Raw genomic sequence first — 230,686 nt, 5'->3', positions numbered from 1 at the left:
CCAAATTTGTTCTGCTGTTAGCTGACGAATATCGTTTTTAGCTGATCCATCCCATGTAAAAGCTGAATCACACCAGCTGCAGGAATAATCACAGCCTGCGGTACGAACAAACATCGTCTTACGTCCTACAACCATTCCTTCCCCTTGAATCGTTGGTCCGAATATTTCAAGTACTGGAATTGTATTAGCCACGTTTTTTCACCTTCTTTGGGCGGTAAACTACGTAACTTGTCGGCGTTTCCCGCACGAATACTTGTACGCAAGAAGGCTTATTTGGTAGTGTGTCTAGATATTCTTGAACCAACTCATAAATTTTACGAGCAACAACTTCAGTTGTAGGAAAATCATTTGGATTTTCTTCGTTAAAGATAGAATGATCGTTCAATAATGTATGATCAAATTGACCAGAAACAATTTTTTTCAATAGCGCAAAGTTTACTAAAAAGCCCGCTTCGTCTAATGTATCTCCGGCAACAGTTAGATTTACAAAATACGTATGTCCATGGACTTGACGGCATTTTCCTGCTTCTGTGTGAGGAACAAAATGTGCCGCAGCAAACTGCATATCTTTGTTCAGTTCATATTCATAGTCATGAAATACTTGAGGGTACATTTGTTGCAGCATTATTTCTCTCCTCCTTCTTTTGTTTGCAGGTATTGATCTAACCCACGTTTTCGCAATTGACATGCGGGACATTCGCCGCACCCGTCAGCAACAATACCGTTGTAGCACGTTAATGTTTTTTCACGCACATATTCAAGCGCTCCTAGCTCATCCGCTAACGCCCACGTTTCTGCTTTATCAATCCACATAAGCGGCGTATGAATCACAAACTCGAAGTTCATTGATAAATTAAGCGTGACGTTTAACGATTTCACAAATACGTCTCGACAGTCTGGATACCCTGAAAAATCAGTTTCACAAACGCCTGTTACGATATGACGGCCTCCGCTGTTTTTAGCCAGTACGGCTGCAAATGATAAAAATAACAGATTGCGGCCATCCACAAACGTTGTAGGCAACTCTCCTTCTTTTTGCTCGATCTCAATATCATCTCGCGTTAAGGCATTTGGTGCTAATTGATTTAAAAGTGACATATCTAGTACGGTATGCTTCACACCTAAATCAGCTGCGATAGCTTTTGCTACTTCTATCTCTTGACTATGACGCTGACCGTATTGAAAAGTAACCGTTTCTACCTCTTTAAAGTTTTTCAAAGCCCAAAATAGACATGTTGTACTATCTTGACCTCCGCTAAATACAACAATAGCTTTTTCATTTTTCATCATTACTGTTCGTCTCCTTTTTGATTGAAATCAAAAGAAGAAGAAACTTTATTGAACCGTTCGTTCCCTTTGTGGCTAATTTTATAACACAAAAAAGAGACTGCTCTTTTTCAGCAATCTCCCTAAAAAGCAACTAAGATACACGTCCTCTCCAGCATACACGTCAAAAAGACGTGTTGATAGAAAAGCACGTGAAAGAAGACACGCTAAAACCGTGTCTTTTGTCATCAACGATGATCTTAGTTTTTTATAGAGGGAGTTCTCGAACCTCTCCCGTACATATACAAACGTGTACGGCGTTTCTTCTTGAATTGTCATCGTATACTATACCACATGCGTATAAATAATGCTATGTTTGTTGGCTTCTATCGCCTTTAGCTGCCTTATTTTTCTTTATATAAGAAAGCGCAATAAATAATAACGGAAAACAGACGCTTAGTACAAATAGATAAAACGGCCAGTAATATTTTTCAAAATAATTGAAGTACGCTGTAGAGATTTTATTCGGCGCCGAATCAATGCGGTATTCGTTCGCAGTGTTTCTGTGAAACTGTCTCGAGGTCCTCTTACAACGGTCTGAGATTGGGGTTCAGAAACAGCCCTGTCTCTCCACCCTCTTGTACTTGCCACAATATACGTTTGATACCCTTCTAAAAACAGCACGGTATCTCCTGATAAAACATGAAGAAGAGTATCATCCAATGTCTTTGCTTCCATGATTTCACCCGCTGCCAAACTATAGCTTTTAATCAATTCGTACATATTAACGATGCCATCATCATGTGTTAAATGTTCATCGTGATAGTGCATAATGGAGTCCAGCGCATAGTGTTCAACTTCGTCTTTATTTACTAATCCGTCGATGTAAGCAACACCTAAAGTGAATTTTTCTTCAATCGAAATTCGAAACTCTCGCACAACTAAGTCCGTGCTCTGTCCCAGTGCTTTTTTCATGCGGGATAAATTATCTCCCACCCTCTCCGATAATTTCTGCTCTTCCTGTGTAGAAGAAGCACTAGTTTTCTTAGAGTCCTTCGCTTCATCAGCTTTTTCTTTCCGCTGTTTGGATTTATTCGTTAACTCAGATAGTTTTTTTATACGCATTGTTCATCCTCCACTACATTGAACGAAAAAAAACGGAATTTCTTCTTTTTAGTCTCTATAGTTTTTGTATGAAAAGGAAATTTATACTTGAAGCCTTTTTAATAATCTTTATTTTTGACATCATTTGTGCATTTCTATAGGATAGTAATGGATAATTCTTTGTTATTATGAAGAATGTTTATGCGGAACATTGAAAGGAGTCTATACATGGCACAATCACTTAAAGGCAAAGTAGCTCTTATTACAGGAGCAGGAAAAGGCATCGGTCGTTCAACTGCGATTGAATTAGCAAAAGAAGGCGTAAATATCGGTTTAATTGCTCGTACAGAGGCAGATTTAAAGGCTGTTGCTTCTGAACTAGAAGCATTTGATGTACAAGTTGCTTATGCAACAGCAGATGTTTCTTCTATGGAAGAAGTAAACGCAGCAGTCGAGCATCTACATATAAAATTAGGGGCAACGGATATCTTAATCAACAATGCGGGAATCGGTAAATTCGGAAGCTTTTTAGAGCTAGACCCAGCTGAGTGGAAACAAATTATCGATGTGAATTTAATGGGCGTTTACTACGTAACGCGCGCTGTTCTCCCTCAATTAATCGAAAAAAATGGTGGAGACATCATCAATATTTCATCCACTGCTGGTCAAAAAGGCGCTCCCGTTACAAGTGCTTACAGCGCTTCAAAATTTGGCGTGCTCGGCTTAACCGAATCTCTAGCGCTAGAAGTGCGAAAACACAATATTCGTGTAACAGCTCTCACACCAAGTACAGTAGCAACAGAATTAGCATATAAAGAAAACTTAACGGATGGCAATCCTGATAAAGTGATGCAGCCTGAAGACCTAGCTGAAATTATGGTAGCACAATTAAAACTGCATCCGCGGATTTTTATCAAATCTGCGGGCATGTGGTCCACAAATCCCTAAACAAACATAGAAAAAGGAGAGCTTCAGCTCTCCTTTTTTGTGTCTTCCTTTATATGATGGTTACCTTATTTACGTTTAGGCGTGATTTCTTCTGATAGTTCTTCAAAAGATTTTACTTTTCCATGCGATGGGTTTTGTGATTGTTTTCGTACATTCCACTGACGCTCTTTTTGACTTTTAGACTGAGTCATTTTGCTTCATCCCCTTTTTATATGCTTACATGTAGTAGGATAAAACAAGCTGCTCTTTTCCATTCATCAAAACTGCTTCCAATTTCTTTACTGCTTAGCTAAATGTATTTTAAACCATTTATCAATTTCCGCGTTATATTGATCATAATAAGCAGTTAGCGGATGATCTCCGTTTTTGTACAGTACGTATTTGTATTCTTTTCCCTGCTCATCTAGTTGTTTCACAAGCTTTTCAGCCTGAGTGTGGTGAACTTTACAGTCATGATCACCCTGTAAAATCAAAAGAGGTGAATTTACTTTATCGCTCCAATAGACAACAGAACGACTTTTATACCTCTCTGGATACTGCGCCGGATCTCCTACAATTTTCCGCAGCACTTGTTTCATTTCAGGCCCTCTTTGATCATAAAATTGAAACATGTCAGTAATACCTGATTGTACGACAACTGCATCAAATTTAACGCCGTTTTTCATCGTTAAATACGTCATCATGCCGCCGCGTGAATATCCTAGCGCTACCTTTTGCTGGTGATTTACATACGGAAGCTGTTCTCCCCATTTAATAAGATTTAATACGTCGTCAATATCTTTACCGCCGTACGTCTCTGTTCCTTCACTTCCGCCATTTCCCCTGTATTGAGTCGCAACAACGACGTAGCCTTTACTTGCCCAGTATGACAAATACTGAAGTGTTTTTGCGCGAATCATGCCATGTTCGCGATTTCCTCCGCGATTATATACTAAAAGCGGATAATGTTTGTCTGCAATGTCTTTAGGCTGTACTAAAAACCCTTTTATCTTTAAATTATCACTAGGATACGTAATGCTATATACATCTACTTTATTTGAATAAGGCGATAATAAATTCAATTTTTCTTTATTTACATCATCACTTTCAGCTCGGTTGAAAACCGCTGTCACACCGAGCACAGCTACAGTGATTAATGCAATGATGCCCCATTTTTTCAACAGAAACCCTCTCCTCAATAAATATCTTTTCTCTTTTATAATGAGTGTTTTCATTTGGCTTTACCCTTCTTAAATGTTTGCTAAAAAGGGCATTCATCCCATCGCCAATACAGCTTATTTATCATACCGCAAAACCCAAATTTCTTCATCTGTAAAGAAATAAGAATTCATACAAATACATTAACAAGAAAGACGTATAGTAAATTGTATTATTAAATTATAGATTTGAAAAGTGGAATGATACTTTTTTGTCGTTTTTTACCTGTCCTTTTTCAAAAAGAAAAAAGCCCAGTTAAGACTGAGCTTTTTTCTTGGCAATACCAATGCCTGTATATGCTAAAATAACTGAAAAGATCGGACAGAGAATGCTAAAGAATGTAAATGGAATATAGTCAGCCGCGGGAATATTTAATGCAGTTGAAATAAAAGCGCCGCTGACACCCCACGGAATAATAGCATTAATAACCGTTCCACCGTCTTCAAGCGTTCGTGATAAGTTTTTCGGGTCTAAGTTCCACTTTTCATACAGCGGCTTAAACGTCTGCCCAGGCAGAAGAATAGACAAATACTGTTCTCCTGTAATAACGTTCACTCCAATTGAAGATAGAAGCGTAGCAAAAATAACGTCTCCGCTGCGGCGGATTTGTTTTGCTAATCCTTCTAATAAAGCATCAATAATTCCAACCGCTCTCATCAAGCCACCTAGCGACAAGGCAATCATGATAAGAGAAATAGAAAACATCATGGACTGTAATCCGCCTTTGTTTACAATCGCATCGACTACTTTATTTCCTGACTCTACTGCCGGCCCGCTTTGAAGAACGCCTAGCAATTGACTCAGCGTAAATTCATGCTGTGTAATCATTCCTGTAATAATGGCCGTTACAATCCCTAAAACTAACGTTGGCAATACATCGACTCTTCTCATTGAAAAAATAAGAACTAAAAGCGGAGAAAGCAACGTTAACACGTGTAAATCAAAGGTGTGCTTTAATGCGTCTTGAATTCCTTGAATTTCCCCGTAATGGACGCTTTCATGATTTCCGTTCATCCCAATGACCAATGCAATAATTGCGGTAATAACAATACTTGGAACCGTCGTCCACGTAATGTGCTGAATATGTTTAGGAAGGGGCACTTCAACGATACCAGAAGCAAAATTTGTTGTATCAGACAATGGAGACATCTTATCTCCAAACACAGCTCCTGAAACAATCATCCCCGCTGCTAGACCTGGATGTACACCAATAGCAGTTCCTACGCCAAATAAAGCGACCCCTACCGTACTGACGGTTGTTAATGAACTTCCCGTGAATGTTGAAACTAATACGGTAATAACCAAAGCACTAATTAAAAAATACTGCGGTGAAATCCAGTGGAAGCCGTAGGATAAAATCGTCGGTATCGTTCCTCCTACCATCCAAATCGCAATAAGCATCCCGATCAGCATTAAAATAAGGATAGGCTTAATGCCGAGTCTAACACCGTCTAAAATCCCTTTCTCCATTTCTGTCCACTTATATTTCAACAAAAAGCCAATCACACTAATAAATGCTACACCAAATATCAGCGGAATATGAGGCGGCAGCTTTAACATAAATAATGAAACAAAAATAATAGCTAATAGCACCAAAACCACCGCTATTGATTGTATAAATGAAATTTCTTTTTTCATGAGGTATTCCCTTTCTATCTTTCTTTTTCACTTAAACGCTTTTATGCTTTTACGCAGTTAAGTGCAAACCTTCTTGAGTATAATTTTTATCCTTCTTGCTGTCAATAACTTATTTTATCCAACGGTAAGCTCTGCACTTATTTTTCCACTTTTCTTCTTATTAATATTAATTCCCTCTCCAAGCAGATCATTGTACAAAATGCATCATATGTTTTTACATGTATAGAACGGGTACACATAAAACACGTCTTTTTTTAATGTACTACCTTTTGTACATAAGCGAGGAACTTCCCTCAAAATTTTTTAAGCAAAAGACTTGAAAGTCAAAAAAGGTCAAAGTATAATAAAATTACGAAAGGTCAAGAAAGGTCAAACACCTGCTGATCTTCGATTAAAATCATTTAGGGAGGCTAATTAAATGATTTGTCAAAACTGTAATGAACGTGAAGCATCTATTCAATTAAATGTACAAACAAATAACCAAAAATCTCAATATCGTTTATGTCATACATGTTATCAAGCACTAATGAAAGAACATAAAATCCCATCAGGTTTTGGAGGTGGCGGCTTTATGAACATCGATGATTTATTCAAGCAAATGTCACAAGAACAAGCTGCACCGGAACAGCCACAGCAAGGAAATGGCGGCGGAGGCTTTTTAGATCAATTTGGTCGAAACTTAACTCAAATTGCGAAAACGGGATTGATTGACCCTGTTATTGGCCGCGAAGAAGAAGTAGAGCGCGTCATTGAAATTTTAAATAGAAGAAACAAAAACAACCCTGTACTAATCGGAGAACCCGGTGTTGGTAAAACAGCTGTTGTTGAAGGGTTAGCTTTAAAAATCGCGGAAGGAAAAGTTCCTGCCAAGCTGTTAAATAAAGATGTATATCTGTTAGATGTAGCATCTCTCGTAGCTAATACCGGCGTGCGCGGTCAATTTGAAGAGCGCATGAAGCAGTTAATTTCTGAGCTTCAGCAGCGAAAAAACGTGATTTTATTTATCGATGAAATTCACCTTCTTGTAGGAGCTGGTTCAGCGGAAGGTTCAATGGACGCAAGCAATATTTTAAAACCCGCTCTTGCACGAGGCGAACTTCAAGTAGTCGGAGCTACAACTTTAAAAGAGTACCGTTCCATTGAAAAAGATGCGGCTCTTGAACGACGCTTCCAGCCGGTTATGGTTCACGAACCGTCTGTAGAAGAAGCCGTTGAAATTCTAAAAGGAATTCAAAGTAAATATGAAGATTATCACGGCGTTAGCTATACAGATGAAGCGATCCGCGCTTGTGTAAATTTATCACACCGCTACATTCAAGATCGCTTCTTGCCTGATAAAGCAATTGACTTGCTAGACGAAGCAGGCTCAAAAATGAATTTACAGGCAGGCATTACAAATAAAGACGACGCGGCCGCTCGCTTAAAAGAAATTACAAAAGAAAAAGAGCAGGCGTTAAAGAATGAAAAATATGAAGTTGCGGCAAAACTGCGCGATGAAGAAGCTGCTCTTGAAAAACAATTGAACAAAGAACAGCAAAAAATGAATGTGGATATTGCTGACATTCAAGCAATTATTGAAAAGAAAACGGGTATCCCTGTTGGTAAGCTTCAAGAAAATGAATCAGCAAAAATGAAGCATTTAGCGGAGCACTTAGCTCAAAAAGTAATCGGACAGCAGGAAGCTGTAGAAAAAGTAGCAAAAGCGATTCGACGTTCTCGCGCTGGATTAAAAGCGAAGCATCGCCCAATTGGTTCATTCTTATTTGTCGGTCCAACTGGTGTCGGTAAAACAGAGTTAACCAAAACATTAGCTGAAGAACTGTTCGGCTCAAAAGATGCAATGGTTCGTCTAGATATGAGTGAATACATGGAAAAACACGCGGTGTCTAAATTGATTGGTTCACCTCCTGGCTACGTAGGTCACGAAGAGGCAGGACAATTAACAGAGAAAGTACGCCGTAATCCTTATTCCATCATCTTACTAGATGAAATTGAAAAAGCTCATCCAGACGTTCAGCATATGTTTCTGCAAATTCTAGAAGACGGACGCCTAACAGATAGTCAAGGTCGCACAGTAAGCTTTAAAGACACGGTTATCATTATGACAAGTAACGCTGGTGTAGGTGAAAAGAAAATTACGGTTGGGTTTGATGCAGAAAACGACGCACTTAAGCAGGCATCCGTTTTAGATTCACTTTCATCTTATTTCAAACCAGAGTTTTTAAATCGATTTGATACAATCATTGAATTTAATCATCTTGAAAAAGATAACTTAATTAAAATCGTGGACCTTATGCTTGCTGAATTGAAAGAAACATTACAAGAACAAAACATCACGCTGCACGTAGCAGATGAGGTAAAAGAAAAACTGGCTGAACTTGGCTATCACCCTGCATTTGGTGCTAGACCGCTCCGCCGAGCAATTCAAGAACAGCTTGAAGATCGAATTACAGATTTACTGTTAGATGACGGAGACGTATCTACAGTGAACGTAACATTAAATGAAGCAAGCGAAATCACCGTACAAAACTAATAGAAAAAGCGACTCTACTTGAGTCGCTTTTTTTTATAGAAATACTCATGTTTATTTGCTTTCGTCGTCCGTTTTTTTGTCAGCACTGTCTGCTGGTTCTTCTTGATCATCCGCCGCTTCATCTGGGTTCATTGTTTCCTGTGAATCATCTGTAGTTGTATCCTCCGCTTGAGTATCATCCGACTGTTCTGTTTGCTGTTCTGTGGCATCTTTTTCATCCGTTTGTGAGTTGCATGCTGTGATTAACATAATCGCTAGAAGTGATCCAAATAACTTGACTAATAAACTTTTGTTCATTTTACCGTCTCCTTTCGAATCATCTGAGCCGCTATGTAGTCACCATTCATATGGCTCTACTGGCAGTATAGCCTATCCAATTAGAAAAAAGTTCACTTTTACAAGGTTATCACAAAAGCTTTACATCCCCTTCATTTCGTTCATATTCCGCTCATATTTCCTTAATAGTTTATAACCTGCTGCATTCTAGATCTATCTTCCTTGGTCTAAGTGCTCAATTCGTCTATTCACACAGTTGTAACTATGCTAATATGAGTGATATATTACTATACCGTGCGACTAGATGACTATAAAGTTATTCTTCTATAAAATTATTCATCATTTAAGAAAGGGATTTTTTATGGAATCACACAACCTCATAAAAAAACGAAATTTTGTTCTTTTACTTATTTTTTGGCTGCTATATTTTATTCACATTGTTTTATACCACTTTATTGCAACTGATCCTCATATGATTGTTTTTATAAGCGGAGGAATTTTATTATTGGTAGTGACGGCTATGTATTACTTTCGTTTTCATCCTGCCATCATTATGTATTCTTTTTTCATATGCTATTATGCCTATATCGCGTACATGACATCTATTGAACCTGCTGTTATTAATTATTTGTTTTTGTTTCTTGGAATAATTGTTAGCTTTATTTATTATAGCTATATCGCTATTGTAATTTCTACATTAATGTCCATAATAATTGTTTTGTACTTTTATGTAAGCAACACTCTTTTTACATCTGTGACTTTCGTGAAATTAGATATCGTTTATTTCATTCTATTTACGCTGATTACAATGATTATTTTGTTGTACTGTGCTCATTTCTCTAAAAAGTTGATTGCCATCACGACGGTCAAAATGAATAAAACCGAAGATGAACTGTACTCAGCTCAAGAGTATTTACAATCTTTTTTTACATACAACCGCGACGCCATTGCCGTGTTCAGTCTAGACGGTAAAGTGATTAAAGTAAACGATGCTTTTGAGCAAATATATGGATGGAAAGCGGAAGAAATTGTCGGAAAAGCCATTCCATTTATTCCTGGTGGCTTAAAAAGCGACGCTGAAAGCCGATTAGAAAGGATTAAAAAAGGAGAAACACTGGTTGCCTTTGAAACCCAAGACAAGCGAAAAGACGGTAAAATAATTGATGTAGAAATCACTGTTTCACCTATTTTTAATCGTGATAAACAGGTCGTTGCGCTTTTTGGTATTTCACGCGACCTTACAGAAGAGAAGGAAACAGAAAAGTTTCTTCGCCAAACCGATAAATTATCTTTAGCCGGCGAAATGGCAGCGGGAATCGCTCATGAAATTCGAAATCCACTTACTTCTCTGAATGGATTTATTCAGCTTATTCATGAAGACAGCAGCCGCTATCATTCTTATACAACCATCATGCTGAGCGAACTGAATCGTATTAACTCAATCGTTGGAGAATTTTTATTGCTCGCTAAACCTCATGATACGGTTATGAAAAAGCATGCATTCTCTACTATTTTAAATGACGTTATTCTTCTGTATGAATCAGAATGTATATTAAAAAATGTCGTAGTTAAAACGCAGGTGGAAGCCCCGCATACATACATCTGCTGTGATGCCAATCAAATTAAGCAAGTACTCATTAATTTATTAAAAAATGCGCTCGAAGCTATGCCTAGCGGAGGAGAAATTCATTTAAACGTTACTCAGCATACTAAAGATCTTACTATTTTCATTAAAGATACAGGAGTCGGCATTCCTTCAAATTTGCTTACGCACATTCAAAAGCCTTTTTTTACCACCAAGCCCTCAGGTACCGGTCTTGGACTTGTTGTGATTAAAAACATTTTGTATCAGCATAAAGGAACATTTGAGATTAAAAGCACTGTTGGTGAAGGAACCAGCGTTACCCTTACAATTCCTCTATGGAAAGAAGGAACATGTCAATAAAAAAAGCCGCAAACGCGGCTTTTTTTATAGCTTTTTATCATCAATACTATTTAAATAGTTTTCAATTTCATCTACTACAGACTGCACGCAGCCCTCTTCGAATGGAGAGATCAAATTCGCTTCCTCTACTAATTCTAAAAACGACTTACTTCCGCCAAGCTTACACAAATGAACGTAATCTTGCCATGCTTGTTCATGATTTTCTCGATCTTTTTTCCAAAATTGAAATGCACAAATTTGAGCGAGCGTGTAATCAATATAATAAAACGGAGACGTGTAAATATGAAGCTGGCGCTGCCAGAAGCCCCCGCTTTCTAGATAGTGATGGCCGTCATAGTTTTTAGAAGGCATATATTTCTTTTCGATTTCTCGCCACATTTGTTTTCGTTCCGAAGGCGTCATCTCAGGGCGTTCGTATACAGCATGCTGAAATTCATCTACCGCTACCCCGTAAGGCAAGAAAGTTAAGCCTGAGCTTAAATGAGAAAACTGGTATTTATCTTTGTCTTCTTTAAAGAACAATTCCATCCAAGGCCATGTAAAATACTCCATGCTCATCGAATGAATTTCAGCTCCTTCATGCGTAGGCCAGTGATACTCATTGGTTTCCATATCTCGGCTGGAATACACTTGAAAAGCATGCCCTGCTTCATGCGTTAACACATCAATATCGCCTGATGTTCCATTAAAATTTGAAAAAATAAACGGCGCTTTGTATTCTTCAATAAACGTACAGTAGCCTCCGCCTGCTTTGCCCTTTTTAGCGACTAAATCCATCAAATTATTTTCAAGCATAAATGAAAAAAATTCGTCCGTCTCTTTAGAAAGCTCCTTATACATAACCCGTCCATTTTCAATAATCCACTTTTCATCACCTTTTGGCACTGCGTTTCCTGTTTCAAACTGAAACGGTTCATCATAATAAGTTAAGCTCTCTACTTGAATTCTTTCCTGCTGACGCTTTTTTAGTTTTTCAGTAAGGGGAACAATATACTCTTTTACTTGTTTGCGAAAAGCGGCAACCATTTCAGCATCGTAGCCTATTCTAGACATACGAGCATAGCCCACTTCTACGAAATTTTTATAGCCTAATTTTTCAGCAAGCTTGGTCCGCACTTTTACAAGCTTGTCGTAAATATCATCAAATTCCTCTTCATGATCGGTGAAAAATTGAAACTTCGCTTCTGCTGCTTTTTTTCTCATTTCTCGATCAGGTGACTCCATAAACGGATCGAGCTGAGCTAACGTTCTTTCTTCTCCTTCAAATAAAATTTTAGCTGACGCCACTAGTTTCGTATATTGAGACGATAGCTTATTTTCTTCCTGCAGCTCTTTTACTATTTCAGGAGAGAACGTTTTTAACTGCATTTCAGCAAGAGAAAACAGCTGCTTGCCCCACTTTTCTTCTAGTTTCTCTTTAAAAGGCGAAGAGATTAACGCTTTGTAAAATTTCTCTACATATCCTTCTAAAAGCGGCTGTGTTTCATCAAAATAGTCTTGTTCTTCTTTATAAAATTCATTCGCTGTGTCGATAGAATGACGAATATAGCAGATGTTCCCCATTGTGCTGTACTGAGAATACGCATCGTTTGCTAGACGAATTGCCTCGTTTTGCTGACTGACTGACGCTGCTTCTGTAAAATGTGTAATGGCCTTTTCAAACTGCTTTTCAATTTCATTCATATCAGGTCGCGTATATGTATAATTCTCAAATTTCATCATTTGTTCCCCTTTCTCTATTGTCTGTATGTAACCTAATTCGTTTTTATTCAGCTGTATTCCTGTTAATTTCAATTTTTTGTCACTTTTTATTTTTTATGTCGATTGGTTATGAAAGAAGTCATAGAAAAAACTCGTTTGTTCAACAGAAACAAACGAGCTTTCCTTAATTAATTAGTCGATTCCGGTAAAAATTCATCTGCATAGTGCCCCAGTTTCTTAAGCATCGAAATGGCAGCTTTCTTTTCTTCGCTAGACAGAACGGATAAAATATCATGAATTCTTTTTTCATGACTCGGAAACATGCTTTCAATCATTTCCTTGCCCTGCTTGGTGATAGCTGCATAGGTTACACGGCGATCGTTCGGACAAGCAACGCGCTCTAAGAAACCTTTTTTCTCAAGCTTGTCTACTACATACGTAATACTGCCGCTTGCGAGTAGAATTTTTCCGCCAATTTGCTGAAGAGGCTGCTGGCCTTTGTGGTACAATAACTCTAGGACAGCAAATTCGGTTGGATTCATTCCATGCTGTTGAATAAATTTATGCACATGATCATTAATTGAACGATTGGCACGAGATAGTACAATAAATAATTTAAGAGATTGGTCTAACTCTTCTCTAGTTACATCATTCGTCATTTTAATCAGTTCCTTTAATATTATCTTGATATCAAGATAATACTAAAATTTCCCTTCAAAGTCAATCAAAGCAGGCTTATTTCATCGGTTATTCTCTCCGCTTATACAATTTTTTTGATAAAAAATGTATATAAGTGGATTTATACATATGCTTTTAATACAATAAACATATGACCATTACATAAAAAGGTGAATGATTATGAAACCAACCCATTTATTATTTAATTCCGCGATTGGTGCGCAAAAGCCTGAAACAATCGTTAACCGGCAAAATCCCTGTCCCTTTTGCGACGTAGAATCTCTTACAGGTATTATTGAAAAACAAGGACCTATCATTTGGCTGAAAAATAAATTTCCCGTTCTGCAAGATGCTTATCAGACGGTTATTATTGAGACCGATGAATGTTCTTCAGAACTGTCTATTTATCCAAAGGAACATCTGTACACCTTGCTGAGCTTCGCTACTGAACGATGGATATCTATGATGAACAGCGGAGAATATGCTTCTGTTCTTTTCTTTAAAAACCACGGCCCCATGTCCGGAGGATCATTACGACATCCTCATATGCAAATTATTGGTTTAAATGAGATGGATGTAAATGAAAATGTGAAGCTAGAGCAGTTTGAAGGAGTCACAATTGCCCAAAATGAACACGTCACATTTAATTTATCTGTAAAACCTAGAATGGGCTTTTTTGAATTTAACGTGATAACCGATCGGCTTGACAAAGAGCTGCACGCGTTTGCAGATTATCTTCAAACGGCTGCCCACTATTTATTAAATCATTTTCATCGTAGCTGCACGAGCTACAACTTATTTTTTTATAATCTTAAAAACGGCAAAATTGCGGCGAAAATCATTCCTCGCTTTGCCACATCTCCTTTGTATGTAGGATATGGCATTCCTCAAGTTTCCAATAAGCTTGAGCACATTGCTAACCAAGTTCAGGAGCTGTACTTTACCTAAAAAGTTGAACCTTCACTGGTTCAACTTTTTTGTAAGGTTATTGCATAAAGCTATTCACTTTTAAAATAGTCATGCTCATAGAAAACAAAAAAACATACACTAAAAGAACGATGTGAATTGAGGATAAAAAGAAGAATACGTAAAAGGAGACGGTTTATGACTGAAGTACTAATTGGAAGCATTCTTTCTGCGCTATCGACTGGAGTAGGCGCTTTGCCTATTCTGTTTTTGAATCAAGAATTAACTCATCGCTGGAAAGATATACTTCTTGCGCTCACTGCAGGTATTATGACAGCAGCTTCTACTATGAGCTTGATTCCAGAATCTCTTCAAAGCGGCGGTTTTTTTTCCTTAGCCATTGGCTTACTGCTTGGAGTTGTAACATTAACACTCTTGGAGCAGAATATTCCTCACATTGATCTTGAGCATTCTAAAACCGGCATTCAGTTTGATGAAAAAGCACTTTTAATTGTTTCCGCTATTACTTTGCATAACCTTCCTGAAGGACTGTCCGTTGGTGTTAGCTACGCTTCAAATGTTGAAAATACAGGGAACTTAATCGCCCTTGCAATCGGTCTTCAAAATGCACCTGAAGGACTGTTGGTCGCTCTATTTTTAGCTCAGCAAAATATCAGTAAAATAAAAGCATTTTTAATTGCTACCCTTACAGGCTCCGTTGAGATTGTAACGTCTTTACTCGGGTTTTATTTAACTAATTTTGTTGATTCTCTCGTTTCTTATGGATTAGCTTTTGCTGCTGGAGCCATGCTTTTTATTATTTATAAAGAGTTGATTCCGGAAAGTCACGGCGATGGAAACGAAAGATTTGCTACTTATTCATTTATTTTTGGTATTTTGTTTATGATCTTTTTAATTAACATTTTTTAAAGGTGAAGAGAGGCCACGGGCAGCATAATTGTTTTACTGCCCGATCCCGAATGCTTGTCCTGCATTACAGCTTTGAAAAAGATAAAAAGCGGCTAATCAGTGTGGCAAACGATGTCTTTTCTTCCTCTTCTTTTAAACGCTGCTTTTGATAAACGAGTAAGAGCTGATCAAGCTCTTGACTACAGGTAACGGTTTCTTCATTAGTCAAACCTTTTTCTTCTCCGAGCTGCACCATCTTTTGTCTTTTTTGGACGATTTCTACTAATAATCTCTCTGATTTCGTTCTATTTCTCACTCCAAACACAAAATCCTCTCCTATGACAAAGAAATTAGCTTATAACGCATTATTACAAATTCTACTAAATATGTAAATAGAGTCGCAATAATAGACATTTTTTTCGCGAAAAAATTATTTTGTCGGAATTTACAAACGCTTACATTACTATAGGAATACCATTTATCTTTTTTTTACAACTTGTTTTTCGACAAAAGATGCTGCTTGTCGAATAGAAAAAAGATTGAGACATAACGAAATCAATACAATCTAAAAACGAACAAATGGAATACATGAGCTGAACCGCTTGTTCCACCGCTATTGATTTCCGTGCAAAGCTTCGCTTTCCGCGGGAGTCTTCGCCTTGCCCTCCAATCAACAGCTAGACGCAGCTAAATATATAAAACCTACGTTCACCCTCACCATAAAAAAATCCGAACAAAGTTGATTCTTAATCAAGAATCACTTCGTTCGGATCTTCCTTCAGCTAACATACTTTTGTCCCTATATCTTTTTTATTCAGCTTTCTGAGCAGCAATTTGTACAGCATCCCATACCGTAGCAAAAGGAGGGGCATACGAAAGATCTAACATTGTTACTTCATCTGTTGTGAGGCGGCAAGTAATAGCTGTTGCAAATACATCGATTCGTTTTGCTACTCCTTCTTTACCAATCATTTGAACCCCCAAAATCTCTTTTGTTTCAGGGTGATAAACAAGTTTTATCACAATCTTTTCAGCTCCTGGATAGTAAGAAGCATGACTCGGAGCCTCTGCTGTAATGGCTTTGTATAAAAGAGAATTTTCTCTTGCTTCTCTTTCTGAAATGCCGGTTTTTCCAATTTCATAGTCCATCACTTTGACAATACTTGTACCTACAACACCCGGAAATTCTCTATTTTCTCCCCCTAATCGGTAACCTAGAACTCTTCCTTGCTTATTAGCAATGGTTCCAAGAGCAATATGAACATCTTTTTTTAATACAAGGTGATAGCTCGTTGCACAATCTCCTGCTGCGTAGATATGAGGCACGTTGCTTTCCAACTTCTCGTTTACTAAAATAGCTCCATTTTCAAGCATCCTTAGTCCGTTTCTTTCTAAAAATTGCGTATTCGGACGAACTCCTACATTTACAATCACTAAATCTGTTTGATATGTTTGACGGTTTGTTTGAACGTGAGTGACGGAACCATCTGAATGCAGCAATGCTTCCACTTCTTCTTCGAAATGAAATAAAATATCGTCATCTAGCTGCTTTTGCAAATGCTCTGCGATTTCTTGATCTAAAATAGATAGAATCTGCTTTCCCTGTTCAATGACGCGTACTTCTTTTCCCAAAGCCTTCATTGCTTCAGCTACTTCCATTCCGACATATCCTCCGCCGATAATGGTGACTTTCTCTACGGAGTGAGCCTGTAGATATGTATAGATTCTTTCGCTGTCTTCTAATGACTTTAATGTGCATACATTCGGCATGTTATCACTCATAAAATTGGGTTTAACAGCCGATGTTCCAGTTGCAATGACCAGTTCATCATATGTTATCTCTTTTTCAGCGTGCGTTTTTAAATCCTGTGCTACTATGTATTTTTTTGTATGATTTACTTCTTTTACTTCATGAAAAAGGTGGACGGAGATGTTTCGCTCTTCAAACTCTTGTTTCGTCCGAGCAATCAAATCGTCTTTTTCTTTTACGACACCTGACAGATAGTAAGGCATGCCACATGCGCTGTAAGAGATATCTCCACCTTTTTCAAACACAAGGATTTCCACTTCTTCTTTTTCTTTCATCCGGCGAAGCTGTGAAGCTGCGCTCATTCCGGCGGCTACTCCTCCTATAATGACGACACGTTTCATCTATACTCCCTCTTTCTACATAAATAATAGGCTATACTATTGTTTTTCCTTATTCTTCTCGATTTCAAACGAAAAAAAACGGCTGTTCACACAGCCGTAGATGTTTGTTTCGAGCGGTAATACGTTAAAGCCAAGGCTCCTGCTAATACAGCTCCTTTAATAATGTCTTGCATATAATACGGAACATTTAGCATCGTTAACCCATTTAACAGCACACCAATTAAAATAGAGCCAATTAGCGTCCCGAATACATTCGGTTTCCCTGCTCCAAATACGGAAAAGCCAATGTATGTAGCAGCTACGGCATCCATTAAAAATGGTGAGCCGGCGTTCACTTCTCCTACTCCAATACGGGCAGCCAGAACGACTCCTCCAATTCCAGCAAGCAAACCTGAAAACATATAGGCATACATACGGTAACGGTTAACCGGTACACCCGAAAGTCTTGCAGCTTCTATGTTCCCTCCTGTTACGTAGAAAAAACGCCCAAACTTCGTATAGGAAAAAACGATATGAACAAGCAGCACAGTCAGCAGCATAATGATAACAGGGACAGGAATACCTAGAAAGTGACCTTGCCCTAGTGCAAGGAAAGATGGAATAAAAATTCCCGGAGCTCTGTCTCCGCTTGGTAAAGGCATATTGGTATAAATAGCGGAGCCTTTTGTATACGTTAATAAAATCCCTTGTACGATGAACATCATTGAAAGAGTAGCTAAAATATCAGGAATCTTTACTTTCACTACTAAAAAAGCATTTACTAACCCGATAAGAAGCGATGCAATAATCGGAACAATGATAGCGACTGCAATTTCTTGTCTGTGTAAAACAAGCATAGAGGCTGATAAAATAGTGGCTAACCCAGCCGTAGACCCTACAGATAAATCGAGTCCGTTGACGGTTAACGATATCGTTACACCAAGCGCGATTAAGGTAACAATGGAAATAGAGCGCAGGATATCACTAATGTTTTCTCCTGTTAAAAAGTTAGGTGTGGCAATGGAGAAAATAATCATAATAACAAAAATCATTAAGACTGTCCCATATTTATAAAAAAAGTCGAAAACGCTTATTTTTCTCTTTGGTTTCGCTACAGGTTCTGTTACATACTCCGCACTCATGCTTTTACTCCTCCTGCTGTATAATAAAATAATTTTTCACTAGTTGCTTCTTCTTTAGATAATTCTTTTACGATTTTTCCGCTGTACATAACATAAATTCGATCCGCTACCCCTAGCAGCTCCTCGAATTCACAGGTTGCATAAACAACGCCTTTTTGCTGTGACACAAGATTTGTAATTAAGTCGAATATTTCTCGTTTGGAGCCCACATCGACCCCTTTAGTTGGCTCATCGAACAATAGTACGTCAGAATCCGTAACAAGCCATTTTCCGATTGCTACTTTCTGCTGATTTCCACCGCTTAACGTTCCAACTGACTGCTCGATAGAATGAGACTTTACGCCAACTTGCCCAGTCGTTTTCTGCGCTTTTTCTTTGATCTTTCCTCGCTTTAGAAACGAATAATTTGTAAAGCGGGACAGACTTGGCAAAACTAAGTTATCGGCAATCGATTCATGAACAAAAATTCCTTCTTTTCTTCGTTCTTCAGGAACAAGAGAAAGACCTTGTGCAATATAATAATACGGCTGCTTATTCAACTTTAATTTCTTGTCTTTTAACCGAACGCTGCCGCTCACATATTGCTCTAAACCAAATAGACTTCGGCAAAGCTCCGTTTTCCCCGCTCCTACCAGCCCTGCAATACCGACTACTTCTCCTTCTTTTACATGAAAAGAGATATTAGAAAGGTGCCCTGGAAGAGATAATGCTTCTACATGTAAAAGTTCGTTTCCAATTTCTACTGACTTTTTGACCCACTGTTTTACAGAAGAAGTTCCTAACATGAGCGTAATCACGTCTTCAATTGATGTATGTGAAGTTTCTTTTGTAGCTACATAGCGTCCGTCCTTTAAAACCGTTAAGCGGTCGCAAATATCAACCACTTCTTGAAGGCGATGTGAAATGTAAATAATGCCTACCCCGCTTTTCTTCAGCTCTCTCATCACAGAAAACAATTGTTTCGTCTCTTCCACACTAAGAGGTGCGGTTGGTTCATCCAAAATTAAATAATCAACATTCTGTACAATTGCACGTGCAATAAGCACCTGCTGTTTTTCTGATAGAGTTAGGTCAACGACATTTTTTTTAACGGATAGAGAAGAACCAAGTAAAGAAAGAGCTTCTTCTGCTTTCTTATAAATAGATTTCCAGTTTACAAATGTCTTACTTTTATTAGAAGCCTGCACGTCTAACACAATGTTTTCAGCTACTGACAGCGAAGGAATTAGCGCTACATCTACTTCTTGATGTACAATGCCGATGCCGTAGCGCTTAGCTTCTTTAGGAGAAGAAATGGAGATTTCTCCTCCATTTTTGTAGATTTTCCCTTCGTACTCGTCGTAAGCTCCGCACAATATTTTCATCAGCGTACTTTTACCGGCACCATTGGCTCCCAATAAAGCATGGATTTCCCCTTTTTGAACAGTAAAATCAACTTTGTTCAGCGCTTGAAAAGAACCAAAGTTTTTTGTTATGTTCTTCATTGAAAGCTTGTTCGTCATATCTGTCCCTCCACTTCTATTCTTTTTTACCCCATTCTTCTACGTACTGACTAAGCTGATCCATATTAATCGTTTGATTAGGCAAGTCTGTTTGTTTGACTAAAACCGGATCGAAGGAATAATAACGAGGGATCTCTTGACCGGAAATCTTTTTAAGAAGCAGATCAACTTGCTTTTCTCCTACTGAAGCTGGATTTACGGCAGCTGACGCTTTCCACGGGCTGTTTTTTGCCTGCATCATTTGCAGATCTTCATCAGATAAGTCTACTCCGTATACTTTAATCTCGTCTCGTCCTGCTTCTTTAATCGCTCTTGTTACTCCTTTTGCAAATTCGTCCCAAGGTGCCCAAACAGCCGCAATGTCTCCTTTAGTTGGATACTGCTTCAACACAGCTGCCATTTTATTTTGTGTGTCTAATGAGGTGTTGTCCGTTGCGCTTCCAAACGTAGCAATTTGTTTTACATCTGGATAGCGATTCATCATAATTTTATAAATGCTGTCGCGCTTTTCCATCGGCGCAAAGCCTCCAACAAACGCATATACAATGTTTCCTTTTCCATTAATGTCCTGCATCATTTGTTTCAGCCCCTGGAGCGCAAGCATATAATCGTCTTGATCGATGGTTGTAACGCCTTCTACTTTTAATTCTACGTCTGTTGCAATAACGGGAATTCCTTTTGCAATCGCGCGCTTCACGCCAGGTTCAAGGGTTTCAGCCCGGCCGTGGTCAATCATAATACCGTCAACATTTTGGTTAATAGCCGTGTCTAAATAAGCAGCCATTTTAGATTGATCATTGTTTGAATCAGAAATGGATAGCTGTACTCCTGCTTTTTTAGCCGCTTTTGTCACACCTGTTATGTACTGAGCAGCGTGAGTGCCTGACGTAAATTCAGAAATAAGCGCAATTTTTGTATCTTTCGTAACCTTTTTTCCTTCTTGCTGTACAGGCTTAGCAGAAGCCGCTTGCTGCGCTGGAGCTGCCTGTGCTTTCTCATTTAGACTTGGCTGTTCTTTCGTGCAGGCAGCTAATGCAAAGACTAGAAGCACAAGCAAAGTAAGTGGCCACAGCATTTTTTTACTCTTTTTCATGGTGTTCCTCCCATTAAACTTATTATTCACATAAAAATAGTTAGTTTTATAATAATCCAAAGAATACCCCGCTTTTAGATGTAAAAGCGGGGTGATGATGACCTATGCTTTACAAGTAATTGTTATGCGTAAATAGGTACCCATCCTTCAGTTGTCACGAAAATTCGGACAGCGACTACTTTACGATCTTCCATTAGTGTAAAGTAATGAAGAATGTTTTCTGGTACTGAAATTAAATCACCCGGCTCTAATTCAACATCAAAAAATTCGCCGTCTTTTCCTTGAATAACAAAGATTCCATGACCGCTTACAATAAAGCGAACTTCGTCATCTGTGTGAATATGCTTGCGCTGAAAGTTTTTTAACAATTCATCAATGTTTGGTGTAGATTCCGATAACGAGATAACATCTTGAGCTTTATAGCCGCGGCGTTCCGAAATATCTTTAATATCTTCACCAAAAGCGTTTAAAATTTCTGTTTTTTCTTCATCAGTTAAATCATATTTTTCACGAAGAGTTTCTGGAAGTTTTGTAATATCCCAGTTTTCATAAATAACTTCATTGTTTGCCAGAAAAGCTGATACTTCCTCTTGAGTTTCAATTCTTTTATTGTTTACATGTAAGCGAATGTGCGCCATTGTTGTTTCCTCCTTTTATAAATGCACCTTTGGCTTAATGCCTTTAAGTGACAGTAATTTGACATGGTAGCTAAATAGAAATTCATAGGCTTCTAGCGCTTTTTTTGTTTCAAATGCATTTTTCCCCCATACCGTAATCCCGTGGTTACGAATCAAAATTGCGCCTTGATCGCCTTTTATATGGTGAGAAAACTCTTCTGCTAGTGTCGGAATATCTGCGTAATTCGGAATAATCGGAACAGTAATTTCCGCATCTTCTTCCCAAATACCTAGCGCCTTAATAATTTCTTGACCTTTGAATGAAATAACGCCTTCATCTCCGTACAGTTCAGAGATCACGTTGTTGTCGATTGTATGTACATGAAGACTGCACCCAGCATTCGTTAAATCGTAAATCTTAACGTGTAAAAGCGTTTCAGCAGAAGGCTTTAAATGCGTGTCTTCTGCAGGCTTTCCGTATCGATCAACTAATAAAAAATCTTCATTTGTACGTTTTCTTTTGTCTTTTCCACTTGCTGATACAAAGAAAGTTGTCGGGTTTTGGTCCACTTTAATTGCTAAGTTTCCGCTTGTACCAAAGAACCAATCGCGCTCTGCCAACTCATCTTTTATATCCGCAAGCTCATGCAATCGTTGCTGAGCCATGATACTCATGCTTTCACCTCTTCTGTTAATTCTTGTAAATGATGAATCACATCATAAAAAGTAGAAAAAGGACGATACGGTAGAGATAGCTCTTCGCATTTTTTAATTAAAAAGTCACGTGCAATGACCGTATCAGCTAATTTGGCAGCCTGCAAATCCGTAATTGAATCGCCAATAACAACCGTATGATCTCTTTCATCTGCAAGATGGCGAATAATCGTTGGCTTACAGCAGCCGCAGTCATTTGTACACTGTTTATCACATGTATGAGGCCACGTAATGGAAATATGCTCACCGGAAAAATCAGATCCGTTGCAGTAGAGCATTTCCTCTGCAACTCGATTTCCCAAAAGTGGTTTTACAAAAAAGTCAATTCCTCCGCTTACAATATAAAGCGGAATATGGTGCTCTTTTGTATAGGCAATAAAATCATCAAATCCATCTCGAATAGCAGACGTCTCTAAAATATAAGAAATAATATCTTCCTTTAATTCCACGGGGAGCAAGGCAAACATTTGCCCTACTCCTTCTTGAATGGAAACGCGCTGTGCCAACACGTCGTCTTTAATACTTTCCCACTCCGGAGGAGCAAATTGTTTCATAATAGCAATAATGTTATCGCTATTTGTAATTGTTCCATCAAAGTCACAAAAGATTTTTAACGATGTCATGCTTTCACCTCTACTGTTCCCCATAGTTGCAAAGCTTTTTGCAACTCTTTTGATTCTTCAGCTTTTTCGGCTAATGTTTGATGAGAGAGTACTGCATCTATCGCCGCACGGAATGCTTTTCCTCCTCCGATAGCTCCGTCTGGATGACCGTGAACTCCGCCTCCTGCATTAATAATGCTGTCGATTCCAAAGTCCTTCACAAGCTGCGGTACCATTCCAGGATGAATTCCTGCTGAAGGAACCGGGAAAGATTGCTTATACTTGTATACAGGACGCGTTAATTCGTAGGCAATGCCTGTCGTATCTTCAAGAGAAAGCGCTACGCTTCCGTATGGTGATGGAAACAGTGAGAAATCTGCTCCGGCTAAACGCAATAGCTTTCCAAGCAGTAATGAATTTGAAAAACCGTAAAACTCTGATGGCGTAAGCGCTCCGCTAACAGCTGGGTGTGCCATAATCGGCAAGTTAATTTCATCATCTTCTCGAAGTCCCTGCAGTACGTCTAACCCGTAAGCAAATACGTTGAATAAAAGAGCATCGGCTCCTAGCTCAGCTGCTTTTCTCGCTTTTTCTTTTAATTCAAACGTTCGTCCCGTTAAATTAACAGCATACAGCGTGCGGTGTCCCGTTTTTTCGTATACTTCATTCAGTACTTTTTTTCCTTCTGTAACGCGAGCTTCAAAAGGTGTTCGTTCACTATCAAACAAAATCTCGTCGTCTTTAACCAAATCCACTCCGCCAAGCGCTTGCTCACGCAGCTGAGTTGTTAAGTACGTCATATCTCTTCCAATCACGCCTTTAAAAATACTCATCACAAGCGGACGGTCATAAACGCCTAGTTTCTCTCGGATACCTTCTATTCCAAAGCGCGGTCCTGGGAATTCAGCTAATAATTCATCAGGAAAATCCAAGTCTAATAATTTCACTTTTCCATCAAGCGATAGTTTTCCAAAAACCGTAACTAAAATAGCCGGTAAATCTCTTGAAAAGTTGGCAGTTGGATAAGCAATTTTGACAATAGCCTGCTTAATTTCTCCGCCTAAATAGCCGTTTACACGTTCGCAATCTTGAAGCTCAGTTACGGACACGACGCGCCCTTTATGCTTTTGAAGCTGCTGTTGATCTAAAAGCGGCAGATCTGTCCATGAGCCGACGGTTAGTCCTAAAGCGATTCCTTCCGCTTTTTTATGAAAATTTCCTTTATTATCATGTAGTAAGTAGCTTGCAACGATTTCGCTCATTATGCTAAAAACTCCCTTGCTGTTTAATATCGTTAATAAAAAAACCTCTTCTGTAATTAAGAAGAGGCTTTCGTTGCTCTTCTTATCTCTCAGCTGCTGCTGCAAGAATTAGCACCGTGCTTAACATGCGTTAAGTCGGTTGCCGGGCTTCATCGGGCTAGTCCCTCCACCTACTCTTAATAAGAAAGTTGCTATTTATTTAAATTGAATTCGTAGATTATATACTAAATAAAAAATACCGCTAGGATTTATCGGTTATTAATCTCGTTAACTTCTTACATATTAAGCCAACTCAAAAAGGATTGTCAATGCGTTTTTAAAATAAATTTAATTTTTTTATTCGAGATACAGCTTCTCTCATGCGCTCTTCATCCGTCAGCAGTCCTACGCGCACATAGCCTTCACCATATGTTCCAAAGCCTACTCCAGGCGCCACTACAACGTGGGCTTTTTCAAGAAGTAAATCTGAAAACTGTTCAGAAGTATATCCTTCAGGAACTTTTAGCCATGCAAAAAAGGAACCCGCTGGAGATGTAACATCCCAACCAATTTCTCGAAGCCCTTGAATAAAGGTATTGCGTCTAGATTCATAGCGCTTAACTAAATCATTCACACATTGTTGAGGTTCCAACAGAGCTGCGGCTGCTGCCTCTTGAACCGCCCCAAAGAGACTGACATACATATGATCTTGAAGAAGATTAATAGCTTCTACTACACTTTCATTTCCTACAGCAAATCCAACTCGCCATCCCGCCATGTTATACGTTTTAGAAAGAGTATAAATTTCAATTCCCGTCTCTTTTGCACCAGGAGTCTGTAAAAAGCTGATTGGCTTTTTACCATCAAATCCAATTGCTCCGTATGCAAAGTCGTGTACCACACAAATATCGTGCTTGGCAGCAAATGCCACGGTGTCTTCAAAAAATTCTGCCGTTGCCACTGCACCAGTAGGATTATTCGGATAGTTTAAAAACATGAGCTTTGCCTGTTCTTTAGCACTTTCACTTATCTCTTCGTATACGGGTAGAAAATGATTTTCAGCCGTGAGCGGCATCACTTCCATCTTGGCTTTTGCAAGCTCTACTCCAGACCAGTAATCAGGATATCCAGGATCCGGAACCAGCACCGTATCTCCAGGGTTTAATAAGCACTGCGGAATTTCAACAAGTCCACCCTTTCCGCCAAACAAAATAGCTACTTCTTTTTCAGGATCCACATCAACACCATATTCTCGCTTATAAAAAGTCGCAACGGCCTCTTTTAAAAACTTGTGCCCCCGAAATGGAGAATATTTATGATGCATAGGATTAGCACTTGCTTTTTGCAGTGTTTCTACAATATGTGAAGGAGTAGGCTGATCAGGATTTCCCTGCCCTAAGTTAATAACGTCGTGCCCTTGGGCCATTACTTTTCCTACCTTGCCTACAAGTGATGCAAAAAATTGTTTTGGTAAACTTTTTAATAGTTCCGATTGCTCAAATTGTTTCATCATCGCACACCTTCTCAAAAAATTCTTGAAATTCTAGTCACAAATAATATATTGTAATACTCAACTTGTAAAGTCATTTTTTTCAACTACTAAAAAAAGGACGGATGATAAAGTGAGTGTAAAAATTACGTGTTTGCAGCTTGATATTGCGTTTGGAAACCCAACTAAAAACCGAAAATATATCGAACAAAAAATGACGGAAGCCCTGAAAGAAAACCCTGATATCCTTGTACTTCCTGAGCTATGGGATACAGCTTATGATTTGACCCGGCTAGACGAAATTGCAGATGATGAAGGGCAGCAAGCCAAGCAATTAATCTCTCAGTTTGCTAAAACGAACGAAGTAAATATTGTGGCAGGTTCGATCGCGAAAAAAACAGAGCAAGGCGTCACAAATACGATGTATATTTTTGACCGAAAAGGTCGTGAAGTATCACAATACAGTAAACTGCACTTATTTAAATTAATGGATGAACACCTGTATTTAGAAGCAGGAACAGCAAAAAATCTTTTTACACTTGAACAGTCACTGTGCGCAGGAGTTATTTGTTACGATATTCGTTTCCCAGAATGGATTCGGGTTCATACTAGCAGCGGAGCAGAAGTCTTGTTTGTTGTCGCTCAGTGGCCGGCTCCAAGACTTGCTCACTGGAAAGCCCTGCTCATTAGCCGTGCAATCGAAAATCAATGCTATGTAATCGCGTGTAATCGTGTAGGCCAAGATCCTAATAACACATTTGCCGGACATTCCTTAGTCATCGATCCGTGGGGAGAAATAATCGCTGAAGCTGGCGATAGCGAAGAACTTTTAAGTGCTGACGTTAACCTGGAACTTGTAAAAGAAATTCGCAAACAAATTCCTGTCTTTACAGATCGCCGTACAGAATTTTATTAATTATGTATTGACAGCCGTTTTTTTGCATGATACGATTTTCACCAGATATCATAAAATATTCAAACAAATCAAAATTGAATAAGTAATCGTACTCTTATCAAGAGTTGGCTGAGGGATTTGGCCCTGTGAAGCCCAGCAACCGACCGTCATTCCATCCTAAGATGGATCACACCCGTAAAACATGTTTTACAAAGGCACGGTGCTAATTCCAACAGAAAGTAATTCTTTCTGGCAGATAAGAGGTTTGAACACTACAATCAAGCCTCTTTCCAACGAAAGAGGCTTTTATATTTTCTAAAATTATAAAAGCCTCCATATATTCTTAAACCTATTAACTTAGTAAACAAATCAGTTTAATAAACTATGGAGGGATTCCGATGTCAATAACAAAAACAGAGAAGTATCAGCCTTTAACAGAAATTTCAGCAATCAAACTTGTGAAAAAGCTAGGTCTTTTTGATGCCACAGAAGCATTGACTGCCCGTGAAATTGGTGACGGAAACTTAAACCTCGTCTTTCACATCATAAATGATCAAACGAATAAATCCATTATCGTCAAACAAGCACTTCCCTATGCAAAAGTTGTAGGCGAAAGCTGGCCTCTATCCTTGAACCGTGCCACAATTGAAAGCAATGCACTTAAGCAATTCGGTGCATTTACGCCAGAACTTGTGCCCGCTGTTTATTACCACGATGAAACGCTTGCTGTTACGGTCATGGAAGATCTGTCTCATTTAACGATTTCTCGCGCCGGACTTATTCAAGGTGAAAGTTATCCTCTGCTCTCACAGCATATCGGTTCTTTTTTAGGACATATTGCGTTCAAAACGTCTGATTTCGCCTTAAAGCCTCAGGATAAAAAAGAAGAAGTTGTTAAGTACAGCAACCCGGACTTATGCAATATTACGGAAGATTTAGTTTTTACAGATCCTTTTTTTGATATTGATACAAATGAATTTGAAAAAGCGCTGCGTCCTGATGTAGAAGAATTGTGGAATGATGGTGAGGTAAAGCTACAAGCAGCAAAATTAAAATATAAATTTTTAACAAATGCGCAAACGTTAATCCACGGTGATTTACATACAGGCAGCATCTTTGCTAGCAGTCAAGAAACGAAAGTGATTGATCCTGAGTTTGCTTTTTACGGTCCGTTTGGATTCGATTTAGGGCAATTTGTTGCGAATTTATTTTTAAATGCTCTTTCTCGAGAAACAAATCGCGAACCGTTATTTGCACACATTACGAACACATGGAACGTATTCAAAGATACCTTTACTGCGCTTTGGCATTCTGAAAACACTGAACCTTTCGCTAAAGATGAGCGCTTATTACATGAAATTTTAACGCTAACGTGGCAAGATGCTGTTGGATATGCAGGATGTGAAATCATTCGACGTACGATTGGCTTAGCTCACGTGGCGGACTTAGACGAAATTTCTTCAGAGGAAAGAAAAATTAACGCTAAACGTACTGCGTTAAAAATTGGACGCTATTTGCTTCTGCACCAACAAGACGTTTCACCAAATGAATTTGAACATTTACTTCGATAACGAATAATGCACACAATGAAAGGATCGGTATCAGCATGACAAATACACTATCACTTCCGCGCTCAGTGGAATGGAATGAATCATATATTACTTTATTAGATCAGCAGCAGCTTCCTGGCAAAGTTGAATATATTAAGCTGCAAACCATTAAAGACGTATGGGACGCTATCACTACCTTGAAAGTACGCGGAGCCCCTGCAATTGGCATTACGGCGGCTTTTGGTCTTGCTCTTTCTGCACTTAGCTATGACACAGATTCAGTCAAAGAATTTAACAAAAAGCTAGCTCTTGATCAACAGTATTTAGCTAGTTCACGCCCTACTGCCGTCAATTTATTTTGGGCATTGGAGCGCGTAGCGAAAAGCGCTGAGTCCGCTTCGTCCGTTAATGAAGCTAAAACAAAAGTTGTTCATGAAGCTATTCAAATTCAAGTAGAAGATGAAGAAACGTGCTACCGAATTGGAGATCATGCTCTTTCTTTATTTAAAAAGAAAGATAAAATTATGACAATATGTAATGCTGGTTCAATTGCTACAGCTTATTATGGAACAGCCTTAGCACCTTTTCACTTGTCTAAGCAGCGCGATATTCCGCTTGAAGTATTTGCCTGTGAAACAAGACCCGTTCTTCAAGGTTCTCGCTTAACAGCATGGGAACTTCAGCAGTCGGGAGTGGACGTTACGCTGATTACGGATAATATGGCCGCTCATACAATTAAAACAAAAGGAATTAATGGGATTATTGTAGGTGCTGACCGCATTGCAGCAAATGGCGATACGGCTAACAAAATTGGAACATATGGACTTGCTCTTTTAGCGAAAGCGTTCGGTATTCCATTTTACGTAGCAGCGCCGCAGTCCACATTTGATTTATCTATTCAAGATGGAAGCAGCATCCCTATTGAAGAACGTTCACCTAAAGAAGTAACGCACATTGGAGATACACAAATTGCTCCAGACGGAATCTCTGTGTACAATCCAGCTTTTGATGTGACGCCAAGCGAACTGATTACGGCCATTATTACAGAGCATGGAATTATCCATTCCCCGTCTTTTGAATCCATTCAAAAAGTTTTGCTGCAATCTGCTCAATAAAAAAAGCCGCTGCTATGCGGCTTTTTTTGTTGAGCACTGGTTTTCAACTGCATTTGTAACACAATTGTAACAGTACTCTCTTCTTTTTCTACATATATTATAGGGGATTCTTTTTGAATAAGGGGGAGTAAATATGAGTTCAGAGCAAAAAACGGATAAAAACAAAGCGCTGAATCGTAAGCAGCAATATCAGCTATTCGATTTATCCAAAGATGAAGAACTAAATTCCCTCCCTTCTCCTCAGCAAATTGACGGTGTTTTTGTGCAAGGAGAAGGCTGGAAATTAGACGGTGAATAGTTATTTTAACTACAGAGCGCCTTTTGCTACATTTCTTTCAAGCATTAATAGTTTCTCTTTTACATGAGTTTGGGAGCCTGCATAACCTGTTAAAGCTCCATTTTTTCCAATCACACGGTGACAAGGTAAAATAATAGGCAGTGGATTTCGACGATTCGCTTGTCCCACAGCCCTTACGGCTTTAGAGCGATTAACAGACTCCGCTACATCACTATAAGACCACGTTTGTCCATAAGGTATACCTTTAAGGGTTAACCACACTTCTTTTTGGAAGTCTGTTCCTTTTATATCCAAAGGCAAATCAAATGTTAGCGTGCGCCCTTCAGCATAATCCTGCAGCTGTCGCTTCGCTTCTTTCACATGGTGATAATTCTCGTCATGGACAAGTTCTTTAAGCTGCTCATTATGATCATCGCTATCAAACCAAATATGTTGAACCCCTTTTTCCGAGGCTACAATATAAATTTTCAAATCAGAAAATAAGTTCATTTCTCCATAGTACATACTTGCATATCCTTTCTTTTTAGGCTGGAAGAATAATACGAAAAGCTGTGCCTTCTCCTATTTTGCTTTCCACTTCAATGCGTCCTTTATGTTCTTCGATAATTTTATATGAAACCATCAAGCCGAGTCCCGTTCCTTTTTCTTTTGTCGTATAAAATGGTTCTCCTAAGCGCTTGATTCGCTCTTCGGGCATTCCGTCTCCTTGATCTCGGATGGAAACCGTCACGTAGCGCGGCTCTGTCGAGTAGACTTCAACAAAAATTCTTCCTCCGTTTGACGTGACTTCAATGGCATTTTTAATTACATTTATTAGTACTTGCTTAATCTGGTTCGGCTCGCAGTACACCATTGGCAGCTGAGGAGACACACTTAGTTCAAACTGAATATTTTCTAAAAGCGCTTGAGCATTTAATAAATCAATCGTTTCTTTAACAACCGCAGCTAGATTTTTCTTTTCAAACTTTACGGCCTGTGGCTTAGCGAGTACTAGAAACTCTGTAATAATGGTTTCAATTCTTTTTAATTCGGATTTAATAATATCAAAATAAAGAGAGTGATCTTCTTGAATGCTACTTTCTAACAGCTGAACAAACCCTTTTAAAGCTGTCATCGGGTTGCGGATTTCATGCGCAATCCCAGCTGCTAACTGTCCGACTACTTGAAGCGTATCCGATTTCCGAATCTGCTCTTGCATTTGATTTCGTTCCGTTACGTCTCTTAAAAGCGTCATATATAGACCTGGCAAGATATCTTTTTTCGTAGAAAATTCGATATTTTTAACTTTTTCGTTCCCCGTAACATACGTAATCTCTCCTTCAGCTTCCCCTTTTTGCTCAATCGTTTCTTTATGCTCAATGACCGCATCTAAATTCGCTGAAGAAATAAAATCCTCCATGGAGTGCGCACAAATTTCCTCTTTGCTGAGTTCTAGAATATCACAAAGAGAAGAATTTACATCAATAATATTTCGCTTGCCGTCCCATAAAACTAACCCATCGATCGAACCATTAAAAATCTGTCTGAATTTCTCTTCGTTATTCCGAAGCTCCTGTTCGATTTTTGTACGTTCACTGATGTTTCGAAAAATCGTTAAATGGTCTCCTTCTATAATGCCTTTTTTCCCTGTGAATTCCAACTGTTTGATTTCTCCATTTGGCATGTAAAAAGGAAGCTGATTGCGAATTTCTCCTTTTGTTTGAAACGTTTGGAGCACCTTTAACGCACTAAAGCTTTTTGTATCGATAAACGTATACAAATTGCTTCCAATTAGTTTGTTTAACGGCAGCTCAAATGTACGCGAAGAAGCAAGATTAGCGTTCAAGATTTCACCATCGTCTCTCCAAATCAAGATCGCTTCAATCGCATTTTCAAAAATAGCCCTGAAATTTTTTTCGCTTCTCAACAGCTGCTGCTCCATCAGCCGTTTTTCCGTCACGTCTCTCATAATGGACATATAGTATTGACTGTATATATTAGCCGTTGTGGTAAATTCAAAGAAAGTCACGTCTCCATTTTCGAGCCTGATAGGTAGCTCTCCGCTTGTCTTTCCTTCTTGATGCAGAGTTCTCCATAATTTTTTCACCTTATAATGATAAGTAGGTTCTACAAGCTCTTCTAATGTTTTGGTTAGAAGCTGTGCTCTTGTATAATTTAATCGTTCGCAAAATGAAGGGTTCGCGTCGATAAGCTGACCAGTTCGATCAAAAATGACAATTCCATCTACCGCTTCATTAAATACATCCATAAACATATGATGACTAATAAACCGTTCATTTTCCATCATCTTGTGCTGCGTAATATCTCGAAATGTACACACAATAATGCCCGACATGTGACTATGTTTGTGTGAAGTAAATTCAACATGTTTCATCATGCCGCTTCGAAGCGTCATCGCGCCTTCATATTTGAAATAGCTTTCTTCTAAGAGTGCTGGATAATAATCTTCAATCATGTCATACGGAAAATACATCAGAAAATCTTTCATTTGATACGTTAATAGCTCATCCTTTGTTTTTTCAAACAGCCCGCAGGCTGATTCATTTGCATTTATAACTTGAAAATACTCATCAAATACGACAATGGCATCTAATACGTCATTAAAAATAGCTCGTAGCTGCTGTAATTCACCTTGCTGCTTTTGGCCAGCTTCAGATGTTAATTCTCTGTGTGGTGACATGCTCATTGCTCCTTTCTTTTGCACTTCCCATTTCCCCACCTTTTATCTATAGACTTAGTATTCTACAAGATTTGCTTTTTACCTTTTTAAAATTAGGCACGTTTATTCAAAATGCGACATTTCTTCACATTATCCCGCTATTTAGAAAGAAAGCATGAATAAAAGAGGTTGAGAGATAACGAAATCAATCAGATCCCTTGTTACACCGCTAGAAGCAACTATATACATGAAATCTACTTTCACCATACCAATGAAAAAATCCGAACGATTCATCGTTCGGATTTTCCTTCAACTAAACTACTTTTTCCCCAGCCTCATCGATCATTCACTACAATATAAGTTGCTTGAATAGGTCCATGCACACCAACTACTAAATTCATTTCAATATCAGCTGAATTGCTCGGTCCCGTAATAAAGTTAATGCAAGAAGCAATCGTTTCTCCTCGCTCTACTTTTTCATGAATCATTTCAGCGGCTTGTGTCATGCGAGGGACAATTGAGCTTTGGGGTATGATTGCAATATAAGTGGCGGGCAGCAAGCTTACCGCTCGTCCTTTTACAGCACTGCTAAACAAAACAACTGTTCCAGATTCCGCTAGCGTCAAATCACTGAACGTGATGCCGACGTTTGCTTGTTCAGCTAGTTTAACATTCTCATCGCCTTTTACTGAATTCCATACGTGAAGGTTACGGTTTGTTTCCCATTTCTCCATCAGCGGATTCAATCCATATTCGGAAAACCTAGGATCATTCCACGTGCAGACAAGACCATTTCCATAGTTCGCTACGGCTTCCTCAAGAGCAGCTGGTAAGTGTTGTGATGAGGTTTCTACATAGCGAGTATGAATACGTTCGCAATGGTTTTCAAGCTCTTTCTTTAATTGATCCGGCGAATAGTTGCGGTAGACCTCATGCTGAGGAGCATGCTTCCATTGTGGCTTTACTACGCCGCTTGTTCGCCTGCTTCGCTTAAGATTAGCAGCAATATTGTCCAAAAAACTGTCTCTATTTTGAATGCTTCCGTTCATCATCATCACTCCTTTTATCAAACCAATCTCGTAAGCGCTCTTTTGTAGGCGCTGGAAACTCTCTGCTTTCCGTCCACGCTTTTAATGGACCAGGCCCTTTGGAAATACTGCTTCCTGACATAAAAGGAGTAAGAGCTGCCGGTGCTACTTTAGCGCCCACGGTATATAGAGAAGAAGAAGCTGCTCCCAAGCCAAATGCTTTCATCGCCAGCTTTTCCGAAATAGGTGCTTTTCCTTCTTTTTCAACAATTCGCTGACGATGCTTGTGCAATAGCTCATGCAGCGGAATTTTGACTGGACAGGCATCTGTACAGGCTGCGCATAGCGTTGAGGCATATGGAAGCTCTTTGTAGTCTTCATAGCCTCCAAGCAAAGGAGATAATACAGCTCCAATCGGACCTGAATAAATAGATCCATATGAATGTCCTCCAATATGGCGATACACGGGACATACATTCACACATGCCGCACAGCGAATACACTGTAAAACAGATTGAAACTCAGTTCCTAAAATCGCAGATCGTCCGTTATCTACAATCACTAGGTGAAATTCTTCCGGTCCGTCTACTTCCCCTGGAAGTCTAGGTCCCGTAAGTGCTGTTACGTAGCTTGTAAGGCGCTGACCTACTGCACTTCTAGTTAACAGGCTTACCAACACTTCAAACTCTTCAAATGTGGGCACAATCCGTTCCATTCCCATAACCGTAATTTGCGTTTTAGGAAGGGCGGTTGTTAGCCTTGCATTTCCTTCATTGGTAACAAGTGAAATAGATCCAGATTCTGCAATCGCAAAATTACATCCTGTGATGCCAATATCTGCTGATAAAAATTCTTTTCTCAGCATTTCCCGGGCATGAAGCGCTAGCTCCTCAGGCTTTTCTGTTTTTTTATAAGAAAGCTTTTGCTGAAATACATCTCTAATTTGTTCTTTATTTTTATGAAGCGCAGGAGCTACGATATGAGAAGGCGGATCGTGATCATCTACTTGCAGGATATATTCTCCTAAGTCCGTTTCAATAACTTCACAGCCCAGTTCTTCTAAAGCAGCGTTCATATGAATTTCTTCTGTAACCATTGACTTGGACTTAACCACTTTCTTTGCCTGTTTTTGCTTCGCTACATTTTTTATGTACTCATTCGCTTCTTCAGCTGTTTGAGCGAAAAAAACGTGGCCTCCGCGTTTTGCTACATTATCTGTCAGCTGTTCTAAATAGTAATCTAGATTTTCAAGCGTATGCTGACGAATTTCTTCGCCAAGCGCTCTCCATTCTTCCCAATTCCCTAACTCTTCTGCTGCATCTAATCTACGGCTTCTTAAGCGCTCTTGAGCACCTGAAACCGCAAAGCGCATAAACGCATTATTGACTCCATCATCCACGCGTTTTTTAAACTGATCGTTTCCTATTTTCATAGACATTCGGCATTCTCCTTTCTTTACATTCTGCTATTTAATACTTCAGCGATATGCATCACTTTTACAGGCTGTCCTTTTCGTTCAATTCTTCCTCCAATATTCATAAGACAGCCGCAGTCAGCTCCAATTAAGTACTCTGCGTTTGTCTTAGCTATACAGCCTACTTTTTCATCGACCATTTGTTCAGAGATTTGCCCCATCTTAACCGAAAACGTCCCGCCAAATCCGCAGCAGTTATGACTGTTTTCAAGGTTCTCCATTTCAAGACCCTTTACGTTGTTTAATAGTGTAAAAGGTTCTTTTTTTACATTTAGCAAACGCGTCATGTGACAGGAAGAGTGATAAGTGGCTTTGCCATTTAAGCTGGCTCCTACATCTTCAACTTTTAAAACGTTTACAATAAAGTCCGTTAGCTCATACGTTTTATCAGCCAGCTTCACGGCAGGTTCATACCATGCAGCATCACCTTCAAAAAGATGAGGATACTCTTTGAACATTGTCACACACGAGCCCGATGGAGATACAACGTACTCTGCATGCTCAAACGCTTTTATCATGTTTTTCATCGCTTCTTTTGATTCTTTTACGTAACCGCTGTTATACGCAGGCTGCCCGCAGCATACCTGACTCTTTGGAAAATCCACTTCGCAGCCTAATCGTTCTAACAATTCTACCGTCGCTTTTCCTACATTTGTTTGAAACATATCAATCAAACATGTCGCAAATAAAGATACTTTCATCATTTGCTCCCTCCAAGCTGATCATTTTACTTCTTTTAGTTAACAGGTCATCAGATGACTTAATGCTATTATACTCCTATGTTTTTCTAATTTCACTAGTTTTTCAAAAATACCTTTCTTTGTTTGCTATCTTTTTTTCATAAAAAATAGGAAATTGAGACATAACTAAATCATTTCAATCTAAAGATGAACAAATTGGATAAATGACTTAATGTGGATTACTTGTTACACTGGGGTTGATTTCCATGCAAGACTTCGCTTTCCTCGTGCCGTCGATGAGCCTCCTCGTCGCTTCCGCTCCTGCGGGGTCTCATCTATTCCGCTTTTCCCGCAGGAGTCTTCGTCTTGCTCTCCAATCAACCGCTAGAAGAAACGAAACACGTGAAACCTACGTTTGCCATAACATTAAAAAAATCCGAACGATGAAGATTCTCTATCAAGAATCTTCATCGTTCGGATCTTCCTTCAACTAAACTGCTTTTGTCTTAGCTTCTTACTTATTTATTTCCAAAAATCATCAAATACTGTGATTGGCAATTGGCGTTTATGCTGTGTTTTTAAGAAGTGACCTTCAATGACGTTACTTGCATGTTCACCTACATCTTTGCCTTCTAAATAATCGTCGATTTGCTCATACGTTACGCCGAGCGCTTCTTCATCCGGAAGCTGTGGACGATCTTCCTCCAAATCAGCCGTTGGTTTTTTCATATATAGATGCTCGGGACAGCCTAATTCTTTTAGCATTTGTTTTCCTTGTCGCTTGTTCAGACGGAAGATAGGCACTAAGTCAGCTCCTCCGTCACCGAATTTTGTATAAAATCCTGTAACAGCTTCAGCAGAGTGATCCGTTCCGAGTACGACTCCACTGTACATGCCCGCTACCGTATATTGCGCAATCATTCGTTCACGTGCTTTTACATTTCCTTTGTTGAAGTCGGAAACTTTATCATCTGCCGCTTCTTCAACAGCAGAAAGCATAGCATCTACTGCTGGTTTTACGTTAATAGAAATAGATTTTGTTGGTTGAATAAAAGCAAGTGCATCTTGACAGTCTGCTTCATCTGCTTGCACACCGTATGGAAGACGAACAGCAATAAACTGATAGCGCTCTTCTCCAGCTTCTTCATTCAACTCATTAACCGCTAGCTGCGCTAGCTTTCCAGTTAACGTAGAATCTTGGCCACCGGAAATACCTAGTACAAACGAACGTAAAAAAGGATATTTGTTCATGTAGGATTTCAGAAAATCAACGCTGCGGCGAATTTCTTCCACGGGATTAATTTCTTTTTGTACATTCATTTCTCCAATAATTTGCTTTTGTAGCTCTTTCATAAAAAAAACTCTCCTCTCATTACTAGCTGATGGAATCTACACAAGCACTGTATCAGATAGTAACTTGCTTCTAGTCTCTTCAATATTTTGCATTTTGTTATCCCAGCAGTTTGTACTCAAGTCTACTGGGTACTCTGTAGGACGGAATACATCTTCGTTCGATTTTGTAATGACTTTGTAGTCATCCCATAGATGCTTTAAGTTTTGTAAGCAGTAGGCTCTCATTTCTTCAATTGTAGGCTGCTCATACACAAGCTTTCCCTGTGCAAAGATTGGCTGGTGAATTTTACGTGCGTTAAAGTTCGTGACAAACTTGCTGACGTGCGTATGAATAGGATGAAACATTTTTAAATGCTGCTCTTCGTTCGGCACTTCGTCTTGCATCGTAATATAATCGCCTTCCCATTTGTGGTTCACTTGATTTACAATTCGATATACTTCTTTTAAGCCGGGAGTTGAAATTTTCTCCGGGTTTTCTGACAGCTTAATTGTATCCACCATGTTTCCATGATCATCTTCAATAGAAACCAGCTTGTACACAGCTCCTAGCGCAGGCTGATCAAAAGACGTCATGAGCTTTGTTCCAACTCCCCATCCATCAATTTTGGCACCTTGCGCTTTCAAATCTAGAATGCTGTACTCATCAAGGTCATTCGAAGCGAAAATTTTCACATCATGATAGCCAGCTTCATCCAGCATTCTTCTTGCTTCTTGAGAAAGATATGGAAGTCTTCCGCTATCTAACCGAATACCGATAAAATTAATGCGTTCTCCCATTTCTTTTGCTACTTTAATAGCATTTGGAATACCTGATTTTAACGTATTATATGTGTCTACTAAAAAGATACAGTTACGGTGTGATTCCGCATACTTTTTAAACGCACTATATTCGTCACGATAGACTTGAACGAGCGCGTGAGCGTGAGTGCCGGACACAGGAATTCCAAACACTTTTCCCGCTCTGACGTTACTGGTCGCGTCAAAGCCTCCGATATAAGCAGCCCTTGCTCCGTAAAAAGCAGCGTCCAGCTCATGTGCTCTTCTTGAACCAAATTCCATAAGCTGATTTGTACCCGTATGCTCGTATAAATTATCTTCTCCCGCCGCCAAGCGAATACGCGAGGCTTTTGTCGCAATCAGCGGATGGAAATTTAAAATATTTAAAAGCGGCGTTTCGATAAGCTGCGCTTCTGCTAAAGGAGCGTCAATTTGCAGCATCGGTTCGTTAGCAAAAATCATTTCGCCTTCTACGACCGAACGAATATTACCGCTGAAGCGAACTTGTTTTAAATAGTCGATAAACTCCGCTTCATAATGCAATTCTTCATATAAATAATCTAAATCTGTTTCGCTAAATCTAAAATTAGCAATAAAATCAATTACTCTTTCCAGCCCGGCAAACACCGCATAACCGCTTTCAAACGGCATCCGACGAAAGTAAGCTTCAAATACAGAACGACGGTTATGAATGTGGTCTTTAAAATACGTATGCGCCATATTCAGTTCGTATAGATCTGTATGCAAAGCCAAACTATCATCTCTATATTGCTTTTTCATACTTTATAACCCTCCATTTGACAATCCTAGTTTCTATTATGTAAATCTTTTCACAATAGAGCAAGCATAAATTATCGGAAGGTACTTGAATTTTAGTTTTTATGTTGTTTAGGGCGCACTTTTCTACCTGAAATGGCGTTATTTTTCTTCCGGTATGTATTTCATTAATACGTGTTCAACATTGTCAAGATGACTCATCATAAAATGCTGAGCATCTTCTGCATGCTGAGAGAGAATAGCCTCATAAATTTGCTGATGCTCTTTATAAATCCGTTCAGCCGTTTTTTCTTCTGCGTAAAGCCAGATGCGTCTTGTCTCTTTCATTGTTTCAATCATCATTTCTGATACGTTATTCATCAGCTTCACTAAAAGAGGGTTTTGCGAGGCTTTGGCAATGGTTAAATGAAAAGCAAAATCTGATTTCTCTCCCAGTTCTTCATTGCCAAACGCTCCTTTCATTTGTTCTAGGCTATCGGACAGCTGTTTAAGATCCGCATCTGTTCTCTTTTGAGCTGCCGCCCGAACAGCTCCAATTTCTAATACTTTTCTCACTTCAAGCAAATGCTCAATATCGTTTTTATTCATTAATACAGCGCTAGTTACAGGCAAAGACAGCATATCTGAGTTAAATTCGCGTACAAATGTGCCTTCTCCTTGCTTCATCTCCAGCAGCCCCATCGCTCGCAAAGCACTAAGAGCTTCACGAATAGCTGAGCGCCCTACCTGAAAGTTTTCCGCCAGCTGCTGCACTGAATCCAAACGGTCTCCAGGTTTCAAGCTGCCTTCTTTTATATTCTCAAGAAGCGTTTCGGCTACTTCTTCGTATATTTTTTTTGGCTTAATTCGCTTATATTCCACGTTTTCCACCTCATTTTTTTCGTTCACCAAGGTTCACATTAACCGAGACTCTTTCTTCTTTTACGTTTCTGTTACATTTTACCGAAATCTTTTCCCCTCCACAACAAAAGCGCAAAGGTATTTATACTTTATTTCTCAAATGTGCTAAAATAGTAAATTGATTTCATATTACGAGTTAAAAGGAGCTTTTTGAATGAACATTGTTGTCAGTACATTGAATGCCAAGTATATTCATACTTCTTTAGCCCTTCGATGTTTAAAAGCCTATGCCGAACCTGACTATAAAGTGGATATGGCCGAATATACGATTAAAGATCCTGCTATGAACATTGTCACTGATTTATATAAACGCAACCCAGATATTATTGGTTTCAGCTGTTACATTTGGAATATTGAAGAAACGATTAAAGTCGCACAAATGCTTAAAAAGATCAATCCCGAGCTCATCATTATATTCGGTGGACCAGAAGTAACCTATGATGTAACTCACTGGCTAGAGCGTATTCCTGAAGCTGACTTTATCGCTATTGGTGAAGGAGAAGAAACATTTAAGCAGCTGTTAGACGAACTTCACGGAGAGCGTCAGTTTGAAAACGTAAGCGGCGTGGCATTCCGAAAAGAAGGAAAGCCAGTTGTTAACCCACAGCGCAATAAAATTGACCTGCGCGAAATGCCTTCTCCTTTCCGTTTTGAAGAAGACCGCCAAGAACTTTCAAAACGCGTTGTATATATTGAAACAAGCCGCGGCTGTCCGTTTAGCTGTCAGTTCTGTCTCTCTTCTATTGAAGTAGGCGTTCGCTATTTCGATAGAGAAAAGGTAAAAGAAGATATTCGCTATTTGATGGATAACGGAGCGCGCACGATTAAGTTCGTAGACCGCACGTTCAACATCAGCCGCAGCTACGCCATGGAAATGTTCCAATTTTTAATTGATGAACATCGTGAAGGTACCGTATTTCAATTTGAAATTACTGCCGATATTATGCGCCCAGAAGTTATTCAATTCTTAAATGATAATGCGCCCAAAGGATTATTCCGCTTTGAAATTGGCGTTCAATCTACAAATGATGCTGTCAATGAACTAGTCAAACGCAAACAAAACTTTAAAAAATTAACGCGTACCGTAACAATGGTAAAAGAAGGCGGAAAGATCGACCAGCATTTAGATTTAATCGCGGGACTGCCAGACGAAGATTATAACTCATTTAAAAATACGTTTAATGATGTATTTGCACTTCGCCCTGAAGAGCTTCAGCTAGGCTTTTTAAAAATGCTTCGCGGCACCGGCTTACGCTTAAGTGCGCCTCGCTATAATTATCAATATATGGATCAATCGCCTTATGAAATTTTAAGCAATAACGTCTTGCCATTTTCAGATGTCGTACGTATCAAACATGTAGAAGATATTTTAGAAAAGTTTTGGAATGACCATCGAATGGACGAAACAATAGAGTTTTTAGTAGAGCACTGCTATGATACACCTTTTGATTTCTTCCAAAACTTCGGAACGTATTGGGATGAAATGGGCTGGGTTCGAATCGGCCACCAGCTTGAAGATTTATTCAGACGCCTTAGACAGTATATTGAAACAGAGAATTTTTCAAATGAAGAAATGATTGAAGGGTTTATGAAAATTGATTATTTACAAAACCAAAAGCATAAGCCTCGTAAACCTTGGTGGGACGATAAAGTAGAAAAACAAGTCCGCTCTCATTACTATCAGCAAATGCTTGCTAATCCTTCTATTATGGGACAGGCTTTTGAAGCTGAACAGCTTGCTGAAAAAGAATTATACAAGCACACTGTTTTAGAGATTCTGCCATTTGACTATATGTATTATAAACAAACAGGAAAAATAAATGAACAACCATCTGTTCTTCTTGCTTATTATGATCAAAAAGCAAATGATACAAAACTTTATTCAGCACCTGTAGAGGCATTTGGCCTTCCAGTTGTAAGCTAAAACCTCGGATATCCGAGGTTTTTTTCTTTAACATTCTTTTTTCTTTTCATACTCTTTATCAGACTTTGTCTTTCCTAGGGATTCATATATTTTAGCTGCGTTGGGATCGCCCATTTCCGCTCCGAACTCTTCTTGCAGTAATTGCTTTTGCTTTGCTTCGGTGCTTGCGATGTGCTTATTTTGCTGTTTATGTTTGCTCATCGTTGCTTACCTTGCTTTCCTTTTTTTGAATTACGATTCGCGCCTTTAGCCGGCTCCTCGCCGCCAGCATATTCAGCAGCAAATTCTGCATCTGAAAGGCTCTCTTTTGGTGTATTATTGTTAGTCAGTGCTGATTTGTACCCTACTTTACGCTTTGCCATCATATATCCCTCCTATGCTTGGAAGTCCATTGAACTTCCTTTTCTTAGAATGCACTTTCTGATGCGCAATATAAGCAGAAAAAGCTGTAAAAAAGCGATTGTAACATAACGAAATCACTTTACTCTAAATACGAACAAATGAGATAAATGAGTTGAACCGCTTGTTACACCGCTGTTGATAAGCCTCCTCGTCGCTTACGCCGGGGTCTCATCTGTTCCGTTTCCCCCGCAGGAGTCTTCGCCTCAGCCTCCAATCAGCAACTGGAAGCAGCTACATGAAACCTGCGTTCACCATCATAATAAAAAAATCCGAACGAGTTTGATTCTTAATCAAGAAACAAACTCGTTCGGATCTTCCTTCAACTAAAATATTTTTGTCCCAGCCTCTTTTATCCAATAATAATACGTTCTTTCGGATAGTGATAATCCGGTCCAGAAGTTGGACGGCGAAGCATTAAAATAAATGAAAACATGCCGATTCGGCCAATGAACATTAAAATCATAATAACGCATTTACCGATATCAGAAAGCCCTCCTGTAATTCCCATTGATAAACCTGTTGTCCCAAAAGCTGAACACACTTCAAAAATAAGCTCAATGAGAGAAAAATGTTCTGTAATACTTAAAATAAGAAGAGAAATCGAGCAAATGATTACGGCTAACATCGATACCGCTACTGATTTAATAATGTCATCTTCATGAATTTCGCGGCGAAAGATTTTAATCGTCTTATTTCCTCTTACGTAATAAAACAGGAAAAGAATATTTAATGCAAACGTCGTCGTACGAATTCCTCCCCCTACTGAGCTCGGTGAAGCTCCGATAAACATCATCGCGCTCATCATAATTAACGTAGGAAGCGAAAACTCATTAATATTCATGGTCGCCACTCCTCCGCTCCTTGTGGCAGCGGATTGGAAAAACGCATAAAAAAACGATTCATCCCAAGACTTATCTGCTAAAAACCCTGAATGCTCTAGCACAAGAATCAAGATTGTTCCCCCTGCTAACAGCAGAAAAAACATAATGGTCGTTAGCTTCGTAAATAGCGAAAATTGAAATTTACGCTTATCTTTAAATGTTAAAAAATAGTGCTTAATTTCAATTAATACAGGGAATCCAATCGCTCCAAGCGTAATTAAAATAACGGTTACCACTTGTACAAAATAATCATGGGCATACGGAATAAATGAAGATCCTGTAATATCGAAGCCAGCATTTGTTGTAGCGCTGACAGAAGCAAAGAAACCATGCAGAAACGCATCTGTCCAGCTCGAATAATAACGGAGAAAATGTAATCCTAAAATAATGGCGCCAACTAATTCAATTGCAAAAATAATAAATAAAATATTTCTCATCAAGTCAACTAATCCTGATAAGCGGGATTGGTTATGGTCTGTCATAATGAGCTGACGTTCCTTTAAACCTATTTTTTTACCCAAAATCATCCAAATAAATGTGCTGAGTGTCATTACACCAATACCACCGATTTGAAAGATAAAAGCGAGCAAAAAATAGCCCGTCGTACTAAATGTATCCGGAGTAGAGACAGGTGTCAGCCCTGTTACACTTACCGCACTAACGGCAATAAATAAGCGATCAATAAATGCTAACTTTACTCCTGGCCTTAAAGCTTCTGGAATACTAAGTAATAGAAACCCAAGCGTAACAGCCACTATGTAAAATGTAACAATAATTTGAGCTGAAGACATCTGCCTCACTCGTCGTTTCCATGGTTGCGGCATAATCTGACATTCCTTTTTCATTATAATACTAATAGTTTTCTTCTTTCTTCCCAAAGCATACTCATTGGTACATGAATAGCTATATCCATGTAAAAAATCCCATGTTTAAGAAGGTGACTACATTAGTATAAAAGAAGTCACCTCACTTGTCATTAGATATCATAAATCCCATCAGTCCAGATAAAGAATCATCACTCGCTATTGTCTGTTTATACAAAAAACGAGGTTGAGACATAATTAAATGAATCCAATCTAAAGACGAACAAATGGGATACATGAGCTGAACCGCTTGTGACACCGCTGTTGATTTCCGTGCAAGCCTTTGCTTTCCGCGGGAGTCTTCGCCTTGCCCTCCAATCAACAGCTAGAAGCAACTACATATTTGAAACCTACGTTCACCATCACAAAAAAACGAACCACTAATATCAGTGGTTCGTTTTTCACTTCGGCTAAAATACTTTTGTCTCAGCCTCGTCTTTATTTTATTTAGAGCGTTTTTCTAGCCAATCGCCGATTGAAGGATATGTTTCCTTCACTGCTTTTGGACCAAATACAACAGATACGTGACCTGTTTGCAACAATTTATACTCTTTATCTTCACTTGAAACAGCGTCCATTAAAGCTGCCACTTGATGCGGCATCGCAATATGATCACGGCTAGCAGCAATGTTTAAAATATTAGCTTTAATATTTTTTAAATCTACTTTGCGTCCGCGAACTTCAAGTTCACCATTGATTAGTTTGTTTTGTTGATAGAAGTCACGAATCCACTGACGATAAGCTTCGCCAGCAAATGGGATTCCGTCAGCAACCCACTTTTGCATTAGCTTCCAGCTTTCAACAAAACGCTGATTTTCCGAGCGGTCCACCAACGTTACATACGGGCCGTAGAAATTCGTGATTGGCTTTAACATCTTGTTTCCAAAGTCAATCATCTCTGGAGGGATGTTTCCGAATGTATCTACTGCTTTATCTAAATTAAAGTAGCGATCATCTAGGAATGCTCCGTATAAACCTGTATCCGAAAAATCAAATGGACTTGTCATAAAAATTAAGTTTTTAATCGGCAAGTCTTCATTTAATGCAGCAAAAATAGATGTCATAGTTCCGCCCATGCAGTAACCAAGAACAGACAAATCAGGAGATTTAGAAGTGCGCAGCACCTTTTTCGCCGCTTTTGGAATATAATCTACAATATAATCATCTAGCTTCATATTGCTGTCTTCAAGCCCAGGAGTTCCCCAGTCAAGCAAATACACGTCAAAACCGCGGTTTAATAAGTATTCAACAAGGCTGTTTCCAGGTGTTAAATCCAAAATATACGGTTTATTGATCAATGCATATACGAGTAAGATTGGTGTTTTATGCAGGTTATCTTTTACTGGCGTATAGCGATATAATTTCGCTTTGTTCTTTTTCCAAATAACCTCTTTTGGTGTTAATCCAACTTCCGGTTCCGCTTCTGTTGTCATAATTTCATATGCACGCTTAAAACGTCTTGCAGAACTTTTATATTCACTTGGCATTGATTTGATTAATTTTTCCCACTCTTGCACGTAAGGAATTGCCACGAATATACACACCCTTTCATTCCATTAGTAGTTAGTTAACAAGCACAGCCCCGACAAAAGTCAGGGCCAGCATTTATTACATGTATAAGCCGCCGTTAATGTTTAACTGTTGTCCTGTAATGTACGCGCCGTCTTTTGCTAAGTAAACAACTCCACGTGCAATTTCTTCAGCGTGGCCTAAGCGACGAGTTGGAATTTTTGCAACAATTTTTGCACGAACATCTTCAGGAATTGCCATCACCATTTCCGTTTCAATAAATCCTGGGCAAATTGCATTAACCGTTACGCCTGTCTTAGCTAGTTCAAGAGCTAATGATTTAGTGAATCCTAGCATACCTGCTTTAGCAGCTGAGTAGTTTGTTTGACCAAATCCGCCCGCTTGACCAATAATTGATGAAATATTGATAACACGACCACCTTCAGATTCTAAAAGGTGCGTTAGCGCAGCTGATGTTGTGTTGTATACGCTATGTAAGTTTACATCAATTACTTTTTTCCAATCTTCTTCACCTAACTTCTTGAATGAACGGTCGCGCGTAATTCCAGCATTGTTTACTAGAATGTCTAATTGACCAAACGCAGCTTTTGTTTCTTCGATTAGGTGTTTTGCTTGATCTACATAAGACACGTCAGCTTGAACCGCAATAGCTTCTCCGCCGTTGTCTTTAATTTCTTTGACAATTGCTTCTGCAGATTCTTTACTGCTGTTATAGTTTACTGCTACTTTTACTCCATTAGAAGCAAGCTCACGTGTAATTGCTGCCCCGATACCTTTAGATCCGCCTGTTACGATTGCTACTTTACCTTGTAATGTTGTCATGAAAAATTTCCCCCTTGCTTCTTCAGCGATGATTTTTACTGTAAATACAGCAGTTAATGTTGTTATAAAATCCCCTATACCTTACTTGCGAGCCGGCTGCTCAGTTTTTTGAGCGTTTGATGGTTTTGCTTCAGATTTAGCTTCTGCCTTTGGCTTTTCAGCTAATTTTTCTTGTTTTTCTAACAGCTGAGCCTGAAGCTGCTCACCTTGAGTTTTAATTTGTTTTTGAATAGTTTCTTTTAACTCGTCTTGGTTTTTTTGCTGCCCTTCAAGAAGAGACAAAACTTTGTCGAGTTTTTTGTCTAACGATTTGACATCAGATTTCAGCTTAGTGACATCTTTTTTCAAAGCAGATGCACTTTCTTGCTGTGCTTCTAATTCATCAAAACGATCGTCAAATTGTTCTTCTAATAATTCTACTTTTTCTTCCACATTGATGACTAATGACGCAACGTTTGCTACATCTTCTTTTGTTGGTACATTTACTTGGTGCAGATAGCGCCCCGTTACTTCATTTACTGCTTGTTGATATTGAAGGTTCATATTTAGCACATTTCCCATGAGCTGGGAAAATTCTTCACGATTCATATTGTCCCCAATAACTTTACCCCAGTAAGATTCGGTTTTGTCATATACGTCTTTCCATGCTTGAAACGGATCAAATACTTTTTGCTGTTCCAAAACTCCATCTCCTTTCTTGTGTACGTTAAAAGTGATGGCTTTCAATATGGACACTTAATGTGACAAGCGACATATTAGAAGCTCTAAGTAAACGCAACCAATTTTGCGTTTATTTATTGGATAATGTAAATCTTTTCACAATTCACTTACCAACAAATTATAAATGTTATAAAAATTACCTACATGTACTATTATAAATTCGTTTCCCAAAATAAACAATTCTAAATCTTTGTTTATTTTTGAATTTTTTTGACGCTTTTTGTCGAAATCCAAAAAATCGTTCTTTTTTCCTGTATTTGAAAGACATGTTTTAAAGTGTTGACAATTTTTTCATCTAGGTGTAAATTACACATATAGAAAACAAATTCTCTTTTTTCGAAGGGGTGATTACCTTGGGATCAAGTGAAAAAGATAACACCTCTAATTCAAACAACTTAGAAAAATCGATTAGCGGTGCACCAAAAAACTTGATGGTTCCTTTTCTTCTTTTAAGTTTGAGAGGTTGGAATCTACATGGTTACAAACTCATTCAGCAACTAATGAGCTTTGGATTCACATCAGTTGATCAGGGAAATGTCTACCGCACGCTGAGACAGCTTGAAAAAGACAACTTGATTACATCGCAATGGGATACGTCAGCTGAAGGACCTGCACGCCGGATTTATTCATTAACAGATGCCGGTGAACAATATTTAAGCATGTGGGCTAATTCACTTGAACAGTATCAAAACATGTTAGATTCATTTTTTCACATGTATACCGACATGTTGTTCCCTTTTAGCTCTTCTTCTTCTAAAAAGTCAAAAGAATCAAAAGAGGAAGAAAACGATTAAAGGGATTCACGCAGTACATCTGCGTTTCCTAATATAATGTTAAATTTCACGGTCAACCAGCGAGCGCGGAATGTTAGGTTTATTACACAACTACGAATTTCTTCTTTAACGTTTTGTTCATTACGATAACTGTTCGCCAGACCAAATTATTCAAGGAGGAATTTGATTATGTCAACAGTAAAGTATGATACAGTAATTGATGCAATGTGGGAACAATGGACAAAGGGGTTACAAAACATTGCAGACGGAAACAAACAAATTGAGCAATGGACGTTAAAAGCACTTGAGCAACAGCAAGAATTTGTAACAAAAGCAGTTGAACAACTTCAAGCAACAGACAAACAATGGAAAGCTGAATTAGAAGATCTTCAACAAAAAACAGTTGAAAACTTACGTAAAACAGCTGGAAACGCTGTTGCCGATTCTTATGAAGAATGGACAAACCGCACGCATGAAGCATTAAATAAATTACAAGAGCTTTCTCTTAACCAAAGCAAATCAAGCTATTCTTTAGTAAAGCAAGCTCAAGAACAATATCATCAAGTAGTAACACAATTAGTAGAAGAGCAAAAGAAAACGCGCCAAGAATTCCAACACGTATCTGATGCATACGTAGAACAAGTAAAATCTCTTCAAAAGTCATTTGCTCAGTCTCTTGAGCAATATGCAGTTGTAAAATAATATATAAAAAAGCCCAGCTTCTTTGAAAGCTGGGCTTTTTTATACTTTCTTGCAAACCATTACCAGTATGCAAAATAGGAAACAACAAATAATACAGGTACAGCAGTAAACTGCTGTACCACTAAAAAGGAGATGACTAATCATGGCTAGAACAAATAAACTATTAACACCAGGTGTAGAACAATTTTTAGATCAATATAAGTATGAAATCGCTCAAGAATTTGGGGTAACTCTAGGTTCTGACACTGCTGCACGCAGCAACGGTTCAGTAGGCGGAGAAATCACAAAACGCTTGGTGCAACAAGCTCAAGCTCACTTAAGCGGCAGCACACAAAAATAAAACATAATTTCATAACATGGCTAAAAAAAGGCACCTGCGTGTGCCTTTTTCTTACATAATATAGTCTTTTAAATACACGTAGTCCCCCGCTAATATAATAACCATCGCGATAATATATTTACGGTTTCTTTCAATTGTTTTCCGGCTTACTTTGACATGTTTTTCAATCAAGCGAATAGGAAGCTGCCGCTTTAAAAACAGCTTATCTTTTAATTCTTTTTCATTGACGATAAAAGATGCAACTTCCACTGCATTTCCCCTTGCATCCTTATGTTTAGGAGACGTGTTAATAATGTCTTCAAGAGTTAATTTAAACAATTTTAGCGTCTGACAAAAATAAGTCATTTCCTCTTGAATATATGAAGTTTCACTTTGCCTTTTATAGTTAGAAAGCGATATATCCCTTTCTACCTTATCTTGAATAAAACCTTCATTTTCAATTCGGTTATAGAGCAGCGTTTGATTTCGCTTTTCTTTTCGAATATAGTCGATTACTCTTCTTTTAATAATAAGTTCCGCAAATGCAAGAAGAGATCGTCCTTTTTGGATTGTGTAATTTTCAATGGCTTCATTAAATGCAATCAGACCAATGCTAAATTCATCGTCAGCTTCACTTATATAACGTTTACATACAGCTGAAACAACTTTAGCAATAAACGGTTTATATTGTTGAATCATTTCATTATGTAATTGTTTATCCCCTTGCTGAATCGTCAGTACAAGCGTTTCAAGCGATGGAGGCGTTTGAACTTTTGTGAGCATTGGCTTCACCTCTTTTACTATACTCAGTTGCTTTATACCATGTTAATATCCATTCTTTTGATGACGAACAGGGTTGAGAAGCGCTCTGCTCCTTTTAATTTCCCTTTATTATAACCCATAATAGCTCAATTTTACCAATTAACATACATTTGAAATATATGTTTATAAACTGAAATAAACTTCATTGAACTGAAGTACTCACGGCTCTGTTCTCTACAGAATATGAACGAAAAAGCAAAACATTCGGATATACAGTAATTAAACAGCAGTTAGTTCTTTTACCCTTTATTTAAACAATCTAAACTAGGTATTTTATCCCCATATAAAAAACGCGCCTTCAATTAACATTGAAGGCGCGTTTTTTTGTATTATTGATTTTCAATTTTTTTTAACGATTCTTTTTCTTTCTCTGAGCCTTCAAGATCAGTTTGTTCTTTATTTTTAGATAGAAACCAGCCTGAAGCAGCTATGCCAAGTAACACAATCCAAAACGTAATTTTCCACACTTTTGATTCAGGGAAATGTTCATTAATAATACCTAACTCCGGATGAGCAAGGGTATAGACCGCTAACTTAACCCCTACCCAGCCTACAATAGCAAAAGCCGCCGTTTCTAGGCCTGGGCGCGTATTTAATAGCTTGACGAACCAAGTTGCAGCAAAACGCATAATAATTAATCCCATAATTCCTCCGGCGAAGATCACCAAGAATTGTCCGCCGTCGAGTCCGCCAATTTGAGGAAGATTTGTTGTGGGCAACGTAACGGCGAGAGCCACAGCGGCCAAAATTGAATCAACGGCAAAAGCAATGTCTGCTATTTCTACTTTTAAAACCGTCATCCAGAAACTTGAGCCCTTTTCCTCGTCTGCTTCTTTCACTTTTTCATGATCGTCTTTTTTCACATATCGCTTCACAATATGATTAATGGAAATGAACAATAAGTAAATGGCTCCTATAGCTTGAAGCTGCCATACGTCGACTAAAAAGGAAATCAAGAACAACGAACCAAATCTAAAAATAAAGGCACCGGCTAATCCGTAAAATAATGCCTTCTTGCGTTTTTCTTCCGGTAAATGTTTGACCATAATAGCCATCACAAGAGCATTATCCGCCGCCAAAATTCCTTCTAATGCAACCAGCACTAGCAATACCCATCCATACTCTAACAAAAGTGATGCATCCATAAAAATCCCCTCTCGTTTCTTTGTATAAGTTTATTTATCCTCATTACCGGAATAAAACACAAAAAGACCTTTGCCAAATATGGCAAAGGTCTTGCTAAGCATAATCATTATGCCAACAAAGCCGATGGAATACTCCATGTAATGACGACTTTGTTTCAGGTTTCCCTGACGCTACTCCCCTTTACTCCGTAAGAAGTAAATGTATTAAGTTATTTTTATTTTATAAAAGGTTCATTAATAAGTCAATTAAAAGCCCCCTAACCTTTTGTTAAGCTTTTGTTAAGCGTTTTAATACGTTCAAAAACGTTGAAATATGAATAGGCTTTGTTACGTATTCACTAAAACCTACTAAAAAAGCTTGATCGATATCGCTTTGCATCGCGCTTGCACTTAGAGCGACTCGCGGAATATGCTTCAACTCTTTTTCCAGCTGAAGCTGTGTGCATACCTCAAAACCATTCATATCAGGCAGGTCAATATCAATTAAGATCATATCCGGTGAAATGGACCTGATTAGCCCGATGCCGTTTTCTCCTGTTTTGGAAACTAAGAGCTTAACGTTTTTATATGGAGAAAGAATCGATTGCATAAGCTCAATATTTGTATCGTTATCCTCAATATACACAATTGAGATCGGCATAGAAAAACCTAAAAATAACTCAGCTTCCCCTCCAACTGATAATCGTTTAGGAACAGGTGGATGTACTAAGGGAAAACGCACCCAAAATGTACTGCCTTTTCCTTCTTCACTTTGCACTCCGCACGTTCCATTCATTAATACAACAAGCTGTTTTACAAGCGCCAACCCAATTCCTGTTCCGTCTTTTTCTAGTCTATTCACACGGTAGAAAGGCTCAAAAATCCGATTTAATTCTGAAGCTGGAATTCCAAAGCCCTTATCTTCAATCGATATAGTTACGTGATGCTGAGTGATGTCAGTATAGATAGTGATATCGCGATAAGCGGGCGAATATTTAATGGCATTGGTAAGCAGATTTAATAAGATCTGCTGAAACCGAAGTTCATCTACTTCAACAAAGACTTCTTGGTATGCATGAAAGTGAGTATAAAGTATACTATGCTTATCCTTTGCTAATGGTTTCATAATTTTAAACGCGTCTTCAATCGCCTCTTTTACCGACACCGGTTCAAGATTAATGGCTAAGTGACCTGATTCAATTTTCGATAAATCAAGCGTTTCATTTATCAAATAAAGAAGATGATTACCTGCTTTTAAAATTTTTCGTATACGATTCAATTGTTTTTCTGTTAAATCTTTTTCCCCTTGCTCTTCCAATATCTGTGCATAACCTAAAATACTGTTTAAAGGCGTACGAAGCTCATGGCTTACTTTTGATAAAAATTCAGACTTGGCTTGATTTGCCTTTTCGGCTTCTTCTTTTGCTATAATCATTTGCTGATTGGAATGAAGCAAATCTTGTTCTTGTTCCTGCTGTTTTGTAATATCATAAAATGTGACAACTACGCCTTTATAATATTTGCTTTCTTGAAGAGGTTCAGCATTCACTGAAAGCCAAGTCAACTTTTTCTCATTTAAATAAATGCCCATAACCGTGTTTCGTACGGGCTCTTTTGTATGAAGACAGCGGACAGATGGAATGTCTTCCAGTGCAAAAGCTGTGCCATCAGGATGAATAATTTCCCAGTCTAAACCAAACGGGTTAACCGATAACATTTGGTCGTAAGGCACGTTTAGAATTTTAGCAGCGTAGGCATTGGCAGCAATTAGATTTCCTTCAAGGTCATGAAACACCACACCTTCTGACATTGTAGAAAGAACGGAGCGATACATGCTTTCACTTTTAGCGAGCTTTTCTCTTGCTTCGTGAAGATCGGTAATATCTACTATAGAACCAATAACTTCTTTTACTTCTCCTTTGTAAATATGAGGTATTAACTTCGTATAGTAAGCAAAATTGTTCAAAAGTACTTCATAAGACACCTTCTCTCCCGCCCATGCTTTCTCATAGTACCTTTTATTTTCTTCGGCGTAGGATTCAGGCAAAAATTCTTCAAGTGTTTTACCGACAACATCTATTTCCTCATATCCCATTTCACGAACCATTTTGCCTTCGCACATGGTATGAATATATCCTTTATCGTTTTTCACAAATTTAAAAATAGCCCCCTCCTGCTGTGAAAGCGTGCGTTTTAAATCTTCTTGTAAATCCAGAAGCTGCTGTTGAGCCTTTTTTCGATCTGTCACATCTTTGGCAATAACGTAACTGCCTTTAATTTGACCATGAACAATAATAGGCATTTGCGTTACTTCAACATATACAGGCTGATCATCTTTGCGAATGAGCGTTGCCTCATAATAAACAGAGTCTCCGCTCAGGGATTTCCACATATATTCTTCAGCTTTCTCAGCTTCTCTAAACATATAAGGAAACGGAATTTTCTCCATTTGATGCAACGTGTATCCTGTTAGTTCTGTTCCTTTTGGATTAATCGTTTGAATATTGCCGTACAAATCAACCGCACACACAATATTGGGATTGTAGTTAAAAAGAGATTGATAATACTCTTCTTTTAATTGACTTTCTCTCACTTCTTCCTGACGCTTAAAAGCAGCAACGAGCAGGAAGACAATGAGCAGCGTAATTGTGATACTTGCAATAATATTGGAAAATGGCGCTTGATATGGCAACCACTGGCCCCATTTTCTAGCAACGGAGTGTGCAATATGCAGCTTCATTCCATACATACTGATGAAATGCATAACTGAAATTCCAATGCCTAATAAAATAGAGCTAACAAGTTTAAGAAACGGATTAGCTTTCACACTTTTCGAACGAAAAAACAAGTGCATCGCATAAAATGCAACGATCAGGGCGATGATAATGGAAAGCAAAACAGATAGCACGGCATAATGAATGCGTGCTTCTGTTTCGATTGCTGCCATTGCAGTATAATGCGTACCCAGAATACTGCTTCCTAAAATAAGCCCTGACCATACCGACGTGCGCCATTTCCAGAATGTCCAAAACGCACCTAGTGACCCGCTAATCGCTATTATTAAAGCAAGGACAGAAAGTACAACATCAAAATGAAAGCTAACAGGAACGTAATAAGCAAGCATAGCAATATAATGCATCGCCCCCACTCCAAGCCCCATTGAAGCCGCTGACAGTGTAAGCCACAAATAATTGTTCCGGTGTTTTTTCATCATTTTGCTCATAATATCAAGTGCTGTATAAGAGGCAAGAATCCCTACAATGACAGCAAGAAATACGGTAAATTCATTATAGTGACCAGTAATTGAAATCATTTTCTTTCCTTTCAATTCAACGTTACTTCTTCTATCTAACTCTCCTCATAAGAACTATATTACTATCATTTGTTCCGAAAGCAGACACATGAAATAGACGAAACTTACATAAGCTTCGTCCTTTCATCAACATAACTATTTTAGAAGCAGCAGCATTTCTTAATTCGTCATTAACTGATGCAGCTGTTTTTGAACGTCTTGGATTTTTAATTTTGAGATATGAGCATATTCATCAATTTCTAAGAAATAAACAAGATATGTTTCGTTTTTTGGTGTGATGTGCGAAACTTTCTGTAAATTCACGATATAAGACCGGTGTGTTTGACTAAATACAGAAGGGTTCAAATACATATAGATATCACTAATATTTTCATATGTCTCATAGACACGTGATTGAGTATAGATCAAGCATTTTTTTCCAGATTTTTCGATAAAAATAATTTGATCAATTGGAATGTAGTAAGTAGATCCATTAAATTTTACAGGCAGTCTTTTTAATTGCTGACCTGGCTTTTTTGACTGATTTTTATCAATTCCAATGGAGTTTTTTGCCCGCTCTAACGCCATATAAAGCCTGGTTTTTTCAATCGGTTTTACAATGTAATCCAATGCTGACAGCTCAAATGCCTTCACAGCAAATTCATCATAACCGGTGATAAAAATGAAGTTTAAATTCGGCTTAATGCGCAGGCACTTTTTTATGGCATCTACACCGTTAATCGTAGGCATATTAATGTCTACGAGCAAAAGGTCTGGACTCTTAGCCATCACTTCCTGTACAAGCTGCTCCCCGTCTTTGCAAATGCTAATCACTTCAAATTCCGGAAGCTGTTCTATAAAATAATCTAAAATTTCAACCGAATCTTCGTTATCATCGGCAATAATTAAGTTAATTTTGTTCATCCTGACTCCCCCTAGGATACAATGTTAAAGTATAGTACGAACTATTGCCCATTCTGCTTTATGCATGTCTACACATCGTTATAGTGTTTTTATGTTGAGATGAATAATCTACACGGAAGCTAATCGTTAATGGAACGCATAACGATTGTTCATGGGGAATATTGCAATAATTGTAGGTTTTCTAGAAGAAGAAATAAAAACCGTTTAGCTATTATCATTTATTTTCCTAACAATGATTTAATACCCTTTTTATACTCTGTAAATCAGCATGTCAAAATCTTTATTTAACATTTTCAATAAAGGCGGCACGCTTTTTTCAATCATTTTGTTTTCTCTTACTATTAAAACATGTTCTACGCTCTTTCACCCGTACTTTTATTATTTTTTTACTTTTTATTCAAGGTAATTACTTACATATCATCCTTAATAACCATGACTTTGTGATTTCATCCAAAAAAATTTATGTATTTTTTATTCATTTTATTATAAAAATTCTAGCATACAAAGTTATGAACTTACATATGTATTCCGAACTAGTTCCTCTTAAAACTATGATTATTATACCATTTCATAGTATAAATTACATATAGTTAAACGTGAAGACTCTCCATTCCTTTAAGTTTTCAAAGCTATTTATTTGTAAAATAAATCAATTCATTCTTCTATAAAGGCTACATACACCTAATTAACCGTCTATTATTTGTAAAAAAACAGGCCTAAAGTTATAACCCGGCCTGTTTTGCATTCATTTCTTATTTTTCATTTTTCACAATTTGCTGTGCTTGTTTCGGTACAAAGAAGCGATTCTTTTTATCCTGTACCACCACACTGTCCATTTGAATTTCTTTTCCATTTACAATCGCAATATTTTTGTTTACTGGAAAACGTACCGTTCGCTTATTGTTTGTAACAACCAGCACAGGGTTGTTTTTGTCTTTTGAGTCAACCGCTACCTTTGAGCCTTTAAAAGCTTTATTTGCTTCAATAAATAATTCATTTGTTAACTCGTTTAAGTTAATATTCATTGATTTAGCCATATGTTTGGCAATCTCCGTATTATCAAAGTGCCCCGTTGGTCGATTTAAGCCGTACGAATACAGAAATACATCCTCACCCGTATGACCACCCGTTGTGAATCCAAGGTTTGCTCGGTTGGCTAATAACTTCGATAGTGTAGCACCGATTTCTTTTTTATCTCTTGCTTTAGTCAGCTGCGCTTTTTCCTCTGAAGTTAGATTTGATAAACCATACAACGCAGCTACTTCTTCTTTATTTAATAAATCTTCTTTTAATTTAGACGTAGCACCTTCTAACGTCATTTTTGCTTTTTTTAATGGATCAATATAAGCAGAAACAGGTGTGGTGTCGTATCCTTTTGTTGTATTTGCATTACCGATTGAAAGACCGCTGTTTCCGTGATCGGCAATTGCAATAACCATCGTATTTCCATCTTTTTTAGCGAACTCTACTGCTTTACCCACTGCCTCATCAAACGCTAATACATCGCTAATCATTCCTACTGGATCATTCGCATGAGCTGCCCAATCCGTTTTGCTTCCTTCAACAAATAAGAAAAAACCGTCCTTATCTTTGGATAGTGTTGTTATTGCTTTATTTGTCATCTGGGACAACTTTGGCTGTTCTGCTTTTGTCTGCGGTCGGTCCATATCATACGCTAAGTCTCGGTCGGCGAAGCTCCCCCAGATTTTTTTGGCGCGTGACTGTTCTAATTCCTTTTTATTTTCTACAAAGTCATATCCTCTTTTATTCAATACATTGACTAAGTTTTCACCGTCTTTCCGGCTTTTTTCTTCTTTTCCCGGAAGAAGAGATTGCTTACCTCCTCCAAGCACTACATCAATGTTTTGATACACTTGCTGCTCCGCTAGCGTTTGAAAATCATCACGGTTATAGTTATGGGCTGAAAAACCAGCTGGTGTGGCGTGCTGGATTTCAGAAGTAGCCACAATTCCTGTTGCGCGCCCTGAAAGCTTTGCTCCTTCTAGAACGTTTGCTACGGGACGAAATTGATCTTCTTTTTCTACGGATTTAACCCCAGGTGTATTCACTACTGAAGGAAGCACACCTACATAACCTGAATTTGATTTATTTCCTGTTGCTAAAGCAGTAGCTGCCGGAGCGGAATCTGTAATAGCAGATTCTGCCGAATACGCACGTACTCCCCCGGCCATCAGCTGATCCATATGTAACGGTTTTCCCTTGTACCATCTTGCGAGTGTAGTAGCATTTGAACTCGTCCCGTCCATTACCATCATAATGACATTTTGAGGTTTCTTAGCTGACTTATGCTCCACTTTTGCTTCCGTTTGAATAAGTGAGTTTCCTACACCAAACGAGGCCAGTGCTACTGCTCCTGCCAGTGTAATACCTGCTAATTTTTTCTTCATATAAATGTACCCGCTCCTTTATTTTATTGTCTTCGACATGTCTAAAGTTACCATTCAAACGTAAATCCACTGTTTATCCACTGTAAAAGAGTGTAAAGTTTGTCTTTATATCCTTCCTTTCTTCGTGAGAAAAAATAGTCGAATAAAAAGGAAGTACATGAACAAACTACCAGTAATAGAAAGTCATGCGAGGGGCACGGTTATGTTTAAACATTTATTTAAAAAAAAGAATGCAGAGGATCAGCCCAAAAAAACATTGGATGAACTGATTAAACAATTTAAAAAATCAAGTGATTTCACAACATTAGCCATTGGTTCGCAGCATCGAAAATACATTATTACTTATTTTAAGCAGCTCGTAAACATGCAAAGTGTTGAAGATAAAATACTTGAGCCTTTTCAAAAATTAGACTTCACCTTAAGCAGTGTATATGAAGTCGAAAATGTTCTGCCGATTGAAGATATTTCCGTTACAAAAGATACAAAAGAAATTTTAGAAAAGCTGCTGCGCGGCTATGTGATGTTTCAATTTCATAAAGACGATAAGCTAGTAGCTCTTATTAAAGTTCAAAGCTTTGATACAGGGTTTCGAAAAGAAAATGAAACGGAAAATGAGTTCAGCGTCGTTGGACCTAAAATTGGTTTTGTAGAGGATTTAGATGTCAACCTCTACTTAATGAGAAAAACGGTCATTTCCGAAAATCTTATTTTTAAAGAACTCACCGTAGGAAATAAATCCAAAACGCGCGTCGTTCTTGTTTATTTGGAAGGCGTAACGAACCCTCAGCACGTAGACACTATGACGCAGCGCCTGGAAGATATAGATTTCGACGTCATTTTTGATAGTACGATGCTTGATCAGATGATCTCAGATAATTCGTCTACGGCGTTTCCACTCTTTTTAACAACAGAGCGGATCGACCGAGTCCTGTTTAGTCTGTTAAACGGGCAAGCTGCCTTCTTTTCGAGCGGTTCACCCTACGCAGTTACAGGTCCGTCAACGCTGCTTGACTTTTTTATTTCACCTGAAGATTACTATTTACCGTGGGTTCTAGGATCATTTTTCCGAGTTATTCGTATTTTTGGCGTCTTTTTCTCTATTTTTGCTACGCCTCTTTATGTAGCAATTGTTACATATCATTATGAGATGCTTCCAAAAGACCTGCTGGGGCCTATTATCTTTTCAAGGACAAACGTTCCTTTTCCACCGGTCATCGAAGTACTTTTTTTAGAAATCACCATTGAACTGCTTCGTGAGGCCGGAGCCAGACTTCCAACAAAAGTAGGTCAAACACTGGGAATCGTAGGCGGAATTGTTATTGGGCAAGCAACAGTAGAAGCTGCGTTAACAAGCAATATTTTGCTTATTATTGTTTCATTGACAGCTTTAGCCTCTTTTACAACGCCTATTTTTAAAATGTCTAACACGATCCGGCTGCTACGTTTTCCGTTTATTTTGTTTGCCACTGCGTTCGGTTTAGTCGGCATCACCTTTGGTTTTTGTTTCTTGCTGGTTCATTTGCTTCGTTTAAAATCTTTGGGCATGCCTTATCTTGTTCCGCTTTTTCCGTTTCGGCCCACAGAGTATAGGGATACCTTTCTGCGATTGCCCTATAGTCATACGGCCAAGCGGCCAAGCTACTTGCGTCCTTTAGAGCGCTTCCGCTATAACCCCAATAAAGCGAATAAGGCTAAAAGAAAAAGTAATTTAGATAATGAGTAAAGCGGGGAAACGTCATGAAGAGAATACTTATTTTATGCACTTGTCTTACTTTTTTAACGAGCTGTGCAGACCGTGAAACGATTGACGAAATTCAAGTAGTCAACTCCATAGGATATGATTATATTCCTCAAAGCAATAAAGTCAGAGGAACCATTTTATACCCTATCTATAAATATGGACCAACGGAAGAACCAAGTATTATTGCGGCTACTGCTAATTCATCATTTGATATTCCACTTCGCTTAAACAATAAATCATCTCTTCCCGTTGCTTTCGGGCAGCTGAGGAGCATCGTTATTGGAGAAAAATTTGCAACACATGGAGTAGATGAATTAGTAAATACCATTGCTAGAAATCCAGACCTTGGACGTAATATTAAATTAAGCATTGTAGATGGCAACGCACACGAATTATTGAGCTCCGTTACAAAAAAGAAAATTAAAGACTATCAGTTTATTTCGAATTTAATCGAACAAAATATCCGCACAGAAAATTTGCCTAACACCAATTTACAAATTTTTTTATTCAGTTTTTTTAGCGACGACCGTGATCCGTATCTTCCTGTTTTAGCCCAAGAAAAAGATGCTATTAAATTAAAAGGACTGGCGCTTTTCAAACAGCAAAAAGTCGTTACAACCATCGGGATGAAAGAAACGTTTTTATTTAAGCTGCTAACAAGCGGAACAAAGCACGGCCGCTACTCAGTAAAAATTAAAGAAAGTGACCGCAAAGGCGAAATTATACTGCAAAACTTGCGCACCAAAACAAAGTATGAAATTAAAGGAAATCATCAACGTCCAAGTATCGTTGCACATTTAACGATCGATGGCCTTGTAAAAGAGTTTCCTGGATGGATAGATTTAACAGACCCCGATCATATTAAAATGGTTGAAAGAACGCTTCAAAAAGACATTGAAAAAGATGGAGATGCTTTTATTAAAAAGCTTCAGCAACACAAAATCGACCCCATTTGTTTTACAGATTATGTGCGAAGTAAAACACGAGGGTTTAACAGTGAAGAATTCAAAGCGCAATATCCGGATATGAATATTGAAGTAAAAGCTCATGTTCATCTTATTCAAACCGGTATTAGCAACTAGGAGGAAGAAAAGGTGCATAATACAATTAAAGAAGAAAATCAAGTTTCCCCTTCTTTTCTTTTTTTCTTAGTTCACTCTACTCAGATTGGCGTTGGAATACTAGGATTTCAGCGTTATATTATTAAAGGAGCTGGATATGAAGCATGGATATCCATCTTTCTTGCTGCGATCAGCGTTTGTATTTTATTAGCCATGATCTTTAATATCTTAACCCGTGAAAACAGCGATATTGTTGATATTCACCGGCTATATTTCGGGAAATACCTTGGAGGGGCTTTAACCCTTGCCGCTTCGATTTATTATTTTATCTTTGCATTAACGATTTACCGAACGTACGTAGAGATTTTACAAATATGGATGTTTCCACAGCTGGAAACATGGATCGTATCACTTGTATACCTGCCTATTATTTACTACACGGTTTCCGGTGGGTTTCGTGTGATTACTGGAATTGCCTTTTTTGGGGTCATGCTTCCTTTGCCGCTCGTGTTTGCCTTGGTTTATACATTAAAATATGGGCACCTTAATAACTTATTTCCTTTGTTTGACCATACGATATGGGAATTTTTAATTTCAACTAAACTGATGACCTTTGAGAATTTAGGATTTGAATCCGTGCTTTTTTTCTATCCATTTATAAAAAATGGCGCTACTAGCCAAAAGTGGGGGCAATATGGCGTTTTGTTCAGTACTTTTTTATATTTTTGCACAGCATTAGTGTCATTTGCTTACTTTAGCCAAGGACAGTTAGGCCATACCATCTGGCCAACTTTAACGATGGCTAAAATTATTGAAATCCCATTTTTACAGCGTTTTGAATATATTTTAATTTCTCTGTGGCTTTTAGTTGTTCTTCCTACTATTGCTGTCAGCGTATGGTGTACAATTCGTGGATTTAGTAAAACATTTAATAAGCCGCCTACGATTTTTCTTATATTAGTTCTTATTGCCCTTCTTGGTTTTTCTATTTTCTTTGATGATCGGGAAACCATTGATCAGCTTAATACACGATTATCCATGACCGGCTTTTACTTTATTTATGGCTACATTCCTTTCCTTTTTCTCTATAGCCTCATTCGAGCCAAAATAAAACAAAAGAAAGCACAAAAAGAAGAGCGTGAGCCAACTTTAAGTTGAATCACGCTCTTTTTCTCATATTTTTTTATTTGTTAAATAAAACAGCGTATTCCCCGTATCCTTCTTTTTCTAAATCTTCCTTCGGAACAAAGCGAAGAGCTGCTGAGTTGATACAGTAGCGCAAGCCGCCTGCATCTTGCGGACCATCATCAAATAAATGACCTAAATGAGAATTAGCCGTTTTGCTTCGTACTTCTGTACGAACCATATTATGACTAACGTCCATGTTTTCTTTTACTTCATCTTTATTAATCGCTTTTGTGAAAGACGGCCATCCGCATCCGGCATCATACTTATCAGTTGAACTAAACAATGGCTCTCCTGATACGATATCTACATAAATACCATCTTCTGTATGATCCCAAAATTCATTGCGAAATGGAGGTTCCGTTGCGTCGTTTTGAGTAACTTCATACTGAATAGGCGTTAATGTCGTTTTCAGCTGGTCGTCGCGTCCAAAGTCTTTCCAGTTTTCTTTAATAAAACGATCACGTCCAGACCCGCGTCGATACATAGCATAGCGGAATTTATTTTTCTTATAGTAACCTTGATGGTATTCTTCCGCTTCATAAAACGGTTTTGCCGGTAAAATTTGTGTAGCAATCGGCTCAGAAAAACGACCGCTTGCTTCTAATTGTTGCTTCGATTCTTCAGCTAGTGCCTTTTGGTGTTCATTGTGATAAAAGATAGCTGTTCGATATGAATCGCCTCGATCCGCAAATTGTCCGCCTGCATCCGTTGGATCAATTTGAGGCCAGTATAGTTCTAAAAGCTTTTCATACGGAAAAACTTCTGGGTCAAATGTAATTTGGACCGCTTCATAGTGGCCCGTTGTTTCTGAGCATACTTCTTTGTACGTCGGGTTCTCTTTGTGACCGCCTGTATAGCCAGATACAACTTTTATAATGCCTGGCTGTTCATCAAAGGGCTTCACCATACACCAAAAACATCCGCCGGCAAAAGTTGCTACTTCATATTGTTCTGTCAAAAAGATGACCTCCTTCATGTGTTCTTTCTATTATTATACGCTGATTTTATGTTCTCACCAACTAACTTGCCTTTGATACTCTTTGCATTTTAAAACAAAAAAATAATCAGTGAAGCTCATATTCACTGATTACTCTTCCGCATTTAAAGCGCTTTATTTTGATCGCCTTTAATTTTGTGAAACAGTTTATTCATCGTTTCAATTTCTTTATCTGTAAAGTGCTCAAAACGCTCAAGGAAATAGGCTCGTTTCTTCTCTTGAATAGCATTAAAAATATCCTGTCCTTCCTTGGTCAGTTCGATATCAATAATACGCCGATCGTTTTCAGACCGTTTGCGTGCAATGTAGCCTTTTGATAAAAGCAAGTCGGTTACCGCCGTAATGTGGCTTGCTGACACTTGAAGATACTTTGATAAATCAGTTGATCGCTGCCTGCCGGAATCCATCAGCATACGAAGCACCATAAATTCATTTGTTGATAGCTCTGAATTGTATACTTCATTAATTTCTTGGCGAAGCTGTCTGAACACAAAGCGAAACAGCGTCTCCATTTCTTGAACGAGCTCTTCTCTTTTTTTCACTTGTCACTCTCCTTATCGCTATCACATGATAACGAATATGTATTTACGAAAGTATTTCACTTTCTTAACTTAATTAGTTTTATCAAATTACTAAGCGTTTCGTCAACTATTATTGAGATTTTTTTCCACAAATCTGTACGAATTGATGTATTTTTCATAAAATTCCATAAAAAAAGCGATTTACCATTATGGTAAATCGCTGCTAGTAGCTAAAAATACCGGTTAAAAAGCTTCTCCATCTCGGAACAGGCTTTTTGGCTTTTAAGCTATCTTCACTTTTTAACTGACTTTCAAGTTCCACTACTCGATTTTCTAATTTCGTAATAACTTTATTTAATCGATCGATTTCTGAACGATGCTCTAAAATTTGAAAGGTCACTACTTCTCCCGCTTTTTCTTCTGTACGCTTTTCATTTTCAATCAGCCTTAAAAAAAGCTGATCAAGCTGCTTTTGCATGTCTTGCGCACGTTCATCAGATATAACGACTTCCTCTTTTTCTACTACTTTTTCTACCACTTTGACGACGGCTTGACGATTGCGGTTTTTTTGAAAGTTTCTAAGTGCTTCAATATTTTCTTCTGTAAACTCACAGTGTCCCGATTCATTTCTCTCTAGCTCGATATCCGCCATTTTGACCCACTTTAATACCGTACTTGGATGTATTCCTAGCGCCTTTGCCACATCTGCTGTTTTCATCGTCATGTTCCATCCCTCCATTTTTTCATTTACTAGCCATTTCGAGAGAAATTTTTAAATCCCTTCATACGTGACAAAACTAGTATGAATTCGTCAAAGAAAGTGGACGTTCAACAAATGAAGAAAATGATGTCATTATTCCTTAAAAAAACTCGTATAAACCTTCTGCAAAATAACAAAATTCGCTCTGTGAAATCTGCTTGCCGTATCCCTTAAAAAAAGCAGCGCGCTCTTTACCTGTAAAAATTCCGTCTTCAAAGCGAACAGCAAGGGCCATATCATAACGAGCATCTCCGCAGGCTCCTCCGCTCCAGTCAATAACAGCTGCTATCTGACCGTCATGTACAAGCACATTATCAATCGTGTAATCTCCATGAATCAGCACCTCTTTCCTGCATATCACGTGTTGGTCCTGTAATTGTTTTAACAGCTGTTGGTTTCCTTCTACCTGATAGTGAGTTAAATTATACTGTGCTTCTTGCATCGTTCGATGGATCCAGGGATGTTCGCTCACTAATTGTTCTGGACACTTTGCATTGTGAATACAAGCCAACAGGCGTCCCATTTCGCAGACAATGTGCTCACGCTTTTTCTCATTATCTTCTTTCTCTAAATACTCTCTTACCGTCTTTCCTTCAAAAAATTCTAGCAGCAGCCAGCTTTGTTCTGCTGATTGAACGAATTTGTAAGCGATCGGACTTTGACATTCTGCCAGTGCTCGTATATTTTTTAATACATAATATTCCTTATATAACCATTTTATGTATTTTTCCCCTTTTGCTCGCTTTAAAACATACCTCCTTTTAGCGGTATGAAGGATCCCAACATCCGATGTACACCCTTGCTTTGGAAACGTCACTTTTTCGATTTGCTTTACATACTTTTTTATAGAATGAGGAATTTCTTCTACTATAATAGGCTGCAGCTGTCTCACTCTCCTTTCTTTCTACATTCTCCTTTAAGCTCCATTTCCCTACAAAAAGACTGAGACATAATTAAATCAATTCAATCTAGAGACCGATAAATGGGATATTATGAATCGCTTGTTACGCTGCTGTTGATTTCCGGGCAACAGCTAGGAGCAGCTAACTACATACGTAAAACCTACGCTCACCATACCATTGAAAAAATCCGAACGATTACTCGTTCGGATCTTCCTTCAACTAAAATACTTTTGTCACAGCCTCTTACCCTTTACCAAGTACCCAACGGCTGTTGCTAAACATCGTATAACCAATCGTAAATAAAACAACTGTACAAACCGACAAGCTTCCTATTGTATAGGCAAGACTCTGCATGTCATAGACACCGTAGAGAAGCTGTTTCATAAGTGCAAATACGTTATAAATAGGAATTAAAAATCCGCTTGGCTGCAGTTCGTGTACGGATTTTCCCATCAGTAAAAAGTATGGAAGTATCGCTACCATCATAATTTGGGATGTGTAGCTTTGCGCTTCTTTAACCGAACTTGCTAAAAGGCTAAGAATACATAATACCATAGCTCCTAGAAGCGCTAGCAGGGTAAGGGTGACTAAAAACGAGAAGATAAAGGTTGTAAAATGACCGTTGAGCTGCAGTGCATCATTTAATACGGTTGTTAAATAACGTACAGACAAAACAAATGTAAATGTGGACAAAAGACCGCTCAATATACCAAATGTAGAGATAGTAAGCCATTTCCCAATCAATAATTGCGTTCGTTTTACAGGAGACATCAATAAAGCTTCCATTGTTTTCCGTTCTTTTTCACCTGCAAAAATATCATTTGCTGAAGGAAGAATCCCCCCAAAAACGCCCATAATGATAATCATTGGCGCAAACATCGCAATCATTGTTAAAGAGCCGTCATCTTCCTTAGACACTCCTTTTTCAATTACATTAAACGGAGCAATCGTTTGACTATTTACATTTAGTTGATCTAAGCGTTCGCTGACTATAGATTCTCGATGCTTACTCAGTATATTTTGTATATACTCCGCGGTAGCACCTGAGTTCATGCTCGCTGAATCCGTGTAAACAGTAACTTCTGGCGATTTCATCTTACGCACTTCTGAAGAAAAATCGTCTGGTATCTTTAACGCCGCTAACGCTTTCCCTTGTTCTACAGCACTAAGTGGATTTTTACTTTCAATTACTTTAATATTTTCATCGTTTTTTAACCAGTCGATCACACTGGCATCAGAATTCTTTGTAACAGCTACAGACATGGAATCTGTTTGATCCCTAGCCATCATTTTGTCGGCAAAAAAGATAATCCCTACATTTAATAAAATCGGAATCAACACGCTAAAGATAATCGTTTTGCGATCTCGCAAACAATCAATTAACTCTTTTTTATAAATATGCCAAATCATATTAAGCGCCCCTCACGATACGCGACATAAAGATGTAGTTTAAGTCTGTACTTTCCTCTTCTTTATACAGCTGTTCATTTGTTCCTTGATAAATCATTTTTCCTTTATGAATCATGATGATAGACTGACACAGCATCTCCACTTCTTCCATAATATGACTGGAAAAAATAATCGTTTTTCCTTCTCTTTGCAGACTTTTAATAAGCTCGCGAAACATGTTTGCGGATGTAATATCTAATCCTGTAGTCGGCTCATCAAATAGGATAACGCCCGGGTTATGAAGAATAGTGCGTGCAATGGCTACTTTTTGACGCATGCCTTTTGAAAAGCCTCCGACGCGGCGATCCAAGTAGTCTTTCATTCCAAAACGTTTGGCCAATTCCTCAATCCTTATCTTTGTTTCCTGTTTGCTCATGCCATAAAACTTAGCAAAATAAGCTAAGTTTTCACGAGCGGTCAAACGGTCGTATAAACCTGTTTCACCGCCAAAAAGCACGCCAATTCTTTGTTTTATTTTATCGGGCTGTTTATGAATGTTAATTCCGTGAATGAATATATTACCTTCCGATGGTTCAAGTACAGTCGACAGCATACGTAAAAGAGTTGTTTTCCCCGCTCCTTTATCACGAGAGCGTCAAGATCACTTGTTTACTTCTTTTCATGTTACAGAAAAGAAAGAACGCCACGAAGGCCTTGGCACGTGGATCATTTCTGAACTTGTTTCCCACTACCACGGACGCTTGGAATATACGTATCACGATTTAACTCTTTCCATTAAAATAAAATTTCCAATAGTCGTTGCCTTAAAACAAGCAACATAGCCGCTGTAGCCCAAGCGGCTTTTTTTCGTATGAGCCTCTTCTATACGCACACACTATAAAAAGCACCGAAAAAAAGAAATATTTCACACTTGTTTTAGCTCTTTTATCGTCACTTTTTTAGTTTTTGATTTTTTATATGCAAATCTATTGCATTTCAAGTAAAAAACGAATATTATATATCATGTTGCTTTTAATGTTCGTTATTTTTGGAGGTTACTCATGTTTAAGTTAAAAGAATATAACACGGATGCTAAAACGGAGATTTTAGCTGGTATTACAACGTTTTTAACCATGATTTATATCGTCATTGTGAACCCAGTTATTTTGTCCAGCGCCGGCGTTCCTTTTGATCAAGTATTTACAGCTACTATTATTTCAGCAGTCGTAGCTACGCTATGGATGGCTCTTGCAGCTAACTATCCAATCGCTATTGCTCCCGGTATGGGAATGAATGCATACTTTGCTGCTCTAGTTGTTGGTTCAAATGGAAGTATCGACTATGCTACTGCTTTTTCAGCTGTATTCGTAGCGGGTATTATCTTTATCATCCTATCGTTAACATCGTTTCGTGAAAAATTAATTGAAGCTATTCCAAACAATTTAAAGCACGCGATTAGTGCTGGTATCGGTTTATTTATTGCTTTTATCGGGCTTCGTTCAGCCGGTATTATTGTTGCAAATAAATCAAATTTAATTGGACTTGGTGATTTGCAGTCTGAAAAAGTAGTTTTAACACTGATTGGACTTGCGATTACAATCATTTTATATACGCTAAATGTAAACGGAGCTTTATTCTTCGGTATGATTATTACGGGATTAATTGCTTTCTTTAGAGGACAGCTTTCATTTGATAAAGGTTTGTTTGCTTCTCCTCACCTTCCAGACGGCTTAATGATTTCAAATCCTTTTGCTGCTTTTGGAGATGTTATTCATCATGATTTGTACACAGTTGTTTTTTCTTTCTTACTTGTTACAATTTTTGATACAACAGGTACAATGGTAGGAGTAGCTCAACAGGCCGGTCTTATGAAAGGTAATAAGATGCCTCGCGTACGTCAAGCATTGCTTGCTGACTCATTTGGTACAACGATTGGAGCTTTATTTGGTACAAGCCCAACAACGGCTTACGTTGAATCTTCATCTGGTGTAGCAGCAGGCGGACGTACAGGTCTAACAGGTGTGACGGTAGCCATTTTATTTATTGTTGCAGCGTTCTTTAGTCCGGTTGTAAGCTCGGTTTCTGGCGTAGCAGCTATTACTTCACCTGCATTAATTATTGTCGGAAGCTTAATGATGGGTGCTGTAGCTAAAATTAATTGGAATGACTTTGATGAAGCGTTCCCTGCCTTTTTAGTTGTTCTAGCGATGCCTCTTACATCAAGTATTGCAACAGGAATTGCGCTTGGCTTCATTTCTTATCCGTTAATGAAGCTGGTAAAAGGAAAAGGAAAACAAGTCCATCCGCTTGTGTATGTCTTTGCTGTTTTATTTCTCTATCAGCTCATCTTTTTACCGCATTAAAAAAGCTTGGAGATTCGTCTCCAAGCTTTTTTTATTGAAAGTGATTGTTATTTTCTTTTGTTTGATAAAGATAATTTTCCACATAGATTTGTTCTGCATCAGAAGCATTCTTTATCCCTTCTTCTGGATCTAACTCGATACTTCTCTTTTTAGCTATATAATCCGCTAGCGCCCCAAATCCTAAAAGACCCCCTATGATCCGAGCAAATACAATCCATATCGGCAATCGCTTCACGTCCCTTTTCTTTTGATTGTATCATCCCCAGTATAAAAGGAAAATATTAACATAGTTATCCATTTGTAAATAAAACGCTTTTTACCAAATATACGTAAAAAACTTCTTTGTATTTGGTATACTAAACTCACGGCATGTTCTACAGAGAAAGGGGCTTAATTGCATATGAACAAACAGCTTGGAACGTTAATGTTTGTTATTTTTATGGTATTTGTCGGCTTTGGAGTGATCATCCCCATCGTACCTGAAGTTATTCGTGCCACGGGTGCAAGCACGGTCAATTTAGGAATACTAATGGCTAGCTATTCGATCGCATCTTTTATTACTGCACCTTTTTGGGGGAAGCTTTCCGATATAAAAGGTCGGCGTCCCATCTTACTTTGGGGCTTACTTGGATTTAGCGCAAGCTTTTTTCTTTTTTCGGTGGCAGAAAACTCTCTGACTTTAATGTATACGTCGCGCATCATCGGAGGTTTGTTCGCAGGCGCGGTTATTCCTTGTGCTTTTGCATATGCTTCTGATAGTACAGATGAAGAAAACCGCACGAAAGCAATGGGACTGTTAGGAATGTCGATTGGCTTAGGCTTTATTTTTGGACCGGCATTAGGCGGCGTCCTTTCATCTTTCGGCTTGTTTGTTCCCTTCGTTATCTCTGGTATCTTGTCACTGATTATGACAGCGTTCTCATTCTTTACGTTAAAAGAATCTTTACAAAAAGAATCTGTTGCCAAAGTACAGACATCGAGATGGCATGACTTCACGTCAGATTTTCAAGGAGCTATGAAGTATTTATATGTTCTTTCATTTTTAGCGACTTTTACGCTCGCTGGTTTAGAAGCTACTTTTCAATTTTTTCAAATAGCAAAAATTAATGCTACTCCTACGACAATCGGATGGATGTTTATGGCGAGCGGTTTAACTCAAGCGCTGATTCAAGGCGGTGTGCTGCAGCGATTTAAAAAAGGAAATGAAAAAAAGCTGATGGCCATTGGCTTATTGGTTTCAGCAATAGGATTTACGTCTATTTTGTTATCTTCTAGTGCCGCTAATGCTACCTTATTTTTGTGCATATTTACAGCGGGAAATGCCCTTATTCGTCCTTGTGTCCTCTCATTAATTACGATGAGAACCAAAGTAGGATATGGCTCTGCTTCGGGGCTAACTGCCTCAATGGATAGCTTAGGGCGTATTTTTGGCCCTCTGCTTGGTGCATTTGCCTTTAAACTCAATATGACGCTGCCTTTTATTATCGGAGCGGTTGTCACTTTAGCTGCTTTACTGCTGATTCAGCGTCATACAGCTCTAGATTATTCTGAACAAACACTCTCATCGTAGAGGCTGGAACAACATTATTTTAGTTAAAAGAAGATCCGAACGATGAATCGAGATTCTTGATGGAGAATCCAACGCGTTCGGATTTTTTTATTGTTATGAGTATTCTAGCTGTGTTGATTGAAGAGCAAAGCGGAGACTCCTGAGGGATAAGCGGAATAGATGAGACCCCGCAGGAGCGGAAGCGACGAGAAGGCTCAGCGCCGCCCGCGGAAAGCGAAGTCTTGCACGGAAATCAACAGCCAATTCCTACTAGCTCATGTAGCTCATTTGTTGTTCTTTGGATTAATTTAGCTATGTCTCAATCTCTTCTCATCGTTACTAACACAAGGTTATCAGCAGCTGCAGTACGTTTTATAATGGAAAACCGATGAGCTTCGTATAGCTTAATCGCAGGTGTATTTTTTTCGGCTGTAGACACCATACATTCACATTCCGAATATCTTTGAAGTACATGTGTTAAAAGACGGCTTCCGATTCCTTTTCGAAAGTACGGAGGACTCACAACGAGGCGGCAAATCGTTAATCGCTCATTTTCTTTTTCAAACGACAGCACTCCTGCTAGCTTACCTTCAATCATTTCTCCGATAAACACTTCCTTGCTTTTCATAATATCTTCTTTGCTTTCTGTAAGCTGAGGAATGTCTGAAAAACCAATGAGCCTTGCTTCTTCTTGATAAGCTTCTACTTGCACAGCTACTATTTGAAGAGCGATATCCACTCTTTGATGTTCGAGGATTTGAAGCATGAAAACCACTCCATTTCTTTCACAAATTTAGACAAATTCCATGTTTTCACTATATCCAAACGCCTTCCTTGTACATATTGTATTATGTACCGAATTAGCCAGGAGGTGTTTATATGCATATCACTGCTGAAAGAATTAGAGAAGCAACAGAAGCGATTGCTTCTACTGAGCTTGAAACATTTATGTACCAAGAGCCAACTGCTCTTCACAGACGCTCTCGTCGTCGTTCTACTCGCCGTTCTACTCGTCGCACTACTCGTCGCACTACTCGCCGCACTACTCGCCGCACTACTCGTCGCACTACTCGCCGCACTACTCGTCGCACTACTCGCCGCACTACTCGCCGCACTACTCGTCGCACTACTCGCCGTTCTACTCGTCGCACTACTCGTCGTTCTAGCCGTCGCCGCTGTCGCTGCGGTTCACCTTGCTGCTCATATCCATGGTTTAATAAATCATTTGGCTGCTGCTTTAAAGGGCATGGCTGTCGTCGCTAAATAAATCTAAAGCAAGTCGAGTTTAAAACATACGCGGCTTGCTTTTTTTAAGATTTTTATTTTACATAATCATTCGTTTTACTCTTCTTGAAAAAGAAAACAACGTATAATAATGGGAAAGAATCTCTCTTAAAAGGAGGCCTAGCCATGCGCTTATCTTTTGATCATCTTGTTCATTTTTCACCTGATCCTATTAAAGCTCAGAAAGAACTAAACGAATACGGAATAAATGTCATTAAAGGCGGCATCCATGAAAAATGGGGCACTTTTAACACGTTGGCTTATTTTAACCTCAGCTATATTGAATGGCTTGGGCTTAGAGATATCGCGTTAGCTCAAAGCGTTACAGATAATAACCTTATTCAGCAGCTTGTTAACGAACATACACCGGTTGGTCATTTTGGTCGATTTGCACTCCGTACAGATGATATGGATTTGCTAATAAAAGAGCTGGAAAGCAAGAATGTCACTGTAAAAGGTCCTGTAGCGGGTTCTCGTCAAACCAATGATGGAGAAAGACTTCAATGGAAAATGTGTTTTATTGAAGCTGACCACGATTCCCTGCCTCTTCCTTTTTTTATTGAATGGGGTGAACCAGAAGAAAAACGCAAGCCAAAGCTAGCGGCTCTTTCTTCCCACCAAGCTGGTCAGCTGCAGCTAAAAAATATTTACTGTGCTGTACATAACCTCGAAGAATCCATCAGCAAGTGGACGAAACTGCTGGACGTTCAGTCTGGCGAAAGCTACAAAGACTCTTTACTTGATGCACGTTGTCAAAAACTATATGTCAATGGAGGAAACCTTATTTTTTGCAGCGGAACACAAGGTGTTGTCCATGATACATTAAAAAAAGTTGGAGAACGTCCATTTTTGGTTGAATTGGATCACGCTCTAACACCGCAACAAATTACCGTACAAGGAGCTTCTTTTAAATTCAACAAATAAACATCCGCCGACGGATGTTTATTTCTGTGCTTCTTTTATAGCTTGATAAATGAAATGAGGCAAAATTTCAAAGGAATACTGAACATCTAATCTTTCGGTCCATTGATGCGCATCTCTTCCCAGCGGTCCAATGTTCAGCACCGGCATCTTCAGCTCCTCTAGCTCTTCTAGCGGGATATGATACCCTTTATTCCATAGCGGCATATTTGCTACTAACGTGTTAAATGTATGAAGCGGATGCTGCAGGCTGGCATAGCTTAAATCCGAAATTCCGCCAAAATAACTTTGTTCAACTAGCTCCACTTGGAATTGCTCTTTGGCAGTTGCCTGTACGTTTGACAAAATCTCTTGTACAAACGGATCATCATGTGAACAAACGGCCGGATAAAAAGGCGGCGTAAAAAATAAGACCATCATCGGAGCTGCTTCTTTACATAAACCAGCTAAAGAGTTTACTAATTTAATGGTTTTATTTCTGTCATCATCCTCTTGTGCTAAAAGTGCTGCTTCCATTTCTTGCACATATTTTTCACCGTGCTGTTTGACTGCATGAGTATAAAGTTCTTCATACGTCCATACGTTCACGTCAAGAGATGAACCCTCCATTCCCGCAGCGTAATGCCTAGCGGCTTTATTATAATGTTTTTTTACATTCAAAGCCGCTTTGTCAGCCGATTTCAACAGCAGATCTGTTACTTCTTTAAGAGAGCGGTTTAACATAAATAAATTAAATAATACAACGGCAGAGTGCGGAACTTGAACTGAATACTCTTCTTTTAAATCTTTTTGTATCAGCACCGTAGGAGGTGGACTCGTTTCATCTCTTACTTTTTCGCAAAAATCAACGTTTAATTCTATTTCTTTTGTTAAATAAGAAGCTAGTAAATTAGCATTTAAACCAGCTAGCGGTTCCCCTACATGAGTTTCTTTTCCATAACACAAAAAGCTTGGCATGATCTTCCCAATCGATCCTGAGTACACATAGTTCGTTTGATCTCCAGGATAACGGCTGAACACTGGTTCTGCATTTAGCATGAGAGAAAAATCCAGCTGATGTTTGCGGGCAAGTTCTAAAAGAACAGGCACTGCTTTTCTCATCCCAAGCGAATTTACTTCTTCATCCGGTACCGACAGCAGCAGGATGTTTCCGTCAAACTCTCCGTTGCATGCTCGTTCAACCATACTGATATGCAGGGCAATGCCTGCTTTCATGTCCATCGTTCCTCGGCCAAAAAGCCAGTCTCCTTTTACCATATCTTTTTGTACATGCGCCGGAACTTGTTCCATATGATTATAAAAAGTACTCGTTAATGTATCAGCGTGAAAAGCATCCTTTTTCCACTGTCCATAATCTTGTACATCCACTACATCGTAATGACTTACTAGTACAACTGTTTTATTGGTATTTTTCCCTTGAACAAAAGCTGTGACAATCGATCGCCCGTCTCCTGTTGAATGAAGCTCGACTTGCTCGTTTTTTTGAAAGTAAGGCAGCTTCAATAAACACGACGCTATCGATTCAGCCATTTCCACTTCTGCCATCGTTCCTGTCACGCTAGGTATAGAAACCAATTCGCTTACAAGTTTTTTTAACTGTTCTTTTGTTTGATACAAAGATGTTTTGTTCGACATACCCTTCATCTCTTTCCTTTTTCTAAATTTTCTATCAAACAAAACCATTCGTCAATCCCTTTGACAGAGACCCTTTCATTCTATCCTTATGTATCATAGTATGGCGCTGCCTTTACGCACATGATAAAAAAAGAGTGCGCGGCTAGGGATAGCACCGCACACTCTTTTTTTACTTTTCGTCATCTTCTAAAAAGTCTAGGATACGATCAATAAGCTGTTCGCTTCCTGCATCGTTTCCGTGTTCAAGAGACATTTCCATTTCAATGCTCCTTTCATAAAATATTCTTGTTTTATAACATACCACAATTCATTTCGAATGTAACCTTTAATTTGTGTAAAAATTTCGACAATTTATGATTAATTTTAAAACCTAGTGAGTATTGATTATACCCACCAGATTCTTTGCTTGTCAAAAACCATGCTTTCTATTTAAAAACACTTAAAAAATAGAGGCGCGAGTAGACTTCTTCTATAAAAGACAGCCTACTCGCTCAAGCTTGGAACAGCATGATGAATAAATTTCTAGTTCATTTGCTTTTTGTACATCTTTAATATCTATGCCTACAGCATATGTACGAACATGGTTTTCGACCACAATTTCATAAAATGTTTCCAATTCGCGATAAGCTACTTGATAATGCTTTCCTAATAATTTCACTGCTTCCTTTAATGCTTTCTCTCCTGTATGTGCTGCAACTGCTGTATGACTCATAAAACCCTCTCCTTTTAGAAAAATAAAAAAACTCATTTTGCTTTGATGCAAAATGAGTTTTTCACCCGTTTTATCACCCAAAGCACATGCTTTGCTGGTAGGAGCACCTTACATTCGTAGGTTGCTGTGGAGTCAAAGAGCCAGATCTCTCGTCCACTCGTGATAACTTTTTTAATTTGAAATTTATTTTATCAAATAATTCCATCCGCGTAAATAGAAAAATAAAAATATTTTAATTTTTCGGGTAATGGAATGAATTCAAAAAATGAAAGCTTAGATTAGCAAAATAAGAAGCTGCTACAAGTAATGCCTCTTCATTTAATGAAAAAGAAGGATGATGCCATTCATATTCTCCAGCTGTACCCATCCATACAAAAAATCCTGATACATGCTGCTGATATACGGCAAAATCTTCTCCTCCAGGCGATTGTTCAGCTTCTACGACTTGATAACTAAGATCCTCTGCCGCTTTGATAGCCAGTTTTTCCAGCGTATCATCATTGTTTACTACAGGAAGGTATGGATACCATTTAACGTCTACTGAAGCCCCGAAAGCTGCACCAATCCCTTCAGCAGTTCGTTTCATAAGAGCCGGTATTTTTTCTCTCGCTTCTTCTTGAAAGGTACGCACCGTTCCTTCAAGCGTTACTTTGTCAGGAATGACGTTCCACGAGCTCCCTCCGTGGATTTGAGTTATGCTGACAACAACATTTTGAAATGGGCTGAGATTACGGCTGACAATGGTTTGTAAACTAGTAACAATTTGACCAGCAGCAGCAATCGGATCTATTGTTTTTTCAGGAATACCCGCGTGACCTCCTACTCCTTTGACGTCAATTTCAAAACGATCAACACTTGCCATTAAAGGTCCTGGTTTGATACCAATGGTTCCTACAGGAAGATCCGGTTTGTTATGCATCCCAAATATCGCTGCCACTCCTTCGAGCACACCTTTTTCAACTAGCATTTTTGCCCCAGAAGCTGTTTCTTCGGCTGGTTGAAAGATAAATCGAACCGTACCGCAAAGCTCCTGCTGACGCTCTTTAAGAAGAATGGCTGCTCCGATTATAGAAGCCGTATGAAAATCATGGCCGCATGCGTGCATAACACCGTTCACTTCAGAAGCAAATGGCAGATTGGTTTTTTCTTCAATTGGCAGCGCATCAATATCAGCTCGAATAGCGATAGTAGGTCCCGGCTTTCCTCCCACAATTTCTGCTACTGCTCCTACGTCTAATGGGAATGCATCCGCTATAGAAATTTCATAGTGTTTTAACCACTTTTTAATACGTTTAGTTGTCTCATATTCTTTCATTGAAAGCTCTGGAAACCGGTGCAGCTCACGGCGTATGTCTATTAACTCATTTAGTAGTAATTGATCTGTCATATTTATCACTCTTTCACATTTCTTAATTTGTATCACTTCTCTATCTTTTACGACGAAGAGTGTACCTCATTGAATTTTTTATAAAGAAACACGGTCTTATAACCTTCTGCAAGGTGCTTTTCTTTAGCTTGAACATATCCTTTTCGTTCATACATCTCAACTAACCAAGGATGTTCTTTTGCTGTTCCTAAAGACACACCTGGTGATTTAAACGTATTTTTTATTACCTCTTCCTCTACTAGATGCAGCAGCTTAGATCCAACGCCTTTCCTGGCAAACGACGGGTATACTGCAAACCACCAAAGGTGCGGAACAGCAAACGGACCTGGATGTTCTCCCCAAGGCATTCGTATAGACACAGTTGCAGCGATTCTTTTATCTTCTTCATATACATAGCAAAGGTTTTGAGAAATATTTTTCTTAACGAGGGCAAGATCAGCAGTAGCTGCTAAGAAAGGAATGCCTAGCTCTCGAATAGGCTTATATGCTTGTAGAGTTAAGTTCAATAAGTTATCTGCGTCGTCATTTGTTGCTAAACGGAATTCATTTTTCATCTCTTCGTCTCCTTATGTAGTGCTTAAATATTTATTTAACTTATAAGTTTACTAAGAATTAAAAAAGACAGACTGCCGCCTTGCGTACTCACTATACAACTGCTTTTATAACGTGTCAATTTTCATTATCTCTTTCTATGAAAGCTATCATAAAAACCAATACTTACAGTTTATTATACTGAACAAATATCAATAAATCCCCTTACGAAACCCCTTTCATTACTTTCGTTAAATTTTCAACCGCAATTATAGTGCGACGTATGATAAAATAGAACACGGTAGTTGTAAGAAAAGCAAACAGAAATGTAATCACTAGCATAATCGAGGCTGCTTGCTCTTGTTTCATAATAAGATAATAATTTGTCACTTCAATTACAGTAAGTGTTATGACCATCCTATATAGCATTTCACATGTAAACTTTTAAACGCTTTTTTTATTTTTCATTCCCTATACCATCTAAAGACATAGAATGTCTAATCTATATTAGTAGTATCGGCATATTTTTATATGTTTTTGTAAAAACTAAAGAAAAATTGAAGCAATTATTATTGGCGCTTTTCCACTAAATATTGGAATACATATCATTCTGCAAGGCGCTGCAACAGCAGTTGATAACTGTCTGATTATTCTTTCATTTGACCAAACTCTACCTTTGCTTATAAAATGAAGATTTGTAGAAAGGAGTACGAAAAATTTTATGTATACGTATCAAACAGGCAATCAAACAATTGACTACAAAATTGAAGTCGTTCCAAATAGAACCGATATCACGGTGCAAATTTGTGACAAAGAAGGGGTAAAAGTTATTATCCCAAGAGGTCTTAATGAAAACAATGTGCGTTCAATCATCGCACGCAAAGCAACATGGATTTTAAAACAACTAAACGGTTCACAGCCAGCTGAGGAAAAGCCAGCTGCTCCAAAGAAAGAAGCAGTAAAAAAAGAAACAGCTAAAAAAGAGGCTCCTAAAGCAGCAGCTTCTGCAGCTAAAACTGGTTCTTTTGAAGAGGGAGACAAATTCCCTTACCTAGGACGTCAATACCGCTTAAACATCGTTCGTGGAGATGTAGCAAAGGCTGAAATGACATTCCGTGCAAAATTCATTGCTACAGTACCTGAAATCTGGAACGAGCAGCAAACAAATGAAGGTATTGGACAACTATTAACAGAATGGTACCAAGGCCGCGCAGGTGAAAAATTCCAAGAAGCTTTGAAATCTGTTAAAAAAGCAGCAGACAATGCTCCTGAATCTGTTAAATGGGACGAGTTAGGTGAAGAATACGCTACAACTCAAGATAATACAATCGTATTAAACTGGCGTTTGCTAACAGCTCCTCTTGCAACAATTGAATATGTCATTGCTTCTCAATTTACAAATGCAGATGAGTTATTCGAAGATGCAGCTGAACGCAAACAGTGGTTAAGCGATAATACCCTCAACGCATTTTAAGTTTATACATAAAAAAGCACGCGGCGAACGCGTGCTTTTTTTATTTGGATAGAAGTACTCGAATAATCTCACTGCTCAAAAATTAGTTAACCTGATAGGTTCATTCAAGTGCAGTTTATAAACAAATATATAATATACATGTTTAAAGTTTTATTAATCTAATTTTAAAAGCAGTAAGTAAGACTAAACTGATTCTATAAAAAACTGCTTTCTATCCTTTTAATACTCTAAACGCTTCTCTTATTTTTCGTGCAAAATCTAACGGTGGCTCTACGGATTCAAAATGCATATACATTGCTCTCGGCTCTTCAAATAGCCAATGGTTGTGAACGGCCGTAACCTTAATATCTCTTTTTCTAAGCTCCGTTAATAATGGATTTACTTCTTCTTGCAAAAGCACGGTTTCACCTAGATTTAGCGCTCTTCCTTTGCTGTCTAAATCTTCAAAAGTGAAAAATTGAGGGGTAACTAATGGAGAGCGTGTTGGACGCCCTAAAATTTTAAAACGAATCGTACGAAACTTTTGTACCAAACAAACGCCATTTTCATCTAAACTGCCTTGTCCACCTAGAATTCTCGCAAACTCCTGACACAGACTCTTTTTATTTTCCCAACTCATTATGCTGACTTCCTCTCTTATAATAACTTGTCCTTCCTTAATAAATATATGTGAAAGTTATCAAGTAGGAACGGCAAATACACAGGAAAACTACCCATTTTATAAATCCTGATTATCAAAAGTCATATTTATTTTTCTTTGTTCATATCAATAGCATGTATTTTTGAATTTAATTAAAAAGAGAAATTCAGATGCTCATTTAAAGTATTTATTTAAACAGTTTTTTTAAATTGAATTTGTAGGGGGAAGTAAAATGAAAAAAATAGGCAAGGATGATTTTATTTCAGGGTTTGTTCCTCATCATAATCATGGCTCAGTGGACTACACTTCTGTTGCGTCAGGACATGTCCATCAGTGCCTCGATGTAACGTCTCCTCCAATTCAAAGCGAGGATGGAAGCCACATTCACTATACAGAAGGCTATGTTGTTTTTGAAGACGGACATACACATCATTACAAAGCCTACTCTGGTCCCGCTATTCCCATTGGCAACGGTATGCATGTTCACTATTATGACTTTTACACCAGCGAAGACAACCAGCATCGGCATCATGTCAAAGGTGTAGACCATCCTGCGCCGGGCGATAGATAATGAAATAATTTAATGCACTTAAGCCAAAGTCTCAGCTTCTGTACTGATTTTTACCTTACATTTATATACCCCTTTATTAAAAGTGAGGCCTTTAATAGATAAAGGTCTCTTTATACATATATGATTTAAATGAAAGTCTCTCCCCCTGCTTAAGCAAAAAAGGATAAGCGAGCTCTTTATTCCAAAAATTCGACATACCAGGTCTTCGGACATGTCAAAGTTTCTACACCAATCGATATATTGTGTTTTAAAAGAAAGATATATAATCAAGAAAATGTTTGATTTTGTTTAAATGTGGATACGTATACCTATAAGCAAGATAGCAAACACTTAAGATGAGTGGTTACGCTATAAAAGTTGTAATGACCATGTAAAGAAAGGAAGTGCAGCTTATGAAAGGACAGAGCTTTTTTATTTTAGGACTTATATTTGCTCTTATCATTGCTGTTTTAGCTGTAATTAACAATGATCCGGTACAATTCAACTATGTATTTGGTTCACAAAAATGGCCTCTTATTTTAATTATCTTAACAACGGCTGTGTTTGGAGGAGTAGTTGCTGCTTCATTGAGCTTTGTAAAAATTGTTCAACTAAGAGGACAAGTGAAACAGAAAAACAAGCGAATTGCTGAGCTGGAAGAAGAAATCAAGCAGCATAAGCCTGTTGAGCCTGTTGTGGAAGAAGAGCCAAATCAACCAGCTACTCGAACTGAGCGCGCTCAGTTATAATAAAGAAGAGCCGTTATTCTCTAGAATAGCGGCTCTTTTCATTTTTTGTTCCGCCAAGCATATTTTTGGCATACACGCATAAACAGATAGATATGGAAAACTTTAGTTCTGAATGGTACAATCAACACTGTTATATCTCTATGAAAAACTTAAATTGACAGTCTTATCGTTAAGAAGGTGTTCATCCATTATGGTCAATAAAAAAATAAAGCGTGAAATTCTTACATACACAAGCGTCATCCTCGGCACCGTTTTGCTTTCTGTTGTCGTTCAGCACTATTGGTTTCAGCCCTACACTGTAAAAGGCGATTCTATGAAGCCTATTTTGCACGAAGGCAATCGAATTATTATTAACAAACACAGCAAGCTGGAGCGCTTTGACATTGTCGTTTTGCAAGCTCCCTATAGCAGTGATTTTCTAGTAAAGCGTATCGTGGGCTTACCAGGAGAAACGGTCGAATACAAAGATGATGTTCTGTATATAAATAACAAAGTCAAAAAAGAGCCGCATCTTCATAAATATTTATCCAAAGTGCCCGCTTACGAGCGATTTACTGAAAATTTTTCCACGTATGAACTGTCTCCAGACGGCACGATACCGGATGGATACGTATTAGTGTTAGGTGACAACAGACGCATTAGCCGAGATGGCAGGCATTTTGGCCTCACTCCGATTTCTTCGATCATGGGAGAAGTCAATATGAAATACTGGCCTTTAAAGGAAATGACTTTTATGCATTAACACATAAAAAAGAAAGCTCAAAAGCGAGCTTTCTTTTTATTTTGGATTTTCCTTGTTTTCTACAGGCTGTTCTTCTGCAAATTCTGTGTCATACGCTAGTTTTCGCTTAAAAGCCGGACGCGTTCTCGCTGTATGTTTCGTTTCAATATGGTTGAATAAGTAGCGGTGAACAAAAACCTCGGCAAATGTAATAATAGCTGCAGAAATAATGCTTCCCCAAGCAATTTGAACGTAGCTGTCTAATAACAATGTGCCAAAAATCCATACGCTCATATAGCTTAGAACAAATTCAACAATAATGGCGTCGCGATTGCCCACTCGAGGCAGTACAATTCGATCCACTACTAGATATGTCACAACTGTCGTTAGCAAGCTAAAAGAAATAATGTCTCCAATGGTTGCATCAAAAAACAAATCAAGGCCTATACCAAACGCAATAAGTGCCGCTGCAAATTTAATAAGCAATAATGTTGCATGATTCATATTTGAACCCTCCTTTTTCTATATTAATTTGAACAAAAATAGGGAAATTAATACCTTTTTTGCCAAGAAGGGTATAATATAGGCAAAGCCAGTACGTTTGAGGCTGCTCGATCGTACAAGAATGATTTGGGAGATGTTGTAATGATTGTACTAGAAAATAGCCAAATGAAAGTCAGCATTCAAGAAAAAGGAGCGGAAGTTGTAGAAGTATTTCATAAAGAAAAAGACCTGCAGTTCATGTGGAGCGGAAACCCCGCTTATTGGGGACGAGTATCGCCCGTATTGTTTCCAATCGTAGGCAGATTAAAAAATGATCATTATACCGTTGATCAGCGCGAATACTCTTTGCCACAGCACGGTTTTTTACGTGATTCTGCTTTCAGCGTGATCGAACAAACAAACGAAACAGCACGGCTGCAATTTGCTACAAACGGCCGCTTTAAAGACGTATATCCGTTTGAATGTTCAGTTGAAATTAGCTACCATCTGGAAAACAACAGATTAACGTTTCAGTGGAAAGTAGTGAATGAGAATAAAGGCGATATGTATTTTTCAATTGGAGCCCACCCTGCTTTTCGTATTCCATTACGTGAAAACGAGCAGATTTCTGATTACTTTTTAGAAATAGAGCCTTCTGAAACTACGCCGAAGGAATTTGTGTTAAAAGACGCTCTTATTCATGAAAAAGGAGCTGCAGAAAATCTGCACCAACTGCCGCTAAGCGCAGATTTATTTGCAAATGATGCGTTAATTTTTAGCCATATTGATGGAATTACGATTAAATCGCCGGTTAATGAAAATCAAATTAACGTTCAGTTTAATGATTTCCCTTATGTCGGTATTTGGTCAAAGTATGATGCAGAAAATCATACAATCGCTCCATTTCTTTGCATCGAACCTTGGTTTGGAATTGCAGATACGCATGACCACAACGGAAATTTCAAAGAAAAATTAGGCATCAACCGTTTATCAAAAGACGGTGTATTTCAAACAGAGTTCTCTGTTTCCTTTAGCTAATTCAACACATAACAAAATCAATCCAATCTTGAGACGAACAAATGGGGTCAATGATCTGGACCGTGTGTTACACCGCTGTTGATTTACGTGCAAGACTTCGCTTTCCGCTCCTGCGGGGTCTCGGCTATTCCGCTTTTCCCGCAGGAGTCTTCGCCTTGCCTTCCAATCAACAGCTAGAAGCAGTTAAATAAATTAAGCTGCGTTCACCATAACAATAAAAAGCTCCGAACAATTACTCGTTCGGAGCTTTCTTCAACTAAATTACTTTTGTCCCTGCTTCTTTTTATATTAGTTATTTACAACATCACTATTTTTTAGCGCATGGACTTGCTCTATTAGCTTCTGAACGTATTCTTCGCTGAGTACACCTGTTGCTCCTCGAATAATTTCAGTCGAATAGTGATCCGGAGGTGCGACCTCTTTTTCTTTATTTAACACAAAAAAAGTAAGAACGTGATCCACCATCTTACCTTCATGCTCGACAGAAATAATAGCAGGACGATAGCCGTTATTATCTACGCCTTCTCTGCCATACAGGTACGTAATGGCTTCAGGCGGCACGCGGTATAGTTTGCCTTCAACGACTCCGCCTTCTTCAACCATGTCTGCACGTCCTCCGTCATGAATAACGTGGTTATATCGAAGCGTATAGCCTTTGAAAGCAGCTCTGCCGAGACAGTCTTGGAAATGCTGATCCACCCCGTGCTTAATAAAACGATCGTTATCCATACATGAACCGTAAGCGAAATACAGCATACCTTCTAATAGATCTTCTTTCCACACGCGCCAGTTTCCGCCCGGTATAAATTCCTGCAGCAGGGAGCGGTCTCTTGCTACATACACAACGACTTCAAATTCACCTTGGTCCGTTTCAACCGTTTGCACAACTTTATCATATTCATTGTCTTTATGACCTTCATGAATGTATCCTTCTAATTCATCAAGCGCCTTCCACATAAGCTGATCGGTCACTTCATATACTTCTCCGTACACAACATGTTCACTGTCGATATCGAGCATAGGATAGCCTTGCTTTGTGTCATATAATTTCCCTTTCGTTTTTGCCTGCTTGGCAATAGGGCGCGCATGATGCAGCAATCCGTGATTACCTTCTCCTTCAAGAAGCGTTCCGTATACAAATAAATAATTGCACATACTCCTTATTCCCCCTCTTTCTCTTCATAAAGCTCTAGTGGTAACCCGTCCGGATCAGCAAAAAAAGTGAATTTTTTTCCCGTTAGTTCATCTACCCTAATAGGTTCCACATCAATCCCTTGCAGCTCTAGTTCACGCTTGGAATCCTCTACGCTTTCAACCGCAAAAGCTAAATGGCGTAAGCCGCACGCTTCAGGTCTTGAAGGACGCTGTGGCGGATTTGGAAACGAGAACAACTCAATTTGATAGCCAGGAGCTACTTCTAAATCTAGCTTATATGAATCTCTTTCTTTTCTATATGTTTCTTCTATAATCTTGCATCCTAACACATTTACATAAAAAGCTTTTGAACGTTCATAATTACTTCCTATAATGGCTACGTGGTGCATTCGTTTTAAATTCATTTCATTCTCCCATAAAAACCCTTTTCTAATCATCCTACACAAAATGCCGGCAAACATCAAATAATTACGTTATGACCTTTGACGAGAGTGATAAAAGTCACGGACATAGCGCCTCATAACAAGTAACATAACAACGAGGTGAATAACATGATTTCGTTAACATTTAAAGCAAGAATTGACCGAACTCAAAATTTAGATTCGTTAAAAGAAGAAGCTGCTATTATGCACCGTATTGCTGATCAGCTATCTCCAATGAGCCTTGAGTTCATAGAATATACCGAACGTATTCAATATGTGTATGAACGCATGCACACTATTGTACGTCATCCTACTAAAAAACTCGCTTAATATAAGCGAGTTTTTTTTATAAAATCTTTGTCAAACTACCTTATTTTGAGATATACTGAATGCTAATAAAAAAACGAAACTTTTTGATCTTACGCGCGTATACTTAATTACGATAGGATAAAAGATAAATAGTTACGCAGATAAAAACCATCACGTGATGGTTGACATAGTTAAAGGAGGTGGTATTCTGATGGGGTTGCGACATACAAAATTGGCGAACTTGCAGAGATGGCACATGTAACGAAACGCACGGTTGACTATTATACCAACATTGGGTTGTTAAAAGCAGAACGCTCTGCTTCTAACTATCGCTTTTATAACGAAGAAGCGCTGAAACGTCTTTACTTAATTGAAAAATTAAAAAGCGAAGGCCGTTCTCTTGAAGAGATTTCTTCTCTATTTTCTATAGAGCAATCCGAGAATAGCCACTCCAAAGACGAATTAGCATCCAAATTTTACGTACTAAACGATAGTTTAAAAGAAGTTGCACCGCTGATGGAAAAGCTGAATGAAGAAGATCGAAAAGTAATGTTGAATCGGCTTTCACCAGAGAGCGTCACTCTTTTGCACTCTTTACTGCTGCTGCTGTCGTAAATTTACTATTTACAGGAGGTGTTTACTTACTTTATAGCACTATAAAGTAAGTATATTCATTGATAACCATTAACTTAATTATTTTTGCGATTTTAATTGTACTCACTGCTTTTTTCGTTGCTTCAGAGTTTGCAATTGTGAAGCTTCGTAGTTCACGGGTAGATCAACTTGTTGCTGAAGGAAAAAAAGGAGCGAATGCGGTTAAAACCGTGACGACACACTTAGATGAGTATTTATCTGCGTGTCAGCTTGGTATTACGATTACTGCTTTAGGACTCGGTTGGTTAGGAGAACCGACTGTTGCGAAGATTTTAGAACCTCTGTTTGAAGAACTGGGTGTTGCTGCATCCTTAACACATATTCTTTCATTCATTATCGCATTTGCCCTTGTAACGTTTGTTCACGTAGTTGTTGGTGAATTGGCGCCAAAAACATTTGCGATTCAAAAAGCTGAAACAGTGACGTTATTGTTTGCTCGTCCGTTAATTTTATTCTATAAAATTATGTTCCCCTTCATTTGGTTACTAAATGGTTCTGCCCGTTTATTAACTGGCATGTTTGGATTAAAGCCAGCTTCAGAGCATGAACTTGCGCACAGTGAAGAAGAGCTGCGCATTATTTTATCAGAAAGTTTTAAAGGCGGGGAAATTAACCAGTCTGAATATAAGTATGTGAACAACATTTTCGAATTCGATAACCGTGTTGCTCGTGAAATCATGGTACCAAGAACAGAAATTTCAGCTGTTTCTGAAGACGACAGCATTGAAGATTTCTTAAAGCTTGCTGTAGAAGATCGCTACACTCGCTACCCTGTTACTGTTGACGGAGACAAAGATAACATTATCGGCTTAGTCAACGTCAAAGAGATTCTAAACGATGTCGTAATTAACGATGCGTTAAAAAAGCAAAGCGTGAAGCTTTATATGAATCCTATTATTCAAGTAATTGAAACTGTAGCCATTCAAGACCTATTGCGCTCGATGCAAAAGAAACGTACGCATATGGCTGTGTTGATTGACGAGTACGGCGGTACGGCAGGTATCGTTACCGTTGAAGATATTTTAGAAGAAATCGTTGGAGAAATTCGAGATGAGTTTGATACTGATGAAAAGCCGCTTGTTCAAAAAATCAGCGACCAGCATTTTGTCTTTAACTCAAAAGTACTGCTTGAAGAAGTCAACGAAGTGCTTCATATCGAAATTGAAAATGATGATATCGATACTATTGGCGGCTGGATGCTGATGCAAAATATCGATATCCAGGAAGGCGAATCGTTCAAACTTTTTGGATACGAGTTTATTGCAAAAGAAATGGACGGTCACCAAATGAAAGAAGTGGAAGTACGTGCCCTTCCTGAGGAAGAACGCGTGCAGCCTGAAAGTCATTCACCAGAACAAGAAGTTACACAAGCATAATAGAAAGAGCCGCTTCTTCATGAAGCGGCTCTTTTTTTATTATTGCTTACTCTTAATCATGCAGCAGCTTATACACAACGTTCTCTTCTGCATCTTCCCCAGTCTTTTCCTTCGCTTGGTCCATCGTGCCGACAAACTCCAGCTTTCCTTCTTTTAAGACCGCAAACCGATCACACACGCCTAAGATTTCATTCAAATCATGGGTAATATAGATGATCGTCTTTCCTTTTGCCGCCAGCTGTTTAATATAACGAATGATTTCAAGCTTGGACTGCAAATCAATTCCGACCGTTGGCTCATCCATTAACAAAACGGACGGTTCATGAATAAGTGAAACGGCTATATTTAGCTTTCGCTTCATGCCTCCTGATAAATTTTTCACTTTTTCTTTCCATCTTCCTTCGAGCTGTACAGCTGAGCAAAGAGACTGAAGCTGTTCATTCGACAGAGAGCGTGAAGTCATTTTGCTCCACATTTTCATGTTTTCTTTTACGCTAAGCTCTTCCCACAGCGCTATATCTTGTGGAACGTAGCCAATGACTTCTCGAATCGCTTTTTGATTTTTCTTAAGCGATAAGCCTCCAATCGTGACATTCCCGCTTGAAGGAGCCGTAATGGTAGACAAAATAGACAGAAGCGTCGACTTACCAGCGCCGTTTGGTCCTAAAAGACCAATGACTTCTCCACTTTCTACGGTCAGTGTAACATTTGCTAACGACCGTTTTTTTCCGTATGTTTTGCTAACATTGTTAATTTCAATCATTTGATGCTCCTCACATTCCACACTATTTTAAACGCGCACAAACATATACATGCAATGGAAACAGCTATCTCTTTCCAAATGAATGTAAGCGGCAGTGCATGCTGATACAGAAGCAGATGCTGCGGAAGCCACTGACTTATTCTTTCAATCGTTGCAGAAAGCTCTCCTACCGGGAAAAAGCTTCCTCCTATTATACTGAGTCCTGTGACCATGACAACGCTGATCATATAATAAGATCCAACTCGCTGACTTTCACTTGCAAGCCACGTACTAAAAACAACGCACACAATCACATAGATACACATATACAGCAGCACACCGTAAGACTCTACTCCATAAAGCCATTTAAATAGAGCAAAGCTTATGAGAGCTTGAAGCACGTATAGCACAGCATAAGCAGTGCTGACGCTTCGAATATAACCGTAAAGTCCTTTTTGCATCGTTTTCATTCGTTTGAAAAGATGTTTCCGCTCTTTAATCATCCAATCTGATGTGATACAGCAAATCAAAAGCGTAAAAAATCCCCATAGCGGCACGTATCCGGTCATTTGAACGCTCCCTTGCTTCGTATGCTTCTTCGTTCCTTGCGCCTCGTAATCAATTGTCATCAGCGGCTTTGGCTTCCACTGGTTATCGGTATAGTGATACGCTTTTTTCCATAAATCCGGTCCTGCCTGAATGTGATAAACTTTATATAAAAAACGCACTTCATTTGCCGCTTTAACATTTGTCGTTAACCTTGTCACTTCACTCGCCACGACTTCTCGAACCGCTTCTGCCGCAACGGAAGAAGGCAGCGTGAGCAAATCAATGACTCCTTGATAATTTCCCGCTTCTACTTCTTCCTGAAATCCGTTAGGAAACATAAAAATGCTGTCAATTTTATTTTTGGCCAGCTGCTTTCTCGCTTGTTCTTCGCTCAGAGAAAGAAACTGAATTTCTGTTGTTTTCTGCAGTCGATTCATCACTTGTTTAGACATGTTGCTGTGATCTTGATCGACAAGAGCAACAGGGATTTTTGAATCACTTTGTACTTTTGCTAAAAATGAGCTGCTGATGACCGTTCCTATTAAAGGTAAAAAGAAGATCATGACAATAAGCATAGGACGCTTCAGCAGCTGCTTTATTTTTTCACTGATCATTTTCTCCACCGCCTTTGCATAATCATCACGTAGCCAACAGCAAGAACAAAACTTCCTGCTGCCGTAATGAGAATAGGCTTAAGGTAAAGAAAAGCTTCGTTTGTGTTATATCCATCAAATTCATAAAATAACAGCTCCAAGATGCGGGTGTTGAGTGACCATTTCTGAAAACTACTCGCCCAGTCCGGTAAATAGACGACCGGCACAACATGTCCACTTAGAATCGCACTCAGCAAAATAAACAGCAAACCGGTTATTTGATAAGTTTTTTGTGATAAAAAAAGAACCCGAAGCAGTAAAAACAAACATAAAAAAGCAACCAAACTTCCGCTTACCCCTAAAAAAAGCTCTCCGTACGTACCGGTTACAGGCAGTTTCAGTCCTTTAATGAGGCTGCCAAACAAAACGACAGAGACCGGCAGCAAAAGAACAAACAGAGCCGTCAGCTGCGCTAAATAAATGTGGACAAACGATACACCTCTTGTTTTCATTCGAGCCAGCACGGGAGAAGTCTGCGTTTCACTAGCAAGCAGCCATCCGCCGTAGCTCCAAATCATAAGCAGCAAAGCAGCAAAAGACAAGACATAATATTGCTTCATATCCTGCTGAAAGAAACTCGTTTCTACTTGTTCATCAAATAAACTTCCTCTATCTAATACATGAAGCCCAAACGTTACTAAGCTCTTCTTAAACTCTGCGCGTCTATTTTCATCGGAAACATTTTCTTTTTCTAAAAAGGTATCAACCGTATTAATACCGCTTTGAGCGGCTGACGTGTAGTCGGCTGCACTTTCCATCACGTAGCGAAACAGCTGTGACTGAAGCGGCTTATTGCTGTTTCCAATGACGTGTAAAGGCTGATTTTTTCCATGAGCAATATCGTGACTAAAACCTTTTGGCAGCGTTACAATGGCTGCCACTTTATTTTCCTGCAGCAGCTGTTTAGCTTTCTGCTCATTCGTGTAAAGAGGCTTCATGATCTTGCGAAGCTTACCTTCAGTCAGCTGTTCGATGACGTACTTCGTTTGTGCAGTATCATCTTTATCCACAATTGCCACGGGGAACCGATTTACTCTCTCCTCACCTTGCATGATCTGGCTAATAATGATCCCTGCTCCAAGTAAAAACAGAGCAGGGATCATTATTAGCAGTATGAGAGATTTTATATTTTTCAATAGAGCTTTACATGTAAAAAGAGTCAAAGAGAAATATATCTTCATCTGCTTTGCACCTTTTAGTAGCCAGCGGTTCCCATATTCATCATGAGACCTTGAACATTTTTAGCGAAATTTTCTTGAATCGACAGCATATCTTCAGGCGTTACATCTTTTACGTTTGTCGCATTAGATGCGTCAAGCTCTGGAATAGCTGCTGATTTTTTCAATTGAGAAGCAGAGTCAATTTTTAACGTAACGTTTGCCGGATCTGCTTTTGGTCCTATCTTTGTACGAATATCAAACGAATAATCTGCTTTTCCTTTTGAAGCACTTATTGCTTGATTTTGCTTTACTTCTCCGTTTACTACTAGATCTTCTTGCTTACCTAAGTCTAAAGAGAAAGTACGGTCAGCCGTTTGTTTCGCATCGGTTTTACCATTGATTACTGAATTCATTTTAAACGTCATATTTGTGTCTTCATCTTTTGAATCTTTTGTTAACAAATGAATAGACATGTTTTCTTTGCGTTTTTCACTTTCCGTTGTTACGTCATTTTTCATATCAAACGTAAGCACATCATCCGTACTGTTCTCCGTGAGTACTGTTTTGAACTGCTTCGCCGTTTTGTTATCTTCGTACGGAACATTTTTAGTCACGACGTTAATCTTTCCTTTTTCGTTAGAAGCATTTTTTACGCCCATGTTCATATCGCGAGCTACCACAACATCATCTTGAACGTACACAGTTGATTTAACACCGCCAGGGTAAGTCGTATCTTTTGCCTCTTTTTGGAAGTCTTGAAGACTTTCTTTTACTGATTTTTTCAATTCTTTTGGATCTGCCATATCTTTTAATTCTGGATTTGTCGCTGCTGAAGATCTAAACAGCTTAGACACGTGATTTGCATAGATAGTATGAAGCTTGTCATCTTTTGCTACCTTCGCAATAAGCTTATCCATAAATTGTTTTGTTTCTTTGTCAGACATGTTAAGCGTCACGCTTGTTAACTGAAGCGTTTTGCCATTTGTTTTATAATCCACATTTTTTTCTTTTGTAAAATAATCGCTGTCTAACTCATCATAAATGAACGTTCCGTACTCTTTTGCAATGTAGGTCTTTTCTTTTTCCGTTAACTTTAAATCTTCTAAACTTACGTTGCTCGTGTTAATATCAAGCGTTTCAGGACCTGAATACGAAGGATCGAACTTACGCGCTACCTGTCCATATTCGTCTAAGTTTAAATAGAAATATTCATTTGCTAGAATCGGGGCTTTAAAGCCTATTCTTTCTTTCGTTTGAAAACCTTCTAGGTCAAGCGCTTTTGAACCGCCGATATTAAGAGCCAGTGAACCATATCCTTCACTTTTTTTCGGATCTTGTTCCGCTTTAATTTTAATTTCAGCTTTACTGATAAGATCTTGAATCATTTTAAAGCTTGGATCATACGAAAGTGAATCCATGTTAAAGCCGCCTTTGATAGTAGCATTTGTAGTAGAAGGCTGTTTCATCGCTTTTTCCTGATAAGCCATCGTTTCACTGTACTTCGTTTCCAATTCATCTGCTGCTTTTTGGTACGTATTTACTTCAGAGATTAAGTATAATTGCTTAGGAGATTTTTTAAATACCGTAGCAAATGTAATTGCTCCTCCAATAATCACAATTAAAGCTGCTAAAATGATAATCCATTTAGCCGGCGCTTTTTTGGGAGCGGGCGCTGTTTCTAGCGAAGCCGCTGTTTCGTCTGTTGTTCTGTTTTGATCTTTCTCACTCATCTACACCAGAACCTCCTATGTATTTTGTTATTCACTTTGTACATGATAAGGAAAGGTTTCCATAAATTCTACTACTTCGACAAAATAAGACAATAATTAGTCCGATAAACCGATGTCTTTCGGTGCAATATCGTGTGCAAAGTACTCTACTTAAGTACCCATTATATTGAAAATAAAACCAATTATTCAAAACTATCTCAATAACTATTAAAATAAGTAAATGACTTAACTTCTTATATTTTTACAATATGTTCCTATCTTTAAGTATTTACACCTAAGAATTACGAAGCACCGTTTTTCTATAGTCGATCTCTTTTTCCTTTAATCACACACAGGTGATATCTATGTATGCATTTATAAAAAGATGATAAAAAAGCAGCGTTTTGTTCCATTTCGAAAGGGAAATAATATAAGAAAGCTTTTTTCTTGCCGGTGATATAAAAATCGAGTAAAGTATTTCTAAATACATTTCACACAATTTAATTTGAGGATAGAAAAAGGAGGATATCATGATGAATATACGCGTCACTCCTTCTGCAAAAGAAGCGTTGCAGAACGTAGAACAAAATCAAATGATTCAGCTTTCTTTTGATCGAGGAAGCTGCGATATTGTGAATACGATTTATGAAATGAAGATCATCTCAAAGCGCAGCCTTCAACCCTATGAAAAAGTTGTAACGGTTGAAGACTTAGAATTTATTGTTGATGATGACATGGAAGAAGTATACGACAATGAGCTGGTGATTGATCACGCAGCAGGTGCTTTTGTCTTTAAAAATCATAACCAAATTTTTAATAACCGCGTAGGATTGCACTATATTAATTCATAGAAAAAAAGCAGGGAACTCCCTGCTTTTTTTCTTGCATATGTTAGGAAACTCGCTTCTATCGATTGACCTTTAACCGCTCTTGGATAAATAACAAAACGTTCACAAGGCTATTTTCTTCATATACATTCACCTGCTGACGCTTAAATTCTCCTTGTTCATGGTAGTAAATAATATCTCCCGTCCCTTTGTCTTCATTCATATGTAAATGAAAACTAAGCGGTGTTGCCAAAATAGATCCGTCTTCATCTCGCTGAAGAATTTGACAAAGCGTTTGATTCTCTTGTTTTTCAGATAAAAAGTCATAGCCAAATTGACGTGCTAACTTCTCCACTTGTGCAGTAATAAGAGCTGTAATCTGTTGATTGTCTTTCATAAGCAGTATTTCTCCTTACTTCATTTCATTAGGGTTTTATTATTAGTATACTATACCTTAAACTTCTGGAGCTAACGACTTAACCTGCGCAAATCATGACCACATGTCCATCCGGATCTTTTATAGTAAAAAACGAAAAATCCTCAAAAGAAGTAATCGGAGAATCAATCGTATAGTGCAGACCTTTAACAAATTCATACACTTCTTTAATATCTTCCGTATGAAAATTAAAAATTGGATGGAGACTAACCGCTATTTGTTTTTCTTTTCCTTCAAGGCCTGCGTCTAGCGTTAATCCTGTTTCTCCATCAATTTTAAGATTATATACTGGGTTCTTAACCTCGCTCATCTTGTATTCTTGATTTAATAACTCGCTATACCATTTTACCGAAGTTTTTAAATGAGATACGTGGATAAATACCGTATTCATTTTATTGAAAACAGGACTTGGCATTTTTAGTCCTCCTTTTTGTTTTTGGTTCGTTCTATACCATTATTATCCACGTATCACTTTATACCTGCTATTCCCTTAACTTTTGCTCATATATACAAAAAAGCTTGCGAATACTATTCACAAGCTTTTTCTTCATAAAAAATATGTATGCTGGACAACTACAATCACAACCGCAATTAAAATTGAAGGCAGTAAATTCGCAACTTTAATTTTAATAATTTCTAATAAATTAATCCCAATTGCTAAAATTAACACGCCGCCTACTCCGGTGACTTCGGCAATGATACTATTCATTAAATCTTGCGGCACAACCGCATTAATTTGGGTGGCAAACAACGCAATGATGCCTTCGTACAGAAACACCGGCACCGCTGAGAAAATGACGCCTATTCCAAGCGTAGTCGTTAATAATAATGAGATAAATCCATCCATCACCGCTTTTGTAAACAATACGCTGTGATCGCCGCGTATTCCGCTGTCTAATGCCCCGACGATCGCCATCGCTCCAATAACAAAGATCAACGTTCCTGTCACAAAGCCCTGTGACATACTAAATGTTTGCTTGTCGTTTTGCTGAGATTGAAATTTTCGTTCAATCATATTGCCTAAAAGGTTTAGCTTTTCATCTAAATCAATGAACTCACCAATAACCGCTCCAATGGCTAAACTCAAAATTACAATTAAAAACTGATGACTGTTAAAGCCCATTTGCAAACCGAGGGTGATAACGGATAAACCCATCACTTGCATCACCGTCACGCTTACTTTTTCAGGAATGCGGTGAGCAAGCTTGCCCATTAATGTTCCTACAACAATTGCTAATCCATTGACTAATGCTCCTATAATAAACATGCTGTCACCTTTACTGTGAATAATGCCGTTTCTTTTTTCACTTGTTCTACTTCCTCTCTGCTCCGCACTAGCTGTATCAAACACACTAAATTTTAACACAAAATTCTCGCAATTATTAAAAAAAGAAAAAAGAGATTAAGATATAACGAAATCAATCGAATCTATAGACGAACAAATGGAATAAATGAGCTGATGGTTTGTTACGACGCTGTTGATTCCCGTCCAAGGCTTCGCTTTCCACGGGCGACCGGTAAGCCTCCTCGTCGCTTGCGCTCCTGCGGGGTCTCACCTGTTCCCCTTTTCCCGCAGGAGTCTTCGCCTTGCCCTCCAATCAACAGCTAGAAGCAACTAAATAAATTAAATCTACGTTCACTATCAAAAGAAAAAGATCCGAACGATGAATCATTCGGATCTTTAACTAAAACAAATTTGTTTCAGTCTCTTTTGATTAAAATGTAATAACGTCTTTTGTACCTTGCTTTTGGTAGCCTGTTTTTAACAGCTTCACTTCTTTATCCGCTGGCAAGTTGGTAAATACAACTGGTGTCACAATAGACGGTGCATGCTTTTTAACATACTCTAAATCTACTTGTAAAAGAGGTGTTTCTTGTTGAACGCTGTCACCTTCTTGAACAAGCGCTTCGAATCCTTCTCCTTTTAAATTCACAGTATCTAATCCAACGTGAATGAGGATTTCAATTCCTTCTACTGTTTTTAAGCCAATCGCATGTTTTGTTGGGAATACGGTCATGACTTCACCGTTAATCGGTGATACGAGCGTTCCTTCAATCGGTTCAATCGCAAAGCCGTCACCCATCATTTTTTGTGAAAACACTTGATCTTCTACTTCACTAAGCGGCTTTACAATGCCTTCAAACGGTAACACAAACTCTGTGTGTGCATCTGTTTGAACAGATGCTTGTTCAACAGGTGCAGCGGTTGACGCTGTACCGTATTTAACTAATTGATTCATTGCGTCCGCAACAAACTCTACTTCTGTTCCCACAATGACTTGAACATTTGTTTTGCTGAGCTTCATGATTCCTCTCGCTCCGTGACGCTTTAAGGCAGCTTCGTTAATGTTGCCGGCATCAGCTACTTGTAAACGAAGACGAGTCGCACAGTTATCAATTACGGTTAAGTTTTCTTTTCCGCCTAAATCTTCAATAAAATAAGAAGCCATATCCACATATTTATCACCTGTTGCCACAACCGTTTCGTTTGATGTGTCTACTTCTTCATCATCTTCACGTCCCGGTGTTTTTAAATTTAATGCTTTGATCAGCGTGTAGAAAATGACAAAGTAAATGACTGCATATACAATTCCAATTCCCGCTAACAGTAGCGGTTTTTGTGAAATTCCATAGTTTAAGAAGAAATCAATGGCCCCTGCTGAAAATCCAAATCCAGCGTGAATACCAAGAGCAACGGCTAAAGCCATCGATATTCCCGTTAAAACGGCATGAATAACGTATAATAACGGTGCTACGAACATAAATAGAAATTCAATTGGTTCCGTAATTCCCGTTAAAAAAGAAGTAACAGCAAGTCCGATCAACATACCGCTGACTTGTTTGCGCTTTTCTTTTTTAGCTGCTGCAATCATCGCAAGCGCAGCTGCCGGTAAACCAAACATCATAACCGGGAAGAATCCAGACATAAATGTTCCTGCCGTTGGATCGCCTTTAAAGAAGCGATTCAAATCTCCCGTTACGCCGTGATAGTCTCCAAATACAAACCATACTAAGCTGTTTAACACGTGATGCAGTCCAATTGGAATCAATAGACGGTTTAAAAATCCGTATATACCTGCACCAAGCGCTCCTGCTCCTGTAATCCACGTTCCTAAGTTGTTAATTTGATCTTGAATCGGTGGCCAAATAACCCCAAAGATTCCTGCAAGCGCGAGCATAACGACTGACGTAATAATCGGTACAAACCGCTTTCCTGCAAAGAAGCCGAGCCACTCTGGCAGCTTAATGGCTGAGAAACGATTGTATAGTAAACCAGCCGTGACCCCCGAGACAATCCCGCCGAGTACACCCATGTTAATATCTTTATCAATAGCTACAGTTCCTTTTGTTAACACAAAATAACCGACCACTCCGGCAAGTGCTGCTGCGCCGCTTCCATCTTTTGAAAGCCCTACAGCAATACCAAGTGCAAACAGTAGTGCTAAATTCGCAAAAATTGCATCTCCGGCTTGAGCCATAAATGGAATATCCAATAAGTCCTTTTGACCCAAACGAAGAAGCAATGCCGCAGCAGGTAATACTGCGATTGGCAGCATAAGCGATTTACCAATACGTTGTAAAAAATTCAGCATATTTCTATCCCCTTTGTATAACGTATTTAACCCGATGTTACGAGCAAGGATTTTCGCAACAATATTTATCGGATGACAAGTTACCGCATTTATCCCGGCATATGATTACATCATCAGCTGAAATAACGGCGGTTTTACTGCATGGACTCATACTAGCACAGAAAATATATAGTTGTCTATACCAATTTTATTTTTAAAAACCTCTCTATATCAATGTTAAAAGCCCTTACAAAACTTTCTAGTTCACAAAAAAGAATCAACTGGTCTAGACAACTATTCCAAAAAGCGTTACACTTAAATCAATACAACGAGCAAAGGAGTGTATGTATGGATACACATTCATCCATCATTATTTATAATGTAACCGTTTATGGTGAAAATCAGACATTAAAAAACGGGTATATTAAACTAACGAACAAGAAAATTACTGAAATCGGAGAGATACATCAATACGTACGTCAGCCGAATGATCATGTGATTGAGCTTTCTCCTTCCTATAAAGTGATTCCTGGTGCCATTGATGTGCATATTCATGGCGTTAACAATGCCGATGCGATGGACGGTACAGCAGAAGCATTAAAAACAATGGCGCGCACGCTCCCAAAAGAAGGTACAACAAGCTTTTTAGCAACCACTATGACGCAATCGAATGAAGCGGTTGAAAAAGCGCTTCGCAACGCGGGCGCTTATATCGAAGAGCAAACAAGCACGGATGCTGAAGTAGTTGGTATTCACTTAGAAGGTCCGTTTATTTCACCGAAACGTGCGGGTGCACAGCCGCCTACTCACATTCAAGATCCGAATGTGACACTGTTTCAAGAGTGGCAAAAAGCAGCCGGAGGACATATTAAACTTGTTACATTAGCTCCGGAGCAGCCAAACGGCTTAGCGCTTACTTCTTATTTAAAAGAAACAAACGTCGTCGCTTCTATTGGCCATTCTGACAGCACATATGATCAAGTTGGTGAAGCCATCGAAGCAGGAGCATCTCATATTACGCACTTATATAACGGCATGCGGGGTCTTCACCATAGAGAGCCGGGCGTATTAGGCGCCGCTTATTTGAGAGGTGAATTATTTGTAGAGCTGATTACAGACGGCATCCACTGCCGACCTGAAATGGTCAAGCTTGCGTACGATCAAATCACAAGTGAACGCATGATTCTTATCACGGATTCTCTTCGTGCCAAATGGCTAAAAAACGGTACGTATGATTTAGGAGGACAGCCTGTTCACGTAAACGACACAACGGCTACCCTTGCAGATGGAACGTTAGCAGGAAGCATCTTAAAGATGAACGATGCGATTAAAAACACGATGAGCTTTACGAATTGTTCATTAGAAGACATCGTAAAAATGACTGCTGAAAACCCAGCAAAACAGCTTAATCTGTTCGATACAAAAGGAAGCCTCAAAATTGGAAAAGATGCGGATATCGTGGTGTTAAATGAAAATTTAGATGTTGAAATGACATTTTGCCGAGGCACATTGAGCTTTCAAAAGGAGGACTAACAATGAATATCATCCAAGTGAAAAATTACAGTGAAATGAGCGCAAAAGCAGCTGATATGCTGGTTAGCAAACTTCATGAAAAACCAAATATGAATCTGGGACTTGCAACGGGAGGCACGCCGAAAGGATTGTATGATCGTTTAATTCAAGATCATAAGGAGCACGGCACGTCTTACAAACACGTTACTTCCTTTAACTTAGATGAATATGTCGGAATGAAGCCGCAAGATCCAAACAGCTATCACTTCTATATGGCAGATGCGTTATTTAATCACATTGATATTGACGTAAGCAACACGCACGTTCCTAACGGCCTAGCTGATACGCCTGAAGAAGAATGCCGCCGCTACGATGAATTGATCCAAAATCACGGAGGCATTGACCTTCAGGTTCTTGGAATCGGTCAAAACGGACATATTGGCTTTAACGAACCTGGTACGCCATTCAACTCTCCTACTCATATTGTGACGTTAGAAGAGTCAACGCGAAAAGCCAATGCGCGCTACTTTAATTCTCTTGACGAAGTGCCTACTCAGGCTATTACAATGGGAATTGAATCGATTATGAAAAGTAAAGAAATTTTACTGCTTATCTCCGGGGAAGCCAAAGCAGAAGCGATGTATCAGCTGCTTAACGGAGAAATCACAGAGAACTTCCCTGCTTCTATTTTAAAGAAGCATCACTGTGTTACAATTATTGCGGACCAAGAAGCTTTAGCTAAAGTGAACCTTTGAAAGAATAGTCAAGTAGGCTGTCCCGGCTATAATCAATCCGTCTTTATGAAAGAAAGGTGTCTGGCTATTAGTGAGAGTATATATAGATAACATACCTCCTCGTCTTTTTTAGATGAGGAGGTTTACATAAAGGAGAGAACTTAAGTGATTGATAAAAGCTCACCTCTTCCGATTTATTATCAAATTGAAGAACAGTTGAAAAAACAAATTGAAAACGGAGAGTTAAAACCGAATGATTCGCTTCCTTCTGAACGAGAGTTTGCAGAACGATTTGAAATCAGCAGAATGACCGTTCGCCAAGCGATTAACAATTTAGTAAACGACGGTTATTTATACCGTCAAAAAGGCCGCGGCACCTTTGTGTCTGAAAAAAAACTGGAGCAGCAGCTCGTTGGATTAACGAGTTTTACAGAAGATATGAAAGCGCGCGGAATGGTGCCAAGCAGTAAGCTGCTGAGCTTTGAAATTATTGCGGCTTCAGAAAAAATTGCCGAGCAGCTGCAAATTTCTCTTCATGCACCTGTTTATGAAATCAAGCGTATTCGTTTAGCTGACGACGTGCCAATGGCGCTTGAAAGCGTATATGTATCCGCTAACTTAGTCAAAGGCTTAACAGAATCCATTGTTAATGACTCTCTCTACCGCTATATTGAAGAAGAGCTCGGGCTGAAAATTGGCGAAGCCAATCAAACGTTAGAATCTATTTTAGCTTCTGAAACCGAAGTGAAGCATCTTGGAATCAGCTCATATTCACCCGTTCTATTAATTCAAAGAAATACGTATTTGCAAGACGGCACGCCGCTTGAAGTGGTGAAGTCTTCGTACCGAGCAGACCGCTATAAGTTTACGATTAACATGACACGATCTTAACTAAGGAGTTTTTTTATGTCTAGTTTATATCTACAGGAACTAACAAAACTGCTTGCTAAAGTGGAGGCGCATGAACAGCAGGCAATAGAATCCGCAGCCGAGAAAATTTCACAGCAATTAGCTTCTCATCACCTCATTCATTTATTTGGGTGCGGTCATTCTCATATTTTAACGGAAGAAGTGTTTTACCGTTCCGGAGGGCTTGCGCCGATTCATCCTATTTTTGTAGAAGAACTGATGCTTCATAAAGGAGCTTCGCGTTCTTCACAGCTAGAGCGTAAAAACGACTACGCCTCCACCTTTATGGAAAAAGAAGATATCGTACCAGGCGATATCATGATTGTGATTTCTACGTCAGGCGTAAATCCCGTTCCGATTGATGTGGCCTTAATTGCAAAAGAAAAAGGCGCCTTTGTTATCGGGCTTACCTCTCCTTCTTATGCCACGAGCCGGGCTTCGCGACATAAAAGCGGAAAATACCTTCATGATGTCGTGGATCTTGTTATTAATAATCACATTCCAAAAGGAGACGTTCTTCTTCATCAGCAAGACATTTCTTTCGCTTCTGGCTCCACTGTAATTGGAGGCGCTATCTTAAACGATATCTTATCTAGAACCATTCAAAAACTGCTCAGCCGCGGCATCACGCCTCCTGTCTTTTTAAGCGGAAACATGGAAGGTTCAGATCAACACAACCAGCGGTTGATTGATGCTTACAAAGGAAGAATTACTGCCCTATAACAGCCCCTGCGGCTGTTTTTTTGCACAAAAAAAAGATGCTTGAAAGCATCTCATCAAAGTCGGACTGTACGATTTGGACTAGATCTCCTCTTTATCAGTAGAAGTCTTGTTCACAGCACCATAACCTACTTATCCGACATAATTACTATGTTTAACATAAGTATACTCTTTTATACCTTAGGTGTCAAATAAGTTATAAGAAATTTCGCAGTGCATTCATTTGAAGATTTTTTTACGGTAATGTTCCAGCTGACTTTTAGCTTCTTTCATAATTGTTGTATGTATGATTTCATCCGTGATGTTAAAATAATTGTCTCCGTACTGATAGTCATCTATCATATTACTAATTTCAAGCCAACCTACTAACTCCGTCGGACAGTCGAGTTCAATGAACATGCTGTATAAGTGGTTTGCTTCTGTTAGCGCCCTCTCTTCATGCTGTACAATTGTTTGAAGCCGCGTATAGATCAGGTAATCTGTACATTCCTGTTCACTCGGTTCCGATAAGGAAAGCTCTTTTAAAGTACGCTGAAAATAATCTTCTATTTCAAAGAGATTATAAGGTGGGCGGAGAGAAGCTAAAATAGAAAGAGATAAAGAATTCTGTTCATGTTCCAGCATAGAAAGTGCCCATGGTAAATAATGTTTTTCCGCTGTGACACTCTTTTGATAAACGTAATAACAGAGCTCACGTGTATCCATAGAACTCCTCCTTCCTTTTTCGTGCCAATACAATTTCAAATAGTTTACCATATCTATAAATTTTATCTATAAATTTCTGCCAAAGTGTTGTATAAGATTTCCTGACGCATCTTACAAAAAAGAAGCTGCATCAAAACTGATGCAGCTTCTTCCCTTCATATCATGCTAATTATTTCATGTTCATTTGCCCTTGTGAGGCCCTTTCGCTACGTATATCGGTTCATAACGAGAGTGCCAATTGTCAGATCAGAATATCTGCTTTTCATGTGAGGTAATACGTTTGATGAAGTTGCTGTTAAGTATTCCAAAACTAAACCAGTCCCTTCATGAAGCTAAGTATTTACCTTTCACAGTAGCCTTAGAAAAATTTCTATCGGCTCTGTACTATTTGTATACCACGTTTCAATTGAACTAAACGAAAAAATTCATTTTAATCAAAAAATTTTTATCACAGGGATACAACCATTAACAGCGAATTACAAATGGAGCTTTAATCCTTCATGAGAAGCTGTGAATCCAAGCTTTTTATAAAAACGCAAAGCCTCTGACCGTTCTTTGTCAGTTGTTAATTGTACTAACTGACAATTACGTTCTTTCGCTCGTTCAATCGCCCATGTAATCAGCTGATATCCAACCCCTTTCCCGCGCTCTGACGAAGCGGTTCGAACTCCTTCAATCGTTGCTCTCCACCCGCCTTGTCGTGTAATGTGGGGCGTAAAGGTTATTTGTTGAACACCTATTACTTCACTATCTTTACATGCGACAATCAGTTCATTGTTTAGGTCCGCATCAATTGCCTGAAATGCTTGAACATAACAGTCTGGAAGCGGTAATTCGTAGCGCTCTCGTTTGCTTCCGAGCATATCATCAGCAAGCATTTCAACAATTTGATCTAAATCTTCCCGCACTGCTTCTCTAAAGGTTATTTCTCCCATTTCACACAGCACCTTTCCCGTGTCTATTTATGATATTAAAAAAAACAGTGATGAACAAGCTCAGAACCGACGCCAAGAACAAAGCAGCCGCTAAAGCACCAAGACCCATTCCTTCAAAGCCGCCAACTCCAAATATGCTATATAGAAATAGAAATATGCTTATTAGCATGCTGCTAAGTGAAATTCCGTACTGCACGGGCGAGTTCCTTCTATAGAAGAAATGCGACGCACCAGCAAGCAGCACAAAGAAAGCACCCATTAATCCAAATAAAGAAATTATTTACACCTTCCTCCTTCTCTAAAAAAAGGAATTTGTATCCATTATATACTATCATTTTTATTTACTCCATCTATATTAATTGCCCTGCAGCCACAACTAAATAGACATGACCAAAACGGCCATGTCTATTTTCCTACTATATTAAAAAGAAAGTTCTTTGGACCAAAAAGAATAAGGGGCTAAGCAAGCTTCATCAATTTCATTCATACGTTTTTTGCATCGCTGCAGCACCTCAGCAGGAATGTGTCTCTCTAAGTATGCAGATTCTCCGTTAGCTTGAATCGTTTCTTCTACTAGCTCTTCAAACACATCTAAGCATGCTAAAAACTGCGGAAAAGTTGTATTCACGAAACGCTCGCAGTCATCGTTGGACGTATCGAGCAGCACAACCGAACCGTTTTTTTGATGAAGACAAATTGGATCTCCAGCGCCTGTTGTTCCTAAAAACCAATAGTGCTGGTAGCGAGATGATAACTCAAATGTTTCACATAGCGTTGTTAGCTTTCCTTTGGATGAAACGAACTCTAGAAATGGTGAAGCTTCTTTGGGCAATCCTTTTTCTGTTAGCAACTTCTTTGTCTCTTTATCAATATCAAGGGGTGCAAGCTGTTCGGCATCAAACTTCATTCGTTTTTCCTGTCGTTGCATCACATTTGACAACTTCTTTCACTCCTTTTCACCATTTGCTCTTTCTTTGCTTTTGTTTATTATAAAAGAAATCCAGCTCGTATTATATGCTACAAATGAACTTAATTAGACTGAAAATTTTTCCAATCTTTATTTATATAGCCCGATTTTCTTTTTATAAACACAGGTAAAAAGAAACCGATCAGATTTTCTCCAGTGAATTCTGTTTTGAAAAATAATTCTCATTCCTTTCTTCCCTTTTCAGCGTAATCTCGCCTCTTATAAACAGGCTCAATCTTTATTATTCCAATTTTTTCTACTTTTTGCAACTAGGACTTATCTCACCATTTCTTATGCGAGATTAGTAACTTGACAAAATAATAAAATAAGCAACAGTAATTATTTACAAATTTTTTAACTTTATGGTTTAATAGGTATGTAATTCCTGTTTTTTACTATATTTTTTTGGAGGTTTAACATGAAAAAAGGGTCAATTTATCGTTTTATTGCTTTTGCTTTAATGTTCACCTTGTGTTTTAGCCAATTAGGCTTACTGAAAACACAAGCGGCAGGCAATCCTCCTGCTAATGAAAAAACATTAAGCATCGGTAAAGCAGCAAAAGGAACATTTACAGAACCAGCACAAGCACAGTGGTACAAAATTAATCCTTCTAAGCAAGAGGTAGCAAAGTTTTCACACTACCGAATTAAGCTTCAAAGTGATGATGAAGTAAACATCACGGTTTACTCTAGTCTTGAAAATGCCAAAAACAACGTGGCATTTGACCGTTATATGGGATACTCCTACAAAGATGAGCCTGCTCAGCTTGATTTTCCAATCGCTTGGACTGGCCCTTATTATGTGAAAGTTGAGTATTATGGAAGCGAAGACGACATGATTGAAGAGGATGCGGAAGATGGTTCGACTTCTCCAGAACCACAGCCAGAAGAAAAAACAGAAGTTCCTTACACAATCAGCTATGAAGGCGCTTCACTTCTCCCTTCTCAAATGGAGGCAGAAGAATGCCCGGCTGAATTAAGTACAAGCCAAAAAGAAAACGGAAAAGGTATTTTAAAAGATTTGCGTACGATTCGCGACGCTGTGCTTTCAAAAACAGCAAGCGGAAAAGACCTTTCTTCTCTTTATTACAAAGCCGCTCCGTTTATCAGCTCTAAAATGATTATTGATAAATCGATGCGTGAACAAGTATACAAAGATCTAGTTCAGTTAAAGAGTTTATTTACAGATGTGGCGAAAAACGGCGCATCAAGCACATATATGATTACAAGTGCTGATCAAAAAGCAATCAATGATTTATACAGCATCGCTTATAAATCCGTTCCAGCTGCCTTAAAGAAAGACTTAGAAAAAGTAGCAGCGCAGACAAAATTAAAAGACGTAACGGACTTAAACGTATCGTCTGTATTAGTAAGAGCTAAATTAGTCAGCGCAAACAGCGTGTCAACAAAAGCTGAAACTCGCTATATTGTTAAACTAAAAGATGGTGCAAATGCTAAATCATTCAAAATAAAAGCACAGTCAAAATCAGCAAGCATTGAATCTATTAATCCATTAAAACAATCAGCTGCTTCTTTTGATAATATGTTTGTTATTCAATTAGATGACAGCAATGCAAAAAGCTTCAGCACGTCATCTGCTCAAGGTAAAATGACGGCAAAACAAATTCAGGCACTTCCTGAAACTGAATTTATCGAGCCGGTTCAAGAGTACCACGCTCTTTCGATGGATTCACAATATCCGTATCAATGGTCATTAAACAATACGGGTAAAAATGACGGTACTCAACATGCCGATATTCAATACGAATCGCTTGAAAAATTACTAAACGGCCAAAAATTAAAAGATACGGTTATTGCCGTTGCGGATACGGGCGTCGATTCATCACTAGCTGATTTAAAAGGCGTGGTGGATACAAAAACAGGCTATAACTACGTGGATCGTTCGTCAAATGCAACTGATGACAACGGACACGGAACTCACGTAGCAGGTATTATCGCAGCCTCTGCAAACAATAACTATTCAATGGCCGGCATTAATTCTCACGCTAAAATTTTACCGGTTAAAATTCTAGACGCCTCTGGAAGCGGAGATACAGAACAAATTGCGTACGGTATTAAATACGCGGTTGATCACGGTGCAAAAGTCATTAACTTAAGCCTTGGCGGATCTTACAGCCGCGTGCTTGAATATTCGTTAAAATACGCATACGATCATAACGTAACGGTTGTAGCTGCAAGTGGAAACGACGGTATGGAAGAGCTCTCTTACCCTGCTTCATCTGCCTATGCAATTTCAGTAGGCGCATCAAACCGTTTAGATATCGTATCTGACTACTCAAACTACGGAAAAGGATTAGATATCACAGCTCCTGGCTCTGATATTCCAAGTCTTGTTCCAGACGGGAACGTCACTTATTTAAGCGGAACATCAATGGCAACACCTCACGTGGCAGCCGTTGCAGGATTATTACTATCACAAAACCCAGGCTTAAAGCCAAAAGACGTTGAAAAACGCCTAACGGATACAGCTAAAGATATTAAATTTGATGAAAAAGATGCTCCTGTATACGATGATGAAGAAAGTCCGTTAGAACCCCCTGCTCCAGGCTACGATTACGTATCAGGATGGGGACGTTTAAATGCGTACAGCGCAGTAAGTGCACAGCAGCTGCAAGCGCAGGTAAATACATTTGTCAGCACGCAAAAAATTGTTACAGGTAAAGCTCAAAGCGGTTCAACTGTTAAAGTAATGAACGGCTCAAAAACACTTGGCACAGTTAAAGCTGATGCAAAAAATACGTTCTCTGTGAACATTCCAGCTCAAAAAGCTGATACCGTTTTACAAGTGGTTGTCACAAACGGAAAAGCAAGTACGAGCATTCGTGCAGTTGTTCAAAAAGCACCTGCCAAACCAGCGGTAAAAGCCGTAACGAACAAAGATGAGTATGTAACAGGAACGTCTAAAGCGAATTTTACGGTAAATGTTAAAAACAGCGCTAAGAAAGTAATTGCTTCAGCAAAAGCTGATGCCAAAGGCGCGTTCAAAGTGAAAATTCCAAAACAAAAAGAAAATACAGTTTTGTATATCACGGCTACAAACAGCCAACAACAAGAAAGTGAAGAAGTAAAAGTAACGGTGCGTGACGTTATTGCTCCAAATGCACCTAAAGTGAATCCAGTCAGCGATGCGGATACGGCTATTAAAGGAACAACGGAAGCAAATGCATCTGTTGTAGCGAAAGTGAACAACAAAGAAATCGGCAAAGCAAAAGCCAATGCAAAAGGTCAGTACAGCATAACAATTAAAAAACAAAAAGCAGGTACAGCAATCAGCGTAACAGCAGCAGACGCAGCCAACAACACAAGTAAAGCTACGACTGTAAAAGTGAGCGATAAAACTCCCCCTGCTGCACCAAGCGTAAATGCTGTCACAACAAAAAGCACGGCTGTAACAGGTAAAGCAGAAGCAAATGCTGCCGTAACGGTAACAGTAAACAAAAAAAGCATTGGCTCTGCTGCTGCTAACAGCAAAGGGCAATACTCAGTAAAAATTAAAAAGCAAAAAGAAAAAACAGTCTTAAGCGTAACCGCAAAAGACAAAGCGAACAATACGAGTAAAGCAACAACAAAAACGGTGACAAAATAAAGAAAAAAGGCGCTTGGCTTATGGCCAAGTGCCTTTTTGTTATAAAAGCTGTTTGTTTTTAAAGTACTTCCACATTCCCCACGTTAACACAATTAACATAACAATAATAATAGCAGTAGCCCAGTGGGAATTTTGATATGGAATCGGTACGTTCATTCCAAAAAATCCGGTTACGAACGTCAGCGGAAGCATAATCGTTGAAATCAGCGTTAAGACGTTCAGCTTTTCAGATGAAGTTGCATTGGTAATAGAATAATACGTATCAAGTGCACTGTTTACGAGGTCTCTAAACGTTTCAGCAGAGTCTACAATACGCTCCAAGTGGTCAAGCAAGTCAATGTAGAAAGGAACATTTTCTTCTCGTATGTCGAATTTCCACTTTCCGTTCACCGTTAAGAAAATTCGGCGCTGCGGCAGAATAACACGCCGGATTAAGATAATCGTTCTTTTTAAGGCCAAGAACTCTTCCGTCACTCCGCGCACTTCTTTGTTGTAGATTTCATCTTCTAATTCATCAATACGCATGTCAATTCGATCTAAAATCGGAAAGTATTCGTCCGTGATGCCATCAATTAAAGCATACAGTAAAAAGTCGGCGCCGCGGTTCATAAACTTTGGATAGCGTGAGCACACAGCATCCATTTTGCGAAGCCAGCCCATTTTATGTTTATGAATCGTCACTACGTAATTTGATCCGACAAAGGCATTTAACTCAAGCGTCGTAATCTCGTCATCACTTTCTTCGTTATAGCGAAGCGCGTGAAAAACAAAAAATTTATAGTCTTCGTAATCATCCATTTTAGCGCGAGGACTGTCGTGTAAGCAGTCTTCAATTGCCAATGGGTGAAAATCGAATAATTTAGCAATTTGAGCAAGCTCTTGTCCGTGGACATCATACAAATCAATCCACAGCAAATTATCAGGATTGCGCAATTTCTCATGCACGTCTCCTAAATCAAGATTCGTTACCATTTCTTTTGTTTCATCATCATATAAGTATGTTTTAATCATTGATTTTTCACCTCACATCATTGAGGCATTAAGGAGTATTTTCCTTCGTTGAAATGAGAGGAACATATACACCTTTGTTGCCCCTATCTTGTTTTGCAGTAACCTTCATCGAAATGGGGTCATCAGTGCCCATTCATCTCACCTCCTAATTAGTTGAAGGAACGCTGACTTGTAATACAGCTACTTCACAAAGTTTAATTTTAACATACAATCTAACTCTAGCGTAGCGCTTTTTTCAAAACCTTTCCCTCACTATTTAAAGTTTCAAACAAAACTTCCGATACTATAAAAGCAGTTATAATCAGCAATCGATAACTAAGACCGCTTGAATCCTCCCGCAAAGGTCCACCTAATCGTAGACGATCAACCCCGCAAGGGGGATTGTCTACGATTAGGTCTAGAATATCTATCATGACCGGTCTTTGGTCATGATAGATATTCTACATCGATAAACATTATATGGGTGATGGGGAAAAACGTGTAGGAATTTTTAGACTTTCATCGAATACTTACTTAACAAACTTAGATTACGAAAAGGACTGATGATACATGCATTTTAAACGTGAAGAACCGTTTCGCTTTTTATTTGAGCCCCCCATTGTTGGAACGTTTTCCATTGCTAAATACGACAACAAAGAAATCGATTCTAAGCCAGGTCCTTTGTCCGTTATCGACCTTTCACCGAAAGGAATCAAAATAATCACGCCGCTTGATTTACCTATTTTCAACCATCAAATTCAGCTAAAAATCAGCTTTTATTTAAATGAAAACCCCATCCATATTACCGGACTTTGCGTGTGGAAAGAAAAATGGCACACCGAATACCTTTATGGCATTGAAGCGTTTAACGATGTGGAAGAACAAGCGATTTTAATTACAGAGCTCAAAACCTACGCCAAGAAAAAGCAAGATAAGCAATAAAAATAGCGCTCATTTGTTTTACTCCCCTTTTAAGATGGCAATACTACGAACGACTTCGATAGAAAAAGGTGAGACGATGAGCAGCAAAGCAAAAAAAGAGTGGATTGGCGGTCTTGTACTATTTTTACTCGTCAGTTTTGTCAGCATCACATTTGCAGGCTATCATACGGTGAAAGCTGCCGTTGATCAAACGTATGTACCGCTTGAGCATGGTAACAAAACACACGTCAATTTAAAAAAAGGGCAACCGTTTTCCCTGCTTTTAATTCAAGAAAACCATCAAAATACTTCATTTGTATATATGACTGTTAATAAACAGCATGAATCAATAAAAATGACCCACTTGCCAGGGTCAACTCAGCTCGGCAATGAAACACTGCGAACTATTTATCACCAAGGAAATATGAATGCTGTCGTAAAGAACGTCGAAACGTATGCAAAGCTTCCTGTTGATTATTATGTCAAAATGGATCAGCAGTCAGTCGTCGATGCTGTAAATAAATTAGGCGGCATTATCGTCACAAACAAACGTGCTTTTGAACATAGCAACATTGTTTTTCCAAAAGGATCGATTCGCCTAAACGGAAAAGAAGCGCTTGTTTTTTTAAAGGAGCGCAATGAACAAGACGTCTTTACTGCGCATGAAAGACAGCTGACCGTAGCGAAAGCCATTTTCAGCCAAGCAGCTACGATTCCGAATGTTGCAAAGCTGCACTCTCTTGTATTTACGCTCGCTGATCACATTGAAACCAACGCAACCTTTAATGATATCAAACGGATTCAAAAAACCTACAAACCGGCCGTTTCTCACGTAGACAAGCAGCAGTTTCCGCAAAACGAATGGAACCAAAGACAAGTCACAACGCGGCTGTACAAGCACTTAGAACGCAACGAGCTCTTTTTATAAAAGACGCCTCACGAAAAAACCATTGACCGCAGGCTCAATGGTTTTTTATGCTACTTATCTTCAGCACGCACAACTTTCTCATTTATTTTAATAACAACTTTTTCATCACGTTCATAGCCCTTCTTATAAGAAGAATGTTCATTAGGCGGTCCAATCACAACCGTATCTGTAATCGGAGCGACGGCTTCTGCTACTTCACTTGCGCTTACTCCGTATGCTTTTTGAAATACGATCGGAGGCGTTAAGCGCAGCACATTGAATCCTTCTGTAGATTCGAATTGATCATTGTTAAAAAAGAGATGAAGATGCGCTTCTTCCGATAAGGGCTCAATCCAATGCCACCAGCCCATCGGTATAAAAACAACTTCCCCTTCTTTTATCCGGTAATTGTGCATGCTGCTTGTATCAGGGTCCAAGACAGACACCTGCACTTCACCTGAAACAACGACATCTAATTCCCACGCGTTTGGGTGCCAATGCGGTTCTCTCATATGCCCTTTTGTCATATATAAATCAACAAAAGCACCTCCGAGCATTGCAGGCAGCTGAGTTGAGGTTAGTTGATACGCTATATTTTGGTCGTTTCGTTTGAACAGGACATTTTGCTTATAGTTCACTGACAGATTAGGCGTTCCTTAGCTTTTTTTAATATTTGAATTATCCGGCACAAATCCAGATTTACTCATAGTGTCATACCCTCTTTTCATCAAAAAGTTATATGCACTATCCTATTAAAACTCTTAGCTAAGGGTATTTTAATTAGGGAAAATAAAAACCGAGCGTTTCCGCTCGGTTTTTATCCGACAAGGCGTTCAATTTTCTTTTTCTTCCATACAAATTGATAATAGCTGTACTGCAGGACTAAGCTGACCACAAACGCCGCTGGATAACCAATCCAAATCCCTTTGATTTCAAGAGGTGTAAACTGCGATAACACGTAGGCTACGGGCACTTCCACACACCAAATAGCCATAATACTAAATACCGTAGGCCAAAGCACCGTACCGCTTGCTCGCATCGTAGCGGTAATAATTTGCGCATGACCGAAAATCAAATAGCTCCAAAGTGTTATCACTAACAGCTCTTCGGCAATATGGAGCGTGTGCTGACTTGTTAAAAATAGAGCTAAAATTTGATTGGAAAAGAGATAAATAAGTAAAATCAATACGCTGCCAATAACGTAATTCAGCATAATTCCAGAGCGGATAACTTCTTTTAAACGCTCAAATTTATTGGCGCCAATCGACTGCGCCGCAAAAATAGAAACCGAAATTCCTAAGCTGATTGCCGGCATTTGTACATAGCTTGCCACTTGGTTTACCGCTCCGTACGCTGCTGTAGCGTCTGAGCCAAATCCGTTTACAAATGTAATGACCGCAATTTCAGAAAGAGAAACTAAAATCATATTGATACTGGCTGGAATCCCTAAACGCATAAGCAGCTTTAAAAGCGTTCCGTCCATTTTTAATGAAATAGATGAGTCAAACTTTAACGGGTGATTTTTCTTGCGTAAATAGATAATCATAATAATGAACGTTAATACGGTTGAAAACACCGTTGCGTACGCAGCGCCGTACACTCCAAGCTTTGGCACTCCGATCCATCCAAAAATTAAAATCGGAAGGAAAATGATGTTTAAGACCGTACTCACAACTAAAAAGTAAAAAGGCGTTTTAGAGTCTCCGGTTCCGCGCATAAACGTCGTATAAACAAAGTATAAAAACAAAACAGGAATTGCCACAAACAAAATGCGCGCATAGTGAACCGTTACGTCAATAATATTAGCCGGTGTTCCCATAACCCGAAGAATATCCGGAGCAAATATGCTTCCCAAAACAGCAAGCACAATTCCAACTAAAAATGTAAACGTGAGCGTGGTACCGATAATTTCTTTGACTCGTTTTTCATTTTGTGCCCCGTACGCTTGCCCGATTAAAATGGAACTTCCTGAACCAATTCCAATCGAAAACGACACGAGCAGAAAAAACAGAGGAAAAAACGCGGAAATAGCGGCTAACGCATCAACTCCAAGCGCTCTTCCGACAATAATACTCCCCGCCAGCTGCCCAACTGACTGCATGGCATTACTTAACATGAGCGGAATCAAAAACACAAGCATCAGCTTACTGACGGATTTTTCTGATTCCACTACTTCACTTTTCACATCTTGATTCTTCACACCTATTTCTCCTTTGTATCAGCTTTCGGCGAATGATAGCCTTTTTCGCCGTAAGGCTGCAGCTTCTCTAACCATTTCGCTTCCAGTTTCAGCAAATCCTTTTTTGAAAGTGCTTTTTCTTCTTCTCTTTTAATCGTTTCCAGCATCTCAATTGAAAAAGCATCCGCCCCGTACGTATTCCACTCGTTTTGAAGCTCTTTATTTTGATGAGTGTTCGTCTTTAACGTGAACTTTACGCCGTTTAACGTTTTGATGTTAGGCGTAGAGCCAATGTAAATCTTATCGTTGTGAAGGTTTTTAATTTGATACACGCCGCCTTCTGTTTTTACTTCTTTCGCTAGCTGCTTCATTTGTTTTTTATAGTCTTTTGAGTCCATACTCATCCCTGTCTCTCCTTTTCTCCAGTAGCTGCTTCCGTCTGCGCTGCGCTCTAAGAAACCGTACTCAATTAAATAGCGTCGCAGCACGGCGTAGTCATCATAAAAAGGTGTTAACCTATCGTTCACTTCTTTTTCTGTATACGTTGTTCCAAAATCAAAATGCCCGCTTAATTCTTCAAGAACAACAAGACGGTGTTTTTCTTGTAAGTGAAAGGTGCGAAGAGGTCCACTCAAGCCTTGCGGAAAATTCTTCGCTAAAATTTTTTCACGTTCTTCATCGCTGACTCTGTAGCGCTGACTTCTTCTAGGCGCCGTATTGGTTACGGGTACCGCCTTCTCTTCTTCCCCGTCGTTCAACAGTTCCATCAGCGTTAAAAACACTTTTGCCTGACGCTCTTTTTTCTTTAACGTAAAGCGGTGGTTCCGAATGGTCGATGAACTGCCGATTCCCATTTCCTTTTGAATATCACTATCGCTTTTTCCTTCTTTAAAAAACTTCACTAAATTTTTTTGATGATCAGAAAGACCGGTTATCTCTTTATCTAGCCCTATTAAATGATGAAATACAGATCCGTGCTGCTGTTCCACATGAAGCTTCATATAACGTTTTGCTTCATAAAAAACACCTTCCACCGGATAAATAATGCCTTTTTCAATACTTTCACCGCACAGTAAGCAGTGATAGTGCTCTTCGCTTTCCCCGTACCCTTTCTTCATCTCTTCAATAGATGATTCCCAAAACAAATCGTTCACCATATAAATAGACACCTTTCTGTTTCGTTTATTAATTTATAAACAAATATATTATATGTTTATAAATATGTCAATTATACGTTTATGATACACAAAAAAACAGCAGTTTTCACTGCTGTTTCTTGTTCCATTCACTTAAATACGGAAAACCCTTAGATACGACAGGCTCATCATTCAAAAACGTAATTAACTCCAAGCGGTTACCGTCTGGGTCATTAAAATACACGCACGCTGCCGGCATCCACGTATGAACAATCGGCTCTGTCTGCGGCTTTCCAAACGACGTCTCTTCCGGTTCAATACCTTTTGAACGAAGCCACGTTAAAGCTTCCTGAATATCTGCTGCTTCAATTCCAAAAGCAAAATGACTTCTTTTCAACTCTTTTTCGTCTGTTTCCCAAAGTCCAAGCATCTGCTTTTGTTCCCCAACAAAGAAAAAAGCACAGCGCCTCTCTTCAACTCGATGAACAAACGTCAGCCCAAGACGTCTATAAAACTCAATCGAATCCTCCAAACTCCGCACCTGTACATGAGTCTCATAAATACTCTTAATCATAGCCTTCCCTCCATCCTTTTCTACTACTATAAGCCATCTCACACCAAACAGCTTCCTAACAAAGAATGAAAAATCATCAGTCTTAAGAACGAGAAACCCTCACACAAACGTACAGCTTGGAAATTCCGAAGAGCACTATAGGTTTGGTTTTGACCTTAACTACGGTTTTGACCTTAACTACGGTTTTGACCTTAACTACGGTTTTGACCTTAACTACGGTTTTGACCTTAACTACGGTTTTGACCTTAACTACGGTTTTGAGGCCACCCCGCAAGGGGTGCCCTCAAAACCGTAGGTCTAGAAAAAACCTCATGGCTGCACTTTAGCCATGAGGTTTTTTCTACATCAATAAATCAAGTATGGGCTTTTGCGAGGCCGATACAGATACCGCCTGAAATAATCAGTACACTCGCAAGAGATACATAGAATAATTGACGCTTTGTTTTCTTTTCTCCCAAGAAGACAATACCGCCAAAAATTGAAATAACGATACCCATTTGCGATAATGAAAAGCTTGTTGCTACGCCTAGTCTTGATTGAGATAAGAATAAGAACATGTTTCCAGATGCCCAGATTAGACCTGGTAAGATATTACGAATCGTATATTTGTTAAATGGCTTATGTTTGTATGTAATGATTAAACCACCAATTAACATACCGATTGCTTGCGGGAATAAAGCTGCCCATGCGTCTACGTTGAAGATACGTGCGATAACTACGTAAACTAAGAATCCAAGACTTGAAATGATAAGAGTGATAACTCCTTTTTTCGTTTGTCCCGGAGCCCCTTGTGCCCCTTCTTTTTTGCCGTCTAATGAAGAAAGCACAACGCCTGCTAGTATTAAAAGAATCGCAATAGATCCAAGTACAATCGTTTGAAGCGTTGACCATTCTTTAAATACAATAACACCAAAAAGAGCTGTTGATACTAATTGCATACCTGTTGAAATCGGCATTGACTTTGAAACTCCAAGGTATGGAACACTTTTAAACTGATTGCTTTGACCTACTGACCAGAACAAACCTGAAACAATTCCGACAATAACGAGCGTTGGCGTTAACACCGGCTGCACAATCATAAACTGAACAAATGAAAGAATCAAAGCTCCAATAATTGTTCCCAGCGTTTGACTGTAAGGTCCACCGCCCATCTTCATACTAACTAAAATCATGCTTCCCCACGCAACGGAAGGAAGAACACCTAGCAAAATATCCATCTTTCTCTTAACCTACTTTCCTATTTCTAATCTATGTACATCGTATGTAACGACCTGCTGCTTTTCTTTTACCAAGGGCTACACGCTTGTTCCCCCTTGAATATTCCCCCAAAGGTTCACCTATGCGTCTGCTGCCTACCCCGCAAGGGGGGCAACAGACGCATAGGTCTAGAAAATTTAATAGGATCGCTCTTTGATCCTATTAAATTTTCTACATCGATAAATATATAACGTTTTCATAAATGGTGGTAAAACTGCTATTTCTTGCTGCTCGTATTATACTAACACGAACATTTATCGTTTAGCTAGAAATTTTTTTGATTATTTTTTAAAAACAGAAAAAAATTTTTTCTTCTTGCTCCGCAGCTCGCTTCTCCCTCTTATGTAATCTTCAATCAGCAGAAACTATTGCCTCTGCTGATTGAAAATAAGAAGAGATAAAGCCTTTTCATTTTAGTTAGCTACAGGCTTACAAAATTGCTCTACTACTTCTTTGGCTGGAATTGAACTGATCGCACCTTTTCCAGTTGTCGTTAAGGCACCGCTTGCATTTGCAAAACGCAAAATAGCATCGTGGTCGCGGTCAAGAATAGCCGTTAAGTTTTCTTGTGACACCTCGCGGCTTAATAGCTGATAAAGGAATCCGCCAATAAATGCATCTCCTGCACCTGTTGTATCAACGACTGCTACTTTGTAACCGTTTGATTCATAGACAGCTTGTTTTGTATAAAGCGTTGCGCCTTCTGCACCTTTTGTGAACACAACTACTTGAACGTCACCTGTAAATAGAGACTGAATCGCTTGCTGTTCATCTTCAATGCCTGTGATAAACGATAGCTCGTCGTCTGAAATTTTGACAATGTGCGCTTGTGGAATAAATTCTAAAATCGTTTGACGGCATAGCTCATGGTCTTTCCACAGCGGAAGACGTACATTTGGATCAAAGCTGATAACGCCGCCTTTTTCTTTCATGCTTTTAATCGCTTTCATATGAGCGTATTTCATAGGACTTTCAACTAAATCAACCGAACAGAAGTGAAGAACATCGTTGCTTGCAAACCAATCAGGGTTAATTTCGTCTTCTGTTAGTAATAAATCTGCTGAAGGATTACGATAGAAGCTGAAATCTCTTTCTCCGTCTTCACGCAGGGAAACAAAAGCTAAAGCTGTGTTTGCTTCTTCTGTACGATAGACCATATCAGTACCTACTCCTACTTCACGCAGCGTATCTACTAGAAAGTCTCCAAACGCATCTTCTCCAACTTTTGTAATAAGCGCTGACTCATTACCGTATGTAGCAACAACTGCTGCAACGTTTGCCGGCGCTCCGCCTGGCACACGCGTAAACGATTCCACTTCTTTCAATTGAAGACCTTTTTGAGCTGGAATCATATCAATTAATACTTCACCGATACTAAATAACTTACCCATTCTATTCACCTTACTTTTCTTTTTTGTCATATTGTCATACCATGTTCCAGAAAATCCTTAAATCAAATTATACGTCCCAACCATCTTTTTCGTAAAGAGAAATTTCCAATTTATTTTAAAAAAATCACAAATTATCGTTTTTTTCTCACAATCTTTTATTGGTTAATTCCGTTCCATCCCTTATCAAACCTGAGATTGAAATGACTCTCTTACACAAAGGTCGCGGAATAAAAAAGTTAATTTCCAGTTTAAACTGTTTATCTATTGATTTTTCGTTCGACATCTCCTTCCTTATTTCCTGTTTATTCGCCGCGAATATGCAAATAATGATAAAAATTCGTGTTTTTACCCCTATTTAAGAAGGAATAGATTAAAATGTGTCGAATAGACTTAGGTAGGTATATGACATTATGTATGTTACACTAAATACAAGGCAAGGAAGGGAGAATCAGTCATGAAAATCAATGTTTTTCTAGACGACTATCGCAAATGCCCTGACGGTCATGTTTTAGCCGAAACGATTGATGAATGTATTGATCTGCTAAGATCATTCGATGTTGAACATTTATCACTCGATCACGATTTACTGAGTAAGACACGGAATGGATTAATGCTCGTGCATTTTATGGTAAAGCATCATTTATATGCCGATCGAATTACGATTCACTCCGCTAATCATTCAGGCAGCAAAGCAATGTACAACTGCTTTAAAGACGCTCAAAAAGAGCATAAAATGCCAAACAACATTAAAATTTTAAGATGCCCTCTGCCTCTTCGATGATACCTGCACCCTCACACATTCATTTCAACAGAATCTGTCCGATTCAATTCTCACAGACATCCTGTTTCTATAAAATGAAGAACGATACTGCTTGTTCGATACGTATAGATGTGAATACGCTTTAAGCAGTTTATATTATATAGAAGAAACCGCTCTAAAATACCGTGATGATAGCTTTAAAAAGCAGACTATATGGTACAAAGAGCGGTTTTTTGCTATTTAGACAGTTTAGCAGAATCCAAATCAGCTGAGAGAGCAGCCGGCTGTTTTGCGTTTTCTTTGAGCTGCCTAGCATTCACGAACCAGTAAATGCTTCCCACAAACAGTCCTCCCCCTACGATGTTTCCGAGTGTAACAGGAATCAAGTTATGAAATAGTCCAGCAGCCGAAATCGCATCAGGATGCGGAAGCAAGAAAGCTAGACCAAGAAACGTCATATTTGCCACGCTGTGCTCGTATCCTGAAGCAACAAATGCAAAAAGCATCCAAAAAATGAGCATGATCTTTGCCGCATCGCTTTTAGTACGCGCAGCCGTCCAAATTGCCAGGCAAACAAGCCAGTTGCAAAGGATGCCGCGAAAAAATAATTCACTGACCGGCAAATTCATTTTTTTAGCTGCCAGCGTCATGAGTAAATGATTCGGTTCAATTCCTTTAAACAAACCGGTTCCGGTAATTAACAAACAAAGCCCAAACGCACCTATCGCATTTCCGATAAAACACCACGTCCAGTTTTTAAACGTATCTTTCCATGTGGTGACTCCCGATAGCGTACTGACTGTATAAACCATATGATTCCCCGTAAACAATTCAGCTCCTGCAAATACGACAAGCAGGAGAGCAACAGCAAAAGATAATCCCATCACAAGAGAAACGACCGGTAAAGAAGCAGAAGCTAAAGGCGCTCCTACCGATAGAGCTAATATAACACCAAGTCCTACGTAAGCACCCGCTAGCACAGCTAACAGCAAATAACTCGGCAAATGCTCATTCACAAGCTTCGTTTTTTCGCGGGCTAACTCATTCATTGACTGCAGTGAATTCTTAAGCAAAAGTGTTTCCTCCTTTTATTCATCTTAGACGCATACTTTTTCTTCTGTTTTTTCCAAAAACCAAGAAAGAGCAGAAGCTTGCTTCACCACTTCACCAATCACAATCATCGCGGGATTACTCACTTGCTGTTCAGCAGCCGTGTCTACAATAGTGCCAAGCGTACCTGTAACCGTGCGCTGATAAATCGACGTGCCTTGTTCAATAAGAGCGACCGGCGTATCCGCGCTTTTTCCCGCGGCTAAAAGCTGACGGCAAATATAAGGCAAGTTTTTAACGCCCATATAAATCGCAAGCGTATCAACTCCTTTTGCTAAATGCTCCCATCGAATACTTTCCGGCTTGCCGCTCAAACAGTGTCCCGTCACAACGGCAAACGAACGGCTCAGCTCACGGTGCGTCACAGGAATTCCAGCATAAGCCGGCGCCGCAATGCCCGCTGTAATACCCGGAACGATTTCAAATGGAATTCTATGCTGAGCGAGCACTTCTGCTTCTTCACCGCCTCTTCCGAAAACAAACGGATCTCCGCCTTTTAACCGCACGACGGTGTTTCCTTTTCTTGCGTAGAATACAAGCAAATCATGAATATCCTCTTGAGAAACGCAGTGATCACCAGGCTTTTTCCCGCAGTAGACGAGTTCGGCTCCTTCTTTTGCATACTGAAGAAGAACAGGGTTCACTAATCGGTCGTATAAAATAACATCTGCTTTTTCTAAACATTTGGCTGCTTTTATCGTTAGTAAATCTGGATCTCCTGGTCCGGCTCCTACAATGTACACTTTTCCTGTTCTCATTTTTGCTTCGCTCCTTTTAATGTGTCCCCTTGAATTTTTGTGGCGCGTTGAAAATCAACGCGCCACGGTACTTATTCTTCAATTAAAAGATACAGTAAATCTCCTTCAACAGACGCTTCGTACGTGTCTACACATCCGCTGTCAGGCTCTTGCACGTTGCCGTCATGCAAGCAAATTTTCCAGTCATGCATCGGACAGAACACCGAGTCGCCGCTCACGATTCCTTCACTTAGCACCCCGCCTTTATGCGGACAGCGATTTTCAATTGCCCGTATTTTTCCGCTTGATAGCTTAAACACCGCAATTTCTTTTCCGTTTACTTTCACTGTTTTACCTAGGCTTACCGGAAAATCATGAATCGACCCTACGCATACTTTTGTAATGTTTTTATTCACCATCTTTATTTCCCCCCAGCTTTATGATGTGACAACTGTTTCGAACAGCTCTTTTTTCGTCTTTTTGCTTTCGACGATTTCTTTCCAAGGATCACGGTACGTAGATAACGCTTCGTCCATACGCATATTCAGCTCTCTTCTCGTTTCGGCGTCATCAAGCACTGACTGAATGTGCGAAAGTCCCATGCGCTCAATCCATGCAGACGTACGCTCTAAGTAATTAGCCGTTTCTCGGTAATACTGTAAATAAGCTCCTGTAATGTCCATCAATTCTTCGTCTGTTTTTACTTTATACAATAAATCTCCGCCGCGAAGATGCGTACCTCCATTTCCGCCCACGTAAATTTCCCAGCCGCCGTCAATTCCAATAAAGCCAATATCTTTAATACCTGACTCAGCACAGCTTCTCGGACAAGCAGATACAGCCATTTTCACTTTATGAGGCGTCCATAGTCCTTCAAATTTTTTCTCAAGCGCAATTCCAACGCCCATTGAATCCTGCGTGCCAAAACGGCAAAACTGTTCGCCGACGCATGTTTTCACCGTCCGCAGCGACTTACCGTACGCGTAGCCAGAAGGCATATCTAACTCTTCCCATACGCTAGGCAAATCTTCTTTTTTAACACCAAACAAATCAAGACGCTGACCCCCCGTCACTTTTACGAGCGGAATTTCATATTTATCAACGACATCTGCAATTTTTCGTAAATCTTCGGCATTTGTGACGCCTCCGTACATGCGAGGAACAACAGAATACGTGCCGTCTTTTTGAATATTTGCGTGCATGCGTTCATTCACAAATCGTGATTCGCGTTCATCAACGTATCCGGTTGGATTCACCATACCTAAATAATAATTTAGCGCCGGACGGCATTTCGAACAGCCTTCTTCATTATTCCAGCCAAGTACATTCATAACTTCACGCGTATGTGAAAGGCCTTTTGCTTTAATCTCTTCGACAACTTCATCTCGTGACAGAGTCGTACAGCCGCAAATCGCTTCTTTTTGAACCGCCGCGTCAAAGTCAGCGCCAAGAGTATGCTGAAGCACTTCCGCTACAAGCGGTTTACATCCTCCGCAGGAGCGAGAGGCACTTGTACAAGCTTTGATTTCATCAACCGATGAGCATCCTTGGTTTTGTATAGCTTCCACAATCGTACCTTTTGTTACGCCGTTACAGCCGCAAATAATATCATCGGCGCTCATGCTTGCTACTAAGCTTTCACCCGTATTACCGCCAGATGGCTGTAAAATCGACACTTTTGCGACATCGGATACATCTTCTTGCTTTTGAATCATTGAAAACAGTCGATTTCCGTCGCTGCTGTCTCCAAAAAGAACGGCTCCTACGATTTGATTCCCTCGCAAAACAAGCTTTTTATAAATGCCGTCTTGTTCATCGAACACTTTGATCGCTTTTTTCTCTTCGTCTTCCGTGAAGTCTCCTGCGGAGAACACTTCAACACCTGATACTTTTAGCTGTGTTGATAAAACCGACCCTTCATAAGGCACCTTTTCTGCACCGCAAATCGCTTTTGCTAATGCTTTTCCTTGTTCATACAGAGGTGCCACCAGTCCGTATACCATTCCTCTATGCTCTGCACATTCTCCAACTGCGTAGATGTTTGGGATATCCGTTTGCATATAGTCATTTACAACAATTCCTCGATTTACGTTAAGTCCCGCTTCTTTTGCAAGCTGAACGTTTGGTTTAATTCCAACCGCCATCACGACTAAATCAGCTTCTAAAAACGTACCGTCTTTAAAAGATAATCCTTCAACTCGCTCATCGCCGACGATTTCCGCCGTTTGTTTTTCAAGCAAAAACTTCATGCCTTGTTTTTCTAATTCGTTTTGAAGCAATTTGCCGGCTGTTGGATCAAGCTGGCGTTCCATTAAATACGGAGCTAAATGAATCACAGATACGTCCATTCCCAAATTTAACAGTCCGCGCGCTGCTTCTAATCCAAGCAGTCCGCCTCCAATAACCGCTGCTTTTTTATACTGCTGAGAAGCCTGCAGCATTTCATCCGTATCTTTTATATCTCGAAAAGCCGTAACTCCTTTTTTATCAGAGCCTGGAATCGGAAGAATAAAAGGAAGAGAGCCCGTTGCTAAAATTAACTCATCATACGATTCTATTCTGCCGCTGTTTGTCGCTACTTCTTTTTTTATCGAATCGATACTAGTAACCGTTTCGCCCGTATATAATGTAATATTGTTTTCTTGATACCAGTTCCAATCGTTTAACGTAATGTCTTCAACATTCGTATCTCCTTGCAGCACTTTTGATAGTAAAATACGATTATAGTTCGGATGCGGCTCGCTTCCGAAAATCGTAATCTCAAACGCTTCGCTTGAAACCTTCAATACTTCTTCAATCGCTCGAACTCCAGCCATTCCATTTCCAATCAATACGAGTTTCTTTTTTTGCATCTTCCATTCCTCCCCTGGCGTCTATACCTGCTTGTTTCAAAGATATATTTTCTATGCATCTTTAAAGATACATTTAAGATATATGAATTTTCTGAATCGTTCAACTTATGTGTTAGATTATCTAACACAGTTATGGTATGTATGCGATTCCATTGCTTTAACAGCAAGCAAAAAAAATAAGTGATCTAATTACGTTTTAATTTGGATCATCCTTTGCATTTTATTTTGTGATGTTTTTCACAACATTAATTTAGCAAGAATAAATAACCTGAGCTATGATAAAAATCACTCCTAAATGTTGATAAGCCAAAAATAAAAATCTCGAAAGTTCTTTATAAAGAACTTTTTAAACAAACCGTTCTTTATAGTATTTACTATCACTCTCATATTCTTTATAATGAATATATAGACCTTTATAAAGAACAGAACAGAGAATTAAAATGCCACTCGTAAACATAAAAAAATTTTGGACTCCTTTAGAAATCTTTGGCTTTAAGCTTTATAAGGGTAGAGATACAAAAAACTACTACTATAAAACGAGGAAAAGTCATAATCTAATAAAATTATAAAAAACAAGCCCTATTTCTTTTGAAATAGGGCTTGTCTTTTTATTTTCCCGTAAACCAATTCACAACGTACTCTCCCCACACTTCATTTCCTTTTTTCGTTAAATTACCGCTGTCTTTATTTATATACTCTCCTAAATGAAACGGCCAAATGAGCGAGTGATTCATATAATATACCCAGTTTGCTTCAGAAACTCCCCTGATCGCTTCTACCCCTTCTTCATAGGACTCGGTTTGTGAAATATATGGCTGTGAGGGCTGAATCATAAGGGTTTTTTTCAAATCTTTGAGCTGATGAATCAGCTTGTCTGTATTTTCAAGCGTATCATCTAGCGTAAGATGCTGATAATTATTTTTAAGAGGTGCCTCAAACAGAATAATGTTTGGCTGAAGTTGATCAATTTGATCGGCAATATGTGAGGATAAAAGCTCATCCGTTGTTTGGCTGCCGTATGAAAGTGTTTTAACCGTAAATACATCACTTCCATATGTAGCTGCTAGCTCTTTTTTTAACTGCTGAGGCCACCCTGCTTCCTTTGCGGATGTGGCAACCACAAGAGTCAGAGGCTTTTTATTTGCGATAGATGACTGGATTTGCTTTGTGATAAAGTCTGGAAGATTTTTTGTATAAGCAGATACATCGGAAAACTGTTTTTCTTTATGTACAACAGCAGTTTTTACTTCACTTGCCTGCGCTTCCGTTTGCTCCTGCCAGTGCTGCGTCCCCGCATACATCACTGCCCCGCACAAAACAGCCGCCGCCACATTTACCCCAACAATCGCCTTCATTCAATCTCCCCTTTACCCATTTTTAAAAACCAACTATATTCTCTCCACCAAACTCACATTCAATAGAATAAACAAAAGGACAAACACAAAAATACTTCACTGAACCTGCCCTAAAAGGTCCACCTATCCGGATGAGACCAGCCCGCAAGGGAGGGTCTCATCCGGATAGGTCTAGCAACTCTACCATCACCGCTCTTCCGTGATGGTAGAGTTGCTACATCGATAATAGATATAAAAATAATTATAGATTAGTAGAATTTGGAATGGGGGACCTTTCGTACGTAAAATCTCTACAAATAAACGTATACTTCGCATATTTCCTAGCGAAACGTGAAGTTTCCGGGGAAATTACGTCACGTTTCTTAAAAAGAAAACATAATGTACGTTCATTCGCACATATAATCTTCCCCTTGTACAGTAGAGATACCGGCGGAATACAGCAAAAACGCGTTTTTGAAAAAGGAATGCTACATGCAAAAAAGCTCGTTTGATCAAATCGCTTCATCTTTTCATCCATTAATTGTGTCGATGATTAAAAAATTTCATATTTACAAAGACTACGACGAATATTATCAAATTGCGTTGATTGGTTTATGGAGAGCGTATCAAAAATTTGACGAAAGCAAAGGATCTTTTTCTGCTTATGCCTATACAACCGTGCGGGGTACGATCCTTTCTCATTTAAAAGGCACCATTTTATACGAAGAACGTGAAACACCGGCTGAGCAGAACCTGCTTTCACTAAACGAAGATCCCGCTCTTCCCGTTCCGCTAGAAAGTGACATCATCAAGCAGCATATCGAACACTTAACGGGAAGAGAAAAAATCTATGTAATCGAACATCTGCTAGAAGGATACTCGTATAAAGATATTGCCTGCAAATACGGAGTCTCTACGGGAGCCGTTAAAAACTGGGGAAAAGCAGCTCGCAAAAAGCTAAAGGCCTCACTTCTTAGGGAGTAAGAAAAAGAGGAAGCTTATGATAAGCTTCCTCCTTCCGTTCATATGTGTAGTCCAAACGATTGTTCATATGTAGGACAAATTTGTTTGATAAATCGAACGCATTATGCAAAGACAAGCGGACTTTCTAAACAATAATTGCGAATAACAGCCGCTCTGGCCAGCTTTTTTTCTAAACTATAATAAGAGAGCTTCACTGGAATGAACGTTCCGTCTTTGAAGTGAATCAGCATGGAGGTTGGATTAACTGTAGCAAGCGTATGTGTAGTATGAACGTGAGAGGAGAAAATCCAGGCGCAGCTGTAGTCATTGGGCGAAGATGTGGGAAACGCAATAATCGCTTGTGAACGACTAATGACAAGAGGTGTAAGCTGTTTATAGGGAAATAGTTTTCGAACGGCGGCGATGGACCCTTTAAACGTACTTAATTCTCGAATGCACGCTTCTTCTAATAATTGCTTACACGTCTTGCTTAGCATGTATTCTCCTGCTGCATCTAGCACCTTTGTGCGGTGAATAGGATCATTCACTGGAATTAAGGCTTTTGTCGTCAAACCAATTTGATAATTTTCAACATTTGTCATACATCTACCCCCTTTTGCTACTTTATAACTATTCTATACTATCGAAAAGGGGAAAATCTAGTCTTTTTTTCTTATTATTTTAAATATTTTGAATATATTTCATATCCAAAGAAAAAAGCGCTGGTTTCAGCGCTTTTTGTCTTAGATAAAAATGTCTAAAATAAGAACCATCGCAAACGCTGCAAATGATAGAATCGTTTCCATCACTGTCCACGTTTTTAACGTTTGAGCCACTGACATGTTGAAAAATTCTTTGATTAACCAGAAGCCAGAATCATTTACGTGCGATAGCATCACAGAACCTGCGCCTGTTGCTAGCACCAATAGCTCTGGGCTTACGTTTGGCATGGTTGCTGCAATTGGTGCTACAATACCTGCTGCTGTTGTCATTGCTACTGTTGCTGAACCAACTGCTGCACGAATTAACCCTGCAATCACAAACGCTAGCACGATAGGAGAAAGATGTGCATCTTGAGCAAAGCCTGCAATCGCGTCACCTACACCGCTTGCTGTTAAAATTTTATTAAAACCGCCGCCTGCACCGATGATTAAAATGATCGAAGCAACGGGTCCAAGACATTCGTTTGTGAATTTTAATAAATCATCTTTGTTGTACCCTCTTGCAAAACCGAACGAATAAAAAGCAAACACTAGCGAAATTAACAGCGCAACGATCGGACTTCCGATAAAGTTTGTTACGTAGCGAATCGTACTTGTTTCTGGATAAACAAACCCGGTAATTGTTGCTAAAAGCATTAATAGTACCGGTAGTAAAATCGTAAATAACGTGATTCCGAAGCCAGGAAGGTCTTTATGCTTTGACTCTGTGAACTGCTCCATAATTTCACCCGTTGGCTCTACCTGAACACGGCGTGAAATGAACGATCCGTAAATCGGACCCGCCACGGCTGCAGCTGGAAATGCCACAACTAATGAATACAAAATCGTTTTACCTAAATCTGCTTTAAAGATATCCACCGCTAGCATCGCTGCCGGATGCGGAGGTACTAAACTGTGAACAACTGCTAAACCGGCAATTAATGATAAACCGATTTTAATAAGTGACGTACCCGTATGCTTGGCAATTACAAACACAAGCGGAATTAATAACACAACACCAACTTGGAAAAAGACAGGGATACCGCAAATAACGGCTACAACCATCATTGCCCAGTGTACGTTCTTTTCACCGAATACTTTAATTAACGTGCGGGCAATACGCTCGGCTCCGCCTGACTCTGCCATCATTTTACCTAACATCGTTCCAAGACCAAGAACAATCGCGATAAATCCTAAGACGCTCGCTACTCCTTCTTGGAAAGCCGTTACGATATCAGGCAGCTTCATTCCTGAAATAAGACCCATAAACAAAGCCGCAACAATTAGCGCTACGAACGGATTTGTTTTAAACTTAGCAATTAAAAAGATAAGTCCGACAATCGATACAATCGCATACAGCAAAAGACTTGCTTCATGACTTAATCCGAATACTGAATTCATATGTTCATCCCCTTAGTGTGACCATTTTTCACGTACGTACATCCAAATAATGTATACGCTTTCAAATATTTTCTAAAGTGAACGCACCTCGTACGTTCACTTCTGCTTATTTACTTAATAATTCAACCGTTTCACGAAGCGTTGTTTTGGCTCCAACGTTTCCAGGGAAAATGATGTACGCAATGCCCGGAAACTTGCTTTCCTCTCCCGTTACCCATACCGGAATGCCCGGCTTGATTTGTCCAGCAACCGTCGCGCGCTTTACAGATAAGCCGTTTACGCCGATATCACTTGAGGTAATGCCGCCTTTTGCGACGATAAAGTTTGGACGAACGTTTAAGCGGCGAACAATGCTTGTAACCGCATCTGAAATTTTTACCGATAATTTAAGCTCTTCTTCTTTTTTGCCTTCGCCAAGATCTAAGCGCTCGCGTCTTGTATACACAGCTACCGTTTGACCTTTAGAAATAAGCTTCTCTGCTTCATTGATAATACGGTTCACTTCTTCTTCAAACTTTTCAGGTTCTAAGACAAGATGACAATCAAATTCAATAAATTCAATGAAGCTGCATTTCTTTAATTCTTCTAACTGCTCTGTTGTTTTTTTAACATGCGAACCAACCATAATTAATCCGCCGTTTGACGACTTTTCTTTGATAAGCTCTTCTTTTGTTAAAAGGTCTTTGTCGCTCACGCCGCCCATTACTTTTGTTAGAGCCGCAGCGCTTCGATACATAAAATGCTTTCCAAGCTTCATCGCGCGAAGAAGCGCAATCGTCACAACTTTTACGTCCACATAGTCCACTGCGTTCACGATTACTTTGTTAAAGTCTTTCACTTCCATTAATTGATTTGTAATCGTCACTAAATCAAGTGCACGAATGCTCTCGAGTGAAATATACGTCGTATGACTTGCTTTGAATTTCCCTTCGGACTTTTCTTCTACCCATTCGCCTAAATGGGATTTACTGTAGCCAAACGTACGGTCTTTTGCAAATTCCGTTTCTCCTGCCGGCACTAAGTAGTCTTCATCTTGCACGTAGTGAATGTTATCAATAGTGAATCGTCCGCCTTCTTTAAAGAAAGGAAAGATAACTTCACCGTCAAGCACTTGATTGGAGTGCTGTTCAACCGTTTTCTTTAACACTTCTGTTTCTAATGGGTAGTGACCGCGAAGAGTCGAATCACCTCTGCTGATAATTAAAAACTCTTTATTTACTTCAGCCGCTGCCTCTGTAATAACAGCAGCAATGTCCGCGTGGGCTTTTTCCGTTTCAGAAGCGGTAAATCCGCGTGAATTTGTTAGAATAAAAAACATTGAATTTTCTTCTAAAAACCCTTGTTTGATGCTGTCTTTGCTCCAGTCTGTATAGACGGAAATGCCGTTAACCGTTTGAACACCCGTTGGATCATCGTCTAGCACAATGATTTTTTGATTGAACGTCAGAAGCTCTTTATCAAGCATTTTTTGCACAAGTGCTTCATCAACCGCTGGAATGTTTTTAAACACATCGCTTACAAGACGTTTTTCCTGTTGTTTAATCATGCTTCCACCTTCTTTTTCACTTCAACGTTTGCTAATTTTTCATAGTACTGCACAATTCCGCCGTGATCATCGCTTGCTTTTCCGTCTACTTTTAACGCGTGGAAAATTTCCACAAGCTGACTTGAAAGCGGAAGCGGTACGCCAGTGTCATGAGCCGTTTCCATCACGTTTGTCATATCTTTTAAGTTAATATCAATGCGTCCGCCTGCTACGAAGTTGCGGTCTAAAATAAGCGGTACTTTTGCATCTAATACAGCGCTTCCTGCTAATCCGCCGCGAATCGCTTGATACATTTTTTCAACGTCAATGCCTGCTTTGGCTGCTAGTACAAGCGCTTCAGACATCGCTGCAATGTTTAAGTTCACAATCACTTGGTTTGCAAGCTTAGCCGTTACGCCGCTTCCGTTGTCTCCAACAAGCGTTACTTCTGCTCCCATCGCATGAAGAATAGATGAAACGCTTTCAAAGATGTGCTCATTTCCTCCGACCATAATTGCAAGCGTGCCGTCAATTGCTTTTGGCTCTCCTCCGCTAACAGGAGCATCTAGCATGTGAATTCCTTTTTGTGCAAGCTCCGCCGCAATTTCTTTTGATGCTACCGGCGAAATTGAACTCATATCGATGATAACGCTTTCTTCTTTTGCGCTATGAATTAACCCTTCTTCTCCAAGAACTACGCTTTTTACATGATGTGAAGCCGGAAGCATCGTGATCATCACGTCGCTGTTCACTGCAACTTCAGCAAGGCTTTCTGCTCCAAATCCTCCTGCTGCTTTCACTTCTTCCACTGCTGCTTTATTAATATCGTAAACCGTTACCTCAAAGCCTGCTTTTAATAAATTGAGTGTCATCGGTTTTCCCATAATTCCAAGTCCAATAAATCCAACGCGTTTTGTCATTTTCGTTTCCTCCCCTTGTTGTATACGTTTTCAAATACGTTTTAAAAAATAATGTATACGTTAAAATATTTTTTGTATACATTTCTGATAATTTTGTATACACTCATCATATTCGCATTTTATTTATTTGTCTAGACTTTTTTCAAATGAAATTTATTTCTAAAAGCGAAACTTTCCGTCCCACCTTTTCACAAGTTATAGTATGATTTGGGTATACGCGTACAAAATGATAAAAAATAAAGAGAGAAAGAGACGAGATTTCCTCGTGTCGAATGCTAGAGGTGAAGTAGAGTATGTTAAGAAATCAAGGTTCTCGTTCGTCACATCACCCTTCTTATGAGATGATTCGAGATAAAATTTTAAACGGTGAGCTTGAAGGCGGTACAAAAATCGTCGAAGAAAAATTAGCGAGCGAGCTTGGATTCAGCCGAACGCCGATTCGTGATTCCATCAGACGCTTAGAATATGAAGGACTGATTGTTCGAAAAAAAGTGGTGTCGCCGACAGAAAAAGACTTACGCAACTTGTTTGAAGTGCGAATGCTGCTAGAAGGCTCAGCATCTAAAGCTGCCGCGACTTTTTTGTCTGACAACGAATTAGAAGAATTAAAGGAATGCGTAGACATCGGAAGAAACGGATCGTTTGAAGAAATTATGAGCGCAAATGAACGTTTTCACGCTATTATTGTGAACGCAAGCAACAATGACGTAATGATTAATATCATCGACCGCATGCAGTCAATCATTTACTTATTCCGTCACACCGTGGTCTTTTACAACCGCCCGTTTTTAATTGACGAACACGAAGACATTTATAAAGCTATTAAAGAACGCAATGCCGAAAAAGCCGAAGCGTTAATGCAAGAGCACCTTCAAAAAGACTTAGAGTTTTGCCTGCACTTGCTTCAGCGAAGACAATAAAAAAGCTGCCGATTGGCAGCTTTTTATACGTACATCTTTTCCTTTGTAGAAATATCAGCTAACTGTCCGCTGCTGTTTTTGAACACCACGTGTTTTTTTGAAAACTTCGTCGGCGAATCAATACCGGCTGCTGCGGCTAAATTAAACAATCCTTCACGTAATGACAGCACGTAGTTGCACACGCGGTATGACTTTTCTTCAATAATAAGCGCTTTTTGCAGCTTTGGATCCGTTGTGGCTACGCCTACTGGACAACGGTTATTGTGACAAACCTGCGCTTGAATACAGCCAACAGAAAACATAAAGCCTCTGGCAATATTAACGCAGTCGGCACCCAGCGATAAAGCCGTCGCAATTTTATCAGCCGTTAACAGCTTGCCCGATGCAAAAAGCTTCACTTCATCGCGAACCCCATATTTTCTAAGCAAATCATCCACAAAAGGCAGTCCTGAAAAAAGAGGTACGCCGGCTCCGTCTGCTAATTCTTGAAACGATGCCCCTGTTCCGCCTTCTGCTCCGTCGATCGTAATAAAATCAGGTCCGCTTCCCGTCTCTTTCATATACGCCGCCATTTCTTCAAGATCATTTGTGTTTCCGACAACCATTTTAATGCCTACTGGCTTGCCGCCTACATCTCGAAGTTTTTCAATAAACTGGAACATTTCAGGATACGATGCGAACTCTTTGAAACGGTTTGGGCTGTCTACCGATTCTCCTGGCTTCAAGTTGCGGATTTCAGCGATTTCTTCTGTTACTTTTGAACCATCCACGTGACCGCCTCGCGTTTTCGCTCCTTGCGCCAGCTTAATTTCAAACGCTTTGATTTGCTTCATTTCACTTTTCTTTTTAAACTCTTCCCATGAAAATTCGCCTTCTTTTGTCCGAACGCCAAAAAGCCCTGGCCCAATTTGAAAAATAATATCAACGTTTCCTTTTAAATGATACGGTGACAGTCCGCCTTCTCCCGTGTTCATCCACGTGCCGCCTGCTCGTCCTAATCCTAGTGATAAAGCGGTAATCGCGTGGTCACCAAGCGCTCCAAAGCTCATGCCGGATTGACCGATTAATCCTTTTACAACAAACGGATTTTTGCATGAAGGACCTATAACAACCGCCTCTTCATCCCTCAAATAAAACGGATCCGCTTCTTTTTCTTCACGGTGCTCTCTTCGGCTGAATAAGTTATCGGCGTCCATTTTATATACTTTCGTTTTAATCTTTTGCGTATTATCCGCTTTCATTTCATCACGCTGCTTTGGAAACACCGCATTACGAATATAGTATCCCGGTTCGCTAAAATCACGCTCTGAGCCAAATCCCATCATTCGGTTGAGGTACTTACCTGACTTAACGGTTTGTTCATATTGATTTCTAGAAAACGGCTTGCCTTCGTTATTATTTAAAAATAAATACTGACGCAGTTCAGGCCCCATTTTCTCAAAAATATAGCGCATTTTCCCGAGCAGCGGATAGTTTCTCAAAACCGAATGCTCTTCTTGTTTTTCATCTTTCATCCAAAGAATAATAGCAATAATAACCGGCACTACAATCACAAGCATCATTACCGCGCCAAAAATAAGTAAAATGATTTCAAACACTCCCATGATATCCCTCCTAAAAAGACTCTCCTATACGGAGAGTCACTGATTAAAGCATTCTGCTTAGTCCTTTACGAAGCGGCGGCATTTCAAGCTCATGTTCTTTGAAGAACTTTTTCATGATGTGCTTCGAATAATTGGCTGCTTGTCCGAATGAAATTTTGCCTGGAAGCGGCGGTTCATCCGCAACAACGACATCAATTACCACAGGGACGGTCGCAAGCGCTGCTTTTTCAAATGCTGTTTCGAGCTCCTCGTACTTTTCAACGCGGTAGCCAATTCCTCCGCATGATTCAGCGAACTTCGCAAAGTTCATTTCACCAAGCTGCGTTTGGTAATCCAAGTGGCCTTGAATTGCTTGTTCATATTTAATCATCCCGATTTCACTGTTATTAAGGACGACTACAACAATCGGCAGCTTGTACTTCACAGCCGTCACAAAGTCTTGCATGACCATCGTAAAGCCTCCGTCACCGCAAACGGCTACCGATTGTTTTTCAGGATGGGCAAGCTTTCCTGCGATCGCAGCCGGAAGTCCGCAGCCCATCGTTGCCAGCCAGCTGGAAATCACAAATTTTTGATTTGTCATGCGGAAATGTCTCGCCATCCATACCGTCACGTTCCCGACATCAACAGATACAATCGCGTCATCATCGACGATTTTTTGCAGCTTAGGAATGACTTGCTGCGGCTTAATTGGCGTACTCACTTCGTTTTCTTCTTTTTCTACGTGCTTCCACCAGTTTTCCATATTAACTTGACACTCTTCTAGGAAACGGCGGTTTTCTTGGTAATCTAAATTATGCGCAAGCTGCGACAGCGTCGTTTTAGAGTCTCCGACTAATCCGATGGATACGGGATAGCGTCTACCGATTTGTGTGGCATCAGAGTCCAGCTGAATCGCTTCAACGCCGTCTGGTAAAAATTCACGGTACGGAAACGATGTGCCCACCATAATTAACAAATCAGTTTCTTCCATCGCTTCATACGCCGGCTTCGTCCCAATTTGCCCGAGCTGCCCCAGGTTGTAAGGATGATGATCAGGCAGTATTCCTTTGCCCGGAAGCGTAAAGATAATCGGCGCCGCAATTTTTTCCGCAAACTGTGCTAACTCAAGCTTGGCGTGCTTGGCGCCTGTTCCTGCTAAAATAACCGGTTTTTTCGCATATTTAATCGCTAGAAGTGCCTTGGCTACATCTTCCGGGTCACTGTGAGAAATTGATTTTGATACATTGGCAATTGGCGTTTTTTCATCAATTTTAATCGTTGAAGACGGAATATCATCTGGAATGACTAATACCGCGACGCCTTTTTTGGCGTAAGCCGTTCGAATGGCTTGCTGAAGCAGATGCGGAAATGATTCAGGCGAATCTACTCGGTGATTAAACACCGACACATCGTCAAAAACACGTTCTAAGTTCACTTCTTGAAACGATTCATTGCCAAGCTTCGCACGAGGCACCTGTCCCGCTAGCACTAACACCGGTGCACCGTCTGCCTTGGCATCATACAAACCGTTTAACAAATGAATCGCACCCGGTCCCCCAATCGACAGACATACGCCGATTTTGCCCGTGATTTTAGCGTAAGAAGATGCCGCAAGTGCGCCTACTTCCTCGTGACGGACTTGAATGAATTCAATTTCATCTTTTTCACTGCGCAAGTTGTCCATAAAATGATTGATTGAATCTCCCGGCATACCGAAAATGTGATCAATCTTCCATTCTTTTAACACCGACATGGCTGCTTTTCCAGCCGTAGTTTTTATCATATTCAGTCTTCCTTTCTTTAACTTTCTTTCTATTCCATACCACAACGGGAGAAAGACAAAACAAAGGACTTTCCCATTTTTATGGAAAAGTCCCTTTTTTAGCTGAATAACTTGAATAAACTAAATTTTTTCATGGGCTCAGGTTCTAATTGATGAACCGGACGACCGTCGATAATAGCTTCTGCATTTTCAATAAAAAAATAAAGTTCTGAAGCACCGTACATATCGGAAATGTAATCATACGCTTTTGAAAGTGAATAGTCGTGGTAATTGCGAGCATGAACGCCAGAGGCAATCACGTGGGCTAAGCCGTATTTAATAAACGTAAACGCTGCTTTTCTTTCTTTTTTTCCGTTTAAACCAAGAATACTAGCGGCGCTCAGCTGAACGAGTACGCCTTTTTTAACAAGCTCATACAAACGCTCAGGATGATCTCGGAACATCGGGTGACATTCTGGAGAACGAAGAATAGGCACAACGCCTTTTGCTAGAAGATCATACAGTATTTTTTCAAAATAAGGTGAGATATCATATTCAGGCAGTGAAAGAAACAAATATTTATCGGTGTGATTAAGTGTGAGTAGCTGATTTCGTTCATAGTTTCGCAGAAGTTGAGGCGATAAAGGGACAAGCTGACCTGGCAATACTTGAAGGGGAATACATGAATTGGTGAGCCATTCATTAGCTGCGTTCACATAGAGAAATAAATGGTGTTTCATAAACTCTTGATCGCTATCATAAAGCGGCGTAGCCACAACGGACTGAACGCCTTGATCTGCTAAAGAACGTGCCATCTTCAAAAAGCCGTCTACTTCCTCAGGTCCGCTATCGATATTAGGCAATATGTACGTATGAATATCAATCACTTTATTTCCCTCCCTGCGTTTTGTATAGCTCTATTCTACGACGATTCGGCGTTCTACACTATGTATTCTTCTCGACATTTACCACCACGAACCCCGGAAAACCGCGCACTTTCCTGTCATCTACTTAACTAACAATATTTTACTATTACTCTACGTGAAAACGCAAACAAAATTTGTAAAATAACTCCAAATAATGATGATAAAAGAAGGGTGTGAAATAGGTCTTTGTATGCAAATACCCTGATTAAATGAATGTTAATCAGGGTACAAAGAGAAAGTTTAAAAGATTCTAGGAATTTTTTTTTGATGCGTTCAAGCGGTAAAATTTGAATGCCTTGACCATTAAATGTAGCTTCAGCATTTTGCATCAGCAGCCGAGCCGTCTCAGCTCCTTTTTCTTTTGTGATTACATCATAAGCCTCACGCAATGAATGCTGCTTGTAGTTATCCAAACTTGCACCAGAAGCAATCACGTGAGCAAGGTTACGTTCAATAAACTGCATCGCAGCTTTTTTTGCAGGCTTGCCATTTTTACCAATAATACTATCTGAAGATAATTGTACAATAGCTTCTTTTTTAACGAATTTATACAATGCGTTTTTATGTTCTAAAAAGTATGGGTGACATTCAGGTTCGCTAATAATCGGGATAATTTTATTTAGCTGAATTTCATATACCATCTGTTTAAGATAATCCGCCTCTTCCTGTTTAGGAATGGTTAACACGATATATTTTTCATTTGAAGCAAGCATAGCATTACGGCGTTGATAAGATTTTGCAAACGTACGGTTCGCCACCACTTCCGTTCCTTCAACAATTGTAAGAGAAATATTGTTATCTTTTAATGTTTGGTTTGCTTCTTTTACATAGAGAGAAAGAGAAGTATTCGTTTCCTTATCTAAAGTTATCTAAAGTTGTCGATACTCCCTTTACACCTTGACTAACTAAATATTTAGCGGCATCTAAAAACTGTTGCTTGCTACTTACTGTCCATGGTAACATGTGGGTATAAATATCTATCACAAAACCTTCTCCTTATCTCCAGATATTTATCTGAAAATTCTAATATTATATTCATTATTTTAGCATACTTGTCTTGCCAGAATAATAACCTTTAGGAGCATAACAAAAAGCCTATTTATAACAAATAGGCTTTTGTAAATTAAAATATACCTAAAAATTTCCCTTTCTTTACCCGCTCTGGTTGTTCTTTAAAGATAGCCTTACCCTCGACTATATAATCTGCATTCTCCATGAACTTATAAAGTATCTGTGTTCCAAACTGTCTGGATACCATATCATAGGCTTTAGGTAAAGTATAGCTCTCATAAGTATCCGCACATACACCTGAAGCAATTATATGTGCCAAGCCTTTATCAATAAAAGTTAAAGCGGCTTTCTTCTCTTTTCGACCATTTTTACCAACTATACTATCTGATGATAGCTGAACAATAGCACCTCTTTTTACGATTTCATAAAGCTGATCAGGGTCCTCAAGAAATGTTGGATGGCGTTCTGGCTCATTAATAATGGGAACAATACCTTTTAACTGAAGCTCATAGAGAATTTGTTCATTTAAAACGTTGGTGTTTTCATTTGGAAGCTGTAAAAACATGTATTTTGTAGAGTGGTTAACGGAAGATGTACATTCTGTTCAAATGCTTGAATAAGTCGATAATGAATCGTTATCTTCTGTCCAGGAAGAATAGTGAGAGGAATAAAAGCATGCTGCAAGTGTTTATTTGCCGCCTCAACGTATAGCATAATATTTTGCTTGCCTAAATCTTGTCCGTTATAAGTGGGGGAAGCTACCACATTCTTTACACCTTGATCAACTAAAGATTTTGCCATTGTTAAAAAAGCATTCACATCACGCGGACCTTTTTCTACGTTAGGCAAGATATGAGTATACAAATCTACCACAGCGATTCCTCCTTTAGTAACTATGCTAAGGATTAATATGTATTATCTTAATACTTTCTTCAATTACTTTCAATAAATTCCAATTATTATTACATAACTTTTACACGTAATTTATTTACAAACTATATATATTAGTTATGCACTTTACCTTTTACTCCCTTATATACAATATATACAATAAAAAAACCTGTCGTTCGACAGGTTTAAGAAGCTGTAAAATATTCTTTTAAATAGCTAGCCCGTGCTTTATTACCTTTTTTAGCTGGAACATGCTGTTTTTGAACCAAATAATCTAGTATTTTGTCTGACCTGTAATCAGGCCACGCACTCCAGTGGTTTAAGTACTCATAGCCCTTCTCTTCGGCAAAATCTTTTAAGGCATCTGCTTCTTTTGGATAATTACTGGCATTATATATCGGCTGTGAAGGCTGAAGAATCGTCACAAGATTTGAATTGGAATTTGTCAGGTGAGACATAATAACATTTAAGTTATCGAGCGTATTTGTAATACCTACTATACCATTGTCATTTAACAGAAATGGCTCAAATAATAATACATCTGGTTTCTCTTTTATAATATCTTCATATTCTTTATTTCGAACAAAATCTAATGTTGTAGTATCTTTATATTCTAATACTTTCACATTAATAAGTGAACCATATGTATTTTTTAATGTTTCTTTTAGCATAGCAGGCCATCCTGTTGAATCTGTTGATGTTGCCTGTGAACCCACAATTAATAAATTCATAGGTTTTCCTGATTTTTCTGCTTCTTTAAGTTTAGCAACAACAGATTTTGGAAGATTTTTAGTGTACTCTTCCCAACTTCTATTCTTTGTTTTACTTGACATTTCGTTTGATGCAACTGCAGTTTCTACTAATTTTGACATTCCAGCAGATGTTTGTTTATTCCAATACAACTTACCTATGATAATAGTCCCGATAAGCACAATAATTGCTATAATGTTTACCATTACTTTCATAAACTAACTCCCTTATTTTTTACTTGTCTTTCCATTATAATATATTTTTTACTTATTTTTTATGAAAAATGATTAAAACTGACAATTTTTTGATAGAATATAAGAATGGTTGTGTACTTTGTCACATAATGAAAGACACGAACTATATACCCGAAAAAATTGTAAAGGATGAAAAAAATGGAAGCAGAACAAGACCTGCAGCGCAAGCGTAGAAAACGCAAATCCAAAAAGAAAAAAGGCTTTAAAATTGCTTTAGCAATTATTTTACTTCTTATTCTTGGCGTAGGGATTTATGGTTATTCAGTTTACAGTTCAGTAGCAAATACACTAAATCGAACACATGATCCACTAAGCCGAGAAAAATCAGAAAAGCGTGCTGAAAAAGTAAGTCTTGCAAAACACGATCCAATTTCAATTCTATTACTCGGTGTTGATCAGCGCGGAGCTGATCGAGGGCGCTCAGACTCACTCATGCTGTTAACAGTAAACCCAGACAAACAGTCGGTCAAAATGGTGAGTATCCCTCGTGATACACGAACTGAAATTGTTGGCAAAGGCACGCAAGACAAAATAAATCATGCGTATGCTTATGGCGGCGTTGATATGTCAATTAACACGGTTGAAAATTTTTTAGATGTGCCAATTGATTACTATGTACAAGTAAATATGGAAAGCTTTAAAGACATTGTGGATGCAGTTGGAGGCGTCACGGTAAATAACACGCTAGATTTCACATATGAAGGCCATCACTTCGAAAAAGGAACGCTCGAATTAAACGGAGAAAACGCCCTGAAGTACTCTCGCATGCGCTATGACGATCCACGTGGTGACTTTGGTCGCCAATCTCGTCAGCAACAAATCATTCAAGCCGTTATTGACGAAGGAGCAAGTATCAAATCTCTGACGAATTATGGTACAATTCTAGATGCGATTGGGGATAATGTTAAAACCAACCTTACGTTTAATGATATGAAAGAAATTCAATCAAACTATAAAGAAGCCCGTAATAATGTGGAGCATATCCAAATTAACGGTACAGGTAAAAAAATCAATGGTATTTACTACTATGAAGTACCGGATGCAGAGCGTACTAAGATTTCACAAACTTTAAAAGAGAATTTAAATTTAAAATAAATTAATTTAAAAAAGCTTCTTATACCATATCTAAATTATTAGTGTGGTATAAGAAGCTTTTGTTATAAATGAACATATTATTAGCATGTATTCATAGTTGCATTATAATTTATTACTTTATAACACTAAACTGATAATTATCAGTTTAAACGAACTTAAAATAGCGTGAACCTTTACCAAGTCCGGTAAAGGTCCACGCTATTTGTAAATTCAATTACTGCCGTAATAATAGTAATAATCTCCTGACTCAATTTTGCGGTTATTCAAAATAACACCTAATAACTTAGCCTTCGCATTAGTTAATAATTCTTTAGCTTTTTGAGCAGCATTTCTATCTGTTGTACCACTGCTGACGACTAAAATTGTAGCTTCAGCCTTGTTAGACAAAACTTGAGCATCCGTTACAGCCAAAGTAGGTGGCGTATCAAATACGATAAAATCAAAGTTGTCATACATTGTTTGCAACAATTCATCCATATTTTTAGAGCCCAAAAGCTCCGAAGGATTTGGAGGAATTGGACCACTTGTTAAAACTAATAGGTTAGGAATATCAGTTTGGTGAACAGCATCTAATAATTTCGTTTTTTTAGTTAAGACATTTGTAAACCCAATGTGATTCTCTAATCTAAATGAGAAGTGCGCTGTAGGCTTACGCAGGTCGGCATCAACCAACAAGACTCTCTTACCTTGCTGTGCATATACAATAGCTAAGTTAGCAGCGGTTGTTGATTTTCCTTCTCCTGGACCAGGAGACGTCATTACCAAAGAGCGAATGTCTTCGTCTAGACTAGAAAACTGAATGTTGGAACGTATTGTACGATATTGTTCAGCTACTGGTAACTTAGGATTAGTATGAGCAACTAATCGGCGCTTTACTGTTAATGTTTTATCGTTGACTTGATTCTTTTTACGAGCCAATTGATTCCCCCCTTACTCTACTACTAGCTTGATTAGAAACTCGTGATGATCTAGAGGAAGAGACCGGAATGTCCTCAATATTTGCTATAACACCCATAACTGGGAGGTCTAAATACTTCTCAATATCTACTTCTGTTTTAATTGATTTATCAGAGAATTCTAATACAAATGCAGTCGCAATGCTTATAATTAAACCAATTACAATACCAATTAAAATATTTAAAGCTGGTATTGGTTTCACCGGATTAATATTTTCTTTTACTACAGCTTTAGATAATATATTTACATTATCTACGTTCATGACCTTAGAGACTTCTGCTTTAAAAACTTTGGCTGTTTCATTAGCAATTTTGGCAGCCATTTCTGGTGACTTGTCCTCTACTACTATTTCAACAATCTGAGATTCTTCAGCACTTGTCACTGAAATTTGTTTATTGAGCTCGTCTGCATTTCTTTCTAGATTTAAGTTTTTACGTACTTTATCCAAAACAGTCGGGCTTTTGATGATTACATTATAAGTATTAATTAATTGAACGTTTGCCTGCAGTTCAGTAGTATTATAGATTTGTTGCTCAGACTTGGTTTGATTTACAAGTAATTGTGTTTTCACATCGTACATTGGCGTTAAAACGAAAAAAGTAAGTACGGCACTAACTGTTGCAGTAATAACCGTAATTAATGCAATAAGCCAAAGACGCTTTTTTAAAGCCTGAAACAACTCCTTTAAAGTAAGTGTTTCTTCCATGATGACCTCCAATAAAAAAGATAAATTCACATAGCTTCTATTATAATAGAGTTTTTATACAACATCTATGATTTTTTATAAATTTTAGATAAAAATAGAAAAAAACGTCAAGATATTAAAGTTAAAATGAATCTTTTTACACTAAAAAAGCTATTCAAAATTAAAAACAGTACTTTTTTAGTTCTTTAAACCCACTATATCATCGACCATTCCCATGACATAAGACTCTAATAGATTAATTGCTTTATCACTATCCTGTGTAGAATTTCCCTTAACTGCAAAATAAAATTTAGCTTTAGGCTCTGTTCCTGATGGACGAATTGTAAACCAAGAACCATTTTCTAGATAGAACTTTAATACGTTTGATTTTGGTAAATGAATTGTTTCAGTAATATTAGTCTCTAAAATTGTCTTTTGACTAATTTGATAATCCTCAATTGCTACTACTTTAACACTAGCCACTTCTTGTGGCGGGTTTGTTCGGAATGATGTCAAAATATTGCCTATTTGTTCTGCTCCATCTTTTCCTTTTAAAGTTATTGATTGAAGTGATTCTTTATAAAAGCCATACTGTTCAAAGATTTCTAGCAAGCCTTCGTATAAAGACTTACCTTGCATTTTATAGTAAGCAGCTACCTCCGCAGCAAAAATTGCTGACTGAACTGCATCTTTGTCACGTACAAACTCACCTATTAAATACCCATAACTTTCTTCATAACCAAATTCAAATGTATATTCTTTTGTTTGTTCAAATTCATTAATTTTTTCACCAATAAATTTGAAACCAGTTAACGTATCAATTGTATTTAGACCAAAACTTTTGGCAATTGCACGTCCAATTTCAGAGGTAACTATAGTTTTAACCACAACGCCATTTTCAGGTAGCATCCCTTTTTCTTTCTTTTGAGACAGTAAATAGTGAAGCATAAGTGCACCCATTTGATTTCCTGTTAGTACAATATAATTGTCATTGTTATCTTTCACAGCAATACCTAAACGGTCTGCATCTGGATCTGTTCCCATTAAAATATCAGCTTCAATTTCTTTACCATATTTAATCGCCAGTTCAAATGCTGCATGTTCTTCGGGATTAGGTGATTTAACTGTTGAAAAATCTGGATCAGGTAGTTCTTGCTCTTTAACAACTGTTACATTGCTAAAGCCGAAAGCTTCTAATCCTGCACGAACTAGTTTGTTAGCTGTGCCATGCAATGGCGTAAACACAATCTTTAAGTCCTTTCCTAACTTTTCAACCATTTCTCGGTTAAGTTGAATCGTTTTTAACTGTTCAATATAAGCAGAATCTATCTGTTCACCAATATATGTTAACAATTCCTTTTCGAGCAGTTGACTTTCTTCCATTACTGGAATTGTTAATTCGTTTTTTACTGCATTAACATAACTAATAATTGTATCTGCAACTTCTGGAGGAATTTGCCCTCCATCTTCTCCATAGACTTTATACCCGTTATATTCCGGTGGATTGTGACTTGCTGTAATAACAATACCAGCAAATGCACCTAAATGACGAACTGCAAATGATAACTCAGGTGTAGGTCGCAATTCTTCAAATATATATGTCTTAATATCATGTTGTCCTAGTACTTTTGCAACCTCTAGGGCAAATTCAGGGGATTTATGGCGTGAATCATAAGCAACAACTACACCTCGTTTTTTCGCCTTTTTACCATTTTCTTCAATATAATTAGCCAATCCCTCTGTTGCTTTACGAATCATATATAAGTTTAAACGATTCGTACCTGGTCCTAGTTCTCCTCGCATACCACCTGTTCCAAATTCAAGATTTTTATAGAATGCATCTTCTACTTCTTTCTGGTTTTCTTTCATTAATAAAAGCTCTTCTTTTAATTCACTGTCTAAATGATCAAATGTTAGCCATTTCTCTAGTTGTGTTTGCCATGTCATAGTTATGTCCTCCTTTGTTGTTAGGGTGTGAAGCAATTAGTTCTACATTTCCTTTAATAGCAAAAGTATCTATTGCATTCGGCAAGATAAAATGATCACCCTTCTTCAAAGGAAACTCGCCTTCTTCTGTAATAAGCATTCCATCTCCCTTAATAACACTTGCTAATATAAAATGTACACCATGCGTTAGTTCCAAGGAATTTTGAACATCCCACTTATAAACAGTAAAATAATCTTCCTCTACAAATGTTGTAATTGTTCCTCCATTTATTTTTGCAGTTGCAGATTCTACTTTCTCTGCTACATGTGGGACCGTGGTCACTTTAATTGCTTTATTTAGATGAAGTTCACGTAATTTCCCATCTTGGCCAGGGCGATCATAATCATATACACGATATGTGGTATCAGAACTTTGTTGAGTTTCTAATACTAATGTTCCTTTACATAAAGCATGTATAGTACCACTTGGAACATAGAAAAAGTCTCCTGGTTTAATCTTTACTCTTTGTAAAAGCTTATTCCAGTTTCCTTCTTCAATTAATTTAACAAGTTCTTCCTGTGATTTTGCATGATGACCAAAAATCATCTCTGCATCTTCATCACAATCAATAATGTACCAGCATTCTGTTTTACCTAGCTCGCCATTTTCATACTCATCTGCATATTCATCGTCTGGATGAACTTGTACTGATAAATCATCATTTGCATCTAAAATTTTAATTAATAGTGGAAACCGGTCACTTTCAAAATGGCCAAAAATTTCTGGGTTTTCTTCCCATAACCGCCCTAATGTTTTCCCCTGTAATTCTCCGTTCTTAACAATGTTTTCACCATTTGGATGAGCTGAAATAGCCCAGCATTCACCTGTTTGGTTTGAAGGAATTTCATAGCCATAAAGCTCATTTAATTTCGTTCCACCCCAAATCCTTTCTTGAAATAAGGGCTTTAAAAATAATGGTTGTTTCAATGCTTACACATCTCCTCTAATACTGTTTGCTAAAATGTATGTATAATCTTATTAAAATTCATAACTGAATTTTTAACTTTATAAGTTATAGAACATGCTGGAGTTAAATGATAAACCAAAGAAAGAGTAGGATTAACAATACCTACTCTTTCTCGAGGATAATTAGGCCTTCTTCAAACTCAATACATGTTCAGTTATTTCCTCCCAAGTCATGAATAAGCGGACAATATCTTCTTCAATTAATTGTGACCCCGTTTGAACTTCAATGATTTCCAAATCAGTATTGGCTTTTATAGCATGCTTGTCTCCTGATTGAATTCGAAGAACATCACCAGGTTTCACAGTGCTAAGCTTATCATTTAAGATAAACTCTCCTTCACCTTTGATAATAGTCCATACTTCATCACGATAATCATGTAATTGATAACTTAAGTTTTTACCGGCATCTACACCAATGCGCTTTGTTAAGACTTCTTTTCCTTGTTCAAACTTCGTATAATCTAATACTCGATACCATCCCCAACGACGCTCTTCATACATAGGACGATTATCAAATTCTCCCACTAGTTCTTTAATTCTTGGACTAGCTTCTTTATCAGAGACTAAGATGCCATCTGGACTAGATGCTACAACTAAATTAGAAGCCCCCAACACGGTAACTGGAATATCTAATTCATTAATTAAATGAATATTTGTACTGTCTTCACTAATAACACCTTTACCAATTTGGCTTGTTGCCATTTCTTCTGTTAATGTATTCCAAGTACCTAAGTCTTTCCAGTATCCATCGTATGGAAGAACAACGATTTTTTCTGCTTTCTCTACTACCTCATAGTCAAAACTGATTTTAGGAAGCCCTTCATACTGTTTTAACAACTCATCGTATTGAATTGGCAAGCCTTTTTCTTCTAAGATTGAAATGACATAACCTAATTTAAAAGCAAATACACCGCAATTCCACAGTGCACCTTGTTCGATAAGGGTTGCTGCTTTATCTTCGGATGGTTTTTCTGTAAAACGACTTACTGGCAAATACTCGTTATTACCTTCGCTATTTGCCGGTACAATATAGCCATATTTAGCTGAAGGATAAGTCGGTTTTACTCCTATCAATGCAAGTTGAGCATCGCTATCATGTACAGCTTTTTCTAAGTCTTTTACACGGTTAAAAAAGCGATTCTCCACATAAGGATCTACAGGTAACACAGCTACTACTTCTTCTAGCCCCGTGTCTTGTACACTATATAAATATGTAGCAGCTAACGCGATAGCTGGAAAAGTATCTCGACGACAAGGTTCTACGATTAAATCAGCTTTGTTATCTAATTGACTATGAATCATGTCCACTTGTGATTTACTAGTAGCTAATACTGCCGAATCAGCTAACTCCACATTCTCTAATTGTTTCCAAACACGTTGTACCATAGATTGTAATTCTTGATTATCATCTTCTAACACTTTTAAAAATTGTTTAGATCTAGCATCATTTGATAAAGGCCATAGTCTTTTTCCTGAACCACCTGATAAAAGTATCGTTTTCATTTAATTCCCTCTTTTCTTCGCAACATATTCTTGAATAAAAATCTTAAAAAATAAACTATCATTTATAAAGTATCTTCTAAACATGCGTTTAGGTTCTTTGACAAAACGATAAAACCATTCTAGACTGGACTTTTGCATCCATACAGGTGCTCTTTTTACTGTACCGGCAATAAAATCAATTGACGCACCTATCTGTAAAGAAACAGGTACCTTTAGTTCCGATAAATGGTTATAAATAAAAAATTCTCCTTTTGGAGAACCTAAAGATACTAGTAACATATCAGGTTGGTAATCTACGATTTTCTGTATACATTCTTGAAGCACAATAGGATCTTTTTCGAATCCAAAAGGAGGTGAAAAACCTTTAATTGGAAAATCATAATTAAAATCTTTTTGAATTTTCTGTATAGCTAAATCTGCTACACCTTCTCTAGAACCAAAAATAAAAACTTTATACTGTTTTTTTTGAGCTAATTTAAATAACTCTGGAGTTAGATCTGAGCCGGATACTTTTTCTTTCAATTCAGACTTTAGCACTCTAGACGCTTGTACGATAGGCATCCCATCTACTAAAATTAAGTCTGCATTATCGTACACCTGTTTGAATTTTTCATTTTTATAAGTATTTACAATATGATCAACATTTGGAGTAACAACATAACTACATTGGTTATTTTTTTTATTAATTTCAACCGTGTCTTCAATTCTATTAATAGCTTCTAGCATGGTTAAATTATCAAAATTAATGTCAAATAATTTAACTTGATTAGTTGTCAATACACTCATCCTTTTAGATCCATTCTTTGTATAATTTTCTCTATTTTTCTCGGTAGCTTATCAGATGAATAATATGTTTCAAATGTATTCATGGCATTTACTGATAAATCTTTTAACATATTTGGATTAGACTTTATGGTATTTAATTTATTTATAAACTCATTACTATCATCTGCTATTAATATTTCTTTTCCATTCTCCCAGATAAGTCCCTCAGCACCAATTGACGTAGAGATTACAGGTATACCTTTTGCGAAAGATTCAATAATTTTCACACGCTGCCCGCTTCCTACAAAAAGAGGGACAATGCTGATATCACATAACTCGATATATTCATCTACATCATCCACATAGCCAGTTACAAAGACATTTTCTCCATTGTGATATGACTGAATAAAAGCAGGTGGTTTACTTCCTACAATGTAAAGTTCGTACTCAGAATGATTTAACTTTGGCCATACATTTTCCATAAACCATTTCAAGCCATTTTGATTGGGATACCATGACATTGAACCCAAAAATAATAATTTGAATTTTCCACCTTCATGCTTTTTAGGTTCATACTTTTTATTTAATTTTATATGAATTGGCAAAACTGATAGCTTTTCTGTTGAAACTCCAAATTCATGAAACTCCTGCTGATCGTTTTTACTTAAGCAAATAATCTGAGATGATTCATGCATAGATTGAATTTCGAATTTTTTTAATTTTTCGTATTCATAGGTCCCTAGAATCTTTTTTACACGGCTACTTTCTGTTTCTATAAAACGCTTAAAGATTAAACTTTCTACATTGTGCTGATCTAATAATATAGGGATATCATTAAAATGTTTGTTGTATACCATCATCGGCAAATGATCGACATAAATAAAATCATAGGTGTTTTTCTTTATGTAAGTTAGCAAATGCTCTTTAAAGCGGTTATCATAAAATTTATTAATACTATAAGGCCACGCGCTAAAAAGACTGCTTGCATAATCTTTTATGAAAGCTGATTTAGAAGCGCTTCTAACTAAAGTTTTAACAACAACATTCACGTTATCGGTAATATCTTTCAAAGCATCTACATGTTTTAACTCATCCTGTGAGTTAGCAAAGCAAAGTAAATCAATATTGTAAATTTTTGATAAAGCTACGATTGTATTGTAGCTTTTTATTTTCCCACCATTATCTAACGGGTAAGGAATGAGGTTTGTGATGAAAAGAATCTTTTTCATAAGTCTCACTTCTCTCTAAATCTTTTCTTTGACAATAAAACTTCTACTTTAAATTTAAAGTAGAAGTTTTTTAACTGAAACAATTAAATCATTTTTTATTAATTTAACTAATGAATAGATTAAAACTAAACCAATTACTAAAATCGGTATAAAAAACTCAAAAGCAGTTACATTATTAGACAAAACGTAGAAATAATAGACAACTAATAATGTTGTAACTAGCAACAGGTTGGTGAATTTCTTAGTATTTTTCCATTTGTGATTTTTAATCGCTGGCACATAAGAATTTACACCTATTATAAATAACAACATAACAATAAATTCTGTAATAATTGTCGCTAAAGCTGCTCCATAAATCCCCCATATGTTGATGAAAACAACATTTAAAACAATACTTACTATTGCACCTGTCATTTGATAATATGCTTTTTTCACCACATGTTTTTCTGTTACTAAGATACTGCCCAGATTGTTGCAAAGTAATCTAAATGGAATAGTTATCGATAAAAGCATTAATATTAAACTTGCTTCTGCATAACGTTCTCCAAATAATAATGGAACGACAAATGAAGCACAGCCTGCAACTGCAAGCATAATAATAATTCCAATTGTCAAAACGATCTTACTTCCCTGTTTAAATAAGAGAGACATTTTTTCTTCATTGTTCTCTCCCCATCTATGAACTTTAGGAATTAGATAACTTTGATAAAAAGTGGTAGGGAACAGATAAATGACGTTGAGTATTGTAAAAGCCACATTATATAGTGCAACACTTTCTTCTCCGCTCATTAGACCTATAATAAAGATATTGCTTTGAAAGTAAATAGAATAAAAGACAATTGTTGAACCATAGGGTAATAAATACTTAAAAGCTGTTTTAGTACTAGGTATATCATTTAAGGTCCGATTTTTATATGGTGCATGTCCTTTCAATTCTACTTTTTGTTTATATAATCTTCTTATTATTCTAAAGTAAACATAAATTAATATAAACGCTCCTACTGCATAACCTATTCCAATGAATAACAGATTTGCACCAATAAATGAAGCAATCAGTACTACTAAAAACCGCAAACCTTGTACAGAAAACTTTAGAAATGAAAGTTTTTGGTATTTTTCTTCTAGTTGATACACAGCCTCAGCGGCAGTTGAAAAAGTTAAAGACAATAAAATTGAAATAAAAATAATTGTAAGGATTTTCGTTGAATCCGATACAGACATATAGTAAGTAGAAACTAATAGTCCGACAATAACTATGCTTGCAATTATTAGGTTAATTTTAATTGTAGGTCTTACCCATCTATGTGCCTTCCATCCCTCAACTCCAAAGGCCCGCAACCAATTCGATCCAGCCCCAAAGGCAGCTGCTCCCCCTAGAATAGTTACGATATTAATAGCTGAAGTGAACGAACCGTAATCTTCTACTTTTAATATACGTGCTAACAATAATTGGGTGAAAAAGGCTATGCCCACAGCACCGAATTGCGATATCCATAGAACAGAAATATCCAGGATATTTTTATTTTTACTACTAGCTAACTTTTTCTTTAATGACATCTAAAAAACTCCAATTAAGCCGATTTGATAGTTAAGTCCTTATCAATTAGCTGAATTTTATTATTGCCTTCCTCTTGAACAAAATAACTAATCTTAGGAGAATAATTATATACAAAACATTCTTTATTTAAATACTTAGCTGCTACAGCTACGTGCAATCTAGAAGTAAAAATCACTTTACTTTCATTAATTACTGCAAGCTTTTCTTCATAATTCTTACAGTCATTATACTCAACAGAAATAGTACCATTAAGTCTTTCAATGCTTTCTTTTAAAGAAATGCTCAGCTCTCTATCTCTTACAGAATCTGTGTCTATAATTATAATTCTATTTGCTTTGTACTCTTGACATAATCTAATCGCCATTTCTGATACAGGCAATAATTCAGAGCCTATAGTAGTATTCGAATAATCGCTTAAATCACGCCATGCTAACACAAGACTATTATTATTTGTTTGCACCGGCAAAGAACTCGCCAATACTTTTAGTGTTTGATTTGCAGGATCTTCTACTAGCTCAATTGATGCTTTTGATGATTTCTTTTTCCAATTTAAAGCTTTCTTTAACGATGTTTTATCCCGAAACGTTAAAATGCTTGAAATATTAATTAGCTTTTTAGTCTTAAATAATCTTGAAGTCTTGCTAAGATTACCAATTCCTACTCCTAGATAGCCAACTTTCTTGCTTAATAGTTTTGCATAAATCATATACTTGAAATATCCGTCTCCATCTTCATCTGTAAAGCAGGTGCCCCCGCCCCAAAAGACTGCTTTGCTGTTTTGCGAAGCTTTTTTAAAGATCTGAAATTTCCCTATCTTGGAGTCCGGCCAAATCCATACTTTCACATTAGGGTAGGCTTCTTTTAATAACCAGCTAACCTCTCGATAAGCTAAAATATTAACTCTTAAATCATGCTTTCTAAATTCATCTAATAAACTCTTTAACATAAGGTCATCCCCGAAATTATCCATCCCATAATAACCTACAAGAGTAATTTCACTGCCTATATCCACAACACTTGAAAAATTAGTTCCTAATGTCATAACTGTCCCAACCTTGTTTGTTTATGTTCTTCATAAATTTTTATAGAGAATATACAAATTATCACAAATAAAATAAAAGTTTGATTGTTGTTATTTGCCCAGCCAGTAAAGTTATATAGAAAGATGTTAATTACACTTATGATTATTGCTAACGCATAGTATGAGTGTGTACCTTTCTGAATAATTACTGTTATCATTTTAAATAACACAGTCCCCAAAAGACCTACATAACACAACGCGAAAAAGATGCCGCCTTCAGCAAATAATAATAAATACATATTGTGAACGGGTTGAGTATACGCAAATCCGCTGCCCATTGTCGCTACTGTATCTGTATAGTTATTAGGGCCAACTCCTATAAAGAAGTTTTTGAAATTAGCTGTGATAATATCCCAGCTAATAACACTTAAATTCCCTCTATAACTTGCTTGATATAATAAATCTGAATCTCCAAATCTCTCCATCAAAGCATCTGAAAATACAAAAATAAATGTTAAAATAGCCAGCGTAAAAATAGATAGGTACCACAGCAACTTATTTGCAGGTTCATCCGTTCTGTATCGAATAATACAGGTTCCTAAAAACCCCAGAAAGAAAGTTGCTAACATAATTACAATTGATGTTCTTGCATTTGTTAGTATGATTAACGATGCACAAAGCAAAATTGATAAAAATACTAAACAACTTCTGATTTTTGTTTTCTTTTCTGAATTCAAATAATATAAAAGAAGAAAAGGCATTACAAGCGTTAAAAAAGCACCTAATATACCCGGATGCCCAAGCGTACCACTTAACCCTTTTTCTGCTGCACCAAATACAGTTTCTGCTCGAAATGGATTTTTGCTTTCTCCAAGTATACGGAAGCCTACATATTGACCAGTAATATATTGTGTAATTCCAATTCCAAATTGCACTGGTAAAAGTAAAATAACTCCCTTTAAAAAGAAATCCCATATAGAAGAAAAAGTTAATTTGAGCATCATAAATACAAAAAGCATCATAAATATTAACCTTACAACAGTATAAGATGCTGCTGGTTTATTATCTGCAAAGAAAAATGAAATAATTGAAATCAATGTAAAGAAAACAAATAATATAATTTCTAAAGATTTTAATTGTCTCTTTGAAGCTAAATGTTTATCTGTAATTTCTTTTAAAAAGACCGGACTCAAAGCAAGAAGTATTAGAAAAAACTGATTGACGACTAAAGCTCCTCTTAATCCCCCCGGATGACTTGCAGAAAATCCTCCATTGAATGGATACAAAGGAAATTCGATATTAAAAGCTAAAGTAAAAAAGAATAAAATAATTAATGTCTTTTTGATACCTGAAAAATTGAGTAAAAGGAGCATGATTGAGCCTAACAATATAACAGCAAACATACCTACTCCAATTAAAAAACTTTTATAAGCAACAAATGATAAAAAAGCACCAAGAAAAATGCTTATCAAAACACTAAATAGAATAAGTACTGTTTTATTACGTTCTTTTATATACATAGTTAAAGAATTCATCTATTTTCACCTTATATACTCATTAACATTTAAAAAGCATCGTTGGAACCAAAAAGTACTTTAAATGTTTTTAATATTATTTTACAATCTAACAAATTACTTTGATTTGTTATGTAATACAAATCTAATTCCACCATTTCTTCAAATCCAATATTACTTCTGCCTCCCACTTGCCACATGCCCGTACAACCCGGTGTTACAAGTAAGCGCTGTTTATGATATTCATTATATTCTGCAACTTCCCTAGGTAAAGGTGGTCTTGGCCCTACTAAGCTCATATCGCCTTTCAACACATTAAACAATTGAGGCAATTCATCAATACTGGTCTTTCTTATAAATCTGCCTACTTTCGTTACACGAGGATCATTTTTCATTTTAAACATAGCACCGCTTGTTTCATTATGTTTCAATAGTTCGTGGAGCTTCGCTTCAGCATCTGTAACCATTGAACGAAACTTATACATATTAAATTCTTTGCCGTCTTTGCCGATCCTTTTTTGTGAAAACAAAACAGGTCCCTTAGGATCTTCAATCTTTATTGCTATAGAAATTATTAGAAAAACTATCGAAAGTAGTATCAACCCCACACTAGTAAGCACTATATCTAGGGTTCTTTTTGCAAATTGAAACGACATACTATTATTTACTGTTACATTTGGATATTGTTTAGCAACAGATGTATCTGAAACAGCTTTATTTCCTACCATTTCTGACAATGTTTAATCCCCTTTCCCCTGTAATATGATTAATTAATATTCACTTTTTTCTTACTTTCTCGTTCAATAATAGAAGTCATCACTTCCAGTAATTCATCTCGCATTTCTTCATGTTGCAATGCAAATTCCAGCGTTGTTTGAATGAAGCCCAATTTCTCTCCAACATCGTAACGCGTACCTTCGAAATCATAAGCAAAAACACGCTGAATTTCATTTAACTTTTGAATAGCATCCGTTAATTGAATTTCGCCACCTGCACCTACTTCTTGCTGTTCTAAGAACATGAAAATTTCCGGTGTAAATACATAACGCCCCATAATTGCTAAATTAGAAGGCGCAGTACCTGCTGCTGGCTTTTCAACAAATGTATTTACTTGATAACGTCTTCCTTCTTTCGAAATTGGGTCTACAATTCCATAACGGTGAGTTTGTTCATCTGCAACGGTTTGAACGCCAATTACAGAAGATAATGTGTTTTCATATTCATCCATTAACTGCCTTAAGCAAGGTGTTTCAGCTTGGACAATATCATCACCTAATAACACAGCAAATGGTTCATTTCCAATAAACTTCCGAGCGCACCATACAGCATGACCTAAACCTTTTGGTTCTTTCTGTCGAATATAATGTATTTCTACGTTTGAAGATTGACGAACTTTTTCTAACAATTCAAACTTCTCTTTTTCTACTAAATTATTCTCCAGCTCCGGTGCATAATCAAAATGATCTTCAATCGCTCGTTTTCCTTTGCCTGTTACAATAATAATATCTTCAATACCAGACTCGATAGCTTCTTCTACTATATATTGAATAGTAGGTTGATCAACGATTGGCAGCATTTCCTTTGGCATTGCTTTTGTAGCTGGTAAAAAGCGGGTTCCTAAACCAGCTGCTGGTATTATAGCTTTACGGATTTTCTTCATACATTCTATACCTCTTTCTTCTTTATTATTTAATTATGTAATAATAGAATAAATACTTACGAAAGAGTTACTGCTAGTAACTCTTTCGTAAGTATTTATTCAATAAAGTCGGGCATCTAACCCACCCTCACACCGTACTTTTGACGACAAGCGTCTAAGGTGTCAATCACCCACAGTACAATCGAGTATCTCCATTGATAAAGGTGAGGAGACATTACCTTACTATTTCATTTCTAATATTGAATAATAAACTATATAATCTAAAGAATTAACAAATTTGTAAGAACCTTTAACATACCCTAACTAAAATATACCTAAAAATTTCTTGCGCTGTATTCGTTCTGGCGGCTCTATAAAGCAAGTTTTCCCTTCTACCACACATATTGCATTTTCATTAAATTGATAAACTAAGTCAATGCCATACTCTCTTTCTACTATGTTTAATGCTTCTTTCATTCTAAAAGATCTCCCAGCTACATTATGAGCATCTGAAGCAATAAAATGAGTTAGATTGGCTTCAATCAATTGATGAGAAAATTTCTTAATTTTTTTCCCGAAATCACCAGCTAGACTAGAAGCAGTTAATTGTGTTAATGCCCCTCGGCTAACAAAATTATATAGAAGATCAGGTTCTTCAATTAAACGGCTATTTCGCTCCGGATGTACAATAATGGGTGTAAGCCCTTCTGACTGAAGATTGAATAAAAGTTGTTCTGTATATCGTGGCACTTGGCTAGATGGAAACTCTACGAATATATATTTACCTGTATTGTTTAACGTAAGAACTCGGCTAGCACGATATTCCTCGACCATTTCCCCAAAGATACGCGACTCTTGCCCGGGTAAAATGGTTAAAGGCAATTCCTGTTCTTGCAACACTTGATTTAATAAACGTACCTGCTTTTCAATACTTGCTTTTTCATTTATGTATTTTCCATTCTGGTGATGAGGTGTAGCGACAATAATATGAATCCCTTGTGAGATTGCTTGTTTTGCCATTTCAACACTCGATGCTATATCTTTTGCACCATCATCAACACCAGGTAATATATGACAATGTAAATCTATCACCTTCACCTTCACCACCCTTCAAAAGTCCTACAAAAACATTATAAATACTAGCATAGCTTTTTTATAGGTTCAATGTCTGTTTTTGTCGAAATACCCGGAATATCAGTTTTATGTACTTTTTATATTATTTAATCAGGTCTTATTACCCGTTAAAATTATCGTGAATATATTTCAAAATTATAACAGTGTAATATTAATGTTACGAAAAAATGTAAATGTATAGGTCATTGCCCAAAATTATCTATTTAGAATTTTACCAATAAAACCTTATATTTTCTTGAGCCAACAGACTTGTTTATATGAAAAATTTTAAATTTTCTCGAATTTACTAAATGATTTTTTGATACCGTTTCCATCGTTGCTAAAATAAAGTTATTAGTATTTTTAAACTTTGTGAAAATCAACTTAAGTAGTCTATTATACTCATAAAAATAAGGAACTAAATACCTATTTTTTAAAAATGTCCTTTTAAATTATATGTCGTTTATTGCGTAAAAGATCATATGAATAATAAACAGGTACGCTACCTTTTGCAAATAAGAATTTCTTTTTAGATTTTAACAATTTACTATTAATAAATCTGCGGATAAGAAGATAATCCATTTAAATGTGTATAAATACTAGTCACTTTTGTTTCCTATAATAAAAACTCTACCATTAAAAAATGATAGAGCTGCATGTTAATCAGTTTATAGCATAAGAGGTATCCATTCTAGCTTCATAATAACTATTTGCTCCTGAATTACTCTTGTCTTTCGCATGTACGATTAAGGTATACGTCCCTTTGCTTTGAGGAATCCACGTTACTTTATTACTTGATCCATACTCTTGCAGCATTGTAAGAATTCCTTTCTCGTCTCTCACATAAAACCGATATTCCGGTTCGATGCTTCCTTCGGATGTTGCTGTGAGTGTTATAGATGTTCCTTCTGTTTGAGGGCTTGCCTTGTCTGTACTCATACTCACATTCGTAACTTTTCCTAGTGTATAACTTTTCATAAGGTAGGCTGATGAAATATATCCCGCTGATTGCTGATCTAGCGTACTGACAGGATACCATACAAATTGCCAGTTTCACTTCCTGAATCTTGATCATATTTAAAGTATCCATTAACAACCAAGGTTGTATCTTTAGCTAACGTACTAATAGTTGAAGAAGTGCCTGGCTGCGGCCTTAAATTCACGCCATCACCTGTTACCGTTACTTTATTACCCAATTTAAAAGAGTAGGCTGATGAATGCAACTGATCAGTTAAAGTATACTCTTTTTTTAAAAATTTGATATTTTCATCTTGGGATATATCGTAATCAAAGTCTTCTGTAGTAAAAGGAAACTGTCCTAGCTTAAGTTTAGAATCATTTACAAAGCTGTAGTATTCTATTAAAGCAAAAACTTTTTCTTGATATGCTTCCGTATTTTTTTCACTAGTAGATTGATAAATAGGACTATTTACTGGCTTGGTTCCATTGGAAGCCATCACCGGAAAATACCAATTTTCAATAATTTCTCTTCCCGCTCCTTTTATTTTAGGAAGATCAATCCGATTGTACATATTACCAAGTATTTGAACGCCTACCTGAATATTGTAATAAATATCATATTTTAATCTCTCTTGATCGTAGGTTGACTGATTTGTAATTTGCATAAGCCCAATTCCACCATCTTGAGAAACTCTAGGTTTACCTTCGTTGTCGAATTGACTCCAAATACGATTATCTTCTGTTGCCCCGCTTTCTTTTGTAGCTATCGCTTTTACAACCTCAGGTGGGATATCTGCTTCTAGAGCTGCATTCGTCAATAAACAATTTACATGCTGCAGTGAGGGATTCTGTTTTTGCTTAATTTCACCGTATGAGGCACATTTAGAGGGTTGTTCAACTTCTGCCTATGCCTCTCCATGAAACCAACCTAGTGCTAAGCAGGTTAATAAACCCACTCTCATTAAAATTACTTTCATTACTTCATTCTCCAATCTAGTTAATGAAGTATATTTTACCATAGAAGGATTTCATTTTAATATAATCAAAGATTTTTTAAAACTTAAATAGTTTAGTATAAAAACCAATTTTTTCCTCGCATATAATTCTTTTAAGCAAAATTCTTTGTTTTATTAGATCAGCATTTATCTTTAGTTAAATGATTTATCTACCAACCAATTGATATACTCTCAAAAAGAATCATCACTACTCCATGCTTTTGAATGTGCGACTATTAAAATCATCATATCCTTCAACAATTTCACCTAATAAGTCTGTATATATAATTCTTATGGTCCTCAATATTAGGATGTTTATCTTCTTGCTCTTCCACTATGGGTGCCTGACATTTCTTACTTAATAATAACGAGTGCGCATAAAAAAGCCCCTCCAATCTTGGAAGGACTTTTCTCTCAATCAGACATTACTTATCGATTTCTTTTCCACATCGAATACATCTACCAGAAGAAATTTCTACTTTATGTTGCGCCTTAATCTTACACTTTAAAATCTTTTAAAAAAACTCTATCACTTTAAGTTCCCCTTTTACCAGACATTCCAGCTGTCATAGTCATTTGACTTAGACTGTTAGCTTTCCATCCTAATCTTTTGATTTTTGTATAGGAATTTTCACGTGAGTTATTATAGCGATAAAAAATGAAAAAACCATGAAAATATACTAAAAATACACTGAAACTTACAAATAAAGTTAAGGATGCTAAATTAATAGAACATATCTAAGGAATAATTTTATTTCAATTAAGGAACAAAAAATATATTTTAAATTATTTATTTTTGCAAACAAAAGAGCGCAGGAATCAGCGCTCTTTTGTTTCTATATTTTGTTTAAATTCATAAAGTTACCCTCATAGAAACCGCATCTTTTGTCTAATAAAGATAGAACTGGTATACACTCTCTTGCTTGTATATTTCTATGCTGTTTTCGAAATATTTTTTAATAATTTAGATAAGCTGTAACCGATCCCCGTTCCTAAAGTATTTAAAATAACGTCATCTATATCAGTCCACCTATTAGGCATGGACAATTGAACAATTTCAATTAGCAACGAAAATGCCATTCCTATTAAACACACTTTTGAAAAACTACTTATACTATTGAATTTAAAGGGTAACAAGGTACCAAAAGGGACAAACAAAATAATATTCCCCATATTATTTATTATAAAATCGCCAAAAGAGCGATGAAGTAATAAATCTCCAATTGTATAAAAGGGCACAAGATTAATGCCCCCTTGGTCTACACCGATACCCAATGAAGCTTCTGGAAACATCGTTAAACCAATAATAAATAGAATTGAACCTAAAAATAAGACATTAATTACATTACGCTTAAACATTCCTTGCAATCTCCTATAGCTTTTTTTATGCAGTATTTCTTTGTACTATTTCCCTCTTTCGAGAGGATTAAAGTTAGTCTTTTGATACTCTCTCATTTTCTGCTTATGATAGTTAATTTTGCTCTTTAATTTATTTTTTATTTTCTGGTCCACACAGCCTTCTATTAATAGTTCCAAAAATGCTAATCTAATACGATGCCAGTGATAAAATATTTTAGACGTAAAAAACACGTTATTTCTCCTATAAATTATATTTTAGTTCTTGCCCTTTATGTATATACCCTATGTCTTTTTAGTGAAAATTGAATGAAAGGTAATTTACTTTAATATTATCGGCACTTAGAAGTCATTTTTTATCTCAAGACGAAAAAAGAATAATTTTAAGCCACCATTAATTGCTTACTGTTTGTAATTTCTACTGCAATTAATTCCTTTCATCTATCCCAATTGAAAAGATATCGGTTTTGAAAAAACATGAATGTTACAAAATATAATTATACCTGTAAAAGTGACACAAAGGATTATTATTTGCTTCTATTTAACAGGGACCGTCAATAATTTTGTGTAAATACGAATTTCCTCTTCTTATAGATGTTATCCACTAGTTTGTTTTAAACCTCATTTGTAGCTCTGCTCGAGCTTAATCAAAACCAATATGACATCTTGTGGCAAAGCGCTGATTATACTGATCAAACTGTGAAACGAGGAAGCATTCAAGTGACTCTTCGTTAGGGAATTGTTCCTTACGTTTACTATATTTCTTGATTTGTTTATTAAACGACTCAATGAGATTGGTAGAATAAATACTACGCCAAATAGACTTAGGAAAGCTATAAAATGTGAACAAATAAGGGTTATTGAGCAATGGCTTTGTCACTTTCGGATACTTAGACTTCCACTTTTCAACAAACGAATGCAGGGCCTGTTGGCCCATTTCTAGGCTTTCTGCACGGTACACAGATTTGAAGTCTTCACAGATTTCAGCTCGGTCGGATACACGAACTTTATGAGCAATCGTACGTGAAAGATGGACGCAGCATGTTTGATAAGAAGAAGCTGGATAGACAGCGAAAACACTGTCTGAGATACCTTTTAACCCGTCGGAAATAAACAACAGAATCTCTTCTACGCCACGAGATTTGATGTCTTCTAAAAGTTCTTTCCAGACAAAGGCGGATTCGTTAGGGGCGATTGTATAACCAAGTACTTCTTTTGAACCGTCTTCGCGAATGCCAACGGCAATGTAGACAGCCTCTTTTGACACCGTATCTCGTTTCAAGGCAATGTATGTAGCGTCCAAATAAACGCACGCATAGCGTGCGCACAAGTTTCGATTTCGAAAGGCTTCTACCTGTTCAGACATCACTTTGGTCATATTTGAAATGGTTTGAGGCGTGTAGTGATGACCATACATGCGCTCAATTAAATGCGCAATTTCAGCTGTCGTTACACCCTTTTGGAACATATGAATGACAAACGCTTCAAGCGTATCATTGGCTCGTTTATAAGGAGCCACCGTCTGTTGCTTAAAGTCGCCATTCCGATCACGAGGAATAACGAGATGAAGTTCTCCAAACTCTGTAAGCAGCGTTCGTTCGTAAGAACCATTTCGTGAATTCCCCGTATTAAATCCAATACGATCATATTTTTCGTAGTCCAAAAAAGCTGTCAATTCGCTCGCTAAGAGCGTATTAACCGCACGTTCTAAGTGAGAACGGAAAATTTCCGTCACATCTTCTTTTTGGACTAGAGCTTGAACAAGATCTGTTGTAAACTGATTCATAGGAAGACCTTCTTTCTTTGAATTGGTTGTGGTGACTTAATTCTACAAGAAAAGGTCTTCCTTTTTGTATTTATTCATTTACACAAGATATTTTACGCTCTCATCTATTTTCAAATAAAAAAGAACTATACAAAAGTAAAGGTCTTTCTAATATGTTTTAATTGTAAAAGTTATATTAATATGTGTACTTTCTATTTATAGCTGTCCCAAACCCTGTAATAAAAATCGTTCTTTTTTTCTGTATTACTGTATTAATGATTACTATGCTCCATGCCTCAGTAGTCATTAACGTGTTTCTTTGTGGACCTCTGTCTGTCCTAGCTAAAGCATGTAAAAAAGTTATATAATTAATTCTGTTTATTACTTGACTCTTTTCAGCATGGGTATTACCTGCAAATTAACCAATTACGTTCATTTTGCCTTGCTTTTCATAATTCAAATGTATAAAGTTATATCTAAATTTATCTGATCTTTCAAGAATATCGATACTATTTCCATTTTTAAAAGCTTGGATAATAGCATCCATTACACTAGAATTAACAATCAGAGGATCATTAGGCAAGCTCATTGAAGCATATAATGGAACATGTGAAATGAATAGTATTTGCCATTGTGAAGGATTTTTATTACTAGAGAAGTTTAATGCTTTATTGGCTACCCACTTTAGCTGCTGGTTGGAAAAAGCATATTTATTAATTCCATAATATTTAGGCTTTCCTGAATTCATATAGAATTTTTGTTGGATATAGGTTTTTTTATCAAATGTTGTCATATATATTCTTAGAAGCATAAAATGACTTAAAAAGCTCTTCAAAAGATATTTTTTGGACTTTAGTTATTTTAGCCTATCAACATTCTAAATAGTAAATTAGTATTATCTAAATGAACACCAGCTCTACACAAAGGTATCTAAAACTTTTTAAGTTTTTATTTATATAAAAGAGAAAAGCTTATAAAAATTTCTTTCGTGAAATATGAACTAGAAAAAGGCTTGCATTTTAGGCCTTTTTCTCTTACTATATGTGAATAGTCTAATGAAGAAGGAATTTTTTGTATGATAAAAAAAATAGTAGTTTTATTAATGATGTTAGGCATTGCACATTTCTCTCACACTCCCCACTTGCTAATCACAGATCCCACCACGTGGCAAAACTCATCTGTATGGAATCATGATGCAACGTTATGGAGTATTTTGAAACCTGGCAGTGATTTTTATGACACTTATTCCTATGGGTTTGATTTAGAGTTTATTTTGCGTAAACTGGCTCATATTTCATTTTTCGGTATACTAGCTCTATTATTTTATTGGAATTTAAAAGAAATACGGGGACGTTTTTTGAAAGCGTGGCTTCTGCTAGCCGCTTTTGCTTTTTTAGATGAGATTCATCAAGCATTTATTATTGGCCGTGATGGACGTATTGCTGATGTAATGATTGATTCATTTGGAGGAGCCCTTTTTTTATTTTTCTTGTATAACTTTAGAAATAAAAAACGAGTAAAGTCTCTAATTTAAATTGAAGCTATTCCTCTTAAAACCCCTTGAGTGAAAGACATGTTCAAGGGGTTTTAAATTTAACTTTATCTTGGTCTTGCTTACTAACTAATCAGCAATAGATGAATATGAACGTTCATTTCCGATAAGATTTCTCAATTATCATGGATTATCCGCACTAAAACTTCACACTAAATTAATTTTATAAAGTTGATGATCCATTTCCATTTTATGATAATATTACTGTATCTATTTTAGTAGATACTGAATTCATACATACATTTATCGTTGTTTTATAATTAATAAATCAATTGTAAGGAGATGAAACTTTGAAAAAGAAGCTTGCACTTTATCTGTCGCTCACTCTTTTATTAATCGGGATTATCTATGTAGTTACTAATAAACCTAATAAATCCCCTACCATAAAAAAAATTTACTCCAGTCAGATTTATGAAGCTGAAAAATCTATATTAAACGGAGCAAAAACAAGCAAAGAAGTTAGCGGTTATTCCGGAGATGGATACGTAACTAATTTTCATAAAAAAGATGATTCTGCTATTTTTATTATCGATGCACCTCGAGAAGGTTTGTATAAATTAGCTATACGCTATAGAGTTTCAAGCGGAAATGGAGAAAAACACGCTGCGGTAAATTTAAATAGTGAACCCTCTGTGCAAATAATATTAAAAGAATCTGATAAATTTAAAGAATTGAATGTGGGGAAAGTACTGTTACATGAAGGAAAAAACACTATAAAAATAAGATCCGGATGGGGTTATTACGATTTAGATTACATTAAACTTACTCCTGGTTCTGCATCGAATACTTCCACATATAAAAATGACAAAGCTTCGATTAATAAGGAACCTGTAAATCAACATGCAACAAAAGAGACTAAATCATTAATGAATTTTCTTATAGATCAATACGGAAAGAAAATTTTATCTGGCCAACAGGATATGTCTGGTGTTCAATGGCTAAATAATAATATCGGCAAGAAGCCTGCCGTTGCAGGGTTTGATTTTACTGATTATTCTCCGTCTAAAGTTGCTTACGGACGTCAATCAAATCAAGTAGAAGAAGCAATTAAATGGCATGAGCAAGGAGGAATCGTTACATTTTCATGGCATTGGAACGCTCCTAAAGATCTTATTAAACAACCTGGAAAAGAATGGTACAAAGGATCCTATAAAAGTGCAACGACCTTTGACCTTCAATATGCTATGAATCATAAAGACTCTGAAGATTACCACTTGCTTTTACGGGATATCGATGCAATTGCTGTACAGTTAAAAAGACTGCAAGATGCTAAAGTTCCAATCCTATTTAGACCGTTGCACGAAGCCGAAGGAGGATGGTTTTGGTGGGGCGCCAAAGGTCCTGAACCAGCAAAACAGCTATACAAACTGATGTATAACCGCTTAACTTACTATCACAAAATTAATAATATTATTTGGGTATGGAATTCTGTATCTGAAGATTGGTATCCAGGTGATAAATATGTAGATATTGTCAGTTATGACTCCTATCCTAAAGCTGGGAACTACAATGCTATAAGTTTACAATATGACCGACTGAATTCACTTGTAAACAACAAAAAGCTTGTAAGCTTATCAGAAAATGGACCGATTCCTGAACCAACTGATTTGAAGGATTATCATATCTCATGGAGTTGGTTTCTTACGTGGAAAGATGAATACTTGAAAGATGGTATTATAAATAGCCGAGAGCATTTATTGAGGGTTTATAATAGCCCTTATGTCATTACACTTGAAGAACTTCCTGACCTTCAAATTTATAAATAGCTATATAAGAACATCCCCATTAATAGTTTAATGGGGATGTTTTATGTAACCTTCACTATAATTTTCTATTCTCTGATCCATCCGTCTTTTATTTCTAAATTTTTAACCATTTTTGCTGGAGAACCGGCTACTAGGACATTAGGTGGTACATCCTTATTTACTACACTTCCAGCTGCAACAACAGAATTTTCACCTATTGTTACACCGCTCAAAATTGAACAGCCTCGTCCAATCCAGACATTATTTTCAATCACTACTTGCTCACTCTTTAAAGAATCATTAGAATCTACAAGATGATAGTTACTGTCGATTATATTTGTCAACGGACCTATCTTTACATTATCCCCGATTCTAACTAATCTAGCACAACCTATATCTACCCCGTAATTAATAAATACATTATTTCCAAATACTATTTTCGATTCTTTGTTCTCTGTATTCAAGCTTACTTTTATGGGACGCCCAGTAATTGATAAGTTGTCTCCTGCTACAATCTGGCCTTGAGATTTTACTGAACAGCCCCCTCTTAATCGTGGTAACTTACCTGATTTTGAAAGTTTAAATTTTAACAAACTTCCCTTAGTTACTGCAAATGCTTTGTCTACAACTGACATTCAACATAACTTCCTTCCCATTATTATCAAATATCTTCAAAATACTACATTATTGGTTACAAAGGAAGTACTTTAGGATAAATAGGTATATATTTACTAAGAAACCTTATTTAAGAAGAGACTTTTCTATTTGTAATTTCGTTTCATGTTCTCGTTAAATATATTTTTATTACTCGCTTGATTAATAAACAGATTATCATACAAATTTTCCTAGTATAAATTAATGAATTTATTGTATATTGTCTAAAAATTGTGCTACCCGCTTAAAGCATTCTAATGATTATAAATAATTCCTTTAGAGGTAGGAATTATTTATCTTAATGACAAACTCTCTTTTCCTTTATCTTTTAAGGAATGCTGTAGATATTCATGCGATTCGGTCCCGCGCCAAGCTCGCCTCTCATGCCTCCTGTTCCAAATTCCAGCTGTTTATAAAACGCATCTTCTCGTTCACGTTCCGTCATGTCATTCATTTGTTTTTTTAATTCACTTTGTAATTCATTATGATTGATCCATTTATTCCATTCGTTGTTCCACGTCACGTTCATCTCTCCTGTCTTGTGTTTATCTATTAGTATTGTGAACGATTCATATGAACTAGATATGAATTTTACCAGAGACCTTTGTATCAAAATGATTTTAAAGTTAAAAATATTTTTCTTTATAAAGAACATTTTTTAGGATAAACACGTACTGAATAAGTGTATATGCATTATAATGAACAAAAGACATAAAAAAAGGACGGGCTGAATGTGGTAGGAGCCAAAATTAAAAGTTTGCGATTAAAAAAAGGATATTCAATTACACGACTAGCTGAAAATGCCAAAATTTCAAAATCATATTTATCTCATTTAGAAAAAGGGCTAAACAATAACCCTTCTCTTCACATGCTTAATAAAATTGCGTCTTCCCTTAATACAACGATTGATGAATTAATTGAAGCTGAGATTAGTCATCCTGTATCATCTTCAAAACCACTCATTAACAAAGACTGGCTTTACTTAATTGAGCAAGCAATTAAAGACGGCATGACCAAAGAAGAGTTTGTGGAATTTCAATGTTATTTAAAGTTCAGAAAAAAAATGAACTCACCAATTGATTGATTTTTATTTTTATAACAATCGACCTATTTCGACACATTTTATGAAATTTTTGCTATAAAATAGCCTGAGTTACCAATGTAAGAACTATTACAAATTCTCCAGACAAAGGCAAAACTATTGAAAAAAAGTGACGCAAAGCTTCAGGTCTAAGGCCGCTTTTGGCTATGATGGCTGGGTTCCCTGGCAAAGGGTGGATGAATGGTAATGAAAGAAGAAAATGTATTGTCAATCGATCAAGAGTGGGTAAGTCTTATCCAAATAGCTCGCACACTCGGACTTACCGCAGAAGAGGTCCGGAAATTTTTATCGGAGTTTAAGCGGAAGTGAATTTTAAAAGCACACTCTTGTTTGAGCGTGCTTTTTCCAGTTCTCCTTATTCTTCTAATGGATAAAATTTATGTTTTTCGTTATGAAGAAAATGAAATACGCTTATATTAAATGCGAATTCCTTTTCCCTGACGCTGATCAAACGTATAAATCTCCGTAAATCCGCATTGCTTTGCCATTTCAACCGCTTCTTTCATATGTGCTCCTGCGGTTTCTGCAAAGTGCGAATCAGATCCAATCGTTAAGATTTCTCCGCCTAAATCACGGTACAGCCCAACAACTTCAAGTGCCGGCAGCGCCTCACCCAGCTTCCCTCTTATACCTGAAGTATTAATTTCAATTCCGATATTGCGCTCGATTGCTTTTTTCAAAATATCTGCAAGAATATCTTTAAATTGGTGAAAGTCGTAAATGCCATATTGATCAAACGTATAGCGCTTCATTAAATCTAAATGAGCCAGCACATCAATATCCGCTTCGCTTACGAGCTTATACATTTCGTTAAAATAAGCACGGTAAATTGCTTCTTTATCATTAAGCTCCAAATGTTTACGAAGCTTGATGTTATTAATGTTGTGAACAGATCCTAAAATAAAATCAAAGTTCTCCTGCTGCATTGTTTTTTGATATTTTTCTTTCAGATAGTGCGGCTCACAAATTTCAATTCCTTTTTTAATCACTAGCTGATCTTGAAACTGATCTCTGCATTCCGCTAGTTCTCGTTCATATTTATCAAAATCCATATGACCATACGTTGGCGCTAATGGATTTAATGAAAAGTGCTCGGTAAAACAAATTTCGTTTATGCCGTTTTTTACAGCCTGTTCGCACACTTCTTTCATGACTGCCTGTGAGTCAAATGAATTGTTCGTGTGATGATGGTAGTCTACTAGATACATAATTTAGTCACCTCTAGGTATATTATACATTTCTCCTGCTCTTACTGCACATAGAGACCCTTTTCTCCCTTATCCCGCCTTTTTTCGTTCATCAAAAGTATTTCCAATAAAAAAAGATATTTTTCCTCTTCCAGTAATCCTTCTTTTCTTATAAACTAACTTAATATAGCAGATGTTCTGACATACAACTTGACAAACAACTTTTACTTACAAAAGAGAAAGGAAAGAAGAAATGCAAATTGAAAAAAGTTTCTCTCAAACAAAAAGCCCCTTTCTATCTTACTTAAGCTCTTATGCTAAAAAGATGAAAGGAGAACTAAAAGAAGAACCGAAAATTAATTATAGAGATGCGGTCGTTTCTTCAATCGGAGGCTTAATTGCGATTATTATCAGCAGCGCGATTGCACTAGCGCTTGGTTATCCAATGGCGCTTGCTCCGATTGGCGCGAGCTGCGTACTTGTTTTCGGGGCACACAAAGGCCCTTTATCACAGCCTCGCCACGTGCTTGGAGGGCATTTGCTCGCAACCGTTTCTGCACTTATTATCTGGAGTTTATTTCATCGAAGTCTCATCACCATAGCGATTGTGCTTGCCTTCGTTCTTATTTTAATGATTCTTACAAAAACCGTTCATCCTCCCGCTGCAGCTAGCGCGATTGTCGCAATTAATACTCAGGCAGGCTGGGGATACTTAGGTATTATTATGATTTGTGCATGTGTAGTTGTACTGATTTCTACCGTGTATAATAATTTATTTCAAGACCGGCAGTATCCCAGGTATTGGGTTTGATATATAAAAAAGACGTCTTCTCATGGAAGACGTCTTTTTTATTTGTTTTTACCTACTAAGTTGTTTGCTTTTTCAAAGTCTATTTATCAGCTCTTACTTTACTTCCGTTGAACGAATAAGCTGATAAACTCCCAAACTTCCATCAGATAATTCTTTTACTTTATGAATACTGTTGAATTTTTTGTACTTAACAGATCCATCTCCGTACGAAATATCATACTCTTCTGTTGTATATACTTTATACATAGAGTCATCAATTTTCGTTACTCTATTTACGTTAAAGCTTAATAAATCTTCTGTTATTCCTTTTTTGATTAGGTAAGCTGTATAGTCTTTTTGTTCCTTGTATTTTGGTCCGTTAGAATCGATATAAGGCTCTGCAATAGAGAAGTCTCCACTGTTAATTGAGGAAATTGTAGCGTACATATATTGTTCAATAAAATTAGACACTTCGCTAGTAGATACTCCAGAATCAGCTTTTGAACCTTGGTCATCCGATTGTTCTTCCTCAGAAGGAGCTGATGCTTTTGCCGTAGCTTCTGTCGTATTTTTTTCATCAAAATTAAGCGCCACATCTTCCATGCCTTTTTTAATTGATACTTCTTCCGTTTTCTTTTCTCCGCGTTTTGCATATAGTTTTACTGAACCGTCCATTGGCAGCGGACCTAAATAATCAATATCGCCAATCTCTGTTTTTGTATCTTTGCCATTAACGAACAGGGTCGCGTCATCATAATCTGAAGAAACGTATACCGCATGATCTGACCAATCAAATTCCACGTTCACATCTTCTCCGTTGGTGGCTTCAATCTCTTGTTCGTTTTCAACTTTTCCATAATCATTTTGCACTTCACCTTTTACGGTATGCGTACCAGGTAAAAATGGACCAATCTTTTTAGAGGAGTCACTGCTTACTGTTCCAGCTTTTTTTCCGTCAATATATACCGCTGTCGCATCTTCTGTAGACTGAACTTTTGCATATACAGGGTTTACTTGTACCGTGTAGTGATCAAAGATTCCCCATTTCTTTCCGTCTTGTTCTAGCTTTGCGTATGAAGAGTGATCTTCGCTTGGGACTCCCGCTTCAAGCGCTCTGCTATCTGCCGCTAACCCTTCAGAAATTGATTTCATGACATCCGGATTTTCATGCAAATATGTAATAAATGATTTTGTTTGCTCATCGTTGGCTTCTAGTTGAATTTGACCATCATTTACATATTTTTTTACTTTATCAACATCATTGCCCTTTACTGAAGCAATAAATTTTTCTGACACGGCTTTAGGCGCCATCATTGTTTTATCTATTCCGTAATAAGCGCCGCCAAATATAGCAGCTGCTGCTATAACTGAAATCGTTATAATCTTTGGTTTTTTATTCGGAGGTTTTACCGATTCTCTCTCTTCCTCTACTGAAGCTGATGCGGGTTCTACGTAACGCTGTGTTTTTGCTCCTTGGCTAGAAGTCTCTTTTCTTTCGACGGGATGTCCACACTCTGGACAAAATTCATACTCATTTGTTAACTGATGGCCACACTCTCTGCAATATCCCAATTTCTACACTCCTTTTTTATAATGGTATGAAAAAGCACCGCTGTACACGATGCTTTCTGTCGACTTAAAATAGATCATTCAATTCACTGCTGTTTCCCATTCTTGTAATAATGGTTTTGACTTCTTCTCCTAAGCCATTCGCAATGAACGTCAGCACAATCGTAATGACTACATATACAATAAGAGTGCTATAGATACGATCAAGCCCATTTGTTCCGCTTTGCTTAAAGCTAGCAATCGTAAATGGAACCACAAGGAAAATACTCAGCAAACCAAAATTCATAAAATAAGAGAAGTATTCAACATGGAGAAATGCCAGTACAAGCCCCATTAAAAGAAGAGCTGTTGGAATAATCAAAAACGTGCCAAAGCGTGAGAAAAATTCTTTAAAGGAAACGTCTACTTTTCCAAACTTTGCTGCAATATATGTAGCTCCAATAATAACTGCGAGTCCAATAAAAATGAGAATTCCTTGCTTAAAGACAAAATCGGTAAAATTGAAATGAATAATGCTATTGATATCTGTAGCTTTTATCAAATCAGCGCCCGTATTAAAATCCTCCAGGTCAGATGGAGCCATCTCTTCACTGATAATAGGCAGTTTGAACATGCTTCGAACAAATTGAATCAACAATAGCTTCCAGCCCACATACAGCATAATAGGTATACTAAGAGCATAAAGAATGACTGTGATAAGAGCATTAACGAATTGGCTTTCGCCTGCTGCTTGTGCTGTAGCTGTTGGATTTTTAATTCCTTCTGCAAAATAACTAAAAAATGATTTTGACACTTTTTTCGCCTGACGGACACGCTGATTAGGCTGTTGAGGCGCATACGCTGGTTGCGGCTGAGACTGATATTCAGATGTTGCTGCCGCCTGGCTGACAGCTGCCTCTTCTTGTAATTTATGACCGCATTTCACGCAAAACTTCCCGCCATCATTAAAATGGCCGCAATTTGAACAATTCAAATGCTCCTTCCTCCTTCAATATATTGTTTAAAATATAGTTATATAGATTTACCTATATGTAATCTATATAATTCTATATTCATACCTTTTAGCATTATACACCATTTTTGGTATTTCAGGAGAGGTGTTTTCAGCAAATCAGCTTAAAAAGTTTCTGCCCAAACTTCTTCGCAAAATTCTCTCTTTTATTTCTACATGCATGTTGTATATAAACCTTCTTTTTATGCTTTTAGTTCACCAATATAACTATTTTATGCTTTAACTATCTTGTTTTAATTTTCAGAATTGTTTATACTCAAAACATCTTTGTTTTTTTAGAAAAGCAATGGAGGTGAATTTACAGCACAATTTATACATAATCAAGGGGGATTTTTTTATGTTGAAATTAATTGGGGTTTTGTTAGTGGCAGTGGGATTTTTATTTCGTCTAAATACACTGCTCGTGGTGACTGTTGCAGGCATCGTGACGGGTCTTGTATCAGGCTTGTCACTGCATGAAGTGATTACAATGTTCGGCCAGTTCTTTGTAGATAACCGCTATATGTCTATGGCTATTTTGCTTACTCTTCCTATCTTTGGCGTGTTGGAAAAATACGGGTTAAAAGAACAAGCGGAAGTGCTGATTAAAAAAGCCAAAAACGCTTCTTCTGGAAATGTTTTACTTATATACCTTTTCATCCGTGAAATCTCGGCCGCAGTAGGCTTAAATATCGGCGGACACGCTCAATCCGTGCGTCCGTTAGTTGCACCTATGTCTGAAGGAGCAGCTCGTGCAAAATACGGAGAGCTTCCGCCTAAAGTAAAAGAAGATATTCGCGCTCATGCAGCAGCAGCTGAAAATACAGGCTGGTTTTTCGGAGAAGATATCTTTATCGCAACGGGTGGAATTCTCCTAATGAAAGGATTCTTTGACTCCGTAGGCATTCATGTTGACGTCTGGGATATGGCGCTTTGGGGTATTCCTACTGCAATATCAGCTTTAGTAATCAGCGCTATTCGTTTCCGTCAATTAGACCGACGTATTCACAAAAAAATGACGAAACACAAACCAACATCATCTTCAAAGACGGAGGCGAGCTAAATGAAAAGCATCCTGACACTTGATACGATTTACTACTTACTCGGTATTATTGTCGCTTTTATCGCCATTCGAATTGTACGTGACCCTAACCATCCTAATCGTTTAGGATCTTCCCTATTCTGGGCGCTGTTTTCCATTACATTTTTATTTGGCAACGTGATTCCGCCTTTTTATGTAGGGTGCTTAGTTATTATCATGGTGCTGCTTGCTTCGTTTAACCGCGTGACTAAATCCAATGAAGCGGAAACACCCGCTGAAGAACGAGTGGCTCACGCACGAAGATTAAAAAACAAAATCTTTTTACCAGCTTTATTTATTCCTATTTTTACGATTATCGGTACCCTTCTTTTTGGCAAAATTAAATTTGGAAACTGGTCGTTAATTGATCCAGAAAAAGTCACGTTAATTTCACTGGCAATCGCTGCTGTGATCGCGTTTATTGCTTCAATGGGTGTCACCAAAGCAAAAATGGACGTGCCTGTTAAAGAAGGAAGCCGCTTGCTTCAAGCCGTCGGCTGGGCAGTTATTTTACCGCAAATGCTCGCAGCGCTTGGCGGTATCTTTTCAAAATCAGGCGTTGGAACAGTCGTTTCGGATTTTGTAAGTGACGTACTGCCGACTAACTATGCGTTTGTTGCTGTGCTTGCTTACTGTTTGGGAATGCTGCTATTTACGATTGTCATGGGAAATGCCTTTGCAGCGTTTGCCGTTATTACTGGAGGGATTGGACTTCCGTTAATTGTACATATGCACGGAGGAAATCCAGCAATTATGGCAGCTCTTGGCATGTTTGCTGGCTACTGCGGCACGCTTCTTACGCCAATGGCAGCAAACTTTAATATCGTTCCTGCTATGCTGCTTGAACTAAAAGACAAAAACGCTGTGATTAAAGCACAAGTTCCGATTGCGCTATCTGTTTTTGTTGTGAATACGCTATTAATGTACTACCTTGTATATCACTTTTAAAGGAGACTAGTAGAATGACAACTATATTACTAACCGGCTTTGAACCGTTTGAAGGTGAAAATATTAATCCGTCCTTAGAAGCTGTAAAAGTTTTAGACGGTGTAGCTGTTGAAGATTATCACATTGTTGCTAAGCCTCTTCCTACTGTGTTTGGTGAATCAATGGCAAAGCTTCATACGTATATAGAAGAAATTAGCCCTTCTATCGTCATTTGCGTTGGACAAGCAGGCGGCAGAGAAGGAATTACGGTCGAACGCATTGCCATTAACGTAGACGACGCGCGAATTCCTGACAACATCGGTCAGCAGCCTATCGACCGCCCTATTATCAAAAATGGCCCTGCTGCATACTTTTCGACACTGCCAATTAAAGCCGCTGTCGAAAACTTGCGCCAAGCAGGCATTCCAAGCAGCGTCTCACAAACCGCTGGAACGTTTGTCTGTAACCACGTGTTTTACGGACTTATGAACATGATTCAAAACTGTTGTATTAAAGGCGGATTTGTTCATATTCCTTATCTGCCTGAACAAGCCGTGAATCATCCAGGGAAAGCGAGTATGTCGCTGGATTTGATTGTGCAGGGGCTGCTTAGTGTGGTGAAAACTACGATTTTGGTTGAAGAGGATGTTGTGGTTTCGGGTGGTGCTACGCATTAACTCAATAATTTTTTCTTAATAAAAACCTGAACCTTACTCCACTTGTGAGTAAGGTTTTTTTACTAAAAACAGCTCTTTATATTTGTTAAATGTCTTAACTATCTTGGTTTTTAGTGGGAATTTGATACGATATCTTTCGTTCCCATATTAAATTACCTCCTTTATTTCTCTGCAACCTATAGCATAGTTCTGTTAATTGATTCATAGTTAGGCCTGTAAATTGCCTGCATTCGTATAATAGGCGCAACTCATTTTGTTCTAATTGGATTTGATAACTCTTTCTCTTACAATCAGTATTATCAATGAAGAATTGGTGTTTAAAAAAGTGGTGATAAATAACCCTATTTTGCAATTGAGATAAAAGTTCAGGTAAATAACTAAGGATGTGTCGTAAATCTTTTGTAGGTAAAGTTACAGGAATAGTCAGCGGTAGAGTAATAGTCGTTCTTTGATTTAATTGAAACGATGGTGGTTTATTTTTAGGTATATTAATCTTTCGAGACATACATGGATGAATAAACTCTCTAACTAAGCTGAGAAAGTAGAGAATTTGCTTTTGGTCATATATCACTAGTCTGTTTTAGCTATCTAAAGAAAATGAAAGATGTAAATTTGTAAAAAGAATTTCAATTAACTTTTTATTTTCTTGGTTACTAAAGCTATTTGTAGAAAGAATAATCTTCCTGATAGTAGAATTACTAATTGTTAAAGAACCATCATCTTGATACCACCATGCCAAAGTTAATGGTGAAAAATGAGCGTTTACAAATTCCAGTGGTAAAACTTTTTTGCCTTTGGGATACCAAACTTCTCTTAGTAGCGTACTGATTTCTCCTACTTTCGATTGTGTGTAGTAGCTTTCGCTGTATCCAGCTTTTAATCGTTGATCTATAACCTTTCTATACTTAGGAAATGACAATTCAACACGATCTTTTAATTGCTCATAACACCAAAAGACCCACTCTTTATCTTTTAAGCAATGGCTAAATCGAAACCTAGGCTGGCGTCCTTTTTCAATAGAAATATTTCCATCACCTAATAACTTGCCTACTATCATACACAGTTCATTGTACGGAATTAGCTCTCTCAACCGGTTTTCTGCATTCATTTATCTCACCACCCTCAAATAGAAACATTTGTTCTATTTTAATTTAAATTTTATATTTTTTCAATATTTAGAAATACAAACGGATAAAACACCTTTTTTTCAAGCTATTCCAGCGTTGTCGCTCAAAAAAGTTCTAAAAAAATAGGCCCCAGCAAAATAGCTAGGACCTTTTCTAAATAATTTAAAATTAACGAAGAAGTTGTAATACTCCTTGTGGTTGTTGGTTCGCTTGCTTTGCGACTGTATCTTTCGATTACAGAATAGACTATATCTTCATCCATGTTTTTCATGGAGCTGGGCACTTCGAACAGTTTTCACTGCCCTACGAGATTCATAGTCATAGTTTTTACCTTAGACCGTATTCTCTAGTCGTTGAACCTTCTCCAGAGTTTCCTCACAGAAGCTTGGCTGCTGATTATCCATTGTTTTATCTTCATCATTTTCAAACCATCACGCTTACCGTTTGCAGTTCCGTTGTGGTTGATAAAGCTTTAGGAAGTTCCAGCAATTCACCCAGTTATACTCTAGCTCGTTACTAAGCTAGACGCCCTTTAATCATTATCTCAAAAGTTGTAATACTCCTTGAGGCATCTGATTAGATTGAGCCAACATTGCTTGTGATGCTTGAGACAGAATTGAATTCTTCGTTTGTTCCATCATTTCTTTCGCCATCGTGCGAACATTTACTTTCATAAATGACCAGACTATATCTTCACCCTATTATATCAGTAGGGGTCGGGCACTTCGGATTCACAATGCTGATGAACATTGTTTTACCTACGGATTTCATCATCTTGAGCTTGGCTTTTAGATGGTCTATCCTAGTCGTTGAACCTTCTCCACTCTTTCGAGACAGGAGCTTGGCTGCTGATTGCCCAATCTTTTCTTTTTTCACACCATCACGCTTGTCGTTTTCAACTACGTTGTGGTAAGAAAAGCTCTAAGGGGTTTCCAGCAATTCACCCAATTATAATCGCTAGCCGTTACCAGCTAGGACGACTGTGCTTGTCACTGGCTATGCAGCTAAAGCATAATCTACGTCACGAACACGAGATTCTGCTGCAGTTAAATTTTCTGAAGCATTATTTAAGTTATTAATTGTATGATCTAAACGATTTTGAAGCGCGCCTAGATAAGAACGACCTGAAGATACAGACTCGATTTGAGATTGAACAGCTGTGATAGCATCGTTAGCACCAGTTTGTGTTGAGATATCAAGCGCAGATACTGCAGTATGAGCATCGGAAAGATTTAGTCCAGTAGTTGTAAAATCAACGACGATTGTCTGATCTGCATCTGCTCCAACCTGAATCTTACCATCTGTATCTGAACCATCTAATAATTTTTTTGTATTGAACGTTGTGTTATCTTTAATACGCCCAATTTCAGCAGACAGTTGATCAAATTCGTCTTTTAAAGCTGTACGATCCGCTGCTACATTTGTATCACTTGAAGCTTGAACTGCTAGTTCACGTTGACGTTGAAGTATATCATGAACTTCGTTAAGTCCACCCTCTGCTGTTTGAAGCATAGAAATGCCATCTTGCGCATTCTTAGAAGCCATATCCAACCCACGAACCTGCCCTCTCATTTTTTCCGAAATTGCAAGACCTGCAGCATCATCCGCCGCACTGTTAATACGAAGTCCAGAAGATAACTTCTCCATTGATTTTGATTGTGCATTGTTTGCATTGTTAAATTGACGATACGTATTCAACGCCGTAATATTGTGATTAATTCTCATTTTCCTTTACCTCCATATAATTGGTTTTACTTCTTGGTTACATCCTTGTATTCAAGAAGCCCCTCACTTAATAATTAATTAAGTGAGGAATGACAGTAATCAAACATATACCTCTAGGAAATATGTTCATACTATATATCGACATTGGGGGTAAGTTGTTTACACTCTATTTTTATTTTTTTAGAATTTTATTGATGCTGTTGCTAGAGATAGACTCTATTTGAATACTTTTTAAAAAATCATTTACTCCTTCTCTTTTAAAAACCTCTCACATTTTTGTTAACTATAAACTAGTCTTATCTTACATTCTAGACAAGGTATGTATCATCAACGCCTAAAGTATAGGCCCTCTTGCATGATAAACCATCCACAGACAATCGCTTCTTTAAACAACATTTACCTTTACTGTTTACTATCTGACAACCTGTCAAGCTACCAATATGTTTCTTCAGTAAAGGGCAATAGTGCTATCCATATATAGATAGAAATAGTTGGCGTTTTTAGGAAGGTTTTTAATAAAAAAATGAATGACAAACCTGAGTAAATAGCCTGGTGGCACTTGTTTAAATTTGTGCTCGTCTTCCATAAGAAGCTGATCTTCTCCTGATTTTTTATCTTTAACGGAAAACTGGATGCCGAAAAGGTCTACGCTTACCAAATCTTCACAAACGTTTTAATCGTGACTCTTGCTGAAATTTTATCCCTATCTTGTTTTTACTTTCTTGCGTTATTTTATAAGTAGCATGTTCAACCTTTGAGCCTTAACTATATAATAGAATTCCTCTTTCTAAACGCTCTGCTTTCGTTATATCTTCTGGCATGGTTTGGGTATCTTCACCAGTATCATCAGCAGTTAATTTGCTACCCTTTGCTTCTATTCCTTTTTCTTCATCTCCTGCTATTTATTTTCTGAAGTAGCGATTAAAAAGCCCGTTGGAAAGCGTTTCTTTCGAGAGCAATTTACTATGTATCTACTTTGTAAGCGCAAGTAATCATCGAAATTTGTCGAATCTTTTTTAGGGTAATTCAACCTATTTTTATGGTAAAATCTAAAAAATACATTCGTTATATAGTATTATTTTAGGTATTTTGTTCTTTAAACGGAACGAAGAGTAGTGAACTTAACTTGTTCAGTCAAAGGCAAACCAGTCGAAAGGCTGGGACGCAAAACCTCAGGTCTAAGGTCATAGGACTAGGACGGCTGGGTTTCCTGATACATCAGGAGGTAAAGGAAAACATGAACAATCAGCGTGTCGTTACTGGAAGTATTGGAGCTTCGTATATGAGGCCGCGCATCGTGGCTTTTATTCCGGCGCACAATGAAGAAAAATCAATTCGTGACTGCTTGGCAGGTTTAGGCGATCAGCTTCTTCCGAATAATGTGGAGCTCGATGTATTTGTGATTGCAGATAACTGTACGGACCGCACAAAAGAAAAAGCGGAGCTGGCTGGAGATGAATTTGACTTAAATGTAAAAGTACTTGTCACTGAAGGCAATAAACAACGAAAAGTCGGCGCGTTAAATACGGTTTGGAAAAAGATATATGGAGATACGCTAGATTTATATAATACGACGCTGACGAAATATCAGCAGCTGTATAAAGAGTCGATTAAAGCGATTTTAGGGATGGATGCAGACAGCCGCTTAGCTCCAAAAGCACTTATTAATTTATGGGAAGATTTAATGACGTCGCGAAACATCGGCGGCGTGATGGCAAAATATACGATGAGAATGCCTAAAAAGAAAAGCTCGCTTTCAAAAGATGATGTCCATTACGAGGAAAAGCTCGCAAGCAGCGAGTACGGCGGACCGGTAGCCAGGTGGTGGACACACCAGCAAAAGCAGGATATGGCGAGCTGGCTGTTAGATCTTCAGTATCACGGCGGAAGCACGTACGTACTCGGCGGTCAGGCTACGCTGTTTCGCCCTGAAGCGCTTCAAAATATAGTGGAAGAAAATAAGCTTGACGGTCCTTGGCAAAATGACAGCGACGTTGAGGATATGCTGCTGACGTGGCAGCTGCAAAAGTCCAATTGGAAAACGTTAATCAGTCCAGGCGCTCGCTGCTTCGTGGACTCGATGAGAAGCTATCATACGTACCGTGAACAGCGTAATAAATGGAAGTCTGGAACCGTTGATTTACTGACAAACGGAAACTTGGACGTGAGAACCAAGCATAAAGGAAAGCTGTGGCGTTCACAGATCAAGACACTATGTGATTTACTTATTCGCCTGCTGTTTATTTTATTGTTATCGGCTGCGCTTGCGACCGATCAATTTTACTGGTCTTGGCTTTGGGTGATTCCAATTGCGTTAGCTTCTGTGTTAAATATTATGCTCGCTGTCAAAACGCCGATGCACAGGCCGATTGATGTGATACTGGCCGGTCTTTTGATTAGTCCGGAGATTTATCTGTGGGTGAATTTAATTACGTTTAGTCAAGTATGGCTAGAGAGACTTGCCGCTAATAAAAAAGACGGCTGGGCAAATCAATACAACGCAGAAAACGGGAAAACGCACAGTAAATTAGGGCAAGGGATTTTAACGGGCTTTGCATTTACAGGAATGATTGTGGTACTATGCATTTATTTCCGTGACTACTTAACGAGCCCTTCTGTACAGCAAGCCATTTATCCGTACTTAATGAACGGCTGGATCTTGCTGACGTATTTGACCATCTATCAGTCTCTTTATATGTTTTACCAAATTTGGACGCTTCGAAAACCTATTCAAGCGTAAAAAAAGTGATGTCTCGTTAAGACATCACTTTTTTATAGAAATCGCCTCTTTAAATATTCTGCGATTTTTTGATGAGCAGCCGGCTGACTGACAATATAGCCTTGAATAAAGGAACATTCGTGTCTTTGTAAAAAGGCGAGCTGCTCTTTTGTTTCAACGCCTTCTGCAATCACTTTCATGTTAAGAGCATGAGCTAAGTACAAAATGCTTTTTGTAATGGCCTGCTGCTTTCCTTTATCAGTCGCGTGTTGAATAAATGTTTTATCGATTTTGAGTGTGTTAAATTCGAAGTCTTTTAAATGTGATAACGAAGAAAAGCCGGTGCCAAAATCATCTAAAGCAAACGTTACGCCAATTTTCTTTAATTCATCCATGACTTTTTTTACGTGTTCTTCATACTGAATAATGGAGCTTTCCGTCACTTCAAATTCAATGAATGAAGGATCGATGTTGTAATGAGCTAACGTTTGTTGAACGTGCTCTACAAATCCGCGTTTCAGCAAATGTTTAGACGAGACGTTAATCGAAACGGGCACGGTTTGTAATCCTTGATTCTTCCACTGCTGCAGTTGCTTGCACACATGCTGGATTACCCAGTCGCCGAGTTCAATAATTAAATGAGTTTCTTCTGCTAATGGAATAAAGTCTTCCGGTGATACGCGTCCCCATTCCGGATGATTCCAGCGAATTAACGCTTCGATACTATCAATCTCTCTGCTGTTTGTATGAACCATTGGCTGATATTCAATAAAAAATTCATCTTGAAGAAGTGCGTTGCGCAGTCCTTTTTCCAGGTGGTAGCTTTTATACGTCTCGCTGTCCATTAACGGAGAGTACAGCTGCCAGTCGCTTCGTCCGACTTCTTTTGCACGCCGCATAGCAAGGTTAGCATTCGTTAGTAGCATCTTTGCATCTTCACCGTCATGCGGGTAGATGCTGATTCCTATACTGGCTGTGACGTAAAGAGAAAAGTCGTCAATGGTAATTTCTTTTTCGATTTCTTGTAAAAGAGCAGCAGCTAGATTTGGACATTCATTTATGTGTTCAAGAGATGAAAAACAAATCGCAAGCTCGTCTTCTCCTACTCTAGCTAGTATTACATTTGGGGTTACGAATTTTTTCAATCGTTTAGCGATGCGCTGCAGCAAACGGTCGCCTACGTCGTGGCCTAATGTATCATTAATATGTTTAAAACGATCCAGTCCTAGATAAAAGACCGCTAATGAATCTCCATCTTTTCTCATCTGTCGAATGAAGTTTTTTAATTTCTTTTCAAACTTTCTCCGATTCGGTAAGTTCATCACATGATCATGAGTCGCAAGATATTCAACTTGATCCATATACTTTTTTTCTGCAGTAATATCTTCAATAATGCCATCTATACGCACCAGCTTGCCATTTTCGTCAAGCGTGGGAATGCACCGATCTTTTACCCATTTCATCTCACCTGTTTTTGTGTAGATTCGATACTGCTGACGAATTGTTTTTCCTTTTTGTAATTGATGCTGCCCTTTTGCCACAGCTGGTTTATCTTCTGGGTGAATAAAGCTTTCCCACAGATCTCTATTTCCTAAAAATTTAGCCGCATCTTCTCCGTAAATGTTGCTAACACCGTTTGAACATACAATCATTTTATTACGCTGTACATCAACGGACCATATTCCAGCATCCAAATTGTTGTAAATCGTTTGAAACTGCTGTTCTTTTTGCTTTAATTCATTCGTACTTACTTTCGATTCGGTAATATCGTGCACAACGCCAATCAGCTGTACGATGTTTCCCTGGTCATCTGCTACCGCATCCGCTTGTTCAAATACCGTACGTTCTTCACCGTTTGGCCGCAGCATTGTATATTCAATTGTGTAGCTTCCTCCCGTCGAAAGTGCCTCCATAACGGCTTTTCCTAATCTTTTTTGGTCACAGCGATTGACGAATTGAAGAACGTTCTTTAAAGAAGGAGTAAAGTGCTGATTAGGATTTAATCCGCAAATATTATACAGCTGAGGCGACCAATAGCTTTTATCTTCCCGCACATCGTAATACCAGCTTCCTACATTCGCAAGCTTTTGCTCCATTTTTAAATGCGTTTCTAATTTAGAAATGTGATTAGAGCGCTCTTGTTCTTTTGAATCATCTCGGCACACGGCGTAGACTCCTGCTACTTGCTCAATTACGATAATAGTTTTGTGTTGTGATTAATCGTCGTCGAAAACTGAACTTTTTCCCCTTGTAAAGCACGTTGAAAGAAATCTTGTGCCCGCTGTTGTTTCGACGTATGTATAAGAGCTGTCAGCTGCTGGCTTTTTTCTTTATGCTCGTTTCCCGTTAGCTTGAAGGCTGCTTCGTTGCTAAACATGATATCGCCTTCACAGTTGATAAAAAAAATACCTTCACTGTATTCTTTTAAAAGCTGCGTATTCAAACGATCAAGATGTTTCATGATCATGATCGACTGCTCCTTCTCCGTGTTTTTATCCGGCAAAATCTCATGGCGCCTCCTTTTATCTATTTCTTTTATATTATTATAAGCTATATTTGACATATATTTCACCCTACTTTCCCCAATTGAGGAACACCTCAGGTAAAGATAGCTGAAAACGTTTTTAAAGTCTTTTTAGTTTGGTAAAATAAAACATATAAAGGAGGGATAGCGTGACTCAAAGTGCTAAAAAATTTAACTTGTTTTCTAGAGGTTCTTTTCAAACCGCTACTTTTCTACTTCTTTTCTCGCCTCTTTTTACTCGTTTGTTTCAGCAGAACGTCTGGGCGTACATAACGGTCGCTTCTATCATTATTCTTTTTAATTTCATTACCGAGTGTATTCTAGTAAAAAGAATCAGCGCTGCGCCTAAAAACTACATTGCTTTTTTCCAAACGATTTGTCTGCCTGTGAACATACTTCTGCTATGTTTTTTCTACTATGTTACGTAAAAAAGCATCTATCGATTTGATAGATGCTTTTTGATATTATGACTTTTTCAAAAGACTCGATACATACTTGGCTACAATCGCTCCTTGACCGGCTGAAGAGCTGATACTAGAAAACAAGGGAGTTGTGCACGCGTCTCCAATTGCATAAATAGATGGGTTGCTGCTTTGATGCACTTCATTGATGACGATGAGCCCGCTTTGTGTAGTGGTGACTTTTTCTTTAATAAGTTCAATATTGGGCGCTACGCCTAGTCTAATCAGCACTGCGTCTACTGATAGGTTCTGGCATTCAGTGTTTTTACTCTTTAAATCGATCGATGTGACGTAATGCTTTCCGTGGACAGCTGTCACTTCGGTATCTGTCATGACTTTAACACGGGGGTTGGAAAGAACTTTTTTAACGTATTGCTCTCTTGCTTTAAAATGCGTAGAACGATGAATCAAATATACTTGTTTTGCTTGTGATGCTAAAAGATGTGCTCCTTCAAAAGCCCGGTCTCCTCCGCCAATGAGAGCAACTGTTTTACCTTTTAGCCGTTCCCCGTCTGCCGAGGCAGAATATACTTCTCCTCGGTCAATCATTTGCTGCTCACCAGGCACTCCAAGCTTTCGCTGACTAGAGCCCGTTGCTAAAATAAGATACGTATAGCCAAATTCCTTTTCTGTTTCTTGCTGCTTTACTTTTACTGTTTTAGAACGTTCGTCAATGGAAATTACTTTTGTATTCACTTCATATAAGCAGTCCATATCGATAAAATGCTGAACCATTTTACGCTGCATCTCAATTCCATTTTCCGCTTGTATTCCGGGATAATCAATAATCTCATTATAAATCGTAAGCAGCTGTCCGCCTAACTGGGCTTGTGCTTCAAGAAGCAAGCACTCAACGCCTAGCCTTTTACACCACACGGCAGCAGAGATACCAGCGGGCCCTCCGCCAATAATCAGTACGTCAACATGTTGCATACAGCTCACCTCGCTTCTGCTTCTCAGCTTATATGGCTTTTTGTTTTTTTACATTTGTCGCTGTAAAAGAGATAAAAATTCTCCTCGAACCTCTGGTTTTTCCATAAATGTTCCTCGAACGGATGAAGTGGCTGTAGAAGCTGAAGACTTTTTAATTCCTCTTCCGCACATGCACATATGCTTAGCTTCAATAATCACCATAACTCCTTTCGGCTCTAACACTTCTTCGATTGCATCTGCAATTTCATTTGTTAGACGTTCTTGAACTTGGAATCTCTTTGCATATCCTTCTACCGTACGAGCGATTTTAGATAAACCTGTAATTTTTTTATCCGGTATATACCCAACGTGAGCAACGCCAAAGAACGGCGCAAAGTGATGTTCACACATTGAGTGAAATTCAATATCTCGTATTAATACCAGTTCATTGTGATTCACATCAAATGTTTTTTCCAAATGAGCTTTCGGATCTTCTCGGTAGCCTTCCGTGTATTCTAAAAATGCCTTTAACACGCGGTACGGCGTCTCTTCAAGGCCGTCTCTTTCCGGATTGTCTCCGCATAAATCAATCAGCTCTTTCACCGCATTCATAAATGTGTCAGCTTGACCTATCTTTTTATCTATTTCAGTTGAATTCGTTCCTAGTGTTTCTAAAAATTTTTGAGCAATTAAATTTTGTGTACTTAGTGCCATCTTTTTATGTCCTCTTCCCTTTTCTTAGTAAGTTTATTTTCAAATGATGGTTTTGCTTCAGCTATTTAAAAACGCTGCTTCAAAATCTTTTGCAGCAAGAGGCTTGCTAAACAAGTATCCCTGCATATGAACACAGCCATTTTTCATTAAAAACGCTTTTTGATATTCTTCTTCTACACCTTCTGCGATTACCTGCAGCTTTAAGCTTTGAGATAAGCTGATAATCGCCTGCGCAATTTCACTGTTTCTGTAATCTTCTTGAATATCCTGGATAAAAGACCGGTCGATTTTCAAACAATCGATTGGTAATTTTTTCAAATAACTCAACGAAGAATATCCGGTTCCAAAATCATCGATAGAAATTGATATACCATATTTCTTTAACAGATGTAAAGCTTTAATCGTTTCTTCCGCGTTCATAAGCAATGTACTTTCCGTAATTTCCATTTCAAACCATGTAGGATCAAACCTATGGAGCGAAAGAAATTGCTGTATTTCATTAACCAACACAATCGGATCTTGAAATTGCCGCGGAGAAAAATTAACCGCTAGCGTCATTTTTTCGTTTCGATCCTTGTTCCACCTACTGACTTGAGAACAAGCTTTCTTCATGACAACTTCCCATAGAGACTGAATCAAACCCGCTTCTTCTGCTATAGGGATAAATGCTTCTGGAGAAACAAATCCAAGCTCTGCGTCATTCCAGCGAACTAATGCTTCTACGCCGGTTATTACATTGCGCTTCGCTTCTATCTTCGGCTGATAGTAAACGTCAATATCGCCTTTTTGAATCGCTTTTCGCAAGCGCGTTTCGATCTGAACTTTTTCAGCTTGTTTTTTATTTAACGAGTCATGATAAATACTTACTTTACTGCCGCCTTGTCTTTTTGAAGCATACATGGCGACATCCGCATACGTAATAAGCGTATCTAAATTCGTAGAATGCTCGGGATAAAAGCTTAATCCGCTGCTTATACTGACGAACACTTCATCGTTGTCAATGTAGCAGGGCTGTTGAACATACGCAATGATCTTCTCGGTGATACGTTCAACTTCTTCCGGTGTAAAATCACTGAATAAAATGACAAACTCGTCTCCTCCTTGCCTTGTAAGAAAGCTGTTAGCAGAAGGCAGACATTCTTTAATACGGTTAGCTATCAGCTGTATAAGCTGATCTCCTTTTGAATGCCCTAGCGTGTCATTAATATCTTTAAACCGGTCTATATCCATAAATAACACGGCTACGTGACGAATGGACTTTTCCTTCGACTCAATTAAGCGCCTGTTTAATTCTTCTTTAAAATATCTTCTGTTCGGCAATCCTGTCAAAAAGTCGTGGTACGCATGATACTCACTTTCTTCCTGACTTTTCTTTAAATCGTCTACATATGTTTTTAAAAAGTGAGAAAGGTGGTTTATATTTGCCACAAGTCCTCCCAGCTCATCTTTTCTTCTTGTATTCAGCACCTTGCCGAAATTGCCTTTGGCGATTTGATTTACGTGCTCCATAATATGTTTAATTGGCCGCGTAATCGATGTAGAGAAGACAAAGCTGATAATAAGAACAAGAAGAATGAATGGAAGAGACAACAGTAAATGTTTGATTAATTCTTGCTGCAGCTCTTTTTCAATAAGCCCGTAGTCATACACTACGCCTATTACGTAAGCTGGAGAGTTTTTTTCTTTAATCGGCACCAATGTCTTTAGTACTTTTTTATGGTTAATTTCGGCAGTATAGCTTTGTGATTTCCCTGTTTTTAAAGCCTTTTGAATAGACTTTTTATCACGTTCGGTATTTCGGTACGTGTATATTCCGTACCAAATCGGCTGATCTTTTATTTTAATATATTTATTGCCGTTTAAGTATACGTTTTGATTTCTTTTTCCGAAATTTTTGGGGTTAAAAACGGTTAGTTCAAGAACACCTTCCAGATTTTCTGTAAAGCGGTTCATCACGTTCGTAGGACCAAACCTTTTTTCAAAATCCAGCACGTGCCGATCACGGAAATAAGGATCAATAATATAATTAGTAGACCCGTCGTAATAATAACCCCATTTGTCAATGTGATTAGGGTTACTAGAAGCTACTTCAATCGGACCGCTCCAAAAGTGAGGTAGAGTCAATCCTTTTTTGGTAGTAACCGGGTGCTGAGAAAGCAGCTGCTGAAAAGATGTATACCAATAGCCCCACTCTTTTGTAGACATATTGATTTCCTTAGGGTCAGAAGATTTTACGCCTATAATATCGTCTCCTGCAGGAGCTAATAATGTAATATGAGATATCATTAGTTTTTTAGCTAACTGTTTTAACTCGTCATTGCTGATGTCATGGTAATCAGCAGGCAAAGACTGTTGAATCGCAATTGAAGCCGTTCGTAATTCTTGTGCCATCCGATCTTCCATATAGGAAGCACTATTTTTAGAATTTTCGACTTCGTACGCAATTTCTTCTGTGACCAGCGTGATTTCCTTTTGATTAAACTCTGTTAATCTATTTTTTGATCGAATGTAGTGCAAAGTGTTATTAGCTAGTAGAATACACAATACCAGCAAAGTAAAGAACACCGACAACTTTTTCTTTATCGACACTAGTGATGGCCTCCTGTTTAAAGAACTGATCCGACAGTTTTAAAACCCGCTTATGTGCTCTAGGTTTTCATCGGATACTATTCTTCAATTTCCACAAAAAGAGAATGAACTCATACAAAAAACCAACCGCTTTGGTTGGCTCTATTCTTAACTAATCATAAAACATATTAAATACATACTTTTATTTACATGGGTAGAACAAATTTGTATTCTTATAATATTTTAACTGCTTTTTTCAAAATATCAATGCGTAAAATTTAACTTTCTTTATCCTTGCTGCTACTTCTTAAACTTCTTCAAAATCCGGTGATACCAGTAAATCCCGGCTCCCGTCAATAAAAGAATAGTTCCCCACTGATGCGGTAAAAACTTCAGCAGCCATATGGACACCATAATAGTCGCTACCGTTAAGTTACTCAGCCACTGTTCTAGACTTAGCTTTTTCTTATTCACGATCACCGCCACATAACCAATGGGTGGCGCAAAAAAACACAGAAGCATCAGAAATTTTTCTGAACGGTACCAAGGCTGTTTTTTCATTTTCGCTTGCTTTCATCGCTTCTATTTAAAATAAACTGATAGCCAAACATCACAATAACCCCTGTCCAAAACATCGAGAGCGACGATACTAACTCAGTACCATTATAGGCATAAATCGATGTATTCACAAACAGCAGGAGTAAAAGTATATAAAAACCTGCCGACACAGCCTTATTCCAATTTTGATGCTCCTGCTTAGAGGCATCTTTAAAAAACTTCATCGAAACTCTCCTTTTACATCTCATACATCACTTATCGATTTAGGAATTCTATCTTTATGTTAGCATACTGGGTGGTTTTGGAAAATAGATAAAGAAAATTGTTAGAGTATAGAGTTGAGAAAAATTCTTTTGATAGTTCTTATTCATAACAGTAAAACGAAAAAACAATGTTTCTCTAGACGTATACCCTAGCCGTTATTTTCTTTTTCCAAATTGACCTGTGGAATAATTTAACACACCCTTGTCCACACTATACTTATCTGTTTTTTCATAGATACATAACATTTTTATAGATAGGAGGAAAGCCAATTGAACGCAGAAAGCAAGCGTTTGACTTCAACTGAAATAACGAGTCTATGCACGCAGTATCACCAGGATACGCTGGCGATCTGTGTAGCGAAACACGTCCTTGCAACCGTGACGGATACTGATATTCGGTCGCTGTTTGCCTTTTCGCTAAAGTTATCTGAAAAGCATATTGAGATATTGACTGCCATTTTTCGGGCCGAACATTTTCCGCTGCCCAACGGATTTACCCATGAAGATGTGGACTTGCACGCACCTCCACTTTTTACAGACTCGTTTTGGCTGAAGTATCTTCACGACATGACGATTCACGGCTTGGCAGGATACGGCATTTCATTTAGCGTGTCAGTTCGCCGAGATCTTCGAGATTATTATCATCAGTGTAATTTAGATGCGATGGAAGTATATAATCGGTCGCTCGACCTGCTTTTAGAAAAAAATCTTTATGTGCCGGCTCCTTATTTTTCAAACCCGAAAAAACAAGAGCCGATCACAGATTTGTCTTACGCTCTTGATTTTGTAGGGAAGCAGCGTCTTTTAAACGCAAATGAAGCCGGAAATATTTATTTTAATTTACGCAAAAGCATGGTATCCAAAGCTCTTTTAATTGCGTTTAAACAAGTAAGTAAACGAAAAGATGTACGGAAAGTAATGGAGGCAGGGCTTGATGTAGCACACAAGCATATTGAACTTTATTCTGCAATTATGCACGAAGAAAACCTTCATACACCTCCGCTTTTGGATAATGAAATCACAACGTCCACGCACGCGCCTTTTTCAGAAAAGCTAATGACGTTTCACGCAGGCGCAATGTTTAAAGTAGCCATTACCTATTACGCAACGGCAATGCCTACCAGCATGAGGCTTGATATTGTCGGGCACTGTGAAGCGTGCATTTTAAGAGATTTAAAAGTAGCGGGGCGATGCAGTGAAGTGATGATTAAAAACGGCTGGATTGAAAAGCCGCCTGAAGCAAGCGATCGTAAGCAAATGTAAGTTTTTTCATAGCAGCTCTTGACCTGAAACGCGTTTCATACTTTATTCTGTATTTATTCCCATCAGCCGGCGTGACACGAACGGTGGCGTTACGGCTGATATGTTATCCATAAAAAAATCCGGTATGTTCACCGGATTTTTTGTATGCTTACATATTCATTTCTTTTTTATACGCCAAGTACGAATACAGGTAAGGAATCGCCACGCACAGAACGATACTACCCCACATGATAACTGACTTGTATCCATCAGGTAAAAAAGCGCTAATGAGGATTAGCAGTCCGCCGATAAAAAAGAGCTTTCCTGATAAACGATGCGTCTTTTTCCATACGGTTTCATTGCTTAGCGTCCACGGTGTACGAATCCCCATAAAATAATTAGAGCGCACGCGCTGCAAGTAGTTTCCAATAATGATAAAAACGAGTCCAGCCATAATTGGAGCAATGTACGACATCGGCACGTTATAGCCAAGCCCCTGTAAAATAGTGCTCATATTTACAAAAAAGAATAATAGCAGTACGGCGTTTAACACGATGTTATACGTTTTTGAAAAGTACTTATAATTTTCTTTACGCGGGTCAATTCGCGGAACAAATGCGATTACAAAATAAATAAGTACCATGATTCCTACTGTTAAGATCATTGCATTTATCTTCGTTGCAAATCCGTCTGCTTCTCCATTCGCTCCCCAGTGAATGGGCATCGTAGCTGGAAGGTGCGGCAGTGCAATCAGCCATGCAACCAGTGTTAAAAGGGTAATGCCTAAAGGAAATACGTGCTTTTTCATTTAACTCTCTCCTTTCTGAAAGCTGAAAAACCAGCCGATTAAATCTTGAAAAACGGTTGTATTTAACGAATAAATCACAAACTGCCCTCTTTTTTCATCTTGAACGAGGTCCGCTTGCTTCAAGATTTTTAAATGATTTGAGATGCTTGGTTTGGTCATATTAAAATACTCGGAAATTTCTCCTGCGGTTAAATCCCGCTCTTTTAGCAGCTCTAAAATCTTTCTGCGAGTGGGATCCGCTAAAGCTTTAAACGTTTCATTCAATTGAAGTTCATCTCCATCATATTTAAGTATTTAGATAATTATCTAAATATTAAACTATAAAATATAATATGTCAATATTTTGAAAAGAGAACACCTGCATTTGACTCATTTTTTTGTTGCTTCAAAGCAGTCCATGCATACAAACTGCGCTTCTTGATGTAGAAAAGCTTTAATTTCGTTCATGCCTCTTTTACTTGGATACTTCATTCGCATCCATACTTCTTCATTCGGCTGAATTTCTTTTTGACAAACAGAACACTGCTCTTTTATTCCGAACATACTACCCCTCCGTCCCTTTGTATAACTATACGTTTTACTAGCCAAAAGGTTTCATAAAAAAGATCCTGGGATGTAACCAAACCAACCCTAGCTAGAAGCAACTACAGATATGAAACCTACGTTCATTCTACTAATAAAAAACTCCGAACGATTCATCGTTCAGAGTTTTTTCATCTAACATACTTATGTCCTAGCCTCTTTTAAACATTATAGCAGCGTTATGTCTTCCTGCTGTTTTTGCTGTATTCTTTGCTTTTTCGATTTTCTGAAATGAAGCAGTTCATATACAACCGGAATGACTACAAGCGTAAGAAGAGTTGCAACGGCCAATCCTCCGATTACAACGACTGCAAGACTTTGAGAAACAAGGCTTCCGCTTTCGCTTTGTTTAAATAAAAGCGGCAGCATCGCACAAATCGTAGCAGCAGACGTCATGACAATTGGACGCATACGCGTAGCGGCTGCTTCAACAATCGCATCGCGCATAATCATTTTCTTTTCATTTTGCTTCACGCGGTCTAATAGTACAATGGCGTTCGTCACAACGATACCAATCAGCATCAGTGCTCCAAGTAGAGCTGTTACGTCTACTGGAATGCGGCTGATTAATAACCCTAAAACGGCACCAATCGCTGCAAGCGGAAGCGAAAATAAAATCGCAAACGGCGTGCGGATTGTTTTAAACGTAATCACCATAATTAAGAACACAATACCAATCGACACAAGCATTGTAATGAACAAGTCAGAGAAGTCTTCTCCTTGCTGAGTACTTGCTCCTCCAATTACAACGTCCACATCTTTTGAAATGGAGAGCCCTTTACTCTTACCGTCTCCAAAAATGGTTGTTTGAATGTCTTTATTAATCTCTGAAAGCTTTTCTGGATTGACATCCGCCGTTATTTGAATATACGGGTCTCCATTTTTATGAAACTGATTTGTTGGCTTTTCAGCTTGCGTTAGCGAAGCCACTTTTGAAACAGGCGACGGTCCTGTCTCTGTCATAATAGAAATATCTTTTAACTCTTTTGGTGATGTTGGATTTAGGACAGATTCAAGAAGGACATTTGCTTGCTTGCCTTCTAAATCTATCGCTCCAATCGGCGTTTTATTCAGCATAACACCAAGCTGCTGCGCTACTTGCTGCGTATTCGCTTTTGTTGGATCCACGTCTAAGGAATAGATTGTTTTCTTTTCGTCTTGATTTGTAGAAACTTTATCTACTCCTTTTATATCGCTAATTTCTTTCTTAATGCTGCTTGCCGTCTTTTCTAACTTGTTCATATCGTTTCCAATCACATCAACGGTAATCGAAGTAGTGGAAGCTCCCATTAGTGAAGCAGCACTTACGCTAAGATCCCCTCCGTCATAGAGTTTCTTTTGATTTTGGATTCGTTTCATTAGCGAATCAATGTTTTCACTGTCTTTTACGATAATCGTATACGTAGCTTCAGTAGGCGAACCAACGTCTCCCCACTTGGCTCCTTCGTCCGTATTACCAAGCTGCATGTATACCTCTTTTACTTCTTTTTGAGCTAAAATATAGCGTTCAAGCTGCAGTGATTTTTCTTCTACGGTTTTAATTGGCGTGTTATTTGGATAGCTTAACGTTGTGCCTACAAAGTCAGATGAAGAGTTATCAACCGCTCCTTTAGGCATCATCGTGTACGCGCCAATAGATCCGACAAATAAAAGCAGCGAAAGCAGAAGCACAACCCATTTATGATTCAGTGACCACGTAATGACCTTTGTAAAACGAACCGGCTGCTTGTGCTTGCGAAGTTTTTCATTTTTTAATAATCCTGCACTCATTAACGGCACAACGGTAAGCGCCACAATTAATGAAGACAGCAGCGAATACGTCAGCGTTAGAGCAAACGGAAGCATAAAGTCCTGAAGCCCTCCGTTTACAAGGCCGATTGGTAAAAAGACAGCTACTGTCGTTAACGTAGAAGCGGTAATAGCAGAACCCACTTCTTTTGTCGCATCAATAATCAGTCCAAGCGAAAACTCTTCTTTTTGCATTTTCCGGAAGATGTTTTCAATGACAACGATACTATCATCCACCAATCTTCCAATCGCTACCGCTACTCCTCCAAGCGTTAAAATATTGAGCGTGACGCCTGATTTGGATAATAAAAAAAGCGTAAAGCAAAGCGATAACGGAATGGATACAATTGTAATAAACGTAGAGCGAACGCTGCGTAAAAACAGCATGATTACAACGGTTGCAAAAAGTGCGCCTAGCAACACTTCTTTCATCATTGAATGAACAGAGTTTTGTACGCTGTCCCCTGTTGCAAAAAATACAGAAGCATTTACATTGTTATAGTCTTTGTTAATTTGCTGAGACAGTTTTTTTACTTCTTTTGTAATGCTAACGGCGTTTGAGTGACTGTCTTTTGTAACAATAAGTAAAAGTGCATCTTTTCCGTTAATATGCGTGACGACGCCTTCAGGCTTTTTCACCTCTACTTTTGCAAGATCGCCTAGCGTTACATTCGGTGCAACCGGCAGCTTTTTCACTTTATCCAAGCTGTCAATTTTACCAGTTACGTTGATGTTGCTCGACTTGTTATTAATGACTTTTTCTCCAACTGCAAGCGACGTGTTTTTTCCTTCTAACACGCTGATGACTTTATCAATGGTCACGTTCTTTTGTGACAATTTTTTATTATCAACTTTAATAGACACGTAGGAATCCGCTGTTCCATACGTTTGAACACTCGCAATGCCTTTAACGTCTTTATATTTAGGGATCAGTTTTTTCTCTGCAAGATCCAGGTTGTCTCTTGTTAATCCTTCTTTAAATGTGAGTGAAATATCTGCGATGGGAATCATTGAGGTATTTAATTGAATAACATTAGGCTTTGATACGCTGGCTGGAAGCTGCACCGAAGACAGCGCTTCTTGGACGTTTGTTTTTGCTTCTTTCATATCCGTTTTGGATTCAAATGAAATATCGATTTTGGAATAGCCGTCTCCCGTGGTCGAATACACGTTGCTTTTTCCTTTAACACCGGCTACCGCTTCTTCAATCGGTGACGTAACTTGTTTTTCCATGGAGTCCGCATCCGTTCCTTGCCCCATAACCACTACTGACACTTGAGGCTGATCAGCCGTCGGCAGGAATTCCATCGGAAGTGTAAAATAACTAATGACTCCTAAAGCTAAAATTAAAATAGACATAATGGTGATAGCCGCTTTATTTTTAAACGACCATTTGGTGAGCCAAGACATGAAATTTCCCCTTTCACTTTTTCGTACAAACTTAGCCAAACATTTCTAAAATATGCTAAATAACTACTAAATTATACCTAATGTTTCTTACCATTTAAAGACTTATTTTTTAAAAAGTCCCATTATTTGAACAGAATTATTTATGGATAATATAAGCAGCTTCTTTACAGCACAAAAAAAAGACGCCGATACCCGGCGTCCCACATGTAGTAAGTGAAAGAAGAAGAAGAATATGCCTACGATTTCTCAGGCAATTCTATGACCTTATTGTGTCTCTTCCCGTTTTTTTATGAAATAAACATATTTAGCATAAATCCCCTTAACTAGCAGCTCGATTGTGCTTTGCTTCCGTATCGTTTTGAATTTTTAAAGACGTTAATAAAGCCACGATGCTGCCTGCAAAGCCAAATAAAAACAAGTGATGAATGCCTGCCATAAAGCTTCCGCCTGAAGTCAGCAACGCACCCATAATCGTAACGCCGATTGCTGTTCCCATGTTTCTGCAAAACATAAAAAATGACGTTGAAATACCTCTTTCATGTCCTCCTACTAATTGCTGTACACCAATGACTCCAACCGTAGAAAGAAGACCAAACGATAGTCCTTGTACAATCATGACGCAAAACACATAAAAGAAGCCGTGACTTTCGTTTAACATCATCAGAAGTGTTCCCGAGCCAACCAGCAGCACATTTCCAATTAACAACAGCTTTCTGTAGCCGTGTTTTAAAATCCATTTACCCGCCGGCACGGACACAGACATCCATCCGACCGCTGTTCCTAACAGCGCAACTCCGCTCATAAACAGTGACAAATGCGCTACTCGCTGTAAAAATAACGGAATGTAGCTTGACGTTCCGAATAAAGCTACCGTCCCAATAAACGCATTGATATTAATCCATGACAGCGTTTTGTTTTGGAACATGGACAGCGGTACAATCGGAGAAGTATGTTTTCGTTCATGGAGATAAAAAATCACTAATAAAATAAGTCCCGCTACTGTATACACAATTCGGTTCTGTTCCACTACCGTCACAAGCAGCAGTGACGTAACGCCCGCTCCAAACAAAATGGCACCGATGTAATCGACTTTTGCTCTTTTCGGCTCATAGCTTTCTTGATATGGCATTAACGTCAGAAATGAAACAATACATACGGGTAAATTAATAAAGAAAATCCATCTCCACGTTAAATAATCCACAAAAAAAGCGCCTAAAAGCGGTGCTAATACAGCTGATAATCCCCACATCGTAGTAAACAGCGCCTGAATTTTCCCTCGTTTCTCCACTGGAAATAAGTCTCCGGCAATAATAGCGGGAAACGCCACCATAAACCCGGCTCCTATTCCTTGAACCGCACGGAAAAGAACAAGCTGAATCATCGTATTTGCCACGCCGCAAAGCATCGAACCAATTAAAAAAGCAATAATTCCAAACCCAAATACTTTTTTGCGGCCAAATAGATCCGATAACCTCCCTGCTACTGGAGATAAAATCGTGCTTGCAATCATGTACGAAGCAAACGACCATGCGTACAAATCAAATCTTCCAAGCTCTTTTGCAATAACGGGCATCGTCGTATTCATAATCGTTGAATCAAGCGAAGCCACTAGCATTGCCAGTACAATACTAACCATTACAGACGTTCTGCTTTTCATTTAACAATCTCCTTATCCCTATAATCTGAGCGTCTAGTGTACTCCTCTCTGCCGTTTGTTGTCTATACTTATGCATACAAAATGCTAAAAAGCTTCTCACTTTACTATGAGAAGCTTTTTAGCTGCTTATTCACATATCTTCTTGGACCTTTTCTTGATCAGACAGTTCTTTGTTTCGAGCCATCACCGCAAATCCAGCCATTACAATGATGCTGCTTGAAATTCCGTATAGGATTGGCGTAGTAGAAGAAAGTCCTTCAATCAATAGACCTCCAAGTACTACTAGCGTACTAACAACAATCGCTGAAACTCCTGCTTTTGGATGAATGTCTTTCCAGAATAGGGACACAACAAACGGAACAAAAATCGCTCCTGATAAAATGGCATACGCAACGTCTAGCGCAACAAGCACGTCTTGAATCCAAAGAGCAAAAATAATAGCAAGCACGCCAACAATAAGCGTATTTACGCGCGTTAAAATTAAATAATTTTTCTCTGAAATATTTTTAAGCCACACTTTTTTAATAATATCATTACTAATCAGCGTAGAAGACGCAAGCAGCGTTCCTGAAGCAGTTGACATCAGCGCCGAACAAACGCCTGCCAGTACGAGACCTAATAACCCTTGAGGCAGGATTTGAACTGCAAGCGTCGCAAATATGCTTTGACTGCTTTCTGCGTTTGGCAGCAGCAAATATGCACACATTCCAATTACACTTCCGGCAATCGCGTAGGCAATGCTGTACACGCCTGCAAAAATGGAGCCGTTTCGGGCAATTTTTTCTGTTCGCGCTGTAAATACCCGCTGCCAAATATCTTGAGAAACTGCCATACCAAGCGTATACAAGAGGAAATACTGAAAGATTTGATCGTATCCAATGGAGGAAAAATCAAAATAAGATGATGGTAAATCTCCGGCAAGGGCTTTGAAACCTCCTGCTTCTGATACACTCATTGGAAGCATAAATCCAAAAATCGCCACCGTCATCACAACAAATTGAATAATATCAGTAACCGTTACGCTCCACATTCCGCCTAGAATCGTATAGAACAGAACAATCGAACCGCCAATTAACATCGAGGCAGTCATGTTCCATCCAAGCAACGCATGAATGATCGTTCCCATTCCAATCACTTGAGTGACTGATACCATGAGTGTATAAATAGCGGCAACAACCGCGCTGATAATTTGCGCTTGAGCGTTATATCTTTTTCCTAGCAGTTCACTGATAGTTGTCACTTTCAACGACGAAATCCGCTTAATGAAAATCGTGCCAAGTGTAATGATTCCAAGTCCAATCATCGTCACAAACCAAATGCCAGACAGCCCGTGATCATAGCCAAGCTGAGCCGTTCCAATCGTCGACGCTCCGCCTAAAATAACGGCTGATAAACACCCTAAATACATGAACATCCCTAAGTTTCGTCCGGCTAAAATAAAATCTTCTGATGACTTTGCTTTTAACGAGCCAATAATACCAGCTACAACCAATACGCCAAAATAGACAAACATAACCGTCATATCCAGTCCGTTCATAACAGATTCCTCCTTATTATGGGTCAATCTATCTTTCATTGAAACAAAGAGCTTCCTAAAGCTTTAGATCACGTGAAGACTTGTGATTTCTGTTAATGCTTCGTCTAATACGCAAAGCCCGGCATCAATTTCTTCTTTTGTGATCGTTAAAGGAGGAATCATTCGAATCACTTCTCCGCTATTTCCGCAAAGGTAAAACAGCACCCCTTTTTCCAAACATTTGTCTAAAATCTCAAGAAGAAGATTTCCGTCACCTTGCTTTGTTTTTGGATTAATAATTTCAATTCCAATCATTAGCCCTACTGAACGAATGCTTCCGATAACTTCATGCTTTGCTTTCAAATGCTGAAGCTGATCCGCTGCATATTTCCCCATTGCTTTTGAGTTTTCAATCAGCTTTTCTTCTTTTAATACGTCCAACGTCGCAAGCGCTGCTGAACAAGCGATGGGGTTGCCGCCAAAAGTGGTTCCGTGGGTACCAATCGGCCACTTTTCCATGAGCTGTTTGGAAGCTACGGTAGCACTTAACGGAAGTCCTGATGCTATGCCTTTTGCGATGGCCATAATGTCAGGCGTCACGTCAAACGTTTGAGCTGCAAACCACTCGCCGGTGCGTCCGAACCCTGTTTGCACTTCGTCAAAAATAAGCAGAATGCCGTGTCTGTCACACACTTCTCTTATTTTTTGCAGCCAGGCTTTCGGAGGGATGACGTAGCCGCCTTCTCCCAGAACCGGCTCTACAATCATGCACGCTACTTCTTCAGGCGTTACTTGATGCTTAAACAAGGTATCAAAATCTCTTTCCAGCTTTTCTACGCAGTAGATTTCCGGATCTTCTCCTTTTGGACACTGAGTAACGTCTGCATAAGGCACTTGATACGTTAAGCCCGATGGCTGAAGAAATTTCCGATATTTACTTTTTGATGTCGTCACACTAAGCGCTCCGAGAGAACGACCGTGAAAGCAGCCCATAAACGAAACCGTATAAGGTCTTTGCGTAACGTACTTTGCCAGTTTTAACGCTCCTTCAATTGCTTCGGTTCCGCTGTTGGCAAAGAAAAAGCAGTCCAAGCCTCTTGGCAATACTGTTTTTAATTCTTCCGCAAGCTGTAAAATAGATTCGTACATAATCACACCTGACGGGCCGTGCATGAGGTAATCAACGCTATCTTTAATGGCTTGTACAACTTTAGGGTGACGATGACCTGTATTCGCTGTTGCAATACCTGACGTGAAATCTAAATACGTTTTTCCGTCCGCTCCGTAGTAGTAGCAGCCTTCTGCTTTTACCACGGGTAAATTAGGGTGATCTTTCGCCATGCTTGGTGCTAGTAAATCTGGTAGACTGTTCATTAACTGTGTAAGTGATGCCTGCGTCATCTGACTTCCTCCTCGCAATCTATCAAGTAATGTGTTTGTACTTGTTTTACATGCAAAGAGCGTGCCAAAGACGTTAAAAAACGGAATGTTTTTTTAATTTTCTAACAACTGAAGGCTGACTGATTCCAAGTGCTTCACCTATTTCTGTTGTCGTTTTATACTGTTTTTTTGCTTTTACTAATATCTCTTTTTCCAGCTCGTTTAACGCGTCATTAAGCTTCATTTCCCCATGTTCTTCAACGTGCTGAATCCGTTTTTTTCTATGCAGAGAATGCGGCAAATGCTCCATTGTAATCAGCGTTTGCGAAGACACAACCACGGCGTGTTCAATCACATTAATTAACTCTCGTACGTTTCCTTTCCACTCATGTGCAAGCAATGCGTGAATAACCGCATTATCAAACGTTCTTTTTCGGTTGTATTTCTTTTCAAACTGCTCGGCAAAATGTGTGAGCAGCGGAAAAATATCTTCAGGGCGCTCGTTCAAAGATGGAATGGTAATCGGTACGACGCTTAAACGAAAGTATAAATCTTCTCGAAATTCTTTTTCAGCAACGGCTTTTTCTAAATCTTTGTTCGTCGCTGCAATTAAGCGAAAGTCCACGGTTTTAGGCTTTCTTCCGCCAACGGAATAAAACTGTTTTTCTTGAATGAGCTTTAAGATTTTTACTTGATGCGCCGGTGACAGTTCTCCCACTTCATCTAAAAAAAGCGTACCGCCATCTGCCAATTCGACCAGTCCCACTTTTCCGTTTTTAGATGCACCGGTAAAAGCTCCCGCTTCATAGCCAAACAGTTCAGCCTCAAATAAATGATCGGGAATCGCCCCGCAGTTCACTTCAATAAACGGCCCTTTGCTTCTTGTACTTTTGTTATGTATCAGCTTGGCTAAGTGCGTTTTTCCTACTCCTGACTGTCCTAAGAGTAAAATATTTACGTCTACATTGGAAACGTGAACAGCCGTACGAAGAACGTGCTGCATCTTTTCGCTGTTGCATACAATTCCTTCTGTTGATAGATTTTGGTTCCGCAGCAGCATAAGCTCGCTCTTTACGCGCTGCATTTCACCTTCCATCGCATCAAGATATGTTTTCATTTCCATAAGCTCCGTCACATCATGAGAATAGCTGACGATTCTTTTAATCTCTCCTTTTTCATCTTTGACAGGGATGCCCGTAACGAGCACCTGCTTGCCTTGTTTAGTTGTTTGTACAAGCGTAATTTTCTTCTTTGTTTCAAGCACAATTGGCGTGACGATTGGCGTAAACAACCCTTGTTTTTCAAGTTCATAAACAGACTTTCCCAGCAGTTTTTCAGCTTTTACATCGTAAATGTTTCCCGTTCCTTCATGTATTCGGACAATGATGCCTTTTTCATCCGTGACAAGCAAATCATCTTTTAATGAATGAAGGATCCACTGATTTTCATTCCATTCTGAATTCATGTATGCTCCCCGCTTTCTATTCATCTTTGAATAAAATACAATTCGTTTTTGAATAACGGCATTTATTTTTGAATAATCAATTTATTATATCACGAGGACTTCTTTTTATTTTGAAACAGCAATTGAAATGAAGTTAAAAATGCATTAATATATTTTTATGAAGTTATAACTTCTTTTCAGGAGGCTATATGAATCAATCATTTCAAGAATTAATTAAACATAAATTCCCTGACCTTTCTCGGGGTCAAAAAAAAGTGGCGGAGTTTCTCGTTAATTTTACGGAAAAAAGCTCGCTGTACACGGCCGGGCAGATTGGCAAAGAAGCAGGTGTCAGTGAAACAACCGTTATTCGTCTAGCCTACGCACTTGGGTTAAATGGTTTTTCAGATTTGCAGGAGCTAATGCGAAAAGAATGGCTTTCTTCTGCCGAATCAAAAGAATCAGCTAGCAAGCCTGCAGCTGTTTCTGCAGCAGAAGAAAAGATAATCTTCGATGAATGGCTTTCCCACGTTGACGAAAAGGAAGTATCTCAAGCTGTAGATGCGCTTATCAAAAGTGATCAAGTGTATATTGCGGGGTTCCGTGAATCTCATACGGCAGCCTACTGGCTGTATTATAAAATGAATCAGCTTCGCAATCATGTTCTTTTATCTTTTCCAACAGGATTTTTGCTTGAAACGCTATGCAATCTCACGAGCGCATCCACGGTTGTTGTATTTTCACTGCCGCGCTATACAAAAGAAGCGCTTGAAGCAGCTCAGCAGGCTAAAAAACAAGGAGCGAAAGTAATTGCTATTACAGACCGCCGTCTGTCTCCGGTAGGTCAAATCGCTGATATCACGCTTTTAGCCGGAACAACCGAACATATTTTATCGCTTCTTGCCCTATCTCAAATTGTAATTAGCAGCATGCAAAAAAGAGATGAAAAAACGGCTGGAAAAAGACAAGCACACTTGGAAAAGCTCTATGCCGAGCAAGGCATCTTTTTAGAATAGATAATAGAAAGGAAGTAAACAAATGACTGAAGCCTTAACGATTCGTTCACTTACAACAACCACTGAACTAGAAGACGTACGTGCATTAGAAAGCCGGGTCTGGGGAGAAGAAGAAGCAACGCCCGTTCATCAAACCTTAACCGCTGTTAAAAACGGAGGTCTTGTGCTCGGTGCGTTTTTAGATGAAAAGCTGATTGGCTTTCAATATAGTTTTCCAGGGTTTGACGGAACGTGCGTCTACTTATGTTCTCATATATTAGCAGTTGACCCTGCCTATCGCAGCATGGGTATTGGTGCCAAGCTTAAGCATGCGCAGCGGCAAGAAAGTAAAAAAAAGGGCTATTCATATATCAGCTGGACGTACGATCCGTTAGAAAGCGCCAACGGTTATTTAAATATTGGAAAGCTTGGAGCCGTTTGTTCTACATATATTGAAAACTGCTACGGAGACATGAATGATCCGTTAAATGCCGACTTGCCTTCTGATCGATTCGTTGTAGAATGGGCATCCGCAGAAGATACAAAACGAGCTCAGCCTCTTTATACGCCAGATCAAATAATGGACGCATCGCTCATTCAATGGACGTTAACGAATAAAGGGTTTCCTTCTATTACAGATATTGATGAAAAATGGTTGGATCATGACGTCGTGTCTGTAGCTATTCCTTCTGCTTTTCAGCAAATGAAAGAAGTCTCTCCTTCTCTGGCATTGGACTGGCGTATGCGAACAAGACGCGTATTTCAAACATGTTTTGCAAAAGGATTTGAAGTAACAAACTTCATGAAGTATCCAAAAAGCAGCGCACCCGTTCATTTTTATATTTTAACGAAAAAAGAGGTGGAAAAATGAACATAAAACACGTCATTTTACAGCATTTAAAAATGGATTTACTTCACCCTTTTACCACAAGCCTTGGAAAAGAAGTGGATCGAGACTTTATTTTAGTAGAAATTCAAGACGAAGATGGACGCTCCGGCTGGGCTGAATCCGTAGCGTGCGCGGATCCTTTTTATAAAGAAGAAACGCTCAAAACAAACTGGCACATTATGGAGGATTTTTTAATTCCCTTGCTTCAACAGAAAGAAATTCAGCATCCTGACGAAGTATCTCAACGCTTTGCACATATTCGAGGCAATTACATGGCAAAAGCGGCGTTAGAAGGCGCTGTTTGGGATTTGTATGCGCGCAGGCAAAACCTCTCTCTATCTAAAGCGCTAGGAGGCAGTAAAAGTCAAATTGAAGTTGGTCTCAGCGTTGGCATTCAGCCTACGATTGACGAAACGCTTCGCAAAATTGAAGCCGGCTTGAATGAAGGATATAAGCGGATCAAAATTAAAATTAAGCCGAGCTGGGATCTTAACTTGACGCGCGCGGTTCGAAACGAGTTTCCTTCTATTCCGCTGATGGTTGATGCGAACTCTGCTTATACGCTTGCAGATGCTGACCACCTTGCTCAGCTTGATGAGTTTGATTTAATGATGATTGAACAGCCGTTGGCTCATGATGATTTAATTGATCACGCTGAACTGCAGGCCCGCATGCGCACGCCCATTTGCTTAGATGAAAGCATTCATTCAGCTGAAGACGTTCGAAAAGCTATTAAACTTGGAAGCACACAAATTATTAACATTAAAATTGGACGAGTAGGCGGACTGACAGAAGCCAAAAAAATTCATGACCTTTGTCAAACTCACGGTGTGCCCGTATGGTGCGGCGGCATGCTGGAATCAGGTATCGGACGAGCACATAATATTGCCATTACCACACTTGCCAATTTTACGCTTCCCGGAGATACAGCTGCATCCTCTAAATACTGGCCGCGTGATATCGTTCATCCGGAAATCACGGTCGACAACGGTATTATTTCCGTTCCTGATACACTAGGCATCGGCTATGAACCTGATCACGATCAGATACAAGCTCTAACTTTACACGAAAAAATCTATACTTGCTAACTTTAAACAGGCTGGAACAAAAGTATGTTAGTTAAAGGAAGATCCGAACGATGAATGGTTCGGATTTTTTTATTGATATGGTAAGCGTAGGTTTCTTGTATGCAACTGCTTCTAGCTGTGGATTGGAGGGCAAGAGAAAGACTCCTGCAGGACAAGTGGAAGGGATGAGACCCCGCAGAAACGCAAGCGACGAGGAAGCTCACCGCTCACCCGCGGAAAGCAAAGTCTGGCATGGAAATCAACAGCGTTTTAAAAAGCAATGTCGACTAACTCCTTTATCCAATTGATTTCTCTTTAGATTGGATGGGTTTAGTTATGTCCCAGCCTCTTTTTCATAGGCTCCTCTCCCGAGATGATACGTGCCTTGGCAAGATAAACAAACATATTAGCAAAAATGGTCTTATGCACAATCCTTCTAGTAATAAATGAATATAAATAGAGTGTAAGGGACATGCAAGGGTATATTCATTACAAATTTTAGAAGAAAGGAGCATACTGATGAATATTGAAATTGGAATTGCCATTTTCGTGTTTACAATGACAATGCTCGTCATTTTTTGGAGGCCAAACGGCATCAACGAAGCATGGCCGGCATCCATAGGAGCAGCCATTATCCTGCTTACAGGGATTGTATCCAAATCAGACATTGTTGATATTTTTGGAAAGATAAGCGGCGCTTCTATCACCATTATTGCCACCATTGTCATGGCCGTCATATTAGAAAGTTTCGGATTCTTCCACTGGGCAGCTGCACGACTAGTGAGTTTATCCAAAGGCTCAGGGTACCGATTATATTGGTACATTCAACTGCTCTGCTTTTTAATGACTTTACTATTTAATAATGACGGCAGTATTTTAATTACCACTCCAATTTTAATTCTACTTTTGAAAAACCTTCAGCTAAAACCCCACCAGCAGATCCCCTACCTTTTAAGTGGAGCGCTTATTGCTACTGCTTCCAGCGCGCCTATAGGTGTAAGTAATATTGTGAATTTGATTGCCTTAAAAATTGTTCATATGTCGCTTTATATGCACACGGCGATGATGTTTGTACCGGCGACACTTGGTTTATTATTTATGTCTTGGCTCATGTATACGGTCGTAAAACGCCATTTGCCAAAAAAACTGCCGCATGCTTCAAAAGATATAGAAGAGAGTTTCTTTACGAAACAGTTTCACCCCTTAAAAGGAAGCATTTCTGTTGAAACAAAACGTAAACGCACACAATTTATGCTGAAAGTTTTATTATTTGTGTTTGTTATGCGCTGTCTCCTATTTGTCGCCTCTTATTTCGGCATACCGATCGAATTGGTTGCTGTACTGGGCTCACTGATCTTACTTATTTGGAGATGGTATCACTTACGTACAAACCCGATTGATATTTTAAAGAAAACGCCGTGGCACATTTTCGTTTTTGCATTTTCAATGTACGTTATTATTTACGGATTGCATAACGTAGGATTGACAGAGCTACTTGTAAAAATTTGCGAACCGATTGTGAATCGAGGGCTTTTTGAAGCAAGCTTTATCATGGGAGGACTTGTTTCTATTCTCTCTAACTTGTTTAACAATCACCCTGCTTTAATGGTCGGAACCATTACCTTGACTGAAATGGGACTCGATCCTATTACTCTTAAAACCATTTACCTTGCTAATATTATTGGAAGTGATATGGGCTCGCTTTTATTGCCGATTGGAACACTGGCTTCTCTTATTTGGATGCATATTTTAAAAGAAAATCATATCAAGGTAAAATGGAAAGATTATTTAAAAGTATCACTTATCGTTATCCCGCTTACCACCATCGTTACGCTTTTTCTCCTATTCTACTGGGTTCAGCTCATTTTTTCTTAATACTGATTTACAGGACGGATTGTACTCTTTTGAAGCTTACAGTCCGTCAGAAATAAACGAATGTCCTCTATAAAAACTCACTATATTTTTCTATTGTTTTTTTATAGATACACAGTTACCTAATAAAAACATTTTTTTACATTCACTAATTATTTAGAACAATTTAAAAAGAAAATCAATAAATATATTGAATCGAATTTCATTCATGTGATAAGATATGGTTATATTGTTACTTTAACAATACATAGAGCGAATGAATTAGAAAATATGCAGTTGCATAGAACTTTCTAAACCCCACACGCAACATTTAGAGAGTGACATTCATTTTCTCAGTAACACCCATACCTTTCTGAAAAGAGTGAGTACATTAGACTTGCTCTTTTTGTCTGTTTACTAGCAAGGTACACTTCTTGTGTAAGGCCTTGTTCTGCAATGAGACAACAAAAAAACAGGTAACTAAGCATGCCGCTTCTTACCTGTTTTTATATGCTAAAATGATAAAATCAAATTCTATCGCGCGAATGCTCTTTACGAAATTGATTTTAATTCTTCAATTAATTGAAAAAATTTCTCTTTGTTTCTTTCTTCTAATGTTTGATCGACTTCACGTAAAATTTGATCTCTTCTAAAATCTCGGATAGCCTTATTTAATACCATTTTAGCAAATATAGAATCGAGGATATCCATACGGATGGGCTGCGAGTCTGTCGGGTGCTTTTCGATATAAATCAACTCCTATCCTTTCCTCTATTATAACAAATTCTAGCAATGTATCAAAATTTCATCGGGATATGCGCTGTTGTGAAATAGCTTCGTATTCTGTTTCTAGCTCTTGAAGCGTAAGCTCATATAGCTGCTTGTTTCCTTTTTTATAAACCCCTGCATCCAGCAATAAATCAATCATTGATGTTTTTTTACATTGTATGTGAGAGTAAGCTTGTTTTGTCATCGTTACACCGCCTATTTTACACTTAAAAATGAAATGATTTCTCTATCTTTCACGACCTTTCTTTATCATACGGCCCGTCCTTTAGCTTACTGTGAAGAAAACGTTAAATTTATGTAATAATGCATAAAAAGAGGCCGGGACATAACTAAATGAATCCAACCTACAGACGGACAAATGAGATACATGAGCTGAACCGCTTATGACACCGCCGTTGATTTCCGTGCAAGGCTTCGCTTTCCGCGGGAGTCTTCGCCTTGCCCTTCAATCAACTGCTAGAAGGGATGAAACAGATGAGGCTGTATTCACCATAACAAAAAAAACGAACCACTCATCAAACTAGTTGATCAATGGTTCGTTTTTCACTTGGGCTAAAATACTTTTCTCCCAGCCTCTTAGTTCTTCTATTAAAAATCAAAGTTGTCCGGATCTGGACCTACTCGGTGATTTTGGTTTAATTCATTAATTTTACTTACATCTTCAGCATCCAATTCAAAATCAAATAACGATGAATTTTCAACAATACGATGTTCTTTTGTCGATTTTGGAATCGTTACAACTCCGTTTTGCAGATCCCATCGCAGAATAATTTGAGCAACTGATTTACCGTGTTTTTCAGCAATTCCTTTTAACACATCGTTATCTAGCAATTCTCCTTGCATAAGCGGAGACCATGCTTCTAGCTGAATATCGTGCTTTTGACAAAAAGCATGCAGCTCTTTTTGCGTCAAACGAGGATGATACTCCACTTGGTTAATAACAGGCTTAACATCTCCATCTTTCATTAAGTCTTCTAAATGATGAATTTGAAAATTACTTACACCCACAGCTCTTACTTTTTCTTCTTTATAAAGCGTTTCTAATGCTTTCCACGCTGCTTTATACTTACCTTCTACCGGCCAGTGAATTAAGTATAGATCTAAATATTCTAAGCCAAGCTTTTGTAAGCTTGTTTCGTAAGCAGCCAGCGTCTCTTCATAGCCTAGATCCGCGTTCCAAACTTTTGATGTAACAAAAATGTCTTCGCGTGAAAGACCTGCTTCTTTCAGGCCTTGGCGAATTCCTTCTCCTACACCTTCTTCATTTCCATAAATAGCTGCCGTATCAATGCTGCGATAGCCTTTGACAATAGCTGTTTTCACTGCATTCACTAATTCAGGCCCTTCTTCTACTTTAAATACACCTAGTCCAAGCCAAGGCATTTTGACTCCGTTGTGAAGTGTTACTGTATCTTGCAAATGATTACTCATTATAAAAAACCCCCTGCTAATTTCTTTACATTTGTTATTATGAAACAGAAAAAAAGAAAAAGATAGAACCCACTTTAAAGTAAGTTAGGCACTTCAAAGTTCTAAGGTAACTTTTTAGTAACCTTCTATTTTACTTAAAAACCGCTGAAAGAGATTGAGACATAACGAAATAAATCCAATCCAGCGACGAACAACCCGGATCAATAATCTGGAATGCTTTTTCCGCCGCGGTTGATTTCCGTGCAAGGCTTCGCTTTCCGCGGGCGGCCGATGAGCCTCCTCGTCGCTTGCGCTTTTCCCGCAGGAGTCTTCGCCTTGCCCTCCAATCAACCGTCAGAAGCACTTACCTACATGACGCCTACGCTCACCATGCTCATAAAAAAACACGAACTATCCATCAGTTTTCGATAGATAGTTCGTGTTTAACTTTAACTAAAATACTTTTGTCCCAGCCTCTTTCTATTTAACACTTACGTTCGTTGCTGAACTTGTATTACCAGCGGCATCTTTTGCCGTCACAGCCAGCTTTACGCCTGGTTTTTGTTTTGGGATAGTTACTTTAAATTGTCCTTTGCCATCTGCTTTGCCCGATGCGATCAGCTTTGTACCGCTTTTAATCGTAATCACGGCATTTGCTTCTGTTTTTCCGGAGATAGAGGTGGACAAAGACGTAACGGCATTCACTGCCGGAGGTGCCGGCGGCGTTGTGTCTTGTACTTTTACAATTTTATATGGACTGTATCCTACTTTATTTTGCAGCACGGCCGTCACTTCTGTTCCTGCTTTTTGAGCAGGAATTTTTACGCTGAACTTGCCGTTTCCATCAATTTTTCCACTCGCAATAATCTTTCCGCCTACTTTAATATAAATAGACGCATTTTTTTCTCCTGTTCCCGTTACCGCTGTACTTTTTTCAGTAAGCGTATTAACGGTTGGAAGCGCTGGTTTTATCAGCGCGGCACTAACTGTTACAAACGTGTTGGAGCTGTAGTTATTAGCTGCATCTTTTGCAATAACAGCTAATTTTGTAGCAGCAGGCTGCTTTGGAATGGTGATGCTGAACGTTCCATCCGATTTTGCATTTCCTTTGCCAATTACTTTTTTGTCAATTTTCACATGCACTTCTGCGCCCGCTTCTGTGCTTCCCGTTACTACTGTATCTTGATTGCTTACACCGTTTACTTTTGGTGTAACGGGCGCTGTTTTATCCTGCACAGTTACAGTTACAACTGGACTTACGCCCGCTGTGTTTCCAGCCGTTACAGACAGTTTGCTTCCTGCTTTTTGTTTTGCAATCGAGATGCTGTATGTTCCTTTGGCATCCGCTTTACCAGCTGCAAGCTGAAGACTTCCGTTTTTAATGATAACCGTTGCATTTGCTTCTGCTGTACCCGTAACGGCTGTACTTCGATCACTCACTTCATTAACTGTCGGTTTTACCGGAGCTTTTTGCTTTGCTGTAACGATTACAGTCGATGCAGAGCTGTTATTTCCTGCTGCATCTTTTGCTTGTACGCTTAGCTTTGTATTCGCTTTTTGCAGAGAAATGGCAACAGAAAACGCTCCATTTGCACCTGCTTTAGCCGTTCCCACAGTTGTTGTTCCCACTTTTACAGTAACCGTCGCATTTGCTTCTGCTGTACCTGTAACTTTTATATCTTGATCATTTACTGCGTTTACTTTTGGCGCAGCTGGTGCCGTTTTATCCTGTACGGTTACCGCAGTGGCTGAACTTGTTCCACCTGCATTTTGAGCTGTTACAGACAGCGTGCTTCCTGCTTTTTGTTTCGCAATTGAGATGCTGTAATTTCCTTTGGCATCTGCATTGCCTGCTGCAAGCTGAAGACTTCCGTTTTTAACGATGACCGTCGCATTTGCTTCAGCCGTTCCTTTAAGCATTGTGTCTTGATCATTTACTGCATTTACTTTTGGTGCAAGCGGTGCTTTTAACGTAGATTTAACCGCAAAAGAAGGAGCTTGACTTTCGTTTCCTGCTTTATCTTTTGCACTTACCGCTATTGTTGTTCCACCTATTTGTACTGGAATTGAAACAGTAAATGTACCGTTACCATCTGCTACTGCAGAGAACGTTGCATCGCCCGCTTTTACCGTCACGGCGGCATTTGCTTCTGTTACGCCTGTTACGGTCGTATCTTGGTCACTTACTTCATTTACAATTGGAACAGAAGGGGGCGTTTGATCCGTTACGGTCACTACTGTGGCCGTGCTTTCATTTTCAGCTGCATCTTTAGACGTTATAGACACTTTTGTATCTGCTGGCTGCTTGGCAATCGTAATTGCAAATTTTCCGCTTTCGTCAGCAAGACCCGTTCCAATTACTTCATTTTCCACTTTTGCAATAACAGAAGCATTTGGTTCTGTTACGCCTGTAAGCGATGTTTGGCTGTCTCCTAGTGCATTAACTGAAGGTGCATCAGGCGCAACCGTATCTTTCGGCGCTTCTTGCTCCTGCTCTTTTCGCGGATATTTTGTTGTATAAAAACTTAAAAGAGTAGTGGTTGGATAATAAAAATCTAAAATTTCACGATAGTCTTTTCCTAGGCTTGCCATTTTTTGAGCACCGTATTGACTCATTCCAACACCGTGTCCATTTCCTTTACCATTAAAGGTTGTGGATGTACTTGTTTCATTTGTTTCCGTTACAAGCAGGCTAAGCATCGCACGGCTGTTTAACATCGATTTTAGCTTCGCCGATGTTAAATCCGTTAATTCCAAATGATGAACCACTAGTTTTTGCGAACTGTCTACATCTCCTTTAACGAGGTAGTCCACTGTAATTGCACCTTTAGTCACACGCCCTCCTGATGAAGGAGCATAAAAACTCACCTTTGGAATAGACGTAATTTTAATCGTTTTACCAGGATGCTTATTGGCTACTAACCATGACTTCAAATTATCTGTAACAGTTTTATCTTTTTCAGAAACCGTATTCCACCAAGCGCTATAGTTAGCTAAATCTTTTCCTGTTAAATCAATTTGCGTTTTTTGAATAGCTAACGTCCACGGCGTCTGCTTGTCGTATGGATCTTCTTTCACCGGGAAATAAGAAAGCTGTGTTCCTCCCCAGGCATTGCTGTTTGATTCGGTTCTTCCCCCGTTGCTTGATGAGAAAACGGCGTTGATTAATTTATTGTTGTACGTTACTACTTGTCCGAATGTCTCATCTACTGCTTTGTTTGTGCTGTCATACCACGTATAGCCACCATACACTTGATAGCTTACCGTGTCATTGATTACTTTTCCTGCATAGCTCATTGCGTATGTTCTCGCTGCTACTGCCTGAGTTTTTAAAGCTTGCAGATTCCAAGATGTATAGACTTCATTTGGCACAACGCCTTTTAAATAGTCTTCAATCGGCAGCGTATTAACAGGTCTGACGTACGTTCCTTTTTCATTTGTAAACGCAACGTCCCCTAAGTACTGTCTGCCGTTAATAGATATGGGATTTTTATAAAGAGACGGTGTAATTTCAAAGCTTGTAAAATCACCTAAGACAGTGCTTCCTTGTTTTAGAGTGACACCTTGAGTTGTTGCCGTTACCGTATACTCTGTATTTGCCTTTAAGACCAAATCCGAGTTTTTAATAGTGTATAAATAAGACGGCTTAATTGTAATTGCATGCTGATCTCCTAAATAGTTTACTAATTTTACAGACACAACTGGTTCTACCGTTTCAGCTTTCACGCTAGCAAGCGGCGTGAATTGAAACAGCAGTACGCTTAGTACTAAAGCTAATGCCGTTAACTTTCTCATCTTGTTCCCCCATTTTCATGTACTGTCTAACGCATTTTAATATCACTCGTTATATCGACACGGTTTTATAAAAATTAAAGCATTTTACCCAGTTTTCTTTTCTGCTCGTCCGTTTTTTTGTCGAAAAAACGCTTTTTTATATCATATGAATGATAAAAAAAACGTGTGACATAAATCAATTGATTTAGTCACACGCTTTTATAGGTCTTTTCACCTTTTATTTTGTCATTTCTTCGTATGCCGCTATACCATCTGCAATATAATTCATCAGCTTTGTAAGGTAAGCCTGATCAGACAGGTTCCGGTCTTCTTCTTGATTCGTCATATACCCGAGCTCTACTAGCGTTACGGGTACAGTCGACCAGTTAAATCCTGAAAGATCACTGCGACAGCGAATTCCGTCTGCTTCGACAAACTGATCTTTTTTTACCTCTGTCAAAATAGCCTGAGATGCCTGCAGGCTGCTTTGATAAATAGAATTTGTATAGGAGTTATCTTCTGCAGGAGTAAGCACAGAAAATCCTTTTACAGAAGCATTTTCAGAACCATCTGCATGTATACGTACGTGTAAGTCAGCTTTTGAATTATTCGCAAGCTCCGCTCGTTCCCGGTTGCTGATATCTACATTATCAGAACTCCGAGTAAGCTTTACGGTTATGCCTTTTTCTTCGTGCAGCTGTTTTAATATCATAGAGGCTTCCAACGTCAGCTTGTATTCCGGCTTCTTGGTCACTACGCCTGATGTGCCTCCGGAAACCTTTATTTTCGTTTCTGCTGCTCCCGGTCCGATTGGCTCCTTTTCTAGGTTAGCCTGGGATTGATGACCAGGGTCAATGTAGACTAAAAAAGGAGGAGGATCCGCTTTTTCAGGCATGTTGTTTTTTACATTTTTCACTTCATTACCTGCTTCATGAGGCTGTACTGCTCGGAACTGTGAAATGGGCTGCTTCACTCTTTCTCCCTGCGCATGAGCTTTTGGTACAGTTCCGCTAACGACGGCTTTCTCTGTTTGACCTTTCATCATAAAGAAAAATGAGAGTACTGCTACTATTGCAACAATACCTATTCCATAACTCCATACTAAGCGCTTCATCTTCGCTCACCAAACTTTCGAATAGAGTGGGATATTCCTTATGTTAAAGGACAAAATGTGTTAACGTTATTATCTCACAGAATATGGATTTTTTTGTATAAAACGTTAAAAAATAATATCTGTAATTTCAGCAATATGTTATGTATATGCAAACAAAAACAACACTACATAATGTAGTGTTGTTTTTCAAAAAAATGACGAATGGTTAAATCCGTTTTGCACCGATATAACGTGCTTTCCAGTAGCTGTTGCTAAGAGATGTAATCGTCACGCCTTTAGACGTAGAAGCTTGAAGAAACTGATTATTTCCTAAGTACACGCCTACATGTGAAGGACCTTTTTTATACGTTTGAAAGAAAACTAAATCTCCTTTTTGAAGCTTTGCTTTTGAAACGCTTGTCCCTACTCGATACATTTGTTCCGTTGTGCGCGGAAGTGTTTTCCCAGCTTTTTTGAAAATGTATTGAATAAATCCCGAGCAGTCAAAACCTTTTGTTGTTGTGCCTCCCCATTTATAAGGAACACCCATTAATTTTTTACCAGTAGCAATAGCCGTGTCTTTGTATGAATATGACGCTGCTTCTACTGTTTGAGCAGGTGCAATAAACGGACTGGCTCCGCTAAATAAGACTGCCGCTGCCGTTATAGACCCAATGATGGCTTTTTTCATTTTTTCCCTCCATTATGTAACCGAACGTTACGTTTCTATGAACTTATTTTTCAATATGTTCGGTTTAATTATAATGAAAAAAGCCTCAAAAACTATTACGCTATGATTAAATAATGTTACAAAATGGTTAACTAGGTATTTTTATCTTTGATTGTTTATAAAAAAGAGCATTTGGATATCCAAATGCTCTTTTTCTTTTACTTTTCTTTTTGCTGTTTCAAAATTAAGTCCTGTTTCGCTTTAGCATCATGATGCTGCGCTAACTCGCGTGAAAATTCTTCATTTGCTTGATCCGGAGCAATTTTTAACTCTTTTGGTGTTTGAGGCAGTGACCCTTTGTTGTTATGTGATGATTTGTGATTATTTGCTCTTCCCATGTTATGACCTCCTTGTATCAATCATTTGTTTTTCATCTTTAGTTACTATTCCCAATTTTTCAAAGCAAATTCAAATGAAAAAAGATTGAGACATAACTAAATAAATCCCATCTAAAGCCGAATAAATTGGATAAATGAGCTGGTATGGATCACTTGTTGCACGGCCGTTGATTTCCATACAAGATTTCGCTTTCCACAGTTGCTTCTAGTTGTTCTCCAATCAACAACTAGAAGCAACTGCACAGATAAAATCTACATCAACATGAAAAAAATCCGAACGAATAATCGTTCGGATCTTTCTTCAACTACAATGCTTTTGTCCCAGACTCTTTGTTGTTACGATACTTTTTTTGTTACTTCGTTAATATAAGCTTCCTTGTCTTTATCGTTAAATTGACCTTCCCACTTCGAAATGACAATTGCACCAAGTGAGTTTCCAATTACGTTTACCGCTGTACGTCCCATGTCTAACAAACGGTCGATTCCAGCGATAAAAGCAAGCCCTTCTACCGGAAGTCCTACAGATCCAAGCGTTGCAAGCAGTACAACAAATGAAACGCCAGGAACTCCTGCAATTCCTTTAGATGTAACCATTAAAATTAATATCAGTGAGATTTGCTGTGTGATGCTCATATCAATACCGTACATTTGCGCGATAAAAATTGCAGCAAGCGCTTGATAAAGAGTAGATCCGTCTAAGTTAAACGAATATCCCGTCGGAATAACAAAAGATGTAATTGCTTTAGGACATCCGAACTTTTCCATTTTCGCAATAATACGCGGCAATACTGTTTCTGAACTTGCAGTTGAAAATGCTAATAGCAATTCATCTTTTAGCACTTTTAATAAGTGGAAGATGTTAACGCCTGCCCATTTAGCTACAAGTCCTAGTACAACTAATACAAAGAAAATCATTGTGCCGTAAGCAACAATTACAAGCTTACTAAGCGGAATCAGAGACGCTAGTCCAAATTTTGATACGGTTACACCGATTAATGCAAATACGCCAAACGGTGCAAACTTCATAACTAAATTCGTTACCCAAAACATCGCTTCTGCCGTGCCTTCAAAGAACCTTAAAACCGGCTTGCCTTTTTCACCGATTGATGCAATTCCAAGTCCAAATAGGACCGAGAAGAAAATAATTGGCAGCATGTCGCCTGCAGCAATTGACTCAAATAAATTCGTTGGAACGATGTGAACAAATGTTTCTACAAATCCTTTTTGCTCTGTAGCTTCTGCCGTTGATGTGTAGCTGCTGATATCTGATTTTTCAAGACCGCTGCGGTCCACACCAGTACCAGGGTGAAGCAAGTTAGCTGCTAATAAGCCTACAACAATGGCAACCGTTGTAATGATTTCAAAGTAAAGAATTGTTTTTCCGCCTAATTTACCAAGCTTCTTAATATCACCAACACCCGCAACGCCCACAATGATACTAGATATAACAATCGGCACCACGATCATTTTAATTAAATGAATGAATACGTCTCCAATTGGCTGGAGCACCTCAACTGCTTTAGGATTTCCGTAAAAAATAGCCCCTACAATAATACCTGCAATCAAACCAATTAGAATTTGTCCTGCTAATCCAAGCTTTTTGAACATATCTTTGCACCTTCCTTCTTTTTTCTAACAGCTCGAAGCTGTTTATTTGCACTTAATGTATTCAACAGATACAATTCCATTAAGAACTGTTTATTAAGTAGTTCTTTTATTCATAAGATTACATTATCACAGGCATCACAAAATCTAACAAAAACCTACTGAAACTAACAAAAAAGTTTTTAGAAAATTACAAAATGAAAACGCTGTAGTTTTTTTACTACAGCGTTTGTTTGACTTCATAATAGAGCATTTGAATAAATTTTTTTACGTTTATACGACTCGGAGTGCTGCTTTTTCCCGTCCCTTTTTCTATATCTCGCATGCGCTGATGCACCATTGAAAAATCGAAAAACTTAGAAGCATAATTTTCAAATTTAGGATTAAAGAAATCAACCATACCAAGAGAGGTCAAATGATTTAAAGACTGATAAATGGCTCTTCTTACTCGCTGTTCGGCTGCTTTCATTTCTTTTTGCAGCACGTCTTCTGAAAAAGATGAACCAAGCTTTCTCACGGTAATTTTCTCAAAGATTTCTTTGAGAGACGGAAAATGCTGTTCATACATCGTGCTTTTTTCCGTTTGATGCAGGTAATTGATGATTTCAATCAAATCTTTACTTCCGCTTTCTCCTAAAATCCCAAGTTCTCTTAAAAGAAACCTGCAGGCTTCTGCCGGATCGCTTTCTTTTTTACCAAAAGGAGGCGTCTTTTGCTGATTTCCTACATTAAGTACGGTATTTAACGATTCTTGAATCTTTTCCATCGATTGTTGAACTTGAATTCGTTCAATTACTTTTTGAATGACCATGAGCACTTCCATACGATTGAGCGGTTTGGTAATATAGTATTCAATGCCAAGCGAGTAGGCTTTTCCAATTAAATCTTTCGTTTCTACTTGTGACATCATAATAATTTTCCCTTTAAAACTATCCTTTATTTTGCGCACGGTTTCGATTCCATCTTGAATGGGCATTAACAAATCGATAAATAAAATATCGATCTGCTGCAATAAAGAAACTTGATCATTTAACACAATCCCGTCTTCTGCTTCTCCTATAACCTCCCCTAGATCATTATCTTCAATAATTTCGGCTAACATTGAACGAAAGACTTCGTCATCATCTATGATATAAAATCGCATATTAGTCCTTATCCCCCATTAACGTAGAAATAGGTAAATCTATAGCAAATTGAACACCTGGGCTTGGAGACAGATTAACAAATTGAATATTCCCTCCCAGCTGCTCGGTCATTTGCTTAACGTAGACAAGCCCAAGACCCGTAGAAGGCGTCCCGTCCTTTGCATATTTGGATGTAAATCCCGCTTTAAAAATGAGACGTTCATGCCTTTTTTTCACGCCAGGACCGCTGTCTCTCACATACAGTAAGATTCGGTCTTCTTCTCGGCATACGTCGATAATAATCGTCCCTTCTTTTTCAATTGCTTCAACTGCATTCGTTACTAGGTTATTAATTAATGACAAAAATAAGTACACGTGATAGCGAGAGTGCTCTCCTAGAATCGAATATGAAAAATGAATATCTTTTGCTAACATCGCCGCATATTTTTCATTGCTGCGCATGACGATTTGAAGCAGACTTTCGATTTCCATATACTCAGAAAATTCTTCTTTTGTAATGACCTTGGATAGCCCTGCTGATATCCGCTGGTTGTCTTTTTTAATATCATGTACTTCTCCTGCAATTTGTAATGCTTTTTGGCTAAATTCGTGCAGCGAAGTAAGCTGGTGGATATCCGCTTCGTGTAATTCTTCATATAAATCATACGACTTTTTCGTAATTCTCTCAGCGTCCTGCAGCGTTTTTTTCAAATGAATGGATTCCTCATATAAATTTGAAAGCACAACAAGCAGCTGATCATTTTTTTGAGAGATTTGTCGTTCTCTCAGCTGCCCTTCGTAAAGCTTGATCATGCTAAACAGGCATAAAACAAAAAAACTTCGAAAAACGCCTACAATAAAAATCTGCATGAACTCCGGAAACACAATGTGATGATGAACCATCACATACATAAAAAACAATTCCATCCCGCCTGAAACCGTTTCGATGATGATACTCCATATGCCAATAATCCACGGCTTTGAATGAAAATCGTTAATTTTAAACCACGAAAAAGAAATTGCATAAACGAGATAATAGACCCCTGCTGAACACCTGATTTGTAACGAATGAAGAAAATCAAATGATTCGTAGCTATACCAATCGAGCCACATCCGAAAACCCACTATAGCACCAGCAACTAAAATACCTGGTATAACAGGAGAAACTCTTCTTAAAAGCAGCAGTGAAAAGAAAAAAATGGGCACAGCAAAGCTAACTCTATACGTATCATGAAAAGGATAATATTTAAGCTCTCCTGCCAGCGGCACAACGACTATCATCACCAAAATAAGCAAAACATCTTTTTTTACTACCGTATCAACTTTCATCGTTCACTTCCTGCACTTTTTGAACATAAGTATATAATTTAGCAATCTAAAAGACAATCGCTCTTCCCTATATTTTTTTACATGCCCATTTCCATTTATAAATATAGCCCATATATAAACGGTTATTTATTCTCTTTCATTATTCTTTGTAGTTTTTTAGATTTTCTTGTTTTATTTTGTAATTTTTGTTGTATAGTAGAAGTACCTTTTGAAGTGTGAGGCTGTATCACAACTATTCAATTATTATTACATCACCTGATAGCTACATTAAAAAGGAAAACTATTATTTATAGGGGGAGCTTATTTTACAATGTGGATCATTACCGTTTACTCGAAAAACCAAAGTCCGACTATGTTTGAATTTGAATCAGAGGTAGAGGCGAAAAAGACATTTCAGGAGATTAAAGGGTGTAAGATCCTATCGGAAGTTATTTACTATAATGACCGAGTTCCCGCTTTAGCGTAAATCAGTTGATGTAGGAAGTTTACAAATTATCGGTTAAAAGCCACTTAAAGAGCCAAAGGATAGTTCTATTCCTTTGGCTCTTTACTGTTTAATCAAAAAACAGCGCTTCTTATTCAGAAACGCTGTTTTTTTTCGTGAGCATACTGACTGCCCACATTACTATAAAGTTGACAAGCAGCGCAATAAATCCGACATTGATATCCTTCATTTGCTGAGGCAGTGACGGAAATAACGTCCCAATAGTAGATCCGCTAATTGTAATATAGGCTACTACAATAATTCCAGCAACAATCCCCCACGCTGCTCCTTGTTTCGTTACAAAGTTATTTCTCTTCAAGCTGAAAACCAGAGATGGAAACAGCTGTGTCATTAGACTATAGCCCATTAAAATAATTGTTGACAGCGTCGTTCCTCCGTTTAGGGTAAAGTAAACAGAAATAAGAGCTACAACCGGTACAAAGCTTTTTGCTAAAACGGCAATACGCGCTTCGCTTGCTTGAGGAGCAAACGGTTTGTATATGTTTTTAGCCAGCAGCGTTGACGCACTCATTAACAGCATCGACCCCGGCACAAGCGCTGTCAGCAAACCCGCTCCTCCTATAATTCCAATAAACCAAGGATCAAAGGTTTGGATTGAGATCCGTAATAGCGCAAGATCCACGTCTCCTCCGCTTAAACCAGGAACTTTTAAAATAGCTGCAAATCCAACAAAAAATACAAAGAGCAGCATCAGCGTATAAAGAGGACTAATGATTGCATTTTTACGAAATACCTTTGCATTTTTCGCTGTATAGCTTGAACTAAACACCTGCGGCCACATATAAAACCCAAGTACTAGTAAAATAACGGTCGAAATAAACCACGAGACGCTTAATCCTTGCTCAGGAAACTTTAAAAACCCCGGCTTCGCTGTATTCACCGCTTCAAACATCGGACCGTATCCTCCGTAATAATGAAAAGGTAAATAAATGCCTAAAAATCCAATCACAGCAAACATCATAATATCTTTAATAACGGCCGTCCATGCAGAACCGTGGATACCGGATATCATAACATACAGCGTTAAACTGATAGCTCCCATCCAAATGGCTGCCGGCATTGAAATGGCGCCGTAGGATGCTTGTGATACAATAATACCCAATCCTTTTAACTGCACAACAATAACAGGAATGACAGCAATCACTCCTACAGCAGCTACAAGCACACCAAGGTAAGGGCTTTTATATTTGCTTACAAAAAAATCAGGCTGCGAGACGAGCTTATGATCTCTTGCATACTTCCAAATAACAGGAAGAAGCCAGTATGATAAGACATATGATAAGCTAATATAAATTAACACATAAAGTGCAGGAGCTCCTTTTCCATAAGCCCATCCGCTTCCGCCTAGAAACGAAAACGTTGTATAGATTTCTCCGGCCATCAGCACAAACACTAAAATAGCCCCGAAACCGCGTCCGCCTACCGTCCACTGCTCCAAGTTCATATCCTTGCCTTTGGTTGATCGTATGCCAAGAAAAATAGCTGCCACTAAAAATAGTAAAATAATAATAAGTGCACTATTCATTCTTCTTCCCCTTCCCGATTTCTGGGATCAAGCTTGTACATAACCCCTAAAATAATGGACGTAAGCACCACCCATATCACCATCCAAAACATATTGAATGGCATACCGAGAACAAACGGAGTGACTCGATTAACAAAAGGGAGAAAACCTAATATGCCTACGAACGGAAGGACAGACAAAATATAGATAAATTTCATGACTAAACTCCTCCGACTTTCTAAAACTAACTTCTTTATATTACCACATATTCTGTGTATTCAATGAAGGAATGCTTGCATTTAAACTGAAATAATCTCCAAAAGATAAAATATTCTGTACTATTTTGCAAAAATACTGTTTTAATTTTTCTGAATAAATAGTATAATTTCTTCTTATAGTTCGCAGGAGGTATCGTCCAGATGAAAACAATAGAGAAAATCAGTACATTTGCAGGAAAAACGTTTACGCTTTGGGTTATTTTAATTTCCGTTATTGCCTACTCATTCCCAGAGCACTTTGTATGGATTGGAAAGTACATCGTTCCGCTCTTAGGAATTGTCATGTTTGGAATGGGATTAACGCTGTCAGCGTCTGATTTCAGTGAAGTATTTCGAAGACCGAAAGAAGTAGCACTAGGCGTGGTGGGACATTTTATCATTATGCCGCTTCTTGCATTCGGTTTGGCGATTGGCTTAGATTTACCAAAAGAAATAGCAGTGGGCGTTATTTTAGTAGGCTGCTGTCCAAGCGGCACATCATCAAACGTAATGGTCTTTTTGGCTCGAGGAAACGTTGCGCTCGCAGTTGCCATCGCTTCTGTTTCAACCATTTTAGCACCGATTGTTACACCGCTTCTCATTTTATTATTTGCAAGCAAGTGGGTCGATATTGATATCATGTCTCTTATTATTTCCATTATACAAGTTGTCATCATTCCGCTTGCTCTTGGATTTACAATCAAAAAGTTTTTTGGAAAAGCTGCAGAAGCAAGTTCCAAAGCTCTTCCCCTTGTTTCAGTAGTCGCGATTGTCTTGATTGTATCCGCCGTTGTGGCAGGAAGCCAAGCACAGCTTGCTAAAACAGGCGGTATCATTTTTGCCGTAGTTGTTCTTCACAACATTCTTGGTTTCACAATCGGCTTCTTCTTTGCCCGCTTATGCGGAATGGATCTAGCCAAACAAAAAGCAGTGGCAATGGAAGTTGGCATGCAAAACTCAGGGCTCGGCGTCACTATCGCTTCCACTCACTTTTCGCCACTAGCCGCTGTCCCAAGCGCCATCTTCAGCGTCTGGCACAACATCTCAGGCTCAGTGCTAGCCTTTATCTTTAGCAAACTAAAAGACAAAAACCAGCCCTCTTCTAACAAAAAAATGGCTGGCTAATATAACAAACTTATAAGGGAACAAAAACTCCCTTGAATGTTCCCTAAAAGTTCTTTGTTTTAAGAAGGTTTTAAAAGGTTTTACCTAGGCGAATGCCACCAACCCCGCAAGGGGGGTGGCATTCGCTTAGGTATAGAAAAAGAGACATGGCCAATTTTGCCATGTCTCTTTTTCTGCATCGATTAAAAACTATTAGCCTCTTCCTGCTTGGAAAGAAGGATATTTCGTCATACCGCCATCAGCAAATAATGTAATACCTGTTACATAGCTTGCTTGTGATGATGCTAAGAATGCTGCAACTGCTGCTACTTCTTCTGGTTTACCGATGTAACCCATTGGAATCATGCTTTCTACGTCTGCACGTTGTACAGGATCTGCAAATTTCTCTGCATTAATTGGTGTGTTCATCGCACCTGGTCCAATGTTATTTACGCGGATACCTTTTGGCGCATATTCAAGAGCCAATGTTTCCGTCATTAGTTTCATACCGCCTTTACTTGCTGCATAGTGAACAAATAATGGCCAAGGAATCATTTCGTGAACGCTAGACATGTTGATAACATTTCCTTTAATGTCGTTTTCAACGAAATATTTAATTGCTTCACGGCTTCCTAAGAATGCACCTGTTAAGTTTGTATCAATAACTTTGTTCCAGTTATCTAGAGATAGCTCATGAGAAGGAACTGGATTTTCAACACCAGCATTATTAATCATAACGTCTAATGTACCAAATTCTTTAATAGCTGTTTGAACAAGGTTTACAACGTCTTCTTCTTTTGTTACGTCGCCTTGAACGATGATTGCTTGTCCGCCTGCTTCTTCTACTTCTTTTTTCGCATCTAAAGCTTCTTCTTCATTGTTGTAATAGTTAATAACAACTTTTGCTTCTTCTTGACCGAAACGAACAGCCATTGCGCGTCCTAAACCTGTTGATCCACCTGTAATTACAACTACTTTATCTTTTAAATCTGTATACATAATAAAATCCTCCCAGTGTTTTCATTTATTCATACATACTATCATTAACTTTTACGTAAACGTTAACTTTTAGCCATTCCGAGGAATACGCCACCTAAAATGATGAGCACAATACCAATCGTAATTGAAATAAGCTGACGCTTTGTTTTCTTTTCTCCAAGTAAGAAGATACCGCCAAGCGTTGAAATAACAATTCCCATTTGTGATAATGAGAAGCTTGTTGCAACCCCTACTTTAGGTTGAGAAATAAATAAGAACATATTACCAGCTGCCCAAATCAACCCTGGAATAATGTTGCGAATTGCGTATTTATTAAACGGTTTGTGTTTATAAGTAAGTATAAGTCCACCAATTAACATACCAATTGCTTGTGGGAATAGTGCCGACCAGCCGTCTACATTAAATAAACGAGCGACAACTACATACACTAAGTATCCAATTGTTGAAATAATAAGGGTAATAATCCCTTTTTTGAATTGTCCAGATTGCTCTGGGTTTTTTTCGCTTTCTAGTGATGTTAGCACGATACCAATAACAATAAAAATAAGAGCTAACACGCCTAAAATAACGGTGGTTGTTGTTGACCACTCGTGAAACACGATAACACCAAATAGTGATGTTGTCACAAGCTGCATACCAGTTGAAATTGGCATGGTTTTTGAAACACCAATATAATCAATCGTTTTCAACTGATTACTTTGCCCAACTGCCCAAAATAATCCTGAAACGATTCCGACAATAAAAATAAGCGGCGTCAATACTGGATGAACTACGAAGTAAATAACGGCTGAAAAGATCAGCGCACCAATTGTAGTCCCAAGCGTTTGACTGTAAGGACCTCCGCCCAATTTCACGTTGAATAGGACAATACTTCCCCAGAAAATTGCAGGAAGAATAGCCAAAAGGATATCCATTTGATACTAACCTTCTTTCTTAAACTCTTGATGTAATTGTAAATTTAAAGTACCTTTTGTTTAACTAGGTAACTTTATGTAACCAATCTTAGACCTTTTTTCTTGATACGTCAACAATAATATGTCGATTTTGTGACTTTTTTTAAATACTTTACAATACAGCGTTTCCAAGCTACTGAAAGTTTTGAAAATAAAAAAAGATAGCCTTTTCATTATCCAAATGTTAGTATATAATAATATTATAGTGGTTACTTTTAATATCCTATATATGATAAAGTAGGTGACATCAATGAATGATTTTGATGAGTTATGTCCAAAAGTGTGGAAAACATTCGATATAATCGGAAAAAGATGGAATGGATTGATTATTTATGTCCTTATGAGCGGGCCTAAACGCTTTAGCGAAATTCACAGCAGCATTCCTTCTTTAAGTAAACGAATGTTAACCGAACGAATGAAAGAGCTGGAAGAAGAAGGCATTGTAATCCGGCACGTTATTCCTGAACGTCCTGTTCGCATTGAATATATCTTAACCAAAAAAGGATCAGAGCTTGGTATGATCTTAGGGCCCGTCAGTAAGTGGGCAAAAACATGGATAAAATAAAAAAGCCTCACGTGAGGCTTTTTTATGTTTGATACAAAATATAATTATTTTTCCCTTCTCTTTTCCCTTTGTATAAAGCATCATCTGCATTTTTTAATAATAAAGCAGCCGATTCCCCGTCCTCTGGATAAATAGAGACGCCGATGGTAGTTGTTGTGCGCAAACCATAGCCCCGTACATTCCAGTTTTGCTGAAGAGATACATGAATCTGCCTAGCAATTTGTTCAATTTCCCGTCCATTTGTTACGTTTAAAATAATGATAAACTCGTCTCCGCCCAAACGATAAATGCGATCGCCTTTCCGTACACAGCTTTTTAATCTCTTCGTGTATGCTTTTAGAAATTCGTCGCCTATATGATGGCCATACTCATCGTTAATCTGCTTAAAATTATCACAGTCTAGAAACAAAAGCGCAAAAAACTCATCGCTTTTTCGCTGCCCTTTTTCAATTACTTTGTTTAACTCTTTTAATAACATCGCCCGGTTAGGAAGACCTGTTAAACTATCGTGAGTAGCTTCAAAATGAAGTTTATTCTCTAGCGCTTTTTGTTCTGTAATATCATTATGAATCGAGACATAATAAGTAATATTTCCGTCTATATCTTTTAATGGCACAATTGTGTTCGATACCCAGTACAACTGATTATGCTTCGTCCACATTTCAAGCTCCCCTCGCCATACTTTTCCGCTTTTTATTGTCTCACGCAGCTCAGAAAAGTCATGACGAAGCCCTGCATCTCGATAATACTTCCCCAATAAATCTTCTTTTTGATACTCTGAATAACGTATATACATATCGTTTATATAAGTGATAGTTCCATTTGCATCTAGAATCATAACGCTAGCTGATTCATCAAGCGCATATTTTATGTTTTCAAGTTCTTTCATTGTATAAGCCAGCTGTTCTTCTGCTTCTTTTCGAGGCGTAATATCATGTAAAATTGCGTAAGCACCAACCGTTTGATTATTTACTTTGACAGGAATGGTTGTAATGTACACGTGCTGTGCGGAATGTTGACTTCTACGAAGTGTTAGCTCTGTGCTGCAGCTGATTGCTTCATATACATTCCAAGACTTGTAATTACAGACTCCCAGCCTTTTAGCAATATCTCGGTAATTTCGGTGCAGCACATCGCTTGCAGAAAGCTGAAGCGTTTCTAAGAATGCGCTGTTAATATTTAAAATCGTACCGTCCATATCCAGCATACAAACTGCGTGGTGGTGATTTGTAAATAACGACTTGTACCACTGTTTACTTTCAATAAGCTCCAGTTCTAACTTTTTAATCGGTGTAATATCTCGGTAAATCACCGAATAGGCGACCAGTTGATTTTGATCATCATAAATCGGTGAACAGCTGACAGATACACACACGCTTTCGCCGCTTTTGGTGTACCTGACTGTTTCATAAGGAGGCAGCGTCTTACCATTTTTTAATTCTTCGATTAATTTAAGGTTTTCTTTTTCTTCTTTCTTTGACACGATGTTCATCTCTTGACGGCTTTTTCCTATAACTTCTTCTTTTCTCCACTGAAATAGCTTTTCAAATGCTCCATTGACTGTTAAGACCTTCTCATCACAATCAGCAATTAGAATGGCGTCTACCGTGTTTTCTAGAAACGCATCGAGTAAGCGCGTGCTCTCTTCCTGTGTTTTTTTATAATGAATTTCTTGAGCCATGACAAGGACATGTGAAGGGGTTGTCGCTTGATTAAAGAGAGGGGTAAATGTTACTTCATATGCATGCCGGTCAGGCTGAAAAAGCTGTATGTATTGATATTGAATCGGTTCTTTCGTGGCAATAGCTTTTTCACAAAGTGTGTAAAAAAGTAGATTTTCTTCTTTATTGATTATCTTTTTTCCCATCTTGTCAAAGAATTGCTGAGCTGCTTTGTTACATTCTTTATAATATAGCTGATGTCTTTCTTGCTGAATTAAAATAACAGGCTGCGGCATATTCATAAAATAAAATTGGAATACCCCTTCACTATACATACTAAATATCCTCCATCTGCCTTTGGAATTTCACTAAACGTCTTGTTTTGATATGCAATTCACTCATTCTCCCAAACCAACACGTCTTCTTTATCACTTAAAATATTTTAACAATCGCACAAAATCACATAATTTTATAAAAATTCAAGACATCTATGTTTTATATAGGTCTAATTACTCACTTTTATATTACGATAAATTATCTATTTAGTGAAGTGTATGGTTTAAGAGTTCAGCAGCCTTTCTCGTCTGAATAAACTGCGATACTTATTATAAGTTAAGTAGGAAGAGATCGACTGCGGCATGCCCAGCAAATAGCCCTGGGCAGCATGTAGGTTTAACGAAATCGCTGCGGCTAAATCTTTATCTCGTTCAACGCCTTCTAAAATGAGATTCGTATGCGGATAATAGTTAACAAGCAAATCAATCAGATCTTTCTTTTGCTTGCAGTCGGCTAGCCCTTCAGCATAGCTTCGATCTAGCTTCATATAGTGAGGTTCGTACATGCTTACTTGTCTCATTGCTGCAGCACCCGCTCCAAAATCATCAATCGCAATTTTGAAACCGGCTTCTTTTAAACTCATTACTCGGGCAAAAAGAGCAGGCGATTCCCATAAAATCTTTTCATGAAGCGTTTCATTTAACTCCCATACAATGCGATGCTTCGCGTTTTTATAGGTGTTCAACAGATACGTTAAAAACAGCTGAAAATGCGGATGGAGAAGAGTAGATGGAAACACATTGATAAATACATCCTCTGATTTCAATACCCCAAACGGAAAGTTCTTTATAGCCCCTTCAATTGCCATCGTATCAAGCTTGTACAAATAATTATGGCGTCTTGCCAGTGAAAATAACTCTTCAATTTGCCCTTTTGCGAAAGCTGTGCGCAGCAAAGCCTCAAAACCCAGCGTCTCCCACGAATTCAACGCATAAATAGGCTGATATACAAACTGAAAGTCTTCATACGTCAGTTCCTTTAAAACATGAGCATCCATTCTTTCGTTTAATCACCTTTCGTTTTCAATATACTATTTCTTCCATAATCTAAACTTATAAAAATATATCCTAAAAACAGATAATTGTCCATTAAAAGTAAGATATTCCATTGGGTGATTTAATATTTTGGGACTTGCCGGGGCTTATAATAGCAACAAAGAAGTGTTTTAGAGACTTTTATACTTTTGATAGATAGGCTGTAAAGGATGTTTCAAAAAAAGAGATTAAGACATAACCAAATCAATCCCATCTAAAGACGAACAAATTGGATAAAGGAGCTAGTATAGATTGCTTGTAACACCGCGGTTGATATGTGAAATTTACGTTTACCATATACTTAGCACAATAACCTCTTATCGTTAGTTTGTAATCATAGACAAATTGCTAATATTGATAAATAGACGCTCGTTGAAAAATTAACGATAATAGCCCATATAAAGCATTACAAAAAAACATGGCAAATAAATAGGCTGACAAGAAAGGGAAACCTCTTCCGTTTCCTCAAAAAAACATTGTACCTACAGCTAATATACTAACAGCTAAAGAAAAGCCTATAGCTTTCTTTATCTAACGTGCTACCTCTTCTTCTCTATAAATTGCCTACTATTTTCCCTCTTTAAAATGAATATTTTTTAACATTTTTAAAAACCATTCTTGCTTTCTTTCTTCATGACCGCTTTTATATTTACCACTACTATCGAAGGAAATTTGTAATACTTTATTAGAACTCTTATCTGCTACATATGCCAAGTATGTATTAGGATCATGTTTCTTTTTATCTACTATTACCCGCTTTTCCGTGCCTTTGAAATAAATGTAAGCTGATTAGTAGTAAATCCTCGTCTGTGAAGTTTCAATCTTATTAGGAGCACTTAATTCAAATCTTCCCTTAAATAAAGCCTCAACGTGAATACTCTCATCTGCAGGATTACTGGTTAAAAACTCAGTTTTTATATAATTCGCTTGTGTTTTACCTTCAACTTCTTCACTGTAAACAGCCCACCAGCTCTCGTAAGAATCATTATTTACAGCATAATCCTCTCTATTTTTATGTAAAACTTGATACTCTTCCGGAAACCACATCGTATACTGCCCCGTCTTCGACTTAAACTCATAAAATCCATCTTCTACTTTTTTATCTTTGTTTAAGAACTTACGCGTGAAGTGATCATCAAAAGCTGGAACATTGGGGTATCGGCTTTCGTTTATGCCCCATATGCCGCCTATTAAAATAGCGGCTCCTATAATGACTGGAATAATAGTCTTCGTATGTTTTTTCATCCTCTTACATCTCCGTTGTTTGGCTTATTAAAATTGATACTTTTACAAAGTTTTATAAACCACTCTTCTTTTATAGGCTCAGAGTTATCTGAACGCTCACCAATACTATTAAAAGACAGCTGAATAACTTTTTTAGAGTTTTTATCAGCTACATATGCCACATATGTATTAGGAGCATGCTTACTTTTATCATTTATAACGTATTTTTCTGTCCCTCTAAAATAGATATAAGCTGATTGATAGTAGATTCGAACTTCATCTGTTTCTAGCTTTTCCGGTTTACTGACATTGAAGCGTCTCTTTAATAAACTCTCTACACTAAATTCTTCGTTTTCTTGTTTTCTCGCTTCTGAAAATGTAGCTTGTATATTGTTTATTTGGTTTTCACCTTCATACTTTTTAATAGATGAAGCTCTCCATCTTTCATAGAAATTACCGTCTCTTACATACTGTTGATTATTTTCATGCAACAGCTGATACTCTTCCTGAAACCACATCGTATACTGCCCAGTCTTCGACTTAAACTCATAAAATCCATTGGCCACTTTTTCACCTTTGTTCAAGAACTTACGCGTGAAGTGATCATCAAAAGCTGAAACGTCGGGATAGCGACTTTCGTTTATGCCCCATATTCCGCCTATTAAAATAGCTGCCCCTACAATGATTGCGGGAAGGGTCTTCGTACGTTTTTTCATTGTCATACACTCCCTTTATTATTCTTTTGAAATAAACGGGACTTAATGTAAATTGTTCAACATATAAAAATTCCTCAGACCACTGTCTGAGGAATAGCAGTATCCCTTATTTTAATTCACTTTCATCCATTGATTCTTTATATCGAATTTCGTACTCTCTCTTATGCATATCTTTAACAGAATGCATAAAACTCATAATATGCTGAAATGCTCCAGTATCATACTGCTGAGCCCTTAGCGTATATCCCCGCTCAGCTGCTTCTAATTTACTTTTAACCGCATCCACAAACTCACCCGTTTGGTTTTCTAAATAGCTTTTAGCATGCCAAAGTTTTTCATTCACTTCTTGATCCTTTTTGATTAACTCTTTAATCCTTTTTGCCTGCTCATCCTTGAAGTTATCACTATCAAATTTGAACGTATATTTACCGCTCGTTGTTCCTGTGTGTGTAAACTCGAAATCAAACAATTAAATCCCCCCTACTACTTCTTTCATGCTTTTAATATCTGAAGCTACCGATTCGTCTGCTTCCATCATCTTCTCGAAATTTTGGAAGAACGCTTCAAGAAACTTTTGATAGTATGTAACTTCCTCTTGAATAGAAGAGATGATCTCTTCAACAGGGGTAAATACACTATCGTCTAGCGGGTCAAACGTTTTGTCAAACGTCACTTTTTCAGCCACACGCTTTTGCCCAAACCAAGCGAGGGTGGCTCCGTCTTTATCCGCCTTTTCCATGAATGACTGGGGAGAAGCTTCTTCTCTGGATATTTTCATTTTTAATTTTTTCTTTTTAGCTTCGAAGACTTCATTAATTTCACTATGTAAATACTGCTTCAGTGCATTTAAGTTTGCCTCTTTGTCCTTGATGGCATTAGCACAGTAATAAACAAACTTCTTCATTTGTTCATAATCTAGCAAGATTTCTTCCTGAGATCCTGAATCAAAAACCTGATAATACGTCTTCATAGCATTAGCTTCTGTGTATTTGACAACGTAATTAATTCCGTGGAGTTTTGCTTGGTCTCTTTGAGATATTCCTTTAATCCCTTGCACCAAAACTCCAGGGCTTTTTATCGCCTGCTTTGTCAAGAAAAATGTGCCTTCAGTTCCTAGCACAATCCCAGGAAGATGCTTAAGCGGCTTTTCCTTAACATCATCAACATATGATGGAATATTGAGAAGAACACTGTCGTCTACATGAGCATTTACTAAAGATAACCCTCCAATTATATTAGATACTCCAGAGTTATATCTCATTTCATCATGCTTTAAAAATAAGTTCCATTTGGCTAACCTTTTCAGAGGATATTCTCCAATATTAATCATTTCTTCTGTATTCATATTTCCAAGCATGGTTACTTTATTACCTGCATACCAACTGCCAGGGAAAGATTGCGCATGCATAGGTTCACCTTTTACCCAAGTATGACTGATTATAGCTTTCTGTTCTTGGTAGTAAGAATTAGCTAATTGAACTAGATCAGAAGAAGAAACATTCTTAATCTTCCCTTTTTCTGTTTGTACATAGTTTTGAAAATCATTATCTACCCTCAACAATTGTTTAACATTTGCTGGTGCATCATTTAACCCTCTTATACTTACAAAATTTTTCTTCAATAACCCCAGTGTTACTATAAGATGTCCACCCAGAGAATGGCCATCTCCGTACCGTTTAATTCCTATATCCGATTTTTTGATTTTCTTTTCGACTTTATCATACATAGTCAAAGCATCTTCAAGTTGGGTATCTTTTTTTCCGCTACCTATACCTAGCGCATCATATACTACATCTTCGAAATCTTTATTTGGTTCTGTTCCCCTAAAAATATAGTATACTTCATTGATGTGATGCTCCTTATCATAAAAATGAATAGCTGCTCCATCAAAACCAGATTTGTTTCCTACACCCATATCTTTACTAGTATAAACTTTAAAATTAGGAGGATTTTCTCCTGTAGTATCTTTATATATTTTCTTAATCTCTTTACTTCTACTAGATAAGTCTTTATATTCAAGCTGAGTTAATTTATTTCTTAAATTGTTATCCAATAAAGGTGCTTTAGCCATTTGCTTTTCCCTCGTTAAAATGGATACTTTTTAAGATTTTTAAAACCCATGCATTCTTTCCAAGCTCATTATCTTCCATAAGATCTCCTACCTGATCTATTGATAATTGAATTACTTTTGTCGAGTTCTTATCAGCCACATATGCTACGTATGTATTAGGGGTATGTTTTTTATTGTCATTTACCACATGCTTTTTAGGTCCTTTGAAATAAATATAAGCAGATTGATAGTATATTCTAGTATTAGAAGTTTCTATTAATCTTGGTTCACTCACATTAAAACGATTTTTCATAAGACTTTCTACACTAAAAGACTCATCTTCTGGATCTCTTCCTTCTGACAATTTTAAACTTATGGAATTGATTTGACTGTCATTTTTATACTTTTCAGTATAAGATGCTACCCATCTTTCGTACATGTCGCCACTAACAACATAGTCTTCGTCATTTTCATGAATCAACTGATACTCCTCCGGATACCACATCGTATACTGCCCTGTCTTCGACTTAAACTCATAAAACCCGTCATCCACTTTTTTATCTTTGTTTAAGAATTCACGCGTAAAGTGATCATCAAAAGCAGGGACGTTTGGGTATCGGCTTTCGTTTATCATCCATATTCCTCCTATTAAAATAGCAGCTCCTGCAATGACTGCAATAATGGTCTTCGTACGTTTTTTCATTGTCGCACACCCTTTTAATTATGTTATAACCTGTGTTTTATACATGTTCGATACTATCATACTTATAATGGGAGAGTCATAAGCAGAACGAATCAAAGAACCATAATTAGGAAGTGGTTATTTTTCACTATCACTTACCCTTTCTTTTAAATAAATAATCGTTTCTTGTTTTATTATTGTTACCTTTATTAATGATTTCTCTCAATAAAGAAAACCCCACTTTCAAAAAAGTGAGGTTGATTACATAATATAAGACGTTTACTGAACGTTTCGCTCTTCTTGTGCTAGCACATCCATTTCAGCGTCAATCTTCACGCTGTGGGTTTTTCCATCAAGTCCAAGAATCACAATTTCGTATTGCTTGTTAGCAAGAACAACGGATTCGATAATACCTTTATGCTGTCTTAATGCGTATGCTTTTGCACGGCTTTTAGTTAAAGGAATTGTTTTTTCTTTCAAAATATTGCCGGTTTGGGCGTTAATTTTTACTTTGTGCTCTTCTCCGTTTAACGTAAGGATGTCTACTATATAAATAGGAAGAGTAAGTATTTTACTCAGCGATATGGATTTGATAATGCCTTTATATTCTTTTAGTGCGAGTAGCTTTGCTTGTTCTTTCAACAAAAGTGATCGTTTTTCAGAAATCATTTGACGCCATCCTTTCTAGTTTATAAAACGGACTGCTGTTTCAATTTCTTAACGTACCATATCCTATGTATACGTCTACTAACTAGTATAGCGGGCTTGTCTTAAATTTCTCTTAATATTACATGAAAGATAGCTGAAGAAAGCTGTTATTCACTGAAAAAACTAGACCTGATTAGATCTAGCTTCTTATTGGTGAATGTGAATTCTACATCTTTTTCGTTTCGAATCGTTCTACGGCTCTCATTTGTTTGATTGACGGGGATTTGTGTACGCACATGCCTAAATGAACTTTTTGAAGCAAATAGGGATCAATGTAAAAACCATTTTGAAAGATGTTTTCTTTTTCCTGTTCGTCATGAAATTTGGAGCATCTTACACAGTAATACATATCATAACCTCCTTGCGGACTATTTTATAAACGGGGATAGTTGTGAATGTTATATTTACCTACATCATATGGAAAAGAACAAAAGTCGTGCTTGTTTAGGGAAAATGTCCGAAAAGGAGAAGGCTTGTCCATAGGCTAAACCGCTGGCTTTTCAAAATGATTATTTAGAACATAAATCAGTTTAATCGTAATAAAAAAGCCTCTTTCAAAGAAAAAAGAGGCTTTTTTGTTAATTTGTTACTTTTGCGCTGTTTTGGTGCCAGTTCCAAGCTGATGCGATGATTTTTTCTAATGAAATTTGCGCTTTCCAGCCTAATTCTGCGTGGATTTTATCAGAAGATGCAACTAGGCGTGCCGGATCTCCAGCGCGACGGTCTGCCATAACGACATTCGCTTTTTTACCCGTTACTTTTTCACACGTTTCGATCACTTCTTTTACAGAGTAGCCAAGGCCGTTTCCAAGATTGTACGTTGCTGTCTTCTTCGAGCCGTCTAACAGTGCTTGAAGCGCTGAGATGTGAGCATTCGCTAGGTCCGTTACGTGAATGTAGTCACGGATACACGTTCCGTCTGCAGTATCGTAGTCTGAGCCGAATACAGAAATGTTTTCACGTTCACCAAGCAGGTGCTGAAGAATGATTGGAATTAAGTGCGTTTCAGGATCATGGCACTCGCCAATTTCTGCTGTTTCGTAAGCACCCGCTGCGTTGAAGTAACGAAGTACCACATATTCCATATCATAAGCATTTGCAAAGTCAGCTAGAATCTGTTCAATCATTAACTTTGAACGTCCGTACGGATTAATTGGGTTTGTTGCCGTATCTTCTGTAATGATATCTACAGAAGGAATACCATATGTAGCAGCAGTAGATGAAAAAATAAACTTTTTCACATTGTGCTTCATCATTGTTTGTAAAAGGGTTAACGTCGCAGCTACGTTGTTTTGATAATATTTAAGAGGATCTGTTACTGACTCCCCTACTAAACTATTAGCAGCAAAGTGCATGACAGCATCAATTTTATGATTTGTGAATACGCTTTCTAAATCTTTCTCATTACCTAGATTTCCTTCTACGAATACCGCTTTCTCATCGATTGCCCAGCGATGACCCGTTGATAGATTATCAAGTACCACAACTTCATTTGTTTTCACTAATTCTTTTACTAGGTGGCTTCCGATATAGCCTGCTCCTCCGATGACTAAAATCATACTGTCAGTCAGCTCCTTTTTATTAAGTGTCGATACAGATATCGTACCCGTTTCTTTTCCATTTGTAAATATTTCATTTTTCAGTATATGATAACGCAAATGCTATCTTTCAATTAGTATATCTACTAATTGTGAACTGAGTGTGAAGATATTCGTTTCTACTTAAAAACCCGCGCGTGTAAGCAACGGGTTTTCTTCTTAGATTTGCTGAGGCACTTTCTTCATATCTTTTACTTTATTTTTTAATGGAAGCATCCCTTCAATATGACATTCAATACAGTCCCCTTCTTCAATAACAGCCGGTCCCGGCGTTCCGGTGAGGATGATATCACCTGGATGCAGCGTCATGACTTTTGAGAAAAATGAAACACAGTATGCGATGTCGTAAATCATATTAGACACTGTATTTTCATGCTGTACGTTTCCGTTTAGCAGTGTGCGCACTTGAAGTGATTTCACGTTTGATATACTTTCTTTTGTGATAAATTCTGAGCCTATACTGCAAAATGTATCAAAGCTTTTCGCCCGCATTAAGTAGCGATGATTCGCCGCATGGATATCAGCTGCGGTTACGTCAATTGCTGAGGTATAACCAGCAATTACGTTTATGGCTTCATCTGGCTCTATATCCTTACACGTTTCGCCGACTACCACCGCTAGTTCCGCTTCAGCCGTTGTTTTGTAGGACTGCTTTGGAATACGAATGCTGTCGTCTGGTCCAATAATGGCGGTTGCGGGTTTTAAAAAACTAACTGGATCAATGGCACGGTCGTAGTCTTTTAGTTTTTCTTCAGAAGCCGCATAATTAAACCCAATGCCTAATAATTTCGACGGATTACTAATGATAGGAGCTGTTTTTCTGCCCTGCACGTGCAGTACCGGAAAAGAGCTGTTCATACCAAATTTATTATGGGCGTACCATGTTTCAAGGTGGCGAAGTTCTTTATATTGAATAAGATCCCAAATTGTTGTAGACCAGTTTGTTAAATATTTAGTATTGATATCTTCTATAAGCAGAATGCTGTCATTGTCTAAAATGGCTGCTTGTTCTTTCCCTTGCTCTATTATATTTACTAACTTCATGATACGCTCCTTACCGATGCTTGAATGATACGATCGCTGTTTTCTTTTACCCAATTTAATAATTTTTCATCTTGGTTGTATCCTGCAATAAAAGATAAACCGATTGGCAAACCGTCTAGTTCTCCTGCAGGTATCGTAACTTGGGGAAGACCGCTTAGGCCGGCAATACACGTCATTTGAAGTGTTCGCGATCTTCTGTTTTCTAACTCCGGTCCTTTTGCATCTTTTACAGGCGCTGGTCCTGAAGCTGTAGGAAGTACTAATATTCCTTCTTCCCCAAGCTGTGAGTACATAAAATAGCGAAGTTCACGACGCTTTTCTTCTATATAATTCATATTTAATAATGTAAGAGTGCTGGCCCATTGAAAGCGGCTTCCGATGTCTTCTCCAAACGTTGGATTTTCTTTTTGAATCCACTCTCCGTGCGTTTGCCAGATTTCTTTTCCTTGCAGCAAACGGAAGGTTTCCATATATGTAGAAAAACCCTGAGGAGCAATCGCTATCTCTTCTATAGTAGAGAAAGACTCCATTACGTGGTTGATAGACGGCACAAGAGCTCGCATGCTTTGTTCATCCACAAGTTCCACCACATCTGTTGGTACATACAGCCGTGTAAAGCCACTAGCACGCGACGTTGAATTTAATAAAACCGCTCCAACTTTTTGCAGAGTGTGGCCTTCTCTAGCCATTACACCAACTGTATCAAAGCTTGGAGCCAGTGGAATCAGACCGTTTGTAGAAATGCGTCCGTAAGAAGGACGATACCCGAAAATACCGCAGTAGCTTGAAGGAATTCGAACTGATCCTCCCGTATCTGTTCCAATCGCAAAATCAGTTATTCCCGCTGCGACAGCAACCGCTGATCCGCTCGAAGAACCCCCCGGAATTCGATCTGCGCTTTTTGGGTTTACCGGTGTTCCGTAATGCGCATTTTCTCCATTTAATCCGTACATAAGCTCGTCGGTATGCGTAACTCCCTTTAGTGCAGCTCCTTCTTTTAAAAGAGCAGCTACTACGTCTGCATGCTCGCTTGCAGGCTGATGCGTGGCGAGCCAATCTGGATTTCCTGCACTTGATATATGTCCTTGTACATCAAATACGTCTTTTAACGCAAAACTCAAGTTATTTAACACTCCCGTTCCCGTTGGAGGTACGTAAAGGTCACTGTCTACAAATGCATTCCACGTATCTTTCATTCGACCATCTCCTCATTTCTTATATCTGTTTAGAATATAAAATTTGGAATAAGCTGGTCAATGAATGTGTCAGGTCTGTTAACATTAATATTATGTAAATCTCCCAGCTTCTCTTTTCCTAGAGAAACTAGCCGTTTCATTTCCCTTTTAGCACGTTTGCGAGTAAAGTAGAAACATATCATTTTACGAAAAGGACTATCGCGATGGAACAATCTACTACGCTTTTTTTATTTATTTTATTAGCTTTTGTGCTAACAAGAGGCATTCCCTTTATAGGTTCATTTGCTCCTAGCATTAATCAGCTGCTTCGGCATATTGGACGTTATTTTTCAAATTTAAATACGATGTTTCATGAAGATGGCCACGCGTTAATGGGGCTTATTGTGGGAAAAGGCGTCAATCGCATTGAGCTTTATACCAATAATGAAGGCGTAGCTGTGACTGCCACCTACGCGGGATCCCGTGGATGGCTGCCGCGCGTCATTATTGCCTTAGCCGGCTACCCGTTCAGCTCAGCAATAGCTTATTTGTTTTTCTACCTGCTCGTTCACCATCACTACGACTGGCTTTTTTACGGGTTAGGAAGTGTTGTTGTTATTAATTTACTGCTTTGGGTGCGTAACGGATACGGAATTGTGTGGCTTTTTTCTATCGGTTTGATTCTCGGAGGTATTTATTATTTACAAGACCCACAGCTTACGCGCTACAGCATGATGTTTGTTGGTGCGCTGTTACTTGTAGAATCTCTATTTTCTGCCTTTATTATTTTTGTGTTAAGCATCAAATATCCACACGATGCAGGTGACGCTACGAGTTTAAAGCAGCTTACCCATCTTTCAGCACGCTTTTGGGGTTTTTTATTTTTCGCACAGGCCGTGTATGTGGCTTATTTGATTTTTCACCTGATTTATTAAAGACAAAATTCGGTAATGCCCCAAGAAAACTTTGGTAATTTTATAATTTAAAGGAATAATTTACTTTTGCGCACTAAATAATAGTTTACGAGTTCCCCAAATGAGGTATATATTGGGTACTATGAAGTCGTAAAGAGGTGTGGGATACTTGTCATTATTTTTAAAGTGGAAGCAAAAGAAGCAGGAAAAAGAAGTAGAGCGTGTTCTTGAGGAATCAATTTCAAAAAGAAAAGACTACTGGAACACAATTGGACATGTAGACGGAGACGTATTAACTCATTTGTTAAATCCCATGTTTTTTGGCGGGCCTGCTTGGCCATCTGGACGTCAAACATTTATTCGCGTTCAAAAAACAGAGACGGTTATTCTCGCAAGCGACGGCTTGTCCGATCCGTTTCAATCCCCCGAAGAAAAAAGCCGAAAGCAAGGAAAAGGATTAGAATTCTATATCGAATGCGATGATGAATCTCTGCGCGGACCTTTATCGGATATCCAGGATCACTGGGCATTTGACCTTCTTTATCAAATGAGTCAAAATGCTGCCGCTCATCCTAATATGCTAGAACTATTCATGAAGCACGATATTCTTTCAATTGAATTTACTGATTTGGACGTACCGTCTCATTTTGTAAATAAAAATGGAGAAATTGGTATATTGCTAGGCGTTCAGTCTCCTTCTGTTTCAGCTAGCCTCTCTTTACCTTACGAATCTATTAAACTGATTAGCATGAAGCTTCTTACACCAAACGAATTAGAGTATGTACGCGAACAAGGAGCGCAAGGACGCAGGCAGCTTGCTGAAACATTTCAGCTGTCAAAAAGTTATCATATTACCATGACTAAAAGAGAATCTCTTATTTAGAAGAGGTTCTTTTTTTATTTCTGCTATTGAAATAGAGCCCTGTAGAATATACTCCTTATTTACATGTAACTCAAGTTTACATACTTTTTTAAAGCTGCTTTTCATATGAGCGTACTATTTTTGATTCATGGTATATTTTGCTATAGTAAAAAAGAAGATATAAAAAAGGAGATGGACGTTAGACATGGCAGAAAAAGTACAAATTGGAAAATCCGAATTATATGTTAATCCTATTGGACTTGGAACAAACGCTGTAGGAGGACATAACTTATATCCTAACCTAAACGAAGAAGTCGGCAAAGACCTTGTTCATAAGGCGCTAGATAATAGCATAAACCTCCTTGATACA

At 38.2% G+C, this 230,686-nt stretch carries 223 protein-coding genes, 3 pseudogenes and 7 riboswitches (2 of these 233 cut by a window edge); of the genes and pseudogenes, 63 read left to right on the top strand and 163 right to left on the bottom strand.

All coding sequences use genetic code 11. From position 1 onward, the window contains the following. The 4 genes from queE to ACN6NE_RS17325 all read right to left on the bottom strand — a co-directional run. On the bottom strand, window positions 1–192 hold the beginning of the coding sequence (gene queE, locus ACN6NE_RS17340) for a 7-carboxy-7-deazaguanine synthase QueE (protein ID WP_129707077.1). The gene continues 540 nt to the left of window position 1, outside the view; 192 of the gene's 732 nt are visible here — the first part of the coding sequence; the start codon lies at window positions 190–192; its stop codon lies beyond the left edge, outside the window. Beyond that, window positions 185–625 carry a 6-carboxytetrahydropterin synthase QueD gene (gene queD, locus ACN6NE_RS17335; protein ID WP_013055983.1) on the bottom strand — a complete coding sequence of 147 codons (441 nt, stop codon included), beginning with the start codon at window positions 623–625 and terminating at the stop codon, window positions 185–187. Before queD ends, queE begins: the two co-directional genes overlap by 8 nt. Further along, on the bottom strand, window positions 625–1,290 hold the full coding sequence (queC, locus tag ACN6NE_RS17330) for a 7-cyano-7-deazaguanine synthase QueC (RefSeq protein WP_474326176.1): 666 nt from the start codon (window positions 1,288–1,290) through the stop codon (window positions 625–627). The genes queD and queC overlap by 1 nt, the downstream gene beginning before the upstream one ends. 230 nt (window positions 1,291–1,520) lie before the next feature. Beyond that, a riboswitch (PreQ1 riboswitch) is annotated at window positions 1,521–1,564 on the bottom strand. Window positions 1,565–1,722: 158 nt separating this feature from the next. Continuing rightward, window positions 1,723–2,391, bottom strand: coding sequence for a spore germination protein (locus tag ACN6NE_RS17325; protein WP_474326173.1), 669 nt, complete (start codon window positions 2,389–2,391; stop codon window positions 1,723–1,725). Window positions 2,392–2,598: 207 nt separating this feature from the next. On the opposite strand from ACN6NE_RS17325, the gene ACN6NE_RS17320 reads away from it, so the two are divergent. Next, window positions 2,599–3,318 (top strand): 3-ketoacyl-ACP reductase, encoded by a 720-nt coding sequence (locus tag ACN6NE_RS17320; protein ID WP_116074166.1) that lies wholly within the window; start codon window positions 2,599–2,601, stop codon window positions 3,316–3,318. Between the two features lie 65 nt (window positions 3,319–3,383). Here the strand turns inward: ACN6NE_RS17320 and ACN6NE_RS17315 are convergent, their stop codons facing one another. The 3 genes from ACN6NE_RS17315 to nhaC form a co-directional block, all read right to left on the bottom strand. Further along, window positions 3,384–3,509, bottom strand: a complete 126-nt coding sequence (locus ACN6NE_RS17315) for a DUF6254 family protein (protein ID WP_013082238.1) — start codon at window positions 3,507–3,509, stop codon at window positions 3,384–3,386. Between the two features lie 87 nt (window positions 3,510–3,596). Beyond that, window positions 3,597–4,478, bottom strand: a complete 882-nt coding sequence (locus ACN6NE_RS17310; RefSeq protein ID WP_474326169.1) for an alpha/beta hydrolase family protein — start codon at window positions 4,476–4,478, stop codon at window positions 3,597–3,599. Window positions 4,479–4,770: 292 nt separating this feature from the next. Continuing rightward, the gene (gene nhaC, locus ACN6NE_RS17305; protein ID WP_129707071.1) at window positions 4,771–6,153 is read right to left on the bottom strand and encodes a Na+/H+ antiporter NhaC; all 1,383 of its coding nucleotides are present in this window, start codon (window positions 6,151–6,153) and stop codon (window positions 4,771–4,773) included. A 418-nt stretch (window positions 6,154–6,571) separates the two neighbouring features. Here nhaC and ACN6NE_RS17300 point away from each other — a divergent pair, with 418 nt between their 5' ends. Further along, complete coding sequence (locus ACN6NE_RS17300) at window positions 6,572–8,686, top strand: ATP-dependent Clp protease ATP-binding subunit (RefSeq protein ID WP_474326166.1); 2,115 nt, start codon at window positions 6,572–6,574, stop codon at window positions 8,684–8,686. Between the two features lie 51 nt (window positions 8,687–8,737). Here ACN6NE_RS17300 and ACN6NE_RS17295 read toward each other — a convergent pair whose 3' ends face one another. Then, complete coding sequence (locus ACN6NE_RS17295; protein WP_474326164.1) at window positions 8,738–8,983, bottom strand: hypothetical protein; 246 nt, start codon at window positions 8,981–8,983, stop codon at window positions 8,738–8,740. Window positions 8,984–9,323: 340 nt separating this feature from the next. On the opposite strand from ACN6NE_RS17295, the gene ACN6NE_RS17290 reads away from it, so the two are divergent. Beyond that, window positions 9,324–10,907 carry a PAS domain S-box protein gene (locus tag ACN6NE_RS17290; RefSeq protein ID WP_474326161.1) on the top strand — a complete coding sequence of 528 codons (1,584 nt, stop codon included), beginning with the start codon at window positions 9,324–9,326 and terminating at the stop codon, window positions 10,905–10,907. 24 nt (window positions 10,908–10,931) lie between these two features. Here the strand turns inward: ACN6NE_RS17290 and ACN6NE_RS17285 are convergent, their stop codons facing one another. Together ACN6NE_RS17285 and ACN6NE_RS17280 are read right to left on the bottom strand one after the other, a co-directional pair. After that, window positions 10,932–12,626 carry a M3 family oligoendopeptidase gene (locus tag ACN6NE_RS17285; protein WP_129707711.1) on the bottom strand — a complete coding sequence of 565 codons (1,695 nt, stop codon included), beginning with the start codon at window positions 12,624–12,626 and terminating at the stop codon, window positions 10,932–10,934. Window positions 12,627–12,796: 170 nt separating this feature from the next. After that, entirely contained in the window at window positions 12,797–13,267 is a 471-nt protein-coding gene (locus tag ACN6NE_RS17280; RefSeq protein ID WP_129707063.1) for a MarR family winged helix-turn-helix transcriptional regulator, read from the bottom strand. A gap of 199 nt (window positions 13,268–13,466) precedes the next feature. Here ACN6NE_RS17280 and ACN6NE_RS17275 point away from each other — a divergent pair, with 199 nt between their 5' ends. Together ACN6NE_RS17275 and ACN6NE_RS17270 are read left to right on the top strand one after the other, a co-directional pair. Next, window positions 13,467–14,234, top strand: coding sequence for a DUF4931 domain-containing protein (locus tag ACN6NE_RS17275; protein ID WP_129707062.1), 768 nt, complete (start codon window positions 13,467–13,469; stop codon window positions 14,232–14,234). Window positions 14,235–14,390: 156 nt separating this feature from the next. Next, window positions 14,391–15,122 carry a ZIP family metal transporter gene (locus tag ACN6NE_RS17270; protein WP_016763389.1) on the top strand — a complete coding sequence of 244 codons (732 nt, stop codon included), beginning with the start codon at window positions 14,391–14,393 and terminating at the stop codon, window positions 15,120–15,122. A 64-nt stretch (window positions 15,123–15,186) separates the two neighbouring features. On the opposite strand, the gene ACN6NE_RS17265 is transcribed toward ACN6NE_RS17270, so the two are convergent. The 11 genes from ACN6NE_RS17265 to ACN6NE_RS17215 all read right to left on the bottom strand — a co-directional run bounded on the left by ACN6NE_RS17265 (window position 15,187) and on the right by ACN6NE_RS17215 (window position 25,652). Further along, entirely contained in the window at window positions 15,187–15,426 is a 240-nt protein-coding gene (locus ACN6NE_RS17265) for an aspartyl-phosphate phosphatase Spo0E family protein (RefSeq protein WP_013082228.1), read from the bottom strand. Between the two features lie 130 nt (window positions 15,427–15,556). Continuing rightward, window positions 15,557–15,775 (bottom strand): hypothetical protein, encoded by a 219-nt coding sequence (locus ACN6NE_RS17260; protein ID WP_129707060.1) that lies wholly within the window; start codon window positions 15,773–15,775, stop codon window positions 15,557–15,559. Window positions 15,776–15,911: 136 nt separating this feature from the next. Next, a complete protein-coding gene (locus tag ACN6NE_RS17255) occupies window positions 15,912–17,252 on the bottom strand; it encodes a CoA-disulfide reductase (RefSeq protein ID WP_129707058.1) in 1,341 nt (446 codons plus the stop codon). Between the two features lie 86 nt (window positions 17,253–17,338). Then, window positions 17,339–18,373 (bottom strand): ABC transporter permease, encoded by a 1,035-nt coding sequence (locus tag ACN6NE_RS17250; RefSeq protein ID WP_042992251.1) that lies wholly within the window; start codon window positions 18,371–18,373, stop codon window positions 17,339–17,341. Continuing rightward, window positions 18,370–19,875 (bottom strand): sugar ABC transporter ATP-binding protein, encoded by a 1,506-nt coding sequence (locus ACN6NE_RS17245; protein WP_129707056.1) that lies wholly within the window; start codon window positions 19,873–19,875, stop codon window positions 18,370–18,372. The genes ACN6NE_RS17250 and ACN6NE_RS17245 overlap by 4 nt, the downstream gene beginning before the upstream one ends. Before the next feature lie 16 nt (window positions 19,876–19,891). Further along, window positions 19,892–20,968 carry a sugar ABC transporter substrate-binding protein gene (locus tag ACN6NE_RS17240; RefSeq protein WP_129707054.1) on the bottom strand — a complete coding sequence of 359 codons (1,077 nt, stop codon included), beginning with the start codon at window positions 20,966–20,968 and terminating at the stop codon, window positions 19,892–19,894. Between the two features lie 122 nt (window positions 20,969–21,090). After that, entirely contained in the window at window positions 21,091–21,606 is a 516-nt protein-coding gene (locus tag ACN6NE_RS17235) for a 1,2-dihydroxy-3-keto-5-methylthiopentene dioxygenase (protein WP_474326151.1), read from the bottom strand. A gap of 15 nt (window positions 21,607–21,621) precedes the next feature. Further along, window positions 21,622–22,260, bottom strand: coding sequence for a methylthioribulose 1-phosphate dehydratase (locus ACN6NE_RS17230; RefSeq protein ID WP_129707050.1), 639 nt, complete (start codon window positions 22,258–22,260; stop codon window positions 21,622–21,624). After that, window positions 22,257–22,922 carry a 2-hydroxy-3-keto-5-methylthiopentenyl-1-phosphate phosphatase gene (locus tag ACN6NE_RS17225; RefSeq protein ID WP_048020344.1) on the bottom strand — a complete coding sequence of 222 codons (666 nt, stop codon included), beginning with the start codon at window positions 22,920–22,922 and terminating at the stop codon, window positions 22,257–22,259. Before ACN6NE_RS17225 ends, ACN6NE_RS17230 begins: the two co-directional genes overlap by 4 nt. After that, a complete protein-coding gene (gene mtnW / locus ACN6NE_RS17220; RefSeq protein WP_129707048.1) occupies window positions 22,919–24,163 on the bottom strand; it encodes a 2,3-diketo-5-methylthiopentyl-1-phosphate enolase in 1,245 nt (414 codons plus the stop codon). The genes ACN6NE_RS17225 and mtnW overlap by 4 nt, the downstream gene beginning before the upstream one ends. Window positions 24,164–24,242: 79 nt before the next feature. Next, window positions 24,243–24,349: riboswitch (SAM riboswitch) on the bottom strand. Window positions 24,350–24,479: 130 nt separating this feature from the next. After that, a complete protein-coding gene (locus ACN6NE_RS17215; protein WP_129707709.1) occupies window positions 24,480–25,652 on the bottom strand; it encodes a pyridoxal phosphate-dependent aminotransferase in 1,173 nt (390 codons plus the stop codon). A 112-nt stretch (window positions 25,653–25,764) separates the two neighbouring features. Between ACN6NE_RS17215 and ACN6NE_RS17210 the strand changes: the two genes are divergently transcribed. The 4 genes from ACN6NE_RS17210 to ACN6NE_RS17195 all read left to right on the top strand — a co-directional run bounded on the left by ACN6NE_RS17210 (window position 25,765) and on the right by ACN6NE_RS17195 (window position 29,489). Continuing rightward, window positions 25,765–26,547 (top strand): carbon-nitrogen family hydrolase, encoded by a 783-nt coding sequence (locus ACN6NE_RS17210; RefSeq protein WP_013055956.1) that lies wholly within the window; start codon window positions 25,765–25,767, stop codon window positions 26,545–26,547. Between the two features lie 91 nt (window positions 26,548–26,638). Next, window positions 26,639–26,789, top strand: a riboswitch (SAM riboswitch). 135 nt (window positions 26,790–26,924) lie between these two features. Next, window positions 26,925–28,097 (top strand): S-methyl-5-thioribose kinase, encoded by a 1,173-nt coding sequence (mtnK, locus tag ACN6NE_RS17205; RefSeq protein WP_474326146.1) that lies wholly within the window; start codon window positions 26,925–26,927, stop codon window positions 28,095–28,097. Window positions 28,098–28,132: 35 nt separating this feature from the next. Further along, complete coding sequence (gene mtnA / locus ACN6NE_RS17200) at window positions 28,133–29,191, top strand: S-methyl-5-thioribose-1-phosphate isomerase (protein WP_013055954.1); 1,059 nt, start codon at window positions 28,133–28,135, stop codon at window positions 29,189–29,191. A gap of 133 nt (window positions 29,192–29,324) precedes the next feature. Further along, window positions 29,325–29,489, top strand: coding sequence for a hypothetical protein (locus ACN6NE_RS17195; protein ID WP_013055953.1), 165 nt, complete (start codon window positions 29,325–29,327; stop codon window positions 29,487–29,489). 9 nt (window positions 29,490–29,498) lie between these two features. Here the strand turns inward: ACN6NE_RS17195 and ACN6NE_RS17190 are convergent, their stop codons facing one another. From ACN6NE_RS17190 to ACN6NE_RS17150, 9 genes are all read right to left on the bottom strand, one after another. After that, window positions 29,499–29,993, bottom strand: a complete 495-nt coding sequence (locus ACN6NE_RS17190) for a methylated-DNA--[protein]-cysteine S-methyltransferase (RefSeq protein ID WP_474326141.1) — start codon at window positions 29,991–29,993, stop codon at window positions 29,499–29,501. A 19-nt stretch (window positions 29,994–30,012) separates the two neighbouring features. Then, window positions 30,013–32,169 carry a PAS domain S-box protein gene (locus ACN6NE_RS17185; RefSeq protein WP_474326139.1) on the bottom strand — a complete coding sequence of 719 codons (2,157 nt, stop codon included), beginning with the start codon at window positions 32,167–32,169 and terminating at the stop codon, window positions 30,013–30,015. Window positions 32,170–32,483: 314 nt separating this feature from the next. Further along, window positions 32,484–33,197: a LutC/YkgG family protein gene (locus ACN6NE_RS17180; protein WP_129707041.1), complete on the bottom strand. Its 714-nt coding sequence runs from the start codon at window positions 33,195–33,197 to the stop codon at window positions 32,484–32,486. Next, window positions 33,175–34,614, bottom strand: a complete 1,440-nt coding sequence (locus ACN6NE_RS17175; protein WP_303530690.1) for a LutB/LldF family L-lactate oxidation iron-sulfur protein — start codon at window positions 34,612–34,614, stop codon at window positions 33,175–33,177. Before ACN6NE_RS17175 ends, ACN6NE_RS17180 begins: the two co-directional genes overlap by 23 nt. Before the next feature lie 17 nt (window positions 34,615–34,631). After that, the gene (locus ACN6NE_RS17170; protein WP_129707707.1) at window positions 34,632–35,351 is read right to left on the bottom strand and encodes a (Fe-S)-binding protein; all 720 of its coding nucleotides are present in this window, start codon (window positions 35,349–35,351) and stop codon (window positions 34,632–34,634) included. A 225-nt stretch (window positions 35,352–35,576) separates the two neighbouring features. Beyond that, window positions 35,577–35,711, bottom strand: coding sequence for a hypothetical protein (locus ACN6NE_RS17165; protein WP_276319793.1), 135 nt, complete (start codon window positions 35,709–35,711; stop codon window positions 35,577–35,579). 141 nt (window positions 35,712–35,852) lie between these two features. Beyond that, a complete protein-coding gene (gene nadE / locus ACN6NE_RS17160) occupies window positions 35,853–36,683 on the bottom strand; it encodes an ammonia-dependent NAD(+) synthetase (RefSeq protein WP_474326135.1) in 831 nt (276 codons plus the stop codon). A 36-nt stretch (window positions 36,684–36,719) separates the two neighbouring features. Next, window positions 36,720–38,240 (bottom strand): nicotinate phosphoribosyltransferase, encoded by a 1,521-nt coding sequence (locus ACN6NE_RS17155; protein WP_129707034.1) that lies wholly within the window; start codon window positions 38,238–38,240, stop codon window positions 36,720–36,722. Window positions 38,241–38,378: 138 nt separating this feature from the next. Beyond that, the gene (locus tag ACN6NE_RS17150; RefSeq protein WP_129707032.1) at window positions 38,379–39,098 is read right to left on the bottom strand and encodes a FadR/GntR family transcriptional regulator; all 720 of its coding nucleotides are present in this window, start codon (window positions 39,096–39,098) and stop codon (window positions 38,379–38,381) included. A gap of 193 nt (window positions 39,099–39,291) precedes the next feature. Here ACN6NE_RS17150 and ACN6NE_RS17145 point away from each other — a divergent pair, with 193 nt between their 5' ends. After that, a complete protein-coding gene (locus tag ACN6NE_RS17145) occupies window positions 39,292–41,061 on the top strand; it encodes a B12-binding domain-containing radical SAM protein (protein WP_013082206.1) in 1,770 nt (589 codons plus the stop codon). A 27-nt stretch (window positions 41,062–41,088) separates the two neighbouring features. On the opposite strand, the gene ACN6NE_RS17140 is transcribed toward ACN6NE_RS17145, so the two are convergent. The 7 genes from ACN6NE_RS17140 to phaR all read right to left on the bottom strand — a co-directional run bounded on the left by ACN6NE_RS17140 (window position 41,089) and on the right by phaR (window position 46,240). Next, window positions 41,089–41,262: a hypothetical protein gene (locus ACN6NE_RS17140; RefSeq protein ID WP_165351697.1), complete on the bottom strand. Its 174-nt coding sequence runs from the start codon at window positions 41,260–41,262 to the stop codon at window positions 41,089–41,091. Next, window positions 41,259–41,426: a hypothetical protein gene (locus ACN6NE_RS17135; RefSeq protein WP_474326131.1), complete on the bottom strand. Its 168-nt coding sequence runs from the start codon at window positions 41,424–41,426 to the stop codon at window positions 41,259–41,261. Before ACN6NE_RS17135 ends, ACN6NE_RS17140 begins: the two co-directional genes overlap by 4 nt. Before the next feature lie 386 nt (window positions 41,427–41,812). Further along, window positions 41,813–43,189: a TrkH family potassium uptake protein gene (locus ACN6NE_RS17130; RefSeq protein ID WP_129707031.1), complete on the bottom strand. Its 1,377-nt coding sequence runs from the start codon at window positions 43,187–43,189 to the stop codon at window positions 41,813–41,815. A gap of 121 nt (window positions 43,190–43,310) precedes the next feature. Beyond that, window positions 43,311–43,529: a hypothetical protein gene (locus ACN6NE_RS17125; protein WP_165351695.1), complete on the bottom strand. Its 219-nt coding sequence runs from the start codon at window positions 43,527–43,529 to the stop codon at window positions 43,311–43,313. 121 nt (window positions 43,530–43,650) lie between these two features. Then, the gene (locus tag ACN6NE_RS17120; RefSeq protein ID WP_013055939.1) at window positions 43,651–44,739 is read right to left on the bottom strand and encodes a class III poly(R)-hydroxyalkanoic acid synthase subunit PhaC; all 1,089 of its coding nucleotides are present in this window, start codon (window positions 44,737–44,739) and stop codon (window positions 43,651–43,653) included. Between the two features lie 76 nt (window positions 44,740–44,815). Further along, entirely contained in the window at window positions 44,816–45,559 is a 744-nt protein-coding gene (locus ACN6NE_RS17115; RefSeq protein WP_013055938.1) for an acetoacetyl-CoA reductase, read from the bottom strand. An 81-nt stretch (window positions 45,560–45,640) separates the two neighbouring features. Then, on the bottom strand, window positions 45,641–46,240 hold the full coding sequence (gene phaR / locus ACN6NE_RS17110; protein ID WP_057238759.1) for a polyhydroxyalkanoic acid synthase subunit PhaR: 600 nt from the start codon (window positions 46,238–46,240) through the stop codon (window positions 45,641–45,643). 392 nt (window positions 46,241–46,632) lie between these two features. On the opposite strand from phaR, the gene phaQ reads away from it, so the two are divergent. From phaQ to ACN6NE_RS17095, 3 genes are all read left to right on the top strand, one after another. Beyond that, window positions 46,633–47,073: a poly-beta-hydroxybutyrate-responsive repressor gene (phaQ, locus tag ACN6NE_RS17105; RefSeq protein WP_013055935.1), complete on the top strand. Its 441-nt coding sequence runs from the start codon at window positions 46,633–46,635 to the stop codon at window positions 47,071–47,073. Window positions 47,074–47,241: 168 nt separating this feature from the next. After that, window positions 47,242–47,754 carry a polyhydroxyalkanoic acid inclusion protein PhaP gene (gene phaP, locus ACN6NE_RS17100; protein ID WP_014461097.1) on the top strand — a complete coding sequence of 171 codons (513 nt, stop codon included), beginning with the start codon at window positions 47,242–47,244 and terminating at the stop codon, window positions 47,752–47,754. A 142-nt stretch (window positions 47,755–47,896) separates the two neighbouring features. Further along, window positions 47,897–48,094, top strand: coding sequence for an alpha/beta-type small acid-soluble spore protein (locus ACN6NE_RS17095; RefSeq protein WP_013055933.1), 198 nt, complete (start codon window positions 47,897–47,899; stop codon window positions 48,092–48,094). Between the two features lie 51 nt (window positions 48,095–48,145). On the opposite strand, the gene sigI is transcribed toward ACN6NE_RS17095, so the two are convergent. The 5 genes from sigI to ACN6NE_RS17070 all read right to left on the bottom strand — a co-directional run bounded on the left by sigI (window position 48,146) and on the right by ACN6NE_RS17070 (window position 56,643). Next, window positions 48,146–48,856 (bottom strand): RNA polymerase sigma factor SigI, encoded by a 711-nt coding sequence (sigI, locus tag ACN6NE_RS17090; protein ID WP_129707027.1) that lies wholly within the window; start codon window positions 48,854–48,856, stop codon window positions 48,146–48,148. 368 nt (window positions 48,857–49,224) lie between these two features. Next, window positions 49,225–50,040: a TerC family protein gene (locus ACN6NE_RS17085; protein WP_129707025.1), complete on the bottom strand. Its 816-nt coding sequence runs from the start codon at window positions 50,038–50,040 to the stop codon at window positions 49,225–49,227. 96 nt (window positions 50,041–50,136) lie between these two features. Further along, window positions 50,137–50,232: riboswitch (yybP-ykoY riboswitch) on the bottom strand. Window positions 50,233–50,308: 76 nt separating this feature from the next. After that, the gene (locus ACN6NE_RS17080; protein WP_474326123.1) at window positions 50,309–53,332 is read right to left on the bottom strand and encodes a PAS domain S-box protein; all 3,024 of its coding nucleotides are present in this window, start codon (window positions 53,330–53,332) and stop codon (window positions 50,309–50,311) included. A gap of 159 nt (window positions 53,333–53,491) precedes the next feature. Next, window positions 53,492–54,235: a LytR/AlgR family response regulator transcription factor gene (locus ACN6NE_RS17075; protein ID WP_013082197.1), complete on the bottom strand. Its 744-nt coding sequence runs from the start codon at window positions 54,233–54,235 to the stop codon at window positions 53,492–53,494. Between the two features lie 752 nt (window positions 54,236–54,987). Further along, the gene (locus ACN6NE_RS17070; RefSeq protein ID WP_474326120.1) at window positions 54,988–56,643 is read right to left on the bottom strand and encodes an alkaline phosphatase; all 1,656 of its coding nucleotides are present in this window, start codon (window positions 56,641–56,643) and stop codon (window positions 54,988–54,990) included. A 202-nt stretch (window positions 56,644–56,845) separates the two neighbouring features. Here ACN6NE_RS17070 and ACN6NE_RS17065 point away from each other — a divergent pair, with 202 nt between their 5' ends. The 3 genes from ACN6NE_RS17065 to ACN6NE_RS17055 are packed head-to-tail and all read left to right on the top strand — an operon-like array spanning window position 56,846 to window position 60,603. Beyond that, complete coding sequence (locus ACN6NE_RS17065) at window positions 56,846–58,366, top strand: spore germination protein (RefSeq protein WP_129707019.1); 1,521 nt, start codon at window positions 56,846–56,848, stop codon at window positions 58,364–58,366. Window positions 58,367–58,380: 14 nt separating this feature from the next. Further along, window positions 58,381–59,466 carry a Ger(x)C family spore germination protein gene (locus tag ACN6NE_RS17060; RefSeq protein ID WP_474326118.1) on the top strand — a complete coding sequence of 362 codons (1,086 nt, stop codon included), beginning with the start codon at window positions 58,381–58,383 and terminating at the stop codon, window positions 59,464–59,466. 12 nt (window positions 59,467–59,478) lie between these two features. Next, window positions 59,479–60,603, top strand: coding sequence for a GerAB/ArcD/ProY family transporter (locus tag ACN6NE_RS17055; protein WP_474326115.1), 1,125 nt, complete (start codon window positions 59,479–59,481; stop codon window positions 60,601–60,603). A 25-nt stretch (window positions 60,604–60,628) separates the two neighbouring features. Here ACN6NE_RS17055 and msrA read toward each other — a convergent pair whose 3' ends face one another. The 4 genes from msrA to ACN6NE_RS17035 form a co-directional block, all read right to left on the bottom strand. Further along, window positions 60,629–61,591, bottom strand: a complete 963-nt coding sequence (gene msrA / locus ACN6NE_RS17050; RefSeq protein WP_129707014.1) for a peptide-methionine (S)-S-oxide reductase MsrA — start codon at window positions 61,589–61,591, stop codon at window positions 60,629–60,631. Window positions 61,592–61,734: 143 nt separating this feature from the next. Further along, window positions 61,735–62,172, bottom strand: a complete 438-nt coding sequence (locus tag ACN6NE_RS17045) for a MarR family winged helix-turn-helix transcriptional regulator (RefSeq protein WP_474326111.1) — start codon at window positions 62,170–62,172, stop codon at window positions 61,735–61,737. 202 nt (window positions 62,173–62,374) lie between these two features. Beyond that, window positions 62,375–62,875, bottom strand: coding sequence for a MerR family transcriptional regulator (locus tag ACN6NE_RS17040; RefSeq protein ID WP_129707010.1), 501 nt, complete (start codon window positions 62,873–62,875; stop codon window positions 62,375–62,377). Between the two features lie 136 nt (window positions 62,876–63,011). Beyond that, window positions 63,012–63,803: an aminoglycoside phosphotransferase family protein gene (locus ACN6NE_RS17035; RefSeq protein ID WP_474326107.1), complete on the bottom strand. Its 792-nt coding sequence runs from the start codon at window positions 63,801–63,803 to the stop codon at window positions 63,012–63,014. Between the two features lie 90 nt (window positions 63,804–63,893). Between ACN6NE_RS17035 and ACN6NE_RS17030 the strand changes: the two genes are divergently transcribed. Then, on the top strand, window positions 63,894–64,091 hold the full coding sequence (locus ACN6NE_RS17030; protein WP_474326105.1) for a hypothetical protein: 198 nt from the start codon (window positions 63,894–63,896) through the stop codon (window positions 64,089–64,091). Here the strand turns inward: ACN6NE_RS17030 and ACN6NE_RS17025 are convergent. Further along, window positions 64,057–65,223, bottom strand: a complete 1,167-nt coding sequence (locus ACN6NE_RS17025) for an ABC transporter permease (RefSeq protein WP_474326102.1) — start codon at window positions 65,221–65,223, stop codon at window positions 64,057–64,059. The genes ACN6NE_RS17030 and ACN6NE_RS17025 overlap by 35 nt on opposite strands. A 1-nt stretch (window position 65,224) precedes the next feature. Beyond that, window positions 65,225–65,848: pseudogene (locus tag ACN6NE_RS17020) on the bottom strand (ATP-binding cassette domain-containing protein); the annotation flags it as partial. A gap of 19 nt (window positions 65,849–65,867) precedes the next feature. On the opposite strand from ACN6NE_RS17020, the gene ACN6NE_RS17015 reads away from it, so the two are divergent. Further along, window positions 65,868–66,044, top strand: a complete 177-nt coding sequence (locus ACN6NE_RS17015; RefSeq protein WP_240702621.1) for an ATP-binding protein — start codon at window positions 65,868–65,870, stop codon at window positions 66,042–66,044. A gap of 219 nt (window positions 66,045–66,263) precedes the next feature. Then, a complete protein-coding gene (locus ACN6NE_RS17010) occupies window positions 66,264–67,565 on the top strand; it encodes an NCS2 family permease (RefSeq protein WP_013055916.1) in 1,302 nt (433 codons plus the stop codon). Between the two features lie 31 nt (window positions 67,566–67,596). Here ACN6NE_RS17010 and ACN6NE_RS17005 read toward each other — a convergent pair whose 3' ends face one another. Next, the gene (locus tag ACN6NE_RS17005; RefSeq protein ID WP_129707004.1) at window positions 67,597–67,791 is read right to left on the bottom strand and encodes a hypothetical protein; all 195 of its coding nucleotides are present in this window, start codon (window positions 67,789–67,791) and stop codon (window positions 67,597–67,599) included. Between the two features lie 174 nt (window positions 67,792–67,965). Between ACN6NE_RS17005 and ACN6NE_RS17000 the strand changes: the two genes are divergently transcribed. After that, a complete protein-coding gene (locus ACN6NE_RS17000; RefSeq protein ID WP_474326098.1) occupies window positions 67,966–69,135 on the top strand; it encodes an MFS transporter in 1,170 nt (389 codons plus the stop codon). A gap of 298 nt (window positions 69,136–69,433) precedes the next feature. On the opposite strand, the gene ACN6NE_RS16995 is transcribed toward ACN6NE_RS17000, so the two are convergent. Then, entirely contained in the window at window positions 69,434–69,880 is a 447-nt protein-coding gene (locus tag ACN6NE_RS16995) for a GNAT family N-acetyltransferase (RefSeq protein ID WP_129707000.1), read from the bottom strand. Window positions 69,881–69,993: 113 nt separating this feature from the next. Here ACN6NE_RS16995 and ACN6NE_RS16990 point away from each other — a divergent pair, with 113 nt between their 5' ends. Together ACN6NE_RS16990 and ACN6NE_RS16985 are read left to right on the top strand one after the other, a co-directional pair. Continuing rightward, window positions 69,994–70,377: a CotG/ExsB N-terminal domain-containing protein gene (locus ACN6NE_RS16990; RefSeq protein ID WP_129706998.1), complete on the top strand. Its 384-nt coding sequence runs from the start codon at window positions 69,994–69,996 to the stop codon at window positions 70,375–70,377. 147 nt (window positions 70,378–70,524) lie between these two features. Then, window positions 70,525–71,322 (top strand): VOC family protein, encoded by a 798-nt coding sequence (locus tag ACN6NE_RS16985; RefSeq protein ID WP_474326094.1) that lies wholly within the window; start codon window positions 70,525–70,527, stop codon window positions 71,320–71,322. Between the two features lie 18 nt (window positions 71,323–71,340). Here the strand turns inward: ACN6NE_RS16985 and ACN6NE_RS16980 are convergent, their stop codons facing one another. The 4 genes from ACN6NE_RS16980 to ACN6NE_RS16965 all read right to left on the bottom strand — a co-directional run bounded on the left by ACN6NE_RS16980 (window position 71,341) and on the right by ACN6NE_RS16965 (window position 75,607). Then, window positions 71,341–72,954: a M20/M25/M40 family metallo-hydrolase gene (locus ACN6NE_RS16980; protein ID WP_474326091.1), complete on the bottom strand. Its 1,614-nt coding sequence runs from the start codon at window positions 72,952–72,954 to the stop codon at window positions 71,341–71,343. 469 nt (window positions 72,955–73,423) lie between these two features. Further along, on the bottom strand, window positions 73,424–73,666 hold the full coding sequence (locus ACN6NE_RS16975; protein ID WP_028414204.1) for a hypothetical protein: 243 nt from the start codon (window positions 73,664–73,666) through the stop codon (window positions 73,424–73,426). A gap of 67 nt (window positions 73,667–73,733) precedes the next feature. Further along, window positions 73,734–73,835: riboswitch (SAM riboswitch) on the bottom strand. Between the two features lie 63 nt (window positions 73,836–73,898). Then, complete coding sequence (locus ACN6NE_RS16970; RefSeq protein WP_474326088.1) at window positions 73,899–75,053, bottom strand: amidohydrolase; 1,155 nt, start codon at window positions 75,051–75,053, stop codon at window positions 73,899–73,901. A 47-nt stretch (window positions 75,054–75,100) separates the two neighbouring features. Further along, window positions 75,101–75,607, bottom strand: coding sequence for a GNAT family N-acetyltransferase (locus ACN6NE_RS16965; protein ID WP_474326086.1), 507 nt, complete (start codon window positions 75,605–75,607; stop codon window positions 75,101–75,103). 698 nt (window positions 75,608–76,305) lie between these two features. Here ACN6NE_RS16965 and ACN6NE_RS16960 point away from each other — a divergent pair. After that, window positions 76,306–77,058: a M48 family metallopeptidase gene (locus tag ACN6NE_RS16960; RefSeq protein WP_129706986.1), complete on the top strand. Its 753-nt coding sequence runs from the start codon at window positions 76,306–76,308 to the stop codon at window positions 77,056–77,058. 211 nt (window positions 77,059–77,269) lie between these two features. On the opposite strand, the gene ACN6NE_RS16955 is transcribed toward ACN6NE_RS16960, so the two are convergent. Beyond that, entirely contained in the window at window positions 77,270–77,677 is a 408-nt protein-coding gene (locus ACN6NE_RS16955; RefSeq protein ID WP_129706984.1) for a DUF1259 domain-containing protein, read from the bottom strand. A 253-nt stretch (window positions 77,678–77,930) separates the two neighbouring features. Between ACN6NE_RS16955 and ACN6NE_RS16950 the strand changes: the two genes are divergently transcribed. From ACN6NE_RS16950 to lepB, 3 genes are all read left to right on the top strand, one after another. Beyond that, on the top strand, window positions 77,931–78,269 hold the full coding sequence (locus tag ACN6NE_RS16950) for a YmaF family protein (protein ID WP_013055902.1): 339 nt from the start codon (window positions 77,931–77,933) through the stop codon (window positions 78,267–78,269). 392 nt (window positions 78,270–78,661) lie between these two features. Further along, on the top strand, window positions 78,662–78,997 hold the full coding sequence (locus ACN6NE_RS16945; RefSeq protein ID WP_014461129.1) for a LapA family protein: 336 nt from the start codon (window positions 78,662–78,664) through the stop codon (window positions 78,995–78,997). Between the two features lie 190 nt (window positions 78,998–79,187). Further along, the gene (gene lepB, locus ACN6NE_RS16940; protein ID WP_013055900.1) at window positions 79,188–79,739 is read left to right on the top strand and encodes a signal peptidase I; all 552 of its coding nucleotides are present in this window, start codon (window positions 79,188–79,190) and stop codon (window positions 79,737–79,739) included. Between the two features lie 36 nt (window positions 79,740–79,775). On the opposite strand, the gene ACN6NE_RS16935 is transcribed toward lepB, so the two are convergent. After that, entirely contained in the window at window positions 79,776–80,222 is a 447-nt protein-coding gene (locus ACN6NE_RS16935; RefSeq protein WP_129706982.1) for a YndM family protein, read from the bottom strand. Window positions 80,223–80,363: 141 nt separating this feature from the next. Between ACN6NE_RS16935 and ACN6NE_RS16930 the strand changes: the two genes are divergently transcribed. Continuing rightward, window positions 80,364–81,239, top strand: a complete 876-nt coding sequence (locus ACN6NE_RS16930) for an aldose 1-epimerase family protein (RefSeq protein ID WP_129706980.1) — start codon at window positions 80,364–80,366, stop codon at window positions 81,237–81,239. 288 nt (window positions 81,240–81,527) lie between these two features. Here ACN6NE_RS16930 and ACN6NE_RS16925 read toward each other — a convergent pair whose 3' ends face one another. Further along, complete coding sequence (locus ACN6NE_RS16925; protein WP_129706978.1) at window positions 81,528–82,394, bottom strand: gamma-glutamylcyclotransferase family protein; 867 nt, start codon at window positions 82,392–82,394, stop codon at window positions 81,528–81,530. A gap of 5 nt (window positions 82,395–82,399) precedes the next feature. Further along, window positions 82,400–82,798 (bottom strand): SMU1112c/YaeR family gloxylase I-like metalloprotein, encoded by a 399-nt coding sequence (gloA2, locus tag ACN6NE_RS16920; RefSeq protein ID WP_129706975.1) that lies wholly within the window; start codon window positions 82,796–82,798, stop codon window positions 82,400–82,402. 147 nt (window positions 82,799–82,945) lie between these two features. Between gloA2 and ACN6NE_RS16915 the strand changes: the two genes are divergently transcribed. The 3 genes from ACN6NE_RS16915 to ACN6NE_RS16905 all read left to right on the top strand — a co-directional run bounded on the left by ACN6NE_RS16915 (window position 82,946) and on the right by ACN6NE_RS16905 (window position 85,155). Further along, window positions 82,946–83,146, top strand: a complete 201-nt coding sequence (locus tag ACN6NE_RS16915) for a hypothetical protein (RefSeq protein ID WP_474326078.1) — start codon at window positions 82,946–82,948, stop codon at window positions 83,144–83,146. Between the two features lie 228 nt (window positions 83,147–83,374). Continuing rightward, on the top strand, window positions 83,375–83,740 hold the full coding sequence (locus ACN6NE_RS16910; RefSeq protein ID WP_474326077.1) for a MerR family transcriptional regulator: 366 nt from the start codon (window positions 83,375–83,377) through the stop codon (window positions 83,738–83,740). A gap of 59 nt (window positions 83,741–83,799) precedes the next feature. Continuing rightward, on the top strand, window positions 83,800–85,155 hold the full coding sequence (locus tag ACN6NE_RS16905; RefSeq protein WP_033578338.1) for a hemolysin family protein: 1,356 nt from the start codon (window positions 83,800–83,802) through the stop codon (window positions 85,153–85,155). A 52-nt stretch (window positions 85,156–85,207) separates the two neighbouring features. Here the strand turns inward: ACN6NE_RS16905 and ACN6NE_RS16900 are convergent, their stop codons facing one another. Genes ACN6NE_RS16900 through ACN6NE_RS16885 form a run of 4 tightly spaced genes read right to left on the bottom strand, consistent with a single transcriptional unit; the run spans window position 85,208 to window position 89,989 of the window. Next, window positions 85,208–85,918 (bottom strand): ABC transporter ATP-binding protein, encoded by a 711-nt coding sequence (locus tag ACN6NE_RS16900; protein WP_047751440.1) that lies wholly within the window; start codon window positions 85,916–85,918, stop codon window positions 85,208–85,210. Then, window positions 85,915–87,060: an ABC transporter permease gene (locus ACN6NE_RS16895; RefSeq protein ID WP_474326075.1), complete on the bottom strand. Its 1,146-nt coding sequence runs from the start codon at window positions 87,058–87,060 to the stop codon at window positions 85,915–85,917. Before ACN6NE_RS16895 ends, ACN6NE_RS16900 begins: the two co-directional genes overlap by 4 nt. Continuing rightward, window positions 87,057–88,280, bottom strand: coding sequence for an ABC transporter permease (locus tag ACN6NE_RS16890; RefSeq protein ID WP_474326073.1), 1,224 nt, complete (start codon window positions 88,278–88,280; stop codon window positions 87,057–87,059). The genes ACN6NE_RS16895 and ACN6NE_RS16890 overlap by 4 nt, the downstream gene beginning before the upstream one ends. 14 nt (window positions 88,281–88,294) lie before the next feature. Further along, on the bottom strand, window positions 88,295–89,989 hold the full coding sequence (locus tag ACN6NE_RS16885; protein ID WP_474326072.1) for a hypothetical protein: 1,695 nt from the start codon (window positions 89,987–89,989) through the stop codon (window positions 88,295–88,297). 509 nt (window positions 89,990–90,498) lie between these two features. Here ACN6NE_RS16885 and ACN6NE_RS16880 point away from each other — a divergent pair. Further along, a complete protein-coding gene (locus ACN6NE_RS16880; RefSeq protein WP_474326070.1) occupies window positions 90,499–90,819 on the top strand; it encodes an iron-sulfur cluster biosynthesis family protein in 321 nt (106 codons plus the stop codon). A gap of 55 nt (window positions 90,820–90,874) precedes the next feature. On the opposite strand, the gene ACN6NE_RS16875 is transcribed toward ACN6NE_RS16880, so the two are convergent. The 5 genes from ACN6NE_RS16875 to nagE all read right to left on the bottom strand — a co-directional run bounded on the left by ACN6NE_RS16875 (window position 90,875) and on the right by nagE (window position 94,824). Beyond that, on the bottom strand, window positions 90,875–91,192 hold the full coding sequence (locus ACN6NE_RS16875) for a hypothetical protein (RefSeq protein WP_474326068.1): 318 nt from the start codon (window positions 91,190–91,192) through the stop codon (window positions 90,875–90,877). Window positions 91,193–91,271: 79 nt separating this feature from the next. Next, window positions 91,272–91,646 carry a VOC family protein gene (locus ACN6NE_RS16870; protein WP_474326066.1) on the bottom strand — a complete coding sequence of 125 codons (375 nt, stop codon included), beginning with the start codon at window positions 91,644–91,646 and terminating at the stop codon, window positions 91,272–91,274. A gap of 132 nt (window positions 91,647–91,778) precedes the next feature. After that, complete coding sequence (locus ACN6NE_RS16865) at window positions 91,779–92,498, bottom strand: DUF554 domain-containing protein (RefSeq protein ID WP_474326644.1); 720 nt, start codon at window positions 92,496–92,498, stop codon at window positions 91,779–91,781. Between the two features lie 200 nt (window positions 92,499–92,698). Then, entirely contained in the window at window positions 92,699–92,833 is a 135-nt protein-coding gene (locus tag ACN6NE_RS16860; protein ID WP_474326065.1) for a hypothetical protein, read from the bottom strand. 113 nt (window positions 92,834–92,946) lie between these two features. Beyond that, window positions 92,947–94,824, bottom strand: a complete 1,878-nt coding sequence (nagE, locus tag ACN6NE_RS16855; protein ID WP_474326063.1) for an N-acetylglucosamine-specific PTS transporter subunit IIBC — start codon at window positions 94,822–94,824, stop codon at window positions 92,947–92,949. A 327-nt stretch (window positions 94,825–95,151) separates the two neighbouring features. On the opposite strand from nagE, the gene nagA reads away from it, so the two are divergent. From nagA to ACN6NE_RS16835, 4 genes are all read left to right on the top strand, one after another. Continuing rightward, complete coding sequence (gene nagA / locus ACN6NE_RS16850; protein WP_129706958.1) at window positions 95,152–96,336, top strand: N-acetylglucosamine-6-phosphate deacetylase; 1,185 nt, start codon at window positions 95,152–95,154, stop codon at window positions 96,334–96,336. Window positions 96,337–96,338: 2 nt separating this feature from the next. Then, complete coding sequence (gene nagB, locus ACN6NE_RS16845) at window positions 96,339–97,070, top strand: glucosamine-6-phosphate deaminase (protein WP_474326061.1); 732 nt, start codon at window positions 96,339–96,341, stop codon at window positions 97,068–97,070. 144 nt (window positions 97,071–97,214) lie between these two features. Next, window positions 97,215–97,940 carry a GntR family transcriptional regulator gene (locus ACN6NE_RS16840; RefSeq protein WP_013055880.1) on the top strand — a complete coding sequence of 242 codons (726 nt, stop codon included), beginning with the start codon at window positions 97,215–97,217 and terminating at the stop codon, window positions 97,938–97,940. 15 nt (window positions 97,941–97,955) lie between these two features. Further along, window positions 97,956–98,681, top strand: a complete 726-nt coding sequence (locus ACN6NE_RS16835; RefSeq protein ID WP_474326059.1) for an SIS domain-containing protein — start codon at window positions 97,956–97,958, stop codon at window positions 98,679–98,681. A gap of 216 nt (window positions 98,682–98,897) precedes the next feature. Here the strand turns inward: ACN6NE_RS16835 and ACN6NE_RS16830 are convergent, their stop codons facing one another. The 4 genes from ACN6NE_RS16830 to ACN6NE_RS16815 form a co-directional block, all read right to left on the bottom strand. Further along, window positions 98,898–99,383, bottom strand: a complete 486-nt coding sequence (locus tag ACN6NE_RS16830) for a hypothetical protein (protein WP_474326057.1) — start codon at window positions 99,381–99,383, stop codon at window positions 98,898–98,900. 476 nt (window positions 99,384–99,859) lie between these two features. Then, entirely contained in the window at window positions 99,860–100,318 is a 459-nt protein-coding gene (locus ACN6NE_RS16825) for an N-acetyltransferase family protein (RefSeq protein ID WP_474326056.1), read from the bottom strand. Window position 100,319: 1 nt separating this feature from the next. Then, entirely contained in the window at window positions 100,320–100,577 is a 258-nt protein-coding gene (locus tag ACN6NE_RS16820; protein WP_474326054.1) for a YesK family protein, read from the bottom strand. Between the two features lie 162 nt (window positions 100,578–100,739). After that, the gene (locus tag ACN6NE_RS16815) at window positions 100,740–101,249 is read right to left on the bottom strand and encodes an SUKH-4 family immunity protein (protein WP_240702640.1); all 510 of its coding nucleotides are present in this window, start codon (window positions 101,247–101,249) and stop codon (window positions 100,740–100,742) included. Window positions 101,250–101,703: 454 nt separating this feature from the next. On the opposite strand from ACN6NE_RS16815, the gene ACN6NE_RS16810 reads away from it, so the two are divergent. Next, on the top strand, window positions 101,704–104,892 hold the full coding sequence (locus ACN6NE_RS16810; protein WP_474326053.1) for a S8 family peptidase: 3,189 nt from the start codon (window positions 101,704–101,706) through the stop codon (window positions 104,890–104,892). Window positions 104,893–104,931: 39 nt separating this feature from the next. On the opposite strand, the gene corA is transcribed toward ACN6NE_RS16810, so the two are convergent. Next, entirely contained in the window at window positions 104,932–105,903 is a 972-nt protein-coding gene (gene corA / locus ACN6NE_RS16805; RefSeq protein ID WP_129706944.1) for a magnesium/cobalt transporter CorA, read from the bottom strand. Between the two features lie 549 nt (window positions 105,904–106,452). On the opposite strand from corA, the gene ACN6NE_RS16800 reads away from it, so the two are divergent. Both ACN6NE_RS16800 and ACN6NE_RS16795 read left to right on the top strand, forming a co-directional pair. Continuing rightward, window positions 106,453–106,824 (top strand): PilZ domain-containing protein, encoded by a 372-nt coding sequence (locus tag ACN6NE_RS16800; RefSeq protein ID WP_474326052.1) that lies wholly within the window; start codon window positions 106,453–106,455, stop codon window positions 106,822–106,824. A 76-nt stretch (window positions 106,825–106,900) separates the two neighbouring features. Then, the gene (locus ACN6NE_RS16795) at window positions 106,901–107,731 is read left to right on the top strand and encodes an LCP family glycopolymer transferase (protein WP_129706940.1); all 831 of its coding nucleotides are present in this window, start codon (window positions 106,901–106,903) and stop codon (window positions 107,729–107,731) included. A gap of 50 nt (window positions 107,732–107,781) precedes the next feature. Here ACN6NE_RS16795 and ACN6NE_RS16790 read toward each other — a convergent pair. The 6 genes and pseudogenes from ACN6NE_RS16790 to ACN6NE_RS16765 all read right to left on the bottom strand — a co-directional run bounded on the left by ACN6NE_RS16790 (window position 107,782) and on the right by ACN6NE_RS16765 (window position 114,247). Beyond that, window positions 107,782–108,417: pseudogene (locus ACN6NE_RS16790) on the bottom strand (cupin domain-containing protein). Window positions 108,418–108,527: 110 nt separating this feature from the next. After that, window positions 108,528–109,850 (bottom strand): MATE family efflux transporter, encoded by a 1,323-nt coding sequence (locus ACN6NE_RS16785; protein WP_240702613.1) that lies wholly within the window; start codon window positions 109,848–109,850, stop codon window positions 108,528–108,530. Window positions 109,851–109,912: 62 nt separating this feature from the next. Further along, complete coding sequence (locus tag ACN6NE_RS16780) at window positions 109,913–111,046, bottom strand: DUF2087 domain-containing protein (RefSeq protein WP_474326050.1); 1,134 nt, start codon at window positions 111,044–111,046, stop codon at window positions 109,913–109,915. A 106-nt stretch (window positions 111,047–111,152) separates the two neighbouring features. Next, a complete protein-coding gene (locus ACN6NE_RS16775; RefSeq protein WP_129706894.1) occupies window positions 111,153–111,599 on the bottom strand; it encodes a VOC family protein in 447 nt (148 codons plus the stop codon). A gap of 353 nt (window positions 111,600–111,952) precedes the next feature. Beyond that, a complete protein-coding gene (locus ACN6NE_RS16770; protein WP_129706892.1) occupies window positions 111,953–112,816 on the bottom strand; it encodes a GRP family sugar transporter in 864 nt (287 codons plus the stop codon). A gap of 453 nt (window positions 112,817–113,269) precedes the next feature. Continuing rightward, window positions 113,270–114,247 carry a carbohydrate kinase family protein gene (locus ACN6NE_RS16765; RefSeq protein ID WP_129706890.1) on the bottom strand — a complete coding sequence of 326 codons (978 nt, stop codon included), beginning with the start codon at window positions 114,245–114,247 and terminating at the stop codon, window positions 113,270–113,272. 454 nt (window positions 114,248–114,701) lie between these two features. Here ACN6NE_RS16765 and ACN6NE_RS16760 point away from each other — a divergent pair, with 454 nt between their 5' ends. Next, the gene (locus ACN6NE_RS16760; protein WP_025749520.1) at window positions 114,702–115,028 is read left to right on the top strand and encodes a cyclic-phosphate processing receiver domain-containing protein; all 327 of its coding nucleotides are present in this window, start codon (window positions 114,702–114,704) and stop codon (window positions 115,026–115,028) included. A gap of 215 nt (window positions 115,029–115,243) precedes the next feature. Here ACN6NE_RS16760 and ACN6NE_RS16755 read toward each other — a convergent pair whose 3' ends face one another. The 5 genes from ACN6NE_RS16755 to ACN6NE_RS16735 form a co-directional block, all read right to left on the bottom strand. Next, window positions 115,244–116,080 carry a formate/nitrite transporter family protein gene (locus tag ACN6NE_RS16755; protein ID WP_474326047.1) on the bottom strand — a complete coding sequence of 279 codons (837 nt, stop codon included), beginning with the start codon at window positions 116,078–116,080 and terminating at the stop codon, window positions 115,244–115,246. Between the two features lie 24 nt (window positions 116,081–116,104). Beyond that, window positions 116,105–116,875, bottom strand: a complete 771-nt coding sequence (gene cobA, locus ACN6NE_RS16750; protein WP_474326045.1) for a uroporphyrinogen-III C-methyltransferase — start codon at window positions 116,873–116,875, stop codon at window positions 116,105–116,107. A 71-nt stretch (window positions 116,876–116,946) separates the two neighbouring features. Continuing rightward, on the bottom strand, window positions 116,947–117,273 hold the full coding sequence (nirD, locus tag ACN6NE_RS16745; protein WP_013055862.1) for a nitrite reductase small subunit NirD: 327 nt from the start codon (window positions 117,271–117,273) through the stop codon (window positions 116,947–116,949). An 18-nt stretch (window positions 117,274–117,291) separates the two neighbouring features. After that, the gene (gene nirB, locus ACN6NE_RS16740; RefSeq protein WP_129706884.1) at window positions 117,292–119,706 is read right to left on the bottom strand and encodes a nitrite reductase large subunit NirB; all 2,415 of its coding nucleotides are present in this window, start codon (window positions 119,704–119,706) and stop codon (window positions 117,292–117,294) included. 608 nt (window positions 119,707–120,314) lie between these two features. Further along, a complete protein-coding gene (locus ACN6NE_RS16735; RefSeq protein WP_129706882.1) occupies window positions 120,315–121,061 on the bottom strand; it encodes an SGNH/GDSL hydrolase family protein in 747 nt (248 codons plus the stop codon). 471 nt (window positions 121,062–121,532) lie between these two features. Here ACN6NE_RS16735 and ACN6NE_RS16730 point away from each other — a divergent pair, with 471 nt between their 5' ends. Further along, window positions 121,533–122,024 (top strand): sigma-70 family RNA polymerase sigma factor, encoded by a 492-nt coding sequence (locus ACN6NE_RS16730; protein WP_129706880.1) that lies wholly within the window; start codon window positions 121,533–121,535, stop codon window positions 122,022–122,024. Window positions 122,025–122,125: 101 nt separating this feature from the next. Here ACN6NE_RS16730 and ACN6NE_RS16725 read toward each other — a convergent pair whose 3' ends face one another. The 4 genes from ACN6NE_RS16725 to garR form a co-directional block, all read right to left on the bottom strand. Continuing rightward, a complete protein-coding gene (locus ACN6NE_RS16725; protein WP_474326042.1) occupies window positions 122,126–122,605 on the bottom strand; it encodes a competence protein ComK in 480 nt (159 codons plus the stop codon). A gap of 141 nt (window positions 122,606–122,746) precedes the next feature. Continuing rightward, window positions 122,747–124,105, bottom strand: a complete 1,359-nt coding sequence (locus tag ACN6NE_RS16720; protein WP_474326040.1) for a GntT/GntP/DsdX family permease — start codon at window positions 124,103–124,105, stop codon at window positions 122,747–122,749. Window positions 124,106–124,211: 106 nt separating this feature from the next. Further along, window positions 124,212–125,651 (bottom strand): four-carbon acid sugar kinase family protein, encoded by a 1,440-nt coding sequence (locus ACN6NE_RS16715; RefSeq protein ID WP_474326038.1) that lies wholly within the window; start codon window positions 125,649–125,651, stop codon window positions 124,212–124,214. Further along, a complete protein-coding gene (gene garR, locus ACN6NE_RS16710; RefSeq protein ID WP_474326036.1) occupies window positions 125,648–126,550 on the bottom strand; it encodes a 2-hydroxy-3-oxopropionate reductase in 903 nt (300 codons plus the stop codon). Before garR ends, ACN6NE_RS16715 begins: the two co-directional genes overlap by 4 nt. 293 nt (window positions 126,551–126,843) lie before the next feature. On the opposite strand from garR, the gene ACN6NE_RS16705 reads away from it, so the two are divergent. Continuing rightward, entirely contained in the window at window positions 126,844–127,470 is a 627-nt protein-coding gene (locus ACN6NE_RS16705) for a GntR family transcriptional regulator (protein WP_075422293.1), read from the top strand. 23 nt (window positions 127,471–127,493) lie between these two features. Here ACN6NE_RS16705 and ACN6NE_RS16700 read toward each other — a convergent pair whose 3' ends face one another. From ACN6NE_RS16700 to ACN6NE_RS16665, 8 genes are all read right to left on the bottom strand, one after another. Next, the gene (locus ACN6NE_RS16700) at window positions 127,494–129,074 is read right to left on the bottom strand and encodes an FMN-binding glutamate synthase family protein (protein ID WP_474326034.1); all 1,581 of its coding nucleotides are present in this window, start codon (window positions 129,072–129,074) and stop codon (window positions 127,494–127,496) included. A 43-nt stretch (window positions 129,075–129,117) separates the two neighbouring features. Continuing rightward, window positions 129,118–130,839: a pyruvate oxidase gene (locus tag ACN6NE_RS16695; protein ID WP_129706869.1), complete on the bottom strand. Its 1,722-nt coding sequence runs from the start codon at window positions 130,837–130,839 to the stop codon at window positions 129,118–129,120. 98 nt (window positions 130,840–130,937) lie between these two features. Further along, window positions 130,938–131,705, bottom strand: coding sequence for a tyrosine-protein phosphatase (locus tag ACN6NE_RS16690; RefSeq protein ID WP_474326033.1), 768 nt, complete (start codon window positions 131,703–131,705; stop codon window positions 130,938–130,940). Window positions 131,706–131,833: 128 nt separating this feature from the next. After that, window positions 131,834–132,613 carry a CpsB/CapC family capsule biosynthesis tyrosine phosphatase gene (locus ACN6NE_RS16685; RefSeq protein ID WP_474326640.1) on the bottom strand — a complete coding sequence of 260 codons (780 nt, stop codon included), beginning with the start codon at window positions 132,611–132,613 and terminating at the stop codon, window positions 131,834–131,836. After that, window positions 132,600–132,728: a hypothetical protein gene (locus ACN6NE_RS16680; RefSeq protein ID WP_289522149.1), complete on the bottom strand. Its 129-nt coding sequence runs from the start codon at window positions 132,726–132,728 to the stop codon at window positions 132,600–132,602. Before ACN6NE_RS16680 ends, ACN6NE_RS16685 begins: the two co-directional genes overlap by 14 nt. A 139-nt stretch (window positions 132,729–132,867) precedes the next feature. After that, on the bottom strand, window positions 132,868–133,320 hold the full coding sequence (locus tag ACN6NE_RS16675; RefSeq protein WP_474326032.1) for a CpsB/CapC family capsule biosynthesis tyrosine phosphatase: 453 nt from the start codon (window positions 133,318–133,320) through the stop codon (window positions 132,868–132,870). Then, on the bottom strand, window positions 133,281–133,628 hold the full coding sequence (locus ACN6NE_RS16670; RefSeq protein WP_474326031.1) for a CpsB/CapC family capsule biosynthesis tyrosine phosphatase: 348 nt from the start codon (window positions 133,626–133,628) through the stop codon (window positions 133,281–133,283). The genes ACN6NE_RS16675 and ACN6NE_RS16670 overlap by 40 nt, the downstream gene beginning before the upstream one ends. A 203-nt stretch (window positions 133,629–133,831) precedes the next feature. Further along, entirely contained in the window at window positions 133,832–134,611 is a 780-nt protein-coding gene (locus ACN6NE_RS16665) for an SGNH/GDSL hydrolase family protein (RefSeq protein ID WP_474326030.1), read from the bottom strand. A 177-nt stretch (window positions 134,612–134,788) separates the two neighbouring features. Between ACN6NE_RS16665 and tagU the strand changes: the two genes are divergently transcribed. After that, window positions 134,789–135,745 carry a polyisoprenyl-teichoic acid--peptidoglycan teichoic acid transferase TagU gene (tagU, locus tag ACN6NE_RS16660; RefSeq protein WP_474326029.1) on the top strand — a complete coding sequence of 319 codons (957 nt, stop codon included), beginning with the start codon at window positions 134,789–134,791 and terminating at the stop codon, window positions 135,743–135,745. 210 nt (window positions 135,746–135,955) lie between these two features. Here tagU and ACN6NE_RS16655 read toward each other — a convergent pair whose 3' ends face one another. The 18 genes from ACN6NE_RS16655 to ACN6NE_RS16570 all read right to left on the bottom strand — a co-directional run bounded on the left by ACN6NE_RS16655 (window position 135,956) and on the right by ACN6NE_RS16570 (window position 156,551). After that, window positions 135,956–136,663 carry a CpsD/CapB family tyrosine-protein kinase gene (locus tag ACN6NE_RS16655; protein ID WP_474326027.1) on the bottom strand — a complete coding sequence of 236 codons (708 nt, stop codon included), beginning with the start codon at window positions 136,661–136,663 and terminating at the stop codon, window positions 135,956–135,958. After that, window positions 136,653–137,408 (bottom strand): YveK family protein, encoded by a 756-nt coding sequence (locus tag ACN6NE_RS16650; protein ID WP_098792459.1) that lies wholly within the window; start codon window positions 137,406–137,408, stop codon window positions 136,653–136,655. The genes ACN6NE_RS16655 and ACN6NE_RS16650 overlap by 11 nt, the downstream gene beginning before the upstream one ends. Window positions 137,409–137,585: 177 nt before the next feature. Continuing rightward, on the bottom strand, window positions 137,586–139,334 hold the full coding sequence (locus ACN6NE_RS16645) for a phospho-sugar mutase (RefSeq protein ID WP_474326025.1): 1,749 nt from the start codon (window positions 139,332–139,334) through the stop codon (window positions 137,586–137,588). Continuing rightward, window positions 139,294–140,301, bottom strand: coding sequence for a mannose-6-phosphate isomerase, class I (manA, locus tag ACN6NE_RS16640; protein ID WP_474326023.1), 1,008 nt, complete (start codon window positions 140,299–140,301; stop codon window positions 139,294–139,296). Before manA ends, ACN6NE_RS16645 begins: the two co-directional genes overlap by 41 nt. Before the next feature lie 162 nt (window positions 140,302–140,463). Further along, complete coding sequence (locus ACN6NE_RS16635) at window positions 140,464–141,843, bottom strand: sugar phosphate nucleotidyltransferase (protein WP_207371946.1); 1,380 nt, start codon at window positions 141,841–141,843, stop codon at window positions 140,464–140,466. Then, window positions 141,844–142,620 carry a WecB/TagA/CpsF family glycosyltransferase gene (locus ACN6NE_RS16630; protein WP_252284801.1) on the bottom strand — a complete coding sequence of 259 codons (777 nt, stop codon included), beginning with the start codon at window positions 142,618–142,620 and terminating at the stop codon, window positions 141,844–141,846. A 5-nt stretch (window positions 142,621–142,625) separates the two neighbouring features. After that, complete coding sequence (locus ACN6NE_RS16625) at window positions 142,626–143,837, bottom strand: glycosyltransferase (protein WP_474326020.1); 1,212 nt, start codon at window positions 143,835–143,837, stop codon at window positions 142,626–142,628. Between the two features lie 54 nt (window positions 143,838–143,891). Continuing rightward, window positions 143,892–145,394, bottom strand: coding sequence for an oligosaccharide flippase family protein (locus ACN6NE_RS16620; protein ID WP_252284799.1), 1,503 nt, complete (start codon window positions 145,392–145,394; stop codon window positions 143,892–143,894). A gap of 14 nt (window positions 145,395–145,408) precedes the next feature. Then, window positions 145,409–146,437 (bottom strand): polysaccharide pyruvyl transferase family protein, encoded by a 1,029-nt coding sequence (locus ACN6NE_RS16615; RefSeq protein ID WP_252281850.1) that lies wholly within the window; start codon window positions 146,435–146,437, stop codon window positions 145,409–145,411. After that, the gene (locus ACN6NE_RS16610) at window positions 146,434–147,951 is read right to left on the bottom strand and encodes an O-antigen ligase family protein (RefSeq protein ID WP_474326018.1); all 1,518 of its coding nucleotides are present in this window, start codon (window positions 147,949–147,951) and stop codon (window positions 146,434–146,436) included. The genes ACN6NE_RS16615 and ACN6NE_RS16610 overlap by 4 nt, the downstream gene beginning before the upstream one ends. A 29-nt stretch (window positions 147,952–147,980) precedes the next feature. Further along, on the bottom strand, window positions 147,981–148,658 hold the full coding sequence (locus tag ACN6NE_RS16605) for a sugar transferase (RefSeq protein ID WP_474326637.1): 678 nt from the start codon (window positions 148,656–148,658) through the stop codon (window positions 147,981–147,983). Window positions 148,659–148,696: 38 nt separating this feature from the next. After that, on the bottom strand, window positions 148,697–149,590 hold the full coding sequence (gene galU, locus ACN6NE_RS16600) for a UTP--glucose-1-phosphate uridylyltransferase GalU (protein ID WP_098792467.1): 894 nt from the start codon (window positions 149,588–149,590) through the stop codon (window positions 148,697–148,699). A 303-nt stretch (window positions 149,591–149,893) separates the two neighbouring features. Continuing rightward, window positions 149,894–150,661 (bottom strand): tyrosine-protein phosphatase, encoded by a 768-nt coding sequence (locus tag ACN6NE_RS16595; RefSeq protein WP_474326634.1) that lies wholly within the window; start codon window positions 150,659–150,661, stop codon window positions 149,894–149,896. 684 nt (window positions 150,662–151,345) lie between these two features. Further along, entirely contained in the window at window positions 151,346–151,627 is a 282-nt protein-coding gene (locus ACN6NE_RS16590; protein WP_474326016.1) for a hypothetical protein, read from the bottom strand. 71 nt (window positions 151,628–151,698) lie between these two features. Continuing rightward, window positions 151,699–152,460: a transglycosylase SLT domain-containing protein gene (locus ACN6NE_RS16585; RefSeq protein WP_474326014.1), complete on the bottom strand. Its 762-nt coding sequence runs from the start codon at window positions 152,458–152,460 to the stop codon at window positions 151,699–151,701. A 1,110-nt stretch (window positions 152,461–153,570) separates the two neighbouring features. Beyond that, a complete protein-coding gene (locus ACN6NE_RS16580; RefSeq protein ID WP_474326012.1) occupies window positions 153,571–153,996 on the bottom strand; it encodes a VanZ family protein in 426 nt (141 codons plus the stop codon). A gap of 640 nt (window positions 153,997–154,636) precedes the next feature. Further along, window positions 154,637–155,779, bottom strand: coding sequence for an IS256 family transposase (locus ACN6NE_RS16575; protein ID WP_474326010.1), 1,143 nt, complete (start codon window positions 155,777–155,779; stop codon window positions 154,637–154,639). 397 nt (window positions 155,780–156,176) lie between these two features. After that, window positions 156,177–156,551, bottom strand: coding sequence for a hypothetical protein (locus tag ACN6NE_RS16570; RefSeq protein WP_474326008.1), 375 nt, complete (start codon window positions 156,549–156,551; stop codon window positions 156,177–156,179). Between the two features lie 282 nt (window positions 156,552–156,833). On the opposite strand from ACN6NE_RS16570, the gene ACN6NE_RS16565 reads away from it, so the two are divergent. Together ACN6NE_RS16565 and ACN6NE_RS16560 are read left to right on the top strand one after the other, a co-directional pair. Next, on the top strand, window positions 156,834–157,292 hold the full coding sequence (locus tag ACN6NE_RS16565) for a VanZ family protein (protein WP_474326007.1): 459 nt from the start codon (window positions 156,834–156,836) through the stop codon (window positions 157,290–157,292). 308 nt (window positions 157,293–157,600) lie between these two features. After that, entirely contained in the window at window positions 157,601–159,076 is a 1,476-nt protein-coding gene (locus ACN6NE_RS16560) for a glycosyl hydrolase (protein WP_474326005.1), read from the top strand. A gap of 65 nt (window positions 159,077–159,141) precedes the next feature. Here ACN6NE_RS16560 and ACN6NE_RS16555 read toward each other — a convergent pair whose 3' ends face one another. Both ACN6NE_RS16555 and ACN6NE_RS16550 read right to left on the bottom strand, forming a co-directional pair. Beyond that, complete coding sequence (locus tag ACN6NE_RS16555) at window positions 159,142–159,690, bottom strand: acyltransferase (protein WP_274583198.1); 549 nt, start codon at window positions 159,688–159,690, stop codon at window positions 159,142–159,144. A 347-nt stretch (window positions 159,691–160,037) separates the two neighbouring features. Then, window positions 160,038–160,232 carry a hypothetical protein gene (locus tag ACN6NE_RS16550; protein WP_286676995.1) on the bottom strand — a complete coding sequence of 65 codons (195 nt, stop codon included), beginning with the start codon at window positions 160,230–160,232 and terminating at the stop codon, window positions 160,038–160,040. A 210-nt stretch (window positions 160,233–160,442) separates the two neighbouring features. Between ACN6NE_RS16550 and ACN6NE_RS16545 the strand changes: the two genes are divergently transcribed. Both ACN6NE_RS16545 and ACN6NE_RS16540 read left to right on the top strand, forming a co-directional pair. Continuing rightward, complete coding sequence (locus tag ACN6NE_RS16545) at window positions 160,443–160,793, top strand: helix-turn-helix domain-containing protein (protein WP_474326003.1); 351 nt, start codon at window positions 160,443–160,445, stop codon at window positions 160,791–160,793. A 97-nt stretch (window positions 160,794–160,890) separates the two neighbouring features. Then, window positions 160,891–160,977, top strand: a riboswitch (cyclic di-GMP riboswitch). 14 nt (window positions 160,978–160,991) lie between these two features. Continuing rightward, a complete protein-coding gene (locus ACN6NE_RS16540; protein ID WP_474326002.1) occupies window positions 160,992–161,120 on the top strand; it encodes an anti-repressor SinI family protein in 129 nt (42 codons plus the stop codon). 107 nt (window positions 161,121–161,227) lie between these two features. Here the strand turns inward: ACN6NE_RS16540 and ACN6NE_RS16535 are convergent, their stop codons facing one another. Next, window positions 161,228–162,019, bottom strand: coding sequence for a histidinol-phosphatase HisJ family protein (locus tag ACN6NE_RS16535; RefSeq protein ID WP_474326000.1), 792 nt, complete (start codon window positions 162,017–162,019; stop codon window positions 161,228–161,230). 232 nt (window positions 162,020–162,251) lie between these two features. Between ACN6NE_RS16535 and ACN6NE_RS16530 the strand changes: the two genes are divergently transcribed. Next, window positions 162,252–162,809 carry an HPP family protein gene (locus ACN6NE_RS16530; RefSeq protein WP_074894131.1) on the top strand — a complete coding sequence of 186 codons (558 nt, stop codon included), beginning with the start codon at window positions 162,252–162,254 and terminating at the stop codon, window positions 162,807–162,809. Window positions 162,810–162,902: 93 nt separating this feature from the next. Here the strand turns inward: ACN6NE_RS16530 and ACN6NE_RS16525 are convergent, their stop codons facing one another. After that, window positions 162,903–164,360 carry a zinc ribbon domain-containing protein gene (locus ACN6NE_RS16525; RefSeq protein ID WP_474325999.1) on the bottom strand — a complete coding sequence of 486 codons (1,458 nt, stop codon included), beginning with the start codon at window positions 164,358–164,360 and terminating at the stop codon, window positions 162,903–162,905. 64 nt (window positions 164,361–164,424) lie between these two features. Then, complete coding sequence (locus ACN6NE_RS16520; protein WP_474325998.1) at window positions 164,425–165,330, bottom strand: zinc ribbon domain-containing protein; 906 nt, start codon at window positions 165,328–165,330, stop codon at window positions 164,425–164,427. A gap of 376 nt (window positions 165,331–165,706) precedes the next feature. Between ACN6NE_RS16520 and ACN6NE_RS16515 the strand changes: the two genes are divergently transcribed. The 3 genes from ACN6NE_RS16515 to pcp are packed head-to-tail and all read left to right on the top strand — an operon-like array spanning window position 165,707 to window position 168,033. Then, the gene (locus ACN6NE_RS16515) at window positions 165,707–166,411 is read left to right on the top strand and encodes a DUF969 domain-containing protein (RefSeq protein WP_013055804.1); all 705 of its coding nucleotides are present in this window, start codon (window positions 165,707–165,709) and stop codon (window positions 166,409–166,411) included. Then, complete coding sequence (locus ACN6NE_RS16510; RefSeq protein ID WP_474325997.1) at window positions 166,412–167,377, top strand: DUF979 domain-containing protein; 966 nt, start codon at window positions 166,412–166,414, stop codon at window positions 167,375–167,377. 14 nt (window positions 167,378–167,391) lie between these two features. After that, window positions 167,392–168,033 carry a pyroglutamyl-peptidase I gene (pcp, locus tag ACN6NE_RS16505; RefSeq protein WP_474325996.1) on the top strand — a complete coding sequence of 214 codons (642 nt, stop codon included), beginning with the start codon at window positions 167,392–167,394 and terminating at the stop codon, window positions 168,031–168,033. 580 nt (window positions 168,034–168,613) lie between these two features. On the opposite strand, the gene ACN6NE_RS16500 is transcribed toward pcp, so the two are convergent. From ACN6NE_RS16500 to ACN6NE_RS16490, 3 genes are all read right to left on the bottom strand, one after another. Further along, complete coding sequence (locus ACN6NE_RS16500; protein WP_474325994.1) at window positions 168,614–169,141, bottom strand: hypothetical protein; 528 nt, start codon at window positions 169,139–169,141, stop codon at window positions 168,614–168,616. A 558-nt stretch (window positions 169,142–169,699) separates the two neighbouring features. Next, window positions 169,700–169,801 carry a flagellin gene (locus ACN6NE_RS16495; RefSeq protein WP_274863981.1) on the bottom strand — a complete coding sequence of 34 codons (102 nt, stop codon included), beginning with the start codon at window positions 169,799–169,801 and terminating at the stop codon, window positions 169,700–169,702. A 355-nt stretch (window positions 169,802–170,156) separates the two neighbouring features. Next, window positions 170,157–170,885, bottom strand: coding sequence for a flagellin N-terminal helical domain-containing protein (locus ACN6NE_RS16490; protein WP_129706776.1), 729 nt, complete (start codon window positions 170,883–170,885; stop codon window positions 170,157–170,159). Window positions 170,886–172,014: 1,129 nt separating this feature from the next. Next, a riboswitch (cyclic di-GMP riboswitch) is annotated at window positions 172,015–172,099 on the top strand. Window positions 172,100–172,122: 23 nt separating this feature from the next. On the opposite strand from ACN6NE_RS16490, the gene ACN6NE_RS16485 reads away from it, so the two are divergent. Continuing rightward, entirely contained in the window at window positions 172,123–173,625 is a 1,503-nt protein-coding gene (locus tag ACN6NE_RS16485; RefSeq protein ID WP_474325992.1) for a glycosyltransferase family 2 protein, read from the top strand. Window positions 173,626–173,657: 32 nt separating this feature from the next. Here the strand turns inward: ACN6NE_RS16485 and ACN6NE_RS16480 are convergent, their stop codons facing one another. Both ACN6NE_RS16480 and ACN6NE_RS16475 read right to left on the bottom strand, forming a co-directional pair. After that, window positions 173,658–175,769 (bottom strand): sensor domain-containing protein, encoded by a 2,112-nt coding sequence (locus tag ACN6NE_RS16480; RefSeq protein ID WP_474325991.1) that lies wholly within the window; start codon window positions 175,767–175,769, stop codon window positions 173,658–173,660. A 26-nt stretch (window positions 175,770–175,795) separates the two neighbouring features. Beyond that, window positions 175,796–176,071 (bottom strand): PAS domain-containing protein, encoded by a 276-nt coding sequence (locus tag ACN6NE_RS16475; RefSeq protein ID WP_474325989.1) that lies wholly within the window; start codon window positions 176,069–176,071, stop codon window positions 175,796–175,798. Between the two features lie 206 nt (window positions 176,072–176,277). Here ACN6NE_RS16475 and ACN6NE_RS16470 point away from each other — a divergent pair, with 206 nt between their 5' ends. Further along, window positions 176,278–176,556: a hypothetical protein gene (locus tag ACN6NE_RS16470; RefSeq protein ID WP_474325987.1), complete on the top strand. Its 279-nt coding sequence runs from the start codon at window positions 176,278–176,280 to the stop codon at window positions 176,554–176,556. A 36-nt stretch (window positions 176,557–176,592) separates the two neighbouring features. Here the strand turns inward: ACN6NE_RS16470 and ACN6NE_RS16465 are convergent, their stop codons facing one another. The 5 genes from ACN6NE_RS16465 to ACN6NE_RS16445 form a co-directional block, all read right to left on the bottom strand. Then, a complete protein-coding gene (locus ACN6NE_RS16465) occupies window positions 176,593–177,522 on the bottom strand; it encodes an NAD(P)/FAD-dependent oxidoreductase (RefSeq protein WP_129706770.1) in 930 nt (309 codons plus the stop codon). A 48-nt stretch (window positions 177,523–177,570) separates the two neighbouring features. Then, a complete protein-coding gene (gene folE, locus ACN6NE_RS16460; RefSeq protein ID WP_013055793.1) occupies window positions 177,571–178,215 on the bottom strand; it encodes a GTP cyclohydrolase I FolE in 645 nt (214 codons plus the stop codon). 57 nt (window positions 178,216–178,272) lie between these two features. Beyond that, window positions 178,273–180,804 carry a putative bifunctional diguanylate cyclase/phosphodiesterase gene (locus ACN6NE_RS16455; RefSeq protein ID WP_474325985.1) on the bottom strand — a complete coding sequence of 844 codons (2,532 nt, stop codon included), beginning with the start codon at window positions 180,802–180,804 and terminating at the stop codon, window positions 178,273–178,275. Between the two features lie 279 nt (window positions 180,805–181,083). Beyond that, complete coding sequence (locus ACN6NE_RS16450) at window positions 181,084–181,257, bottom strand: hypothetical protein (RefSeq protein WP_474325984.1); 174 nt, start codon at window positions 181,255–181,257, stop codon at window positions 181,084–181,086. A gap of 83 nt (window positions 181,258–181,340) precedes the next feature. Next, window positions 181,341–181,565, bottom strand: a complete 225-nt coding sequence (locus ACN6NE_RS16445; RefSeq protein WP_474325982.1) for a hypothetical protein — start codon at window positions 181,563–181,565, stop codon at window positions 181,341–181,343. Window positions 181,566–181,874: 309 nt separating this feature from the next. Here ACN6NE_RS16445 and ACN6NE_RS16440 point away from each other — a divergent pair, with 309 nt between their 5' ends. Then, a complete protein-coding gene (locus tag ACN6NE_RS16440; protein ID WP_474325980.1) occupies window positions 181,875–182,867 on the top strand; it encodes a DUF3231 family protein in 993 nt (330 codons plus the stop codon). A gap of 148 nt (window positions 182,868–183,015) precedes the next feature. Here the strand turns inward: ACN6NE_RS16440 and ACN6NE_RS16435 are convergent, their stop codons facing one another. From ACN6NE_RS16435 to ACN6NE_RS16400, 8 genes are all read right to left on the bottom strand, one after another. Beyond that, the gene (locus ACN6NE_RS16435; protein ID WP_129706728.1) at window positions 183,016–183,654 is read right to left on the bottom strand and encodes an SdpI family protein; all 639 of its coding nucleotides are present in this window, start codon (window positions 183,652–183,654) and stop codon (window positions 183,016–183,018) included. Then, a complete protein-coding gene (locus tag ACN6NE_RS16430; protein ID WP_013082079.1) occupies window positions 183,655–183,918 on the bottom strand; it encodes an autorepressor SdpR family transcription factor in 264 nt (87 codons plus the stop codon). It abuts the gene before it with no gap. Between the two features lie 105 nt (window positions 183,919–184,023). After that, the gene (locus ACN6NE_RS16425) at window positions 184,024–184,197 is read right to left on the bottom strand and encodes a Fe3+ hydroxamate ABC transporter substrate-binding protein (RefSeq protein ID WP_474325978.1); all 174 of its coding nucleotides are present in this window, start codon (window positions 184,195–184,197) and stop codon (window positions 184,024–184,026) included. Between the two features lie 207 nt (window positions 184,198–184,404). Beyond that, window positions 184,405–187,434 (bottom strand): efflux RND transporter permease subunit, encoded by a 3,030-nt coding sequence (locus ACN6NE_RS16420; RefSeq protein WP_474325976.1) that lies wholly within the window; start codon window positions 187,432–187,434, stop codon window positions 184,405–184,407. Between the two features lie 319 nt (window positions 187,435–187,753). Then, the gene (locus ACN6NE_RS16415) at window positions 187,754–189,091 is read right to left on the bottom strand and encodes an MFS transporter (RefSeq protein ID WP_129706722.1); all 1,338 of its coding nucleotides are present in this window, start codon (window positions 189,089–189,091) and stop codon (window positions 187,754–187,756) included. Between the two features lie 130 nt (window positions 189,092–189,221). After that, entirely contained in the window at window positions 189,222–190,628 is a 1,407-nt protein-coding gene (locus tag ACN6NE_RS16410) for a sodium:solute symporter family protein (RefSeq protein WP_474325974.1), read from the bottom strand. Window positions 190,629–190,691: 63 nt separating this feature from the next. Continuing rightward, a complete protein-coding gene (locus ACN6NE_RS16405; RefSeq protein WP_474325972.1) occupies window positions 190,692–192,008 on the bottom strand; it encodes an aspartate aminotransferase family protein in 1,317 nt (438 codons plus the stop codon). A 73-nt stretch (window positions 192,009–192,081) separates the two neighbouring features. Continuing rightward, window positions 192,082–193,452, bottom strand: coding sequence for a sigma-54 interaction domain-containing protein (locus ACN6NE_RS16400; RefSeq protein ID WP_236658119.1), 1,371 nt, complete (start codon window positions 193,450–193,452; stop codon window positions 192,082–192,084). A gap of 188 nt (window positions 193,453–193,640) precedes the next feature. On the opposite strand from ACN6NE_RS16400, the gene ACN6NE_RS16395 reads away from it, so the two are divergent. From ACN6NE_RS16395 to ACN6NE_RS16375, 5 genes are all read left to right on the top strand, one after another. Beyond that, entirely contained in the window at window positions 193,641–194,447 is an 807-nt protein-coding gene (locus ACN6NE_RS16395) for a MurR/RpiR family transcriptional regulator (RefSeq protein ID WP_474325970.1), read from the top strand. 22 nt (window positions 194,448–194,469) lie between these two features. Beyond that, window positions 194,470–195,297, top strand: coding sequence for a GNAT family N-acetyltransferase (locus ACN6NE_RS16390; RefSeq protein ID WP_129706714.1), 828 nt, complete (start codon window positions 194,470–194,472; stop codon window positions 195,295–195,297). Further along, window positions 195,294–196,403, top strand: a complete 1,110-nt coding sequence (gene menC / locus ACN6NE_RS16385; protein WP_474325968.1) for an o-succinylbenzoate synthase — start codon at window positions 195,294–195,296, stop codon at window positions 196,401–196,403. The genes ACN6NE_RS16390 and menC overlap by 4 nt, the downstream gene beginning before the upstream one ends. Before the next feature lie 50 nt (window positions 196,404–196,453). Further along, window positions 196,454–196,690 (top strand): hypothetical protein, encoded by a 237-nt coding sequence (locus tag ACN6NE_RS16380; RefSeq protein ID WP_165351686.1) that lies wholly within the window; start codon window positions 196,454–196,456, stop codon window positions 196,688–196,690. Between the two features lie 211 nt (window positions 196,691–196,901). After that, window positions 196,902–198,257, top strand: coding sequence for an arsenic transporter (locus ACN6NE_RS16375; protein WP_047931756.1), 1,356 nt, complete (start codon window positions 196,902–196,904; stop codon window positions 198,255–198,257). A gap of 528 nt (window positions 198,258–198,785) precedes the next feature. Here the strand turns inward: ACN6NE_RS16375 and ACN6NE_RS16370 are convergent. From ACN6NE_RS16370 to ACN6NE_RS16310, 13 genes and pseudogenes are all read right to left on the bottom strand, one after another. After that, on the bottom strand, window positions 198,786–198,989 hold the full coding sequence (locus tag ACN6NE_RS16370) for an IDEAL domain-containing protein (protein ID WP_016766443.1): 204 nt from the start codon (window positions 198,987–198,989) through the stop codon (window positions 198,786–198,788). Window positions 198,990–199,038: 49 nt separating this feature from the next. Beyond that, complete coding sequence (locus ACN6NE_RS16365) at window positions 199,039–199,206, bottom strand: Fur-regulated basic protein FbpA (RefSeq protein WP_013055774.1); 168 nt, start codon at window positions 199,204–199,206, stop codon at window positions 199,039–199,041. Between the two features lie 404 nt (window positions 199,207–199,610). Continuing rightward, complete coding sequence (locus tag ACN6NE_RS16360; protein ID WP_082888737.1) at window positions 199,611–200,453, bottom strand: aldo/keto reductase; 843 nt, start codon at window positions 200,451–200,453, stop codon at window positions 199,611–199,613. A 130-nt stretch (window positions 200,454–200,583) separates the two neighbouring features. Continuing rightward, a pseudogene (locus ACN6NE_RS16355) lies at window positions 200,584–200,783 on the bottom strand (hypothetical protein). Between the two features lie 129 nt (window positions 200,784–200,912). Next, a complete protein-coding gene (locus ACN6NE_RS16350) occupies window positions 200,913–204,227 on the bottom strand; it encodes an Ig-like domain-containing protein (RefSeq protein ID WP_474325964.1) in 3,315 nt (1,104 codons plus the stop codon). A gap of 217 nt (window positions 204,228–204,444) precedes the next feature. Continuing rightward, complete coding sequence (locus ACN6NE_RS16345; protein WP_474325962.1) at window positions 204,445–205,320, bottom strand: N-acetylmuramoyl-L-alanine amidase family protein; 876 nt, start codon at window positions 205,318–205,320, stop codon at window positions 204,445–204,447. A 205-nt stretch (window positions 205,321–205,525) separates the two neighbouring features. Next, window positions 205,526–205,990, bottom strand: coding sequence for a C40 family peptidase (locus tag ACN6NE_RS16340; RefSeq protein ID WP_016766438.1), 465 nt, complete (start codon window positions 205,988–205,990; stop codon window positions 205,526–205,528). A 197-nt stretch (window positions 205,991–206,187) separates the two neighbouring features. Further along, a complete protein-coding gene (locus ACN6NE_RS16335; RefSeq protein WP_013055768.1) occupies window positions 206,188–206,367 on the bottom strand; it encodes a YfhD family protein in 180 nt (59 codons plus the stop codon). A 336-nt stretch (window positions 206,368–206,703) separates the two neighbouring features. Further along, window positions 206,704–207,975, bottom strand: a complete 1,272-nt coding sequence (locus ACN6NE_RS16330) for a cation:dicarboxylate symporter family transporter (RefSeq protein ID WP_474325961.1) — start codon at window positions 207,973–207,975, stop codon at window positions 206,704–206,706. A gap of 217 nt (window positions 207,976–208,192) precedes the next feature. Next, window positions 208,193–209,116, bottom strand: a complete 924-nt coding sequence (locus ACN6NE_RS16325) for a response regulator (protein ID WP_129706700.1) — start codon at window positions 209,114–209,116, stop codon at window positions 208,193–208,195. Window position 209,117: 1 nt separating this feature from the next. Further along, window positions 209,118–210,425 carry a sensor histidine kinase gene (locus tag ACN6NE_RS16320; RefSeq protein WP_129706698.1) on the bottom strand — a complete coding sequence of 436 codons (1,308 nt, stop codon included), beginning with the start codon at window positions 210,423–210,425 and terminating at the stop codon, window positions 209,118–209,120. Between the two features lie 575 nt (window positions 210,426–211,000). Beyond that, window positions 211,001–212,455 carry a sodium:solute symporter family protein gene (locus ACN6NE_RS16315; RefSeq protein ID WP_129706696.1) on the bottom strand — a complete coding sequence of 485 codons (1,455 nt, stop codon included), beginning with the start codon at window positions 212,453–212,455 and terminating at the stop codon, window positions 211,001–211,003. Next, window positions 212,452–212,652: a DUF3311 domain-containing protein gene (locus ACN6NE_RS16310; protein WP_013055761.1), complete on the bottom strand. Its 201-nt coding sequence runs from the start codon at window positions 212,650–212,652 to the stop codon at window positions 212,452–212,454. The genes ACN6NE_RS16315 and ACN6NE_RS16310 overlap by 4 nt, the downstream gene beginning before the upstream one ends. Window positions 212,653–212,853: 201 nt before the next feature. Between ACN6NE_RS16310 and ACN6NE_RS16305 the strand changes: the two genes are divergently transcribed. Continuing rightward, window positions 212,854–213,816 (top strand): bile acid:sodium symporter family protein, encoded by a 963-nt coding sequence (locus ACN6NE_RS16305; RefSeq protein WP_013055760.1) that lies wholly within the window; start codon window positions 212,854–212,856, stop codon window positions 213,814–213,816. 192 nt (window positions 213,817–214,008) lie between these two features. Here ACN6NE_RS16305 and gdh read toward each other — a convergent pair whose 3' ends face one another. Together gdh and ACN6NE_RS16295 are read right to left on the bottom strand one after the other, a co-directional pair. Continuing rightward, the gene (gene gdh / locus ACN6NE_RS16300) at window positions 214,009–214,794 is read right to left on the bottom strand and encodes a glucose 1-dehydrogenase (protein ID WP_013055759.1); all 786 of its coding nucleotides are present in this window, start codon (window positions 214,792–214,794) and stop codon (window positions 214,009–214,011) included. 62 nt (window positions 214,795–214,856) lie between these two features. Next, a complete protein-coding gene (locus ACN6NE_RS16295; RefSeq protein WP_014461263.1) occupies window positions 214,857–215,708 on the bottom strand; it encodes a GRP family sugar transporter in 852 nt (283 codons plus the stop codon). Window positions 215,709–215,997: 289 nt separating this feature from the next. On the opposite strand from ACN6NE_RS16295, the gene ACN6NE_RS16290 reads away from it, so the two are divergent. Further along, a complete protein-coding gene (locus tag ACN6NE_RS16290) occupies window positions 215,998–216,312 on the top strand; it encodes a winged helix-turn-helix transcriptional regulator (RefSeq protein WP_028407725.1) in 315 nt (104 codons plus the stop codon). Window positions 216,313–216,334: 22 nt separating this feature from the next. Here ACN6NE_RS16290 and ACN6NE_RS16285 read toward each other — a convergent pair whose 3' ends face one another. The 12 genes from ACN6NE_RS16285 to ACN6NE_RS16230 all read right to left on the bottom strand — a co-directional run bounded on the left by ACN6NE_RS16285 (window position 216,335) and on the right by ACN6NE_RS16230 (window position 228,561). Further along, the gene (locus tag ACN6NE_RS16285; RefSeq protein WP_474325958.1) at window positions 216,335–218,308 is read right to left on the bottom strand and encodes a sensor domain-containing protein; all 1,974 of its coding nucleotides are present in this window, start codon (window positions 218,306–218,308) and stop codon (window positions 216,335–216,337) included. Window positions 218,309–218,532: 224 nt separating this feature from the next. Beyond that, complete coding sequence (locus ACN6NE_RS16280) at window positions 218,533–219,306, bottom strand: EAL domain-containing protein (RefSeq protein ID WP_129706692.1); 774 nt, start codon at window positions 219,304–219,306, stop codon at window positions 218,533–218,535. 826 nt (window positions 219,307–220,132) lie between these two features. Then, window positions 220,133–220,588, bottom strand: a complete 456-nt coding sequence (locus ACN6NE_RS16275) for a hypothetical protein (protein WP_474325956.1) — start codon at window positions 220,586–220,588, stop codon at window positions 220,133–220,135. After that, window positions 220,585–221,283, bottom strand: a complete 699-nt coding sequence (locus tag ACN6NE_RS16270; RefSeq protein ID WP_474325954.1) for a hypothetical protein — start codon at window positions 221,281–221,283, stop codon at window positions 220,585–220,587. The genes ACN6NE_RS16275 and ACN6NE_RS16270 overlap by 4 nt, the downstream gene beginning before the upstream one ends. Window positions 221,284–221,389: 106 nt before the next feature. Then, window positions 221,390–221,752, bottom strand: a complete 363-nt coding sequence (locus ACN6NE_RS16265; RefSeq protein ID WP_474325953.1) for a hypothetical protein — start codon at window positions 221,750–221,752, stop codon at window positions 221,390–221,392. Beyond that, window positions 221,753–223,354, bottom strand: a complete 1,602-nt coding sequence (locus ACN6NE_RS16260) for a DUF6792 domain-containing protein (RefSeq protein ID WP_474325952.1) — start codon at window positions 223,352–223,354, stop codon at window positions 221,753–221,755. Next, entirely contained in the window at window positions 223,347–224,036 is a 690-nt protein-coding gene (locus ACN6NE_RS16255; RefSeq protein ID WP_474325951.1) for a hypothetical protein, read from the bottom strand. Before ACN6NE_RS16255 ends, ACN6NE_RS16260 begins: the two co-directional genes overlap by 8 nt. Before the next feature lie 258 nt (window positions 224,037–224,294). Continuing rightward, window positions 224,295–224,684 carry a PepSY domain-containing protein gene (locus tag ACN6NE_RS16250; RefSeq protein ID WP_129706684.1) on the bottom strand — a complete coding sequence of 130 codons (390 nt, stop codon included), beginning with the start codon at window positions 224,682–224,684 and terminating at the stop codon, window positions 224,295–224,297. Window positions 224,685–224,889: 205 nt separating this feature from the next. Further along, the gene (locus ACN6NE_RS16245) at window positions 224,890–225,072 is read right to left on the bottom strand and encodes a DUF3973 domain-containing protein (RefSeq protein WP_013055747.1); all 183 of its coding nucleotides are present in this window, start codon (window positions 225,070–225,072) and stop codon (window positions 224,890–224,892) included. A 229-nt stretch (window positions 225,073–225,301) separates the two neighbouring features. Further along, window positions 225,302–226,282 (bottom strand): UDP-glucose 4-epimerase GalE, encoded by a 981-nt coding sequence (galE, locus tag ACN6NE_RS16240; protein WP_129706682.1) that lies wholly within the window; start codon window positions 226,280–226,282, stop codon window positions 225,302–225,304. A 198-nt stretch (window positions 226,283–226,480) separates the two neighbouring features. Further along, on the bottom strand, window positions 226,481–227,365 hold the full coding sequence (locus tag ACN6NE_RS16235) for a fumarylacetoacetate hydrolase family protein (RefSeq protein WP_474325948.1): 885 nt from the start codon (window positions 227,363–227,365) through the stop codon (window positions 226,481–226,483). Then, a complete protein-coding gene (locus ACN6NE_RS16230; protein WP_474325946.1) occupies window positions 227,362–228,561 on the bottom strand; it encodes an amidase in 1,200 nt (399 codons plus the stop codon). The genes ACN6NE_RS16235 and ACN6NE_RS16230 overlap by 4 nt, the downstream gene beginning before the upstream one ends. A gap of 203 nt (window positions 228,562–228,764) precedes the next feature. Between ACN6NE_RS16230 and ACN6NE_RS16225 the strand changes: the two genes are divergently transcribed. From ACN6NE_RS16225 to ACN6NE_RS16215, 3 genes are all read left to right on the top strand, one after another. Continuing rightward, window positions 228,765–229,475: a M50 family metallopeptidase gene (locus ACN6NE_RS16225; protein WP_129706675.1), complete on the top strand. Its 711-nt coding sequence runs from the start codon at window positions 228,765–228,767 to the stop codon at window positions 229,473–229,475. A gap of 148 nt (window positions 229,476–229,623) precedes the next feature. Beyond that, window positions 229,624–230,337: a suppressor of fused domain protein gene (locus tag ACN6NE_RS16220; protein WP_129706673.1), complete on the top strand. Its 714-nt coding sequence runs from the start codon at window positions 229,624–229,626 to the stop codon at window positions 230,335–230,337. 184 nt (window positions 230,338–230,521) lie between these two features. Beyond that, window positions 230,522–230,686: the beginning of an aldo/keto reductase gene (locus tag ACN6NE_RS16215; protein WP_129706671.1), read on the top strand. The gene runs 768 nt beyond the window's last position; the window shows 165 of its 933 coding nt (coding positions 1–165); its start codon is at window positions 230,522–230,524; the stop codon falls past the right edge of the window.

The organism is Priestia sp. 53B2 (genome assembly GCF_056099005.1).
Note: the sequence above shows the minus strand (reverse complement) of the source record. Positions and strands in the feature narration are given on the sequence as shown.

Coding starts and splice junctions, on each gene's coding strand:
- queD (WP_013055983.1), bottom strand. CDS start 625: ATGCTGCAACAAATGTACCCTCAAGTATTTCATGACTATGAATATGAA.
- queC (WP_474326176.1), bottom strand. CDS start 1,290: ATGATGAAAAATGAAAAAGCTATTGTTGTATTTAGCGGAGGTCAAGAT.
- ACN6NE_RS17325 (WP_474326173.1), bottom strand. CDS start 2,391: ATGCGTATAAAAAAACTATCTGAGTTAACGAATAAATCCAAACAGCGG.
- ACN6NE_RS17320 (WP_116074166.1), top strand. CDS start 2,599: ATGGCACAATCACTTAAAGGCAAAGTAGCTCTTATTACAGGAGCAGGA.
- ACN6NE_RS17315 (WP_013082238.1), bottom strand. CDS start 3,509: ATGACTCAGTCTAAAAGTCAAAAAGAGCGTCAGTGGAATGTACGAAAA.
- nhaC (WP_129707071.1), bottom strand. CDS start 6,153: ATGAAAAAAGAAATTTCATTTATACAATCAATAGCGGTGGTTTTGGTG.
- ACN6NE_RS17300 (WP_474326166.1), top strand. CDS start 6,572: ATGATTTGTCAAAACTGTAATGAACGTGAAGCATCTATTCAATTAAAT.
- ACN6NE_RS17295 (WP_474326164.1), bottom strand. CDS start 8,983: ATGAACAAAAGTTTATTAGTCAAGTTATTTGGATCACTTCTAGCGATT.
- ACN6NE_RS17290 (WP_474326161.1), top strand. CDS start 9,324: ATGGAATCACACAACCTCATAAAAAAACGAAATTTTGTTCTTTTACTT.
- ACN6NE_RS17285 (WP_129707711.1), bottom strand. CDS start 12,626: ATGAAATTTGAGAATTATACATATACGCGACCTGATATGAATGAAATT.
- ACN6NE_RS17280 (WP_129707063.1), bottom strand. CDS start 13,267: ATGACGAATGATGTAACTAGAGAAGAGTTAGACCAATCTCTTAAATTA.
- ACN6NE_RS17275 (WP_129707062.1), top strand. CDS start 13,467: ATGAAACCAACCCATTTATTATTTAATTCCGCGATTGGTGCGCAAAAG.
- ACN6NE_RS17270 (WP_016763389.1), top strand. CDS start 14,391: ATGACTGAAGTACTAATTGGAAGCATTCTTTCTGCGCTATCGACTGGA.
- ACN6NE_RS17255 (WP_129707058.1), bottom strand. CDS start 17,252: ATGAAACGTGTCGTCATTATAGGAGGAGTAGCCGCCGGAATGAGCGCA.
- ACN6NE_RS17250 (WP_042992251.1), bottom strand. CDS start 18,373: ATGAGTGCGGAGTATGTAACAGAACCTGTAGCGAAACCAAAGAGAAAA.
- ACN6NE_RS17245 (WP_129707056.1), bottom strand. CDS start 19,875: ATGACGAACAAGCTTTCAATGAAGAACATAACAAAAAACTTTGGTTCT.
- ACN6NE_RS17240 (WP_129707054.1), bottom strand. CDS start 20,968: ATGAAAAAGAGTAAAAAAATGCTGTGGCCACTTACTTTGCTTGTGCTT.
- ACN6NE_RS17235 (WP_474326151.1), bottom strand. CDS start 21,606: ATGGCGCACATTCGCTTACATGTAAACAATAAAAGAATTGAAACTCAA.
- ACN6NE_RS17230 (WP_129707050.1), bottom strand. CDS start 22,260: ATGAGTATCATGGCTCAGCAACGATTGCATGAGCTTGCGGATATAAAA.
- ACN6NE_RS17225 (WP_048020344.1), bottom strand. CDS start 22,922: ATGACATCGTTAAAAATCTTTTGTGACTTTGATGGAACAATTACAAAT.
- mtnW (WP_129707048.1), bottom strand. CDS start 24,163: ATGAGCGAAATCGTTGCAAGCTACTTACTACATGATAATAAAGGAAAT.
- ACN6NE_RS17215 (WP_129707709.1), bottom strand. CDS start 25,652: ATGAAACAATTTGAGCAATCGGAACTATTAAAAAGTTTACCAAAACAA.
- mtnK (WP_474326146.1), top strand. CDS start 26,925: ATGTCAATAACAAAAACAGAGAAGTATCAGCCTTTAACAGAAATTTCA.
- mtnA (WP_013055954.1), top strand. CDS start 28,133: ATGACAAATACACTATCACTTCCGCGCTCAGTGGAATGGAATGAATCA.
- ACN6NE_RS17195 (WP_013055953.1), top strand. CDS start 29,325: ATGAGTTCAGAGCAAAAAACGGATAAAAACAAAGCGCTGAATCGTAAG.
- ACN6NE_RS17190 (WP_474326141.1), bottom strand. CDS start 29,993: ATGTACTATGGAGAAATGAACTTATTTTCTGATTTGAAAATTTATATT.
- ACN6NE_RS17185 (WP_474326139.1), bottom strand. CDS start 32,169: ATGTCACCACACAGAGAATTAACATCTGAAGCTGGCCAAAAGCAGCAA.
- ACN6NE_RS17180 (WP_129707041.1), bottom strand. CDS start 33,197: ATGAACGGAAGCATTCAAAATAGAGACAGTTTTTTGGACAATATTGCT.
- ACN6NE_RS17175 (WP_303530690.1), bottom strand. CDS start 34,614: ATGTCTATGAAAATAGGAAACGATCAGTTTAAAAAACGCGTGGATGAT.
- ACN6NE_RS17170 (WP_129707707.1), bottom strand. CDS start 35,351: ATGAAAGTATCTTTATTTGCGACATGTTTGATTGATATGTTTCAAACA.
- nadE (WP_474326135.1), bottom strand. CDS start 36,683: ATGAAAGAGCTACAAAAGCAAATTATTGGAGAAATGAATGTACAAAAA.
- ACN6NE_RS17155 (WP_129707034.1), bottom strand. CDS start 38,240: ATGAAAAAGCAATATAGAGATGATAGTTTGGCTTTGCATACAGATCTA.
- ACN6NE_RS17145 (WP_013082206.1), top strand. CDS start 39,292: ATGAACATTGTTGTCAGTACATTGAATGCCAAGTATATTCATACTTCT.
- ACN6NE_RS17140 (WP_165351697.1), bottom strand. CDS start 41,262: ATGAGCAAACATAAACAGCAAAATAAGCACATCGCAAGCACCGAAGCA.
- ACN6NE_RS17135 (WP_474326131.1), bottom strand. CDS start 41,426: ATGATGGCAAAGCGTAAAGTAGGGTACAAATCAGCACTGACTAACAAT.
- ACN6NE_RS17130 (WP_129707031.1), bottom strand. CDS start 43,189: ATGAAAAAGGAATGTCAGATTATGCCGCAACCATGGAAACGACGAGTG.
- ACN6NE_RS17115 (WP_013055938.1), bottom strand. CDS start 45,559: ATGACAACATTACAAGGTAAAGTAGCAATCGTAACAGGCGGATCTAAA.
- phaP (WP_014461097.1), top strand. CDS start 47,242: ATGTCAACAGTAAAGTATGATACAGTAATTGATGCAATGTGGGAACAA.
- ACN6NE_RS17095 (WP_013055933.1), top strand. CDS start 47,897: ATGGCTAGAACAAATAAACTATTAACACCAGGTGTAGAACAATTTTTA.
- sigI (WP_129707027.1), bottom strand. CDS start 48,856: ATGCTCACAAAAGTTCAAACGCCTCCATCGCTTGAAACGCTTGTACTG.
- ACN6NE_RS17085 (WP_129707025.1), bottom strand. CDS start 50,040: ATGGATGCATCACTTTTGTTAGAGTATGGATGGGTATTGCTAGTGCTG.
- ACN6NE_RS17080 (WP_474326123.1), bottom strand. CDS start 53,332: ATGATTTCAATTACTGGTCACTATAATGAATTTACCGTATTTCTTGCT.
- ACN6NE_RS17075 (WP_013082197.1), bottom strand. CDS start 54,235: ATGAACAAAATTAACTTAATTATTGCCGATGATAACGAAGATTCGGTT.
- ACN6NE_RS17070 (WP_474326120.1), bottom strand. CDS start 56,643: ATGAAGAAAAAATTAGCAGGTATTACACTGGCAGGAGCAGTAGCACTG.
- ACN6NE_RS17065 (WP_129707019.1), top strand. CDS start 56,846: ATGTTTAAACATTTATTTAAAAAAAAGAATGCAGAGGATCAGCCCAAA.
- ACN6NE_RS17060 (WP_474326118.1), top strand. CDS start 58,381: ATGAAGAGAATACTTATTTTATGCACTTGTCTTACTTTTTTAACGAGC.
- ACN6NE_RS17040 (WP_129707010.1), bottom strand. CDS start 62,875: ATGACGATGAAAACAGCAGATGTGGCAAAGGCGCTAGGAATACATCCA.
- ACN6NE_RS17030 (WP_474326105.1), top strand. CDS start 63,894: ATGGGATATTATGAATCGCTTGTTACGCTGCTGTTGATTTCCGGGCAA.
- ACN6NE_RS17025 (WP_474326102.1), bottom strand. CDS start 65,223: ATGATTTGGCATATTTATAAAAAAGAGTTAATTGATTGTTTGCGAGAT.
- ACN6NE_RS17010 (WP_013055916.1), top strand. CDS start 66,264: ATGTTTAAGTTAAAAGAATATAACACGGATGCTAAAACGGAGATTTTA.
- ACN6NE_RS17000 (WP_474326098.1), top strand. CDS start 67,966: ATGAACAAACAGCTTGGAACGTTAATGTTTGTTATTTTTATGGTATTT.
- ACN6NE_RS16995 (WP_129707000.1), bottom strand. CDS start 69,880: ATGCTTCAAATCCTCGAACATCAAAGAGTGGATATCGCTCTTCAAATA.
- ACN6NE_RS16990 (WP_129706998.1), top strand. CDS start 69,994: ATGCATATCACTGCTGAAAGAATTAGAGAAGCAACAGAAGCGATTGCT.
- ACN6NE_RS16985 (WP_474326094.1), top strand. CDS start 70,525: ATGCGCTTATCTTTTGATCATCTTGTTCATTTTTCACCTGATCCTATT.
- ACN6NE_RS16980 (WP_474326091.1), bottom strand. CDS start 72,954: ATGTCGAACAAAACATCTTTGTATCAAACAAAAGAACAGTTAAAAAAA.
- ACN6NE_RS16975 (WP_028414204.1), bottom strand. CDS start 73,666: ATGAGTCATACAGCAGTTGCAGCACATACAGGAGAGAAAGCATTAAAG.
- ACN6NE_RS16970 (WP_474326088.1), bottom strand. CDS start 75,053: ATGACAGATCAATTACTACTAAATGAGTTAATAGACATACGCCGTGAG.
- ACN6NE_RS16965 (WP_474326086.1), bottom strand. CDS start 75,607: ATGAAAAATGAATTCCGTTTAGCAACAAATGACGACGCAGATAACTTA.
- ACN6NE_RS16960 (WP_129706986.1), top strand. CDS start 76,306: ATGTATACGTATCAAACAGGCAATCAAACAATTGACTACAAAATTGAA.
- ACN6NE_RS16955 (WP_129706984.1), bottom strand. CDS start 77,677: ATGAGTTGGGAAAATAAAAAGAGTCTGTGTCAGGAGTTTGCGAGAATT.
- ACN6NE_RS16950 (WP_013055902.1), top strand. CDS start 77,931: ATGAAAAAAATAGGCAAGGATGATTTTATTTCAGGGTTTGTTCCTCAT.
- ACN6NE_RS16945 (WP_014461129.1), top strand. CDS start 78,662: ATGAAAGGACAGAGCTTTTTTATTTTAGGACTTATATTTGCTCTTATC.
- lepB (WP_013055900.1), top strand. CDS start 79,188: ATGGTCAATAAAAAAATAAAGCGTGAAATTCTTACATACACAAGCGTC.
- ACN6NE_RS16935 (WP_129706982.1), bottom strand. CDS start 80,222: ATGAATCATGCAACATTATTGCTTATTAAATTTGCAGCGGCACTTATT.
- ACN6NE_RS16930 (WP_129706980.1), top strand. CDS start 80,364: ATGATTGTACTAGAAAATAGCCAAATGAAAGTCAGCATTCAAGAAAAA.
- ACN6NE_RS16925 (WP_129706978.1), bottom strand. CDS start 82,394: ATGTGCAATTATTTATTTGTATACGGAACGCTTCTTGAAGGAGAAGGT.
- gloA2 (WP_129706975.1), bottom strand. CDS start 82,798: ATGAATTTAAAACGAATGCACCACGTAGCCATTATAGGAAGTAATTAT.
- ACN6NE_RS16915 (WP_474326078.1), top strand. CDS start 82,946: ATGATTTCGTTAACATTTAAAGCAAGAATTGACCGAACTCAAAATTTA.
- ACN6NE_RS16910 (WP_474326077.1), top strand. CDS start 83,375: ATGGCACATGTAACGAAACGCACGGTTGACTATTATACCAACATTGGG.
- ACN6NE_RS16900 (WP_047751440.1), bottom strand. CDS start 85,918: ATGATTGAAATTAACAATGTTAGCAAAACATACGGAAAAAAACGGTCG.
- ACN6NE_RS16895 (WP_474326075.1), bottom strand. CDS start 87,060: ATGATCAGTGAAAAAATAAAGCAGCTGCTGAAGCGTCCTATGCTTATT.
- ACN6NE_RS16890 (WP_474326073.1), bottom strand. CDS start 88,280: ATGAAGATATATTTCTCTTTGACTCTTTTTACATGTAAAGCTCTATTG.
- ACN6NE_RS16885 (WP_474326072.1), bottom strand. CDS start 89,989: ATGAGTGAGAAAGATCAAAACAGAACAACAGACGAAACAGCGGCTTCG.
- ACN6NE_RS16880 (WP_474326070.1), top strand. CDS start 90,499: ATGATGAATATACGCGTCACTCCTTCTGCAAAAGAAGCGTTGCAGAAC.
- ACN6NE_RS16875 (WP_474326068.1), bottom strand. CDS start 91,192: ATGAAAGACAATCAACAGATTACAGCTCTTATTACTGCACAAGTGGAG.
- ACN6NE_RS16870 (WP_474326066.1), bottom strand. CDS start 91,646: ATGCCAAGTCCTGTTTTCAATAAAATGAATACGGTATTTATCCACGTA.
- ACN6NE_RS16865 (WP_474326644.1), bottom strand. CDS start 92,498: ATGTTTATTATAGGAGCATTAGTCAATGGATTAGCAATTGTTGTAGGA.
- nagE (WP_474326063.1), bottom strand. CDS start 94,824: ATGCTGAATTTTTTACAACGTATTGGTAAATCGCTTATGCTGCCAATC.
- nagA (WP_129706958.1), top strand. CDS start 95,152: ATGGATACACATTCATCCATCATTATTTATAATGTAACCGTTTATGGT.
- nagB (WP_474326061.1), top strand. CDS start 96,339: ATGAATATCATCCAAGTGAAAAATTACAGTGAAATGAGCGCAAAAGCA.
- ACN6NE_RS16835 (WP_474326059.1), top strand. CDS start 97,956: ATGTCTAGTTTATATCTACAGGAACTAACAAAACTGCTTGCTAAAGTG.
- ACN6NE_RS16830 (WP_474326057.1), bottom strand. CDS start 99,383: ATGGATACACGTGAGCTCTGTTATTACGTTTATCAAAAGAGTGTCACA.
- ACN6NE_RS16825 (WP_474326056.1), bottom strand. CDS start 100,318: ATGGGAGAAATAACCTTTAGAGAAGCAGTGCGGGAAGATTTAGATCAA.
- ACN6NE_RS16820 (WP_474326054.1), bottom strand. CDS start 100,577: ATGGGTGCTTTCTTTGTGCTGCTTGCTGGTGCGTCGCATTTCTTCTAT.
- ACN6NE_RS16810 (WP_474326053.1), top strand. CDS start 101,704: ATGAAAAAAGGGTCAATTTATCGTTTTATTGCTTTTGCTTTAATGTTC.
- corA (WP_129706944.1), bottom strand. CDS start 105,903: ATGATTAAAACATACTTATATGATGATGAAACAAAAGAAATGGTAACG.
- ACN6NE_RS16800 (WP_474326052.1), top strand. CDS start 106,453: ATGCATTTTAAACGTGAAGAACCGTTTCGCTTTTTATTTGAGCCCCCC.
- ACN6NE_RS16795 (WP_129706940.1), top strand. CDS start 106,901: ATGAGCAGCAAAGCAAAAAAAGAGTGGATTGGCGGTCTTGTACTATTT.
- ACN6NE_RS16785 (WP_240702613.1), bottom strand. CDS start 109,850: ATGCTTGTGTTTTTGATTCCGCTCATGTTAAGTAATGCCATGCAGTCA.
- ACN6NE_RS16780 (WP_474326050.1), bottom strand. CDS start 111,046: ATGGTGAACGATTTGTTTTGGGAATCATCTATTGAAGAGATGAAGAAA.
- ACN6NE_RS16775 (WP_129706894.1), bottom strand. CDS start 111,599: ATGATTAAGAGTATTTATGAGACTCATGTACAGGTGCGGAGTTTGGAG.
- ACN6NE_RS16770 (WP_129706892.1), bottom strand. CDS start 112,816: ATGGATATTTTGCTAGGTGTTCTTCCTTCCGTTGCGTGGGGAAGCATG.
- ACN6NE_RS16765 (WP_129706890.1), bottom strand. CDS start 114,247: ATGGGTAAGTTATTTAGTATCGGTGAAGTATTAATTGATATGATTCCA.
- ACN6NE_RS16760 (WP_025749520.1), top strand. CDS start 114,702: ATGAAAATCAATGTTTTTCTAGACGACTATCGCAAATGCCCTGACGGT.
- cobA (WP_474326045.1), bottom strand. CDS start 116,875: ATGAGAACAGGAAAAGTGTACATTGTAGGAGCCGGACCAGGAGATCCA.
- nirD (WP_013055862.1), bottom strand. CDS start 117,273: ATGGTGAATAAAAACATTACAAAAGTATGCGTAGGGTCGATTCATGAT.
- nirB (WP_129706884.1), bottom strand. CDS start 119,706: ATGCAAAAAAAGAAACTCGTATTGATTGGAAATGGAATGGCTGGAGTT.
- ACN6NE_RS16735 (WP_129706882.1), bottom strand. CDS start 121,061: ATGAAGGCGATTGTTGGGGTAAATGTGGCGGCGGCTGTTTTGTGCGGG.
- ACN6NE_RS16730 (WP_129706880.1), top strand. CDS start 121,533: ATGCAAAAAAGCTCGTTTGATCAAATCGCTTCATCTTTTCATCCATTA.
- ACN6NE_RS16725 (WP_474326042.1), bottom strand. CDS start 122,605: ATGACAAATGTTGAAAATTATCAAATTGGTTTGACGACAAAAGCCTTA.
- ACN6NE_RS16720 (WP_474326040.1), bottom strand. CDS start 124,105: ATGAATTCAGTATTCGGATTAAGTCATGAAGCAAGTCTTTTGCTGTAT.
- ACN6NE_RS16715 (WP_474326038.1), bottom strand. CDS start 125,651: ATGATTAAACAACAGGAAAAACGTCTTGTAAGCGATGTGTTTAAAAAC.
- garR (WP_474326036.1), bottom strand. CDS start 126,550: ATGACAAAACGCGTTGGATTTATTGGACTTGGAATTATGGGAAAACCG.
- ACN6NE_RS16705 (WP_075422293.1), top strand. CDS start 126,844: ATGTTAAGAAATCAAGGTTCTCGTTCGTCACATCACCCTTCTTATGAG.
- ACN6NE_RS16700 (WP_474326034.1), bottom strand. CDS start 129,074: ATGGGAGTGTTTGAAATCATTTTACTTATTTTTGGCGCGGTAATGATG.
- ACN6NE_RS16695 (WP_129706869.1), bottom strand. CDS start 130,839: ATGATAAAAACTACGGCTGGAAAAGCAGCCATGTCGGTGTTAAAAGAA.
- ACN6NE_RS16675 (WP_474326032.1), bottom strand. CDS start 133,320: ATGTTTTTACAGCTTCCAAATGAAAACACCAACGTTTTAAATGAACAA.
- ACN6NE_RS16665 (WP_474326030.1), bottom strand. CDS start 134,611: ATGAAAGTAATGGTAAACATTATAGCAATTATTGTGCTTATCGGGACT.
- tagU (WP_474326029.1), top strand. CDS start 134,789: ATGGAAGCAGAACAAGACCTGCAGCGCAAGCGTAGAAAACGCAAATCC.
- ACN6NE_RS16650 (WP_098792459.1), bottom strand. CDS start 137,408: ATGGAAGAAACACTTACTTTAAAGGAGTTGTTTCAGGCTTTAAAAAAG.
- ACN6NE_RS16645 (WP_474326025.1), bottom strand. CDS start 139,334: ATGACATGGCAAACACAACTAGAGAAATGGCTAACATTTGATCATTTA.
- ACN6NE_RS16635 (WP_207371946.1), bottom strand. CDS start 141,843: ATGAAAACGATACTTTTATCAGGTGGTTCAGGAAAAAGACTATGGCCT.
- ACN6NE_RS16625 (WP_474326020.1), bottom strand. CDS start 143,837: ATGAAAAAGATTCTTTTCATCACAAACCTCATTCCTTACCCGTTAGAT.
- ACN6NE_RS16620 (WP_252284799.1), bottom strand. CDS start 145,394: ATGTCATTAAAGAAAAAGTTAGCTAGTAGTAAAAATAAAAATATCCTG.
- ACN6NE_RS16615 (WP_252281850.1), bottom strand. CDS start 146,437: ATGACATTAGGAACTAATTTTTCAAGTGTTGTGGATATAGGCAGTGAA.
- ACN6NE_RS16610 (WP_474326018.1), bottom strand. CDS start 147,951: ATGAATTCTTTAACTATGTATATAAAAGAACGTAATAAAACAGTACTT.
- ACN6NE_RS16605 (WP_474326637.1), bottom strand. CDS start 148,658: ATGGTAGGAAATAAAGCTGTTTCAGATACATCTGTTGCTAAACAATAT.
- galU (WP_098792467.1), bottom strand. CDS start 149,590: ATGAAGAAAATCCGTAAAGCTATAATACCAGCAGCTGGTTTAGGAACC.
- ACN6NE_RS16580 (WP_474326012.1), bottom strand. CDS start 153,996: ATGTTTAAGCGTAATGTAATTAATGTCTTATTTTTAGGTTCAATTCTA.
- ACN6NE_RS16575 (WP_474326010.1), bottom strand. CDS start 155,779: ATGAATCAGTTTACAACAGATCTTGTTCAAGCTCTAGTCCAAAAAGAA.
- ACN6NE_RS16570 (WP_474326008.1), bottom strand. CDS start 156,551: ATGACAACATTTGATAAAAAAACCTATATCCAACAAAAATTCTATATG.
- ACN6NE_RS16565 (WP_474326007.1), top strand. CDS start 156,834: ATGATAAAAAAAATAGTAGTTTTATTAATGATGTTAGGCATTGCACAT.
- ACN6NE_RS16555 (WP_274583198.1), bottom strand. CDS start 159,690: ATGTCAGTTGTAGACAAAGCATTTGCAGTAACTAAGGGAAGTTTGTTA.
- ACN6NE_RS16540 (WP_474326002.1), top strand. CDS start 160,992: ATGGTAATGAAAGAAGAAAATGTATTGTCAATCGATCAAGAGTGGGTA.
- ACN6NE_RS16535 (WP_474326000.1), bottom strand. CDS start 162,019: ATGTATCTAGTAGACTACCATCATCACACGAACAATTCATTTGACTCA.
- ACN6NE_RS16530 (WP_074894131.1), top strand. CDS start 162,252: ATGCAAATTGAAAAAAGTTTCTCTCAAACAAAAAGCCCCTTTCTATCT.
- ACN6NE_RS16515 (WP_013055804.1), top strand. CDS start 165,707: ATGTTGAAATTAATTGGGGTTTTGTTAGTGGCAGTGGGATTTTTATTT.
- ACN6NE_RS16510 (WP_474325997.1), top strand. CDS start 166,412: ATGAAAAGCATCCTGACACTTGATACGATTTACTACTTACTCGGTATT.
- pcp (WP_474325996.1), top strand. CDS start 167,392: ATGACAACTATATTACTAACCGGCTTTGAACCGTTTGAAGGTGAAAAT.
- ACN6NE_RS16500 (WP_474325994.1), bottom strand. CDS start 169,141: ATGAATGCAGAAAACCGGTTGAGAGAGCTAATTCCGTACAATGAACTG.
- ACN6NE_RS16495 (WP_274863981.1), bottom strand. CDS start 169,801: ATGATGGAACAAACGAAGAATTCAATTCTGTCTCAAGCATCACAAGCA.
- ACN6NE_RS16490 (WP_129706776.1), bottom strand. CDS start 170,885: ATGAGAATTAATCACAATATTACGGCGTTGAATACGTATCGTCAATTT.
- ACN6NE_RS16485 (WP_474325992.1), top strand. CDS start 172,123: ATGAACAATCAGCGTGTCGTTACTGGAAGTATTGGAGCTTCGTATATG.
- ACN6NE_RS16475 (WP_474325989.1), bottom strand. CDS start 176,071: ATGATCATGAAACATCTTGATCGTTTGAATACGCAGCTTTTAAAAGAA.
- ACN6NE_RS16465 (WP_129706770.1), bottom strand. CDS start 177,522: ATGCAACATGTTGACGTACTGATTATTGGCGGAGGGCCCGCTGGTATC.
- folE (WP_013055793.1), bottom strand. CDS start 178,215: ATGGCACTAAGTACACAAAATTTAATTGCTCAAAAATTTTTAGAAACA.
- ACN6NE_RS16445 (WP_474325982.1), bottom strand. CDS start 181,565: ATGAAGTTTTTTAAAGATGCCTCTAAGCAGGAGCATCAAAATTGGAAT.
- ACN6NE_RS16435 (WP_129706728.1), bottom strand. CDS start 183,654: ATGAAAAAGCACGTATTTCCTTTAGGCATTACCCTTTTAACACTGGTT.
- ACN6NE_RS16425 (WP_474325978.1), bottom strand. CDS start 184,197: ATGTTCGGAATAAAAGAGCAGTGTTCTGTTTGTCAAAAAGAAATTCAG.
- ACN6NE_RS16420 (WP_474325976.1), bottom strand. CDS start 187,434: ATGTCTTGGCTCACCAAATGGTCGTTTAAAAATAAAGCGGCTATCACC.
- ACN6NE_RS16415 (WP_129706722.1), bottom strand. CDS start 189,091: ATGAAAAGCAGAACGTCTGTAATGGTTAGTATTGTACTGGCAATGCTA.
- ACN6NE_RS16410 (WP_474325974.1), bottom strand. CDS start 190,628: ATGAACGGACTGGATATGACGGTTATGTTTGTCTATTTTGGCGTATTG.
- ACN6NE_RS16405 (WP_474325972.1), bottom strand. CDS start 192,008: ATGACGCAGGCATCACTTACACAGTTAATGAACAGTCTACCAGATTTA.
- ACN6NE_RS16400 (WP_236658119.1), bottom strand. CDS start 193,452: ATGAATTCAGAATGGAATGAAAATCAGTGGATCCTTCATTCATTAAAA.
- ACN6NE_RS16395 (WP_474325970.1), top strand. CDS start 193,641: ATGAATCAATCATTTCAAGAATTAATTAAACATAAATTCCCTGACCTT.
- ACN6NE_RS16390 (WP_129706714.1), top strand. CDS start 194,470: ATGACTGAAGCCTTAACGATTCGTTCACTTACAACAACCACTGAACTA.
- menC (WP_474325968.1), top strand. CDS start 195,294: ATGAACATAAAACACGTCATTTTACAGCATTTAAAAATGGATTTACTT.
- ACN6NE_RS16380 (WP_165351686.1), top strand. CDS start 196,454: ATGAATGGTTCGGATTTTTTTATTGATATGGTAAGCGTAGGTTTCTTG.
- ACN6NE_RS16375 (WP_047931756.1), top strand. CDS start 196,902: ATGAATATTGAAATTGGAATTGCCATTTTCGTGTTTACAATGACAATG.
- ACN6NE_RS16365 (WP_013055774.1), bottom strand. CDS start 199,206: ATGACAAAACAAGCTTACTCTCACATACAATGTAAAAAAACATCAATG.
- ACN6NE_RS16360 (WP_082888737.1), bottom strand. CDS start 200,453: ATGAGTAATCATTTGCAAGATACAGTAACACTTCACAACGGAGTCAAA.
- ACN6NE_RS16350 (WP_474325964.1), bottom strand. CDS start 204,227: ATGAGAAAGTTAACGGCATTAGCTTTAGTACTAAGCGTACTGCTGTTT.
- ACN6NE_RS16345 (WP_474325962.1), bottom strand. CDS start 205,320: ATGAAGCGCTTAGTATGGAGTTATGGAATAGGTATTGTTGCAATAGTA.
- ACN6NE_RS16340 (WP_016766438.1), bottom strand. CDS start 205,990: ATGAAAAAAGCCATCATTGGGTCTATAACGGCAGCGGCAGTCTTATTT.
- ACN6NE_RS16335 (WP_013055768.1), bottom strand. CDS start 206,367: ATGGGAAGAGCAAATAATCACAAATCATCACATAACAACAAAGGGTCA.
- ACN6NE_RS16330 (WP_474325961.1), bottom strand. CDS start 207,975: ATGTTCAAAAAGCTTGGATTAGCAGGACAAATTCTAATTGGTTTGATT.
- ACN6NE_RS16325 (WP_129706700.1), bottom strand. CDS start 209,116: ATGCGATTTTATATCATAGATGATGACGAAGTCTTTCGTTCAATGTTA.
- ACN6NE_RS16320 (WP_129706698.1), bottom strand. CDS start 210,425: ATGAAAGTTGATACGGTAGTAAAAAAAGATGTTTTGCTTATTTTGGTG.
- ACN6NE_RS16315 (WP_129706696.1), bottom strand. CDS start 212,455: ATGAATAGTGCACTTATTATTATTTTACTATTTTTAGTGGCAGCTATT.
- ACN6NE_RS16310 (WP_013055761.1), bottom strand. CDS start 212,652: ATGAAATTTATCTATATTTTGTCTGTCCTTCCGTTCGTAGGCATATTA.
- ACN6NE_RS16305 (WP_013055760.1), top strand. CDS start 212,854: ATGAAAACAATAGAGAAAATCAGTACATTTGCAGGAAAAACGTTTACG.
- gdh (WP_013055759.1), bottom strand. CDS start 214,794: ATGTATACAGATTTAAAAGATAAAGTAGTTGTAATTACAGGTGGATCA.
- ACN6NE_RS16295 (WP_014461263.1), bottom strand. CDS start 215,708: ATGGATATCCTTTTGGCTATTCTTCCTGCAATTTTCTGGGGAAGTATT.
- ACN6NE_RS16290 (WP_028407725.1), top strand. CDS start 215,998: ATGAATGATTTTGATGAGTTATGTCCAAAAGTGTGGAAAACATTCGAT.
- ACN6NE_RS16285 (WP_474325958.1), bottom strand. CDS start 218,308: ATGTATAGTGAAGGGGTATTCCAATTTTATTTTATGAATATGCCGCAG.
- ACN6NE_RS16280 (WP_129706692.1), bottom strand. CDS start 219,306: ATGGATGCTCATGTTTTAAAGGAACTGACGTATGAAGACTTTCAGTTT.
- ACN6NE_RS16275 (WP_474325956.1), bottom strand. CDS start 220,588: ATGAAAAAACATACGAAGACTATTATTCCAGTCATTATAGGAGCCGCT.
- ACN6NE_RS16270 (WP_474325954.1), bottom strand. CDS start 221,283: ATGAAAAAACGTACGAAGACCCTTCCCGCAATCATTGTAGGGGCAGCT.
- ACN6NE_RS16260 (WP_474325952.1), bottom strand. CDS start 223,354: ATGGCTAAAGCACCTTTATTGGATAACAATTTAAGAAATAAATTAACT.
- ACN6NE_RS16255 (WP_474325951.1), bottom strand. CDS start 224,036: ATGAAAAAACGTACGAAGACCATTATTGCAGTCATTGCAGGAGCTGCT.
- ACN6NE_RS16250 (WP_129706684.1), bottom strand. CDS start 224,684: ATGATTTCTGAAAAACGATCACTTTTGTTGAAAGAACAAGCAAAGCTA.
- ACN6NE_RS16245 (WP_013055747.1), bottom strand. CDS start 225,072: ATGTATTACTGTGTAAGATGCTCCAAATTTCATGACGAACAGGAAAAA.
- galE (WP_129706682.1), bottom strand. CDS start 226,282: ATGATTTTAGTCATCGGAGGAGCAGGCTATATCGGAAGCCACCTAGTA.
- ACN6NE_RS16235 (WP_474325948.1), bottom strand. CDS start 227,365: ATGAAGTTAGTAAATATAATAGAGCAAGGGAAAGAACAAGCAGCCATT.
- ACN6NE_RS16230 (WP_474325946.1), bottom strand. CDS start 228,561: ATGAAAGATACGTGGAATGCATTTGTAGACAGTGACCTTTACGTACCT.
- ACN6NE_RS16225 (WP_129706675.1), top strand. CDS start 228,765: ATGGAACAATCTACTACGCTTTTTTTATTTATTTTATTAGCTTTTGTG.